A 226,739-nucleotide genomic window follows, 5' to 3' on the forward strand; every position below is an offset into this window, starting at 1 on the left:
CGCCACGCAACTCCGACCTGGACACCACGGTGGATTACACTCGCATCTTCATGCTGGCGATACCGGCATACTTGTTCGCAATAGTCCTCGAATGGGTTTCCTGGCGTCGCAGTGCGGGCGGGGATGGGAAGCGTGGATTCTATGCTCCCGATACCATGAACAGCCTCGCGATTGGTATCGCGAGCAGGGTTACCCGTTCGTTGGAGAACCTGCTCGTCCCATTCTCTTTCGTCCTCGTCGCGGCCATGTTGACGCCGATTCAGCTGCCCGCCGACCGATGGTGGACCTGGGCCATCGGACTGATCGCGACCGATTTCTGCTACTACTGGGGGCATCGGGCCGATCACCGGGTTCGCATATTGTGGACGGCTCACAGCGTGCATCACTCCAGCGAACAGTTCAATATGTCCACCGCGCTCCGGATGCCGGCCCTGATGCCCTTCGCAACTTTTCTCTACAATGCCGCGTTCGTGCCCGCTGCCTTGATCGGCGTCCCGCCGTTCATCATCTTGTTCTGGCAGCTCGCCAGCTCGATCTTCCAGTGGCCCATGCACACCCAGCGCATCGGCTTCCTGCCGAAGCCGATCGAGTATGTCTTCAACACCCCCTCCCACCACCGTGTCCACCACGGGTCCAACAACCCCTATCTCGATAAGAACTACGGTGCCGTCTTCATCATCTGGGACCGGATGTTCGGGAGCTACGCGCACGAAACCAGCCCTGTCATGTTCGGGCTGACGAAGAACGTCGGGACGTTCAACCCGATCAAGACGAACTTTCACGAATTCATCGCCATGCTGGCCGATGTCGGTGAGGCGCGCGGCATGCGCAGGACGCTGCGTGCGGTGTTCGGCCCGCCTGGCACGAATCCCTCAGCCGGATAGGTTCTTTCGGCTACGCCGGTCCGCATCGGACGTCGAAGCGGTCGCGGACGGTGTCGAGGGTGTGGCGGAAGTGCTCCTCGTCGCGGTGGTGGGTTCGGAGGAAGTGGGCGGTGTCGGTGAGGCGCCGGTGGAGTGGGTACCAGCGGTCGTAGTCGAGGCCGCAGTGCAGGAAGGCCGCGGGGCCCAGTGCGTCGTAGACGAGGCTCAGGTTGTACAGGTGCAGGGTGAGGCCCGCGTAGGAGATGACGCTGGCGATCCGTGTCTTGGTTCGCATGTCGTCGGCATCGGCGGCGTACAGGGGTAGGTCGCGGAGTTTGTTCCGGAACATGAGGTGGGTGAGGAAGTAGCCGGCGAAGGATTGGAATCCGAATGTCGAGGAACGGGTTTGGATCGACAGCACGGAACCGCTGGGTGACCGGTACGGCTCGTAGGGCGTGTTCGCGTGCAAGAGGTAGCCGGTGCAGTTGATGAGCCAGCTGCCGGGCGGGATGGCCTTGGTCTCGCCACTGCGGAACTCCAGCTCGATCGCGCCGTTACGGTCGACGGCATCGCGTAGATGATCCATGACCACCGAGTGCAGGCCCGCGCGAATGGTTCGCTGCTCCGATTCCGACAGCAGGCCCACGAAGAAGCCATCGGCCTGTGGGGTGACCGACAATCCGGCGGCGGCCAGCAACCACGCCTGGACCGCGGCCTCGTTGGTGCCGTCGAAATGGCGTGCGATGTCGATGAAGAGCCGGTTCGGCATGACGCCGCCCCACCATCGGCGGATCCCGGGCGGCACGATCCGATCGCGATTGACGAAGAGGGTGCCGGGCCCGGCGACCAGGTTCACCTGCCGGTCGGGGCGGTTCGTGATGAGCGCCGCGGCGGTGTCCATGGCGGTTTTGCCGCCGCCGACGATCCATACCGGAGCGTCGCTGCTCGCTATTTCATCACTACGCACGTCGCAGTAGTTGGGTGACACGGAGCGAACACGGTCGCTGGATACCCGCAACGGTTCCATCGGCACCACATTCATGCCGAACGCCTTGATCAGTCTGTCCGCCTTGATGATCAGCGGCGACCCGTCCGGTCGCGTGCAGGTGACGTGCACGCCGTCGGCGGCTTCCGCATGGGACACGTAATCGCAGCCGAAGTACTCCGCGACGCGCACCCGTTCACCGATGACCCGGAGGCAGTGCTCGAAATGCTCGATCACCTCGGTCCGCGTCGCGAGGTAGGAAGGTTCCTTCCGCAGCGTCCACTTGATGTCGCCGACCGTGAACAGCGGATGGGGCTGGTGCAGCCGGACGTAGGGATACGCGTCGACCCACATGCCGCCAACCCCCGGATGCCGATCCACGAGCGCGATGGTCTGGTCGGCCCGCAGATACCGGCTCGCGACGAACATCGCGTTCAGCCCCGCGATCCCCGCCCCGACGACGCATACGTCGCACCTCCGGGTGGGAACTGGCTCGAGGTCGGAAGTGTCCATAGCTAACTCCCTGCTATTGCTGATGGAACCACCGCCGACCTTGGATGTCAACGAGTCGTACGGTCTCGATCCAACGACGATCAGCAGTCGTGGACCCGCCCGGTCGAGGGCTGGATAAACGGTTGACTTGGAGTGCGCTCCAGATCCTAGATTCGGCGCATGAGCAGAATTCTGATTACGGGTGCCAATAAGGGAATCGGGTTCGAGGCGGCGCGGCAGCTCGTGGCTGCAGGGCACACCGTCTACCTCGGGAGCCGGGATGCCGGGCGGGGGCTGGCCGCGGCGGAAGCGGTTGGGGCGCGGGCTGTTCGGATCGATATCACCGATGACGAGTCCGTGCGCGCGGCCGTGGCGGAGATCGGGGCCGAGGGTGGGCTGGACGTGCTGATCAACAATGCGGGGATTCAGGCGGAGATGAGCGCGGACGGGGGTGTGCTGGGGGCCGGGGAGATGACTGCCGAGATCATGCGGGAGACGTTCGAGACCAACGTTTTCGGGACGGTTCGGGTTTTGGAAGCGTTCTTGCCGTTGCTGGAGAAGGCGGACGTGCCGGTCGTGGTGAATGTGAGTAGTGGGCTGGCGTCGTTGCACAGGCTCGTGGCCGAGGGAGATATGGTCAATCGGTATCCGGGGGTCGCTTATCCGGCATCGAAGACCGCGGTGAATGTGCTGACGATTCAGTACGCCAAGGCTTTTCCGCGTATTCGAATCAATTCGGTGGAACCGGGTTTCACCAGTACCGATCTGAACCACAACCTCGGGCATCAGACGGTGCAGGAAGCGGCGGAGATCATCGTACGGATGGCGCAGATCGGCGCGGACGGGCCGACGGGTGGGTTCTTCGACGCGAATGGCCCGCTGGCCTGGTGATCGGGTGGGTCAGACGGTGATTCCGACGATGTGGCCGATGGCGTAGGTGGTGATCATCGCCAGTGCGCCGCCGGCGAGGACGCGGATGGTCGCGCGGGCGACGGGGGCTTGTCCGAGGCGCGCGCCCACCGCGCCGGTCAGGGCCAAGGCGGCCAGCACCGCGCCCATGGTGAGGGGAACCCGGATCGCCTGGGGCGTCAGGATCGCCAGGAGCGGGAGCAGTGCGCCGAGGGTGAAGGACAGGGCCGAGGAGAGCGCCGCGTGGACGGGGTTGGTGAGGTCGTCGGGGTCGATGCCGAGTTCGGCCTCGGCGTGGGCGGTGAATGCGTCTGCGGCGGTGAGTTCTTCGGCCACGGCTCGAGCGGTGGCCGGGGACAGGCCCTTGGCTTGGTAGATGGCGGCCAGTTCGGCGAGCTCGGCCTCGGGTTGTTCGGCCAATTCGCGGCGTTCGGTTTCCAGTAGGGCGCGTTCGCTGTCGCGTTGGGTGCTGACGGAGACATACTCGCCGAGGGCCATGGACACCGCGCCCGCGGCGAGTCCGGCCACGCCCGCGGTCAGGATCGCGGTGCTGTTGCTCGTCGCGGCCGCGACACCGACGACAATGCCCGCGACGGAGACGATCCCGTCGTTCGCGCCCAAAACGCCCGCACGCAGCCAATTCAGACGGGTGGCCAATCCGGTCGCATGAGGTTCGGCGGGATGCGCGAGCGCCACCGAACCGGTCATTTCGTCCCTCACCAGGGGAACGGTAATAGTTCACAACGTGTGCCGCCAGCAAAGAAAGGCTCACCGAAATTAGGTAATGCATTGCATATCAAGGGGTTTCGGGGTGGCGCGCATCACGGGTGATCCGCGACACGGCGATCGCGACACGTTTGCGACAAGCAGATTCTCGGTGGATTCGGGCCATGCGCGACGCGGGTTGGCCGTAGCGTTGTGTTCGGCGCCAAGCGGATCGGGTAAGAGAGCGGCAGGATGCGGCCACAACCGTCAGCGATCGGATACCTCCGGCACGATGTGTCGGGGGCACAGCAGCAGTGGGACGAGGCTCAGATCCAGCATCTGGCTCGTCGACTCGGCTATGACCTGTGCAAGACGGTGGTCTTCGGCCCCGAGACCGATCGGCCGCTGGTCCGGGTCCGCACCCTGGTCTCCCGCATGGAGGCCGACGCGGTGATCATCCCCAGCCTGGCGCACTTCGACGGGCACATCCCCGATGACATCGTCCAGGTCGCCGACATCATCACGGTGAGCCCCGAAAATACCTACGCGCGCTGGGCGATTCCGCCGGTGGAATGATCCGGCACGGGTCAGATGCCGGCCGCGCGCACCACACTGTCCGCCAGTCGCGGCGACACCGTGGACAGCAGCCGCAAGGCCGCCGCATAGGTGGGATACAGCTCGACCGGACGGTCACGCACCGCCGTGAGCACCCAGTCGGCGGCCTGCTCCGGCGTCAGCGCGGCCTGGGTGTCGTAGTCGCTGGTCGGGCTGATCATCGGGGTGCGTACGAGCGGGAATCCGATTGTGGTGACCGCGATTCCGGTGTCGTGGCATTCCGCGCCGAGACTGCGCCCGAACGCCGCCAGCGCGGCCTTCGAGGCGTGGTAGGCGCTGAACTTGGGCATGACACCGGCGGTGGTGCCCCAGGTGCCGATATTGATGATGTGGCCGCCGTTCGCCGCCCGCAGCGCGGGCAGCAGGGCCAGGGTCAGGCGAACGGGCCCGAAGTAGTTCACGGCCATGGTCCGCTCGTAATCGTGGGCCCGATCGGTGGCGTCGAAGGCGTTGCGGCGGATGGACCGCCCCGCATTGTTGACCACGATGTCCGGCGTGCCGAAATGCTCGAGCACAGTGGCCGCCAGTTCGCCGACCTGTTCGGGATCGGTGAGATCGCAGGGCATCGGGTGGGCGACGCCGCCGGCGGCGGTGATGGACCCGCAGGTCTGCTCGAGCCGTTCCCGGTCCCGGGCCACCGCGAGGATCCGCGCGCCGCGGTCGGCCAGCAGACGCGCGGTCGCTTCGCCGATTCCAGAAGACGCACCGGTCAGGATCACGGTGCGGTCGCGCAGATCCGGTGCGCTGGTCGCGCCGACGATCGATCGGATCGAGGGCGTCGGCTGCAGCAGCGCTGAGGCCAGATAGTTCTTCATAGCGGTACCCGTCGTCGGTGGCGAGGTCGGCGCATGCGGGTAGCTGGATCTCGACCCACACGAATTGACTAATCGGTAAATTACGGCGGGGGCAGTTCGCTGTCAATCAGCGACGGCCATGCGCCGGCCCTCGAGCTCGACCCATGACCGTCGCCGAACCCGCTAGTCGGCTTCGATGACCTCGCGGACCCGCTTCGCGAACGCGTCGGGCTGTTCCATGAACCCGGCGTGGCCGCCCGGGAAGAGGGTCGGTTCGATACCCAGCTCGGCGCCCAGGGCGCGCGAGGTGCGATCGCAGAACAGGTCCGCGGACTCGTCGCCGATGCCGATGACGATCGTCGCCGGGGTGGCGCGCAGCGCGTCCAGGGAGGGCGCCCAGCCGGAGGTGGTGTGCAGTTCGTGGCGGTAGAAGAAGTCGTCGGAGGCGATGGCCTGCGGGTCCCGCTCGCCGCCGAACATCTGCTGCAGCATCTCCTCCGGCATGAACAGACCGGACATCTCACCGAACTTGCGCATCGCGCCGATCACGTCACCGGTGTTGTACACGTCCAGGATCTCGTCGGTCTGCGCCCGCAGTTCTTCCCGGTTGTCGAGCAGTTCACGCAGCGGCGGCTCGTGGGCGATGAGCGTCGACACCAGCTCGGGCCGGTCGATCGCGAGCGCCAGGCCCGTGATCGCGCCGCCACTGGATCCGATCACCACGGCCGGGCCCTGACCGATGTGGGTGATCACCCGGGCCAGGTCGTCGGCGCGCAGTTCCGGCGTCGAGTCCTTGTCGGGGTCGGTCACGGTGCTGCGCCCGTGGCCGCGCGGGTCGGGGCACAGGACGGTGTGGTCGGAGGCGAGCAGTTCGGCCAGCGCGGCGAAGGGACCGGAATCCATCGGGGCGCCGACCAATGCGATCAGCGGGCCGCTGCCGCGGACTTCGTAGTAGATGGTGCCGTCAGGCACCGCGACAGTTCCGGAGGTGACGGGTGCGGTCGTGGTCATGGTCTCTCCAAGTGGCTCGGAACGGGGACACCTGAATTGACGGTACGACCGCGCCGAATTCATCGCCGCGAGAACGGAAGAGCCTCAGCCGACCGGACGCCGGGATTCGGGCAGCGCGCAGGCGACACCCTCGGCGGTGCCGAGCGGGCGCACACCCAGCGCCTGGTTCAGCCGCGCCCGCTGGTTCTCCCACGCGATGGCGGCGGTCAGTTCGGTCAACTGGGACTTGTTCATCCGGCTCAGCAGCTGGGTGCGCAGGTCGTCGAGATCCAGCGAGGTCGGCGTGACCGTCATGGCCTCGGCGAAGGCGATCACCAGCTTCTGGGTGTCGCTGTAGGCGGCGCTGTCCTGATACGTCGGCAGGTCGCTGACCTGCGCTTCGGTCAGCCCGCCGAAGTGGGCCAGCGTGGAGCCGATGTCGAGACAGAACTGGCAGTTGACCAGTGCCGCGGTCTTGAGCTCGGCCAGCTCCTTGAGGGTCGGGTCGAGTTTGTTGGAGAACAGCAGCGTCGTCTCGTGGAGCAGGGTGGTGACCAGCAGCTGCGGCCGCCGGATGAGCCAGCCGAACAGGTCGGTCTGATTCTTGCGAGCTCGACCGATGGCCTTGACGTATTGAATGATTCGGGCAATTGCGCGCATGATGCCTCCCCATGGCGTTTCGCGGGATCTTCCCTGCGTATCCAGCCTAGGCCGAACCTGCGACGCCTTGTAGTAGCAATGCGCGCCCGATTTCAGTGATCTACATCTACCGCCCGCGACACCGGACCCGAGGCATTCCACGACCCCAGAATCCGCAACTTCTCATAGCTGTCCGACCCCTCCGGCGCGGTATAGGTGACCAGCGTCTGATCCTTGGCCGTGAGCACCTGCAGCACTTGCCAATCCAGCTCCAGCTCCCCCACTACCGGATGCCGCACCAGCTTGCGCCCACCCGCCATCGACCGCACCCCGTGCCCGGCCCACCACCGCCGGAAATCCGCGTCGTGCACCGACAACTCCCCCACCAACCGCGCCAGTCGCGCATCCCCCGGCGTCCGCGCCGCCGCCATCCGCAACCGATCCACCGCCTCGGCCGCCACCTGCTCCCAGTTCGCGAACAGCCCCCGCATCCGCGGCTCCAGGAAGATCAACCGCACCAGCGCCCGCTGCGCCGCCGGAATCTCCGCGAAGTCCATGAACAACGCGACAGCCCCCGCGTTCCAGGCCAGGATGTCCGTCCGCGGCCCCAATACGATCGCGGGAGTCTGCAACGCCCCCAACAGATCCCGCAGCGTCCCACCGACTTCCGGCGCGACAGCGCATGCTCGCGGCGGCCGCGCCTGCACCAGCATGCGCAGATACTCGTGCTCCTCGCGTGTCAATCGCAAGGCCCGCACGATCCCCGCGAGCAAATTCTCCGACGCGGTGGCCACGCGCCCCTGCTCCAACCGCGTGTAGTGATCGACGCTCACCGAGGCCAGTAGCGCCACCTCTTCCCGCCGCAGCCCTCGCACCCGTCGCGGATTCCCGACCGCCGGCAACCCGACCTCCTCCGGAGATACCGCCGCCCGCTTGGCCTTCAGAAATTCTCCGAGCTCACTCACGCTCCCAGTCTGGCATCGCCGCCCGCCCGGTTCCTGGGGATGCCGCCCCCAGGAACGGCGGATTGCCGTTCCTGGCAGGTGATTTCGTCGGACTGTCCTGTTAGCTTGCGCGCCATGACTGAAGAGGTGCGGCACGGGGTCGGCTTGACGCGGCGGGTGATCGAGTCGGTGCGGACCGAGCCCGGGCGGGCGATGTTCGAGCCCGTCGCGTGGGTCGGCTACACGCCGTGGGTGGCGGGTGAGCCACGGCCCATGGACGAGGAAGCGTTGGCCGAGGCGGTATTTCCGTCCGGGCGGCCGCTGTCGCCGAGCCTTCGGGAGTGGCTCGCGTTCGATACCACCTTGTTCGAGCGTTGCGGATGGTTCGCGGAGGGCGGCGGATTCGCGCCGCGGCCGTTGGACGAACTGGTCGGCGACGAGCTGGGGCAGCCCTGGGGAGAGGCCTTCAAGGCGCTGGCCCAGCGGTTTCCGGAGTGTTTCCTGCTGCCGGGCGGGTCCGACTCACGGCGGGTCCTGGCGGTGGGTGCCGCCGATTCGCTGGGCGAGTACCCTGTGGTCGCTCTGGATGTCGACGACATGCCGTACGCGGGGCTGATGTACCCGGGCTTCGATGTATATGTGGCGGAGGTGGCAGGATTCGTCCAGTGCGAGTTCGAGACCTATACGGATCTGGGCTCGGATGCGGTGTACGGGTGGCGGATGCGGGAGCATGCCGTCCGTAGCTTCTCAGGGCAGCTGTGTGCGGAGTATCCCTTCTGATGTTTTCCGCCACGGGTGCCGAATCGTGTGAGAAGGTGTCGTTTCACTCATGATGTCGGTGGACCACCACCGGTTACCGTGTGGAAGGAATCCGGATGGAGGAGGGCTTGGTGGAGGCGACGTTCGACGTAGCGGGTCTGGTGGGGCATCACTACCGCCTGGACGACTACTACGAGGTGGGCAGGGAGAAGATCCGGGAGTACGCGCGAGCGGTCCAGGACTTCCATCCCGCGCACTGGAGTGAGGACGCCGCCCAGGGGCTCGGATACGCCGGGCTGATCGCGCCGACCACCTTCATCTCCACCGCGGCGATGCTGGCCAATCGCAAGCTGCTGCAGACCGTGCTCGAAGGCTACGACGTGATCGTGCAGACCGATCAGGTCTTCGAGATGTACAAGCCGGTGGTGACAGGCGAGCGGTTGGTCAGTGATGTCGAGTTGTCCTCGGTGCGCCGGATCGGCGGCAAGGATCTGCTCACCATCACGAACACGTTCAGCGACATGGCCGGTGACATCATGCAGGTCATGCACACCACCGTCGTGGGGCTGACCGGCGAGGACGTCAACGCCGATATCAGCGCCACGATCGACCGGGTGATGATGAGCGGGCTCGAATCGACGCCCACCGCTGCCGCCGACGCGGGCCGGGTGCCCGAGCCGGGCGACGCCGCCCGGCATTCTCCGGTGTCGCGGCTGCGGACCCCGCTCACGTCGGTGCGATTCGAGGACGTCGCTGTCGGTGACGAGCTTCCCTCTCGGACCGTGACCCTGACGCGCGGCGACCTGGTCAACTACGCCGGGGTCTCCGGTGACGTGAATCCGATCCACTGGCATCCCGAGATCGCCACGCTCGCGGGCCTTCCGGACGTGATCGCGCACGGCATGCTCACGATGGGCTTGGGCGCCGGATTCGTGACCGGCTGGCTCGGCGACCCGGGCGCCGTGCTCCGCTACGGCGTCCGGCTCTCGAACTACACGGTGATCGAAGCCGCCTCGGCGGGCATCGTCGAATTCACCGGCCGCATCAAGTCGCTCGATCCCGAGACCCGGACGGCCGTGGTCGTCATCGTCGCGAAGGCGGCGGGCCGCAAGATCTTCGGTCTCGCCACCGCCGACGTCCGACTCGCCTAGCAACGGACCTTCCAGGTGGTGTCATCCCCGGCCACGACACCACCTGGATGCCGCCGGCGATCGCGGCGAATCTGATTGCCATGACAACACTTTCGCTCGACACCGCCGCCCGTCTCGCCACCGCCGGCCACCAGGCCGCCGACACCATGGCGGTCCGGATGAACATCGCCATCGTGGACGCGGGCGGCCACCTCATCCACTTCACTCGCCACCAGGACGCCCTGCTCGGCTCGATCGATCTGGCCCAGCGAAAGGCCAAGACCTCCATCCTCTTCCACATGCCGACGGCCACCCTGGGCCGGATCTCGCGCCCCGACGGCCCGATCTACGGCATCGAATGGAGCAATGGCGGCCTGATCTCCTTCGGCGGCGGCCTGCCCATCGCCGACGCCGACGGCCGGGTCATCGGCGCGGTCGGCGTCTCCGGGGGAACCGCCGATCAGGACGTCGAGGTAGCCGAAGCCTGCCTCGCCGCCCTCTGACCGGTCAGTTGCCGCGGGTGACGAATCCGGCGTCGAGCATGGTCTTGTAGTCGGGCAGCGGCGTCGAACGGTCGACCTTTCCCTGGTCCTTGGCCCAGGTCCCGAGCTCGGCGAGGGTATCGGCGAGCTCCGGTCGCAACTGCAGGGTGTAGTCGAACTCGGGCAGGATCTTCCTGATCAACGCCGGGCTCAGCTGGGTGGCGGTGGCCACCGCGGACACCGCGTCGTCGGAGCGGGCGGTGAGCTGGGTCCCGGCCTCCCCCAACGCGGCGAAGAACGCCGTCAGCGCAGCCGATTTCGACGCGATAGCGGAATCGGTCGCCAGGTACAGGCTGTGCTGGTTGTAGGTGCTGCCGGTGAGCTCGACGGCGTCATCGCCCAGGGATTCGGCCACCTGGGCCTGATAGGGCTGGAAGATCGAGACGGCGTCGACATTGTGCTGGGTCGCCGCGGTCAGTGTCGCGGACGGCGCGACCTGCACGAGATTCGCCGAGATGCCGTTGTGTGAGAGCACGTTCGACGCGAAGTAGGCGGCGCTGGTGCCCAACGGCGTGCCGATCGAATGCCCGGCCAGGTTCGCGACCGAGGTGATTCCGGCGCTGCGTCGGGCGATGATTCGCGAACCCTCCCACCGAGATCCGTCCCCGACCACGCGCAGTGCGGGCGATCGGGTCAGGGTGGCCGAGGTGGGCACGTCGGCGGCGGTGGCGATGTCGACCTGGTGGGCGGCGAGCGCCTGTAACGCCTCCACGCCGGTCGAGAAATTGACGACCTTCACCTTCACGTCGTGCTTGGTGAACAGTCCGGCCTGCTGGGCGACGGGAATCTGCGCCCACGACGGATCGACCACGAATCCAACGGTGAGGGTCTTCGGGTCGGAATCATCGGAGGACCCGCACGCGGTCAGCGGCAGGGCCAGGGCGAGTACGGTGAGGGCGGCGGTCAGGGGGCGGAGGAGTTTCTTCACGGCTGTTCTCTTCTTCTTCAATTCGCGTGCTGGATACCGAGTTCGTGGTGGAGCAGCCGGCGCAGTTCGCTGTAGCCGGGCTGATCGGCCAGAGCGTCCGCGGGCCGGGGCCGGGACAGCGGGTTGGCGATCTGATTGGTGATCCGCCCGCCCGCGAGCACGCTGATGGTGTCGGACAATCGGATCGCCTCGTCGACGTCGTGGGTGACGAAGACGATGGTGCGTTGCAGCCGGGTCCACAGATCGATGAGCAGGTCCTGCATATTGAGCCGGGTCAGCGCGTCCAGCGCCGCGAACGGCTCGTCCATGAGCATGATCTCGGGCTCACCGGCCAGCATCCGTGCGATCCCGACGCGTTGACGCATGCCGCCCGACAACTGGGCCGGCCGCTTGCGCCGCACCTCGGCGGGCAGCCCGACCAGGTCGAGCAGCTCGTCGATCCGATTGCCGCGCAGGCGAACCGGCACCCGGTGGGCGCGCAGCGCGAAGTCGATATTGCCCGCCACGCTCAACCACGGGAACAACACGTCCCGCTGGAACGCGACGCCGCGCCGCGGATCGGGGGCGAGCACCGGCACGCCGTTGTCGGTGACCGAGCCCGAGGTAGGAGTGATGAGCCCGGCCAGGCAGTGCAGCAGTGTCGATTTGCCGCTGCCCGACGCGCCCACCAGTACCGTGAACGAGCCGTCCGGAACGGTCAGATCGATGCTGCGCAGGGTGGGCTGCGGGGTGTCCGGGAAGCGGATCGTCAGGTCGCGGGTGGCGATCGCCATGGCTAACTCACCTCCCGTGCCCAGCGCTGGACCGGGGCGCTGATCGCCGCGATCACCGCGTCGCTCAGCGCACCCAGAACCCCGAGCACCAGCAGGCAGAAGATCAGCCGGTCGGCCTGGGAGAACAGCTGCGCCTGATAGATCCGATATCCGAGACCCGCCGTGGTGCCGGTCATCTCGGCGACCACGATGAGCACGAACGCCATGGCCGCGCCGACCCGCACACCGGCGACCACATCGGGCAGCCCTTCGGCGATGACGACGCGCGTCAGCGTCTGCCAGCGGCCCGCGCCGAGGCAGCGTGCGGCTTGCAGGTAATCGGCCGGGGTTCCGGAGAATCCGGAATGGCTGTTGATCCAGACCGGAACGAACACGCCCAGGGCGATCACCAGAATCTTGCTGTTCTCGCCGATGCCGAACCAGAGAATCGCCAAGGGCACCAAACCGATCGTCGGCACCGGCGACAACAAGCGCAGCACCGGCTGCAACAAGGCCCGCCCGGCCCCGGTGCTCGCGGTGAGGATCGCCGCGAACACACCGGCGGCCGCGCCGAGCAACAGACCGAACACCGCCCGGCGCAGGCTCGCCGTGAGATCGGGGATCAGCAGCCCTTCGGCCCACAGCGTGTGCCCGGCCGTCAGGATCTGGGGAACGGTCGGAAACAGTTGGCGGGGAAAGGGTTCGGCCGCGGCGACCAGGGACCAGGCCAGCACGGCCAATCCGATCCCCGCCACGGTGCCGCCGATCGATCGCCATCGCGGTGACCAGCGCGGGTACGGCCGCCGCGTCCGGCGCGGTTCGTCCGCCACCGCGGCGGACGGTTGCGAGGCGGTGCGGCCCGATGTGGTGTGCACGCTCGATGTCATGGGATTCACCTGAATTCGGCGGAGCTAGGTGGTGGGACGGACTGTCGTCCGCAGATCGACGGCGGCCAGATCGGGATGCGGCTCGAGCGGCACCCATTCGGCGGGGACGGCTTGCGAGCGATACACCAGCGGGGTGTCGCTGAGCCGGTCCACGCCCGGCACGCGTGGCTCGTGCACCTCGGGTTCGCCGGCGACGCCGCGACCCTCGTAGGGCGACACGTACTCCCACACCACATCGCCCTGCGGGGTGACCTGGAACAGGCGGCCGGTCATGCCCTCGGTGACGAGGGTGTTGCCGTTCGGCAAGCGCTGGGCGTTGCTGACGAAGGAGCTGAAGAAGGTCCACGACGGCAGCCCGGAATCCTCCGCCGTGTACTGCCACACGATCTGCCGGGTCGTCGGATCGATCTCCAGCACCCGGGATCCGGCGTAGATGCCCAGGGCCGCGGGTGGATACCCCGCACCCCCCTGATTGTCGAAGACGAGGACATTGCCCGCGCCCGGCAGGCCGTCGGCGATGAGATGCGGATTGTGTTGCCCGGAGATCTGATCCAGCGGCCGCGGCACCTTGTGCGCATTGATCCGCTGGTGCTGCGCCCCGGCCTCGGCGTCGAAGTACGGGCCCAGCTTCCACACGATCGAGCCCGACCCCTTGTCGATCAGCGCCACCACATTGGCCTTGCGGCTGCTGATCAGGATGTTGTCGGGCTGGAACACACTGTCGGGGTCGGCGCGATGCCAGCGGTTGGGTCCCAGCGTCTTCGCGCTGTTGATCTCCAGATAACCCCAGGCGTCGTCGGGGTCGCGAGCGACGGTCTGGCGCAGGGCATCCCACCCGGCCTCGGAGAACCCGAGTTCGTCGAGATGGTCACCGGCCCGCCACTCCCACACGATCGACCCGTCCGGAGCGACCTCGTAGAGCCCCTGGTCGCCGACCACGTTCGAACCCAGCTGCGGGACCACTCGAGGAATGGTGACCAGCAGCAGACGGTTGCCATTGGCCAGCAGTTCCCAGTCGTGGTTCTGGCGGGCGGCCCCGCCCGGAGCCTGCGTGCCCCACTCCCACACCCGGTCGCCGTCCCAGGTCAGTTGTCCCACAGTGCCATTGGCGTAGATCCCGCCACGCGGATCACCGCTGAGCGAGAGCTGCACCCCGACGTCACCCAGCCGCCCGGTCAGCGCCGGATCCAGGATGCGCGGCGGCACACCGGCACAGGACCATTCGTGGCGCACCGTGCCGTGCATGTCGATCAGGCGGGTGACGGAGTCCGCGCCGGTGAAGACGATGTAGCTGTCATGGGCTGATTCCGGTTCGTAAAAGGTGACACCGGTGAGTCGTACGAAGGCCATGCATTCACTCCATCAGTCGGCTGTTAAGCGGTCGGGTCGCGGATGTAACGAATCTAATCGATTTGCGCGGGACGGAACTGGTGCGGAGACTGTAAGAATCAGAACGATTTCAAGCCTGGGTAACCGGCCCGCGAGCGACGAGAGTTGGGACCAACGTGACTGCCAAACGCGCCACCCTCGCCGACGTGGCCCGGCGAGCGGGTACCTCCACCGCCGTCGTCAGTTATGTCCTCAATGACGGCCCGCGCCCGGTCTCGGACGCTTTGCGCGCCAAGGTGACCGCTGCCCTCGACGAACTCAACTACCGCCCCGACCGCGCCGCGCGCGCCCTGCGCCGGCCGCGGCGCTGGCGGCATCTCGGCCTGCTGGTCCCCGACGTCCGCCTCCCCCTCTTCGGCACCCTGGTCGGCCACATCGAGATCGAGGCCCGCCACCGCGACCACCTCACCCTGATCGGCAATACCGCCTACGACCCCGAACGCGAGATCGAGTTCGCCGCGGCTTTCGTGGACTCCGGCATCGAGGGGCTGATCGTGGTCGGCGGAGCCAACGGTCCGGCGACGGCCGAATTGTGCAGGCAGGCCCGCATTCCCATCGTCTGGGTGCACAACAATCGCGACCACGTCGACGCGGGGATGGTCGGTGCGGATCACGTCCAGGCGGGACGGCTGGCCGCGGGCCATCTGGCCCGCGACCATCACCGCCGATCCATCGTCTTCGTCGGCGGATTCACCCCCGACGAGGTCGCGCACGGCGACCGCGAAACCGTCGCCCAGCGCTACGAGGGGTACGCCGCCGTCGTCGGACCCGCTGCCGCACAACGGATTCCCACCGACCTCACCCCGGCGGGCGCCTACGACGCCGTGCGGCGCTACCTCGCCGACCATTCCGCGCCGGACGGGCTCGTGGTGGGCACCTACGCTCAGGCCGCCGCGACCCTGCGCGCGGTCGCCGATGCCGGACTGCGTATCCCCGAAGACGTCGCCGTCGTCGGCTACGACGCCGACGCTGCGACTATCTACGCCCCGCTGATCCTGACCACCGTCCAACAGCCGATCGACGAGATCGCTCGGGCTGCCCTGTCCCGCGTCCTCGACGCGGCCGGAAACCCGAACTCTCCCAGCGCTCCCCCGTCGCCCTTCGGTGTCCACCTCAGCCTCGGCGAAACCTGCGGCTGCACACCGGAACGGAGAACTTCCGCGCCCGTCGGATGATGCGGCCTGCCGGCGCGCTCCCGGAGCCGAGAGCGCGGATCCAGGTCAGATGTTGCTGATCGGCAGTAGATCCCGCTCACCGAAGACCTTCTTGGCGACCATGGTCGCGTTGATGGCCCGCGGCATCCCGCAGTAGACCGCGGAGTGCAGCAGCGCCGTCAACACACCCAGGGTGACCAGCTGACGGTCCCGCGGCGGCAGTTCGGGCCGGGAGTACATGTCCCCGAACGCCCACGCCACCACCTGATGCCCCAACTCGGGCGAGGTGTCGGACAGGGCGTCGACGATCCGGCGACCGGCCGCGCCGTCCACCTGGTCCAGCACCGACATGCCGTGCTCGTAGCGGCCCTGCTTCGCACCAATTGTGGTCGTGGTCATCGTGATTCCTTCCTTGTGATGGCACCAGCATCGCCCGATACCGCCCGATCTCAGCTGGATGGGCGTGAACAGATATGGTCCCCATGCTCAGGAGGTATGGATGGATCTACGGCTACTCGGCTATGTGGTGGCGATCGCCGAAGTCGGCAGCATCAGCGCCGCAGCCCGGAACCTGAATTTGACCCAGCCGACGCTCAGCCGCCAGCTGCGGGAATTGGAGCGACAGAAAGTTGACGAGTCACCACGCCTGGTTACCTGCGGGACGTTATGGGGTATCGAACCACGAACATGAACCGCTGCGAATAGGCGTAGCAAACGCGCGTGTCTCTGAGAGTTCATCGCTATAGTCTCCTGAGAATTCGGACTGGCTTGTCGAACGAAGTGAGCTATTCATGGAGGTCGGACACATGCTTGGTCAGTTTCCTCTTGTTCTTCGTAGCGGGTCGGCGAAAGTGCTGGCTGCGCTGGGTGGCGTAGTTCTCGGGTTGTCAACGGTGACTCCCGCCGGGGCGGACTCGATTTATCCGATACCCGATCCGGATCCGTTCTACGCCGCCCCGGCGGATCTGGCGGCACACCAGCCCGGTGACGTGCTCCGCGTGCGGGCAATGCCGCCGGTGGCCGTATTTCCGGGCGCCACCGTTACTCTTGTGCAATTCCGATCCGCCAACTCCCGGGATGAGCCGATCGCGGCGACCACCACGGTCCTCACCCCCGCCGGTCACCGGCCCGACGGCCCATTGATGTCGTATCAGCACTTCATCAATGCGCTCGGCACTCGCTGTGCGGTGTCGCATCAGCTGTACTCCGACGATCCGAATCTCTTGACGACGGCGTCGATTCTGAATGTGGCGATGGCGCAGGGCTGGAGCATCGCGCTGCCGGATCATCTCGGTCCGTACTTCGCATTCGGCGCGACGCGTCTGGGCGGCCGGATCGTTCTGGACGGCGTCCGAGCGGTGAAACAGGTGCCAGAACTCGCCTCGCAGCAGAGCCCGGTCGCGTTGGCCGGCTACTCCGGCGGCGGCATGGCCACCGGGGCGGCGGCGGCGATGCAGCCCACGTACGCACCGGAACTGAAACTCGCGGGCGCGGCCATCGGCGGTGCCCCGATGAACCTGCTGACGATGGTCGAGGTGCTGGGCTACGACCCGCACCCGGCCTTCGGGCTGGTTATGGCGGCGGCGATCGGCCTCGAGCGTGAATATCCGAGCGAGTTGCCAATCAGCTCGTACCTCAACCAGCGTGGCTTGGCGATCCGCGATGCCATGGCCAACGACTGCACCAATCAGATCCTCGCAGACGGCCTCGGCGGCAGCGCGCGGGCATTCATGACCGATACCTCGGGTTTCGACGTCGGTGAAGGCCGGGCGGTGCTGGAGGAGAACAGCTTGGAGCTCTTCGGCGAAGTGCCGGCAACGCCGGTGTTCGAATGGCATTCACCCGACGACCCGCTGATTCCGGTCCAGGCGATCGACAACACCGATCACCGCTGGTGTGCGGCCGGTGTTCCAGTGCAGGCGATGCGCGTTCCCGCACCCGAGCATCTGTCGGGAGCGGTGATCGGTGCGCCGGAGGTGATGGCGTGGCTCAACGGCCGGGTGCGCGGCGAGCCCGCACCCAGCAACTGTTGACGGGAACAGGGGTGCTGTAACTTCTCGGCCGACATTCTCAGCTGTCCCGATCGGGCGGTTCCGGAGCCAGGAACAGGCATATCGCGGCGATTCCCTTGTCCCACTCGGGTATCGGGCGGCGGCGCTCGGCTCTGGTCGTCACTCCTCCAACATCACCGCCCGGCACCGCCCAGCGCATCCGTAGATCTACCCGGCCCGCGAACGTCGCGGCCGCGCGCAGGGAAGTGCTCGCCCCCTGGACCTGCGTTTCCGCACCACAAGGGTGGGCGCAGCAATTTATGCCAGGGCGGCGAGCCACGACTGACGCTAGCCAGCCCTCTCCTGGCCGCCGGCCCCAGAATCAGGGGCACCTGCTGACCGCGACGTGCGCCGAGCGCGGCGCCCGAGGGTGAAGGGGTTCAGGACTGGCAGGGTCTCGTCGCGAGTTGGTGCCCAGCTTGTCGGTTTCCGGGTGTGGAGGGGTGGTAGCGCAACCGCCGGAATCCGGCGTTAAGGAAGTAGCGCCCTGTGCTGTAGCAAGTGGCGGCGGGTGTACGGACTCTGTGGGCATACTGGCGCGGTGGCGACTGTTGTGGCGTTCCATGCGCATCCGGATGACGAGATCACTCTGACGGGTGGAACTCTGGCGAAGTTGGCGGCTGCCGGTCACAGAGCGGTGATCGTCGTCGCGTGTGACGGCCATATGGAGCCGTTCGAGGGTGCTGTGGCGCCGCGGCTACGGGAATTACGGTCCAGTGCCGGGATTCTCGGTGTCGCCAGGGTGGAACATCTCGGTTTTGCCGACAGTGGACACGGGCCGATCTTGTACCCGGATCCGCCGGACCGGATGCGATTCGCCCGCGCCACGGTCGGCGAGGCCGCTGAACGGCTTGCGGTGATCTTGCGCGAGGAACGGCCCGAGGCGCTGTTGAGCTACGACCGCAACGGCGGATACGGCCACCGCGATCACGTCCGCGTCCATGAGGTCGGGACCAGAGCGGCCGAGCTGGCAGGCGTCGCGCGAGTACTCGACGCCACGCTGCCGCGGGAACTGCTGCGTGGGCTCACAGCTCCGGCGCGGTGGCTGGGCTACGACGCCGACGTGATTCGTAACGGTTACTCCGCCCGCGCGGAAATCACCCACCGCATAGACGTCGGATCCTTTGCGGCGCAGCGTATGCAAGCGTTGGCCGAGCATCGGTCGGTGTTGGAGGGGGGTGGGCGCTTCGCCAGGATCGGAGGGGCTCTGCTCCGCCTACCGAAACCGTTGCGAGACCGGCTGTTCCATTGGGAATGGTTCTCCGAAGAGGGGGCGCGACGGCCTGCCTCGGGGCCACTCGATGAAATCTTCGCGCGGCCGATGTCCGCTATTCACAACCGATCCAGTTGACCTGGCGATTTGGTGCCAGAAGATTGGTGGGTCCGCGTGATCAACTGTCGCGAGTTGGTGTCCATCCTGCCGGTTTCCGTGGACGGGGCCCCGCGGCGTAGCGGGACCAGGTCGCAGTGACCTGCGCGGCCGCGCGGGTGGTCGTGTGGTGGTGGTAGCCGAGCGCTTCGGCGACAACCGGCGCCGGAAGTTCGAGGACATGCTGGTGCAGCGCGCCGATCCGGCCGAGCCGGGCCGGGACCAGCAGGAATCTCGGTTGGTGGCGGTGTTCATGTTGGTGCGCTGATCGATCCAGGCCAGCAAGAGTTCGGCGACCGGGCCGGGGACCGGTGACGGCGGCTCGCCGAGGTTCAGCAGTACTTGATCGTCGTCGTGGATCACGTCGTCGACGGTGAGCCGGACGATGCGGGCGACCGGTTGGGCGTAGAGCAGCACGATCGCCGCGGCGACGCGGGACCGCAACGGTGGCTCCGGGTCGGTGAGCAGGCGACCGAGCAGGTCTATGCGCTGCTGCTGAGGCATCGGCGTAGCAGCAGCGATCACAACGGTCGGCAACCTGATCGGGCGGGTGAGTTTGTTGGCGATGCACCAGAGCAGAAACCCGCGAATGCTGGCGTGGGCGTGGGCATTGTGTTCGACGTGCCAGGCGTCGAGTTCGGCTTGGCCGCAGCCGGCCAGCGTGAGGTCCCGGTCGGCGAGCCAGCCGAGGAACTTCGTGGCCTGGTCGACCTGGTTGCGCAGGCCGCGGCGGCTGCGGACGGTGAGCGGGCCGCACTCGGCGCGAGCCCGCAGGCGCGGCTGGACATCCCAGGCGACGAATCTCTTGATCAGGCGTGAATGTTCGGGGTCGGTGATGCTGGCGAGGTGGCCGATCGCCCATCGTTCGAACGCGCAGATCTGCTTGTCGACCTGCGGCAGCACCCCGCAAGCCATCAGCAGTTCCTCGAGGTGCGCGGCAGCGCGCCAGGGCTACAGGGCGTGGAACGCCTCGTGGGTCAGCGCGATCTCGCCGAGGCCGAGCTCGGCCAGCAGATCCACCGGTTCCCGGTCTCGGCCCTTGCGGTGTTTCAGCCAGCACAACCCCGACAGGGGCGCGTTCATCGTCAGCAGCTCGACGGTCCGGTAGGCCGGGCTCATGCATCGGGCAGGATACGGGCCGGGCGCGGCCGGAGCTTGGCGACGTTCGCCGGGACCGGACCGGGCAGGTCGTCGGTGGCTGTGCGGCTGACTCCGGCGTTCTCGGCGGTCGTGGTGACCAGGTCTGCCGGGGTACAGCCCAGGATGTCGCAGAGCGCGGAAAGCACTTGCAGCGAAAGCCTTTCCGGCTTCCCGGAGACCAGGCGATGGACCTGGGAGGCGGACAGATTGACGCCACGTTCGTGCAGCAGCGGAACCAGTTCCGTGGCGTTGAACGTGCCTCGGGTGGCCATGAGTTCGCGTAGGCGCCAGGTGTAGCCGACGACGCGGTTCATGCGTTCGCCCCTTTCCGGGAGTTCATCGCGGCGGCGACGGTGGCGTCGAGCTGCCTGCGCAGGGTGCGGGTGCGGAAGTCCGAGGACACGCAGATGTAGATCGAGGTCGTGGACGCGTGTTCGTGCCCGACCTGTTCCTGCACGAACCTCGGGTCCCACCCGTCCTCGATCAGGTGCGTCACATACGAACGCCGCAGACTGTGCAGGTCGAGTCCGGCCTCCAGGCCCAGCGCGTCGCGGTAGGCGGCGAAGCGGGAGTTCAGCCGCTGGCAGCCGATCCGCAGCCCGCGTTCGGACGGCCAGGCCGCCGGGTTGCCGTCGTCGCCGAACATCGGCCGGATTTCGGTGAACCACTCGTCGAGGACATCGGCAGTCCAGTCCCAGACCGTCAGCACGCCACGACGTTTCGGCGGTGAACCCTTCTTCGCCTTGCCGTGGCGGACCTGGCAGCGGCCGAACTGCCCGAACTCCCGCGCGTGCGGGTTCACGCCGAAGTCGGCGGCATCGAGCATCCGAACCTCGTTGCGGCGCAACCCGAACGAGTACGCGGCCTTGAACAATGTGGCGTCACGGAACGCTGGCAGCCAGCCCTTGCGGCCGAACGCGCGGATCCGCGCGACCTGACTGTCGGCGTGTTCGAGGAACGCCTGCAGCTCGGCCTGGGTGAACGCCCGCTTCTTCGGGTCCGTCTCGGTGTCCTGGGTGTGCACCGCGGTGTTCCACTCGTGCACGATCTGGATCGGGTGCGTGCCGAACCGGTCCTCGCAGGTCGCCGGCCACTCGAGAGCGGGTCGGTGGCGAAGTGACAGAACGAGCGGATCGCCTCGGAATACGTACGGATCGTGGACCGCTTCAGATCCCGCAGGGACCGCAGGCCACCGAGCCATTCGTCGACCATCGCCGGGGTCCACTGCCACGGGAACGCGTTGACGTAGCCGGTGAACGCCTTCACCGTGTTCTCCCGGCTCTCCACCGTCGTGCGAGCCAGATTCCGAGCCAGCTGCTGGTTGGCGAACCCGGCCGGCATCGCCTCGAACACCTGCTCCTCCGGCCGCAGCAACGCGACACCGTCGACCAGATACAGCCGCGCACCACCGGGCACCGAACCGCCGAAATTCGCCAAACCGGTCACCTCCGTCGGTCGCATCAGATGCGAGAAAGTCGCATCGTATGCGAGTCGCGGGCGTATCCGCAGGTAGTTGCCTCGAGCTGACAGAATCACCCCGATCTAAGGAGCTATGCTCATCGGCACTGCAGTAGCCGAATCTTCCTGGTAGCAGCCGGATTCGACGCCATCGAACCGGTGGATTCGCATTGGGTCGCCAATTCGCATCGGCTGCAATTGACGGTGGAAGTAGTAATGGCGCAGAAACCAACGAAGTTCGGGTAACCGCAGGTCAGTTCACCGGCGGCGATCGGCGCACAGCCGGGCCATGATCGGCGACTTCGGCTCGATCCGGAAGTTCCGCCAAAAGCCAAATACGTCAAAAGATTTCATTTCGTCAGATCAGCACGTTCGGCGCCCGAGCGGAACGAACAACAGCACCGAGCAAGCCTTGGTGGTCCACCAAATAAACTGAGCATCCGAGAACTTATCCGCCACCATCGGAACCATTGGTCTCATCGCCAGCACGACCCTTCAGGTGTTGCCCGTCCGCAATAGAAGGAGGAGTCATGAGCAAGGAACCGAACCACGACGATCAGCCGGACTTCGAAGCGCTGTACCGGGACGCGTCATCGGAACCGGGTGCTCCCGCGTTGATCCCCTGGGACATCGGCGGCCCACAACCGGTCGTGCAGCAGTTGGTGGCCTACGGCGCCGTGCGGGGCGAGGTGCTCGACCCCGGAACCGGCCCGGGACATCACGCGATCTACTACGCATCCAAGGGCTACTCGACCACCGGTATCGATGCGTCGCCGTCGGCGATCGAGCGGGCCAAGCGCAACGCCGAGCGCGCCGGGGTGACGGTGGACTTCGAGGTGGCCGACGCCACCAAACTCGAGGGCTTGGAGGACCGGTTCGACACCGTCGTCGACAGCGCGTTCTATCACGTGTTCCTCGACGACGAAGAAATCCAGACCCGGTACCTGCAGGCCCTGCACCGGGCCACCAGGCCGGGGGCGCGACTGTTCATGTTCGAATTCGGCCGCCACAACGTCAACGGCTTGCAGCTCGAAGGTTTGCCGGCCGAGAATTTCGACCGCGTGCTTCCCGCGGCCGGGTGGCGCCTCGACCACCTGGGAACCACCACCTACCAGGGCAACCTCAGCCCAGAGACGTTCACCTATATGACGAAGGAGATGAGCGAGGACTCCGGATGGGCCGATCGGATGAAGCCGATGCTCGAACAACTCCAGGTCATTGGGCCGTTGCTGAAAAACAATCGGGTGCACCTGCCCGTGTGGGCCGTGACCGCCACGCGCCTGGACTAGCGCTGGCCCGGCTGTCCTACGACCAGGCCCGTGACCTGCTCGACGCCGCTCGCCCCCTGCGCGAAAGCCGGCGTGGTGCCGCGGAGCCGCCCTGTTGAAGGCCCGGCCGTCGTGGCGGCGGGATACCTCCGCGCGGGCGGTATCGAGTGGCGGCTACCGCGCGGGCAGCGTGATGACCTGCGCGCCGAAGGCGAGGCCCGCGCCGAAACCGGCGAGCAGCGCGGTGCCCCCGTGCAGGTGTGGATTCTCCTCGAGCAAGGTCGCCATGGCGAGGGGAATGGATGCGGCCGAGGCATTTCCCTGGTGGCGGATGTCGTCGGCGACGGCCACGCTGTCGGGCAGTTCCAGTGCCCGGCAGAGACATTCGGTCATGCGGGCGTTGGCCTGGTGCGGGATGAAGGCGTCCAGGTCGGCGAGCTCGACGCCGCTCAGTTCCAGGGCGCGGTAGGCGAAGGCCGGGATCTGCTCGATCACCCACATGAACAGGTCCTGGCCCTGCATGCGCAGATACGGTCGCGGTCCGCCGTTGTCACGGAAATCGGCCCAGGATCTGTTCTGGGCCACCAGATCGGCCTTACGGCCGTCGGCTCCCCACACGATCGGCCCGATACCGGGCGTGGCGGACGGGCCTACGACGACCGCGCCCGCGCCGTCGCTGAACAGGATCGCCGTGTTGGGGTCGGTCGGATCGACGAGATCGGTCATCCGCTCGACGCCGACGACGAGGACATGACGTGCGGTGCCACCCGCGATCATGCATCGGGCCAGGTCGAGTCCGTAGGTGAATCCCGCGCACGCCGCGGACACGTCGAAGGCCGCAGGACGACCCAGGTCCAGTTCCGCGGCGATCCGCACGGCAGCGGACGGGGTCTGGTCGGTGAAGCTGATGGTGGCGGCGATGACGCAATCGATGTCGGCCGGCTCGACGCCCGCCCGGGCTATCGCCTGCCGGGCCGCCTGAATCCCCATGTCCACCACGGTTTCCGAGTCCTCGGCCCGTCGCCGCCCCGCGATGCCCGTACGGCTCTCGATCCACTCCGGGCTGAGATCCAGCCGCTCGGCGAGAACCACATTGCTGACGGTGTGTTCGGGCCGGAAGGTCCCCAGACCCAGCATGCGGGCCGCCGGTAGAGGCACGCCGCTGATCACCGCGCCGCTCCCTGCCCGCCGAGCCGGACCTCGGCGACCGCGAGAACCCTTGTGGTGGACCGTTCCCGGATCACGACCTCTGCCAGCTCCCCGTCGGTGGGGTCCGCCCCCGCCCACAGCCGCGACGTCAGTTCGAGGCCCTGGTCGGCATCGGTATTGCCGAAGTAGCAGATCCGCACGTCGGTGACCTTCCTGGTGAGGAACGCGGCATCGTCGCGGCCCAGCGCCCGCCACAGGTCTAGCACCCCGGAATCGACATAGGCGAAGAAGCTGGCGAAGTACAGCAGCCCGACGCCATTGAGATCACGGGTCAGATCCACCTGGTGGGTCCCGGTGAGATCGGGGACGACGAGCCGGTACCCGGAGTCCGCCGCATTGTGGAACGAGCCGTGCTTCCGGGCGTTCGCGCAGGCCGCGCGCGGCGAATGCCGGGCGGGCAGCCGCGGCAGCGCGGTGTGCCGGAATCCCGGTGGGCTGGCCAGTTTCAGGTTCTGATTGCTGCCTTCGACGGTCCGCCCGATCCAGCGGTTCATGGTCTCGACATACAGGCAGTCGGTGCGGCGATCCTCGTAGAACTCGTCGAGATCGAGGGCCGCCGCGGGTCCGCTCACGTCGTGTCCGAGCGCGATGCGGTGCAGCGTGAGCACGGATTCGCTGCCGAAATCGAAGGATGCCGAGTCGACGGCCAAGTGGTCGCCGAAGGTGAGACCGTGCGGGTGCATATCGTCGCTGCCGCGCACCCGGATGTAGAAGAAGGACAGGTAGGTCGGGTCGCCGTCGGCGTCGCTGGCGCGCAGCACGTCCACATCGCAGAGTTCGCTGACGGTGTCCCAGGTCCAGTCGCCGATCCGCGCGTACAGCGCGGGACTGTGACCGCACATGCTCGGGGTGACCCGCACCCGGCGGCCCAGAGCCGGAACGGTTCCCGCGATCGGTTCGCTCATCGCGCGCCCCCGGTCGACACGTCGTCGAGCGCGCGGCCGCAGTGGTCGGCGAGCGCGTCGATGGTCTGCATCCGTGCGGTCAGGTCGAGCGGCTCGCCCAGGCCCAGCCGCAGGTTCACGCGCTGCACGAAGGTGATCCCGAAGACCGAATCCAGGCCCAGGTCTTCGAAATTCGCGTCCCCGGCCAGGTCGGCCGGTTCACACCCCAGGACCGCGGCGAGTTCCTCACGAATCTGCTCGGTGATCGATTCGGGCATGCTGTCAGCTCCTCGGTGTGTGCGGGGATGATGCGCCGCGGGCGACGACGGCCACGCGCGGCAGGTGATAGATGCGACGGCCGTCGACCCACAGCCAGGCCTCGGCGACGGCGGTCCGGGTGTCGGACGTCGATCCCGTCTCCAGGATCTCGGCCTCGATGGTGATCAGCGCATCGGTGGGGACGACCTGGCCGCGGTATTTCCAGACCAGGCGGTTATCGAGTGAGACGGGATCGAAGCGTGGGTCGATGAGTCCGGCCGTCAGACCCTGCTCGAGCATCAGCCATTGCACGGTCTGCACGATCGCTTCGACGCCGAGCGATCCCGGCATGACCGGGTCCTGGAAGAAGTGCGCCTTGAAGAACCACTCGCCCGCATCGACGGACTTCTCCGTGGTGACTCGGCCCAGACCCGCCCGGCCGCCGTCCGGCCAGTGGCCCGCGATCCGGTCGATCATGAGCAGCATGTCGCCGGGCAGGCCCGGGCGGGCTGCGGCCCGGGGCGTCCCGAGCCGCGCGGGTGCGGCGGATTGCTGGTCGCCGGGCGGCATCCCGATCTGGGTGGCCAACGCGGATTCGGAGAAGTAGCCGAACACCGTCGATCCGTCGAGCAGCGGACGACCGTCGAGTTCGCAATGGACGGAGAAGGTTTCGATGATCATGCCGTTGAGCTCGGACACCGACAGCAGACGGGCGGTGGTCCGGATCGAGCCGGCGCCGGCGGTCACCGTGTCGTGCACGGCGACGTCGCCGTCGAGGTTGCGAATGAACAGTTCGCCTTCACCGTGGACCGGGCTGCCCGCGTAGGCGCCGAGCCACCCGCAGGGTTGCAGTGCCACCTCCATGAGCACCGCGGCCGGCATGACCGGGGTCGCGTTCTCGGCGAGGAACCACGCCCGGTCGGGGACGTCGTACTCGGCCACGACCTCGCTGCCGATGTGCAGCTGCCCGTACGGGCCGGTGGTCTCCACGATCCTCGTCATGAAGTGGTACGGCGGACCGGGTACCCGAGGTGGCCGTCCCCCGCGGGCGAATCCCGCGTAGAGCGGCCCGAACCCCACGGCCGGATCGCCCCATGAACAGGCCAGCAGCGCCGCGTAGTCCAAACGCTGCCCGCCCAATTCGGCGGTCGGCGTGGAGTCGGCACAGCCCGCCGAGCCGCCGAGCCGTTGCGGCGGCACGGCCGCGCCCGTCTCCTGCGTGACGGCGGGCCCGAGTGCACGCCAATGGTTCAGCGGGAAGTCCGGAACCAGCCGGACCGCAAGCCCTTCGACGTGCAGGGCCTTGACACCGTCGACGGAGACGAGCACTTCCGCGCGCAGCGTCGGATACGGCCCGGCCGACAGCGCCGACACGAAGACCTCGTACACGAGCCCGCGACTCTCGGGCGTGACCTGGCTGCGGCATCGCAACCGGCACGGTTCGCCGGGAACAGGTTCGAACCGCCAGCCGTCCCGGTCCAGGGTGAAGCCGGTGGCCGCCAGGTAGAACGACATCGCCTGCACGCAGCCGTCGAACATGAGCGAACCCGGCATGCACGGATCGTTCTGGAAGTGTCCGTCGAAGAACCAGTCCTCCGGTGACACCGGCGTCTCGGCGCGCAGATATCCGCGCCCCCAGGGACCGCCCTCCGAATCGAATTCGGTGACCTCACGCAGTAATTGGGACGGCGTCGACCCGATGGCGGGGCTGCGCACGTGGGTTCGCGCGAGGTCCCAGCCGGGCCCGAAGGCGTCGGCCGGGCGGCCCTGCGCGAACGCGGTGACCTGGTCGGCGCTGAAGCTACGCGCGTCGGTGCGCACCGCGACGGCATCGACGACGCCATCGGGGGCCGGATGGTGTACCGGATCCCACAACACCCCGGCGCTCGCGGCGAGTTCGTCGTCGGAGAAGTACCCGGCCTGGCCGTCGCGAATGGTCAGGAACCGGCGGCCGTCGGCGGTGCCGTCGTACTCGAAGAAGAACAGTCGCTGGCCCGCGTGTTCGGCGTGACCGTTGATCCGGATCTCGTAGCTCAGCTCGGTGCCGGCAGTCGGCGGGGAGCCGTGGAACACGGCCTCGCAGCCGAGCAGGCGGTAGACGCGCAGTCCTCGATTGCCCAGATCCGCGCCGAGCCAGCTGATCAGCAGCAGGTCGGCCTGACCGGCCTCGAGGAGCAGACCCGGTGGCATCCGGCCGGTCTGGTCGAGGTACCAGCTGTCGGGGCGGACACTGGTTTCGGTCCAGATCTTGCCGATGCCCATGGTCGCCGGTTCGGCGTCGATGCCGGTGACCCGGTCGGCGAGCAGGAGCGGCGGTCTCGGCATACGGGTCTGCCGGAAGTCGTCGTCCTGGCTCACGAATTGCGGCCCGAACAGATCCGAGATCCGGCCCGTCGCCAGGTATTCCAGTTGGGCGCGATCGAATTCAGGGCCCGGCCGAGGCGGCGATGCCGGTGTCATCGGAGTCGGTGGTGCGACCGCCGCGCCGTGCCGGGCGGAGATGCTCCCGGCTCCGAGGGATTCGACCATGGCGGCACGACGCTCCATGTAGGACTGCTGGGCCTGGGCGGCGACGCGCAGGTATTCCGTCTGCGTCCAGGTGGTTTCGCGGAATTGGGCGACCGCCGCGAGCGCTGCGACCCGCTGTCGGCGGTGTCTGTCCGCGGCCGCGGGAACCATCTCCGCCGCGACCGGCCGGGGTGCTCGGGGCTGCGGTGTGGCCGGTCCGACGGCCGGGGCGGGCGTCATGGTGAGCGGCTCGACGTCGGCCAGGCGCATCGCGGGCGCGTGCGCCGGGACCACCAGATAGTTATCGGGCACATCGTCCGGTGCTGGGCTCACCACCGATTCGGCCAGGGCCGCCACATCGACATCGATTCCGGCGGCACACAATTCCGCCACCGCGGCGAACAGACTCCGCAATCCGTCCGCGGGGTTCGCGTCGAGCGCGACCGCCACGTGGTCGCGCTCGCCGAGGATGCGCTTGATCCAACCGGTGGACAGCGATGACGGCCCGTGCTCGACGAAGACCCGGACGCCGTCGGCGTAGGCCCGTTCGACCAGCGCCACATAGTCGATGTGACCGATGATCTGATCCGCCATCGCCTCGGCCACGCTTTCCGCGTCCAACCGGTGCGGCCGCGCGGTCACGCAGTTGTAGAAGGTGATGCCCGGGACATCGGTGGTCGGGCGGCAGTACAAGCGGCACAAGCGATCCCGCAGACCTTCGAGCTCGGGGGCGTGCGCGGCCAGGTCGTAGTCCAGACGCATGGTCGCGGTCTCACCCAGGGCCCGCAGCACTGCCGCGACAGCCCGCTCCTCGCCGCCGATCACACAGGTCTCGGGAGTGTTGACGGCCATCATGTGCACCGCGGGCTCGGCCGCGATCACCGATCGCACGGTCTCGGGCGGGGCGAGGACCAGGTAACTGCACCAGCGCTCCCCTGCCACACCGGCGGTCGCCCACGCCGCGCGAATCGCCCGCAGCGCACCGGCCAGTTCCTCGGTGTAGACGCCACTGGCCCGCACATCGGCACTCAGTCCGGCGATATCGGACCACACGCCGAGCGCCACGAGCGCCGCGCCCGCACCGGAGGAATAGCCCAGCGATGCCGACGGGACGATCCCGAGCACGTCCCGGGTCAGGACGGTATGCAGCACAGCCAGATACAGCGCGCCGCCGACCTGGTCGATCGCCAGCGCGGGGCTGCCGTCACCCTCGTGCGCCCAGCGCAGGGCGTTCGAGCCGCCGGGGTGCCGCGCCTCGACTCGATCCAGCAGCGCGGGCATGCCCAGCAGCAGGGCGCGGCCCATTCCCGGATAGGTCGCGGAGCCGTTGGTGTAGACGAAGGAGACTTGTCCCCCAATGGGTTCGGCGCGGAAGGACACGCCGGGCGGGCGGGGGCCGCGGTCCACGAGCCAGCGTCGCACGGCCGGGGTCAGCGCCCGAGCCTGAGCCAGGTCGGCCGCCACGACGGCGATCCGGGCCGGACCGGCATTGTCCTGTTGCCCGGCTTCGAGGGCAGTCAGCGCCGCCGTGGTGTCGTGTCCGGAGAAGACGAACACCCGGAGCGGGCCTTCGGCGGTCGCGGGTTCGCGGTCACTTGCGGCCAGGTGGATCGAGGCGGGCTCTCCGCCAAGGGGATTCACCCGGACCTGCGCGGTCCGCGCCCACGGTGCTGGATCGGCCTGTCGTCCGATCTGGAACCTCACCCCCAGCCGCAAGGCGAGAACAGCGGTGGCTACGGCGATCAGGCCGCGGGCGGCGTGTACCGGACCGACGATCTCGGCCGGGTCGAATGCAGTCTCGGGGCCGATCGACAGGCCCACGGATTCGGTCGGAGCTCCGGCGTCCAGCAACGCCAGGACCGTGTCCCCGGCCCGCTCGGCGTCGGCCAGCCGTTTCACGACGAGGACCACAGCACAGTCACCCGCCCGGTCGTCCAGCCCGAGGGCGCGTGCCGCCGTCTGATGAATCACGGCGTCCGGCAGGTCGACCGCACCCACCACCGCGGCATCCACCTCCCCGACGCGCAGTGCGCGGGCCGCGAGGTCCAGTGCGGTGGTGCCCGACGCCTCCTCGGCCATGACCGCGAAGCTGGGACCGGTCAGATCGAACTGCGAGCTGATCCGATTCGCCACGACATTCGCCATGTGCCCGATTCCGGAGCTTCCCGTGAGCGGGCGGACCGCACCGTCGGCCAGCGGGCTGCGATGCCCGTGCGCGGCCGCCCACGACTCGTGGCGGTAGCGGGCGTGCCTGCGGGCGGCATCCGCGTCGGAGCCCATCCCCACCACAACCATGGTCTCGGCTGGAAGCGTCCGCTCCGCCACCGCGTCACGGACCGCCTGCAACAGCAGAATCTGTTGGGGCAGAGCTTCGGCGACATCGTTGGGCGGAAACCGCAAGCCGCTCAATCGGGTTTCCACGGAGACGGCGGGAGCCGGGATCGGTCGTCCCGCGAGGAGCGCCTCGCGGAAGTCGCGCAGCGTACGACCGTCGCCGGTGCGCACCCCGAGCGCGACGATCGCGATCCGATCCGTCCTCCGGTCGAGAGCCGGGGCGGCGGAGGGGATCGATTCCTGCGCGCCGTCCACGATCAGGTGGGCGTTGTTGCCCCCGAATCCGAACGCGCTGACCGCACCCCGGAGCGGTCCGGTCCACGGCTCGTTTCCGGTGAGCAGCCGCAATGGCCGATCGTGCAATTCCGGGGTCGGCTCCTCCGCACCCGCCGAAGCAGGCCGGATCCCGTTGTTCAACGCGCCGAGGATCTTCAAGAGCCCGGCGGCCCCGGCGGCGGTGAGCAGATGACCCACATTCGACTTCGCCGAGCCGACCGGCAATCCCTCGTGATCGGCGAAAACGGCACTCGCGCTGGCGATCTCGACGGCATCGCCCACCGTGGTCCCGGTCGCGTGGCACTCCAGCAGTGACACCGTCTTCGGATCGACCGCCGCCATCCGGTAGGCCGCGCGCATGGCCCGCTCCTGCCCGGACCGGTCGGGAGCGAAGAAGCCGCCGGAGCGACCGTCATTGGACAGGCCGATCCCCCGGATCACTCCGAGGATCGGGCGGCCCTCCGACACCGCGTCCCGATGGCGCATCAACGTGACCACCGCCGCGCCCTCGGCGGGCACCAAGCCGTCGGCGTCGCGATGGAACGGCCGTGTGCGCCCCGACTTGCTGAGCGCCTGCATCGCCGCGAATCCCTGCTGGATGTAGAGGCCGTCCGAACCCGAGACTCCGCCCGCCACCATCACATCCGCGGTCCGGTCGTGCAATCGGTCGCAGGCGATCTTGATCGCGTACAGGCTGGACGCACAGGCGGCATCGAGCGCGAAGCCGCCCTGTCCGAGTCCGAGCGCGCGGGCGGCGAGCTGGGCGGGCAGGCCGGCGCTGAATCGTGCGCGCGGATCCACCGCCGCACGCCCGGGAATCATCCGGGCGGAGTCGGGCAGTTCGGCGAACCAGCGCTGTTCGGCGAACTCCGCCTCCTGTCGCCACGGATATCCCAGGTTTCCCAGTACCAGGCCTGATCCGGCCGGCGGCGCGAGATCGCCGAGCGCCGTGCGGCCCGCGTGGACCACCCACCGCAGCGCGGGATCCCAGCCCGCGATCTCCTCGGCGTCGACCGCGAACCCGGTCGCGTCGAAGATCTCGTCGAAGCCCCGGACCAGGCCCGCGACGGCGGGCCGGTCGGGATCCGCCCATTCGACGGTGCCCAGACCGGTCCATGCCGCGGGCATCCGCCATTCCTCCGGTGACACCCGGTCGATGCTCACCCGGCCCGCGGAGATGTTGTCCCACAGGCTGGTTGGATCGAGGGCGCCCGGCAGGACGCAGCCCTGTCCGACGATGGCGATCGGTTCGAAGTGCATCGGGACCTCGTTTTCGCTGAGCTCGGTTCAGGCCAGATCGGGGCGTTTGACGAGGGTCACGCCGAACAGTTCGGCGCGCACCGCGCCGTCGGGTTCCAGCAGCGCGACATCGCAGACGGCGATGTCATCGGTGCCGTGGCGGCCCTGGACGACACAGTGCAGCGGTTCGGACGCGGGACCCAGCCGGTGCCAGCGGAATTCGTCCATGCGCATGGGCAGGGTCGCCCCGCCCAGCACGGTCTCCGCCCACAGCGCGGTGAGTTGCAGCGCCCCGTCCACGGCGACCGGGTCGGTGTTCCACGACGGCGGCCATCCGAGCGAGATCGCTCCCCGCACCCGGGCCGCCGCCCCCGCCCGGGCGACCTCGACCAGGCCGTCGAGGGCTTGGAACGCGGGCCCGTGGAACAGCAGCTTGCCGTCGTAGACCTCGGGCTTCCCCAACGGTTTCAAGCCCGAGGGCGTCTCCCACCGACCGGGTGCGCCGACCGCGGCGGCACTGGCCCGGTAATGCGGTGCGGGACCGTCGGTCATGAGCCGCAGCCGGGCGCCGTCGGGATCGCTCTCCACCACGAGCATGCGATCCCGGCCGGGGAGCTCGACCTTGCGCAGCACTTCGAGATCGGTCAGCGCGACCGCCCCCTCGCCGGGCCGCCGGCTGAGGGCGAGTCCGGACATCCACTCCACGGCCATGGCCACCGGAAGGACCGGCGTGCCGGCGATGCTGTGGTCGGTGAGACCCGCGAAACGTTCACCGGCGACCGATATCTCGGCGCGCATCGCCCCGCCGATCCCCGGGCCCGATCCGATCACCACCTGGGTGCCCGGATCGGTGGTGACCAGCTCGGCCACGAAGGCACGGGCTCCGGCGCGCAGCGGGATCAGGCCGACCCCGCGTCCGGTGAACTGGGCCGCGATCAGCGGAGTGACCATGCCGCCGTCCCACGGGCCCCAGCAGATCGAGCGGACCCGGCAGTCGGGCCGCCGGGCTTGTTCGGCGGCGGCAACGTGATTGAGCACCTCATTGGCCATCGCGTAGTCGCTCTGCCCCGGATTGCCGAAACGCGCGGCGACCGAGGAGAACAGGCAGATCGTGTCGAGGGGATCCGACGCGGTCGCCTCGAGCAGCACGCGCAGACCCTCCACCTTGGTGGTGAAGACCCGGTCGAACTGCTCCTCGGTCTTGTCGGCGATGCGCTTGTCCGCGAGCCCGCCCGCGCCGTGCACGAGTCCGGTGATCGGGCCCCAGACCGTGCGAATCTCGTTGAGCGCGGCCGCGACCGCCGCGGGGTCCGCCACGTCCAGCGGGAAGTACCGGACCTCGGCGCCGGCCTGCTCGAGTTCGCGCAGGTTCGCGCGGACCTCGCGGGCCGCGATCACCGCCCTGGCGCGCGCGGTGATCGCGGCCGGCGACGCCGCGACGCCCTCCGCGGCCAGCACGCCGATCAGAGCGGTCTCGGTGCGCGCCGCCGCCCACGTCTCCGGTTCGTCGGCCAACTCGGTCCGGGCGAGGATTGCCAGCCTGAGGGCGCGCCCGGCGGCGAGTTCCCGGATCGCCGCGGCGGTGACCCCGCGAGCTCCGCCGGAGACGACCAGGACCGCCGGGCCACTCGGAACCGCCCGCGTCGTTTCGGCTATCGCCGGCACGACCTCGACGCCGTGCCGGGTGCCGTCGGCGCGCAACCCGACATCCAGGGTCGGTCCGCCGCTCAATAACTCGGCCACGATCGCGTCGGCGACCTCGGCGTCGGACCGTCCGCCCCGCTCACAGTCGATCGCCTTCACCGACGCCGCGGGCCACTCGTGGGCGGCCGTCCTGGCCAAGGCGGCCAGACCTCCCGCCCACGCCCGCATGCCGGGATCGCCGGTGAGGGCGAAACCTCCACCGGTGTCCTGCACGGTGACGAAGACACCGCCCTGATTCTCCAGGCCGGGGGCGGCCGCCCGCGCCCAACCCAGGGCTTCGCGCTGGAGGCGGACGCCGGTCCGGGGTGAATCCACCGCGGCCAGGCCGCCCAGCAGGATCAGACCGCCGGACGCCGCGGGCGCCGTCGTCTCCACCGCGTCGATTCCATTGCGTATCAGCCGATCGACGATCGGGCGGGCCAGGCCGCTCCCGCCGTCGACCACCTGCACCGGCCGGGCGCGGAGCCCGGCCATCGCCAGACCGCTCGCGGCCACCGGCACCGTCCCTACCCGATAGCGGACCGGTTCAGGCTCCTCGGGCTGAGCGCTCGGCTCCCGGCCCGACATGCCGACCGCCACGGGAGCGGGACGACCGCCGCCGACTCGCATCACCACCTCGTTCAGCGTTCGCGCCCGGAACAACTCGCTCATCTCGGGGGAATCGGCGGGCGGCAACCCCGGCACCCGTTGACGGACCGTGGACAGGATCTCCACCTTCTTGATCGAGTCGACGCCCAGATCCGATTCGAGGTCCATGTCACCGCCGATCAGGGACTCCGGGTAGCCGGTCTTCTCCGACACCACCGCCACCAGCGCGTCCAAGCTCAGTCCGCCCGGCTGCGCCGCGTCGGCGGCGGCGGGTTCGGCGACCGCGACGGGTGCGGCGGCCGGGATCGGCTCCGGTGCGGCAGGTTTCGGAGCAGGCGGTGCCGGAACTGGAACCGGGGCCGGGGCCACCGGAGCGGGAGCCGGAGCCGCCGCGACGGGAGTGGGGACCCGCGGAGGTGGCGGGGCAACCACCGGCTGCGGCGCGGGCGCGGGTCTTTCCGGCCGGACCACCGGTGCTGGAGCCGGGGTGATGGTCGGCGCCGCCGCGATGACCGGCGAGGTCGGCCGGGACAGTGCGGCGGGAGCGACCGGAGCCGGTGCGAGCGTACGGGTTTCGGGCCGGGCGGGCGGGGTGTCATCGAGGTAACCGGTGAGGCGGTTGATCGAATTCTCGGCCATCACCAGGAAGTTCTGCTGGCTGGCCGCGAGCGTCTGCTGGAACAGCACATGGGTTTCCGCGGTCTGGCGCTGGACTTCGACGAAGGCCTGCAGCCAGGGATCTCCGACGTCGTGCGACATGCTCTCGACGGTGGGCACGACCGGGGTCGGCCGGACCGCGGCAGGCTCGATCGGCGGTTCGGGGGCGGGGCTCTGCATGGTGTAGCTCTCCTTCACAACGGGGTCGGCGGGAAGAACGGGGTCGTCGGGTTCGGGTTCGATACGGGGCCGGGCGAATTGGGAACCGTTGATCTTGATGGACATCGCGGGACGCTCGGCCGTGTCCTGTGTGGGCAGACCGTCCTGCCAGAGCGCGGCGGTGTCGACCGGGATGCCGTGGACCACGAGCGCGCCCAAGGCCGACAGCAGCGCGGTGACACCGTTGCTGCCGCGCCGATCCAGGGCGACCGTCAGGTGCGGGCGGTCACCGAGCACCGCGGCGGCCATACCGCTCAGTGCCGTGCCCGCACCGACCTCCACGAATACCCGTGCGCCCGCGGCATACATGGCTTCGATCTGGTCGACGAACAGCACCGGGGACGCGACCTGCGCCGCGAGACGATCGCGGATGGTCGTCGCCGCGTCCGGATAGGTCAGCGCGTCGGCATTGCCGTACACCCGGAATCCGGGCGCCCGCAGGTCGAGGGTGTTCAGGTGGTCGAGTAGCGGCGCGGCGGCCGTCGCGACCAGCGGACTGTGGAACGCGGTCGCGACATTCAGCCTCCGGCAGGAGATCTCGGCGTCCGCGCAGGCGGCCCGCACGGTCTCGACGGCCTCCACCGTGCCGGACACGACGACCTGGTCGGGCCGGTTGTGGTTGGCCACCCACACATCCGCCGCGACCACCCGTGCCAGCACCTCGCGGACCCGATCGATCGGCGCCATCACCGCGAGCATGGCCCCGGGGCGGTCCGCGGCCGCGTGCACGAGTTCGCCTCGGCGGCGGGCCAATCGGAGCAGACCCGGCAGGTCCAGCACCCCGGCGGCGGACAGGGCCACGAGCTCGCCGAGACTGTGCCCGGCCGCCAGATCGGGACGGATGCCCGCGGACTCGAGCACGGCGAGCAGCGACATGCTGTGAGCGGCCAGTGCCGGCTGGGTCCACCGGGTGTCGGTGAGCAGCTCGCGCTGCGCCTCCTCGGCGTCGTCACCGAAGACCGGCGGTGGGAACACCACCTCATGGAGTGGCCGATCCCCCAGCTCCAAACCGGCTGCCCGGTCCCAGACGTCGCGAGCCACATCGAAGGCCATCGCGACATCGGCGCCCATCCCGGGGTACTGCGCCCCCTGCCCAGGGAACAGGTAGGCCACCGCACCGGGTTCGGCGGGGCCCTGCTGGAACGAGATCCCCGCGGGCAGCGGCATACCCGCGCGGTCGCCGTCGGAGATCGCGGCCAGCGCGAGCTCCAATCGTTCGGCGAAGTCCTGCCCCGCCGCGACCACCACCGCCAGCCGCGCGGGCGCGGCGGGATCGAAGCTGCGCTGGCTCTCCGCGGCGATCAGCTCGATGCCGTCGAGCCCGGCCAGCTCCGCGCCGCGGGCAGCCAGCCCATCGATGGCCGGGGCGCTGAGCAGTACCAGCTCGGCGGGCATGGTGCGGATCGCCTGCGCCCCGCGCCCGGTGCCGTGCGGCACGTACTCCTCGAGCGCCATGTGGAAGTTGCTGCCGCCGAAGCCCGAACTGGACATCGACGCCCGGCGCGGATGCTGTTCCGACCGGATCCACGGACGGGTCCGCGTGCTCAGATAGAAGGGGCTCGACTCGAGTTCCATGGCGGGATTGGGCCGGTCGATCTTGATCGTCGGCGGTAATCGCTTGTGCTGCAGGGCCAGCACCGTTTTGATCATCGCCGCCGCGCCCGCGGCCGCCTTGGTGTGCCCGATCTGCGACTTCACCGACCCCAGCGCACACCAGCCGGTGTCCTCGCGCGCGGGAGCGAAAACCTCCCGCAGCGCCGCGAATTCGGCGGCGTCACCCGCGCGGGTGCCCGTGCCGTGGGCCTCGACCAGCTCGACCGTCGACGGTCCGTACCCGGCGCGCTCGTAGGTTCGCGTCAGCGCCCGCGCCTGTCCGGGGGCCGCCGGTGCGTAGATGGCGGTTCCGCGGCCGTCCGAGGATGTTCCGATCCCCTTGATCACCGCGTGGATCCGGTCGCCGTCGCGTTCGGCGTCCGCGAGCCGCTTGAGCGCGACCATGCCCACGCCCTCACCCAGGATGGTGCCGTCGGCGTCCTCCGAGAACGGCCGGATATCACCGGTTTTCGACAGCGCCGGCGTCTTGCTGAAGCCGAGGAAGGTCATCGGGTTGTTGCAGGTGTCCACGCCGCCACTGATCATCAGATCGGCTTGGCCGAGCACGAGTTCGTTGACCGCGGCGTGGACCGCCGCCAGCGAGCCCGCGCACGCCGCGTCGATGGTGCAGTTGGTGCCGTGCAGATCCAGCCGGTTCGCGATGCGCCCGGCGATCACATTGGCCAGCAGGCCCGGCAGGCTCGCCTCCTGCCACTGCACGAACCGCGCGCTGATGCGGTCGCACACGCGTCGCGCCTCCGCCTCGGACAGGCTGGACTCCCGCAGCGCCGCCATCCACGCGGGCTGCTGGCTGCGCGCGTCCATGGTGCCGACCATGGACAGCACCGCGCTGCCCAGGATCACGCCGACCCGCTCGGTGTCCAAGGGCCCGGCCAGGTTTCGGCGCACGTCGGACAGCAGCCGGTCGGCGACGACCAGTCCCAGCAACTGGGCCGGGTCGGTGGCGGCCATGGCGGCGGGCGGCATGCCGTGCGCGATCGGATCGAAGTCGATGTCGGGCAGGAAGCCGCCGCGTTTGCAGTAGGTCTTGTCGGGCGCGGCCGGGTCGGGGTCGTAGTAGTCCTCGATCGGCCAGTGCGTGTCGGGAACATCGGTGATCAGGTCGCGGCCCTCGACGATATTGCGCCAGAACTGGGTCAGGTCGGCGGCGCCGGGCATGACGGCCGCCATCCCCACGATGGCGATCGGAACCGATCGGATATCAGGCATGCGGGACTCCGGAGGTCAGCTGATGTGACAGGGCAGATGCAGGCCGGTGCGCGGGACCGGAATGCCGTAGGAGCGCAACTGCTGGGCGCGCGTCGCCACCGCGGCCCCTTCGAGCAGGTTCAGCGCGATGTGCGCGACCGTGCGGTTGCCGGGATCGGCGAGCGGACTGCCCGCGATCCAGCGGTTGAACGCCCCGATGGCCGGGCCGCACCAGATTTGGTAATCGGCCTCGCGGCCCGGTTCACCGTCGATCGCCCAGCGGACGGAACGACCGAGATAGGACCGGAAGACCAGTGCCATGCGGTGGCGGGCGTCGGTGTCGGCTCGGGTCGCCTGGCCGGGATCACGTTCCTGCCAGAACGCGCGGGTCTGCGCCCACGCCTCCTGCAGCGAGCACCGCAGCAGCTCGCGCTCGATCCGTGAACGCAGGTCGGCGGGCAGCGCCTCGAGGTTCTCGTGGGCGCGGTAGGCGTCGTAGAGCAGCGCCGCCCGCGCCGGATACAGGGTGCCGCGGCGCAGGACCTGCACCTTGACCCCGTACTCGAACATGTCCCCGGCGGGCGCCATGGCCACGTCCGCGAGGTCGGCTCCGGCGAGCAGTTCCTTTGCCGCCGGGGACAATTCGGCCTCAGCGGACAACTGATTGATGGTGCCGGTGACTACATAGTCCGCGCCGCACGCGAACGCGGCGGCCACACCCGCCGGATCCCCGAGACCACCGGCGGCTCCGACGCGTATCCGTTCCTGGTGCCCGTACCGCCGAGCCAGACTCTCCCGCAGCGCCAGCGCCGCCGGCAGCACGACGGTCAGGGGCCGATTGTCGGTGTGTCCCCCGCTGTCGCCCTCGACGGTGATATCGGAGGCCAGCGGCACCCGCTGGGCCAGCCGCGCCTCGTCCACGGTGATCGACCCCTGCTCGACCAGCAGCCGCAGCAGGTCCTCGGGCGCCGGGGACATGAACTTCTCGGCGACCTCCGGGCGGGACACCTTCGCGAACAGGTGGATTCGCCGGCGGACCGCGCCCGAGTCGTCGACGGTCAGGCCCGCGACCGCGCAACGCACCACGGCCGGGGTCAGATCCATGAACGCCGACGCGGATACCTTCGGGACCCGGTACTGCTGGAGCAGGTCCACCACCCGATCCTCGTGGCCCGGCTGCGACGGCGCGTGCAGCAGGTTCACGCCCCAGTTCGCGCGCCCGGCCAGCTCGCGCGACAACTGGGCCACCGCGCGTTCGAGCACCGCCATGGACAGTCCGCCCGCGCCGAGGAAGCCGAGCATGTCGGCGCGGGCCATGGCGATCACCAGCCGGGTGCCGGCGATGCCGTTGGCCATCTCGCCCGCGATGTACGGGAAACGGACACCGTGGGCCGCCGCGAATCCAGGATCGCCGAGCCACTCGGGGAACAGGGGCGGCAAGGTGCCCAGCACCTCATGGCCCTCGCTGGTGCCCGCGGCCACATGGCCACCGGTCCCGAGCCCGCGCGCACCATCGGCGCTGCGGCGCAGCACATGCGCGGTCACCCGCGGCGCACGGGCCGCGGCGACGATCTCCTTCGGCAGATATGCGGGCGACGCATCACCTTGATGCCAGCGGAGCCCCGTCACAGCGCAGTCCATTCCGAAATCGATATTGCGGGAAAGTCATTCATGCGGTAGCCCTCGCGCCCGCCCGGAGAACCTCATCGCCGGGGCGGGGATCGGAATCCACCTCGAATACCGTGGCCACCCTGCCCAGTAGGAAGTAGAAACCGGTGAGCATTACCGCTTCCACCACCTGGCGTTCGGTGAAATATGCGCGCACCGCATCGAATTGATAATCCGAGATAATTGGCGATGCGGCGACCACCACGGTGAATCGCAATAATTCCTGCTGGGCGGGGGAAAAGCAGTCCGCATCCAAATCGCCTCGGAGCAGCGCCGCGCGTTGCTCGTCGGTGACGCCCGCGAGCTCGGAGATCGGCACGTGCTGATCCCACTCGTAGGAAGCCTGAAACCGCAGGCCAGTAGCTAGAATCAGCAGTTCGCGGTCAACCGGGGTGAGGGTCGACTCCAGCAGGCCGACCACTCCGAGGACCGCGGCCGAGCCCATCATTTTCGGTGAGTGCAGCATCATTCGGAAGACGTTGAGCAAATCCTTGCCATCGAGAGCCGCGCGCACATCGTCGGGAATATTCTCATCGAGGCCGTATTCGATTCTTGCCATTGACTTCTTTCTCCATCTCTGTTCTCCGCCACACGCTTCGATGCGGTCTCGGAAAGAAACTTTGAACGTCGAAGCAAAGGTAACTCACACGGATGCAAGGGAACTCAATTAGGGGGCAGCGTGTTCAATGGCACGCGTGTAATTACGACACGGTCGAGTGGCATAGAAGACGGGCGTGGGTCAGAGTTCCACTGGCGCAAGGGCATCGGTGGCCGCACGCCCGCCGCGGAGGCGGGACCTGCCGCCGGACTTCCGAAACGCGCGGCGCTGCTTGGCATTTCCGCAAGCAGCTTCGGCAGGGGTGACGACGGGGAAGCGTCGACCTGGTTTCGCCGGAGGCTCCGAACCTATGTATATTAGGTTTTAACCTAATGGACTTAGGAAGGAGTGCTGATGTCGCCGCGGGTGGGACTGAACGCCGAACGCATCACACAGGCGGCGGCCGAGATGGCCGATGCCATCGGGTTCGACAATGTCACGCTGGCCGCGGTCGCCAAGCACTTCGGGGTGAAGGATCCGAGCCTCTACTCGCACGTCCGGAATCTGCAGGATCTGCGTACACGCATCGCTCTGCAGGCGGCGGTCGAGATGACCGACCGGATCGGGGTGGCGGTCCAGGGACGGGCGGGTCGCGACGCGCTGATCGCCTTCGCGAACGCCTACCGCGACTACGCCCGCGAACACCCCGGCCGCTACGACGCGACCCAGCGCAAGCTCGACATCGAGGCCATCGCCGACGCCCCCGGAGCGGTCCGCAGCGTGCAGCTCACCGAAGCCCTGCTGCGCGGCTACGACCTCGACGGCCCCGAGCTCATCGACGCGGGCCGCCTGCTGCGCAGCACCTTCCACGGTTTCGCGACGCTCGAGACCGTCGGCGGCTTCAACCACTCCCGCGAGACCGACGGGTCCTGGGCGCGCATCCTCGACGCCCTGCATCTGCTGCTGACCCAGTGGCCGACAACGAAACAGGAGACCCCGCAATGAGATCCGAGACGCTACCGGTACCGGGCGCGACCATCTACTACGAGGTGCGCGGCAGCGGCCCGCTCGTGCTGTTCCTGCCCGGCGGTGGGGGCGACGCGGCCTCGGTGGACCCGATCGCCGAGGTTCTCGAGGACCGGTTCACGGTGGTGTCGCTGGATCAGCGCGGCTATTCGCGCAGCGTCCTCGACGGTCCGCAGCGGACGCAGCGGGTCGAGGTGCAGAGCGACGACGTCCACCGGCTGCTGAGCCACCTCACCGGTGAGCCCGCACTCGTCGTCGGCGGCAGCAATGGCGCGATCGTCGGACTCGATCTGCTGGCCCGGCATCCGGAACAGGTGTCGCTGCTGATCGCGCACGAACCACCGTGTTTCGCCGTCCTTCCCGACGCCGCCGAACAGCGCGCCATGATCGACGAGGTCTACACCCTGTTCCGCACCGAAGGCCCCGGCCCGGCGTCGGTGCGCTTCCTGGCGGGCATCGGCAATGCCATGAAACCGTCTCCGATGCCCGACGAACTGCCGCCGCGCGCCGCCGAGATGTGGGCACGACTGGCGGCCAACGGCCCGCTGATGCTCGAACACGAGCTCCGCGAATTCACCTCGTACCTGCCCGATTTCGCGGCGCTCGCCCCGCTGGCCGATCGACTGGTCCTGGCCGCCGGGCGTGAGACGAAAGGGTGCCTGCCGTACCGTCCCGCCGTCGAGATCGCCCGCCGGCTGGGGATCGAGGTCACCGAGTTCCCCGGCGCCCACAATGGGATGCGAACCGAAGCCCCCGAATTCGCGGCGCGACTGGGCGACATACTGACCGCGCACCTGCGCACCGGAGCGGCCCGACGCTGTTAGCGTCGGCACATGATCACCGGTGCGCACACCATCCTCTACGCCGAGGACGCCGACGCGGCACGGGCCTTCTTCCGTGACGTCCTCGGTCTGGCCCATGTCGACGCGAACAACGGGTGGCTCATCTTCAAGTCGCCGCCCGCCGAACTCGCCGTGCATCCCGCGCAAGTCCCCGACAGTGGCAAGGCCGAGCTGTATCTCATGTGCGACGACCTGACCGCCACCGTGGCCGACCTGCGGTCCCAGGGCGTCGAATTCACCTCGGACGTCACCGATGCCGGGTGGGGCCTGCTCACCATGCTGAAGGTGCCGGGCGCGGGCCAGATCGGCCTCTACCAGCCGCGACACGCCACGGCGTACGACCTGCCCTGAACGGCGCACCTACGCTGTCGGTTTCCGCCACGCGGGGATCGACAGGTAGGTCGCCGCGCGCAACAGCCACTCGACCGGGCCGTACGGGTGAGTCCGCAACCACCGAGCGCTGAGCCGGATCTGCACCAGATAGGTGGCGACCGCGAGCAGTACGACCCCGACCGGGGGCACGCGATCGGCCAGTGCCAGACCGTATCCGGTGTAGACGAGCATCAGAACCACCGACTGCCCGATGTAGTTGGTCGCCGCCATCCGCCCGGCGGGTGCGAGCCAGCCGACCGCGCCCGCCCATCGGTAGCGGGCCAGCCACACGATGCCCGCCGCGTACCCGAGCGTCAGCAACGGGTTCGCGAGTTCCTGCACCCCGTACCAGAACGACGGCAGCTCCCCATGCAGCGTCATCAATGTCACTGTGACGGCGGAAACAGGCAGTCCCACACCGAATCCCACCGCCAGCGCCCGCGGCAGCCACCGGGTTGTCCAGTCCGTGTCCTCGAACACGCGGCGCTTGCCGGCCGCCAAGCCGACCAGGAACATCCCCAGCGCCGGAATGCCCTGACCGATCCAGGTGAAGATCATGAACTTCGGGCCGAACTCCAGCTGGGCGCGCAGCGTGTCACCGGCACTGCCGGAGTAGCCATCATGCATCCGCTGCAAATCGAACACCTCGCCCAGCCCGGCCAGTCCCCCGTTGCCCGGCAGGAACGCCAGTGACGCGAAGGCGAAATACAGCACCAGGCCGGTGATCAGGGCCGGGCGCGGCCGAATCCGGCGCAGCGCCACCAGGATCAGGCACAGCGCGGCGTACAGGGTGAGGATGTCGCCGATCCACAGCAACAGCAGATGCGCCAGACCGATCAGGAACAGGGCGAGGCAGCGGCGCACCAGCCGGGGCGTGGCCGCGACGCCCGCCCGCCCGGCGGCCGCGATCTGCAAGGTGAACGAGTACCCGAACAGGAACGCGAACAGCAGATAGAACTTGCCGAGGAAGAATCCGTCGATCAGCCCGTAGACGAACCGGTCCAGGGTGCCGTCGAACATCGGCTGCGGATCGGCGCCCGCGCCCGGCGACGACCAGAGCATGGTCGCCACCACGGTGTTGGTGACCAGAATCCCGAACAGCGCGAATCCGCGCAGACTGTCGACCACCCCGATGCGCTGCCCCCGCGTCACACCGGCTGCCTGGGTTTCGAGCTGTTCGGACATGCCTTCACGCTATTTCCGGCAGCGTCCCCGCCACATCCACCACGGTCCCGGATTCCCTATCCGACCTCCGAGGTATTGACAGGCCCGGAAGTCATCCCATGGCAGGACCTCTCAACAGGTCGATGAGCTTCGTTTCGGATAGGTCGCCATGTCCCGCCGCGATCAGACGCTCGAAGATCCGCTCGGCGGTATGGCCCAGAGCCGCGGGAGTGCCGACCGCGTCGGCCAGTTCGACCCCGATCCGGGTGTCCTTCAGCCGCAGCGCCGCGGTGAAGGCGATATCGCGGTCGTGCGCGCCGGCGATCATCTCCGCGCACATGCGGATCACCGTCGGGCTGGCCGCGCCGCCACGCGAGAGGGTATCGGCGACGACCGACAGGTCCAAACCCGCGAGTTCCGCGGTGCGCAGGGCCTCGGCGGTGGCGGCGATCTGAATGGAACCGAGCAGGTTCTGGATCAGCTTGTAGCTCGTGCCCGAACCGGCCTCACCGAAGTGCACGATGTCGGTGCACAGGGGTCGCAACAGTGGGCGCGCCGCATCGAGGTGAGCGGCGGCCGCACCGACGAACAGGGTCAGTCGCCCCGCAGCCGCGACGTCGGGCAGCCCCGTCACCGGGGAGTCGAGATACCGAAGACCCTGGGCGGCGGCATGTTTCGCCAGCTCCAGCACCCACGGCCGGGAGAGGGTCGAGAACTCCACGGCGAATGCGCCCGGAACGTAGTCCCCCGCCAGCGCGCCGTCCGCCCCCAGCCAGGCCGCCCGCGACGCCTCGTCATCGGCCACCATGGCGAGGATCGCCTCGGCGTTCCGGGTGGCCTCGCGAGGCGTGGCCGCGAATACGGCTCCCTGAGCGACGAGTTCGGCGCCCTTGGCGGCGGTCCTGTTGTAGACCACCACCTCGTGCCCGGCGGCGACCATGCGCCCCGCCATCCCCGCACCCATCCGGCCCAACCCCAGAAACGCGATCCTCGCCACGAGCCGAACCCTACCTACCGCTGCCTACCGGCCGCATCGCTCGACCGTTCAGCGACAGGATTTCACTCAACGCATCGATCAGGGCGATCCGCGGGTCGAGGGGCCGGTCGATCATGCGCCAGGCGACCACATGGTCGGGGCGCACCAGGACCACGCCGTCCGGGCGCAGACCGATGCCACCGGTCCAATCGCTGTCCGTCACCGGGATTCGATGCACGGTCAAGGGAATCGCCAGTGCGTCGGCGGCGGCGTGCGCGGCATCAGCCCAGTCCTCGTCGGCGGTCAGGACGGTGAGATCCCTGCCGACCAGATCCAGCGTCGATGCCCTGTCCCCGTCGTGCGGCACCCAGCGATGCGGCAGGCGCGAGCCGGGCGTGCCGTCCAGGACCAGCGAAATGTCCTCGGTGGATGGCAATGCCGGATTCGAGCCGATGACAGCGGTGGATTCGTAGCGGTAACCCACGTGCACGACGGGCGCATTGAACACTCCGGCCCGTTGGCGAGCAGCGACGATCTCCGGGGAGTTCTCCCAGTGCAGCCGGGGGTCCGACAGCCGCAGCACGGCTTGCGCGAGCGTGGTCGCGGCGACCGGCCGCCGTTCCGCCTCGTAGCTGTCCAGAAGTCCAGGGTCGGCCCACCCGAGGTGGACGGCGGCGATCTTCCACGCGAGGTTGTGAGCATCGGCCACACCGGTATTCAGTCCGAAAGCGCCCAACGGAGGCACGGTGTGGGCGGCATCGCCCACGAGGAAGACCCGACCGGATCGGAACCGCTCGGCCAGCTGTCCACGCGGCCGCCAGGGCAGCACGCTGATCACCTCGACGTCGATGCCAGGGTCACCGACCGCCGCCCGGATCAGCTCCACGCACCGGGCATCGGGGAGTCCCCCGTCCGAATCATCGGCGGGCACATGGAGAATCCACTCGCCGGTTCCGTCCACGGTGACCAGCAGGCCCGAGATGTCCGGGTTTTCGATCGTGCAGGTCGCGAAAGAGCGGCCGCCGGTATACGGGGTGAGGTCAGCGCGAAACAGCATGCTGATCATGGGCGTTCCCAAGGGCCCGGGCCCCTCGACCTCGATATCGAGCAGGCCGCGGACATCACTACGCGCCCCGTCCGCCCCGATCAGATAGTCGGCTCGCACCACGGAGCCATCGGACAACACCGCGCGCACGCCGTCGTCGTCCTGCGTGAACGATTCCAGCCGCGTCGAATACCGCACCACCGCACCGCGTTCCCGCGCCGCGGGCAGCAGCACCGAGTCCAGCCGATGCTGCGGGCACGTACCCCGCACCAGCGCCGGACTGGAATCGTCCGTGCGCGAGGCGGCAGCCACCGCGGCCGCGGGATCGGTTGCGGCGAAGTCTGCCTCGGCCAGTGTGCGCGTGTAGACCTTGCCGAGCCCGGCGCGCATATCGATGCTCACCGCATTGACCGCGTCTTCGAGCCCTTCGGCGCGCAGCATCTCCATGGTTCGCCGCGACAGCCCGGTGGCGCGCGGATGCGGTGACGGGCCGGGCTGCGCCTCGACCACGATCGTCGGAACGCCGTACCCGGACAGGAAGACGGCGGCGGCCAGGCCGACCGTGCCTCCCCCGGCGATCAGGACGGTAACTCGGTGTTCGGTCATTGCGAAACTCCTTATGGATACACCGTAGCCGTAATGGATACACCGTAACCACAGTGTTAGGCTGAGCGCAATGGCGCGGCGACGCGCGAGAATCCGGACAGGAGCGTGATGACGAACGACAACCCCGTGCTGGTCTGGAGCAAGGAACGCCCGGAACCCGCCCGGCGCGCGCCCAGCGTCGACCGCATCGTCGCCACCGCCCTGACCCTGGCCGACACCGAGGGGCTCGACGCGGTATCCATGCGCCGCATCGCCACCGAACTCGGCTCCGGCACCGCCTCGCTCTACCGCTACATCACCGACCGCGGCGAACTACTGGACCTCATGATCGACGCCGCCCAGGCCGAAATCCCGCCACCGGCCCTCACCGGTGATGCCCGCGCCGACCTCGCCGCGGTCGCCCACCACTTCCGGGATCTCCTGCTCCGCCATCACTGGCTGGGCCGCGTCCTGTCCGGCCGTCCAGCCCTGGGCCCGAATGCCCTGCGCCGCTTCGATATCGCCATGGCCGCGGCCTTGGAGCTCACCGACGACATCACGCTGGCCGCCAATATCGTCGACACGGTGCTGTCCTACGTCGCCGGCGCCGCCATCCAGGAACTGTCCGAGATTCGCGCCCAACGACGCACCGGACTCACCGAGAACCAGTGGCGCGAGGCGGTCGGCCCCTACCTCCGAACCGCCATCGCCACCGGCGACTATCCCCACTTCGCCCGCCGCATCCGCGACGCCGAAGACCCCACTCCCGAGCAGACATTCGCCTTCGGCCTGTCCTGCGTCCTCGAAGGCGTGCTGGCAACCGCGCGAGCCGCCTCGGACTAGGCCGTGTCGCCTAGCGCCCCACCGGCTCCCATCCGCGCTTGGGCTTCGACTCACCCGGGGTCCGGACATCGCGGCTGCGGTAGACGACGTAGGGGCGGGTCAGGTAGCCGACGGGGGCGGAGAACACGTGCACGAGGCGGCTGAAGGGCCAGAACGCGAACAGGGCGCAGGCCGACAGCGCGTGCAGCTGGAAACCGACGGGCGCGTCGACCATCAGTTCCGGCTCGGGCTGGAAGTAGAAGATGGACCGGAACCACGGGGCGATGTCCTCGCGGTAGTTGTGCGGGTGGCCGGTCAGATTGCCGTACAGCGTCGCGCCGAGGCCCAGCGCCAGGGTCAGGCCCAGCAGCACGTACATGACCTTGTCGTTGCGGGTGGTGGCCGAGAAGACCGGGCCCACCGTGCGGCGTCGGTAGATCAGGATGATCAGGCCGGCGACCGTCGCGACGCCCGCGATCGCGCCCAGGCTGAACGACGCCGCGTGGTAGACGCTTTCACTGATGCCCACCGCCTCGGTCCACGATTCCGGGATCACCAGGCCGATCACGTGCCCGAGGAACACGAACACGATGCCGTAGTGGAACAGCGGCGACCCCAGTCGCAGCAGCCGGTTCTCGTAGAGCTGCGAGGAGCGGGTGGTCCAGCCGAACTTGTCGTAGCGATACCGCCAGATCAGCCCGACGACGCACATCCCCAGCGCCGCGTACGGGACGGCGACCCACAACAGATAATCCTTGGCGGTGAGCGTCAACGTCGGCCTCCGATGAAATCCGGCATGTACGTGGGCGGTGCGAACGGTTCCAGGCCGACGTCCTCGCCCGGCGGCCCGGCGGCGATGAGCTTGGCGACGGCCTCACGCTCGGAACCCTGCAAGGCCGGCAGGGTCGCCGAGACCGAGTCCAGGACACCGGCCCACGGTGACGCGGACTCCCGCAACGCCATCCGCATGACCTCGATGCCGGCGCGGTGCTCGACCAGCAACTGCTCCCCGGGAACCGGATGCGCCGAGGCGAATTCGAGCACCACCGCCAGGTGATCGGACAGCTCGTCGTCACCGAGAACCATCCCGGCCGCCTGATAGACCTGTTTGAACCGCAGCAGCGCCATCCCGCGTTTGCGGGTGTCGCCGTAGAGGAACCAGGTCAGGTAGGGGCTGAAACGTTTGCGGTGGTCGAAGGTGTCGACGTAGGCGGTCGCCGCGGCGAGTGGTTGCGCGGTCTCCAGATAGGACAGCACCCGCTGCAACGGCGCACCGACTGCTTCAGGGAGGGCCGAGACCGCGCGCGCCAGCAGGGGCAGCGAATCCAGCAGCGGCTCATCGGGATAGCCGAGCAGCAGCGACTGCACCTGCCAGGCGGCGGCCCGCTCGGTGTCCCCGGACGCGGGCCGCGCGGGCTTGTTACGCCTCATTTGCGGTGCCTCCCCTGCTGCTGGGGCATGAGCCCGTCGGGATGGCCGCGCCCGTCCCAGTTGAGCAGATTGACCCGGCCCGACCCGGCGACTTCGGCGGAGCGGTCGGCGGTCTGGCGCTCCTGGAGCATGCGGAAGTTCTCCACCGCCACCGGCGTCAGCGCCCCCGAGCTCTCGCCGAAGGGACCGGTCATGCCCGGCCCGCCGTCGTAGTCGAGACTGCATTCGGTGGCGAGTTCCTCCAGCCCGTGCGCCTGTTCGGCGTGGGCGGCCGGAATCACGTACCGGTCCTCGTATTTGGCGATGGCCAGCAGTCGGTACATCTCGTAGATCTCCTTCTCGGTCATGCCGACCTTGGTGGCGATCTCGGGACGGGTCTCCCGGCCCAGGTTCACGTCGCGCATGTAGCTGCGCATGGCAGCCAGCTTGCGCAGCACGCCGTTGACGACCTCGGTGTCGCCGGCGGCGAACAGTTCGGCCAGGTACTCCACCGGAATGCGCAGGGCCTCGATGGCGGCGAAGAGATTGCCGTGATCCTCGGCGTCGTTCCCGGTGTCGCGCAGGGCGTCCACCACCGGAGACAGCGGCGGGATGTACCAGACCATCGGCACGGTCCGGTATTCCGGATGCAGCGGCAATGCCACCCGATAGGTGCGGATCAGCGCGTACACCGGCGAATTCTGCGCGGCCTGCACCCAGTCCCGCGGAATCCCCGCACGCTCGCAGGCCGTGATCACCTCCGGATCGAAGGGGTCCAGGAAGGCATCCCGTTGCGCCGCATACAGATCCTGCTCGTCCGGAGTGGCCGCCACCCGCGTCACGGTGTCGGCGTCGTAGAGCATCACCCCGATGTAGCGCAGCCGCCCGACGCAGGTCTCCGCGCACACCGTCGGCAGCCCGACCTCCACCCGCGGGAAGCAGAACGTACATTTCTCGGCCTTGCCGGTGCGGTGGTTGAAGAACACCTTCTTGTAGGGGCACCCCGACACGCACATGCGCCAGCCGCGGCAGCGATCCTGGTCGACCAGCACGATGCCGTCCTCGGCCCGCTTGTAGATCGCGCCCGACGGGCACGAGGCGGCGCACGCCGGGTTCAGGCAGTGCTCGCAGATACGCGGCAGATAGAACATGAAGGTGCGCTCGAACTCGAACTTCACCTTGTCGCCGAGCTGCCGGGCGATGGGGTCCTGGGTGGCCAGTTCCGGTGCGCCGCCGAGATTGTCATCCCAGTTGGCCGACCAGGTGATCGCGGTGTTCTTTCCCGAGATCAGCGACTTGGGCCGGGCGACCGGCGTGCGCTGCTGCACGGGCGCGGTGGTCAGCGTCTCGTAGTCGTAGGTCCAGGGCTCGTAGTAGTCCTTCAGCTCCGGCAGGATCGGGTTGTCGAAGATGGTGAACAGCTTCCGCATCCGCCCGCCGCCGCGCAGCTGCAACCGGCCCTTGCGGTCCAGCTTCCACCCGCCCCGCCACCTGTCCTGATCCTCGTACGTGCGCGGATACCCCTGTCCGGGACGGGTTTCCACATTGTTGAACCACACGTACTCCACCCCGGCCCGGTTGGTCCAGGTCTGCTTGCAGGTCACCGAGCAGGTGTGGCAGCCGATGCACTTGTCGAGGTTCATCACCATCGCCAGCTGCGCCATGGGCTTCATCGGTAGCGAACCTCCTGGTCGGTGCGGCGGCGGATGACCGTGACCTCGTCACGCTGATTGCCGGTGGGGCCGAGATAATTGAAGGCGAACGACAATTGGGCGTAGCCGCCGATCAGGTGGGTGGGCTTGATCAGCAATCGGGTCAGCGAGTTGTGGATACCGCCGCGCTTGCCGGAGGTCTCCGCCAGCGGGACGTCGATCAGGCGGTCCTGGGCGTGGTTCATATAGACCGTGCCCTCGGGCATGCGGTGGGTGACGATGGCGCGGGCGGCGACCACACCGTTGCGGTTGACCGCCTCGATCCAATCGTTGTCGTGGATACCGAGTTTCGCGGCGTCGATGTTCGACATCCAGATGCCGGGCCCGCCGCGGGAGAGGCTGAGCATGAACAGGTTGTCCTGGTACTCGGAGTGGATCGACCACTTCGAGTGCGGGGTCAGGTAGCGCAGGGTCAGGCCCGCCTCGCCCTGGTCGCCCAGCGGGGGTTCGGAGAACAGGGCGGTCATGTTCAGCGGCGGCCGATAGACGGGCAGCTGCTCGCCGACCTCCTCCATCCAGTCGTGGTCGAGGAAGAAGTGCTGGCGTCCGGTGAGGGTGTGCCAGGGCTTGTTCCGTTCCACATTGACCGTGAACGGCGAGTAGCGGCGGCCGCCGGTCTCCGAGCCCGACCACTCCGGGGAGGTGATCACCGGCACCGGCGCGACCTGGGTGTCGGCGAAGGTGATCTGTTTGCCCTCGTGCTCGGCGGCCAGATCGGCCAGCCGGGTGCCGGTGCGCTTCTCCAACGTCGTGAAACCCTGCGTCGCCAGGTGGCCGTTGGTGGTTCCCGACAGCGCGAGGATCGCCTCGCACGCATCGATATCGCGCTTCAGCGAGGGCCGCCCGGCCGCCGGACCGTCCTGCACCACGCCGTTCTTGCGGGCCAGATACCCGACCTCGCGCTCGACATCGAAGGTGATGCCCTTGGTGGTCGCGCCCAGCGTGTCCAGCAGCGGACCCACGGCCTGCATCTTGGCGAACACCGCGCCGTAATCGCGCTCCACGACGGTCAGGCGCGGCATCGTCACGCCCGGAATCGGTTCGCATTCACCGGCTTTCCAGTCCCGCACGATGCCGTGGGCATTGGCCATCTCGTCGGGGGTGTCGTGCAGCAGCGGGGTGGCGACCAGATCCTTGCGCACCCCCAGGTGCTGCGCGGCCAGCCTGCTGAACTCCTCGCCGATGGTCATGAACGCGTCCCAGTCGGTGCGCGTCTGCCACGGCGGCGCGATGGCCGGGCTGAACGAGTGCACGAACGGGTGCATGTCCGTCGAGGACAGGTCGTGCTTCTCGTACCAGGTGGCCGCCGGCAGCACCACATCGGAGAACAAGGTGGTGCTGGTCATGCGGAAGTCCAGGGTGAGGAGCAGATCCAGCTTCCCGACCGGGGCCTCCGCGCGCCACACCACGTCGGTGGGCCGGCTCTCCGGCGAGGCCTCCTCGGCGCGCAACGAATTGTCCGCGCCGAGCAGATGTTTCAGGAAGTACTCGTTGCCCTTGGCCGAGGAGCCCAGCAGGTTGGAGCGCCAGATGGTGAGCAGCCGCGGGAAGTTGGCGGGGTTGTCGGGATCCTCGCCCGCGAAGCCGAGCCGACCCGATTTCAGTTGCGCCACCACATGATCCGCGGGCGCGACGCCGGCCGCCTCCGCCTCGTCGACCAGGTCGAGGGGGTTGCGGTCGAAGGTCGGGAACGACGGCATCCAGCCCATCCGCGCGGTCTTGGCCAGCAGATCGGCGGTGGTCTTACCGGCCAGATGACCGGCCCCGTCGGTGGTGGTCAGCTGATCCGCGGTGAACGGGTCGTAGCGGAACTGGTCGGTGTGCAGATACCAGTAGGCGGTCTGGATCATCTGCCGCGGCGGGCGCGTCCAGTCCAGCGCATTGGCCACCTGCGCCCACCCCGTCACCGGGCGGCACTTCTCCTGACCGACGTAATGCGCCCAGCCACCGCCGTTCACGCCCTGACACCCGGTCAGCGTGGTGAGGGCGAGGAAGGCGCGGTACATGGTGTCGGAGTGGAACCAGTGGTTGGTGCCCGCGCCCAGCAGGATCATGGACCGGCCGCGCGATTCCTCGGCATTGGCGGCGAATTCGCGTCCGATACGGGCAGCCTGCTCGGCCGGGACGCCGGTGATGGTCTCCTGCCAGGCCGGGGTGCCCGGCTGCGAGGCATCGTCGTAGCCGGTGGGCCACTCTCCCGGCAGGCCCGGACGTTCCACGCCGTAGCGGGCCAGCATCAGATCCATGACGGTGGTGACAAGGTGGCCGCCGATGGTGCGGGCGGGCACGCCGCGCCGCAGTTCGGCGGCGCTGCCGTCACCGGTGTCGAAGCGCGGCAAGGTGACCGCGACCGCGCTCCGGCTGTCCATCGACAACAGCGGTTCGATGTCACCCAGCTCCAGGTTCCACTTCCCGGCGCCCTCCTCGCCGTAGCGGAAGCCGAGAGAACCGTTGGGCACCACCGGTTTTCCGCTCTGATCCAGTAGCACCGTCTTGAACGCGGCATTGGCGTCGCCGGAGTACTCGGGCAGGTCCGAGGCGGTGAGGAACTTGCTCGGCCGGTAGCCGTCGCCCGACTTCTCCAGGCGCACCAGGAAGGGCAGATCGGTGTATTTGCGCGCGTACTCCTCGAAGTACGGCACCTGGCGGTCGACGAAGAACTCGCGCAGGATCACGTGCCCCATCGCCATGGCCAGCGCGCCATCGGTGCCCGGATGCGGGGCGAGCCACTCGTCGGCGAATTTGACGTTGTCGGCGTAGTCGGGGGCGATGGAGACGACCTTCTGGCCCCGGTAGCGCGCCTCCGCCATCCAGTGCGCGTCCGGGGTACGCGTGACAGGGACATTGGAGCCCCACATGACGAGATAGCCCGCGTCCCACCAGTCTCCGGACTCGGGGACGTCGGTCTGGTCGCCGAACACCTGCGGGGAGGCCACCGGCAGGTCGGCGTAGAAGTCGTAGAACGAGAGCATGCAGCCGCCGACCAGGGATATGAAGCGCGACCCGGCGGCGAACGACGTCATGGACATGGCCGGGATCGGCGAGAATCCGGCGATGCGGTCGGGGCCGTACGCTTTCACCGTGTGCACGTGCGCCGCCGCGACGAGTTCGACAGCCTCCGCCCACGTCGCCCGGACCAGTCCGCCGCGCCCGCGCACGCTCTTGTAGCGCTCGGCCAGCTCGGGATCGGAGACGATCGACTCCCACGCCAGCACCGGATCTCCGGTGCGCGCCTTGGCTTCCCGGTACAGCTCGAGCAGCACGCCGCGCACGTAGGGGTAGCGCACCCGGGTCGGCGAGTAGGTGTACCAGCTGAAGGCCGCGCCGCGCGGACAGCCTCGGGGTTCGTACTCGGGTCGGTCCGGACCGGCGCTGGGGTAGTCGGTGGCCTGGGTCTCCCAGGTGATGATGCCGTCCTTGACGTACACCTTCCACGAGCAGGAGCCGGTGCAGTTGACGCCGTGGGTGGAGCGCACCACCTTGTCGTGGGACCAGCGGTCGCGGTAGAAGTCGTCGGCCTGCCGTCCGCCGCGCAGGTATTCGGTCCGTCCGTCGGGTGAGATCTCGGCGCGGGTGAAGAACCGGCGCGATCGGATCAGCGCCTCGGTGAGCTCGCTGTCGACCACGCCGCTGCCGTTGTTTCGCGCCATCTACCCTGCCTCTCAGCGTGACGCGGCGGCGCCCGTCGCGCGTTCTGGTTCCCGAGCACACGAACACCCCGAACCTACTGGCAAATCTCGGGCAATTGAAGAATTTCGCGAGGGTCAATTATTCGAGAGAAATACGAAGGTCGCGCGGCGGATTCGTCAGACAGTTCCGACGGTCGCCGGCTGCACCCGCAGGCCGATCGCGATCTCCGAGACGCCGAGCGCGACCGTCAGCAGCCCCACGGTGATCGAGAGCGGCGGCAGCGTCGTGAACGGCGCGACCGCGACGCCCACCCCCGCGGCCACGGTCGCCAGCCCGATCAGCTCCAGTCCGCCCGCGCCCGCGTACTCCTCCGACCACACCCCGACGATCGCCTGCACGATTCCCCGCAGCACCCAGCCGATCCCAATCCACAAGGACAGCAAGGAAACCCACTCGCCACCGTCGAGGGTCCACAGCGCCAGCACGAGGGAGACGACCGCGCTCGAGACCTCGAGCCATTTCAGGGCGGTGTGGATCCGGGCGCCGAACGCCATCACCAGTTGGAAGGCCGCCGTCGCCAGCAGCACCAGCCCGAAGAGGATCCCCGCCACCTGCCACGACTTGTCCGGCCAGACCGCCAGGACCACCCCCAGCACCACAGAGCAGCCGCCGGTGACGACCAGCGACTGCCAAGCCCAATCGGCGAAGACCTCGCTTCGCCCCTCTATCCGGTTGGCGGGCACCTATTCATGATATGACCGATTAGTCCAGGTAACTGAACGTTTGCGTGTGCGCCCGGCGCGTCGGGGCCGTCCCGGATCAGGGAGCGCTGAGGAAAACCCCGCGCGGCGTGGTGCCGTCGGGGGCCGACCACGGCGCGTCCAGATGGCTGCGGTCACGACCCAGCGACCGGCCCGTGGCGAGGCGCCGGTGCACGCGGATCAGCTCCGCGCCCGCATTGGTGGAACGGTCGGAGTCGAAGGCGATATCGGTCTGGGCGTCGGTGTCGATCACCGTGGGCCGGAATCCCGGTGCGGGCGTGAGGATATCGCCCGGTACCACGTGCACCGTCAGGTCGGGGGTGTCACTGGTGTTCTGGTCCTGCGGGGTGGCCTTGCCGGTCAGCAGCAGGGCGGCCTGCTCGATGAACACCGGGTCGTGGGCGGCGTCGTAGAGCCAGCGCATCCCTAGCACACCGTGTTCGGAGGTGCCGATCAGCGCGTGGTCCAGACCCTCCACGCGGGCGCCGCGGTAGGTCATCGGAACCAGATACGCGACCGGCGCCGGACCCGCGAGGTCGGTGACGACCAGGAGTTCGATGCCGACCTCGCCGTCGGGGTCGTCGAGCCGGAATCCGCCCGACTTGACCAGGGCGGGCGTCCCGGCGCCGACATGCCAGTGCCGGGTGGGTAGCCACGCCGTCAGCAATTCCAGTTTGGAGGGCTGCATGGTCGTCTCGTGGATCTCGGCCATAGCGCCATCCTGCCAGAGTCCGGCCGGATCGCGGCCGAACCCTTTGCGGCGGACCGATATTCGCCGACGTCAGCGCAACTTTCGGAAGAAGTCACGCAGATCGCGGGTCAGCAGATCGGGGGTCTCCATCGAGGCGAAGTGGCCGCCGCGATCGAACTCCGACCAGTGCACGACGGTGTTCTGCCGTTCGGCCAAGCCGCGAATCGTGCCGTTACCAGGGAAGACCGCGACCCCGGTCGGCACGCCGGAGTCGGGCAGCTCGGCGCCCCAGTGCTGAGACTCCTTGTACAGGCGCATGGACGAACCCGCGGTGCCGGTGAACCACAGCACCGCGAGGTTGGTCAGCAGCAGGTCGCGGTCGATCGCCGCGTCCGGGGTCTCGCGGGCCGGATCGGTGAAGGTGTTCACCACGTCGAGCACCCAGGCCAGCAGACCCGCCGGGGAGTCCGCGACGGCCGGAGCGAGGGTCTGCGGACGGGTCGAGTGCATGCCCGCGTACCCGGAGGTCTCGCTACTGCTCCAATCCTTCAGCCGCGCCAGCTTCTGCTGATCGGCCTCGCTGTAACCGGAACCGTCGTCGTTCCACGACGGGATCGTGATGGGGTCGTTGAGGTGCACACCCGCCACCCGATCGGGCACCAGGCGGCCGATGCCGGGAGCGATGAACGATCCGGCATCCCCGCCGTGCGTGCCGTAGCGGGTGTAGCCCAGGGCCGTTATGAGCTTCACGATCAGCTCGGCCGACCGCTCGGTCGAGGCCTCCCCCGCGTGCCGCGTCGGGCCGGAGAAGCCGAACCCCGGCAGCGTCGGGATGACGACGTGGAAGGCGTCGGCCGGATCGCCGCCGTGCGCGCCCGGATCGGTGAGCGGGCCGATCATGTCGGTGAAATCCTCGAACGGCCAGCCGTGCACCAGCACCAGGGGCAGGGCGCCCGGTTCGGGCGAGCGGACGTGCGTGAAATGCAGTCGCTGACCGTCGATTTCGGTGACGAACTGGGGATGGCGGTTGCGTTCGGCCTCGTGGACGCGCCAGTCGTAGCCGCTGCCCCAGTACTCGCACAGCTCGCGTACGTAGGCGGTCGGAATGCCGTAGGACCAGCCCACCTCGGGCAGGTCGGCGGGCCAGCGGGTGCGAGCCAGGCGGGTCCGCAGATCGTCGATGTCGGAGGCCGGAATGTCGATTCGGAAGGGCTCGAATACCGTCATGTCTCCACGGTAGGAATCAACTAGGTCAGGGGCGGTCCTAATCCGTTCGCCGATTCCGCTGCGGCGGCCCGCGTTCTAGGCTGGTACGCAAGCGTTTCAGCCGCGGCGAGGCGGCGCGACTGGAGGGAACCGGCTACGTGACCACCACCTTTCCACCCGGACCGGCCCTGCCGCCCCTCGTGCAGACCGCCATCTACACCAAATGGCGCGGACCGCTGGTCCGGTCGGCCGCCCGCCGGCACGGGGACACCTTCACCCTGCATCTGGCCGCGCCGTACGCCGAGAACCTGGTCGTGTTCACCCGGCCCGAGCACATCCGCGAGATCTTCGCCGGAGACCCCGCGGATCTGCATGCCGGAGAGGGCAATCGGCTGCTGGCCGAGATCCTGGGCGAGCACTCGCTGCTGATCACCGACGAGGACGAGCACGCCCGCGCGCGGCGACTGCTCATGCCCGCCTTCGTGGGCTCCTCACTGCGCGGATACCGGTCGCTGGTCGACGACATCGCGAAAACCCATGTCGACCGGTGGGTTCCGGGCACGACCGTGCACACGCTGGACCGCATGAACGATCTGACACTCGATGTCATCATGCAGGTGGTGTTCGGCATGGCCGACGAAGCCCGCCGCGCCGCGCTGGTGCCGCGATTGCGCGAGGTCGTGAACGTCAGCCCGATCATCATGTTCGGCTGGAAGTACCCGTTCCTCGCGCGGCGCGGCATGTGGAAACGGTTCCGCGCCACCCAGTCCGCCATCGACGAGCTGCTCTACCGCGAGATCGCCGAACGCCGGGCGCAGCCGAACCTGGACGCGCGCGACGACGTGCTGTCGCGGCTGCTGGCCGCCGGATCCGGCGAGCACCCCGACGACGCGCCGCTGACCGACGCCGAACTGCGCGACCAGCTGATCACCCTGCTGCTGGCCGGGCACGAGACGACCGCGTCCGCGCTGTCCTGGACCTGCCACGAGCTGGCCGCCAATCCCGAGATCCAGACCCAGGCCCGCCGCGCTGCCCACGACGGGGACGAGAAGTACCTCGAAGCGGTGCTGAAGGAGTCGATGCGCCTGCACACGGTCATCGCGGGCACGGGCCGCAAGCTCACCCGCGACCTGACCATCGGCGGATACGACCTGCCGCGGGGCACGGTCATCGCGACCTCGATCATCCTGGCGCACGAACGCGCCGAAGCCTTCCCGGACGCCGTCACGTTCCGGCCGGAACGATTCCTCGACGGATCGGTCGCGCCCAACACCTGGTTGCCATTCGGCGGCGGAGTGCGGCGGTGCATCGGAGCCGGGTTCTCACTGATGGAGGGAACGGCGGTGCTGCGGGAGATCCTCACCCGCTACCGGCTTTCATTGCCGCAGGGCAAGACCGGCGAGCCCGTGCGGATCCGGAACATCACGCACGTTCCGGCCCACGGCGCTCCGGTCGTGGTCTCCCCGCTCCCTTAATCGCGGTCCGGGAAGTCGGGTGCTCGTCGCACGTGGGCCTGTGCCACATACGCCGAGCACTCGTCACATTCGCTGATGATGGCGTGGCGGCAGGCGAGCAGATGCTCGAGGAACTGGTCGGTGGCCTCGAGCAACGCGATGCGCTCACGCACCTCGGCGCGACGGTCGTCGATGATGGCCCGGCGATCGGTGTGCTCGCTGAGTCCCAGCTGCCGGATCTGGCTCAGCGAGAGACCGGTTCGCTGCAGCGTCAGGATCGCGCGGGCGTAGTCGAGGATGTCCTCGTTGTAGCTGCGGTGACCCGACGGGCTGCGCGGCGGGGCGAGCAGGCCCACCGATTCCCAATGCCGCAGTACGTGCGTCTCCACACCGAGTGCCGCGGCGGCGTCACCGATTCTCATGTCCTGCGCTGTGGTCACGATTCTCCCCTTTACTTCATGTCGACCTTAAGTATTAGCGTTCGTTCATGTCCGATCCAGTACGCCAGCCCACGCTCCTGCAATGCTGCACCGCCGCAATCGGTTCCCTCCACGGTGCGGTCCGGCCCAGGCCCGCCGACCAACGTTTCCTGCGGTCGATCACCGATGCGGGACTCCCCCGCGCGCAGCGCACCGTCACCGTGACCGCACTGACCAACTTCCCCCGACCGGTGCCGACCCAGGTGGTCGTGGAAGGCGTCTCCAACCCACGCCGCATCACCAGCGCGCTGAGCTCCTTCGTCATCCAGCACCCCGAAGCGACCTTCATCGTGGACCCGGGGTTCTGCATCGATGCCGAGCATCGCGCCATCGCGCAACTGCCCGCCGTGATTCGACCCGTCGCGCGTCCGCCGGCCGAGACCATTGCGACCGCCACGGCCCTGCAAGCCCAACCGGGCCTGCCCGCACTGGACTTCGCGCTGCCCACCCATGCCCACTGGGACCATGTGTGCGGTCTGCTCGACCTCCCGGGCTTGCCCGTCCACCTGCACAGCGTCGAGCGGGACTGGGTCATGGCGGGTCCCGTCGCCCCGGTGGGCGGCGTCCGCGACTCCCTCGTCGACCGTCCCCATCAGGAGTACGACCTCGACGGTCCCCCGATCCTCACCTTCACCCGCAGCCACGACCTCTTCGGAGACGGCAGCGTCGTCCTGGTGGACCTCGCCGGACACACCCCCGGCAGCATCGGCGTTCTCGCCCATACGACGCACGGCTGGAAACTCCTCGCCGGCGACGCCGCCTGGCACACCCTGCAAATCGATCGAATCCGCCAGAAGGCCACCTATCCGGGCGTCTTCATGGACCACGACCGCGACGCCACCTTCAAAACCCTGCACCGGCTCCACCTGGCACAACGCCTCGTTCCGGTGATCCCCACCCATGATCACGACGCCGCCCTGCTGCTGGCAGCGCCCGATACGGAGGTCGCCGAGACGCTACCGTGAACCCATGGGGATCACCGTACGTCCGGCCCATCTGTCCGACATTCCGGAATTGGCGCGAGTGCTCGGCATCGCCTTCTCCGACGATCCGATCACCGCATGGCTCATCCGCGACGACGCCACCCGCGCTCGCCGCGCCGCCGCACTGTTCACCGCGATGGCCCGCCACCACCTCATCCCCCTGGGCGGGGTGGAGGTGGCCTGCAACGACGCCAATTCCATCGTGGGCGCGGCACTCTGGGCGCCGCCCGGACACTGGCACGCCCCGGACAACGCGACCCGAAGTCAGCTGCCCGGACTGCTCTTCGCCTTCCGGCACCGGCTGCTGACCGCCGGCCGGGTCTCGGAGACGATGGCGCGGGCGCACCCCCGCGAACCGCACTGGTATCTGGCCGTCCTCGGAACCCTGCCCGGCGTTCGCGGGCAGGGATTCGGGCGGGCCCTGCTCAATTCGCGGCTGGATCGGTGCGACGCGGACGGGCTGCCCGCCTACCTGGAATCCAGCAAACCCGACAACGTGCCGTACTACGAGCGGTTCGGTTTCGAGGTCACCGGCACCCTGGACGCCGCCCGGGGCGGCCCGCCGCTGTGGCCGATGTGGCGTACGCCCCGCTGACGGCCCTTCATCGAATCTCCGCGCCCCACGCGGACGTCAGCCATACCTGGCGGGTGGCCGCCATCCTGCGATCGGCGGCCGCAGGGTCACCGCCCGCGGTCTCCTCGCGCACCACCGCGATCGTCATGGCGACCAGCACGCTGACCAGGGCGGGCACGTCGGCGGTGGCCGGGCGCATGCGGTCCGCGTCGATCTGGGACTGGATGAAGGTCGCGAGCTTGTTCTCCAGGTTCCCGACGAACGCGTCCCACATCGTGCGCAATTGGTCGTCGGTGGCCCTGGACTGGGCGCAGGCATCGAGCAGGTGGGCGTGGCGGCGCCAGACCGCGACCGCGTTGTCGATCATGCGGATGGAGAACTCCGCCGGGGGTTCCGCATTGTCGTAGGAAGCCAATTCGCTGGTCTCCTGGTCGATTTCGGTCCACACCTCTTCGAGGGCCGCGGCGACCACCGAGTACTTGGACTCGAAATAGAAGTAGAACGCGGGGCGGGAGACGCCGGCGTGCTTGGCGATCCGCAGTACCGACATGTCCGTGATCGAGACCGTGCGCAACAGGTCGGTGACCGCGTCGATGATCAGGGCGCGCTGCTGATCGCCCCGGCTGGGCGGGCGACGGTCCCCGGCGACGTTGCGCGCGGCTGCCTGTGTCATCGACTTGCACCTCCGAATCCTGGGTTTCCTCGCACAGTCTACCCACTATTGACACAGTGTCAGACACGCTGACAGTGTGTCAGGCATGGGTTGCTGTATTGCCGTGGCTTATCTGATCGCACTCGCCGGATTCGGATGGCGGTTGCTGACCCGCGGCGGCGGGACACCGTCGACCTCGGCGCCACCGCCCGCCCGGCGCAACGCACCGTCCCGCACTCCGGGCGGTCCCGCATGACGAGCGGCGCGCTGTACCCGCCGAGCGCCCGGACCCGGCAGGTCCGGGCGCCCCTACCTGACGGGCTCGGCCGAATCGGGGCGACGACTCGGCGAAAGATGCTGCGCGCCATGGCCTGCTGGGCCGTGGTGTGGCTGGCCGCCGCCGCGGCAGTGGTCGCCGATCTCTCGCACGCGGTCACAGCCCTCGCCCTCGGGCTGGTGGTGCCGGGCGGTGGCTTGCTCTACAGCGGCCATCCGCTGCTCATGGTGTTCACCTGGCTCGGCCTGCTGGCGGCGATGGTGGCATGGTGGGCCTTCGGGCCGGTGGTGCTGCCGCCGCTGCTCTGGTTCACGACCGCGCTGCTCGGCGCGGCGACGAGTGGTCACGCGGTGTGGTCGTGGGCGGCAGCGCTGATCCTGGTGGCGCCCTTCGTGGTGGTATCGGCCGCGTTCTCCATATTCCTGGTGCGGCGTTCATCCCAGCGGCGACGTGGCCGAGAGGTGAACGCGCGCTTGGCCTCCCACACGTTCACTATCACCGGCGCACCCGCCGCGCCGCCGGTGGCCGAGCATTCGGCGGAAGACCTCGCCGCGCTGCGCTACGCCCTCGACCTCGCGCTGCAACCGCTCGACCGTTTCGACGGCTTCACCAGAATCGACCAGTTCCGCGAGGCGGCCCTGCGCTACCAGCTCAACGAGCTGAGCTACGCGCTGGCGACGGCCCAGTACACGCGAACGCCCGCCTTCACCGGCTACCTCGCCGAGGCACAGCGCAATGCCATCGAGAAGATGCTGGACCGGCGGGTCTGGGGCTACTGGGCGGTGGAGAACCTCTGGGGGAATCTGTGCTGGAATCCGGACCCGGCCGACCGGGAGAACATCATGCTCACCGGCTACCTCGGCCAGATGGTCGGTATGTACGAGAACCTGAACGACGACCGGTTCTCCTCCCCCGGCGCACTCACCTTCCGCTGGAACGATCGCCGCGTCTACCCGAACAGCTTCGGCACCATCGCGGAATCGGTGCACCGCAACATGATCGCCGGGGACTACACCCTGTATCCGTGCGAACCGAACTGGATCTACACGGTGTGCAACACCTTCGGGCTCAACACCCTGCTCACCCATGACCGTCTGTACGGCACCGCCTTGACCGCCGATGTCATCGACCGCCTGCACCGCGGCTACGAATCGGAGTTCCTGCGACCCGACGGCCGGATCATCGGAGTCCGCAGCTCCCGGCTGGGTGGATCCTGGAACTTCTGGGCGGGGCCGGCGATCCAGCTCACCACCGCTCTGTGGCTCCACGCCGGGCTGCCGGAATACGCGCAGCGGGCCTGGTGGCTGGTGCGGGACCAGGAGATCCGGACCGACGGCGACCGGGTCGGGTTTCCGCTGCGGGCGAGCTCGCGCGTCGATCCGGGCAACTATCGGCTCGGCGGCGCCTACGGGCAGGTCATGATCGCGTCGGCCGCCCGGGAGATGGGCGACGAGGAGGTCGCGCGGACAGCACTGACGGGGATCGAGGAGCTCGGTGATCCGGTGCACGCCAATGGCGTTCGCTACTACGCGGGACTGTCCGGACTGGGCAATCTGTACGCCCTCCAGTTCCGGTTCAACCGAGCCGCCGGGCTCCGCGACCAGATCGCCTTCGGTGCTCCGCCGCAGTGGCGAACCGGGCCGGTGCTGGCCGATGCCGCCTATCCGGAGGTGCAGGTGGCCCGCGCGGTCACCGACGGTCACGCCCTCGACCTGGTCTTGCGGCCGGGCAACGGCCTGTGCCGCACCACGGTACGGGTCGCCCGTCTGGAACCTGGCCGTACCTACCGCGTGGCCGGGGCGCGGGAGGCGGAGTTCACCGCGTCGCTCACCGGCGAAGCCCTCATCGATATCGATCTCGGAGGTCGTCATGAACTACACATCGCCCCGCGGTAAGGGAGAGCTGATCTCCGGGCGCGCGCTCACCCGTCGGTTGGCGGGTCTCGACCCGGTGCGCGAGAACGAGGAAGCGACCCGGCTCAGCATCGAGGTCCGGTACGGCGACGCCCTTTTCGTGCACGCCGCCTACACCGTCGCCTTCGCCCGGCAGGTCGCGATCCCGTCCATCTCCCGGGTCGTGTACCGGCGCGGAACCGGCGACATGATGCACGACGTACGCCGCCGCAATGACGACACCCTGGTGTTCTTCGGCGAAATGCTCAGGCACGGCCACAGCAGTGTGAGCGGACGCGCGGCCATCGATCGGATGGAGGCGATCCACAGCCGGTTCGGGATCAGCGATCAGGACAAGCTGTACACCCTGGCCTCGCTCGCGTTCGAAGCGGATCGGATCCTGGAGCATCTCGGTCTGTCGGTCTTCAACGACGCAGACCGGTTGGCACGGTTCCATTTCTGGCGCGGCGTCGGCGAGCGCATGGGGCTCGAGGTGCCCGCCACGCGCACCGAACTGCTGGCCTGGACCCTCGATTACGAGAACGCCCACTACGCCTACACCGAGGGTGGCCGCGCGCTCGTCGATCAGCTCTTCGACGACTGGCGGCAACGCTGGTTCCCGGGTCCGCTGCGCCGGCTGGCCGACAGCGCGTTGCTGCTGGTCCTCGACGATCAGCTCCGCGCGACCCACCGGCTGCCGGACCCGCCCGCCGCCGCGCAGCGCATCGCGCCGCCGATCATCAACTCGTACATGAAGGTCCAGTCCGCGCGACCGCACCGGCTCGATCGATCCTGGGTCGATCACTTCCGCCGGGACGACGCCGGACCCGTCGACCTCGAACAGATCGGATACCGACCGGGCCGCTACGGAGTCGGGCGGACCGACTGATCGGTGGCCTCGAGCAGAAACGACGAGGCACCGGCAGCTGGTCGCTACCGGTGCCTCGTCGGGTGCGGCGATCAGGGCTTGCAGGCCATGCCGCCGACCACCAGCTGTTCCCAGACCGTCAGTTCGGGCTGGTGCCCGTCGGTATCCTCCCCACGCCATTGGACGCACGGGCGCAGACCGTCCTCGTCCAGCGCGAGCGTGCCGAAGCAGGCCCGGATCTCGTCGTCGGTGCGGAAGCGTCCGCGGCCGAAGGCTTCCAGGATCTTGCTCGCGGTCGCCATCGCCTCGCGCGAGGTTCCGGTCCGGAAGTGCGAGAGGTAGATCCGGCTGCTGGAAGCGATCCGATCCGCCCAGTACTGGACCACCGAGGTCGGATTCTCTTCGTCATTGACGAAACTCAGCGTCATGGCGAAGAGCAGGCCGACCGGCTCGTCGAAGTCGATGAGCCGCTGCACCTCGGCATTGTTCTCGATGCCCGCGGGATCGCGAATATCGGCTTCCAGCACCGTGATTCCCTCGTCGACGGCGAGGAGGGCCCGGCCGTGGGCCACCACGAACGGGTCGTCGTCGACGTACACGACGTGGGCCTCCGGGTAGACCTGCCGCACCACCTCGTGCACGTTCACGGCCGCCGGGAGCCCGCAGCCCATATCGATGATCTGCCGGATTCCCGCGTCCGCCATGGCCTTCGCGGCGCGCAGCACAGCGTCGCGATTGGTGATGGCCAACTTTTCCGACCCGGGTAGGTCTTCGATGAAGTAGTCACCGAGATCTTTGTCGACACCGTAATTGTCGCGCCCGCCGAGGACGTAGCTGTATACGCGTGCCACGCTCGGCCGGGACTGCCGTGCTCGCATGGCGTTGATGTTCAAGTGTCACACCCCTCTTTCCCCACCGACGATACCGCTATCCACCAGGAAATCTTGCGTCATATTCGCAAACGGCACCAGGTGTCACAAGGGGGTGGGCCCGAGCTATTTCTGGACGGTCGCGGCGGCCGGCGTGGTGGCCGGATCGGCAGCGGGAGTCGCTGCGGCCGTAGTGGTTTGCGGAGACGCCGTCTCCGCTGCCGTAGTGGTCGGAGCAACCGTGGTGGAGGTGACGGTCGGTGCTGGATCGGTCGTGGTCGTGGCCGGTGGGGTTGTCGTCGCGGTTGCGGTGGCCGTCATCGGAACCGGGCAGTCGCCACCATGTTGCTCACCGAGCAGATTGATTTCGGCGTTGCTGCGCGGGTCACCGGCGTAATTGATCTTGTCGGTGCACTTCACGTAGTGGTCGACACCGGCGGGCGCCGGAGCGGGCTCGGGCGGCGGCGCGTCACCGGGTGCCACGTTCTGCGGCTGCTGCGGTGAGTTCGCTACCGGGTTACCACCGCCGGGATTGCCACCGCCCGGGCTCCCGCCACCCGGACTTGCCACCGGCGCACCGGAACTCGTCGGTACCACACTGGTGGCGGTCGCACTGGTGGACTGTTTGGTCGTCGTCGACGACGACGAAGTCTTCGAATCGTCCGAGGAACACCCCGACGCCAGCGCCATCACGGCCGCCAACACCAACACCGCCGCCGCTCCGGCACCCTTCCCCGCACGCACCCGGCCACACCGATCCGCAATCGCGGACATGCTTCCTCCCGAATTCACCACAGCCCCAGCCCCGACACATCCGCTGCGCGACAAGACAACTCGGGGGCGAAGGCCCCCGCTCCGACCTTAGGAGGCGATTCTCCGGATTACCATCGGAGCGGGTGCCCTCAATTTCTCTGTCCCCCGCAACGGGGCTGCATGGTGTAAGGGGTTACTTGGAGGGCTCGGGCTGTTCGGTTCGGGTTGCGAGGAGAGCGTCGAGTTGCTGCTCGGCGCGGGCGGCGCGCGCCAGGGTCTGAGCGCGCGCGTCGTCGAGCGCCGCGATGCGGGCCGCGGACTCCTGATGCGCCTGGTCCAGTGCGGCTTTGGCTTCCGCGCGGACGGTGCCGATGTCGGCGGCGGCTTGCCGGCGAACATCGGTGAGTTCGGTCCTGGTGCGGTCCAGGTCGGTGCGCGTCTGTTCCAGTACCGCCCGCGTCTCGGCGACCACCTGACTGCGTTCCGCCACTGCGGCTTCCGCGCGTTCGATGGTGCGCTCGGCGTCGGCGGCGCGCTGCACGGCCAGATCCCGCTCCGCGCCCGCCGCGGTGATCCGCTGCGCCGAATCCCGCCGCACCTGCTCGATCTCGGCCGCCGCCTTGGTCCGCGCCAACTCGATGTCCTCGCTCGCCTGCTGCCGGGCCCGCTCGACATCCTCGCTGGATTCCCGCCGGATGGTACGGATCTCGGCCTCCGCCTCGGCCCGCGCCGCGAACACATCATCGGCAGCCTGCTTGGTCACCCGCGCGACCTCTTGCAGCGCGTCATCGCGCGCCGCCAGGGCCTCCGCGATCCGCCCCTCGGCTTCCTCGGCGGCGAGCGCCGCATCCTCGGCCGCCGATTCCGCCGCAGCCCTGGCCTCTTCGCTCTCCCGCCGCGCCTGCTCGGCCGCCACGGTCGCCATCTCCGCCTCGGCGATCCGCCGCGCCGCATCCGCCTGCACGGCCTGGACCTGCGCCTCCGCCACCGCCGGATCAGCCAGGGTGGACAGCTCCGCCACCGCCGTATTCAACGTCGTACCCAGCTGTTCGGCGATCGCCCGAAACTGTCCGAGCAGCTCGTCCGCGCGTAGCCGCGCCACGGTCACCGGCCCCTGTTGCGTCACAGTGACATTGACGACCGACCCTTCCCCCTCCCCGGCCTGCTGCCGTTGCCGCTCCCGCCAAGCCCGCCACCGCGTGTGCTCGGGGTGCTCACAGTATTCCGACGGCCGCCCCGGCCCTCCGCCGCGCGTGATCGGTTTTGTACACCCCGGGTAGTTGCAAGTACTCGCCACGTCGCAAATCGTAGCGTTGGTTTCGTCATTTCCAACGGAACAACACGAAACGAAACCCGAACTGCCCCAAACCAATCGATCCGCGTCTGACCTCCGATAAGTGAACCTTATCGGAGGTCAGTCTCCCCGATTCCCCTGAAAACCCTTAAATCTATTTCGTTTACGTTTGGTTGCAGCCAACGCTACTAAACATCAACGAAACTGCTCGAAAACTGTGCTCGCATGTACGCGCGTACCAGTTCTGCCGTAGCTGTGATTTCTCAGCCGATCTGGCGGATCTCTCACGTATGTGGCGGGACGCTGGCGGGTTTCTCAGTAATCTGGCGGGGACCACGCGGCGGCGGAGATGATGGCGCGGTGCAGCGTGAGCTTGGCCATCTGGCTTGGAGCGTTGGGGGTTTCGAGGCTGGCTACGCGTCGGGTGCTGGCGAGGAGAAGCGGTGCCGTGGCGGTGGACATGGACGCCCACGCAACTTATCGAGGCACTTGTCGGCCCGCAGTCTCAGAACTTCACGAAGCGGCCACCGAACTCGTGGGAGAAGCTTGCGCGGTACATCGAGCCGAGCCCGTTTGCCTGACGCCGAAGCAGAGGATCTCGGGTTGGCCGGCATCATCGAACGGTTCACCTGCGGTGATTCATGGCCTTTCGGTGCGCAGCGGCGACGGCCTCGGACGCGCCCCCGTTCTGGTAGTACCAGGGGTACTGGAACATGTGGTGACTGGTGCGATCGAAGACCGCGGCGAGCTCCGACCATCGACCGGCGTGGGCGAGCGCGTATCCCAGCACGCTCATGTCGTGGAGCATGAGGGAGTGCATCGGCGGCTGTGGCCCCATCAGGACGGCCATCGCCCGATCGATGTCCGCTTGTGCGCGCGGCGTCGTCCAGAGTGGGTGAGGCGGATCGACGGCCACCCGATGATCCCCGTGGTCACGCAGCATGTATTCGCAGTGTGCTTGGAGCGGCACGACCACCAACGGAGAACCCTTCGGTGCTTCCGATGCGGCGGTCTCAGCGAACTCGTACATCTGCTCGTGCGAGCCGTACCATTTCTCGGACGAGAACTGCAGGGCGGCAATATATCCGGCCCGGTTGTAGGGATCGCGTGCGCAGGTTTCCTTCCAATACGACCGGAACGAGTCCGGGGATTCCTGCCCACCGATCACCAACCACAGCCTCGCGACCCATGGAGTCGGATCATCGGGGTTCAACTCGATCGCCCGCAAACACCACTGCTGCGCACGGCGCAAGATCGTGGCGAAGGCGGCCATCGCCTCGTCCGAGGTCTGACTCGCGTAGGCGCTCCCCCGAGCGTTCCAGGCGCACAATACTTCCGCTTTCGCCCGCAGCACATGTGCATCGGGATCGTCCGGTCGTTCGGCACACCATCCGGCCAGCCACGTCATATCCGGTGCCGCCGACTCCGCCAGTGCCTCCACCCGGTAGGAACGCCGATCCCAGTCACGCCCGGTCGCCGCGAGCAGCTTCGCCGCGGGCATCCAGCTCCCGGTCGTCTCGATCTCGTCGAGCGCCGTCTTCAACGCCGAATCGTCTGCGGCCCATTCGGTAACTACCACCGGCGTGGGCCTGTGTCCGAACCGGCGGAGGAACCCCATCTCGAACTTCCAATCTCGCATCCAGCCCGAACGGTATGTTCGCGGCGTGCTCATGATCAACACTAGCGGGCGGTGCGATACATACATGGCTATGGTCGTGAGTTCTGGTGTCGTTTGGTCGTGGATTTCGGCATCGCTGTGGCGGTTTGGGCGCGGATTCTGGTCGTGAAATGAGCACCGCTCGGCCGATGTGCCGGCCGAGCGGTTGGGTGTCGTGCCGGGTGGGGTCAGCCCTTGGTGGCGCGGGTGTGGGCGAGTCGGTAGGAGTCGCTGCCGGTTTCGATGATGTGCCCGCCGAAGGTGAGTCGGGCGACAACCGGTGGTCGGCCTCCGCTCCGGAATTCGCCAGGTTGAATGAGACGCCCCGGCCGCATGAGGCTTCGTGTTCGGTGCTTAAGGTGGCGGTGTGGGAGGCGATGAGCAGGTGAGTCTCGATGCCGCGGACTACCCCAGCATCGTTGTCGCTTTGGATGCTCGGACGAGTTTGGCGTCGCATGTCCATCCCCAGCATCAACTGTCGTGGGTGCCCGACGGCGTATTGACCGTGGATACCGAGGACAGCCGGTGGATCGTGCAGCGAACGCGCGGGCTGTGGGTGCCCGGTGGTGTGGCGCATGCGGTGACGCCGAGTCCGGCCGGTCGGATGCTCTCGCTGTATTTCGATCCCGACTCCTGTCCGATCGGCTGGTCCACGCCGACCGTCGTCGATGCCACCGGCCTGGTCGGGCCGCTGCTCGGCTATCTGTCGGAACTCGATGCGTCGGAAGAACTTCCGCGTGCCCACGCATTGACAGTGCTGTGGGATGTGCTGCGGCCGATGACGGTCACCAAGATCCCGACCACGCTGCCGAGAGACCCTTCGGCGCTGCGCGTGGCGTTGGAGATCCGGCGTGATCCCGCCCAGGACAAGGCGCTCGAGCATTGGGGGCGCTGGGCGGGTGTCTCGGCGCGCACCCTGTCGCGGCGATTTCGCGCCGAGACCGGTGTGAGTTTCGAGAGCTGGCGCACCTTCGAACGACTCAATGCCGCGCTGCCCCTGCTGGCGGCCGGTGCGACAGTGGCGAGCGCGGGGCGGGCGGTCGGCTACGGCACGGCCAGCGCGTTCATCGCTGCGTTCAAACGCGAGGTCGGCGTCACCCCGGCCGGGTACTTCGGCCGCAGTGACGCCGACCCAGGGCTCACACCCTGAGCACCCGCCGGGTATCGAGCACGAAGGCGGCCGCGGCCAGCAGAGTGGCCGCACCCCCGATCACGGTGCCCAGGGTCAAGGCGGCGTCGAGCCCATCGACCGCGGACCGGCTCGCGATGTCGGCGAGAGTCGGTGCCAGCGGCGCGAACTCGTGGGGCACCGCCTCGGACAGCTGCTGCCCGGCCCCGGCCGCGGCGGCATCGAGGAACCCCTGGGACGCGCCGATGGATTGCGAGCCCGGCAGGGTGTCCAAACCTGCCTGCGCCGTATCGCGCGCGGTGCTGCTGAACAGCGCGCCCAGCCCGGCCACCCCCATCGCCATGCCGACCTGACGCAGGGTGGCAAAAGTGGCACTGGTCATTCCGGCTTCCTCAGCGGGGGCGAAGGTCAGCGATGCCGCCTGTGCGACCGCGGTGATCGCACCGAGCCCGAGCCCGCCGAGGATCATGCCCGGTATGAAATGTGTCCAGCTGCTGGTGATTTCGACTCCGCGCAGCAACCACATGCCCAGTGTCACCACGCCCATCGTGACCGGCAGCGAGACACCGATCGGAACGCGTTTGGCGAGTGCGGCCGTCGTCGGGGCGGCAACGAGCGCTGCCAGGCTGATCGGCAGCAGCCGTAAACCCATCTGCAACGGGCTGAGCCCGAATACCCCGATCATGAACACCGCCAGGTAGTTCGACGCCGCCATCAGCGTTCCCATGTAGGCGACCGAGACGATCGCGGTCCCGGCGAAGCCGGGCATGCGCACCATGGACAGATTCAGCAGTGGATGCGGCGCCCGAATCTCCCACCAGGCGAACATGACCAGCCCGGCGATCGAGATTCCGGCGAGAGCCACCACGGTGACCGAGCTCCAGCCCAGGGCATCGCCCCGGGTCAGCGCAAACACCCCGGCGGTCAGCGCGCCGATCAGCAGCATCGAACCGATCCAGTCGATCTGTCGTCCTGCGGCCCGGGCCGCTTCGGGCATGCGGGACACCGCGATTGCCGCGACCGCCACCCCGATCGGCACATTGACCGTGAAGATGGACCGCCAGCCGAACTCCGTCACCAGCGCACCGCCGAGCACCGGCCCCGCGACGCCGGCCGCCGCCATGACCGCGCCGTACACGCCGATCGCCTTGGCGCGCGGACCGGCCTCGGGAAAGGCGACAGCCAGTAGCGGCAAGGCGGTCGCGAACAGCATGGCCGCCCCGACTCCCTGCACCGCGCGCAGGAGATTCAATTCGAGGACACTGCCGGACAACGACAGTGCCAGCGAGCTGGTCGTGAAGATCGCCATCCCTATGACGAATACCCGCTTGCGCCCGAACCGATCACCCAGGGTGGCGAAGGTCAGCAGCGTGCCCGCCAGCGGGATCGCGTACGCGTCGATGGCCCACTGCAGCCCGTCGAGCGAGGAGCCGAAGTCGGCGCGGATATCGGCCAGCGCCGCCGTTACCACCGTGGAGTCGAGCATCAGCATGAACACCGCGATACAGACCAGGGACAGCACCAGCCCCGGCCGCCTTGCGGAGACCTGTTCCCGGTGGGGAACGTCGATTGCCGCGGACATGAAAACCCTTTCGCCGGACGTGAAATATTCGGCACCACAACACTTTTCGCGACCTTCGCGCGTCGGTACGGTGCCGTACCGTCAACGTTAAGGGCCTCCGCTTCTGGTTGAAACCACGTATCAGGACAGGTAGTCGCGCGTATCGGACACCGGGGTATAGAGGTGTGTGGGAACGCCAGACCTGCGCTGATCCTGCAAGCTGTCGGCGACACCCGTTCGCCCTACCGGGGAGGCGTCGGGCTGCATCGGGCAATGCCGGAGTCTGGCTTGGTCACGATGCCGGATCTGGTGGCGCACGGACATGCGGGGCTGGTGCACCCTAGGCTCACTGAGTGCATCTGGAGTTGATCGCGATCATTGTCGAGGAATACGACTCGGCCATCGAGTTCTTCGTCGAGACACTCGGTTTCGATCTGGTCGAGGATTCGCCATCCCTCACCAACGACGGACGGCCCAAACGGTGGGTCGTTGTTCGTCCACCCGCCGCGACCACCGGCATCCTTCTCGCACAAGCGGACGGGGACAGGCAACGCCGCGCAATCGGAGAGCAGGTCGCCGGGCGGGTCGGATTCTTTCTCCGGGTCGAAGATTTCTCCTGGGAGTACCGCCGATTGATCGATGCCGGCGTGGAGTTCGTAACCGCGCCACGCACAGAACCGTACGGGCAGGTCGCGGTCTTCCTCGACGTCGCGGGAAACCGGTGGGACCTGCTCGGGCCGCCCGAACCGGCAGCGGGCTGATCCGTTCGGATGATCTCGTCCGTTTCCCGCCAGTATCGCGGGTGTGGATATTTGTATCGTCGAGCCATGACCACCGACAGCAGGGCCATCGTCCAGGAAGCATGGCGGGCGTTCGCCAGTCACGACGCGGAGCGGATCGCGGCGTTCTTCACCGCCGACGCCGAATGGCTCGCTCCAGCTGGCAACGCGACCGCGGTCGCGCTCGACGGTCCGAGCCACATGATCGGCAGGCAGGCCATCACGCACTTTCTCGCACACGAGTTCTCGCGGTTGTTCGTTGGTGACGTTGCTGTGGAATTCCGCGGCTTCTACGTCGACGGAGATCGGGTGATCGTGGAGGAAACGATGAGCGCCACGTTGGCGAACGGGAACGCGTACCGCAATGACTATTGCTTCATCTTCGAGTTGCGGGACGGCCTCATCCACAGAGTTCGTGAATACATGGACACCGCGCGTGGACATCGTGACGTCTTCGGTGTGGAGGCCGGCGACGGCGTCATGGGGGCTACGGACTTGTCGATCAGGTGAGTCGGTGACTGCGACATGCTTGTTCGCAACGCCTGTCGTGGCGGCCCGGAGGTTGTGGCACCGACCGCGCCGCTGTTCTCCATAACGCCGTGCACGACGAGATCATCGACATCGCACGGGTCGACCAGGCGGTGGCGCAGTGGTGCGCATCCGGGGCGCAGATCACCTATGCGCGAGATCAATTGGGCGAGCACGTCAGTCTCGCGGTCAGGCGAGTCCTGCCGTTCGGCGTTGGATCGGCGACCGTCTGGCGGGGCAGGCCGCGCCAGACGGTCGCTCGGTGCACACGGTGGCGTCCATGTCGCTCGGCGGTGCGTGAGATGCGCTCTAGCTGAGCGTCCTCAGTGCCGCCGCGTCGTACGGCTTCAGTTCGTCGATCCGGCCTGCGAGGACCTTGGACGCCCACTCCGGGTCCTGGAGGAGGGCCCGGCCGACGGCGACCAGATCGAATTCGTCCCGTTCCAGCCGGTCGAGGAGGTTGTCGAGGCTGCCGAGTTCGGCGCCCGCGCCGGTGAAGGCACGCAGGAAGTCGCCGTCGAGGCCGACCGATCCGACGGTGATGGTGGGTTTGCCGGTGAGCTTCTTCGTCCAGCCGGCCAGGTTCAGGTCGGAGCCCTCGAACTCCGGTAGCCAGTAGCGGCGGGTGGAGGCGTGGAAGGCGTCGACGCCGGCCGCGGCGAGGGGCGCGAGGATCGCTTCCAGGTCCTGCGGGGTCTCGACGAGCCGCGCGTCGTAGGCCTCCTGCTTCCACTGCGAGTAGCGGAAGATCACCGGGAAACCGGGTGAGACGACCGCCCGGATCGCCGCCACGATCTCGGCCGCGAACTTCGTGCGGGCCACGGAATCGCCACCGTAGGTGTCGGTTCGGCGGTTCGTCCGCTCCCACAGGAACTGGTCGAGGAGATAGCCGTGGGCGCCGTGCACCTCGACGCCGTCGAAGCCGATGCGCTCGGCGGCCGCGGCGGCATCGGCGAAGGCGCCGATGACATCGTCGAGGTCGCGCTGCGTCATCGCCTTGCCGGCGCCTTCGGTGCCGTCGACGCGAATGCCCGACGGGCCGACGGCGGGGGCATCGGCGTACGGCTCGTCGCCGTGGTTGCGAACCATGCCGATGTGCCACAGCTGCGGCACGATCGTGCCGCCGGCCGCGTGCACGTCCGCGGCCACCTTCGCCCACCCTGCCAACTGCTCCTCACCGTGGAAGCGCGGCACCCGATCACTCTGTCCGGCCGAATCGTGGCCGACATAGGTGCCCTCGGTGACGATCAACCCGACGCCGGCGGCAGCGCGGCGGGCGTAGTAGCCGCGCACGTCCTCGCCGGGTACGCCGCCCGGGGAGAACATGCGCGTCATCGGCGCCATCACGATGCGGTTCGGGACGGTAAGCCCGTTCAGCGTGACGGGCCGGGACAGAAGGTGGGCCGTGCGGGCGGCATCGGAGGTGGTGACGGTCACTGGGCGCTCCCCTACTTGTGAACCTTGATAGTTGAGAACTTCAAACAATTTCGGACAAACGCTAGTGGTGAATATTTGAGATAGTCAAGTTTCTGCGGATAAACTTGTTCCCATGCCCGAAACGACCCGCGTCGACACCGCTCAGCTCATGGAGTTGCTCTCGGTGTCACTCGGCGTCTACTACGGGGACTTCACCGTCGCGGCGGCGAGTGAGAACCTCACCGCGAGTCAGGGCAAGGCCCTGATGGTGCTGCGCCGCGGACCCAGCGCCATGCGCGCACTGGCCGAAACGATGGCCTGCGACGCCTCCAACGTGACCGGGATTATCGACCGACTGGAGAAGCGGGGCCTCGTGCGCCGAGAGGCCAGCGGCTCCGACCGGCGCGTCACGAACCTGGTGATCACGGCCGAGGGCGAACAGGTCGCCGACGCCATTCGGGCAAAGATGGGCACCACCCGAGAATGCTTGAACAGACTCAGCAGTGAAGACCAGGGTCGTCTCTACGACTTGCTGGAACGGGCCTTCGTCTGCCGGCTCGACACCCACTCGGAGTGACGGAATCGCGCGCCACCACGGCGTAGCCAGGAGTCACCGAAGCTCGGTCCGCGGCGATACGAGGGACGACCGGTCCGCGGGGCAGACGCCCGCGCTCGGCCCGAGCTCCTGAGAACTGACCGCTCGTACCCTTCGGCGGCGTTCAGGCTGCCCCTGCCCGCTGGACCCTTGGCGGCCAAAAGGCGTGGTCCACACACCCTCGGGGCCGCCGCTGCCCCAGGGGTGTCATCCGTCCGACACCTTGGGTGGCTATTTGCGCGGAGATTGCCGGGCGACGATATCTATCGAGGCAGATTCCAGGCCTACCCCCCGACACCACCCCTGATGGCGACCTCGCCAGGAGTTCACTCGTATGCAATCCACCTTCGTCGCACACGTTCGCCATCAGGTCGGCGCCTATGGCAGCACCCGGTCGTATACGTACCTGCGGGAGGCGGGTCGTGAATTGATCGAGGATATTTCCACCTTCTCGGACCTGGACCGCGACGCTCGGGCGCTGGCCGACTGGCTCTCGCGGCGCGAGGAGGCCGACCGGCCGGTGATGTTGCTGTACCCGCCCGGCCCCGAGTTTCTGCGTGCCTTCCTCGGCTGCTTGTACGCCGGAGTGATCGCGGTGCCGGCGCCCGCGCCGCACGATGCGCGCAGTGTGCGACGCGTCCTCGGAATCTTCGACGATGCGGGAGTTCGGCTGGTGCTGACCACTTCTGAGCTCCGCGAGTCATTGACCGCGTCGATTCGCGAGTACGAGGGACCCGCGAGTTCGATCTCGGTCGCGGCGACCGACGGCGAGCCGCTCGGCGATCCGGCCGCCTGGGTCATGCCCGACATCAGTGGCGACACAGTCGCTTTCCTGCAGTACACCTCGGGCTCCACCGGAGACCCCAAGGGGGTGGTCGTCTCTCACGGCAACCTCATGCACAACGAGGCGGCGATCGCCGCGGCGACCGCGGCCGACGACGCCAGTATCGGCGTCGGCTGGCTGCCGCACTTCCACGACATGGGGCTGATCGGCATGTTGCTGCAGCCGCTGTTCGTCGGCGGAAGCTTGGTCTACATGTCGCCGATGACCTTCCTGAAGCGGCCGGTCCGGCTGCTCGAAGCCATCGATCGCTATGGCGCGCACATCACGGCGGCCCCGAACTTCGCCTACGAGTTGATGGTTCGCCGGGTGACCGATGCGCAGCTCGCGCAACTCGATCTGTCTTCACTGCGAGTCGCGTTGAGCGGCGCCGAACCGATCCGCGCACGCACCCTCGACGCGGTGATCGAGCGGCTCGGTCCCGCCGGGTTCCGCGCCGACGCGTTCGTCGCCGGGTACGGCATGGCGGAGACGACGCTGATCGCCACCGCGAGCCCGGTCGGCCGGCCGACGGTTCACCTCGACGCGGACCCCGCTGCCTTGGAACGCGGCCGGGTGATCCCTGCCGGGAGCGGTACTCGTCTGGTCGGCTGTGGTGCGACGGTAGCGGGACTCGACATCCGCATTGTCGACCCGGTCACCTTGCGGACGCTCCCGGATGGTCACGTAGGAGAGATCTGGATAGCGGGAACCAGTGTGGCACAGGGCTACTGGGGACGAGGCGAGGAGACGCGCGGCAGTTTCGCCGCCCACACCGAAGGCGTCGGACCGTATCTGCGCAGCGGTGACCTCGGAGCACACCACGCCGGTGACCTCTACGTCACCGGACGGCTCAAGGACCTGATCATCCTGAACGGCCGCAACCTGTATCCGCAGGACATCGAGGAGGCCGTGCGCGGCATCCACCCGGCGCTCGCCGATGCCGAGGGCGTGGTGCTGTCGATCGAGGCCGATGGTCAGGAGCGGTTGCTGGTGATCCAGGGCGTCCGGACCAACGCGTGGGGTGGGCTGAACCCCGCCGAGCTGGCGGCCCGAATCCGGACCACGGTGGCCCGCGGCTTCGAGGTACCCGCACCGAGCGTGGTGCTGGTCGAACGTCGCGCGGTACACCGCACCACCAGCGGCAAGGTGCAACGCGCTTCGATGCGGGCCGCGTTCCTGGACCGCACGATCCGAGCCGTGCTGCACGAGGAGATCGAACCGGCCGTCGAGCGCATGCGCACCCCCGTCCCGGTTCTCGTCTGACCCCGCCATCCGAACGACCAGGAGATCACCGCAGATGAAGACACCTATGAGCGCCCCGGAAAGCGTCCTCATCGCCGACTGGTTGGCCCGTCGGGTCGCGGACTACCTCGTCCGGCCCGCCGACGACATCGACCACACCGTCCCGCTCGCCGAACTGGGCCTCGATTCGGTTGCCGCGGTGGGCATCTGCGGCGAGATCGAGGACGAGTGGGGCCTGGACGTGGATCCGACGATCGTGTTCGACTACCCGGCGATCGTCGACCTGGCCGCCTACATCACCGATGAGGTCGGCAGGCAACCTGAGTGGGTCGCATGACCGACATCGCGATCGTCGGCCTGGACTGCCGCTTTCCGCAGGCGCCGGATGCCGCCGCACTGTGGCGGCTGCTGATGGCGGGGGCGGACGCCATCGCCGAGGTTCCGGCCCAGCGGTGGCGGGCGGCCGATCTCTATCACCCCGACGGCGGTCCGGGCGCGGTCAACAATCGCAGCGGCGGATTCCTCAGCGACGCGGACGCATTCGACCACGAGTTCTTCGGTATCGCGCCGCGTGAGGCCGAGGCCATGGACCCGCAGCAGCGGCTGCTGTTGCAGTCCGCGTGGCGTGCGTTCGAGGACGCCACACTCGATCCGCGCGGGCAGGCGGGCTCGAATACCGGCGTATTCGTCGGCGTCATGGCCAACGAGTGGGCCACCGTCCACCTGCGCGACTACGCGCGCATCACACCGCAACTCGGTTCCGGCAACGGGTATTTCATGACCGCCAACCGCCTGTCCTACCAGCTCGACCTGAAGGGTCCGAGCATCGCCGTCGACACCGCCTGCTCGTCGTCGCTGGTCGCCGTGCACCAGGCCTGCGTCGCGCTGCGCGCCGGGGAATGCGATCAGGCTCTGGCCGCGGGCGTCAACGTCAAGGTCACGCCCACGCTCAATATCTTCTACACGCAGGCCGGTCTGTCGGCGCCGGACGGGCGCTGCAAACCGTTCAGCGGCAAGGCCGATGGCATCGGCCGCGGCGAAGGCGTCGCGGTGCTGGTGCTGCGCCGGCTCGCGGACGCACAGGCCGAAGGCCTGCCGATCTATGCGGTGATCACGGGCAGCGCGGTCAACAATGACGGGCGCAGCAACGGGATCACCGCCCCGAACCGGTGGGCCCAGCAGCAGGTGGTCACCGAGACCTACCGGCGTGCGGGTGTGAGCGCGGATCAGGTGGCGTTCCTGGAGGCGCACGGCACCGGAACCGTGCTCGGCGACATGATCGAGGTCAGGGCGCTGGGTGCGGTGCACGCGGTGTCGCGGCCGCAGCCCTGCGCGATCGGCTCGATCAAGGGCAATCTCGGGCACACCGAGGGGGCCGCCGGTATCGCGGGGCTGATCAAGGTGGCGTTGAGCCTGCACCACGGCGTCGTGCCGCCCACCCGGTACGCGACCGACGAGAATCCGAAACTGCGCCTGGCCGGTCAGGGGCTGCGACTGCTCACCGAACCGATGGCCTTGCCGGACGGGCCGAGCTACGGCGCGGTCAGCAGTTTCGGCATGGGTGGCACCAATGCGCACATGCTGCTCGCGACCGCTCCCCCGGTGCGGCCGATGCCCGAGGCACTCGGCGGTGGCGTGCTGACCCTGTCGTCGAACGACCGAGAGGGGTTGCGGCGCAACGCCGCTCGATTCGCGGAGCGGCTGGCCCAGGATTCCGCCGCACTGGGCCCGCTGTGCTGGTCGACGAATCAGGTCAAGTCCTCGGGCCGCCACCGCCTGGCACTCGTGGTGCGGGACCGGGACGAGGCGGTCGCGGCGCTGCGCGCCTGCGCCGCGGACGACACCGTGCTCGAGGCGAATTCCGGTGTCGCCCGGCGGCCTTCGATCGGATGGCTGTGCACGGGCCAGGGCGCGCAATACCCCGGAATGTCGCGCGCCCTGTACGCGGAGTCCGCGGCGTACCGTCGGGCACTTGCCGAGGTGGACGAATCCATGACGGCGCACCTGCACCGTTCCGTGGCCGAATTGCTGTTGGGCGACGACGAGATCCTGCATCGCACCGAATTCGCGCAGCCGGCGATCTTCGCGGTCGAGTACGCACTCGCCCAGGCGCTCACCGATATGGGCGTCCGGCCCGCATGGCTGCTCGGCCACAGCGTCGGCGAGTTCGCGGCCGCCGCCATCGCCGGGGTGTTCGACCTCGACGACGCCTGCCGTCTCGTCGCGGCCCGCGGGCGGCTCATGCAGCGGTTGCCCGACGGCGGGGCGATGCTCGCGGTCCGCGCCACGCCGGAGTCGGTCGGCGAGCTGCTCGCGGACGAGCGTGAGGTGGCGCTGGCGGCGATCAACGGACCCCGGGAGGTGGTGCTGTCCGGTGCGGCGGCCGCGGTCGGCCGCCTGGGCACGGCGCTCACCGACCGCGGCGTCACCGTCCGGCCGCTCACCGTCTCGCATGCCTTCCACTCGCCGCTGATGACACCCATGCGGGAGGCGTTCGCGGAGGTGGCGCGGGAATGCGTCTACCGGCCGCCGAACATCCCGATCTACTCGACGCTGCGCGGCCGCCTGCTCGCGGCCGACGAGCCGATGGACGCCGGCTACTGGGTCGAACACATCGAGGCGACAGTGCGTTTCGCCGATGCCGCGGCCGCGGCCCTCGACAAGGAACCGACGCATCTGATCGAGGTGGGCCCGCAGCGCACGCTCGCACCGATGCTCACCCGAGCCGGATCAGCGGCGCTCACGCTGACCCCGTGCCCGGGACCCCAGGCGACGGGCCGCGAATTGGCCGCCACCATCGCCGCGCTGTACCGCGACGGATTCGATCCGGACTGGGATGCGCTGTACGAGCCCGCCGCTCGGCGCCGGCAGCGTGTCGGCGGATACGAGTTCGACACCACCCATCGCTTCTGGACCCGGACCGATGAGGCCCCGGCCACCGAATCACCCGCCCCCGCACCGCGACACACCGAGGAAACCACCATGGAGCAGCTCATCGCACTTTTCCGGGAGCAGGCCGCGGTGCTGGCGGCGGCGGCCAACGCGCAGCCCGGGACGGGCGGGTATCCGGCGCACCCCGGTCTCGGCGGCGTGAACTCCGATGCCGCGGCTGCGGTGCGGGCCGAGGCCGCGCGAGTCAGCGGCTTTCCGGCCGGGAAGCTGAGCGACAGCCAAACCCTCAGCGGCGATATGGGATTCGACTCGATCATGATCGCGGACCTGTTCCAGGGTATCGCCCGCACAACGCCCGGACTTGTCATCGCACCGGACTGGTTCACGCCCGCGACGACGCTCGGTGATGTGATCGCGCTCGTGGCGGGACGTTCGGGACCGGAAGATGCTCCCGCGGCGCCCGAGCTCCCCGTGCCAGCGCGGGTCGCCGTGGAACCCCAGGGCCGCATCGCGGATTTCCCTGAGGTCAAAGCGATCTCCGACCGGATCGGACTGGCCGAGTCGGTCGGCGTGTCCAATCCCTACTTTCTGATCAACGACGGGGTTACCCGGGACACCTCGATCATCGAGGGCGAGCCGGTGCTGAACTTCTCCAGCTACAACTATCTGGGCATGTCCGGGCATCCGGCGGTCGTCGCCGCGGTGCAGGACGCGGTGGCGCGATACGGCAGCTCCGTGTCGGCCAGCCGGGTGCTCTCCGGGGAGAAGCCGATCCATACCGAGCTGGAGCACGAGCTCGCCGCGCTGCTGGGCACCGAGGACGCGATCGCTCTGGTCAGCGGCCACGCCACCAATGTCACGGTGATCGGGCACATCGTCGGACCGGAGGATCTGATCATCCACGACAGCCTGGCGCACGACAGTATCCTGCAGGGCTGCAAGCTTTCCGGCGCTACCCGGCGTCCGTTCCCGCACAACGACCATGCCGCGCTCGACCGCATCCTCACCGACATCCGGCACCAGTATCGGCGGGTGCTCATCGTGATCGAGGGCGTGTACAGCCAGGACGGCGATATCCCGGATCTGCCGGCGATCATCGGGGTGAAGAAGAAGCACCAGGCGCTGCTGATGATCGACGAGGCGCACAGCATCGGCGTACTCGGCGCGACCGGTGGCGGCATCGGCGAATACTTCGACGTGGACCGTGACGATGTGGAGCTGTGGTCCGGAACGATGTCGAAATCGCTGGGGGGCTGCGGCGGATACGTCGCCGGCAGCCGGGAACTCATCCGATTCCTGAAATACACCACTCCCGGCTTCGTCTACAGCGTCGGCATCACCCCGCCCAATGCCGCGGCCTCACTCGCGGCGCTGCGCCAGATGCGGGTGCAGCCCGAGCTGATGCAGCGGTTGCGCGACCTGTCCGGGCTGTTCCTGAGCCTGGCCCGGGAAGCCGGAATCAACACCGGCGGCAGCCATGACACTCCCGTCATCCCGTGCATCGTCGGCGACTCGATGAAGACGCTGACGCTGTCGAATGCCTTGCTGCGGCGGGGAATCAATGTGAATCCGATCCTGCATCCGGCGGTGCCCGAGGACAAGGCACGGCTGCGGTTCTTCGTCACCGCATGCCACAGCGAGGAGCAGATCCGCTACGCGGTCAAGGTGCTGGCGGAAGAACTCGCGATCGTGGCCTCATGCTGAGACGACTCGCCCGGGTGACCGTCGCGCACCCCAAACCCGTTCTCGCCGTGACGATCGCCGTGCTCGTGCTGGCCGGACTGCTCGGGGCCGGTGCGTCCGGGCAGCTGAAGGTCGGCGGGTTCGACGATCCGCGGTCGGAGTCCTCCCACGTGCAGCGGGTCCTCGACGAGAAGTTCGGCGGATCGCCCGATCTCGTCCTGGAGGTGACCGCCCGCGACGGCGATGCCGACAGTCCCGCGGTGGCGGCCGCCGCGCGACGCCTGACGCTCGACCTCGCGGCGGAACCGGATGTCGTGGTCATGGGGTCCTACTGGTCCCTGGGACTGCCCGAGCTGCGCAGCAAGGACGGCCGGTCCGGGCTGGTGCTGCTGCACACCCGGGGCACTCCGGAGCAGCAGGCCCGGGTCGGCGAGACGATCGTCGGCGAACTGCCCACCGACGATCCGGCCATCCGGGTCCGGGCCGGCGGGATTCTCGGGCTGACCAACGAGATCGAGCATCATGTGAAAAGTGATCTCGTGAAATCCGAATCGATCGCGCTGCCCGCGACACTGTTGTTGCTGATCGTCGTATTCGGTGGCGTGGCGGCGGCATTGCTTCCGCTGTCGGTCGGCATCTTCTCGATCCTGTCCACCACGCTGGTGCTGTACTGGCTGTCCAAGGTCACCGATGTGTCGGTGTACGCGCTCACCGTGGCGACCGCCTTCGGCCTGGGGCTGGCCATCGACTTCGGCCTGCTCATGGTGTCCCGGTTCCGTGAGGAGCGCGACCGGGGCCATGAGCCGGGACCGGCGGTGGTGGAGGCGGTGGCCACGGCCGGGCGCACCATCCTGTTCAGTGCCGCCACCGTGACCGTCGCCATGGCCGGAATGCTTGTCTTCCCCACCTATTTCCTGCGTTCGGTCGGTATGGCCGCGATCGTGGTGGTGCTGTTGGCGGCGCTGGCCGCGGTCGTCGTGCTGCCGGCACTGCTGAGCCTGCTCGGCGCACGGGTGGACGCGCTGGCGATCCGACGCCGCACTCGTCCCGCCCTGTCGTCGCGGTTCTGGCGGCGCACCGCGGCGGCGGTGACCCGGCGCCCGATTCGCCTGGCGCTGCCCGTGATCGTGCTGTTGCTGGCGATGGGAATCCCGTTCCTGCACATGCAGTTCGCGACGCCGGACGAGCGGGCGTTGCCGGCCGATTCCGCCGCCCGGCAGGTCACCCAGGCCATCCGGACGGACTATCCGGTCGACATGTCGGACGCGGTGACCGTGCTGACCGAGCGAGACCCGCAGGCGCTCGAGGCCGTCGCGCGAGACATCTCCACGATGGACGGCGTCGCGGCGGTCGAGGGCGGGTTCGGGCAGTACGTACACGGGGTGCACACTGCTGGACCGCGGCTCGGGAGCGCCGAATTCACCTCCGGCAGTGCCGGATTCGTGCTGGTGCGGCCCGACGGTGGCGCGCAGTCCGCGGCCGCGCAGGATCTGGTGCGGGCGATCCGCGAACTACCCGCGGTCACCGCGCAGCACATGTCGGTGGGCGGCACCACCGCGACCCTGATCGACAGCCGCGCGGCGATCACCGGGCGGCTCGGCCCGGCCCTGGCGATCATCGCGGCGGCGACCCTGGTGCTGTTGTTCCTGTTCACCGGCAGCATCGTGGTGCCGATCAAGGCGTTGCTGCTCAATGTGTTCATGCTGGCCGCCGTGCTCGGGGCCATGGTCTGGATCTTCCAGGACGGTCATCTGGCCGGGCTGCTCGGCGTGACCCCGGCGCCGCTGAATATCGCCATGGTGGTGCTGCTGTGCTGCATCTCGTTCAGCCTGTCGGTGGACTACGAGGTGTTCCTGCTCGGCCGGATCAAGGAGGCCCGCGACGCCGGCGCCGACACCACGACGGCCACCATCGAGGGTCTGGGCCGGGTCGGGCGGATCGTGAGCAGCGCGGCCGGGCTGCTCACGGTGACGCTGCTCTCGTTCTCCAACGGCCTGTCGTTCATGCAGATGTTCGGCATCGGAACGGCATTGGCCGTCATGATCGACGCGACACTGATCCGCGGCGTCCTGGTTCCGGCATTCATGCGGATCGCCGGAGACCTGAACTGGTGGGCGCCGCGCCCGCTGCGCCGGCTGCACGCCCGCATCGGATTGAGTGAAGCAGCCCCGGCGCCGAGTCCGACGCCGGAGCCCATCTACTCCTGATCCCGAAATCGCTTGCGGCGACTCCCGACTCACCACCGGTCAGGAAGTCCACCAGGATATGACGAACGCCGCGAACGAGGCGGCGACGAAGGCGATGGCCACGGCTGCGGCCACCCGGGAATTCCACCGTTGGAGGCGGTCCACACCGAGGAAGAGGGCGCTGACAAGCAGGATCGGGATCACCGCGGGGATGATCAAGGCCACCAGCGGCCCGAGTATCCACCCGGCCTTCCGGAATTTGCCCCAGGTCGAACCGAGTAGCAGCGGGATCACGATAGCTCCGGAGAAGCCGCCGATCAGCTCGTGCCACACGTCGTCACCGAGCCAGGGCACGCCGGGGATGCCGGGGATGTCGATGAGGTCCAGGGTGCACCAGAGGCCGATGAGCAGGATCAGCAGTCCCGTGCCCCACAACGCGATTCGATAGTGCCACTTGCGCAGCGGGGACCAGTCGACCTGGTGTCCGAGGTGCATGGTCGCGGCGGTCACCGCGGCCCAGATCATCCAGCGGCGGATCAGCCCGGTGCCGGTCTTGGCCATGGCGTCGCGGAAGATGCGGTCGGCGTCGTCACGGTGGATGACCCGTTCGGCGATGTAGCTGGCCGGTTCGTCACCGTTGAGCACCAGGCCGTCGTGCAGGATGGCCGCCGGCAGGTGTGCGCCCGTTTTCGGCACCAGCCAGGTCAGGAACGCCGGCACCGAGGTGAGGTCGGTGGTCCAATGCTCGAGGTCCGCCGGGACCAGGATGGTGCCGAAACCATCGGGTGCGTCGTCTTCATACCCGATGCGCCGCAATAGCCGGAACGATTCACGACGCGTCGCCGCGTTGTAGGTCCGATCCAGCATGATCGTGAGGTCGGGTTGCGGTTCGGGTGCGGGGGCGGTGGGCGGCGCGGGCTCGGCCGGTTTGTTGACCACCACGGCGGTGGGGCCGACCTCGGCGGCGGCTTCCGCTACCGGAGCTCGACCCGCGTCGTAGAAGGATCCGGTGCCCTGCTCATCGTCGAGCTTCATCGCCCCAGAGTGACACCGGAAGGCAACGGTTCAGGTCGATATTCGGCGAAGCGATAATCAAGAAGACCGCTGGTCGGCGCGTCGTTCGTCCGCCGTTCGGGCGCGTCGGTGTGCCGCCCGCAGCAGATCGCGAGCGGTCGCTTGGGTGGCGGTCGCGGGGTTCACCACCGACAGCCAAGCGGCGGTGCCGTACACGGGGTGCGGGATCCAGGTGTCGAACTCGCTCGCGTCGACAGGATGATCGTCGATGTCGCGCGGACCGTATCCGAGTGTGGCGGTGAAGGCTTCACGTCCCGCGTTGATGTTCAGACGGACGACGCCGCGGCGGTCCAGGTTCGACGTCGTGTCGTCGGGATAGTCCTTGGTCACGACGGTCGCGAAGGGCTGGGTTCGGGTGGGTACCTGGCCGTCGGGGGCGTAATAGAAGAACCGGTCGCCCCAGGACACCTCGGGATAGCCGCTGTCCGGGCCCGGCGCGAGGGTGAGGACGCCGTCCAGGTTCTCGATGAACTCGGTGATCATGTCGATATCCATGAGTTCTATCTTGAACTTGAAGTGCTTATGGAGACTTAGGCATCAAAACTAGGGGTGATGTGGCGAAAAGTCGCAACTCGGGTGTGTTGAGGACGGCTGATGTCGCCCGGCTCACCGGGTACTCGGTCCAGCAGATCCGCAACCTCGAGCGCGACGGTGTACTGCCGCCCGCGGAGCGGACGGCGTCCGGCTACCGCACCTACCGCGACCTCCACGTGGCCTCGGCGCGGGCCTATCGCGCGCTCGCCGCGGGTGTCGGCCCGGTCGATGCCAAAGCCATCGTGCGCGCGGCACACGACGACTCACCGACCAGGATGCTGGCCCTGCTGGACGCGGCACACGCCGCGATCGACACCGAGCGTCGCGATCTCGAACACACCCGTGACGCGGTCCGCCACATCGACGCGGAACCCATTGACCGCGTGCGACCTTCGGATTCGATGACAATCTCCGAATTGGCCGATGCGCTCGGCTTGCGCGCTTCGACATTGCGATTCTGGGACGCCATGGGGTTGGTCACGCCCGGTCGCGCCGCGACCCGCGACGCGCGGTCCTACACGCCCGCCGACGTCCGCGATGTCCGCATCATTGATCAGCTCCGGCGCGCCGGTTACGGGATACCCGCACTCCGTTCGCTGCTCCCCGAACTCCGTGACACCGACCGCCACACCGATGTACTCACTCGCCTGGCCGCCCGCGACGCGGCGATCGAATCCCGATCACTCGCCCTGTTCACGGCCGGAACCGAACTGCACGCTCTCCGTCTCCTGCGCTAGGCGAGGATGCCGCGCAGCAGTACTTCGGTCAGTCCGGACGTGAGAGATTCCAGGTCCTCGACGTCGCGTACGGACAAGGCGAAGATGGCGGCTCCGGCGATGATGTCGATGAGGATGTTCGCGTCGAGGCCGGGCCGGGCCTCGCCTCGTTCCACCGCGGCCGAGATCCGTTGTCCGAGTTCCCCTGCGAAGGTGGCGAGCTGCCCGCTGATCAACGCGTCGCGCAGGGACGATTCGGACCGCACGTCGTTCATCAGGCCCGGGGCGGCTTCGCGTGTCGCCGCGTCGGCGAAGACCGAGATCGCGCCGGCCACAACCCGGGTGATCTCCTCGGCGAAGTCCTCGGCCGGGTCCAGTCGAGGCAGGACGGCCGGGTGGATCGTGTCGTTGACGATGTGCGCTTTGGAGGGCCAGCGTCGGTAGATACTCGGGCGGCCGACCTCGGCGAGTTTGGCGATGCCGTCGATTGTGGTTGCGCTGTAGCCCTTTTCGACGAGGAGCTGCCGGGTCGCCTCGAACACTGCGGCGTCGACCTCCGAGTCCCGTTTGGAACCCAGTCGGTGTCCGCCTTCGCGTTTTCTCGGCACTGATACCCCTTGCGTCGGAGAGTGGTCGCCGTTACATTGTGTCACGACCCCGCCGTTACACACTGTAACGGCGATTGTGGGTCGTCGGCCCGCCGTCTCCGCTGTCCTCGCGGGTACACCAGGCGTGCCGCCAAGCCGATTGCGGCGAAAGGATTCTCGTGCCAATTCATCTCCCCACCCTCACGCGTTCGGTGAGCGTCGCCGCCGTGGCGGGGGCCTTGCTCATCGGCGGACCCACCGTCGCCGGAGCAGATTCCGCACCGGCTGTTCCCGGGCTGAACACCGGATCCTCGGGCGGGTCCAGCGGACCGGTCGTCACCGACGCTCCGCGGCTGGCGTCGGTGGACAACTTCCGTGATGTCGGCGGCACCGGCGCCGGATACGCGACCTCGGATGGGAAGCGTGTGACGCGTGGAGTCTTCTACCGCTCGAACGCGTTGACCCCCAGCGACGATGACCTGCGCAGGCTGGAATCGTTGCACCTGACGGCCGTCTATGACCTGCGCGGCCCGAAAGAGATCGCAGACAAGCCCGATCGGGTTCCGGCCGGGGCGAAGTATCTCAATATCGCGATTCTGAGCGGGGACATCGAGGCTGTCGCGACCCAGGTGCGCACCCCTGAGGAAGCCCGCGAGCTGGCACGCACGGTGTACCGCACCTTCGTCACGGGCACCGCCGAACGCGCGGCGATCGGCCAGGTTCTGACCGACCTCGCGAATACCGCCGGCCCCCAGGTCTTCCACTGCAACGCGGGCAAGGATCGGACCGGCTGGATCGCGGCCACCCTGCTCGGCTTGGCGGGAGTTCCGCGCGACACGATCACCTCGGACTTCTTGCTGTCGAACGAGTACTCGAAGAACTCGATCAAGGCGCGCCACGATCAGATCGTCGCCAAGTACGGAGAGCAGGCTGCAGCGATCTTCGATCCGATCCTCGGCGTCGAAGCCAGCTTCCTGGCTGCCGCGCTGACGCAGATGGACCAGTCCTACGGCTCGATCGAGAACTATCTCACCGACGGCCTCGGGCTCACCGACGCCACCGTGATGGCGCTGCGCGCAAAACTGCTGCGCTGACTCTCATTCGACGGGCACTCCGCCGCCACCAATCACCACAGCCTACTGAATCGGGCGACTACCACGCCCTATTTTCAATACGCACGATTGCGTATTCGATTGCTGCGGCGGTTTGCCCGTCGAAAGAGCCGTCGATGACATAATCGGCCGATGACCGACGCAGAGCGGATCAACTGGGACCACCTCAAATCCCGCCAGCCCACCGACGCCGACCGCAAAGCCCTCCAGACCGCCCTGGTCGACCGCGCCCTCGCGGTCAAACAGCACGGCTGGGACGATTATCGCGACACGTGGACCAGCACCGAACTCGCCGATGTCGCCTACCTCCTCCAGGACACGGCCATGCTCGAGGAACTCGAAGAGCCCGAGGGCTCGGTCCTCACCCGCTACGCCGGCAACCTCTACGGATTCAACGGCGCCCGCAAGGACATCGCCGCCGGCCTCGTCGGCACCCAGGAATGGTTCGCCGCCGCCCGCAAGGCCCTGGCACGCCGCGAGCGGTAGTAGCAAGCGCGGCCCTAGGGCTGAAGCAGGGCATCCAGCTCGGAGAGGAGCTTCTTCTTCGAGCGTGCGCCGACGAGTGTGCGCACTAGCTCGCCATCACGGAAGAGCAGGAGTGTCGGCTGGGACATGATGGCGTATTCACGTACGGCCGACGGGTTTTCGTCGGTGTTGAGCTTGTAGATGGTCAGCGCGTCGGCGCGTTCGGTGGCGATCTCGGCGAGTACGGGCTTGATCATGTGGCAGGGCGGGCACCATTCGGCCCAGAAGTCCACCAGGACGGTCCCTTGGTGCGCGAGAACCTTCTGTTCGAAGGTGTCGTCGGTGATGGCGGCGATGTCGGTCATGGTCTCGATTCCTTGTCGTGGAGCCACCGCAGGACTTCGGCGGCGTGGCGGTCGGGCGGGAAGATCGGGTAGAAGACGTGTTCGATCACGCCGTTGTGGATCACGAGAGTCAGTCGCTTGTAGAGGCGGACTCCCTCGAAGTGGAAAGTTGGTAGCGAGAGTGCCTGGGCCAGGCTGAAGTTGGGGTCCGACAGCATGGCGAAGGGGAGGCGTAGTCGGGTGACGACCTCGTGCTGATACTCCGAGCGCTGGCTCGAGAGGCCGAACAGTCTGTCGACTCCTGCGGCCCGTAAGTCGGCGTGATGGTCGCGGAAGCCGCAGGCCTGCGGTGTGCAGCCGCGGGCGCCGGGGATGTCGTTCCAGCCGGTGGGGGTGTCGGTGTCCGGGCGACCGGTCAGTGGGTAGAGGTAGATGACGGTTCGGCCGGGACCGAGTGCGGCGAGATCGATTCGCGCGCCGCTGGAATCGTCGAGGGGCAGGGCGGGCATCGGCAGACCGGGCAGGTGGTCGGTCGCGCCATCGTCGATCGGCACGGGCAAACCGGTCTGCAGGTGCATGAGATCGTCCACCTCCAGCGCCGGGGTGGCGAACCCGCGTCGGTAGGAAGCCTCGTGGAGGCGCTGGACGAGGCCGTCTCTGCGGGCGGTGAGGATGTCGATCTGGGTGGTGAGATCGTCGATGGCTCGGTGGTATTCGGCGAGGGATTCGGGGCAGTCGTCGCCGTGCTCGCTGCCCGCGACCAGGCAGTCGAGGAAGGGGCGGGTTTCCTCGACGGGGATGCCGAGGCGGTTGAGGGAGCGGATTTCGCGGACGAGGCGGATGGTGTCGTCGTCGTATTCGCGGTAGCCGTTGGCGTGGCGGGTGGGGGCTACGAGGCCCAGGGACTCGTAGCGCCGGATCGCTTTCGGGCTGACTTCGGCCAGTCGGGCGAGTTCACCAATCCGCATGGTGGTGAATCTAAACGCTGCCCCTAGGGGCAAGGTCAAGAGCGGCCCGGGTCAGCCCTCGGGACGAATCGCTGTCGAGATCTGCGCGACCAACCGCGATGGCCGGTCCATGTCGGCCTGGGCCTTGCCGCTGGTGAGGATCGCGCCCGAGAGGCTGCGCGCCGGATCGGCCCAGCCGTACTGGGTGGTCAGTCCGCTGCGGCCGAAGTGGGAGCCGGTGTCGGAACCGAATTTGGAACGGCGGGCGCCCAATTCGTAGCCGCCCACCGAGACTCGGCCCGCCACGCCCGGGAGCCACCGGGCCGGGCGGGTCGCGGCGGCCAGGGTGTCGGGGCGCATGATCCGCACGCCGTCGAGTTCGCCGCCGCGGGCGAGGATTTCGTAGAACCGGGACAGTTCGGCGGCGGTGGTGACGAGGTTGCCGGAGGGCAGTTCGGCGGTCAGGAAGGCGCGGGCGGCGGATTCGTCGGTGGGGCCGGACAGGCCGCCACCGAGGGCGCGCCCGGCGAGGTGACGCCAGACCTTGGACGGTCCGGGGCCGACTCGCACGCTGGGGACCACGCTGTCGACGTCCTCGGGCCGGACGCCGAAGTTGTTCCAGCGGAAGCCGAGCGGTTCGAGGACCTGCTCGCGCAGGTGGTCGCGCATGGCCCGCCCGGTGGCGCGCTGGACCAACACCCGCTGGATCAGGCCGGCGGTCATGGCGTGGTAGACGCGGAATCGGTTGGGCCGCCAGCTCGGAACGAGATCGGCGAGGCCGCGTACGGCGAGTTCCTCGTCGAGGACGAGTTCGGAGCCGCGGTAGGGCGGGGTGATGAACGGGACGCCCGCGGAGTGCGACATGACGTCGCCGATGGTGATGCGGTCCTTGCCGTGGCTGCTGAACTCGGGCACGTAGTCGCACACCCGGTCGTCCACGGCGAACGCGCCCTGTTCGATGAGCATGAACATCACGGCGGCGGCGACGCCTTTGGCCGTGGAGAAGCCGCAGAAAGGCGAGTCGGGCGTCACCAGTCGCTTGTCGGCATCGGGTGCGTCCTTCGGCGCGTTGCCCCAGCCGTACCCGATGGCCCGGTTCAGCGCGATGTGCCCGCGGTGGCGCAGGCACACCTGGATGGCGGGCGTGGTGCCCATCCGATACCAGTCCTGCACGGACTGCCAGATCGCCTCGATGTCGCCGCCCGTGAGGCCGGCGTCGGCGGGGTCGGATTCGGGACCGATCGTGGTCACGGCGTCGAGGTCGGGGTCGATCCGCACCAGTGCCGTCATCGGAGGGGTCATGCGACCAGCATAGGGAGATCTTGGTTCCCAGGAAGCTCCCAGCTCGGAGCCAGGGTGTTCACCGGCTGGCCGGACACACTCCCGCGGTGAGCGTGACCACTGCCGAGCTGGCCCCGTCCGAACCGACCACCCCGCCGACCACGAAACCGGACGGCCTCGCCCCCGCCCGACGCTGGGAACGGATCGCGCTGGCGGTGCTGCTCCTCGGCACCGCGGCCGCCTACCTGTGGAACATCAGCGTCAACGCGATGGGCAACAGCTTCTACGCGGCGGCGGCATGGTCCGGGTCGCGAGACCTCGAGGCGTTGCTGTTCGGCTCGCTGGATCCGGAAAATTTCATCACCGTCGACAAGCCGCCCGTCTCGCAGTGGGTGATGGGCCTGTCCGGGCAGCTGTTCGGATTCAGCAGTGCGAGCATGCTTGCGCCGCAGGCAATCATGGCGGTCGGCGCGGTGGCGCTGATGTACGCGGCCGTGGTTCGCGCGACCGGCAACCGCGGCGCGGGACTGCTGGCGGGCATCGTGCTCGCGGTGACGCCGGTGGTGGCGTTGATGTTCCGGTTCAACAACCCCGACGCGGTCATGGTCCTGCTCATGACCGCCGCCGCGTATTGCACGGTGCGCGCGCTGCCGCGGGCGAGTCTGCGCTGGATCGTGCTGGCCGGTGTCGCCTTGGGATTCGCGTTCCTGGCCAAGATGCTCGAAGGCTTGATGGTGCTGCCCGCGCTGGGGCTGGCCTACGTGATCGTCGCCCCGACGAGCATCCGCACCCGTCTGCTGCACTCGCTGGCCGCCCTGGGCGCGCTGATCGTGTCGTCGGGGTGGTTCGTGCTGCTCACCATCCTGTGGCCCGCGGATTCTCGCCCCTACCTCGCCGGGTCCAAGGACAACACATTCATGGATCTGGTGCTGGGCTACAACGGTTTCGCCCGCTACCTGGGCAAGAACCACATGGGCGGCAACAACAAGAATCCCTTCGAACTGCCCGAGGGCTATCAGATTCCGGAGGCGCTGAAGCAGGGTGGCTTCGGCGGCGGATTCGGGTCGGGCCCGGACCGCATGTTCACCGGCGAGATCGGCTTCGAGATCTCCTGGCTGCTGCCCGCGGCGCTGGTCGCGTTCGCGCTGGTGCTGCTGTCGCGCGGACGGCGTCCGCGCACCGACCTGATCCGTGGTTCCGCGCTGGTGTTCGGCCTGTGGCTGGTGATCGACAGCGCGCTGTTCTCCGGGATGAAGGCGGGCATGCACGCCTACTACACGCTCGCCGTCGCACCCGCCATCGCGGGCTGCGTCGCGATCGGCGGGTACGAGGTGTGGCGTCGCCGCAGCGAAGCGTTCGGTCGGGTCGGGGCCGCGGCGTTGATTCTCAGCGCGGGCATCTGGGGTTTCGTCCTGCTGCAACGCAATTCCGACTGGCAGTCGTGGCTGCGCTGGACCATCCTCGCCGCCTCGGTGATCGTCGCCCTGGCCCTGCTGGTCCTGTCACTGCCACTCATGGCCCGCTGGGACCGGCACCGTACTCGCGCGACGACCGCCCTGCTGATCGCCGGAGTCCTCGCTGCTCTGGCGGGTTCCACCGCCTACGCCGCCGCGACGCTGCCGCAGTCCCACACCGGTGGCGGCCCCACCGTGGGCCCGGCCCGTCCGAAGCAGTCCGGTCCGGCCGACCAGTTCCGCCGCCGGCTCTCGACCCTGATGGGCGGGGACGCGGATCCCCAGCTCGTGACCTTGCTGCAGCAGACCAATACCAAGTGGTCGGCCGCCATCGACCGTTCCGCCCCGGCCGCGGGCCTCGAATTGGCCAGCCGCACACCCGTCCTCGCGATCGGCGGCTTCACCTCGGAGGATCCGGTTCCCACCCTCCCGCGGTTCCAGCAGATGGTCCGTGACCACGAGATCACCTACTACCTGATCCCCGAGGTCAAGCTCCCCGACTCCTGGCGCGTCGATCCCAAGCCCGAAGACACCTCCAGCCCCGCGCAACCGAATACACCGCCAGGAGTCTGGCGCCCGGCAGGCAACAAGGAAATCCTCGCCTGGGTGACCGCCCATTACACCGCCACCCACCACGTCGGCGACATGGCCGTTTACGACCTGACCGAACAGCCTCACTGAGGCCGCCCGCGCAGGCAAGTATCCCGCGACCAGGCAATTCGGACGGAGCTTGGATTCCAGCAACCACCAGACCGCGCGGTATGCGAACATATGTTCGTGTCCGAGATCGACCCCAGAAGCGCTGACCGCCGCGAACGGGCGGCGATTCTGCACGCCGACTTGGATTCGTTCTACGCGTCGGTCGAACAGCGGGACAATCCGCGACTTCGCGGCCGACCGGTGCTGGTGGGCGGCGGCGTCGTGCTGGCCGCCAGCTACGAGGCGAAGGCGTTCGGGGTGCGGACGCCGATGAATCTGCGTCAGGCGATGAGCCTGTGCCCGAACGCGATCGTGGTGCCGCCGCGCATGTCGGCCTATTCCCAGGCCAGCAAGGCGGTGTTCGAGATCTTCCGGGACACCACGCCCGAGGTCGAGGGCATCTCCATCGACGAGGCGTTCCTCGATGTGGCGGGCCTGTGGCGGATCGCGGGAAGCCCGGTCGACATCGCGCGCGGACTGCGGGAGCGAGTGCGGACCGAGGTCGGGCTGCCGATCTCGGTGGGGGTGGCTCGGACCAAGTTCCTCGCCAAGGTGGCCAGCGCGGTGTCCAAACCGGATGGGCTGCTGGAGGTTCCGCCGGACAAGGAGCTGGAGTTCCTGCATCCGCTGCCGGTGGAACGCTTGTGGGGTGTGGGCGCGGTGACCGCGAGGGAGCTGCACGAGCGCGGAATCACCAAGGTCGGTCAGCTCGCCGATATGGGTGAGGGACCGCTGGCCGCGGTGCTGGGCCCGGGTGTCGGCCGGCACCTGCACGCGCTGTCGTGGGCGCGTGATCCGCGACGCGTGGACACCGGTCGGAGGCGTCGATCTATCGGCGCGCAACGAGCCATGGGGCGGCGGTATCGCAGCGACGAGGAGCTCGAAGCGTATCTGCACGGACTGGCCGATCGGCTCGGGCACCGGCTGCGGAAAGCGGGACGGGTGTGCCGAACGGTGGTGTTGCGCATGCGCTTCGACGACTTCACCCGCGCGACCCGCTCGCACACCCTTCCCGAGGCCACCGACAGCGGCACGGCGATCCTGCGCGCGGCGCGCACGCTGCTGGAGACCGCGTTGCCCCTGATCAAGGAGCGCGGCGGGCTCACGCTCATCGGTCTGACCCTGACCAATCTCGATCGGGCCGACAGCATGCAGTTGTCGCTGCCGTTCGAGGCGCGCGCGGAATCGACCCTGGATTCGACGCTGGACGCGCTACGAGATCGATTCGGCGCCGGCACGGTCACCCGCGCGGCGCTGCTGCGGAAGGGCGAAGGGCTGTCGGTGCCGATCCTTCCGGACTGATCAGTCGTGTTTGGCGGCGCGGGTAGCCTGTGACGCATGGCTCTCGACCACGGTGACCCCGGCGACGCTCCCTCGACTCCGCCGCCGCTGACCCCGATCGTGAACACCACGCGGCCGTCCGCGGCCGACGAGGCCAGAACGGTTGCCGCGGCGACGAATACGGCGACCTTGGCGACGCTGTCCGCCGACGGCGGACCCTGGGCAAGTTTCGTCACGTACGGGTTGCTCGAGGGGCAGCCGGTGCTGTGCGTGTCCCGGATGGCCGAGCACGGCCGCAATCTGGCGGGCGACCCGCGCGCCAGCGTTTCGATCGTCACCCCGGATCTGCCCGAGGATCCGCTGGCCGGAACGCGATTGACGCTGGCCGGCGTCGCCGAGCGACCCGAGGGCGCGGAGGCCGTCGCGGCGCGCGAGGCGCATCTGGCAGCGGTCCCGGCGGCCAAGACCTACATCGATTTCAGCGATTTCACGGTGTGGGTCCTGCGCGTGCAGCGGGCCCGGTGGGTCGGCGGCTACGGTCGGATGGATTCGGCGACGGCCGAGGAATACGCGGCGGCTCAGGCCGACCCGATCATTCCCGCCGCGGCGCGGGCGATCGCACATCTCAACGATGATCATGCTGATGCCCTGCTCGACATGGCGCACGCGCGCGGCGGGTACCCGGATGCGACGGCCGCGATCTGCGAGCGTGCCGACCGGTTCGGACTGGATCTGCGCGTGACCACGCCCCGCGGCATCGCCGTGACGCGGATCGGCTACCTCCAGCCCATCGACGCGATCGCCGAATTGCGAGCGGCGACAGTCGAATTGGCGCGAGCCTCGCAGGACGCGCTATGACCCCCATCGCCGAAGACGCGCAGACCGCACGACAGCCCGCCACCTTTGGGGGATGATTAGGCCATGTCGGACACGCCGTCTGTGCTGAAGCATCATCGGATGCCGGAGCATGACGCCATGCGCTTGTCCGGCACGGTCGAGGCCATGCTCTGGACACACCGCAACTGCGTCGAAGGCGATGGCGACACCGAGCAATCCTGTGGACGACGTGCGCAACTGCTCGAATTGCGCGCCCAGCACGGCTGGAGCTGGCCGCTCCCAAAACCTGACGCGGCCTGGCGACTACAGCCCTGACCCGGCGCCGGACACGCGAAACGGGGTCTGCCGCAACGGGAACGCCCGCTCGATCTAGGGTCGAGGGCATGCCGGAACCGACCGAGATCAGCGAACGCCCGCCCGGGGATCAGTCCGCGGTGATCGCGGTGCCCGACGAGGTGCGCGGCGAACTGCGGCGCGGAGTACGCAGCGTGCTGGTCGACGCGGCGGCCCTGCGGCTGGTGCGGGACCGGTTCGACGAGGTGCAGGCGGAGTCCCTGCGCCGGTATCTCGAGGCATCGCAGTCGGCGAACACCTTGCGCGCCTATCGGACCGATTGGATCGCCTGGGCGGCGTGGTGCTCGGCCGAATCGCGGCAGGCGCTGCCCGCGGACGCCCTGGATGTCGCGGTCTATCTGGCCGCGGCGGCCGATGCGCGGCGGGAGAACGGTGAATGGGCGTTCAGCGCCGCCACTTTGGAACGGAAGGCCGCCGCGATCGCGGCGGTCCACGCCGCCAACGGGCTGCCGTCGCCGACGCGCGCGGACGTGGTGCGCCTGACCCTGCGCGGTATGCGGCGCACGCGCCGCACCCGTCCGAAACGCAAGCGTCCGGTGCTGTTGCACACGCTCGACCAACTGCTGCGCGAACTGCCGCCCGCCGAATGGCCCACCGAACCGGCGCGCCGCCGCGACACCCTGTTGTTGCTGGTCGGCTTCGCCGGAGCGCTGCGGCGCAGCGAGATCGCCGCCCTGCGGGTCACCGATGTCAGCGTGGCCACCGACCACACCACCGGCGAACCTCTGCTGCTGATTCAATTGCCCGCCACCAAGACCGACGCGACCGGCGTCCATGAGCAGCGCGTGGCACTCCCCCGCGGGCAACGCCCGCACACCTGCCCGGTGTGCGCCTACGCCGACTGGACCCGGCTGCGGGAGGCGCACGCCGCCGGCGATCTCCGTACGTGGCTGCGCACCACGCCTGCCGCCGATCCGAACTTGCACCGCTGCCACGGCTTCACCGGCACCACCCTCACCGACCCGGATCTGCCACTGTTCCCATCCATTTCGCGCCACGGCGGGCTCGCCTCGACCGCCATGTCGGGCCGTGCGGTCGCCGAGCTCGTCAAACGCTACGCCGCCCGCGCGGGCCTCGATCCGGCTCTGTTCTCGGGCCACTCGCTGCGCGCGGGCTTCGCCACCCAGGCCGCCCTCGGCGGTGCGAGCGACCGCGAGATCATGCGTCAGGGCCGCTGGTCCAATCCCCGTACGGTGCACGGCTACATCCGTACCGCGAATCCGCTCGAGGACAACGCCGTGACCAAGTTGGGCCTCTAGCGGGGCGTCGATCCGAGCCGTCGGCGCGGGGCCTGTTCGCGGGCGTCGTACTCCTGCCGGGCCCGATCGACCTCGTCGAGGTGGACGGACCATTCGGCGAGGGTCGCGAAAAGCGGTGCCAGACTGCGTCCCAACGCGCTGATCTCGTACTCCACCCGGGGCGGCACCTCGGCGTGATACGTGCGCAGTACGAGGCCGTCGCGTTCCAGCTGCCGCAGCCGCTGGGTCAGGACTTTCGGCGTGATCGTGGTGATGCGGCGTTCCAGCTCACTGAACCGCTGCCTGCCGAACTCGTTGAGCGTCCACAGGATCGGCGTGGTCCAGCGGCTGAAGACGAGATCGACCACCGGGGTGATCGGGCAAGCCAGTTCCGGAGGGAGCTGTGACGTGGTCTCGGTCACGTGCGAGTCACTTTCCTCTAGGTACCTACTAGCTCACGGATAGTAGCGTCGCCGACTACGTCGAACAATCGCCGAACAGGAGATAGTGATGATCGTGGTCACGGGAGCGACCGGCAATGTCGGAGTGCCGCTCGTGCAGACACTCGCCCACGCCGGGGAATCGGTAATCGCCGTGTCCCGGAAAGGGATCGGGGTGCCCGACGGAGTCCGGCACCACCGGGCCGACCTGGCCGAGCCACGGACTCTCGGGCCGGTGCTCCGCGGTGCGGCGGGGCTGTTTCTGCTGACCTCACCGGAATTCATGGCGAACGGCGATATCGACGCTGTTCTCGATGAAGTACGCGCGGCCGAGGTTCCGCGCGTGGTCTTGTTGTCGTCGCACGGCGTCGGCACCGGCTGGCACCCCTCCGTCCTCGAGGAGGCGGTCCAGCGGTCGGGTCTGGAATGGACGATGCTGCGGCCGGGCAACTTCGACTCCAACGCGCTGCAATGGGCCGACACGGTCCGGACACAGCGGATGGTCGCCGCGCCGTTCGGCGATGTCGCCGTTCCCGCTGTCGACCCGGCCGATATCGCCGAGGTGGCCGCGATCGCGCTCCGTGAGCCCGGCCATCAGGGCCACGTCTATACCTTGACGGGTCCGGAACCGATCTCCCCACGGCGACAGGCCGAGGCGATCGGTGCGGCGCTGGGTGAGCCGGTGCGTTTCGTCGAGCAGAGCCGTGCGGAAGCGCGGACCCAGATGCTGCGGTATATGCCCGAACCGGTCGTGGAGGCGACGCTGGGCGCACTGGGCACGCCGTCCGCCGCCGAACGGGCCGTCAGCCCGGATGTCGACGCCTGCTCGGACGACCGCCTCGCGCATTCGGCGAATGGGTGTCGCGCACCATCATTGCCTTCCGTTGACGAATCGAGAATTCCGCGCGCTGGACAGCCGGTTATAACCATTACCGAATACACGGCGCGAATTCTGTGACGCGCAACTCGTTGAACGAGAAAACACCGGTTTCGGCCAGTGAGCCAGCTCACCGCGGGTGGACGTCACCGGCCGTGAGCTGGTCTTATGTATGACGTAGATTCGTTTCAGATTGTCTGGGCCCGGATCGATCGCCGGGCCGATGCCTTCCGCCGCCGCGGCATCTCCATTCCGCCGACGGCCCAAAGCAACAGGAATCCATAGTCATGCGACTGATGACCGCACCGTCGGAGGAAACAATTCGTGCCGCGCTGGAAATGGCGCGGGAAGCACCACTGATGAACGGCGCCCTGCCGTGGATCTGGTGGATGAAAGGCGCGTCCCTGCATATTCGTATCGAGGACGCGCCGGTTTCCGAGATCATCGATCCGGCCTCGCATCGCGTGAGCATGCTCGGTCACGGTGCGGCGCTGCATCATTTACGGACAGCCTTGACAGCTTTCGGCTGGTCCTCGGCCGCCGTGCGGATGCCGGACCCCCTGGACGCGAACTACCTCGCGATTCTTCATCTCGCACCGGCCACCGCCAACCGTGATCAGATCACCCTGGCGGGCGCGATCTTCCAGCGGCAGTTCCAGCACAATCGCTTCCGGCCGTGGGCCATGCCGCCCAACCTGATTCGCTCCATCAGCGGCAGCACCGCGGGCACCCGCGCGGCCGCCCGGCACGTCCCCGACGGCCTGCGCCGCAACCTGTCCACCGTGTATCGCACCGCGGCCGACCGCAACACCGAGTACGGGGAGTTCCTGACCACCGTCGCGTCCCGCATCGATCAGCGCGATCTCGCCGCCAGGCCGGAGACTCAGACCTGGGCCTCCGCCCGGCCGCTGCTCGCGCCCGCCCCGGACTCCGGCGGCCCATTCGGTGATCGCGACCCGGACTCGGCGGAACTCCTGATCCTCTGCACGCCTTCCGACGACGCGGTCTCCCACCTGAACGCCGGCGAGGCGGCCAGCGCGATCCTGCTGACCGCCGCCCGCAACGGCCTGGCGAGCTCGCTGCTGTCCCAAACCATGAAGGTCCCCGAGGTCCGCTCCGGCCTGCGCGACACCCTCCTCCACGAGTGCGCCTACCCGCACGCCCTCATCCGCCTGGGCCGCCCCGACCAATCCGACACCGGCGGCCGCTACGTCCAGGCCCTCCCGGGCATGAAGTCGGTGGCCTGACGGCTCGGGCAAGCGGGTTCAACCGACAACTCAGTTTGTCTTGACAAAAATATTTGTCGGTGCGAAGGTTGAGCCATGCTCGACGTCGCAGTGATCGAAGAACCCGCGGCGGCAGAGGCGTCCCTGGACCCGATCCGGTCTCGGATCCTCGCCGCCCTCGCCGAACCAGGGTCGGCGGCCATGCTGGCCGGACGGCTGGGGTTGCCGCGGCAGAAGATCAACTACCACCTCAAGGAGTTGGCCCGGCACGGGCTGGTGGAGTTGGTGGAGGAACGTCGCAAGGGCAACGTCACCGAGCGTGTATATGGCGCTACCGCAGCGTCTTACGTGATCTCGCCCAGTGCGATGGGGGCGATCAGTCCCGATCCGGCGCGCTCGCCCGACCAGCTGTCGGCGCGGTGGCTGCTGGCGCTGGGGTCGCGGCTGGTCCAGGAGGTCGGGGCGCTGCTGAGCGGTGCCGCGCGGGCGCAGCGGCGGGTCGCCACGTTCGGGATCGACGCGCAGGTGCGGTTCGCGTCCGCCGCCGACCGGGCCGCGTTCGCCGAGGAGCTGGCCGATGCGGTCACCTCGCTGGTGAGCCGCTATCACGACGAGTCCGCACCGGCGGGCCGCAATCATCGGGTGGTGGTCGGGATGCACCAGATCCCCGACGCCGCCACCGAAACCGCAGCAGGACAGGGGAACTGACCATGGGACATCCGTTCGAGCTCGAACTGGAAGAGCACCTGCCGGCCACCCCGGAGCAGGTGTGGGAGGCGATCGCGACCGGGCCGGGGATCGACTCCTGGTTCATGGGGCGCAACGAGATCGAGGCGCGCGAGGGCGGGATCTCGGCCATGGAGACCGGTGGGCAGCGGGAAGAAGCCGTGATCACCGCCTACGAGCCGGGCAAGCGGCTCGCGACCCGCACCGGGACCGACGAGGACGGGCGGTTCATGGCCTTCGAGTATCTGATCGAGGGGCGCGAGGGCGGCAGCACCGTGCTGCGGGTCGTGCACAGCGGCGTGCTGGGCGACGACTGGCAGGACGAGTACGACGCGCTGCGGCGGGGCTGGCCGTTCCACCTCAATACGTTGCGCGAATACCTCCGCTACTTCCCGGGGCGGATCGCGGTGCCCGTATTCGGTGTCGCGACAGGCTCTTCCGGCCGCGCGGTGCGGGACGCGCTCATCGAGGCCCTGACCCTGCCGACGCCGCTCGTGGCTGGCGCGCGGGTGCACGCCTCCCCCACCGGCCTGTCGCCGATCGACGGTGAGGTGGTGTGGGCCGACGACGAACGGTTCGAGATCCGCACCGCCGACGGCCTCTACACCTTCCACCAGGCCCCCACCGGTCTGGCCCTGATGTTCCATCACCTGTTCGGACCCGACACCGACGGCGCCGAAACCGCTTGGCAGCACTGGCTCACCGCCCTGGTGAGCTGACCCCGACCGACGATCACCCCGCACACCAGATATCAAGGAGAACAGCATGCGCACCCTGATCAGCACCGCCTTCGTATCCCTCGACGGTGTCGTGGAGGGCCCCGGCGGCGAACCCGGCTACCGGAACTCCGGATGGACCTTCAAGGACATCGACTTCGTTCCCGAGGCCTACGAGATCAAGGGCCGCGAGCAGGAGGAGTCGGCGGCGATCCTGTTGGGCCGCACCAGCTATGAGGCGTTCAGCCCCGTGTGGCCGGACATGGAGGATTTCGCCGGCTACAAGGTGATGCCGAAGTACGTCGTCTCGACCACCCTGAAAGAGGACGACCTGGTGTCCAACTGGGGCGAGACCACCATCCTGCGTTCCATCGACGAGGTCGCCAAGCTCAAGGACACCGAGGGCGGCCCGATCATCGTCCACGGCAGCGCCACCCTCAACCGCGCCCTGTCCGACGCGGGTCTCATCGACCGCTATCACCTGCTCGTCTTCCCGTTGCTGCTGGGCGCGGGCAAGCGACTGTTCTCCGACACCGACAAGGATGTCCAGAAGCTGAAGCTCGTCGAGTCCGAGACCTACGCCAACGGCATCCAGAAGAACGTCTTCGACGTCGTGCGCTGACCATTCCGGCAGCTCCGAATTCGGGCCCGGCGGATCGAAACCGCCGGGCCCGAATGTTCTTCCCGCACCAGTTGATCATCCGCGATTACGCTGACCCCCGTGGGAACTACCGAATACGGACCAGGTGATGTCGTCTATTTCCCGTCCGGGCCGTTCTCCGGAATCTGCGCCGTAGTCCGCACCGTCGACCCGCACCGCGAAGAACTCCGCATCGACTTCGCCGAAGGCCTCACCCACCGCGAAGGCGGTGTCCTCCACGAGCGCCGCCACACCTTCACCGTCCGCTTCGACGAAGTGGAACTCGTCTGAGAACCACGGCGTGAGAGCACGCTAGGGGGCGACGCGCCGCTACCTGCGGTCTCATCCGCAGGGCTGCGGTTCCCGGAGATTGAGACTCCGCGGTGAGGAAGCCGGGATGGCGGGTGATGGTGGTGGCACCTGTCACAGTGCCATCCAGGAGGTCCGACCGTCGTGCGATTCCACTTCGCTGAGGCTGCGGGCGACCCCGCCCATTGGCTCCCGCTGGCGCGATCGCTCGAGGAGGTCGGATTCACCGGCATCTGTTTGGCGGACAGTCTTGCCTATCCGACGGAGTCGGACGCGCGGTATCCGTATACGGAGGATGGGACGCGGGAGTTTCTGCGGGGGAAGCCGTTCATCGAGCCGTTGGTGCTGGCTGCCGCGGTTACCGCCGCTACCAGCACGCTGGAAGTGACTCCATTCGTGTTGAAGTTGCCGGTGCGGCCGCCTGTTCTGGTTGCCAAGCAGGCGGCGTCGGTCGCGGCCTTGAGTGGAGGCCGGTTGTCGTTGGGCGTCGGGATCAGTCCGTGGCCGCAGGACTTCACGATGATGGGCGTGGACTTCGAGAAGCGGGGCAAGCGGCTCGACGAGTGCATCGATATCGTTCGCGGGCTGTGCGGGGGCGGGGCGTTCCAGTTCCACGGGGAGTTCTATGACATTCCCGAGATCGAGATGAACCCGGTTCCCGCGCAGCCGTTGCCGATTCTGATCGGTGGGCACAGCGAGGCGGCGTTGCGGCGGTCGGTGGTGCGGGGCGACGGATGGATGAGCGCGGGCGGGAGCAGCGAAGAGCTGACCAGGATACTCGGGCGTCTGGGTGAATTGCGGCGAGAATTGGCTCCGGAGAAGGAGTTCCGGACCTTCGCCGCGTCTCGGGAGGCATTCACGGTCGACGGGGTGCGTCGACTGGCGGATTCGGGGGTCACCGATGTGGTGGTGGGGTTCCGCGGTGTTCACGAGAGCGGTTCTGACGAGCGCACTCTCGATCAGCGGATCGAACAGATCGACAAGTACGCGGCCGCGGTCATCGCGGCGCTCTGAAATTCCGAGGAGAAGATCATGGACACGATCGAGTCGATTCGCCGGCTGAAGTACCGCTATCTCCGGGCACTGGACCTGAAGAACTGGGACGAATTCGCCGACACCCTCACACCCGATGTCACCGCCGAATACGGTCACCGCCTCTCATTCTCCGACCGTGACGCCCTGGTCGGCCACATGCGCAACAGCCTGACCGCCGCGATCATCACCGTCCACAACTGCCACCACCCCGAGATCGACATCGACGGCGACACCGCCACGGGCACCTGGTATCTCACCGACCAGGTCATTTTCACCGAACAGCGCCAAATCCTCTCCGGTGCCGCCTTCTACTCCGACGAATACCGCCGCTGCGACGACGGAGTCTGGCGGATCAGCAAAACCGGCTACACCCGCAGCTACGAAGCCATGGAATCGGTCAGCGACACCTGGCAGCTGCTGGAGAACCGCTGGCGCTGAGCGAATGCTGCGTGGGCACGCGGTATTCGCCGATGGCATCCGCTACAGGCGTGTCGCCGTACGGACGAGGTCGGCGACGGCCTTGGATCTGCTGTGCGGTGGCCAGGCGATGACGGTCGTGACGGTCGGTGCGTCCGGCACCGGCACAATGGCGTGATCGTCGCGGAGTTGGGCTCGGTGTGACTCGGGCATGAGCGCGCAGGCCCGTCCGAGCGTGATCAGTTGGGTCAACTGGGTGTGGTCGCGAACCTGCGGGCCGGGGCCGTCCGGGTAACTCCCATCCCGTCGAGGCCAACGCGGCAGGGGCAGGCCCGTCATGTCCTTGACCTCGGCCATCGACATGTGCGGTCGGTTCGAGAGGGGATGCCCCGCGGGGAGAACCAGGACCTGTTTTTCGGTGTGCAGGTCTTCGGTGTCGAATCCGGCTGTCGTGTCGTAGGGGCGTTGGAGCAGGGCAATGTCGACACTCCCGTTGCGCAGCAGACCTTCCGATTCGCCGGGCCCGCACAGCATTACCTCGACGTCGACAGCGCCGGGGTCGGCGGCGTAGGCGTCCAGCAGCTTCGACAACAGTTCTCTGGACGCGCCCGCCTTGGTGGCCAGCACCAGACCGGGCCGCTCGGCAGCGGCGCGGCGGGTGCGGCGCTCGGCGGCTTCGACCGCTTCGAGCGCGAGCCGGGCCTCCCGCAGCAGCACCGACCCGGCCTCGGTCAACGTGATCGCGCGCGAAGCGCGGTGCAGCAGAACGACTCCGAGCCGTCGTTCGAGCTGCTGGATCGCCCGCGACAGCGGCGGTTGCGCCATCGCGAGCCGTAGCGCCGCCCGCCCGAAGTGCAACTCCTCGGCGACGGCGACGAAGTATCGCAACTCCCGGGTCTCCACCACGTCATCGTATCGGGCGCTGAACAGGACGAATACCCGTGCGGTATCGTCGCCCGCCCGATCGGTCTTGGACGCCCCACCCCGATCGGCGGTGTGAGTGAACGAACGATTGCGCTGGTGACCTGCGCGAACAAAGGAATCAGCCACGAGATCGCCGCATCGGTGTGGCGGCGCTGTGCCCCGCGGATCGCGATCGGCGGGGCACAGCGCGGAAGGGGCGGTCGGCGTCGGGTTCGAGACCAGTGGGTCAGTGCAGGATCGGGAAATTGGAGCGGAACATGCCGTGCGGGTCGCGCGCGTGCTTGAGCTTTCGCAGCCGGTCCAAGGTGCCGGTGTCGAAAACCTCTGTGGCGCTGTCGCCGGCGGACAGAACGGTGAACGGTTTGCGGCCGCTGACTCGCGCGCCCAGCTCGGCGATGATGCGCTTCTGCGTGGCCTGTACCGCGGCGACGGTGTCCGGGGCGGAGCCGATGGCCTGCAGTGACAGCGTGTAGGGCTCCGTGAACGACGGGACCGCGCCTGCGGTGGGCTCGGCGAGCGCACCACCCAGCTGCCGGAGCTGGATGCCCATCAGCGGATCGATCGGTGTGTGGAGCAGGATCTCGGCGGCGGTCTCGTCGAGGGTGGCCAGCAATTCGGTGCGCAGCAGTCCGGGGCCGGGGGCGGTGGGCTCGTTGACGATAGCGCCCAGCTCGGCCGGGGACAGTTCCCGGCGCGTGTCCGCGAGGGCGCCGTCGATCGTGTCCAGGGGTCGCAGCAGTTCCCGTCCGCGGGCAGGTTCCCCCAGATAGGTGGTGGCGATGGCGATGACCGGCGGAGCTTGCGGCAGTTCCAGGCGGTTGAGCCAGACCGTCAGCTCGGGCGGGGCGTTGTCGGTGATCTCCCGGAAGGCGGCGCGGACGGCATCGGTCCGCGCGGTCGGCCAGGCGATCAGACCGCCGTACAGGGCGGGAGCCGGGAACAGGTCGAACTCCATGGCCGTCACCAGCGCGAAATCGCCTCCGCCGCCGCGCAATCCCCAGAACAGCTCCGGACCGGATTCCGCGGTGACCCGGGTCGGACGGCCTTCGGCGTCGACGATCTCGAACGCCCGGACGCTGTCGGCCGCCCACCCGTGTTTGCGGCCGAACCACGACAATCCGCCGCCGAGGGTGTAGCCGACCACGCTGACCACCGGGGAGCTTCCGGCGAGCCCGGTCAAGCCGTGCGGCGCGGCCGCCGACTGCACCTGGCCCCAGTTGGCTCCCGCGCCGACACGGGCCCGCCGCCGCACCGGATCCACCTCGACCCGATCGAGCCGGCCGGTGCGAATCAGGATGCTGCCCGCGGTATTACCGGAGGCGCCGTGGCCGTTGGGCTGCGCGGTCACCGACAGGCCCGCGCCGCTGGCGTACCCGACCACGGCGGCCAAATCGTCGGCGTCCTCGGCCTCCACGACCGCCGCGACCGGCTGGTCGATATTCAGATTCCACGGCGTGCGCGCGTTGTCGAACTCCGCGTCGCCCGGCAGCAGGACTCGTCCGCGCACAGCGGACCGCAATGTGTTGTGTGACATGAGGATTCCTTCGTGACGAAATGTTCAGCGGACCGTGCCCGAGCCACCGGCCGGAGCCCGGCCGAAGGCGGGACACTGCATGGTCGGGTCGGTCGCCGGGGAGATGGGTGTGGGCATCGGGAGGGCCGCCTCGATCGGGGCGGCGGCACTGAGCGCGCGGCGCTCGGCGAACGGGGCGGTGATCAACTGGACCCCGATGGGAAGACCTTCGACCGAGACGCCCGCCGGGACCGTGACCGCGGGCAGGGCCAGGTAGTTCGCGGCGATCGTGAGGCGGTGCGCCGCATACATGGTCGCGACCTGTGCGGTGCCGCCGAGGTCGTAGTCGACCGGCCAGGGCAGTTCGGTCGAGACCGGGCCGAGCACGATCGGGTGCTCCGCGAGGAACCGGGACCAGGCCGCGCGGCGGGTGAGGCGCTCACCCAGCGCGGTCATATAGCCTGCCAGGTCCAGCGGCGGGAACAGGTTGATCGCCGCGTCCACGAAGGTGTTGAGTCCGGCGCTGCCGAAGCGTCGCATGGCCTCGCGGCGCTGCACCACCACCTCGGTGGACACCAGTCGGCCATAGTCGGCCGCCACGTCTCCCAGGTGCGGCGGATCCAGTTCGGCCACTGGATATCCCGCGCGTTCGAGGGCATCGGCGCAGCGGAGCACCGCGGACCGAACCTGCGGATCGATATCGTCGCCGAGGGTGACCGCGACCGCCGACGGGGTGGCGTCCGTCGCGTCCGGCACCGGAATCCAGCCCGGGTCGCGCACGTCCGCGCTGTCCCGCAGCACCTCGAACACCGTTGTCAGATCACGCACGGTCCGCGCCAAGGGTCCGGGCGAAGCGAACAATTGGTTCGTCGGCGCGGGTGCGGGCCCGGGCAGGCTCGACGCCACCGCCACCCGGCCGGGCGTGGCGCGCAGGGAGGCCACCCCGCAGAACGCGGCGGGCACCCGCAACGAACCACCGAAGTCGGTGCCCAGGCCCAGCGGCGTCATGCCCGTCGCCACCGCGGCCGCGTCGCCGCCACTGGAACCGCCCGGGCTGCGCGTCGGGTACCACGGATTCACCGTCGGGCCCGCCGCGTCGTTGTCGGTGTGCCAGCGAGTGGCGAAGTCCGGCATGTTGGTTCGCCCGATGACTATCGCCCCGGCTCGCCGCAGCGCGGCCACCGCGGGTGCGTCCGCGGTCGCGATGGACTGCCCGAAGCCTGCCACACCCCAGGTGGTCGGGCTGCCCGCGACATCGAGGTTGTTCTTGACGGTGAACGGAACCCCGTGCAGTGGCCCGGTTGGGGCCCTGCGGTCGGCCGCGGCGGCCTCCGAGCGCGCGGTGTCTGCGAATATCGTCGTGAGCGCGCCGATGTCGGAATCGACCTGCGCGATGCGCTCGAGGTGCGCCTCGACGACCTGCGACGCGGAGACCGCGCCCGCGGCGATCAGTGCTGCGAGGGAGACCGCGTCGTGCGTCCACAGCGCGTTATGACCGCTGGTGTTCACGATGCCTCCCGCTCGGCGAATACCGCTGCGGTGCGCACGGTTCGGCTGCCTTCGACGGCTTTGCCGAGAACGATGAAGAAGACGATCAGCCCGGCGGTCAGCAAGATGTGGCCCAGACCGGCGACCAGCGCGATGGCTTCGTTGCTGTTCTTGCCGAGCACGGTGAGGGTTCCGTGCAGCGTCATGACCGCAACGGTGAGGGCCAGGCCGGAGTTGTACAACCAGAAGAACCAGGCGAACAGGCTTTTCCAGGCGCTGAGCGTGAAGTGCTTCTCCACGGCCAGCACAATGAGGAAGAACAGCATCCCGAGCGCCAGCAGATGGGTGTGCACGACTCCGAGCTGCGTCTGCCCGGTGAAATGTTCGATCTTGGTGATCTCGCGGTAGTACAGCCCCGAGATCACGCCGATGATCATGTAGATGTGGGCCGTGGTGACCAGCGTCTTCATCGGGCGCTCACCGGTTTTCACGGCGCAGCACCAGCAGGCCACTGGCGGCCACCATCGCGGCGGTGAGACCGTGCACCGACAGCGCGGTCGCGGTCGAGCCGCGGCGCGCCAGAATGGTGAGCATGTCGCCGGTCGGGATGAGGGCGAGGGTGAGCACGGTGACGCCGAGGGCGCGGCGCTGCCCGGCCGCGAGCAGGGCGAGCGGAATCAAGCCGGTGACCACGTCGCGGACGCCTTTGACGTTCAGGAAGCCGTCGGCTTCGACGTGCGGCCACTCGGTGAAGCCGAAACCCGCGGCCATGCGTTGCGGGGCGAGCAGATAGCCGCCGCCGACGGACATGATGAACCCGGCGCCGAGCACGGCTCCGGCCGTGCCGAGACGTCCGCCTGATCGGCGGGAACCACGCACGGAAACAATGGATTCCGTGTTCGAGGGAACGGACATGTGCACTCCTGGATCGGTGGGATACGCGTCCCGAGCATCCAGTGCGGCCCGTACCGTCCGCTGACAGTCGTTGTCAGCGAACGGTACGCAGCAGTTCGAGCACCGCCTCGTCCGGAAGCCGTGCGCCCGCGAGGAACTCCGCGCCCAGGCGCGCCGCTCCCAGCGCCGCCTCCGCTCGGTCGAGCGCGCGCCGCCGGAACGGGCCGATGCGGATCACCCCGGCCCGCCGGTTGATCCGGTCGGTGGCGCCGAGAATCCGCGCCGCGCTGCCCGGAGCGTCCTTCGCCAGCGCGACCAGGGCATAACCGATTCCGATCTCGGCCAGCAGCGCCGCCGAGGACTGGGCTGCCAGATCGCGGGGCACGGCCAGCTCCCGCAGCGCGTCGTCCGGCCGACCGGCCGCGACCAAGGCCGCCGCGTGGGCGGTGGTCACGAAGACCAGGTTCACGAAGCGGACGGTGTCGTGGCGGCCCGCGGGCGGCGGGCCGATGGGGAGCGGATACTCGGCCATGCGCCGATACAGCTCTATGGCGCCGTCGTCGTCGCCGCGCAGATGCGCCAGGTGCGCCTGCAGCGCGGTCAGGAATCGCCCGGGCGCGGGAATGATGTGCGGCGTGATCACGGCTTCGGCCCGATCGATGTAGGCCGCCGCGGCATCCGCGTCGCCGCCGACCAGGTACATGTCGGCGGTGAACAGCAGCACGCCCATACGCTCGCCGGCGCCCAGATCGGGGCTGAGCAGTTCCAGGGCGCTCGCGATCAGCGGGCGAGCGCTGTCCAAGCCGAGCATCCGGGTTCGGTAGCTGGCCAGGGAGATCAGGGCGCGGCTGTGCGACCGGGCGTCGCCGTGCGCGCTCAGGCAGGCCAGCGCCGCCTCCAGGGTCGGTAGCGCGCGGGCCGGGTGGTCGCCGCCGAGTTCGTCGAAACCCTTGGCGATCAACGCATTTCCGCGCAACCATGGATCGTCGGAGGTGGTGCACGCGGTCAGCAGGCGGTCGTCCTCCCCGAGCAGGTCACGCAACGCCAGGATCAACACGAACATCGGGTGCGGGGGCCGGTCCTCGGTGAGGGCGGCGCGGGTCAGCCGCTCGAATTCCCCGGTGTTCTCCCGGATTTGACCCCACCAGATGTTGGTGAAGTATGCCGGCACGTCCTCCGCGTACCGGCAGGCCAGGTAGGCCCCGGTGCAGCCCGGCGGCGGAGTGTCGCCGAGCAGGGCCAGGACCTCGCGGCGGCGTTCGGAGATGTCGCCGTGCAATCCGCGCAGCAGCCAGTACCAGACGAGATTCGCGAACAGGCGAACCGCGCGCTCGCCGTCGCCGACCTCGAGTGCCCAGCGCAGAGCGGCCTCACCATTGCCGTGTTCGGCGATCAGGCGCGCGAGCCACTCCGGTTGTGCGGCCGTGCGCAATCCGTGCGCGGCGGCGTCCGTGAATTCCAGGAAGTAGTCGGCATGGGTGCGGGCGACCGCGTCCGACTCACCGGCAGCGGTCAGTTCCGCGGTCGCATAGGCTCGGATGGTCTCGGCCATGCGATAACGCTGTCCGTCGAAGTCCACCAGCGACTTCGCGACCAGCGAGGAGACCGTGTCGATAGCGTCCGGACCACACACGCCGATGACGGCGTCCAGGGTCGCGCCGCCCGCGAAGAGGGAGAAGCGCCGGGCCGCGGTGGCTTCCGCATCGGTGAGCAGTTCCCAGCTCCAGGCGACAGCCGCGTGCAGGGTGCGGTGGCGTGCGACCGCGTGCCGAGTGCTGTTGGTGAGCAGCCGGAATCGATCGGTGAGCCGCGCCTCGAGCTCCGGCAGTGGCAGGCTTCGAAGGCGGGCGGCGGCCAGTTCGATGGCCAGCGGCATGCCGTCGAGCTCGCGCACGATGGCCCGGATCCCCGCCGAATTGCCTTCGGACAGTTCGAAATCCGGAAGTGCCGCAGTGGCGCGGTCGATGAACAAGCGGACCGCGGGCGAGGCGAGGGCCGCGGGTAGATCGGCGGCGGCGTCAGGCAGATCCAAGGTCCGGACCGGATACAGTCGCTCGCCGTCCACCCCGATCGGTTCCCGGCTGGTGGCGAGCACCCGCAGCAGGGGCAGGCGCTGCAGAAGATCGTCGATCAGGCGGGCGGCCGCCTCCACGACATGCTCGCAGTTGTCGAGCACCAGCAGGATTCGACGGCCGGACAGCGTCCGTTCCAGGACGTCGGCCCACTCCGTGGACAGTTCGTCAGGTCGCTCGAACCGGGTGAGGGCATTCGCTATCGCCACCCCGACGGCGGTCACGGCCGACCGGTCGGCTCGCTCACGCTCGAGCGCGGCCAGTTCGACGAAGGCGTAACCATCCGCCCAGTCCACGGCGTGCGCCCCGACCGTCTCGGCCGCGAGTCGGGTCTTCCCCACGCCCCCGGAACCCGACAACGTCACCAGCCGGGCCTCGCGCAGCGCCAGCCGCACCCCCTCCACATCGCGACCGCGTCCGACGAAGCTGGTGTGGCGCCTGGGAAGCGGCGGCGCGGGGATCTTCGGTGCAGCACTGATCCGGGATGCTTCCATGCCTCCCGTCGGACCCGACCCGGACGTCGTCTCGATGGCAGGGTCTGCGACCGAGCGATCCGCGGGTGCGGTCGTGTGAATCTCGGCCAACGCCGAGCGCAGCACCTCGGCAGGCGCCGTACCGAGTTCTTCCAGCAGCAAGGCCTCAATACGCTGAAACTGCTGGATCGCCTCCGAGGTTCGTCCCGTCGACGCCAGGGCCCGCACCAGCCGCGCGGCCAGAGTCTCGCGGAAGGGATGTGCCACGACTTCCGCGCGAAGCTCACGCAGCGCCTCACCGCCGCGGCCCGAGTCCCGCAGAGCATCCGCCCACAGCTCTAGTGCGTCCAGCCGCTGTTCGGTCAATCGCAGTGCCGCAGCACGCAATACCTCCGACTCCCCCACATCGGTGAACGGTTCCCCGCGCCACAACGCCAACGCGGCATCGAAGCGCGCGACGGCTGCTTCGGTCTCCCCGGCCGCAAGCAATGCCCGCCCCGCCTCAACCTCACCAGCGAACCGATGCGCGTCGACATCCTCGGGCGCAAGCTCGAGCACATACCCGCCCCCATCACTCCGCACCACCCCCGGCATCGCCGCCCGCAACCGACTCGCCAAGGTCTGCAACGCATTCCCGGTCCCCGCGGGCGGATCCTCCCCCCACACCCCATCCACCAGTCGCGCCGCCGGCACCACCCGCCCCGCCTCCAACGCCAGCAACCCCAGCAAGGCCCGCACCCGAGGCCCCCCGACCGACGCCCGCGCCCCGTCCGCAGCCTCCACCATCACCGGACCCAACAGCCCTACCAGCATGAATCACCCATCGCACGATCGATCCTGCGTGGCATCGAGCCTCACGTCAAACCGCTCGGCACGTTCAGGTAGTCCGGCGCGGAATCATCGTTCGGTGCCGGGCGCGATGGTCAGGCAGAAGGGATGGCCCGAAGGATCGATAAGCACCCTCCAGCGTTCGGGGGCCGGTTGGAAGTCCGGTTTGGTTGCGCCGCAGTCGATGGCTGCCTGCTCTGCGGCATCGAGGTCGGTGACGAACAGATCGAGGTGCATTTGCTTGGGCACCGCATTGTTCGGCCAGTCCGGTGGCGTGTGGTCGGCCACATGCTCGATCGTCAACGTCACCTTCGAACCCTGCAGTACGACCAACTCGTCTGATTCGTAACGCAGTTCGAAATCCAGCAGTGCGCGGTAGAACACCGCGAGTCCGCGTGGATCGCGGCTGTCGAGTGCGATCGCACCGAACCTGGCAATTGCAGTCATAGCTCCCCCGAGGCTTCCGGCCCCGCCTTTCGCAAGGACCGCTCCACCTCTATCGGTATCACAGACGAGCACCGGACTGACTGTCACAGAGGAAGGGTTGGCCGTTCACTCTTCGGGTCGGGATAGTGTTCGGCTGTGCGAACGGTTACCAGCCGTTGACGTGTAGCACCGTCTCGAGTGGAGCACGCTTGGCGGGTTTGAACTGCGTGCCTTTCGTGTACGCCACCGGCAGCAACACACCCTGCCGAATGTTCGCCGGGATGCCCAATGCGTCCGCGACCTCACGCTCGTACTCCAGATGCAATGTCGTCCACGCCGACCCCAGGCCGCGCTCCCGCAATGCCAGCGCCAGACTCCACGCCGCCGGCAACAACGAACCCCACAACTGTGCCTGATTGCCCTGCGGGAACTCACCGCCCGGCACGTGGATGGCACCGATCACCAGGGCCGGCACCTGCTCCATGATCTCGGCCAGGTATGTGGCGCTGGATGCCACCTTCTCCGCCGTCTCGAGGTCTTTCGGCGGCTTCGCTGACCGCGCCGCCGCGCCCGCCTCGGCGTATGCGAAGTAGGACTTCCGGTAGTACTCCGCCACGATCTTCTTCGGCTCCGGATCGGTCAACACGATCCAATGCCAGGACTGCATATTGCTGCCCGACGGCGCCTGCAGCGCCACCTCGAGCGCGTCCGTCACCACCTCCAGCGGCACCGGCCGCTCCAAGTCGAGACGCTTGCGCACCGACCGAGTGGTGGTCAGGACCTCATCGGCGGACAGATCCAGATGCGGGAATTCTTCGGCCATACTGTTTCCTTCATGTGCTCGGTATCAGAACCCTCGCGGGCCTATTTCCAGGGCTAATGCGTTGTGTATCTTGCGAATTGGAGTCGGGAGATGAAGGGCCGCCATCCCCGAGCGCAGCTCGCATGGCGCCCCGAGGTGACAGCGGCGGCCGCTATCGTTGGCGTTCGCGGGCCGATGCCCCGGCGCTGACCACAACCTGATCGTGCGCGACCGCGTGGTGGTCATGACTGCATTCGACGACCACCCGGACCGGGGCGCCGCAGTCGGCGTGGCGGACGTTGAGAAATGGCCCTTCCGGGTCGGCTGCGTGCTTGTCGCCCCACTGCATCAAAGAAACGATGATGGGCCACATATCCCACCCTTTGTCCGTGAGCACGTATTCGTGGCGGACACGCCCGCCTGCCGGTCGATAGGGCCGAGTTTCGAGGATCTGCGCCGCTACGAGCTTGCGGAGCCGGTCCGCCAACACCGCCTCGGACACGCCCAGATGATCACGGAAGTCATCGAACCTGCGGACGCCGTTGATCACCTCTCGAATGAGCAGCAGACTCCACTTTTCTCCGACGACCTCGAGCGTTCGCTTCACGGGGCAGTTCTCGGTGTCCAGGCTGAGCCAGTCCACGATGCACCTCACTTCGGTATTGACAGTCAGCTATCACTATAGCTAGCTTTCAATACAGAAGCCAACCCTCGCGGCGAACCATCTCAAGATGGCGGGTTACTGACTCAAACCCCCTGGGCAAGAACGGTTTCCGCGAGATTCGTGGCCATCAACAATTACGAGGCGACCAGGAGTCACCATGTTCGATCCCATCGCACATCGCATCGACGCCGCCGAGGTCGAAGACGTGTGGACGCGGAACAGCTCCCCGAGTGCGGGTGACCTACTCGTCCAAGCCACCGACTTCGAAGACACTGGTGGCTGGATACTCGACTCCCAGTTCCAAGCCCAGATGGGTGCTTCCTATCTGCTGGCCCACGGACTCGGAATTCCTGTCGCTGACGCCAGCGCGACCGCCCAGATCCAGCAGCCCGGGAACTACCACATCTGGGTACGCACCAAAGACTGGGTACCGTCGCACCATCCGGGGCGTTTCACCGTGACGATCGGTGGCCACACACTGGCGAAGGAGTTCGGAGCCAGCGGCCGGGATTGGGCATGGGAGCCCGCGGGAACCATCCATCTGCCCGCCGGTGCCACTCGTATCGAGCTTCACGATCTGACCGGCTTCGACGGACGATGCGACGCGATCTACCTCAGTCTCAGCGATGCACCCCCGCCCGACGGCAACCATGCCGCGGCACGGGCATGGCGTCGGCGGCTGCGCGGGCTGCCCGACATCCCAACACCCGCAGGAGATTTCGATGTCATCGTCGTCGGCGGCGGCGTCACAGGCGCCGCCGGAGCCTTGGCGGCTGCACGGTTGGGGCTGCGAACCGCGCTCATCCACAACCGGCCGGTTCTCGGCGGCAATGCGAGCGTCGAGATCGGTCTCACGCCTCGCGGGGAGACCGGTCCACTCGTGCACGAACTGTCGAAACGCCACGCCGACGGAGACCTGATGGCGCGCGATGTCCTCGAGGCGGAAGCGAACGCCACTGTGTTCACCGAGCACGAGGTCTTCGACGTGGTGGTCGAGGGGCGGCGAGTGACCGCGATCGATGCTCGCGACACCCGCACGGGACTGGAGTACCGGTTCTCGTCGCCGATCGTCATCGATTGCAGCGGAACAGCCATCGTGGGTTTGCTGGCCGGCGCCCGTACCCTGTTCGGCCACGAATCGGCGGCGGAGTACGGCGAGCCTTCCGCGCCGGCGGAGCACCTCGATCAGCACCACGGTCACACCGTCTTCTTCAGGACGCGGGAATCCGACGCCCCGACCTCGTTTCCGGACGTCCCCTGGGCAAAGGAGATCGCCAAGGATTACGCGAACCTCAACGGTCAGCTGGTCAAGCCCGGTCAAGACAATGCCCCCGGTCCCGTCGCCGGTCGATTCCGTACGCCGGATCCGGCCATCCGCAGGCGAATGCTGGTCCCCGCCACCCACTTCTGGGAGTACGGCCAATGGCTGGACCCCTACACCCAGGGCGAACACATCCGAGACCACCTACTCCGCGCCATCTACGGAACCTTCGCCAACGTCAAGACGATCGAACCGGACACCTACGCGAACCTCGCCCTCGATTGGGTGGCCTTCGTCGCAGGACAAGGTGAGTTCCGGCGATACCGCGGCGACTACGTCCTCACCGAGAACGACATTCGCGAACACCGACACTTCCCGGACGCCGCAGCGATGAACTCAGGCGCGTTCTGCCTGCACTACCCGATCGACGAGAACTACGACTTCCGGCTCAAGGACTGGAAGTGGGACACCCGCGACGGACTTCCGTTCGAAGTACCGTTCCGCTGCCTGTACTCCGCAGACCTCGACAACCTCATGATGGCCGGCAAACACATCAGCGTCACCCACATCGCCGGCTCGGTCACCAAGTTCATGGGCAACGGCGCCCAACACGCGATCGCCACCGCCGCAGCGGCAGCACTCTGCCTCGAATACGACCTCACACCACGACAGATCTCCAACGACCACATGGACGAACTCCGCAGGATCGTGGCCAGCCTCGCCGAGACAGACCCACCCCGCACCGGCGCACACCACGCGTAGCGGCCCGATTCGAGAACAGAGACAGAACCGTATCGCGATCCGATGTCGCGAACCTGGTCGAGGGATGTGCCGGGAGGGGTCGGACCTCCCGACACATCAGTGCTCGGGTGACCGGAGTCATCCCCAGTTCTTGATTCCCTCTGGCATGTCCTGCGGCTCAGGGCCTTCCGTAGATGGCCGTGACGAAGTCACCGAGGGTTTCGTCGTCGAGATGCCTGGCCAGGTCGGCCTCGCTGATCATCCCGACCATCCGTTTGTTGCCGTCGATCACCGGCAGACGCTTGATGCGATGGACTTCCATCGCATCAAGTACATCCTCGACGTCGGCGTCGGCCGCGATCCAGCGCGGCGTGGCCTCGCACAGGTCGCGGGCTTGGGTGGTCTCGGGTGAGTGCCCCTGGGCGATGCACTTCACCACGATGTCGCGGTCGGTGATGATGCCGACCATCCGTTCGTTCTCGTCGGCGATGACGATCGATCCGACGCCGAGTGCGGCCATCACTTGCGCCGCCTTGGCGACGGTCTCGTCCTGCGATATCCACTGGGCGCCGGGCTTCATGATGTCGCGTGCCGTGGCCATAGAGCTACCTCCTCATATCCAGCAGAGCTGATCAATGGGATGAAGCGGCTCCATTCTCCAGCAGATCGTGGCGCGCCGTGGGGGGTTTGCGGACCATCACGGTTGCGAAACCGTTCGGTCCCGCATCGGCCGTCCCCTGGAGCTGCCGCACTGCCCGATCCTTAGGCCGCCGTCCACCGGCCGGTTGATAAGCCCGAGGACCGTCGGCGCCCAACTCCAAGCCGGTGCCGTTCGTCAGTCGGTGACCAGCGAAGAGCGGATGGCGGGCCACTCGGTGGCGAGGATCGAGTAATAGGCGGAGTCTCGGACCGTGGCATCGGGGTCGGAGAAGTCGGCTCGGAGGATGCCGTCGAGGGTGGCGCCGAGGGATTCGATTGCTCGGCGGGAGCGGGCGTTGCGGACGTCGGTGCGGAACCGGACTCGGTGGACTTGCCAGTCGGTGAAGGCGTAGTCCAGCAGGAGGAGCTTGGTTTCGCGGTTGGCGCCGGTGCGTTGGGCGGAGTGGGCCAGCCAGGTGGAGCCGATTTCTACCGCGTCGGGGGTGGGTGGGGTGGCGATGCGGCCGGGCCAAGGCCAGTGCTCGAGGTGGAAGCTGGTGGTGCCGATTACTTCCCGGGTGTGGGCGCGGCGGATTACCCACGGGAGCTGGCGGGAAGCCGCTCGGGCAGTGAGAGCCTGATCGGCCCAGCGGCGCATTGCCTCGGTGTCGACCGGGACATGAGCATGGGTGTAAGAGGTGCGGTTCTCGGCGGCCGCGACCACCAAAGGGGCCACATCATCGAGGGATAGCTCTGTCAGTTCAACAATCTTCCCCGACAGACTCAACACCATGACTTACCCCCGAATAATCTCTTCCCCGAAAGCTTTTCGCCAATCGCGGTGAGACTACATCGCCAGGGCGCTTTCGCCGTCGTCCAGGCCCTCAGCCGAGGTAGGGCGAAGACCGTTCTGCCAGGTAGTGGGCCAGCCTGAGTCGCTGCGTGTGATGCATGTCCAGGGCATCCAGTTCGGTGGGGTCGACGAACCGCAGTTCGGTGGATTCATCGGAGATGGCCAGATCGCCACCCGTCACGCGGGCGCGGAAGCACACGTTGAACTGACGTCGGACCTCGCCGTCGCTATAGGCGATCACGTGGCGGGGATCGGTGTAAGTGCCGACGAGGCCGATGATTTCAATATCGAGACCGGTCTCCTCTTTGACCTCTCGCACTGCGCAGCCGGGCAGGCTGTCGGTCATCTCCATGCCGCCGCCGGGCAGCGCCCAGAGACCACTGTCAGCTCGGCGCTGCAGCAGGATTCGGCCCTGGTCGTCACACACCACGGCCGACGCGGCAACAACCAGACTGTTCGGCTCCGGCGCGTTGGGGTCGTCGTAGAACTCGGTGCGAGCCATTCGGATTACCCTTCCACGGGTCGCGCTGTACGCCAGACGGCGTTGAAACTGTCGGTGTAGGTGTCGAACAGGCCGCCGTCGAGCGTACGGCGCAAATGCCAGACAGGCGCACCGTAGGCGTTCACACCCCAGAGGTGGGAATTGACGAGCATTTGATCGTCGGCGCGGTAAATGCTGTTGTAAAGCGTCGAGTCGTGTGTCCGAAGCTCAACGCCTGGGGTTGCTTGCAGGTCTCGGTAGTGGAGCAGGGCCAGGCGGCAACGGGATTCGATCGCGGGTAGGCCTCGTGCAGGAACACCGCCGCGTAGACCAGAACATCGATGTCCTGGCGCGCCGTAGCGAACAGGTTGACGAACGTCGACGCCGGAACGTCGGCTCGCTGATCGTAGAGAGCAACGAGTTCGGGGCTGACGGCGCGAGCGGTCCGCGCCTGCCGGAGTGCCGGCCACAGGGCATGAACATCCTCGCGGAGCGCCTCGGCGGCTTGGATAGCCGTACGTCTCCGAGGGACGCGGCCCAGGTTCACCCAACGCTCAACCGACTTCGGATCCATGCCGGTCGCCTCGGCCAAGCTCGCGTGAGTCCATCCGCCCGCGGCCATAGCGGCCCGGAGCCGCTCGTTCGACGTAGGGACGTTGTACACCTGTCGGGACGTCCCCAAGTGGGAAACGTGGGAGGTTCCGCTGTCCCGCCGATCGACGAGACCCTGTGTTCGACGGACTTGCGGCGAACAGACAGGGGCGAACGATGCGACACCGACCGGCGGCACTCGGATATCTGCGCACCGATGTTTCCGGGGTGAGCCAGCTATGGGACGAGCACCAAATCAGGTCGCTCGCAACGAAACTCGGATACGACTTCTGCGGGATGATTGTCCATGACCCCAGAACCGATCGGCCCCCACTGGCACGACTGAAGGCTCAAGCTACGCGACTTTGCGCCGAGGCCGTCATTACGCCCGGCGCGAACCACTTCACAGGGGGCAGCGTTCCTCGGGATCTCGTGCAGCAGGTGGATGTGATCACCGTTAGCCCAGAGGCTACCTACGCTCGATGGTCCACGGGGCTCGTGGACACTCTCTGACTGGACTACTCACGGCTTTGTTCCGAGGTCATGGCGCAAGGGTGGTCAGGCGGGTGGTTAGGAAGGAGAGGATTTCGTCTCGGGCCTCGAGGGTGGGGTGGCCGGGTTCGTCTACGAGGTGGGCGGTTACGACGCTGTGGGGGGTTTGGACTATGTGGGCGAAGAAGGGGGGTGGGGTTGGGTTTGCTTGGGTGGCGGGGAGGACTCGGGCGTCGAAGCGGTCGCCCAGGAGGGATTGGTAGGCGGCGAATCGGGCTGCTGTGCACCATTTGTCGCCCTCGAAGCGGTAGCCGAGGGCTCGGAGGTCTTCGTGTTCGAAGCGGGCGGCGATCGCGGCGGCGTCGGCTGGGGAGAGTTCGAGGGCGGCGGGGTCGTCGAAGGGGAGGGAGGGGTGGTTGATTACGGGGGCTATGACGGTGGGGTCGAGGGTCATTGTGAGGGCGAAGTTTCCGGTTAGGCAGAGGCCGATGGCGCCTACTCCGGGGCCGCCGCATTGTTGGTGGGCCTGGCGGGCCAGGCCGCGGAGCCAGCTGACGATGGGGCTGGAGCCGGTTCCGGCGAGGACTCGGAATTCGGCGCTGACGCAGATGTGGTTGTAGACGCGCTTGCCCAGTTCGACGGTGGGGTAGGCGCCGTCTATGCCGAACAGGGAGGGCATGTGGACGGTGAAGCCGGCGTCTCGGATCCAGCGGGCGAAGCGGGCCACGTCGGGGCTGATGCCGGGCATTTCGGGCATGAGGATGACGGCGGGGCCGGTACCGGAGACGTGGACGATCTTGGTGATGTCGTCGACGGTTACGGCTCGTGGGGTGAAGTCGTCGAGGGGGTCGTCGCGGTCCATGAGGAGGACGGTAGGGCGTGGGGGCGGGCTGTCACATAGGCTGGATCGCCAGGTATGAGGGTGATCTGGCCATCGGATTGGGAGGCGTGGCGTGACGCGGTTGCGGGTGGGGGTGCTGGCGTATGACGGGTGCTTCGCGTCGCAGGTGTACTCGGTGCCGGATCTGCTGACGATCGCGGCGCAGGTCGCGCCGGCGGGGCAGGCGCCGGAGATCGTGGTGATGTCGCCGCGGCGGCAGGTGGTGGCGGCGGGTGGGCTGCGGGTCGCGGTGTCGGCGCTGCGCGAGGTGGATGTGTTGATCGTGCCGGGCTTCGAAACCGGGTCTGGCGCAGCGTTCGCCGGTGTACGGGCGCGGTTGGGGCCGGAGATCGCCGCGATTCAGCGGTTTCGTGCGCAGGGGACGAAGGTGGTTTCGATCTGTGTCGGGGCGTTCCTGTTGGCCGAGGCCGGGCTGCTCGGTGGTCGCGAGGCGACCACTTCCTGGCTGTACGCGCATGATCTGGCGGAGGCGTACCCGGAGGTCAGCGTCCTGGCCGAGCGCACGGTGGTGGTCGCCGAGGCGGAGGTGATCACCACCGCCGCATTCAGTGCGATGTACGACCTGGCGTTGACGCTGGTGCGGGAACACCACGGCGACAGGGTGGCACGGACGACCGCGAGACTGACGTTGCTGGATGACACTCGGACTCGGCAGACTCCGTATGCCGATCCAGCACTCGTTCCCGCCCGCCGCGGTGGTCAGCTGTCGCGAGAGGTGACGCGGTACCTGGATCGACATCTCGACCAGCGCTACGACTTGGATGCCCTGGCCGCGGTCGTCGGGGTCAGCCCGAGGACGCTGCTGCGCCGCTTCACCAGCGAAACGCAGCAGACGCCTTTGGAATACCTGCAGCGGGCCAGGGTTCGGCGGGCCGGCCTGCTCCTGGAGGAAACCGACCATTCGGTGGCGCGGATTAGTCATCTCGTCGGATATCGAGATCCCGCGACCTTCGCCAAACTCTTCCGACGGCACACCGGGTGCGCGCCCGGCGAGTACAGAACCGCTTTCAAGCGTTCGGCTACCAGCGCACCGGCAACGCCGTGAGCCCACCGGTGAAGATGTCGTCACGCTCGGTCAGGGTGGCCGGGTCCACCGCGAAGGTGAGGGTCGGGAAACGAGTTACCAACTGCGAGAACGCTATTTGGAGTTCGAGCCGGGCCAGCGGTGCGCCGAGGCAGTAGCGGGGACCGTAGCCGAACATGAAGTGGGCCGATTCCTGGCGGGTGATGTCGACCCGGTCGGGGTGGGTGAAGGTGGTGCGGTCGTGGTTGGCGGAGGCCACGCCGAGCAGGACGAGGTCGCCGGGCGCGATGTCGGTGTCGCCGACGGTGAGGGCGTGGCGGGCGTAGCGGGGCAGGCTGCTGGCGTTGCAGGCGCGCAGGAGCTCCTCGGCGGCGGAGGCGACCAGGTCGGGGCGCTCGTGCAGGAGCCGGAACTGGGCGGGGTTCTCGAGCAGCATGCGGATGCCGACGCCGATCTGGACGGCGGAGGTTTCGTGGCCGGCGAACAGGAGAACCATGGCGTGCGTGGCGATTTCGTCGTCGGTGACGCCGTCGACGGCGCACAGGCGCGACACCACGTCGTCGCCGGGGTCGCGGCGTTTGCGGCCGACCAGGTGCAGGCAGTAGGCGAACAGTTCGGCGACGCCCTGTTCGACCTTGGCGCGGTCGGCGACATTGCCGACGGCGTCGACCCAGTCACGGAAGCGGTTGCGGTCCTCGTAGGGGACGCCGAGCAGTTCGCAGATCACCAGCAGCGGCAGCGGGAGCGCCAGGGCGGCTTGCAGGTCGGCGGGCGGGCCCTGCTCCTTCATGGCGTCGAGGAGTTCGGTGGTGAGTTGTTCCACGCGCGGGCGCAGTTCCCGCATGCGTTTGGGTGAGAAGTGCGGTTGCAGCAGGGTGCGCATGCGGGCGTGGTCTTCGAGTTCGGTGTCGAAGTTGCCGATCGGGCCGCCGGAGAACGCCGACTCCCCCAGGCGCGCCGCGGTGTCCGGGGTGCGGTGCGAACGGCCCAGGCGCGGGTCGGTGAACAGGTCGCGGACCAGGTCGTAGCCGGTGGCCAGCCAGGCGGAGTCGCCGGTGGGGGTGGTGGTGCGGGTGATGCCGGAGCCGACTACGCCGGTGACCGGGCAAACCGACGGGGTCGTGTCGCGCGCGGGCACGGGTTCGGCGGGGGTGGTTGTCATCGGTGGCGTCCTCGGGTGCGTTCAGAAAGGGGTGGTGTTGAAGGGTTTCCGCGTGGTGGCGAAGGCGCGGTCGAGCGCGTCGGCGGCGCCGGCGGTGAGTGAGCGCACGCGCCCCGCGCGCTCGAACTCGCTGATCGAGTGGGTGCCGAAGTAGGCGGTGGTGAGTTCGAGCGGCCCGATGCGGACGTCGGCGGCCGCGCCTTCGACGGGCGTCCAGGCGCCGTTGCCGCCGGTGACGTCGAGCCGGTAGGTCCCGGCGCTCAACCCCCACGGGTCGGCCACCTCGATGACGCCGTGGAAGTCGGATCGGAACTCTCGTGCGCCGATCGCCTTGGGCAGGTTGAGGATCCAGGTCGACAACCCGGCGTCGACGCCGGTCACCGCCGCGGCGCGGGCATCCTCGAGCAACAGCGGGGTGGGGTCGTCGATGGCGGTGTCGAGCAGGATCCGGGCGTACTCGCCCTGTCCGAGCAGGCAGCGCAGCAGCTCGCGGTGGGCCGGCACGGTGAGCGCGCAGAAGTCGCGCACGTGCACGGTGTCTCCCGCGAGTTCGTAGACGACATAGCCGTCGGCGTGCGTCAGGACGAACGCGCGCGGGTTCAACGCGCTGGGCCACCAGGACTCCGCGCGATCCAGCGCACCGGGCGTGACCTGCTGCCAGCGGGCGTAGAGGCGACGCAACTCCCCCATCGATTCGGCGTACAAGGACTCCCGCACCCGGCCCGAATCCGGTTCGGCCGCCCGGAGTTTCGCCCGGCCACGGTCGATCCGCAGATGCCTGGTGTGGGTGGTGACGCCGACATAGGAATAGCTGCCGCCGGGCCCGGGCATGGCGGCGAACACGTCGGCTGCGGTCTCCATGGCGATGGCCATCAGCTCGGCCTGCACCTTGGCGTAGATCCCGCGCTTCTGATGAGTGGTGGCGACCATCCCCTGCGCGCAGGCCGCGACGCTCAGCTGGGCCCCGCCCGGCGCGGTCACCGTGGTGCGAATGATGGCCGCGGTCCCCACGATGCGCGGTTCCCCGGCCTCGGTGACATCCTCCACCACGGCGATGTCCTCGAGCTGGAACTGCCGTTTCCACGCCTCGAAATCGTGGGTCTTCACGCCCCCGAACGCGCGGTCGTAGCGTCCGCGCAGCGCCTCCCAGTCGGATTCGACGGCGCGGCGGGTGCGGATCCCGTCGATGGTGCGGCTCTGCCAGTCGGCCATGAGTTCGGAGGTCATGCCAGGCCTTTCGGGTCGAGGGCGGCGGCGTGGGTGCGCACCTTGTCCAGCGCGGTGAGGATGTCGTCGATATCGGCGCGCTCGCCCAGCAGCACGCTGTGGTGCATGAGCAGGGTGTGGTCGCGGTAGTGGTCGGCGCCGGTGAAGTCGCGCCCGGTGGCGCGGTCGACGGCCTCGGCCCACCGCCGCGCGAAGCGGGGTTTGGTCTGCGGGCGCAGCAGGGCGCTGCGGTGCAGTGGATCGCGGGGCGGGTAGACCTTGGTTCCGAGTTCGGCCGTGAGCGCTGCCGCCACCTGATCGACGGTTGCGAGACCGAAAGCACCGGGCTGCAGACGGATTCCGTATTCATAGACGGCGCGCCGGTCCACCGCGGCGGGGACGGGGATACGTTCCAGGCCGGGAATGTCCGGCAGTCCGGCTTCCAGATCCTTGGCCCTGGCCTCGCGCAGCGCGTGCTGGTCGTCCAGGCGTGGCAACTGGTCGAGTAGAAGTCCCGCGGTGAGTTCGGACATGCAGTAGTTCGCGCCCATGACGGTGGCCTGTTCGACGAGCTCGAACTCCCCGGCAGCCGGCGCATCGTGGGTGTAGGCGCGAGAGTCCGCGCGCAGCATGAGCATTCGCTCGTACAGGTCGTGGCGGTCGGTGATCGCGGCCCCGGCCTCCCCCGCCGCCAGTGACTTGGCCGCGCCGAGGCTGAACACCCCGATCGCGCCGAAGGTCCCGACCGCGCGCCCGGCCCACCGGGTGCCGTGGGCCTGCGAGCAGTCCTCGATCAGCGCGAGCCCCTCGTCACCGGTGACCGCGACGATGTCGTCGAGTTCGGCCGCGGTGCAGGCCAGATGGACCACGATGACCGCCCGTGTGCGCGGCGAGACCACCGCGCGCAGTTCATCACCGGTCAGGCAGCCGGTATCGGGATCGACGTCGGCGAGCACCGGGACCGCGCCCACCCGCAGCACCGCCGTCGCGGGAGCGACCCAGGTCATGGCGGGCACCACCACCTCGTCCCCGGGCCCGATCCCCAGCGCCTCCAACGCGATCACCAGCGCACTGGACCCGTGGTCCACGCTGACCCCGTAGGCGGCGTCGTTGTAGCGGGCGAACGCCTCGCCGAACAGCCGCTCGCGGGATTTGCCGCCGCGCGGGCTGTACCAGGTCACCGACCAGCGTGAGGAGTGCAGCGCGGCAAGCAGTTCCGCGGCGGTCCGATTGTCGTATTGCGGCCAGCGCGGCCAGGCCCGTCCCCCGCGGACCGGCGCACCCCCGTGCAGTGCGAGCATGGCGGGCCTACCCGACCACGACCGGCGCGGACGCCCGCGCGACGACATCGAGCGCGGCCCGGATCTCCGACAGCTCCACCGGCACCAGCGGCAGGTCCCCGGTGAGCGCCGGGCGCCCCAACGACCGCAGCAGCACGAACGGCACCGTGTCCGGCCGCGGCGGCAGGTACCCCTTCTTGTTGTCGTCGGCGATCACCGCGAGCACATCGTCGACGCTCACCGACGCGGGCAGCGCCGGCTCCACGCCCAGCCCGGTGACGATCTCGTAATGGACGCTCACCTCGTCATCGGACAGCCATCCGCGTGCGTGCGAGATATGCGCGGCCACCAGCATTCCCAGCGCAATCGCCGCGCCGTGCGGAAGTCCCGCGACCCCGCGCGCCCGGTGATCGCAGATCTCGATGGCGTGCCCCGTGGTGTGCCCGTATTCCAGGACCAGCCCGGCGCGACGCTCGAAGGTGTCTTCCCGCGTGACAGCGGATTTCGCGGCGATGCTCGCGTCCAGCAACCACAGCAGCGAATGCGGGCTGCTCAATTCGCCCGCCGCGATGACCCGACGCAATCCGTCCAGTGCCGCCGGCTGGATCGCGAGGCAATTCTTCGCCATTTCGCACAGCCCCGAACGCAATTCCCGCTCGGGCAGGGTGGTGAACAGTTCCACGTCGGTGAATACCGCTTCGGGCGCGTAATAGGTGCCCAGGTGATTCTTCCCGACCCCGGAGTTGATCGCCTGCTTGAGCGACAGCACCGAATCCATGGCCGCGATGGTGGTGGTCGGCACGTGGACCAGCCGCACACCCCGGAACAGCAGGTTCGCCATCAACCCGGCCAGGTTGCCGGGCACCCCGCCGCCGAAGGACACCACCACCGACCGCCGCGTGATGCCCGCCCGAAACGCGGTCTCCAGATGACCCGACAGGCAGGTCAGCGTTTTCATGGATTCGCCGGAGGGATGCGAGAGGATCAGCGCGGGAATGGATCCGGCCAGGGTGTCGAGGTGGTGCCGGTAGCGGGCGCGGACATCGTCGTCGGTGACGATCACGAGTTTGTCGGGTCCCAGCGCGGTGATCGCCGCACCGATCTCGGCGACGCAGTCGCGGCCGAAATAGTAGGGAAACGATTGTTCGCCGATCACTATCGTGCGCGACCGCAGACCCGATTCGTCGCGCGACGATGAAGTATTGGCCATTTCCGGTGCCGCTCCTCGCTATTGGCCGATCCCCCATCGACTCCCTTGCCGGCGCCATTGCCGACCCTCGCACGGCAAATATCGAATGCGCGCTCCCCACTTGGCAACCGCTGGGATTCCCCAGTCAGGTGCACGGGAATTCGCGAGTACCACTGTGCGAAACACGGTGTTGCGCCGCCACCACCGCCGGTGGTACCGCCGCTTCCGGCCACCCCGGGTCGTCGTTCCATGCGGCCCGGGCCGGGGCCGCCCCCTAGGCTGGGGGCAGATGACCGTGTGCGAAGGGATGCCGTTGGCCGACAACGAATTCGGGCTGCCGACCGTCGAGGTGCTGCGCGCGCCCACGCTGGCGGAGTTCGTACGCGAACGCCGGGCGCGGGCCAGCACGCGCTATCCGGCGGGGCTGACCCGTAAGCAGCTGGCCGAGGCCACCCATGCCAGTCTGGGCTACATCGCCAAGATCGAGCAGGGTGAGGCGCTCAATCCCGGTCCGGCCATTCTGGATTCGCTGGCCGTGGTGCTCGAGCTCGACACGGCCGAACGTGTGCATCTGTATCACCTGGCCCAGCAGCGTCCGGCGGCGTCGTCGGCGCGGGCGTTGCGTCACGGTGACGCGGCGGCCGCCGCGGTGCGCACCACGCTCGACGCCCTGCTGCCGCATCTGGCCGCCGCGATCGACGACGCCTGGAATGTGGTGGCCTGCAACAGCGCCTTCGACGAGGCGCTGCCGGGCCTGTCGTGCCGGGGGCACGTGCTGCGCTGGATGTTCACTGATCCGCGGGCGCGCATCGTGCTCGAGGAGTGGGAGCGCGAGGCGCGGTTGATGGTCGGGCGCTTCCGCGCCTACGCGGGCGGGGCTCCGGTCAGCGGCAACCTCGACGGGCTGCTGCGGGAACTGGGCGAGCAGCCCGACTTCCGGCGGCTGTGGAACGAGGGGCACGTGCACATCGGCCGCCAGGATCCCACCTTCACGCTGCGAAACCCCCGCACCGCCACCGTGTTCGACGTGCGGGTGCAGCGCTATCGCGCGACCGCCCCCGGGCCGGCGCACCAGTTGTTCATCGGACTGCTCGAGCGGTGATCAGCGGGGTACGCCCGCGAGGAACCCGCGCAGCAGCGCGTTGACTTCGCCGGGATGGGTGAGCGACGGGGTCATGGCGGCCCCGGCGATGGTGTGCACCGGCACCGGATTGCCCAGGGCCGCGGCCAGTTCCTCGACCTGCTCGGCGCTGATCGCCTGATCGGCCAGCCCGCGCAGCACCAGCGCCGGGCACCGGATCTCGCCGAGCAGCTCGATCACGGTGTCCCGGTTGACCAGACATTCCCCGGACAGCCGGATCCGGTCGCGGGGTGCGGCCGCCCACTTGTCCCGCCACGGCTGCTGCTCCTCGACGGTGCCGCCGACCATGAGCGAGCCCACCATCTTGATGGTGGGGCCCGGGGTGGCGCTGCTCGTCCACTGTTCGAGCACCTCCCGGTACCCGGCGCGACGTTGCGCGGTCATCGCGGTACCGCTGCAGCCGACCACGATCAGTCCCGCGACCCGCGGCTGCGCCAGCAGCGCCATCCGCAGGGCCGTGAACCCGCCGTGGCCGACGCCGCCCACCACGACCCGGTCCAGGCCCAGTTCGTCCACCACGGCCCAGGCGTCGCGGGCGAGATCCCAATAGCTGAACGGGGTGTCGTCGTCCTCGGTCTCGCCGTGCCCGCGTGAATCGATGGCGATGATCCGGTAGTCGGGCGCGAGCGCCTCGATCTGGGGTGCGAACATCGCCTGATCCATGAACAGCCCGTGCCCGAGCACCACCGCCGGACCCGGCCCGCCGGTATCGGTGTAGTGGATCTTCACCGATCCTCTGCTCGCAAACGGCATTCCGAAACTCCTTCAGTTCACCCTGCAGGAATCGCTCACCGTACAGCAGATTCCACACCGGGTGACCCTCCTTGCGAGATCCGTCACGCAGCCCGCTCCGCCGGGCCTCTCACCACGAATGATGTTCTGCCCGTAGAAAATACGGCTAGACGCGGGGCTCCAGCAGATACTCGACCAGAGTGATCAGCGCCTGCAGGCACGGGTTGCGGTCACGGGCGTCCAGACGCAGCAGCGGGGTGTCCGGATCCAGGTCGAGGGCATCCCGGATCTCCTCGAGCGGGTGGTGGGGCGCTCCGTCGAAGTCGTTGACGGCCACCGCGTACGGCACGCCGCGCTCCTCCAGGATCGACAGCGCCTCGTCGGCCTTGTCCAGGCGGCGGGTGTCCACCAGCACCAGCGCGCCCAGTGCGCCGACGGCCAGGTCCTCCCAGATGGGCACGAACCGGCGCTGGCCGGGCGTGCCGAACAGATACAGGGCCAGGCGGGGATTGAGGGTGATACGGCCGAAGTCCATGGCCACCGTGGTGGTGGTCTTGCCCGGCAACCCGGCCATATCGTCGACGCCGACGCTGGCCTCGGTGATCGTCTCCTCGGTGCGCAGCGGCCGGATCTCGGACACACTGCCTACGAACGTGGTCTTCCCGACGCCGAAGTTCCCCGCCACCAGCAACTTCACGGTGCGGGTGACGGTCTCCGGCACATAGTCGACGACGCGCTCATGCGGAGAGAGCGCGGAGTCCATGGAGTACCTCCTCCAAGAGGGCTTGTCCCGGCAGCGCTTCCACCGGGGCAGGGTGGGCCAGATGGCCACTGTCGAGCAGATCGGCTACCAGGATCTTGACCACCGACGGCGGCAGATCCAGGTAGGCCGCCAGCTCGGCGGGGGTCAGCACGCCGCGCCGAGCGATCTGCAGGATGCGGCGAGCGTCCGGGGACGCACCGGGTGGCGGATCGGATACCGCGACAACCAGACTGACCAGATCCAGCGCCCGACTCGGACGCGATCGGCCACCGGTGCGCACGTACGCCCGGACCAGGTCGGGATCGCGCCGGGGCCGGCTCATGACCGCGGCAGATCCACTCTGGTCCGCGACGTACTGCCGAGCTCACGCCCGACCCGCCCGGCCAGTTCGTTCATCCGGTGCGCGATCAGGCTGACGTCCACGTCCTGGGTGGTCGAGACGCCCAGCAGCGCACCGGCTCCGGCGGCGGTGATGAAGATCATCCCGTCGGCGTATTCGGTCATGTTCTGGCGCACCGAGTTCCCGGGCGAGCCGCCGCAGAATTCGGCGAGCGCCTTGCCCAGGGCCCGCAGACCCGACGCCGCGGCGGCGAACCGCTCGGCATCGTCGATGCTGACGCCGCTGGTGTGAGCGATGCGTAGGCCGTCCTCGGACAACAGCACGGCGAACCGGACACCGGGGGCCTCGAGATCCTCGAGCAGCCAGGCCAGCCGGTTGGTATCACTCACTGCCGTCGCGGGCGTACCGGTCACGATGTCATCCCTTCGGAGTGCTCGTACGCGGCCGCACGGCCGCGCTGGGAGCCGCTGTGCCAGGCAGCGGCGATATCGGGACGCGCGGGGGCGGTGGCGTCCGCGGCGTCCGGGCCGGCGGTGGCAGCCAAGGCCACCGTCGCGGAGCGGCGGCGCCGTCGAGGCAGGCCGCCGGAGGTCAGTTCCTGGGGTGCGACCGAATCCATGGCCACCACGGTAGGTTCGGGATCGGGCGCGGGCAGCCGGGTGGGTGCGGGCACCGGGGCGGGGGGCGCCACGGTCATCGGCACCGGGGCGGGCGCCGGCACCACGGCCGGGGCGGTCAGCTGCGCGGCGGCCGGTGCGGCCAGCAGGGATTCGGGGATGAACACCATGGCACGCATACCGCCGTACATGTTCGGGCCGTCGATGTAGACCGAGAACCCGTAGCGGCGCGCGAGGGCGGCCACACCGGGGAAGCCGACGCGCGGGGTCGGGCCCAGCGCGTGGATGTCGACGACCTGGTCGCCGGCCAGCACGCGGCGGGTCTCCTCGAGCTGTTCGGGGTTCATCCGGACACCGGCGTCATCGACGATGACGGTGACGCCGTGGTGGCCCTCCTGGAACCCGATGTCCACGAACGAGGTCGGCGGCGAGTAGCGCAGCGCGTTGTCCAGCAGCGTCGCGATGGTGTGCACCAGCGGCTCGACCACGCGGCTCACCACCGGGCGGTCCAGTTCGCCCGAACGCACCCGGGTGTAGTCGCGCACGCGGCCGGTGGCCCCGCCCACGACGTCGGTGAGGGACTGCTGCGGCCAGCGGCGGCCGGGCAGACCGCCACAGACGATCACGTAGGACTGCGCCTGACGGATCATCTGCTGCACGGAATGGTCGATGCGGGTGAGCGTCTCGAAGGTCTCGTCATTGCGGTGGCGGCGCAGCGCGGCGCTCACCACCTGGCTGACGTCGGCGCCCAGGCTCACCACGGACGCGCCGAACGCGCGCACGGCCGCGGAGGTGGCGTCGCGGGCCGCGCCTTCCACCTGCGCGCGAGCGCTGTCGGCGGCGTCGGCGACCGCGACCCGGGCGTTCTCGCTCGATTGCGCGACCGAGACCCGGGCGGCCTCCTCGGCCTGGGCGATGGCCAGCTGGGCCATCTCCTCGAGCTGGGCGATCGCGGTCTCACGGGAGGATTCGGCCTCGGCGAGGGCCAGCTGGGTCTCGTCGGCGCGTTCGCGCGCGACCCGCTCGGCGGTCTCGGTGGCGACCTTCTGCAGCTCCTCGCCGCAGCGGGCGGTCCACTGCCAGACCAGTTCCGCGATGCGCGACTGTTCGAGCACGACCGGCAGGTTCACGGTCGGGTTGTCGGGGTCCGAGCGGCGCACCGCCGCACCGATGGCGGGCACGACATTCTCGGTCAGATTCGCGATCATGGCCTCGACCGCGGCCTCGCGGTCCACTTGCTCCTCGCGCACGGCCGCGACACGCCCACGTTCGGCGCGCACGGCGCGCCACAGGAATACCACCCCTACCACCGCGAGCACGAGAGCGGCGGCGAGGACCCAGGAAAGCAGCACGGCGTTGTCTTGATTCATCAATTCTCTTGTCGTCCGGCCGATCCTGAAATCGGCGGAGCCACCATAGCAGAATCGTCTGTGTCCCCGAACCTTTCGGTATCTCCGAGCAAACCGCCGACCGGAGTCCATGCAGCTCATCGCATTTCAGCGCACTCTTGCAGGGCGAGGGCTCGCTGCGTTGGACCTGCCCGCCGAGCGGGTCCGAACCCGAGGTCCGAGCGCCACAATATGGACGTTCGACCATCATTGCCGAGGTTGTGGCCCGAGCTGCTGTCACCGGGCCTCGATCACCGGTTGAGCGCTCCCGAGAGGGGGTTCAGCGGCCCAGCTACTCCCCCGCGCCCGCAGCGGGGATTCCGGGGTGGCTTCGAGCCGGAACCGATTCCAGCGCCTCCGCTCGAAGCCACCCCGCCATCACCTACGCACGGGCCGGAGCCCCGGCCACGTCGCCGAACCACTCCACGAGCGCGTCACCGACCTCGATCCGGCGTGGCAGCAGGCCGTTGGCGGCGAGCAGATCCGCGGCGCGCTGCTGTTCGGCGAGGAACTCCGGACTCACCGGGCCGATGCCGAACGGCCGACCGCGCAGGGCGGCTTCCCACGCGTCCAGGTCGGCGTCCCCGCCGCGCGCGCGGATGTCGTCCACGAAATACCGCGCGGCCTCGCGCGGGTGCTCGACGATCCAGGCATCGGATTCCCGCAGGGCGGCGATGATCGCTTCCAGTTCCGGGCGGTGTTGTTCGGCGAAGTCGCGACGGGTGAACCACAGCGACGGGTGGCTGAAGACCGATTCGGTGTCGACGATCGTGTGCAGGTCGACGGCGGCCTCGACGGCGGCCAGACCCGGATAGGCCCCGACCCAGGCGTCGAGTTCGCCATCGCGCAGCAGGTTTCCGCCGTCGTGCACGTCGGTGTCGACGGGCTCGATGTCGGCCCAGCCGAGCCCGGCGCGGTCCAGGGCGAACAACAGCAGCGTGGTCTGCCAGGATCCGTGCGCGATCCCGACGCGCTTGTCCCGCAGGTCGGCAGCGGTCTCGATGCCGCTGCCCGCCAGGGTCACCAGGCGTCCGTTCTCGATGCGCGGGCCGGAGATGCCGACGTAGACGATGTCGCGGCCATGGGCCAAGGCTGTGATCGGCGGGGTGAAGCCGGTGCCGATGAAGTCGTAACCGCGCTCGTCGAACAACCAGTCCGAATGCTGGGACGGCAGGGCGGATTTCACGTCGACGGGTGCGGGCCGGGGCAGTTCGCGCAGGTCGACCCATTCCACCTCGGGCAGGGCGCGTTCGAGGATGCCGCGGTGCCGCAGCACGAACAGCGAGTTGTTGTGCGGGAAGTAGCCCACGCGGATGCTCATGAGATCTCCTGGTGAATTCGGATTTCCGGGGATGCGGTCGGGACGGCCGGGTTCGAGGGCGCTACGCCCGCCGGGCGGGTGAGACGGGAGCGGCCCAGCAGCGGGAGCACTTCCTCGCCGACGCGGTAGGCCTCCTCCAGATGCGGGTTCCCGGCCAGGATGAAGGCGTCGACGCCCAGGTCGACGAGTTCGTCGAGGCGCTGGGCGACCTGCTCGTAGCTGCCGACCAGCCCGAAGGCGGGCCCGCCGCGGATCAGGCTGAAGCCGCACCACACATTGGGTTGCACCTCCAGATCCCGATAGCCGGTGATGGTTTCGGGCACCCAGCCCTGGATGCGGGCCGCGCCCACCGAATCGCCCTGGGCGGCCCGATTGGCGGCGGCGCGGTCGACGAACGCCCAGCCCTGCTCGATCTCGGCCCAGGCGGCCTCCTCGGTGTCGCGGGCGACGATGTCGATGCGGACGGCGAACTTGGGTGCGCGGCCGGTCCGTTCGGCGTGGGCGCGGACGCCGTCGAATTTGGCGCGCAGGTCGGCGAAGGGCTCGAGCCAGGACAGGTAGTAGTCGGCGTGGCGTCCGGCGGCCTGCACGGCGGCGGGCGAGGAGCCGGAGAAGTACACCTCGGGAAAGGGCTGCCCGGCCAGGGCGGGCGGCAGGGCCGCGCCCTCGGTGTGGAAGAAGCGACCCGCGTGGTCGAACGGTTCGCCGTCCCACACCCCGCGTAGGACGTCGAGGAATTCGCTGGTGCGCGCGTAGCGGTCGTCGTGGGACACCTTGTCGCCCCACCACAATTGGGCCGGGCCCCCGCCGCCGCTGATGATGTTGTAGACCAGCCGTCCGCCGGTGGCGCGCTGCAGGCTCGCCGACATGCGCGCGGCCTGCACGGGGTGCAGGAACCCGGGCTGGAAGGCGACCATGAAGCGGTAGGTCGTGGTTTCGCGGGCAAGGGCCGCGGCCACCGCCCACGGGTCCTCGGTGATCGGGAACGAGGGCAGCAGCCCGCCGAGGAATCCGGCCGACTCCGAGGCGCGGGCCACGGCCGCGGCGTGATCGAGATAGCTGTAGCCGTCGAGCTCGCCGCCGCGGACAGCCGGGGCGATATTGCCGGGACCGTAGCCGCCGGCATGGCCGCGGTTGTAGCGGCGCGGGGTGCGCAGGGAGGCGTGATCGCCTTCCATGCCGATGCGCCAATAGATGTCGATGGTCATGCGGTGGCCTCCTTCAGGGTGCGGCCGGCCGGGTCGGCTCGGAACAGCAGGTGTTCACCGGCCCGGTAGACCTCCTCGAGGTGCGGGTGACCCGAGAGCACCACGGTGTCGACCCCGGCGGCCGCGTAAGCGCGCAGCCGCCGCGCCACCTGGTCGTAGCTGCCGACCAGGCCGATGTCCTGCGGGTAGCCCAGGTGGGCGAAGCCCGCCCAGCGCTCCTCGCCCAGGCGCAGGGCAGCGGCGTCGGTGGCGCCGGGATACAGTTCGCGCCATTGCCTCTCGACCCGGGCCCACGCCTCGGCCTCGGTGGCCCGGGCGATGATCGGCACCTCGATGCCGGCGCGCACGGTGCGTCCGGCCGCCGCGGCCAGCGCGCGCAGTTCGGTGAGCGCCGGTTCGATTCCGTCGGGCGTCTCGATGAGGGTGTGCACGTCGGCGTGCCGCGCCGAGAGGTTCAGGGCCGCGGTCGAATTCCCGCTCAGATGGACGACCGGGAACGGCAGGCCGGACAGGATGCCGCGGAATCCGCCATTGACGACGTCGTAATGCTCGCCCGCGAAGTCGAATCCGGTGCCGGCGAAACCCGCCGGGGCCACCGCGGACTCGTTCCACACGCCGCGTGCGACGGTGAGGAATTCCGCCGCCCGCGCATACCGATCGTCGCCGTCGACCCGGTCGCCGCGCCGCCGTGCGTCCACCGGGTCGGTGTCGATCGCGAGCCGCCAGGCCAACCGTCCACCCGAGAACCGTTGCAGGGAGGCCGAGATCTTGGCCGCGTACACCGGTGTCCCGAAGGCGGGGTGGAACTCGACGATCACCCGGGCGTGCCGGGTGGCGCGCAGCGCCCCGGCAGCGACGATCCACGACTCCTCCCCCGCCGGGTCGTAGGGAGCGAGAATCCCGTCCAGTCCGGACAGTTCCGCGGCGTGCACGATCTGGTGCAGGTCGTCGAACGGGCCGAACCGTCCCGGCCGGACATCGGTGATGTCGCGGTAGCCAGGACCGGCCTCGGTCGGGTGGTCTCGCGGTGCTCGCCCCAGGTCGGCGGCGAGGATCGGAGCCCTGCCGCGACCGCGATGCCGCTGCTCGGGGTGGGCGCGGCGGCCGTCTCCGCGGCTGGGCAGCCGCCACAGAAACTCGGTCATGCCGCCACCTGTCCGGCGGCCACCAGAGCACGCGCCTGTTCGAGGGGTTCTCGCGCCAGCCACGCGTCGAGGTCGAAGTCGGCGGCCAGGAAGCCGTGGGCGTAGAGGAACTGCTTCTGCACCGCCAGCAGTTCGACACGGTCGGGCGACAGGCTCGGATGCAGTCCGACGGTGAAGTCCGTGCCATAGGCGGCGATGACACCGGCCGGGCCGGACAGGGTTTCGCGTTGCAGCACTGCGGCGGCCGCGTCGCGGTCGGTGGTCGCCCAGTCGGCGGCGCGCAGGGTTTGCGCGAGGAAGCCGATCACCGCCTCCGGGCGGGTGTCGAGCAGTTCCTGGTGCACGGTCAGGGGCCGGGGTGTGCCGTTGTTGACGCGCAGGGCCCGGGTGGCGGAGGCGTCCAGATCGACCGCGACGCGCAGGCCGTGTTCCTTCGCGACCTCCTGCGCGAGCGCGCCCTTGATGTAAACGGCGTCCACCGTGCCGTCGAGCAGTTCGGCCACGCCCCAGGTCAGGGCGCGCTCGCGGTGCTGGATCTCGGTGCGCACCTGCGGGTTCGGCTCCACCCCGAGCTCGACGATCCGGACGTCGGCAAGGGTGAGTCCGGCCGGGCCCAGGGCGTTGGCGAACCCGTGCAGCGCCATGGCGCGCGGGAAGCTGCGGGCCTGATCGCGGGCCCACGCCGGGATGCCGATGCGCCGCCCAGCCAGCTCGGCGGCGGAGGTGACCGGCGAATTCGGGCCGACCACAATGGCTTGCGCCTCGTCGATCCAGGTCAGGCCGATCAGACGGGTCGGCGAACCCTGGGCGCGGGCGGCCAGGGCGGGGACGTTGCCGCCCTCTCGGATCAGCCCCGGCAGGGTGTGGTCGAAGTGGCGGACGGCGAGTTCGGGGCCCGCGTCCTGCAGCACTCCGAAGGCCAGGCCGTTGCGCGCGGCGGTGTCGCCGAGCCAGCCGAGGCTGTGGGCGAGGCCGCTGGCGGTGGGCACGGGGCAGCGGGTGTACCAGAGGGTGTCGGTCATGGTGTGCTCCTGGGGTTTTCGGGGCCGGCGCTGCCGACGCCGAGCTGGGCGAGGAACGCGGACCGGTAGCGCAGCGCCGCCGGGTCGGTGTGGTCGCGTGGGTGGGGCAACTCGATGGCCTGGTCGACGGCGAAGCGGCCGCGGTCGAGGATGAGCACGCGGTCGGCCAGGCGTACGGCCTCGTCGACGTCGTGGGTGACCATGAGCACGGCCGGGCGGTGACGGGCCACCAGATCGCCCACCAGGTCCTGCATCCGCAGCCGGGTGAGGGCATCGAGGGCGGCGAAGGGTTCGTCGAGCAACAGCAGGTCGGGTTCACGGACCAGGGCGCGGGCCAGGGCCGCGCGCTGGGCCTCGCCGCCGGACAGGGTGGCGGGCCATTGGCGGGCCTTGCCGTCGAGCTGCACCTCGGCCAGGGCGCGCAGCCCGGCGTCGCGGGTGGCGCGGGAACGACGTTGTCCGATGGTCACATTGGCGAGCACCCGTTTGGAGGGAACCAGCCGGGGCTCCTGGTAGACGGTGGTGCGGGCGGGCGGGACCAGCACCTGTCCGGCGTCGGGCTGTTCGAGTCCGGAGAGCAGCCGCAGCAGGGTGGTCTTGCCGGTGCCGCTGGGGCCCAGCAGCGCCACGAACTCGCCGCGCCGGATGGTGAGGTCGACGCCGTCGAGAATCACCTTGTCGCCGAACGACTTCCGCAGCCCGGTGATCGAGACCGCGAGCGGGGCGGCCGCCTCGGGCGCGGAGGCGCCGACCCGAGCCGGATTGTGGTCCAGGGCGGTCATCGCAGCGCCGCCTGACCGCGCCACGGCATGGCCACGCGCTCGACCAGTCGCACCGCGGCGTCGAAGACGAGGCCCAGCACCGCGTAGAGCACCACGCACAGCACCATGTAGTCGGTGCGGTTGTACTCCTGGGCGAGGGTGACCAGGTAGCCGACGCCCTCGGTGGTGCCGACCTGTTCGGCGGCGATGAGACCGGTGATGCTGATGGACAGGCACACTCGCAGCGCCATCAGCACCCCCGGCAGCGCGGCGGGCAGGATCACTTCGAGCACCAGCCGCACGCCGCTCAGCCCGAACCCGCGCGCGGCCTCGATCAGCTTGCGGTCGACATTGCGGACACCCAGATAGGTGTAGGCGTACATCGGCGCGACCGTGGCCACCGCGATGAGCGCCACCTTGTACAGCTCGTCGATCCCGAACCAGGCGATGAACAGTGGAACCAGCGCCAGGAACGGCACCGCGCGCACGATCTGCAGGGTCGAGTCCACCAGTTCCTCACCGAGACTCGACAATCCGGCAACCATGCCCAGCAGCAGTCCCGCGCTCACCCCCAGCGCGACGCCGATCGCGGCGCGGGTGAAGGAGGCCAGCGCGAAGTCCACCAGCTGGCCGCTGCGGGCCAGCTCGAGCAGGGCCGACCACACCTTGGGTGGCCCGGCCAGCACCTGCGGCGACAAGGCCCCGGTCCCGGAAGCGATCCACCACGCCGCGATGATCAGCGCGGGCAGCACGAACCTGAGCGGCACGGAAACCCATGCGGGCCTGGCATGTTCGACCCGCGCCCGAGGCGGGGCCAATCCAGCCCGGCCCGCGACGCTCGCGTCCATGTCAGCGCCCCTGCTGCAGCCCGGCCGACTGCTCCGGGGTGAGTTTGGACTTCAGGTCGTAGAAGATGTCGGCGGCGGTGATGTCGCGGGTGATGACACCGTTGTCGCGGAACAGCTTCACGATGGCGGCCAGATCTGCGCCGTCGGAGGCGGTGGGCAGATGCGGCGCGGTGGCCTCGCCGCCCACCCGGATCGCGTCGGCCAGGCGGGGACCGCTCAGGGCGCGCGGACCCGACTGGTCGAACACGTTCTGGAACTCCGCGGGATTGGCGCGCTGCCGAATCGCGAGCTGCTGCACCGTCTGCAGGAAGGCGGCCGCGATCTCGGGGTGCTGGTCGGCGACCTCGGTGCGGAAGACGAAGACGGTGTTGTCCTTGGAGCCGATGGACTGTTCGGTGGCGATCTCGACGCCGCCGTTGGCCTTGGCCTCCTGATAGGGCACCAGGAACGAGGCCCAGGCGTCGACCTTGCCGGTGGCGAAGGCGGAGGCGGCGTCCTTCTGCTGCAAGGGAACCCGGGTCACCTTGTCGGCGGGGACGCCCGCCTGGGCGAGGGCCTGCAACAGGATGTACTCGCCCTTGCCGGCCGGATTCACCGCGACTCGCTTGCCGACCAGGTCCGCGACCGACTTGATACCCGACCCCGGCGCGGCCAGGATGCCGCTCTGGTCCTTGCCCGCCGGATCCGACACCGAGACGATGCGCACGGCCACGTCCTTGGACAGCGCCCCGATCACCGGGCTGAAAGCGGCGTCGGAGACGTCGAGTTCCTTGGTGTTGAACAGCTTGAGCATGGAGCTGAAACCCGGTGTCGTGGTGACCCACTCGACGCGGGCGTGCAAGGGGGCGAGCGCCTTGTCGAACAGGCCCTCGCGTTTGCCGACCGCGAGCGGTCCGGCATTTCCCGGATCGACGACCTTGAGCACGATCTCGCCCGGCGTGGCCTCGGTGGAGCCGGAGCCGCACGCGGCGACCAGGGCGACGACGGGAGCCAGGATCAGGGCGTGACGCCAACGGCGTGGCCGGCGCGTGCGGTACATGGAGGGCACCTCTTCCGTTCGGAACTGTCCAACGATGTCTGGGGACAGTAGGGATTCCGGCGGGGTGAGGCGAGGTAATGCTTTCCGAGGATCGGAAGGGTTGACAGAGATCTTCCGAACCCCTTATGGGAGTTTCCCTTCCGCTATTCCAAATAGTGGAAAGAGTGACCCCGGTGGCGCACCGGTCCTGTGCTACGGTCCCCACCGTGGAAGGTTCCGGAGTGCAGACCGTCGCCCGTGCCCTGTCGGTGCTCGACTGTTTCCGCGACGGGCAGGAACGCGGCGTCTCGGAGGTCGCGCGGCAGCAGGGGCTGGCGGTCAGCACCGCCCATCGGCTGCTCGCCGCGCTGGTGCAGGCCGGATTCCTCGACAAGACAGCGGATTCGGGCCGCTATCGCATGGGCGGCGCGCTGGCCGAGTACGGCCAGATCGCCTATCGCCAGCACCGCACCTACCTGGCCGAGCCCGCTCTCGAACAGCTCGCCGCCACCACCGGTGCGAGCGCCTCACTCGCCATCCGGCACAGCATTCACGCGGTGCTGCTGGCCACCAGCCGCTGGCGCGACAGCGACGGCCACCGCCTCCAGGGCGTCCGGTTGCCCTTGCACGCCAGCGCTCTCGGCAAGACGCTGCTGGCCTGGAACGAGGCCACCGACGCCGAACTCGCGGCGCTCCCCTACGACGAGGGCACCGATCGGTCGGTCTCGACTCCGGCCGAACTCCGTACCGAGCTCACCCGCACCCGAGAACGCGGCTACGCCTACAACGACGAGGAACTCGACCCCGGCTTCCGCACCCTGTCCGTCCCGATCCTCACACCCGCCACCCCGTATCGCTTCGCACTGGGCCTGCGCGGACCCACCACGCTGATGATTCCCGAGCGGCTGCCGTTCCTGGTCGACCTGGCCAAGATCACCGCGACCGACATCGCGACCCGCTTCACCACCACCTGACAACGGGCCGGTGCCGCCCGAACCATCCGGCCGCCAAGGGATTTCATCGATCCCCGATTGGCGGCGGCCACGCCGGACTGACAGCATGAACGGCATGCGAATGCAGCGGCTCGGGGACGGCGTGACGGTGTCGGCGATCGGTCTGGGATGCATGGGCTTCTCCCAGGGGTACGGCGCGGCCGACGACGCCGAGTCGACCGCGGCCATCCGGGCGGCGTACGAGGCGGGCATCACGGTGTTCGACACGGCGATGAGTTACGGGCTCGGGCACAACGAGCGGCTGGTCGGGCACGCGCTGGCCGGGACCGACGCGCTGGTGGCGACCAAGTTCGGGATCGTGCGCACCGACGCGGGGGTCGGACTCGACGGCAAGCCGGAGCACGTGCGGGGATATTGCGAGGCGTCGCTGGAGCGGCTCGGGCGCGAGGTCATCGACGTGTACTACCTGCACCGGGTCGATCCGCAGGTGCCGGTCGCCGAAACCGTGGGGGCGATGGCCGAATTGGTGAGTGCCGGGAAGGTCCGGCATCTGGGCATCTCGGAGGCGACGCCCGAGCAGCTGCGGGCGGCGGTCGCCGTCGCGCCGATCGTGGCGGTGCAGTTCGAATGGTCGATGCTGTGGCGCGAGCCCGAGCGCGACATCGTCCCGGTCGCGCGGGAACTCGGGGTGGGCCTGGTGCCCTACAGCCCGCTGGGGCGCGGCCTGCTCACCGCCACACTCGATGCCGGCACGGCCGCCGACGCCGATTTCCGCCGTCACGACCCCCGCTTCCAGGGCGAACACCTCGACGAGAATCTCGCGCAGGTGGCAGCGTTGCGCGAGATGGCATCGCGGCTGGGCATTTCGGCGGGTCAGCTGGCGCTGGCGTGGCTGCTGGCCCAGGGACCCGATGTGATGCCGATCCCGGGCAGCCGCCGGGCGGCGCGGATCCTGGAGAACGCCGCCGCGGCCGCGGTCGAACTCGGGGCCGAGGACCTCGCCGCGCTCGAGCAGCTGGTGCCGGCCGACGGATGGTCCGGCGACCGCACCTCGTTCGCGGTCCCCTCGACCACGCGCGGGGCCTAGACGCCGCGCACGGCCGGGCGGTACAGCAGGGTGATCAGGCTGGAACCGGCCAGGCCGCCGAGGATCTGGGCCGCGGTGAACGCGGGCACCGAGGACGGGTCGATGCCGGTGAACGAATCCGACAACATGCGACCCAGGGTGAGCGCGGGATTCGCGAACGACCCCGAACTGGTGAACCAGATGGCCGAGCCGAGGTAGGCGGCCACGGCCGCGGCGCTGCCCCCGCGTCCGAGCCGGGCGGCGGCGAAGCCGATCGCGACCAGTCCGGCGGCAGCGAGGATTTCGCCGAGCAGGTGGCCGCCGGTGACGCGCTGCTGGGTCGCCAGTTGCAGCGGAGGACGGTCGAACATGGCGTTGGCCAGCAGCGCACCGACGATCGCGCCGCAGAATTGGGCGGCGACGTAGACGCCGAACGCCCGCGTGGACAGTCCCCGGCGGTCGCGCCGCCCGCCCAGCCAATCCGCCAGCGACACCACCGGATTGAGGTGCGCGCCCGAGATCGGGCCGAAGATCAGGATGAGCACGGCCAGCCCCAGCGCGCTGGCGGTCGAGTTCTCGAGCAGCCGCAATCCGAGGTCGCCGGGCGAGAGCTGGTCGGCCGCGATGCCCGAACCGATCACGACGGCGGCGAGGGCGGCGGTGCCGGAGAACTCGGCCACCGCTCGACGCCCGAGCGGCAGCGGGCCCGCGGCGGGGACGGCGCGGTAGGCGGCGAGGACGGGCGGTTCGGGGTTCGGCACCCGGTCACAGTGCCAGACCAGGGCTTTCCGAAGCCGGGCTCAGCACAAGATATTTCGTATATACCGCCGCCGGCCTATTCGAGGCCGCCCGCGCCGACCTCCGGCAGCCTTTCGGTGAGGCGCAGCCGTTCGGCCATCGTGATGAGCAGGTGCTGGGACTCCTCGCTCAGATCGACGGCCGCGATGGCGAGTGCACGCAGGCCGGGGAATTGCAGGCGGGCCAGCAGGTCCAGGTCGTGGCCGCGCGGGACGGGGTGGGCGGAGGTCGCGAAATGGTCGGGGCGGACGCGGAAGTAGCGGGCCAGGGCGGCGATGGTCTCGCGGGAGGGGTTGGTGCGCGCGCCCGAGCGCAGCTGGCTCAGGTACGGCTTGGAGATGGGGTGGCCCCAGGCGGTGAGCTGGGCGGCGACCGCGGAGTTGGTGTGCGGGCGTCCGCCGGGGGCAGGCATGGCGTCGAAGAGCTCGTTGAGCCGGGCCGCGAATCCGGTGACGGCCGACGGGATCGGGGCGGGCATGCTGCGCCGGGCCAGGGTGCGATGCGGGATGCGGGCGTAGAGGCGGTGCAGGGCGGGGTCATTGAGGGAGGAGCGTTCGAGCAGGTCTGCGATGCGCAGTACGGGGTCGGGGGCGTGATCGGGGCTCATTCGGCCACCTCCTGGCCGTCGAGGCCGGTCATCCAATCATGGTCGCTGCGTAGTCCGGCCCAGCGCACTTCGACGGCCGGGACCGACGGGAACGCGAAGAGCTGCGCGATCTCGCGGGCGCTCAGGCCCATCGCCTTGCCCCACGCGAGCGCGCGGTCGCGGTCGCTCAGGCCCTCCAGGCGGCTGCGGAACGCCAGGCGGGAGACGACGGATCCGGCGACGTCCTCGGCGGCGGCCAGGACCTCGGACGGCTCGGGGCCGTCCGCGCTCACCACCGCCACCGTCGACGCGGGCTGGTACTGGTAGAGATCGCCGCCGCGGCGGCTGCGGCGGAAGTGCTCGACGAAGGCGCGCACGCACGCGCCGAGGAAGTAGCCGCCCAGACTCTGTCCGCTGTCGGCGTCCCAGCCGTCGCCGTCACGGGCGGCGCGGCGGAAGCGTTCGAGGGCGCGGGTGATGGTCTCGCGCACGAAGTCCTCGGCGAAGCGGGTTTCCACCAGCAGCCGTTCCTGCGCGGTCGGGCGCAAGGGCATCCCCTCGCGTTCGGCGACCGCGAAAATCCAGCCACTGCGTACCCACGGCCCCAGGACGGCCAATGCGTGGCGAACCAGACTGTCCGCCAACGGCTTCCAGGCGGGTCCCTCGAATCCGGCCTTCCGAACCAGCTCGAACAGCTCGTGTTCGGCCGCGGTTCTCTCTGGATCGGTCATGTTTCAGGTGTCCTCCGCCCTGCACCTCCAGATCGCTGACGAACACGTTATAGGGACGGCAAACAAAGCGCATTTCTTTCAGCTAATGCTCAGTAAGCGGGGTGTGTAAATCGTTCCTTGACAGCAAGATTCGCGTCAAGGCAGCATTTACATATGAGTGATTCTCCGCACCGGGATCCCGCCGACGAGCGCGCGATCCTGGCAAAGCTGTTGTCCACCAATGCCGATGTCGTGGTCGAGGTATTGCGCCCTGGCCAGGGTGTTCCGCCGCCCTCGGTGATGGCCGCGCTGCGGGCCGCGCGCAGTCTCGACGGGGTCGTCGACGATGTGCTGCGGTCGCTGGTGCGCCAGGCCCGCGACGAAGGGCGGACCTGGGCCGAGATCGGCGAGATCTTCGGCACCTCACGTCAAGCCGCGTTTCAGCGCTTCGGCGGGGCCGGCGCCGGGATCCCGATTCCGCCGCTGCACTCCACGCCGCCGATTCCGCCCGTTCCGACCATTCCGGGCATTCCGCCCCTGCCTTCCATGCCCCACATGCCTCCTATGCCACGCATGCCCGAATGGCCCCAGGGTCCCGGCATGCCGCCCGGACGTCCGGGCGCCGGACCCGGACACCATGGACCGCACGGTCATCGCGGCCCCGGCCCGCACGGTCCGGGCAATGCTCCGGGGCCCGAGCCGCGCGACGACGAGCCGGGCGCATGAGAGCCGCCGCCGCGGGCCGGAAGGTCCTGCACCCATTCGATGGTCGGAACCGCCGACTGCTCGCGGCGGCCCGGCAGCGCTATGCCGAGGACCGGCTCGCCGACGCGATATCGGCGGGGACCCGTCAGGTCCTCGTTTTCGGCACTGCCCTGGACAGTTTCATCGCGCACAATCCGTACCGTGACGTGCGAGTCATCCGGGTCACCGAACATGACGGCGGAATCGTGCCGCCACCAGGGGGTTCCGAGTCCCGCGGCCGAGCCACACCGCGGCAACTCGCGGAATTTGTCCGATTCGCACCCGGATTCGAGCCCGAGGACCCGGTGTTCGCCATTCGGCTCGACAACCCGGGCTGCCACGGTTCGGGCGGTACCGCCACCGGCCTCGGGGGCGGCCCCACTTGCCCCGGGATGACCACGACGGTACTTCGATTGCTAGCCAATTGCCGAGGCGGCGCGGAGATTGTGCTCGAGGTGCCGCGCGCGGGCGTCACCGGCGTTGCCCGTGCGGTACGCGACACGGGGTGGGTGGTGCAGGAGGACCTGAGCGCTGACGCGCTAGCCTCTCGCTATCTCGATGTCGCGGCCGGACAGGACTATTCGGCCGAACCCCGCATTGTTCGAGCGCGGGTCGCGCAATAATTCTGGTCGCCTGACCGATCCACTGTTCGCCGGATGAGGAGTGCCATGCCCGTGCACACCCGACGTCACGCCCTCGCGGTCCTGGCGGCCGCCACCGCCTTACTCGCCGCGGCGGCCCCGGCCACCGCGACCCCCGCTCCGGCGGAGCTGCCCAGTCTGGGCGCGGACTTCCACTGGGGCGTGGCCGCGTCCGGATTCCAGAGCGAAGGGCATGCGCCCGACAGCAATTGGCGGCGCTACGTGGCCACCCACCCCGACTACGACCCCTACGGCGACAGCGTCGACTTCTACGACCGCTACGCCTCCGATATCGCGCTGGCCAAGGACCTGGGTGTGGACACCTACCGGCTCGGCGTCGAGTGGGCGCGGGTGCAGCCGCGGCCGGGCGAGTGGGACGCCGACGGATTCGCCTTCTACGACAAGGTCATCGCGGCGGTCCGGGCGGCGGGGATGCGGCCGATGATCACCCTGGACCACTGGGTGTATCCGGGTTGGGAGGCCGATCGGGGCGGCTGGGGCAATCCGGGCATGGTCGAGGACTGGCTGACGAACATGCGGGTGGTGGTCGACCGATACGCGAGCGCGGATCCGATCTGGGTGACGATCAACGAGCCGTTCGCCTACATCATGAACGAGGTCCGCAATGGCGGGCTGCCCGCCACCGAGGCGCTGACCATGCAGGCGCGACTGGCCCAGGCGCACAACAGCATCTACGACCACATCCACGCCCGGCAGCCCGGTGCGATGGTGACCAGCAATGTGGCCTACGTGCCCGCCGCGGATCCGCTGGTCAACGGCGGCATGCTCGACGCCATCGCGGCCAAGCTGGATTTCGTGGGCATCGACTACTACTACGGCCTGTCCCCCGACACCGCCGGCCAGTTCAGCGCGTTCGCGTCCTCGGAGCTGTGGAAGCTGCCGTTGCAGGCCGACGGCATCTACTACACCCTGCGGCACTTCGCGCAGCGGTTCCCCGGTAAGCCGCTCTACATCGTCGAGAACGGCATGCCCACCGACAACGGTCAGCCTCGCGCGGACGGCTACACCCGCGCCGACGACCTGCGCGACACCGTCTACTGGCTGCAGCGCGCCCGGGCCGACGGTATGAACGTGATCGGCTACAACTACTGGAGCCTCACCGACAACTACGAGTGGGGCTCCTACACACCGCGTTTCGGCCTCTACACCGTGGACGTGCGCACCGATCCGGCCCTGACCCGCAGGCCCACCGACGCCGTGGACGCCTATCGCGCCATCACCCACGACGCCGGTGTGCCGAGCGACTACCTGCCGACCCGGCCGCCTGCCGGCTGCTCGCTGGTCGATGCCCTCGCCAGCTGCGCCGACCCGGTGACGCTGCCGCGCTAGTGCGTCGCCGGGTGGTTGCACCGGACTGTGACTCCCCCTCCTGGAACCGCTTGGGCCACAGGCCGGTACATCACGAACGGTAGGCGGCGTGGGTCCGGCTCGACACCGAGATCATCCGCGGGACCGCTATCGCAGCAGGTGAGGTCCGCGCGATGGTTTTCCGGTCCGGAAATCCGGCCCTGATCGGCGGGTCGGCCGCGCGGGCCGGTCCCGCGACACGCCCCTCACTGCCCCGGAATTCAGCTAACAGACAGCTACGCTCCGAATGGGACATTCCGACCAGGCGTCCCGGAGAAGGAGCCCCGATGCGCCGTCGCCTGCACCGACTAGTCCTCGCCGGGCTCGCCGCCGCCGCGACGCTGCTGCCGGTGGCCACCGCCGCGCACGCGACTCCCGCACTGCCGCCCGCGACCCCGGGCACCCACGGCGGAATGGGCCCGGACTTCCTGTGGGGCGTGGCCGCGTCCGGCTTCCAGTCCGAGGGGCACGCCCCCGACAGCAACTGGATGCACTACATCGACGCCAATCCCGACTGGGACCGCTACCGCAACTCCATCGACTTCCGCTCCCGCTACCAGACCGACATCGCGCTGGCGGCGGGCCTGGGCTCGAAGGTGTTCCGCATCGGCATCGAATGGGCGCGCCTGCAGCCCGAACCCGGGGTCTGGGACGAGGAGGGCTTCGCCTTCTACGACCGCGTCATCGACGACATCGTGGCCAACGGCATGGAACCCATGCTGACGCTGGACCATTGGGTGTATCCGGGCTGGGCCGCCGAGCGCGGCGGCTGGAACGACGACGCCATGGTCGGCGACTGGCTGGCCAATGCCCGCAAGGTGGTCGACCGCTACACCTCCCGCAATCCGGTGTGGGTGACGGTGAACGAGCCGGTCGCCTACATCATGCACGAGGTGCGCCAGAACGACACCGACGCCGACCAGATGCTCGACCGGGTCGCCCGGGTGCACAACGAGATCTACGACTACATCCACACCGTGCAGCCCAAGGCGCTGGTCACCAGCAATGTCGGGTACGTGGCCGGGGCCGAGGCGCAGGTCAACGGGCCGCTCATGGAACGCATCGGCGACAAGCTCGACTTCATCGGCGTGGACTACTACTTCGGCTACGAGCCGCCCAAGGCCAACACGGTCAATATGCCCGACGGGTCGGTCGCACCGCCCGCCGGGATGTGGGACCTGCCCATCCGCCCCGAGGGCATCTACTATGCGCTGCAGCACTATTCGAAGATGTTCCCCGGCAAGCCGCTGTGGGTGGTGGAGAACGGCATGCCGACCGACAACGGCAAGCCCCGCGCCGACGGCTACACCCGCTCCGACCATCTGCGCGACACCGTGTACTGGCTGCAGCGCGCCAAGGCCGACGGCATGAACCTGATCGGCTACAACTACTGGAGCCTCACCGACAACTACGAGTGGGGCTCGTTCGCACCGCGTTTCGGCCTCTACAGCGTGGACGTGCAGACCGATCCGAGCCTGACCCGCAAGCCCACCGACGCGGTCGACACCTACCGGCAGATCATCACCGCCGGCGGGGTGCCCTCGGGCTACGAGCCCGTGCGCTTCCCCTCCGACTGCAAGCTGGTCGATCCCCCGGCCAGCTGCGAGAACCCCGTCACCGTCCCCACCGCGGTCCCCACGTCCTGATGCGGGCGCGGGACAGTTCAGTCCCGGCGGACCGCGCGTTCGACCTCTTCGGCCAGAGTGGCGCCGCCGACCTCGCGGGCCGCGGCGAGGAACCGGTCCCGGAAGCGATCCAGGTCCAGATCGATGCCCTCGCCGGTGTACTCCCGGCCCGACGCCTCGCGGACCACCCGGATCATCTCGTCGGCCAGGGTGGCGATGTGGGTACGGATCAGCTTGCGCAGCACGCCCGACAACGCGATGTCGGTGCCCACGTCGTAGAGGATCAGCGCGCCGGTGAGCATGGCCGGTTCGGGCACCCGCCAGCGGGCGCCGAGCGGTTCGAGGTAGCCCTCGGACAGCAGGTCGTCGAGGATCTCGGGGCGGCGATCACCGAGCAACTCGGTCAGGGCGTCGTCGTCGAGGACCGTGCCGGTGTCGATGTCGCCGCTGTAGCGCGGATCGAAGACCTCCCGCCAGTCGCCGTCGCCGGGGACCTCGGCCTCGAAGACCTCGCGGATCGCGTCCAGGCGCAACCCGCGCGCCTGCATGGCGGTGATGGCCCGCAGTCGTTCCAGGTGGTCGGGACCGTAGACCGCTTCCTTGCCCGCGCGACCGGGCTTGGGCAGCACGCCGACCGAGTGGTAGTAGCGGATGGTGCGGGCGGCGACACCGCTGAGTTCGGCGAGTTGCAGGCGGCTGTATCGGTCCACGCGAACAGCATAGATACCGCAACCCGGTCCAACGTTGACAGCCACAACTGTCCGCATTAGCGTAACCGCCGCCACACTGTCGACGACGACAAGGGAGTCCTCATGACCCAACGCGACACCGATTTCGACGTGCTCATCGTCGGGTCCGGCTTCGGCGGCAGCGTCAGCGCCCTGCGCCTCACCGAGAAGGGTTACTCGGTCGGCGTGCTCGAGGCCGGTCAGCGCTTCGCCGACGACCAGCTCCCCGACACCAGCTGGGACCTGCGCAAGTTCCTGTGGGCCCCGAAGCTGGGCTGCTTCGGCATCCAGCGCATCCACCCGCTGCGCGATGTGCTGATCCTGGCCGGCGCGGGCGTGGGCGGCGGCTCCCTCAACTACGCCAACACCCTCTACGTGCCCCCGGCCCCGTTCTTCGCCGACCCGCAGTGGCGCGAGATCACCGACTGGCACGACGAGCTGATGCCCTACTACGAGCAGGCCCGCAAGATGCTCGGCGTCGTCACCAACCCGCACATGACTCCCGCGGACGAGGTGTTCAAGCAGGTCGCCGAGGACATGGGCGTGGGCGACACCTTCGTGCAGACCCCCGTCGGGGTGTTCTTCGGCGAGGCGGGCAAGACGGTGCCCGACCCGTACTTCGGCGGCGCGGGCCCCGAGCGCACCGGCTGCATCGAATGCGGCGAGTGCATGACCGGCTGCCGCCACAACGCCAAGAACACGCTGGTCAAGAACTACCTGTACCTGGCGGAAAAGGGTGGCGCGCAGGTGTTCCCGATGACCACGGTCACCACCGTGCGCCCGCTGCCCGACGGCACCTGGGACGTGGAGACCGAACGCACCGGCGCCTGGTTCCGCAAGCAGCCCAAGACCTACACCGCCAAGCACGTGGTGCTGGCCGCCGGCACCCGCGGCACCCAGCAGCTGCTGTTCGCCATGCGCGACAAGGGCGTCCTGCCGCAGCTGTCGTCGCGGCTGGGCGTGCTGACCCGCACCAACTCCGAGTCCATCCTCGGTGCGGCCACCCGCAAGGTGAACCCGGACGTCGACTTCACCCGCGGCGTGGCCATCACCTCCTCCATCCATCCGACCCCCGACACCCACATCGAGCCGGTCCGCTACGGCAAGGGCTCCAACTCGATGGGCCTGCTGCAGACGCTCATGGTCGACGGCGGCGGCAGCATCCCGCGCTGGCTGCGCTTCCTGGGCATCGTGCTGCGGCACCCGCTGATGCTGCTGCAGTTCATCTCGGTGAAGAACTGGAGTGAGCGCACCATCATCTCGCTGGTCATGCAGCATCTGGACAACTCCATCACCACCTACACCAAGCGTGGGCTGTTCGGGCGCAAGCTCACCTCCAAACAGGGCCACGGCGAACCGAATCCGACCTGGATCCCGGCCGGCAACGAGGTCACCCGCAAGGTCGCCGACACCATCGGCGGCGTCGCGGGCGGCACCTGGGGCGAGGTCTTCAACATTCCGCTGACCGCCCACTTCCTGGGTGGCGCGGCCATCGGCGCGGACGCCGACCACGGTGTCATCGACGCTTACCACCGCGTCTACGGCTACCCCACGCTCTCGGTGGTCGACGGCGCCGCGGTCTCGGCCAACCTGGGCGTGAACCCGTCGCTGACCATCACCGCCCAGGCCGAGCGCGCCGCGGCCATGTGGCCCAACAAGGGCCAGGTCGACACCCGCCCGGAGCAGTCCGCGGGCTACGCCCGTATCGCACCCGTCGCACCGTCGCAGCCGATGGTCCCAGCCTCGGCCCCCGCGGCCCTGGTGCTGCCGATCGTCGAAATCCGTGGCGGCCGCTCCGAATCCACGCCCGCCTGACGACCCGCACACGAGGAGGGCCCCGGCCGATCGACGGCCGGGGCCCTCCTCATGTCGTCCTCAGATCAGGTCCCGCTCGTGGCTGTAGACGAAAGTGACACCGCCGGTGGCGAAGTTGGGCACATCGGCGACCGCTGCCTGCCCCTGCGGGCTGGCGAGGACCGCCTCGAGTTCGGCGCGCGAATCGGCGTAGAGGCCCACGACGAGGTAGTAGGGCGCGGGCTGGGTGGGGTCGGCGCTCTCGCCGTGCCCGATGGTCCACTTCTTCAGACCGGTCATCTCCCGGGCGATCGGGATATGGGTGTTCCAGTAGTACTCGTCGAAGGCGGCCGGATCCTGCGGGTGTCCGTAGAGGATCGAGAGTCGGTACATCGCACCGACGGTACGGGTCGCACGAGCGCCGGGCGGGGAGATCGCGTCAGTGGGCGTGGATGTGGGAGATGCCCATCGGGGAGGTCGGGGGCGGGACGTCGCCGATCGGGGCGCGGAACTCCTGGAGAGCGGCGAGGACGTCGACGTGGCGCGCGGCGTAGCAGCGGACCTGAGGCAGGGCGTGGGCGACCTCGCTGCGTTCGAGGGGTTCGGCGTCGATGTAGCCGACCTGGCCCAGGCCCACGCCGAGGGTCTCGGCGATGCGGGCGATGGCCGCGGACTTGCGGCCCCAGCCGACCTCGACGGCGGCGAAGCGGTCGGCGACGCCGTGGCGGCGCAGCTGCTCGACCGTCCAGGCCCATTCACCGCGGGAGGCGACCGCGTGCATGACGCCGCGCTCGTTGAGGATGCGCAGTGAGCGCGCGGCCTCGGCGCGCAGCGCTCCCGCGGTGGAGTCGCACACCACCCCATCCCAGAGGGTGTTGTCGCACTCCCACACAAGCAGTTTCACGTTCGCGGCATTCATCGTTCCCCTACCAGTCAGCAACCATCCGGTACCAAGGGTGCCGGACGGTCCCCTCTTTCACGAACCGCCCCGCGCGTGACATCGTAGGGGCTGTCTGGGCCAATACACCAGCGCGGGCAAAACCGGAGCACCGAAGTCCCGGTCCGCCCTGCGTGTTCCGAGTGTGCGCGATTATCGCTGGTAGTTTCGGATCCGGGCCGGACGAATCGAACGAAAGGGGCGTATGCCCATGCGGCGGCGCTGGAAACTCGCGGGTGGCCCGCCCGTGCTCGCGCTGGCACTGGTACTGACCGGTTGTGGCGCGGCCGAGGACTCGCCACCGGTGGTGGTCAGTTCGCTGGGGCCGGTCGCGGCGACCGCCGCACCCGTGCAACCGGCGCCCACGGCGGCGACGAGCGCCGCGGCCATCTCGAGCCCGGTCACGCCGACGGTGGACGCGATGGCCGATCAGGCGCTCATCGATCACACCGAGTGGACCGACGAGATCGACGGCCGCCGGTTGAAGATCTTCCCCACTCGCGCCGGGCGCATCGACCTGTTCCCGACGGCCGGGGATCGCGCCTGGGGCGAGGTGCTGGCGCTGGCCCCCGACGCGGACTCCCCCGGCATGTACGACCAGTTCCGCTGCCACTGGGAGTGGGCGCGCGCGGTCGCGCCGGACAAGACCAGCTGGAACATCGAGCCGTGGCGGCCCGCGGTCGGGTACGACGCGACGGTGTCGGCGCTGTGCAACCCGGGCGGTCCCGAACGCTGATCGGTTGCTCGATGCGGTCACGAAACCGGTTGCCCGCCAGAACCTTCGAGCCGATCGCCAAATGTGCGTATCGTTGGTGACGTCCAGCGCTCACTCCTGGGAGGGAGGGCAATGGTGCGCGCCTCGGCACCCGAGACCTCTATGCCCACGCCGCCCGCTGCCGCCCGGGGACCGGCGTCCCCCGGCGTGCGCGCGCTGTTCCCGGCGCTGACCGAGGCCGCCGAGGTCTACCTCGACTCCGCCTCCACCACCCAGAAACCGCGGCCGGTGATCGAGGCGGTGCACCGCTATCACCGCGAACGCACCGCCAATGCCGGGCGGGGCACCTATCCGTGGGCGGGCGCGCTGACCGCCGAGGTCGCCGCCGTGCGCGCGGCCATGGCCGAATTCATCGGGGCCGCACCGGATGAGGTGGTGTTCACCGGCGGCGCCACGGCCGGGCTGAACGCGGTGGCGCTGTCGTGGGGACTGGCGAACCTGCGCGACGGCGACGAGATCCTCTACAGCCCACGCGATCACGCCTCCAATGTGTATCCGTGGCAGCATCTGCGCGGTCTGCTGGCCCGTTTCGGGCGGCGCGTCGAGCTGGTGCCCTACCGGGTGAACGCGCTGGGCGAGGCCGATGTCGAGGATGTGGCGGCGCGGATCACCCCGCGTACGCGATTGATCACCGTGGCGCATCTGCACCACGTGTTCGGCGGGCTGACCACCCTGGAAGAGTTGTGCGGGCGCATCGATCCGCGGATCGCGCTCTGTTTCGACTGCAGCCAGTCCGGCGGACATCTGCCGGTGAACATGGCGGAGCTGGACGCCGATTTCGCGGTGTTCGCCGCGCACAAGATGTTCGGGGCCCCGGGCACGGGCGTGCTCTATTGCCACCGCCGCCGACACAGTGAACTGCTGCCGTTTCTGCCGGGTGGCAATTCGGGAGTGTCACTGGACGATTCGGGCTTGGTGGGCGGGGCGATGCCGCAGCGGCTGGAGGGCGGCACCCACAATCTGCCCGGGATCCTCGCCCTCGGCGCGGCTCTCGAGGTGCTGGGCGAGCTCGGCCTCGACGCGATCGCCGCGCACAATCGGGCGCTCACGCAGCGATTGATCGCGGGTCTGCGCCCAGTCACCGGAGTCGAGTTCACGCCGGGCCCGGCGTACGCGCCGTGCGAAACCGGGTACGGGATCGTGTCTTTCACCGTCGCCGGGATCAGCGCTACCGACCTGGGGTTCGTGCTCAGCGAGCTGGGCTTCCTGGTCCGCACCGGCGCCCATTGCGTCCCCACCGGCGGCGCCGCGGCCGACGCGGATTCGGTGCGGGTGAGCACGCACGTCTACACCACCGTCGACGAGATCGACCGGTTCACCGAGTGTGTCGCCACGATTGCCGAGGAGGTCTCGTGACCAAGTCAGGCTCCGAACCCCGCTACGACCGCCGCGCCGCGTCCCGGGTGCTGGCCGGGCTGGCCCGGCCCGGACTGGGTGCGGCCCCGGTGCCGCCGCCCCCGCGCCGCGTCGAATACACCTGCACGCCGCTGGCTTCGGAGTCCGGCTCGCATCTGACGTTGTCGCAGCGGCTGTATCTGGAACGGTTCATGCGTCCGTGCCGCGCCGACCAGGTGACCAGCGCGACCCACCGCATCACCTGGACCGACAGCGACGGCATCCCCAATACCGGGCATGTCCGCACCGGCGGGCTGGGCCCGGTCGTGCCGATCGCCATGCGCGAGACGGTGCTGGCGCTGTGGCACGCCCTCGACGCCGATCCCGCGCTGGCCCAGCGCATGGCCAAGCTCGGCCCGCGCGAACAGGCGGTGCTCGACGGCACCACCACCGATCATGAGCCGCACGAGATCTTCCGGGTGGGCATCGAGGCGGCGGGGCGGGCGCTGGCCCAGCACGCGCTGCTGGCACGGGAGACGCCGTATCGCACCCCGGCCGAATTCGCGGTCGGCATGCGCGATTCGGGCATCTACGCGGCGGTGGCGACACGCTGGTTCTGGGAGTTACAGGCCTCGAGCTACCGGCGCGGCATGATCGCGGTCACCCTGACCACCCAACCCGATGGGACCGTGCGGTATTCGGCGGAAACGGTGGCGACACTGCGCGCCATGAAGGACATGACCATCGAGGACGCGCACCGGGTCATGCGCCGCGCCACCCAAGCCGAGAGGCTGACCGTCGCCGAGGCGATCGCCAAGTATCACGACGAGCTGGATCTGATCTCGCGCCAGTACGCGCTGCTGCCGCCGGGCACCCGCCCGGCGTGTCTGGCCGCCATGCCGCATCAGCTCGACGGCGCGCACTACAGCATTCTGCCGCTGGTCGTCGACCGGTTCACCGAGGTGTTCACCCATATCGTGGACGGGATCACGGTGGCCGAGGTGGCGGCCGAAACCGGGTCGGAGACCGGTGAACTGGCCGCCGAGGACCAGGTGTTCTATGTCCCGGACATGACGTGCAAGCACTGCGTGCGCACCATCGGCGGGGTGCTGGACGCGATGGGCATCGGGGTCGGCGATATCGATCTGGTCAGCAAGCGGGTGGTCGCGGAGTTCCGCAGCCCCCGCAACCGGCACCGCGCCTTCGAGGCGCTGCGCGACAGCGGCTACAACCCGACCCTGGTCACGCCCGCGACCAGCGAAACCGCCGTATGACGGTCGCGGCGCCGCCGGGGTTGCCGGCGAAGATGCACGCGCTGGTGTCGGAATTCCTGGCCACGCCGGGCGCGGTCCAGGACGCGGTCGCCGAGTTCGGGTCACCGGTGCACCTGGTGTTTCCGCAGGTCTTCGCGCAGAACCTGGACAGGCTGCGGGCGGCGCTCGCGGCGCGCGCGGCGGGGTTCCGGATCTGCTACGCGCACAAGGTGAATCAGTCGCGCGCGTTTGTGGCAGCCGCGCACGCGGCGGGGATCGGCATCGATGTGGCCTCGGAGGTGGAGCTGCGGGGGGCGTTGAAGGCGGGGTTCGAACCCGAACGCATCGAAGTCACCGGACCCAAGGGTGAGGGGCTGTTGCGCGCGCTGGCGGGCACCGGGGTGACCATCAATGTCGACAATCTGTGGGAACTGGAACAAATTGCGGCACTGGCGGATATCCCCGTGCCGGTTTTGGTGCGAATGTGCGGATTCCCGGGGACGCCGGTGAGCCGGTTCGGGGTGCCGCTGACCGAGAGCGACCAGCTCCTGGAGATGCTGTCGACCCACCGGGACCGGATCGAGTTCCGCGGGTTCGCCTTTCACCTGGATTCGGGCGAACCGGCCGAACGGGTACGCGCGGTGGAGAGCTGCCTGGAGTTGACCGAGCGGGCCTACGGGTACGGATTGACGCCGACGGTGCTGAATATCGGGGGCGGCTTCCGGCAGGTGTTCACCGCCGACGCGGGCGCATTCGATGCATACGTGCACGCGCTGCGCGAATCACTGGTGGGCCGGGGCGAGCAGATGGCCTGGGGCGCCAATACTTTCGGCTTCCACGTCGAGGACGGCGCGGTGCACGGGACACCAGTTTTTCACAAATACGCCAACACTGTGGATGCCGACCGCATGCTCGCCGACCTCCTGGATACGGGCCTGGAATCGCACGGCGGCCGCAGTTTTGCACAGGTGGCTGGGGAGAACCTCCTCGACATCTGGCTGGAGCCGGGCAAGGCACTGGTCGACCACGCCGGAATCACCGTGGCGCGGGTGGAATTCGTGAAGCGGACCGCCGACGGGTCGACCCTGGTCAATCTGGATCTGAGCCGCGACACCGTCACCCCGGCCGATCAGGAGGTGATGGTCGACCCGATCCTGCTCCCCGCCCGAACCGGCGCCGACGGGCCCGATTCCGTCCCGGGCGACCCGAATCCCGCTGCGGCGGGGGTGTTCCTGGCGGGGCGGCTGTGCCTGGAACGGGACCTGATCACCAACCACAAGGTGTGGCTACCGCGGTATCCACAATCGGGGGATTTCGTGGTGTTCCCCAATACCGCCGCCTACCACATGGATCTGTCGGCCGCGCGGGCCTCGATGCATCCGGTGCCGCCGAAAATTGCGGTGTCGCGCGAATCCGGGATGTTCCGGGTGTGCCGCGACGTTGACTGGCACGAGGTGCACTGATGCGCTACGACCACATCACCGAACTGATCGGCAATACCCCACTGCTGCGGCTGGATCCGGCCGTGCACGGGCTCGCACGCGTCGAGCTCTACGCGAAACTCGAGTTCTACAACCCGTTCGGGTCGGTGAAGGACCGGGTGGCGTGGGGCATGATCCGCGACGACCTCGACGAGATCATCGCCGGGAAGCAGACTTTGATCGAGGCCTCGAGCGGTAATACCGCCAAGGCGTTGCGGGTGCTGGCGGCCTTGCACGGGATCGGGTTACGCGCGGTCACCAATCGGATCAAGGTCGCCGAGGTGCGAGACCTGTTGCAGCTGTTGGGGACCGATATCGAAGAATTGCCGGGTTTGTCGGAATGCCCGGATCCGACGGCCCCCAACGACGTGTACTCGGTCATCGAATCGACCATGGCCCGCGCACCCGGGGCCTGGTACCACCCCTCGCAGTACACCAGCGAGAAGAACATCGAGGCCCACCATCACGGGACCGGACGCGAGATCCACGAGGACCTCGCGCGCGACGGCATCACCCGCGTCGACTATCTGATCGGCGGGCTCGGCACCACCGGGTCCACCCGCGGCACGGCGACCTTTCTGCGCAAACACAATCCGGAGTTGAAGACCGTCGCGGTGGTCTCCGAGCGCGGCGACTTCATCCCCGGTATCCGCTCGGAGACCGAGATGTGGGATGTGGGCCTGTTCCAGCCCGAGTTCTACGACCGCGTCATGGCGGTGGAGGCCGGGCGCGCGGTCGATGCCACGCTGACCCTGGCCACCGGCCACGGGGTGCTCGCCGGGCCGACGAGCGGGGCGACCTATGCCGCGGCGCTGGAGTTCCTGGGTTCGGTGGAACCGCCCTCGGCGCAGGGGGATCCGCTGGTCGCGGTGATCATCGTGTGCGATCGGCTCGAGCCGTACCTGTCCTACATCCGCAAGCGCCGCCCGGAGCTGTTCGGCAAGCCCGGGCGCGCCCCGGCGCCGGACGCGGTCGAACTCGCCGCCACCCCGGTCCTGTCCCCCGACGAACTCGAGCAACTCGATCGCACCGCCCGCCCGACCATCGTCGACACCCGTGGCGCGATGGCCTATCGGATCGCCCATGTGCCGGGCGCGTTGAACATCCGCGACGATCAGCTCGACGACATGCTCGTCCAGGGTGTCCCGTTCTCGCGGTCGCGGCCGGTGGTCTTCGTCTGCCCGGTCGGTGAGGTGTCGTTGCGGTTCGCGGCGCTGGCCCGCCGGGCCGGGTACGACGCGCACAGTCTGGCGGGCGGCATCACGGCCTGGCGCGATGCGGGCAAACCGATGGAATCCGCGCCCCGGCACGGTTGACGCCAATGTGGCGGCGCCCCAGTAATTTCGGCTGTGGCGACACTACCCGGGCGATAGGATTGCTGTGCTGCCGTATTTGCACGGAACGAGGGGCGCTCGTGCTCGAACAGTTCTCGCAGTTCTTCTCCCCAGTGTGGACCCCGTTCTCCCAACGGGTGCTCGCACCGTTGCTGAGGCGCGTACCGGCGTGGGTACTGGCCGTGATCGTGGTGGCGGTGGCCGCCGCGGTGATCATCACCCCGTTGATCGTCAATGTCGTCGGTGACCGCACCCAGTCCTCGGCCGCGCCGAGCGTGCCCGCGTCCACCTCGATCGGCGGGCTGGATCTCGCGCAGTACTGCGTCTCCTACGGGTACGGCCAGGTCGACGGCCAGTCGTGTGAGGCGGTCATCGATTTGGGCAAGGCGTGCGACTGGCAGTACAAGCAGACCGGTCTGCACATGTCCTTCTCGATGAACGACCCCTACAGCGGCATGTGCTTCACCGCCGAACAGGTGGCCAAGGGCGGCATCCGGGATATGCCGGGCTACTGCAAGGCGACGTACCCGACCAGCAACGAGGTGCGACCGGCGGTGATCGACAAGACCACCTGGGTGTGCCAGGCCCCGATCGACATGCAGATCGCGTGCATTTGGCAATACCAATCGCCGAAGGTGGAGGCCCGCAAGGACGGCGAGACCTGGATCTGCGTCAAACAGACGCCCTGATCCGACGCGCGAATTCCGTTGAGCAACACGGGTACCGGGCCGAGCCCGCGAACCCGGCGGGAACGGTGAGCTGCTGGACTCTGCACTTCCGGCTTCGGGGCGCTATGGTGCCTGGGGCCGAATTCAACAGTGTTGCCAGGAGTTTCACCATCAGTATCGAGCGCGCCGCGGGTCCGGACACCGACCTGCGCATCACCCTCACCGTCTGTCATGCCGCCACCGTGCTGTGTTTCTCGGCGGGTGTCGTCTCCATCCTGGTCGGCTCCTACACCGGCGCCGGTCCGATGCTCAATATGGTCGGCGTGGTGCTGTGGGTGGTGGCGCTGGCCGCGCGCATCGGGGTCTTCGCGATCACCCGGTCACGCTCGGGCCACGCCGACTGACCCTTCCGCGGTGCCGCTGCCGGAATCGGACACCACGACTGGCACGATGATCACGTGGAGTGGGCGTTCGGACTCGTGGTGCTGGTGTCGGTCGCGGTCGCACTGGCGGCCGGTGCGCGCCGGATGGGGTTGGGTGAGCCGTTCGTGCTCACCGTGGCCGGGGTAATCGCGTCGTATCTGCCGTTCGTGCCCGAGTTCGACATCGAGCCCGAACTGGTGTTGCTGGGGTTGCTGCCGCCGCTGCTGTACACGACGGCGATCCGCACCTCGCTGGTGGATTTCCGGCCGAAGAAGACCTCGATCACGCTGCTGTCGGTGGGGTTGGTGTTGTTCACCGCGTTCGCGGTGGGCGCGGTGGTGTATTGGCTGCTGCCGGTGCCGTTCTCCGCGGCGGTGGCGATCGGCGCGATCGTGGCCCCGCCGGACGCGGTCGCGGCGACCGCGGTGGCGCGGCGGGTGGGGATGCCGCGCCGGATCGTGACCCTGCTCGAGGGCGAGTCGCTGTTCAACGACGCGACTGCGCTGGTGACCCTGCGCACCGCGGTCGCGGCCATGGCCGGCAGCGTGACGCTGTGGCAGGCGGGCGCGAGTTTCATCGGCGCGGCCGGCGGCGGCGCGCTGATCGGGGTGGCCGCGGCGATGATGCTGGCGTTCCTGCGCCGCCGGATCACCGATCCGGTGCTGGACACGAGCGTGTCGCTGCTGGCGCCGTGGATCGCGTATCTGCCCGCGGAGTCGGTGCACGCCTCGGGCGTGATCGCGGTGGTGACGTGCGGTCTGATCCTGGGTCACGGTGCGCCGCACTGGCAGAGCGCGGCTTCCCGCATCGCCGAGCACACCAATTGGCGCACCATCGCGTTCATCCTCGAGTCGGCGGTGTTCCTGCTGATCGGATTGCAGGTGCGCCACATCGTGGAGGCCGCCTGGCACAGTGACCTGCCGCATTCGACGCTGCTGTGGACGTGCGCTGCGGTGCTGGTGACGGTGATCGTGGTGCGGCCGGTGTGGGTGTTCCCGGCGACCTACGCGGCCTGGCAGATCGAGGGTCGGCGGCAGGGAAAACCCAAGCCGGAGTGGACCGGACCGGCGGTGGTGGCGTGGGCCGGGATGCGCGGCGTGGTGACGTTGGCGGCGGCGCTGCTGCTGCCCGCCGATACCCCGGAACTGGACACGCTGCGGCTGCTGGCGGTCGTGGTGGTGGGTGGAACGCTGCTGCTGCAAGGACTCTCGCTGCCGTGGCTGGTGCGGATGCTGCGCCTGCGCGGGCCCAGCCGGGCCGAGGACCTGTTGCAGGAGGCGAATCTGCTGCAACAGGCGACGACGGCGGGGTTGAAGGCGCTCGAGGAGAACATCGCTCCCGAGACACCGCCGGATGTGGTGGACTCGCTGCGCAACCGGGTGGTGGTGCGGGCGCAGTCGGCGTGGGAGCTGTTGGGGCGCTCCGAATCCCAGCGGGTGACCCCCAGCGGCGAGTACCGGCGGCTGCGGCTGGCGATGCTGGCGGCCGAGCGGGAGACGGTGCTGCGGATCCGCGATGCGGGGCAGGTCGATCAGGAGGTGCTGCAGGCGGTGATGGCCGCCCTCGACATCGAGGAGTCCACCATCGACCGGGTCGCCGAGGCCGAGGACGACGACGGGCTGGTCTTGCGGGCGCCGATGCCGCCGGGTGCGTGTGAGCACCTGCGGGAGGCGCCGTGCGTGCGGGTGCCCGACACCCCGGACGCCTGCGGGGAATGCCTCGACGAGGGTCTGGTGTGGGTGCATCTGCGGATGTGCCTGGAGTGCGGGCATGTGGCGTGCTGCGACTCCTCGCCGGGCAATCACGCGACCAAGCATTTCGACAGCACCGGGCATCCGGTGATCCGCAGTGTGGAGCCGGGCGAGTCGTGGCGCTGGTGCTATCTGGACGAGTTGCTGGGCTGACCCGCCCTTGACTTTCCCGCCAGGAAAGTGGAGTCTTACTTTCCAAGTAGGAAAGTGAGGAGTCATCATGGACGGCATCACTCCGGAACAGGCGCGTTCGGCACTCGACGCGGCCGGGCAGGCACGCCAGAAGATCGCCGCGGAAGTCGGATTGCCCCGCGGTTATTGGTGGGGAATGGCCTGCGGCTGGCTGGCTTTGGGAGTCCTGGGCGATCTGGTCCCGGACTGGTTGGTCGCGGTCGCGACGTTGGTGTTCGGGGCCGGGCATGCGACGGTGGCGTCGCGACTGCTCGACGGCCGCCGCCGCACCGGCGGGGTCCAGGTCAGCGCGGAAGTCGCCGGGCGGCGCACGCCGCTGGTCGTGATCGGCATGCTGGTGGGCCTGGTCGCGCTGACCGTGGCCGCGGCGATCGCTCTCGACGCCGACGGGGCGGGGCATCCGCGTATCTGGTCGGCGCTGCTGGTGGCCGCGGTCATCGGTTTCGGCGGTCCGGAGCTGCTGGCGGCGGGGCGGCGGTGGGTGCGCGCGTGAGCGAGGCCCGTTTCGACGAACTGATCCACCCGAGCACGCGTCTGACATTGGTGGCCACGCTGGCCGCGGCCGACTGGGCGGAGTTCGCGTTCCTCAAAGAACGCCTGGGACTGTCGGATTCGGCGCTGTCCAAGCAGTTGGCGACCCTCGAGGAGGCCGGGTACGTCAGTACCGAGCGTCGCCTCGAGGGCAGTCGCCGCAAGGTGCGGGCCCGCTTGACCGCCGCCGGGCGCACCGCCTTCGACGGGCACATCGCGGCATTGCGCGAGATCGTCGCGGGCGCAACCGCGCCCGGCGAGCCGCCGGGGTAGTTGGCCCGGTCGGTCAGGTGCGGGCGGGGCGGCGAGCGGGCTGTTCACCGCGCGCGGGGCGGCGCTGCTGAGGCGGCTCGGGGCGCGCCTGGCGGCGCTGGGGTTCCTCGGCGCGGGCCTGCCGGCGCGGCGGTTCCTCGGTCTGCTGCCGGCGGTGTGTCGGCTGCTCGGCCGCGCGCCACCGGTGCTGCTCGGCGAGCTCGTAGTGCTCGGGATCGGGATGTTCGGGCCCGCCGTTGCGGTCGGCCATGGCGCGCGCCGACCACCGGATGGCGTAGGCGACCCAGAAGCACGGCAATGAGGCGGCCAGGAATATCGTTCCCGCGGCGAGCAATCCGGAGCCGACGCCGAGTACCAGCAACTCCCAGCGCGGGTAGCAGGTGGTGGTGCCGGTGCAGTCGCCGTAGGTCCGCTGACCGTACTCCCAGGCGAACAGGCCCACGCCCGAGCCGAGGGTCGAGGCGAGCAGGAAGTTGGCGATGTACCAGCAGCGCACCAGTTTCCGGGCGAAGATGAGCGCACCGAGCTGTCCGGAACCGAGGCTGTCCGCGATGTCGTCCCCGACGCCCAGATGTCGGCCCCAGCCCGACGGCTCGATGGGCTCGGCTACGTCGGAGTTACTGACATACCGGCTTGCGGTCATCCTGCGCGATCCTTCTGCTCTCCGAACAGTCCACCGGCACAGGTTGATTCGCAATGCCTACCCGAACTGAATCCGAACTGGGTCGATCATTGCAGCGTCTCGGCATTCGCGCCGTCCTTGTGGCGGAATCGGCGCTTATGAGACGGCGTCGCCGGGCCGGGATCGGGGTCGGCCCGGCGACGCCGGGGTTCGCGGCGCCCGCTGCGCGGCGGGGACGCGGGAGGCGAGTCTCGGGGAAGAGGACTCGCGCGGTGTCCGATCGCCGGTGGGTGTCTGCGCTTCGTCACCCGGGCGATTCGGACAATCGGAACGTTAGCGATGTGGTAGCTGAATTGCACTGCGAGCGTAGGAATTAGGGGATCATTAGGGGAGTCCCCGGTTTTCGGCGTCAATCCTGGACAACCGACTGATTGCCGGTGATCGCGAAAGGCGTTGGCGGGGTGTCCGGTTCGCACCGAGTAGTCCGATACGCGCGTGTCGGGGGTGCTGAACGCCGACACTTGCCTATATGCGCCAATGGCGTCGCAGAGTTCTCATGCATCCCGTTCATCTGGGGAGATGATCGACAATGATCCGCTCACGCACCTCGGCCGTGTCCGTGTTCGCCACCTGTAGCGCCGCGGCCGCGGCGCTCGTGCTCGCCGCGCCCGACGCGTCGGCCTACGTCAGCAGCGTGACCATCGCGACCGGCACCAGCATCGGCGGCGGCTACGGCACCAACTGCGCCTACACGGTCACCGTCAACGGCAGCCCCAACGAATACGTGTGGCTCTACGACAGCGCCTCGGCGACGTTCAGTCCGCAGCAGTTCGGTCTGGGCAGCGGCGGCACCGCCACCTCGAGCTGGACGCCGACCTCCACGGGCACCCATTACGTGCAGGCCTGGACCTACAACGGCTCGCAGTGGGCGGTGGTCACGGTCGGCACCGGCATCAACCTCGGCAGCGCGTGCGTGGTCACCAAGTGAGCCGGTCCGGGGCCGGGTGTGCGCTCGCACCCGGGCCCGGGCATTACTCTTGACCCGGTGCAGACCGAGCAGCCTCCCGCCGAGGAGCCCCGCATCTGGGGCGGAACGACCCTCACCGAACGCCGTGAGGCGCGCCGCACCGCGCTGCTCGAGGCCGCACTGGATCTGATCGGCGAATCCGGGGCGGGCGCGGTCACCATGCGCGCGGTGTGCCGGCGCGCCACGCTGACCGACCGCTATTTCTACGAATCCTTCGCCAGCCGCGACGAACTGCTCGACGTGCTGTATCGCCAGATCGCCGAGGAGTTCCTGGATCCGATGACGGCGTTCGCGGTCGCCGATGATCGCGATCGGGATCGCGCGCTGTCGGAAGCGCTGGTGGACAAGGTGCTGCAGGATCCGCGCAAGTCGCGGCTGTTCCTGGTGGAGCCGTATTCGTCGACGGGGCTGGGCCAGACCACGATCGCGGTGATGCCCGCGTTCACGCGCCTGATCCAGGATCACCTGTTCGCCCACATCGACGATCCGGTGCGGCGGCGGCTGGCCGCGGTCACCATGGCCAGCGGTAATGCGGGCATGTTCTCGGCGTGGCTCAATGGCACGCTGCGCGCCACGCGCGATCAGATCGTGGACCATCTGGTGGCGACCATCGACGCCTACCGCGGCATGTATCGCTGACTCTCCCACCGGCGCGGTTGCGGCGTGGATGCGGGCGACCGCGGTCACATCGGGTTGCGAGGCGCGGCGCGGGGGTGTTTACTCGCTGACGCAAGGTGCCGTCGTTAGCTGAGGCTCCTTCACGGATACAGGCCGGCGATCCCGAACGTCGAGAGACGCCCCGGATCAGGACAGGCTTCCCCGAGCTAAGGGGATGCCCCGACCGGCTCCCGCCCTGGTGGCGGGTTACGCCGTGGAGTGCTGAAGGTCTTACGAGGGGTGGTACCCGTGCCGGCGATTCCCCGCCGGTCCCACTCCCCCGGCATGTCCGCGACCCCGGTGGTCGCGCTGTGCGTGTGTGTCGAGGAGGTGGTGGTCGTGCCCGATGGACCGGACCGAGGTCCGTTAGCCAATCGTTCACCAGGCGACACTCCATTAATCCTCCGGCCGCTGCCGCACACCCGGTAGCGTCCGAATTCGGAGTGCGCCGTCATCCGCTGGGAGATCGAGATGACCACCTGGGAAATGCTGCTCCGCCTGGCCACCGGTGTCGGGTTGGGCGCGATCATCGGATTCGAGCGCCAGTTCCGGGCCCGCATGGCCGGGCTGCGCACCAACGCACTGGTCGCCGCCGGTGCGACCCTGTTCGTGCTGCTGTCCGCGCACGGCTTCAACGGCGCCACCGCCGACCCGACCCGCGTCGCGGCGCAGATCGTTTCGGGCATCGGCTTCCTGGGCGCGGGTGTGATCCTGCGCGACGGGTTCAACATTCGCGGCCTCAATACCGCTGCCACGCTGTGGTGTTCGGCCGCGGTGGGCGCGCTGGCGGGTGCGGGCATGTACTCGACGGCGGCGGCGGGCACGGTCGCGGTGGTGGTGGTCAATACCGCGCTGCGCACGGTCGCCCGGTCGGTGGATCGTCCGATCGACGACGGCACCGACGCGCAGGACGCGTTGTACGCCTTCCACGCCGACACCGACGACGCGCACGAGGCGCAGGTGCGGGCTTTGCTGGTGCAGTCGTTGACGCGCACCGACTTCCGGCTGGTGTCCATCTCGAGTCATGACACATCCCCGGGGCGGGTGCAGGTGCGGGCCGAGCTCACCGGCGATCGCCGCGACGATCGCCAGATGGAGTCCGCGGTGAGCCGCCTGAGCCTGGAGCCGTCGGTGACCAGCGTCGGCTGGCGCACGGTGCCGCGGCCGGTGGAAACCGAGCAGTGAACAGCACTGTCCCAACCGTTCGCGGCGACGGCGCGTATCCCGCTCAAACCATGGCGGAGGGGATGACGGTAGTGAGGCCGCCGTCGACGAGCAGGTCCTGTCCGGTGACGTAGGAGCCGTCGGCGGAAGCCAGGAAGGCGACCGCCGCGGCCACGTCATCGGAGGTGCCGATGCGCCCGAGCGCCACCCGCGAGGCCGCCTCGTCCTGGGTCTCGGGAGTGGTCTCGGCGCGGAAGGCGGGGGTGTCGGTGTACCCCGGGCTGATCGAGTTGACGCGAATCCCCTTGGGGGCCAACTCCGCCGCGAGGGTGCGGGCCAGCGAGTGGACCGCGGCCTTCGTGGCGGTGTAGAGGGCGGTGCCGGGCGCACCACGGTAGGTGGCGAAGGAGGCGTTGATGACGATCGCGCCACCCGCCGACACCAGCGGCAGCATGTGCTGGACGGTGAAGAACGCCGACTTGAAGTTGAGCGCGACGATCCGGTCGAATTCGTCCGGGGTGACAGTGGTGAACGGCTGAAACGCACCGACACCCGCATTGACGAACACGACGTCGAGGCGGCCGAACCGTTCGGCGACCGTACGCGCCAGCGCGGCAAGATCCTCGGAGTCGGTGGCGTCACCGGCCACCGCGGTTGCGCGTTCCCCCAGTTCGCCGACCGCAGTGTCGAGGCGGGCCTTGTCGCGGCCGGTGATGATCACCTGCGCGCCTTCGCCGATGAGCCGATGCGCGGTAGCCAACCCCATCCCACTGCTACCCCCGGTGATGAGCGCGATCTTGTTCTCGAACCGATTTCCGTTGTGCGTCATGACTTCAGCGTGCCGGGCCACGACGAGACCAAACAGTGCGTGCTTATCGTGGGTGTGACACCACCACCTTCGGCGGCCGGTGCCGCGTCACGCGGGTGGTGCCAGGCGGAGGCGGTGGAGGTGGTCGAGGGCTTCGGTGGTGCCGGTGTCGGGGCGGGGGTTGTAGAGGACTATGTGGTGGTCGGGGCGGTCGGCGAGGGTCACTGTGGTGGTGTCGAAGTGGAGTTCGCCGACTTCGGGGTGGCGTAGGGCGTTGACTGCTTGGGTGGGGGCGCCGACGTCGTGGCGCGACCACAGTGCCGCGAATTCGGGGCTGCGGTGGGCCAGGTCGGTGATGATCGCGTCGAAGCCGGGGTCGTGGGGGCAGGGGGCGGTGTCGGCGCGGTAGGCGGCGACGACGGCGGGGGCGGCCTGTCGCCAGTGGTCGGTCATGGCCAGGTAGCGGGGGTTGGTGAAGTAGGTGATGAGGCAGTTGTGGCCGGGGCCGTCGTAGCCGAAGACGGCTCGGGCGGCGTCGTTGTAGGCCAGGACTGTCCAGTAGCGGTTGCGCAGGACGGCGGGGCGAGTTCCCCACGCGTCGAGCAGGTTGCGGGTTTCGGGGGTGATGTCGGCACCGGTGTCGCCGCCGCGGCAGGGCGGGTTGAGGCCGGAAAGGACATAGAGGTGGGAGCGTTCGGTGTCATCGAGGAGCAGGGCGGTGGCGATGGCGTCGAGGACATCGGTGGAGACGGTGATGTCGCGGCCCTGTTCGAGCCAGGTGTACCACGAGACGCCGACACCGGCGAGCAGGGCGAGTTCTTCGCGGCGCAGGCCGGGGGTGCGGCGGCGGCCGGCGGTGGGGAGTCCGACCTGGTCGGGGGTGATGCGGGCGCGTCTGTCGCGCAGGAACTCTCGCAGTTGGTCGCGGCGCGCACCCGGGGTTGTCATATCTCACGCTAACAATCACGGGGGCCCCTTTCGTTCCGGCGGCGGTTAGCATGTGACCGGATTTCGGGTTTCGAGGGGGTGCGATGCGGCAGATTCTGGTGGCGGCGCTGGTGGCACTGGTGGTGTCGATCACGGTGACGCCGTTGCTGATTCGGCTGTTCACGCGGCAGCGGTGGGGGCAGGCGATCCGCTCGGACGGTCCGGCGAGTCATCTGCCCAAGCGCGGCACACCGACGATGGGCGGGTTGGCGATCCTGGTCGCGATCTGGTGCGGGTACGGGGCGGCGACGCTGGTGGGGCGGCATTTCGATGGGCGGGGCGCGTCGGCGTCGGGGCTGCTGGTGCTGGGGTTGGCGACGGCATTGGGGGCGGTCGGGTTCGCCGATGACGCGATCAAGTTGTCGCAGCGGCGCTCGCTGGGGTTGACGGCATCGGGCAAGCTGGTCGGGCAGTTGTGCGCGGCGGTGGTGTTCGGGGTGCTGGCGTTGCGGTTTCGCGGCGGGTCGGGGCTGACGCCGGGCAGCAAGCAGATCTCGATCGTGCGCGACATCTCGACGGTGTCGCTGGCGGTGGCGGGGTTCCTGCTGGTGGCGTGCATCATCGTGGTGGCGTGGTCGAACGCGGTCAATATCACCGATGGCCTGGATGGTTTGGCGGCCGGTTCGGTGGGGTTGGCGCTGGGTTCGTATGTGCTGATCACGTTCTGGCAGTACGCGCACGCGTGCGCGACCAGGGCGGTGCCGGGCTGTTACACGGTGCGTGATCCGCTGGATCTGTCGGTGGTGTGCGCGGCGGGCGCGGCGGCGTGCGTGGGATTCCTGTGGTGGAACGCGGCTCCGGCGAAGATCTTCATGGGCGACACCGGGTCGCTGGCGTTGGGCGGGCTGCTGGCCGGGTTGTCGATCACCACACGCACCGAACTGCTGATGGTCGCGGTCGGCGCGTTGTTCGTGGCCGAGATCGCGTCGGTGGCCTTGCAGATCGTCATGTTCCGCACCACGCGCACCCGGGTGTTCAAGATGGCCCCGTTCCATCATCATTTCGAGCTGACCGGCTGGCCGGAGACCACGGTGATCATCCGGTTCTGGCTGCTGGCCGCGATTTCGGCGGCGACGGGGCTGCTGTTCTTCTACGCCGAGCACCTGGCCTCGTCGGGGCCGCGGCGCTGAGAAACGCGACAGCCCACCCGGGACACTGGTTTCCGGGTGGGCTGTCGACGGTGTTATCTCAGTGCACGACCGCGGGTGCGTCGGCCGCGGCCGGGGTCGCCGGCTTGGTGCGCGGCAGGAAGAACGCCGGGATCAGCGTCGCCAGCAGCAGCACGGTGGCCACGACGAAGGTGTGGGCGAACGCCTGGGCGGCCTGATCGAAGCCGTCCGCGAGGACCTGCGGCGGAACCTGCTGGGAGATGCGCGGATCGTAGTGCGATCCGATGGCCATCTTGGCTTCGGGCCGGTGGTTGAGCAGGGTGGTGAGCACCACGGAAATGGTTGCGGTGCCGATGGATCCGGCCGTCTGGTTGACGATGTTCATCAGGGTGGAACCACGCGCGACCTCACCGTGGGTGAGGGTCTGGATGGCGGCGGTCATGGTCGGCATCATGGTGCATCCCATGCCCAGACCCATGATGAACAGCACCCCGCACAGCATCGGATAAGGGGTGTCGGCCTTGACCTGGGTCAGCGCGGCCATCGACAGCGTCATGATCGAGATACCGGTGAGCACGATCTTGCCGGGCCCGATCTTGTCGACCAGGCGACCGGCGATCGGCATGGTCAGCATCGCGCCCAAGCCCTGCGGTGCGATGAGCAGACCGGCGGCGAGGGTGGATTCACCGCGCACCTGCTGCAGATACGAGGGCAGCAGCAGACCGGAGCCGAAGAACGCCATGGCGAACAGGGTCATGGTCATGACCGCGTAGCGCAGCGACTTGTTCTTGAACAGCCGCAGGTCGATGAGCGGGTGTTCGGTGCGCAGGGCATGGAAGACGAATGCGATCAGCAAACCCGCGCCGACGATGGCGGGGATGAGCACCTTGGCCGATTTGATGGTGCCCTCACCGGGGATAGAGGACACACCGAACAGGAAGGCCGCCAGACCGGGCGAGGCGAGCAGCATGCCCAGGAAGTCGAAACTCTGCGACGGTTCGGGATTGTCGCGCGGGAAGATCGTGTAGGCCAGGACCAGCGCGATGATGCCGATGGGCAGGTTGATCAGGAAGATCCAGTGCCAGCTGAAGGAGTCGATGAGCCAGCCGCCCAGGATGGGTCCGCCGATGGGGCCCAGCAGCATGGGCACGCCGAGCACGGCCATGACGCGGCCGATGCGGGTGGGGCCCGCGGCGTGGGTCATGATCGTCATACCCAGCGGCATGAGCATGCCGCCGCCGAGACCCTGGATGACGCGGAAGGCGATGAGGGACTCGATGTTCCAGGCCGTCGAGCACAGCACCGAGCCGATCACGAAGAACACCAGCGCCATCATGTAGAGGCGTTTGGTGCCGAATCGGTCGGCGGCCCAGCCGGTGAGGGGGATGACGGTGGCCAGCGCGAGAGTGTAGCCGGTCATGGACCAGGCGGCGATGGCGTAGGTCGTGTTGAAGTCGTGCTGGAAGGTGGGGATGGCGACGGTCACGACCGTGACGTCGAGGATCGACATGATGGCGCCGAGCACCACGACACCGGCGATTTTGAAGACGCCGATGTCCAGCTTGTCGTCGGCGGAGTCGGCCGCCTTGGTATCCGGAGGGGTGGTCACCGCTTCAGCCTGCCAGCCGGTCGGCCGTGAAACCAGCACATTTTTCTCTCGGTGCCCATGCGCAGGTCCTCTCTACCGCGGACAGGTCGCTTCGGAGTCGGATTCCCAAAGCATACCGAGCGGTAGCAACTTTGGAGCAAGTTCGCCGCGGGCCACCGAACCCCACGCGCACCACGCGTACCCTGGCGTTCTCAGCGAAGTACGGCGAGGAGAACGTTCTCGATGACCGACCCGGTAGTGGGCCTGACCGGTACGCTGACCTCGCCGATCCGGGGCGAGGGAGCTCTGGGTGAGGTGCAGGTCGCCATCCGAGGGGGAACCGAGCTCTACATCGCGCGTGCCCGCGAGCCGCTGTCCGCCGGCGCGTCGGTGCTGGTGGTCGCCGTTCATCCCGGTCGTGTCGTCGATGTTGTTGCGTGGGTCCCGCTTCCGGGCGATTGATTGTTCGGAAATGGTTCGAACCACGTTCGAGGGGAGTCACACACGATGCTGGGTTATCACGTACCCGATCCCGATGAGGCGATGCTGGTCAGCGGTGGCCGTCACGGCAAGGACGGCGGCGCGCCGTTCCGGGTGATCATCGGTCACGGCGCCTGGGTGGTGCCGTTGTTCCGCAAGGTGCGGTATCTGTCGCTGGCGATGTTCGAGGCCGAGATCGGTGAACGCTGCGTCACCAAGCAGGCCATCCAGCTCGATGTGCGTGCGGTGATCGCGTTCAAGGTCGCCAATGACGAGCGCTCGATCGTCAATGCGGCGCAACGGTTCCTGTCCGAGCAGGAGAAGGAGATGAGTGTGCTGACCGGGCGCATCTTCTCCGGTCATCTGCGCTCGATCGTGGGGTCGATGACGGTCGAGGAGATCATTCGCGAGCGTCAGAAGCTGGCCGACGAGGTGCTGGTGGCCTCGAAGGTGGAGATGAGCAATATCGGGTTGTGGGTGGACTCGTTCCAGATCCAGCACATCGACGACGGCAATCTGGGCTACATCTCCGCCCTGGCCGCCCCGCACAATGCCGCGGTGCAGCGTGACGCGCAGATCGCGCAGGCCGCCGCCGCCCAGCTGGCCGCCCAGGCCGAGCAGGAGTCCCAGCGCAAGCAGGCCGAGTATCAGCGCGAGACCGCGATCCTGCGCGCGCAGTATCAGCGCGATATCGACAAGGCCAATGCCGAAGCCGCGCAGGCGGGTCCGCTCGCGCAGGCCACCGCCATGCAGGAGGTGCTCGCCGCTCAGGCCGAGCAGGCGCGCAAGCAGGCGGAGTTGCGGGAGCAGCAGTTGCAGGCCGAGGTCGTCAAACCGGCTCTGGCAGAGGCGGATCGGGTGCGTATTCTCGCCGAGGCCGAGGCCGATCGCACCCGGATCCAGGCCGAGGCGGCGGCGTCGAACAATCGGATCGCGCTCGATCAGCTGCTGATCGAGCAGTTGCCCGAGATCGTGAAGCAGGCCGCGGGCGGACTGTCGAAGGCGAACCTGACGGTGCTCAATGGTCCCGACGGGGTGTCGGAGATCGTCAACGGGATGGTGGGCCAGGGGTTGACGGTCTTCAATTCGTTGCAAAAGGCACTTTCCTCCAACAATGATCAGCCCGCGGACTAGAGTGACCGCCAGAGGGACGCGGCGACGAGGAGCGGGTGTTTAGGTGTCCATCGGGAAATTGGTGTCGTTCGACAGCTCTCGGGGTTTCGGGTTCATCCGTCCGGAAGACGGCGGCCCGGATGTGTTCGTGCATGTCAACGACATCGGGTTGGATGAGGACGAGCTGCGCCAGGGGCGGGTTTTCGAATTCGATGTGACCGAGGGTGATCGGGGTCCGAAGGCGATCAATCTGGCGGTGGTGCCGGGTCAGGCCGCGGCGCCGGTGCGGCACAAGGCCAAGGAGCATCGCGCGGCGGGGCAGATGACCGCGGCCGAGCATCGCCGGTTGATCACCGAACTGCTGTTGGATGCCTCGCCGCAGTTGACGGCGGCGGAGATCATCACGATTCGGGATCGGCTCACCTCGTTCGCCGATGCGCACGGGTGGCTCGAAAACTGACCGGTTCGCATTACGATCGGTCTCGGATCCGCCGCGAACCGAGGAGGCCGTGTGCTGTTGCCCGTCATGCCGCCGGTGAAACCGATGCTGGCCAAATCGGTGTCGGAGCTGCCCCGGGATCCAGGGTTGCGGTTCGAACCGAAATGGGACGGCTTCCGCTGCATCGTGTTCCGCGACGGACCCGAGATCGAGCTGGGTTCCCGCAATGATCGGCCCCTGACCCGGTATTTCCCCGAACTGGTGGAACTACTGGGTCAGGCGCTGCCGCCGCGGTGCGTGGTGGACGGGGAGATCGTCGTCGTCACCGAGAACGGCCTGGATTTCGACACGCTGCAGCAGCGGCTGCATCCGGCGGCGTCGCGGGTCAAGAAGCTGGCCGCGGAGACCCCCGCCAGTTTCGTGGGCTTCGACCTGCTGGCATTGGGTGACGAGGATCTGACCGGGCGGCCGTTCGCCGAGCGGCGCGCCCTGCTCGAGACGGTGCTCGACGGCTCGCATCCGGGCACGCATCTCACGCCGATCACCGATGATCCCGAGGTCGCCGCGGACTGGTTCACCCGGTTCGAGGGCGCGGGGTTCGACGGGGTGATGGCCAAGGCGTCGGATCTGGCGTATCTGCAGGACAAGCGGGTGATGCTCAAGATCAAACATGAGCGGACCGCCGACTGTGTGGTGGCCGGGTTCCGCTGGCACAAGGACGGCCAGGGGGTGGGGTCGCTGCTGCTGGGGCTGTTCGACGACGAGGGCAATCTGCATCATGTCGGGGTGGCGTCGTCGTTCACCGCGGCCCGGCGCAAGGAACTGGTCGACGAGCTGGCCCCGTTGCGGGAGCACGCCCTGGAGGATCATCCGTGGCGATCCTGGGCCGATGCCGCCGCTCAGGCCAAGGCCGACGGGAAGATGCCGGGCGGGGTGAGCCGCTGGACCGGCGGCAAGGATCTGTCGTGGGAGGCGTTGCGGCCGGAGCTCGTGGCGGAGGTGCGCTACGAGCATGTGATGGCCGGGCGGTTCCGCCACGGCGGGCGGCTGGTGCGGTTCCGTGGTGACCGCACCCCCGAATCGTGTACCTACGCTCAGCTCGACGAGGTCGCGCCCGCCGAGCTGGCCGATATCTTCGCCGAGGCCAGACAGTCGACAGGGACCGCGCGGTGAGTGATTCGGTGCAGGTCGAGGTCGCCGGGCGCACGGTGCCGGTGTCGAATCCGGGCAAGGTGTATTTCTCCAAGCGCGGGGACACCAAGCTGGATCTGGTGAATTACTATCTGGCCGTTGCCGATCCGATCATGCGGACCATCGGCGGGCGGCCGGTGCTGCTGGAGCGCTACCCGGATGGGGCGTCGGGCAAGTCGTGGTTCCAGAAGCGGGTTCCCTCCTCGGCGCCGGACTGGTTGCAGACCACGGTGGTATCCACTCCGAACGGCACCACCAGTGACGCGCTGGTGGCGGTCGACATGGCGCACATCGTGTGGGCGGTCAACCTGGGCTGCTTGGGTTTCCACGTCTGGCCCACCCACGCCGGGGCCGAGGCGGCGTCGACGTTCCCGCCGGTGCTCGACGCGGCGGGGAATGTGCTGCCGCCGACCGGTGCCACCGATGAGCTGCGCATCGATCTGGATCCCTCCCCCGGCATCGGTTTCGACGATCTGCGGGCCGCGGCGTTCGCGACCCGCGAGTTGTGCACGGAACTGGGTATCGATGTGCGCGTGAAGACCTCCGGTTCGCGGGGGCTGCACCTGTACGCGATGTTGAAGCCGGAATGGGACGGGTATCAGGTTCGGGCGGCGGCTGTCGCGCTGGCGCGTGAACTCGAACGCCGCCATCCCGACGACATCACCGCGGCCTGGTGGAAAGAGGAGCGCGGTTCGCGGGTGTTCGTCGATTTCAACCAGAACGCTCCGCACAAAACGGTTTTCGGCGCGTGGTGCGCCCGCCCGAAGGTCGGCGCGCAGGTCTCGACCCCGATCTCCTGGGACGAGCTGGCCACGATCGTGCCCGACGAGTTGACCATCGCCACCGTCCCCGCCCGGGTCGCCGAACTGGGCGACCCGTGGGCCGACCGCACCCCGCAGTCGCTGGCTCCGCTGCTGGAGATGTCGGACAAGGACATGGCCGCGGGCTTGATGGACGCCCCGTGGCCGCCGGTGTATCCGAAGATGCCCAACGAGCCGCCGCGCGTGCAGCCGAGCAAGGCCCGCAAGGACGCCGACTAGAGGCAGCGCGCTGCGCGGCTAGGCCGACAGTGTCTGTGCCGGTGCGTGTTCGGTGCCGCCGCACCAGATCGTGCGGATGGCGCGGGTGGCGGTGATGTCGGCCAGCGGGTCGGCGTCGAGCAGGACCAGGTCGGCGCGTAGGCCGGGGGCGATGGCGCCGCGGTCGGTGAGGCCGAAGTGGCGGGCTGGCAGGGTGGTGGCGGCGTTGAGGGCGTCGGCGGGGGTGAGGCCGGCCCGGACGAGGAGCTCGAGTTCGTGGTGCAGGCTCGCACCCTGGGCCGGGTGGACGGGCAGGCCTGTCATCTGGTTGGCGTCGGTGCCGGCGAGGATGGGGACCCCCGCTGCGTGCAGGACGCCGACGGTTTTCAGCGACGCGGGGAAATACTGTGCGACACCGTGGATTTCGGCGACGCCTTCCATCATGACGAGCGTGGGGATCACCACGTGGGCGCCGTTCGCCAGGCGGTCGATGTCGGCGGCGTGCAGGCGGGCGCCGATGGGGACGTGGGTGAGGGCGTCGACGCCGGCGTCGAGGGCCATGGCGTACGCGCCGGGGGTGGAGGTGTGGGCGACGACGGTCAGGCCGCGGGCGTGGGCGGCGGTGACGACGGCTTTGGTGGTGTCGGCGTCGGGGCCGCCTTCGCCGGGGGCTTCCAGGACCAGCTTGATGTAGTCGCTGCCGGCCGAGACGCGCTGCGCCACCATGGCTTCGGCGTCGCCGGGGTGGCGGATGATGCCGACGTCGGCGATGCCGGGGACGTGGGCGTGCACGCCCGCGGAACCGATGATCGGCGCTCCGGCGCAGCGCAGGGTGGTCGTGGCGGTGCGGGCGCGCGCCTGCTCGATCAGGGCGGTGTCGATCGATCCCATGTCGAGGGCGGTCGTGACGCCGTGGGCGGCATAGGTATCCAGCGCGTGCGGGCTGTCGAGGTGGATGTGGGCGTCGATGAGGCCCGGGATGAGGATGGCCCCGTCGACGTCGAGGTGTTGGGCGCCGGCGGGGTCGGTTCCGATGACGGTGCCGTCGATGACGACGGTGGTCGGTGCGGTGATGGTGTGGCCGTCGAAGATTCGGACGTCATGAATGGCCAGTTTGTGGTTCGGCTCCCCCTGCATGCAGCCAATCTAGAACCTGTTGCAGCAGTGGGCAAGATCGACTCGCGGGTCAGGCGGCTCCGGCGGTGCGCTCGGCGGCGAGCGCGGCGGGCTGGCGCGCGCCGCGCAGGATCAGATGCAGCAGGGCCACGAACAGGGTTTGGTCGATCGGACTCCAGCCCGCGGACATGCGGTTGTGCACGAATCCGACAGCCACACCGGAGTCGGGGTCGGCCCAGCCCATCGACCCGAACAACCCCATGTGCCCGTAGCCGCGCGGGGCGTGCGGGGACGGGAAGCTGTGGTAGCCGACGTGCCAGAACGGGATGACCAGGGCGCGGTCGAGTTGGTAGGTGCGGATGCGTTGCAGTCCGCGAACGGTTTCCGGCGACAGGTAGGCGCGCCCGTCGACGGTGCCGCCGCCGGCCAGGGCGCTGTACATCTTGGCCAGGGCGGGCGCGGTGCACACCGCGTTGCCGGCGGGCAGGGCGGTGTCGAGGATGGCGGGGCGGTCGCCGCGGAAGATCGATTCCAGGCCGGGGACGTAGATCGAGGAGATCGGGGATCGCAGCGGGCGCGGCAGGCGCGGGACGGCGGTGGCGACCGGGCCCGGAATGGTGTGCTCGGCCAGGTTTTTCAGCGATCCGACCAGGTCGGCGGGGCGGGTGCGGGATCCGGCGGGCGGGCGGCCCAGGTGGATGCCGTCGACGCCGAGGGGTTCGGCGACCTCGCTGCGGTAGAGGCGGGTCATGTCGTGGCCGGTGACGGCGCGGGCCAGGCCGGCCATGAGCCAGCCGATGGTGAGGGCATGGTAGATCGGTTTGCCCTGCAGGTGATCGGGTTTCGCGGCCGCGAGGCGTTGTTCCATGAGTTCGTGGTCGAGGACTTCGTCGGGGGTGACGGCGGGCAGGCCCGAGAGTCCGGCGCGGTGGCTGAGCAGTTCTGTGACGGTGATGCGGGCTTTGCCGTTGGCGGCGAATTCGGGCCAGTATTCGGCGACGGGGGCGTCGTAGTCGAGCAGGCCGCGATCGGCCAGGCGCGCGAGGACGGTGGCCGAGACACCTTTGGACGCGGAGTACACCATGGCGCCGGTGTCGGCGGTCCAGGGCGTGCCGTGGGCGTCGGCGGCGCCGGCGTGGACATCGACGACCAGTTCGCCGTCCTGATACACCGCCAGTGCGCCGCCGTTGCCGCGGCGTCCGGCCAGGACGCGGGCGAATGTCCGTAGGGCGGAATCGAATCGGGGGTCGGCGGTGCCGTGCACTCCGGCGGGCAGTCCGGCAGCGGTGGCGGAGCTGTGGGTCGTCATCGATCAACGGTAGCGGCGCCACCACCACCCCGGCAAGATGTGTCTGGGACAATTTTGGGGCGGGTTCGGGGGTTTCGGACCGGGCGACGTGGGAACGGTTATGCCCCTGGTGAACCCAGTGCGGTGCGCAGGGTGTCGCGCAGCCAGCGTTGGGCGGGGTCGGCGTCGAGGCGGGCGTGCCAGCGCAGCCGGATGTCGACTTCGGGCAGGGATGCGGGGATGTCGAACCAGCGCAGGCCCAAGGTGTCGCCGTAGTGGGCGGCGAGCCGGTGCGGGACCAGCCCGACGTAGGGGGTTTGCGAAACCAGCAGGGCGGCAAGGGCGGAGGTCGGTACGACGGCGGCGACGTGGCGGTGCAGGCCGTGGGCGGTGAGCGCGTCGTCGAGGGGGCCGCGGGCGCGGCCGCGACGCGATGCCGACACGTGCGGGTGTCCGCAGAGTTGGGCCAGGGTGGGGCGGCGGTGGCGGCCCAGCGGGTGCTCGGCGCGCACGATGCCGACGAGGTGTTCGCGGTAGAGCTCGGCGGTGTGGATGTCGGGGGCCGCGGCGGTGTCGGCGCCGATGTCGAGGTCGATGGTGCCGTCACGTAACGCTTCGAGGCTTTCGTCGCCTTCGGGTACGAAGCGCAGGACCACGCCGGGCGCGGCGGCCGCGGTGGCCGCGACGGCGGCGGTGACCAGGGTCGCGGCGACGCCGTCGTTGATGCGGATGGCGAAGGTGCGCTTCAGTGCCGCGAGGTCGACGGTGCGGTCGGCGCTGATGAGGGCGGCGGCCTCTTCGAGCAGGGACCGGACCCGGGGTGCGGTGCGCAGCGCGAACGGAGTGGGGGCCATGGCGCGTCCGGCTCGCACCAGGATGGGGTCGCCCATGGCGCGGCGCAGTCGACCCAGGGCACGGCTGGTCGCGGGGATCGACAGGTGCAGGCGTTCGGCGGCCGCGGTGACGCTGGCGTCCTGGAGCAGGGCGTCGAAGACGCGCAACAGGTTCAGGTCGAGCTGCTCGGTCATTGTTGCATCGTATGCAACTCTGGGTTACCGAAGTTGCGTCGCACGGATACCTGCCTGGTCCATAGCGTGCACTGCATGCAAACAAACCTTCTCCCCCAGGACCTGACCGGGCCAAATGTGGCTGTTCGGCGGGGGCTCGTGTCGTTGATGTGCGCGTGTGTGGTGTTGGTCGTGGGGATGGTGGCCGCGATCAATCTGGCGGTTCCGATGCTGGCGGCGAGTCCGCTGCGGCCCTCGGCGTCGGCGCTGGTGTGGATCGTGGACACCTACGTGATCGTGTTCGCCTGCCTGGTGATTCCCGGCGGCGCGGCCGGTGACCGGTTCGGGCGCAAGGGGGTGCTGCTGGCCGGGCTGGGGTTGTTCGCGGCGGGCGCGCTGGTCTCGGCGCTGGCGCCGTCGGTGGGCGTGTTGCTGGCGGGCCGGGCGATCACGGGGGCCGGCGCGGCGGCGGTGCTGCCCAATACGTTGGCGGTGTTGTTGCACGCGGTGCCGGTCGATCGCAAGCCCGCGACGATCGCGACGTGGGCGTCGATGACCGGGATCGGCGGGGTGCTGGGCAATGTCGGTGGCGGCGCGGTCCTTTCGGGCGGATCGTGGCGGTGGCTGTTCGTGGCGGCCGCCCCGCTGGCCGCGGTGTTGGCCGCGTTGGTGGCGTGGGTCGCGCCGGTGTCGGCACGCCACGATCGCCGGCTGGACCCGGTGGGCACGGTGTTGCTGGTCGCGGCGTCGGTGGCGCTGCTGGTCGGGATCGCCGAGGGGCCGGTGGCGGGCTGGAGCAGCGTGGTGGTGGTCGCCGGGTTCGGGTGTGCGGCGGCGCTGTTCGCGGTGTGGACGGTGGTCGAGTTGCGGGTGCGCCATCCGCTGCTGGATCCGCGGCTGTTCGCGTCGCCGGGGCTGCGCAGCGCCTGCCTGGGGATGACCGCGGTGTTCTTCGGGATGTTCGCGCTGTTCTATGTGAACGCGTCGTTCCTGCAGTACGCCAAGGGGTTCGGGGTCCTGCGCACGGGGCTGGGCATCATTCCGTTGACGCTCCCGGTGATCGTGGGCGCGCGGCATGTCGGACGCCTGTCGGGCCGGATCGGGGTGGACGCCACGATCGCGATCGCGTTCGGTTTCGTCGGCGCCGGACTGCTGGGTCTGTCCACGACCGGCTTGCACACCCCCTACCCGGTGTACGCGGTGTGGCTGGTGGTCACCGGAATCGGTGTGACGCTGGCTCTTCCGACCTTGTCGGCGGCGATCACCGGTGCGCTGCCCCAGTCGCTGGCCGGGGTCGGCGCGGGATTGCAGGCCACGACCCGCGAGTTCGGCAGCGCGTTGGGTGTCGCGGTGATCGGCACCGTCCTGACCTCCCGTTTCGTCGCCGCCCTCCCCTCGGACATCCGCGCCGGCGGCGCGCACACCGTGGCCCAGGCCCACAGTTTCGCGCCCGAGCGTTCCGATGCGATTGTCGCGGCGTTCGTTTCGGGCGCGGACGCCGGATTCCGGGTGGTCGGGGTGACGGTGCTGGTGTCGGGTGCGCTCGTGTTCGGGCAGGCGGTGATGTCGCGTCGCGCATCCCGGTAGCGGCGATCGGCGGCGGTGTCGGTGCGGTCTGCGACAGTGGCGGGTATGGATTCGGTGGCGTTCGGGGATGCGGCGGCGTTCGATGCGTGGCTCGCGGTCAATCACGGGCACGCGGCGGGGGTGTGGATTCGGATGGCCAAGAAGGGATCGGGGATCGCGTCGCTGACCGAGGACGAGGCGGTGGATGTGGGGTTGTGCTGGGGCTGGATCTCCGGGCAGCGCAAGGGCCTCGACGGCGAGTTCTATCTGCAGAAGTATGTGCCGCGACGCCCCGGGAGCTTCTGGTCGCAGGTCAACGTCGACAAGGTGGCGGCGTTGACGGCGGCGGGTCGGATGCGCGAGCCGGGGCTGGCGGAAGTGGAGGCGGCGCGCGCGGACGGGCGGTGGGCCGCGGCGTATCCGTCGCAGGCGAACTTCACCGTGCCCGAGGATTTGGCGGCAGCCTTGGCGGCGCGGCCGCGGGCTCGAGCCGCGTTCGAGGCGCTCGACCGCACCGGCCGGTATCTGATCGTACTGGACGTGCTGCGAACGAGAACGGCGAAAACGCGGGCTTCCCGGCTGGAGAAGGCCGTGAACGGTCTCGAAAACCAGTGAAACCGGCCGATTCCGGGTGACAGGCGCGATGTCCTGTCACCCGGAATCGGCGTCAGTCCCGGTCCGTGGTGAGAACGGGGGCCAGGGCGCGCAGGACCGCGGTGGCGTCGTCACCGAGGATCTGGATGGCGACGTGGTCGGCTCCGGCACGCAGGTGCTGGTTCAACCGGTCGGCGACCTGGTCGGTGGTGCCGTGGGCGACGACCGCGTCGACATAGCGGTCGCTGCCGGGAGCGGCGAGGTCGGTGTCGTCTAATCCGAAGCGGCGCAGGTTGTTGGTGTAGTTGCTCAACCCGAGGTAGAAGCCGGCGCGGTCGCGGCCCTGTGTGCGGGCGCGGGCCGGGTCCTCGTCGAGGACCACCTTGTGTTCGACCGCGAGCAGGGAGTCGGGGCCCAGGATGCCGCGCAGTTCGGCGGTGTGTTCGGGGACTGTCAGGTAGGGCAGGGCGCCGGCGGTGCGGTCACGGGCCAGGCGTGCCACGCGCGGGCCGAGGGCGGCCAGGGCGCGGCCGTGCTGGGGGACGCCGCGGGCGTCGAGGACATCGAGGTAGTCGACCAGCGCGTCATAGGGTTTGGTGTAGTCGGCGGTGTGTTCGCGGTGGCCCGCGCCGATGCCGAGCAGGAAGCGGCCGGGGAACTTCTCGTCCAGGCGCAGGTAGGTGTCGGCGGCGGCTTCGGGCGCCGAGGCCCACACATTGACGATGCTGGTCGCGACCACCAGTGATTCGGTCGCGCCGAGCAGTTGCTCGTAGCCGTCGAAGTCCGCCGGCGGGGAGCTGCCCAGCCAGATCGTGCCGTAGCCGAGTTCCTCGATGTCCCGCGCGGATTCCGGGGTGAACTGCGGATAGGGCTGCCACACACCGAATGTTCCCAAGCCGTCGAATGCCATACCGGGCCTCAACGGTTCATGATCGGATTGCATTCCCCGGCGCGAAATCTTCCCGGCGCGACCCCGAATTCGCGTTTGAACGCCTTGGCGAACGCGTATTCGGAGGTGTACCCGGACTTTTCGGCCACGACGCGCAGCAGCAGGTCGGTGTCACGCAGCAGCCGGGCCGCGCCGGTCATGCGCCACCAGGTCAGGTAGGTGAGCGGGCCGATGCCCAGGGTGGTGGTGAACCGTTGCGCGAACACCGACCGGGACACCCCCGCACGGTCGGCCAGCGATTGCACGGTCCAGGCCTGACCGGGGTCGGCGTGGATGGCCTGCAGGGCGGAGTGCACGGCCGGGTCGCGCAGCGCGCCGACCCATCCGGTGTCGGAGGGGTGGGCCTGGTGCCAGGCGCGCAGCAGGAACAGCAGCAGCACTTCGAGCAGGGGCGCGATGGCCCCGGATCCGTCGGCGGTGTCGAGTTCGTGGCCGAGCAGATCGATCGCGGCACGCAGCGGGCTGTGGTGGCCGACGCGGGCGGGCAGATGGATCACATCGGGCAGCTCGGCCAGCGCGGGATGCGGTCGGGTGTCATCGAGACAGTAAGCGCCACACAGCAATACGGTGTCGGGGCCGGCCGCCGCGGGACCGGGGTCGCTGTCGGGGCGGTCGGTGATGGCGTGGCCGCGGCTGCGCGGCATGAACGCGACATCACCGACGTGGAGGTGGATCGGGTCGCCGTCGTCGGGCAGCAGCCAGCACGAACCTTGCAGCACGACATGGAAACCGGCGCTGTTGCCCGCGGCGGGAAAGTGGGTGTGCCAGCTGCCGCGCCGGACGGTGCGGTTGGAATGCGGCGTGCCCAGCCGCATCGCGGCGACCGCGTCACTGAGGATGTCCACGCATCCCACCGTACCGGCGGCGTTCACCGCTCCGGACGATCAGACATCAGAGCCGGACCTTCGAGCATGGATCGTCCGAGCGGGCATGCCTAGCGTGGGTTGCGAGCCGATTCCCGGCCGTATCCCTTCACCCGATGGAGTTGTCCCTCATGCGTATTGCCGTGCACGGCGCGAGCGGTTTCACCGGTTCGCTCATCGTCGCCGAACTCGCGCGCCGCGACCTGTCCCCCATCCTGGTGGGCCGCGACGAGGCCCGCTTGCGGGCCGTCGCCGCCCGCACCGGGGTCCCCGACGCCGAGATCCGGGTGGCCGCCCTCGACGACACCGCCGCCCTGGCCGCCGCCTTCGCCGACAGCGACGCGGTCGTCAACGCCGCCGGACCGTTCACCCTGTGGGGTGAACCGGTGGTGCGGGCCGCGATCGCCGCTCGCCGCCACTACATCGACACCACCGGCGAACCCGGCTACCTGCACACGATCCTGTCCACCTATGACGAGCCCGCGAAACAGGCCGGGGTGGCGGTCGTTCCGGCCGTCACCGATGACGGTGTGCCCGGTGATCTGATCGCCGCGCTCACCGCCGCCCGCCTCGACGCGCCACTGCGGGAGGTCCGTGTCGCCGATCTGCGCCGACCGGGCGCGGCCTCGCGCGGAACGGCCCGGTCGATGGCCGCCATCGCCGTGCTCGATCAGGTCGAATACCGCGATCGGACATGGCAATCGGCGAACGCATCGGCCACCACCCTCGATGAGCCCGGCGAACCGGACCCGGTGTCGGTGACACCGCTGGCGTTGCCGGGCGTCTACACCATCCCCCGCCACCTCGACACCCCGATCGTGCGCGGGGTGATCCGCACCGAGATGGGTGAGATCTTCGCGGGCCTGGGTGGTGATGTCGCCGAGACGATTCCGGAGATCCCCGACGCCGACGCGCTGGCCGCATCGCGCTGGTTGATCCTGGCCGAGGCGACCGGTGTCGACGGCAGCCGGGCACGGGGCTGGGTGAGCGGGTTCGACCCGTACGCGGCCACCGCGGTCATCGCCGTCGAGGCCGCGCGCCGCCTGGCGCTCGACGGCGCTGCCGCCGGAACCCTGGCGCCCGCACAGGCTTTCGACGCCGCGAGCTTCCTCGACCACCTTGCCACCACGGGTGTGCACTGGCGGGTCGAGGAGCTCGCGAACGTCTAGGGCTTCGCGTGGGCTAGGGGTTCGCGTCGACCTTCGGGAACGTCTCGGCCACCAGTGTGGTGAGGGCGTCGGCGAGCAGGTGGTGCACCTGCTCGCGGGTCAGGCTGCCGCGCACGATCCACTCGCGCCCGGCGGCCTTGACCAGACCGCCGTAACAGCGCACCAGCGCCCGCAATTCGGCCGAATGCAGCGAATCGTCGAGACCCATCATCGCCACCATGCGGTCGGCGGCGGCGTAGTCGGCCTCGTCGAGGATGCGCTGCACCTCCGGATCGTCGCCGACGCCTTCGTGGCCGGTGACCTTGACCCAGGTGCTGCCATGCTCGCCGATGGTGTCGAGCAGCCACGCCACGCTGGCGTCGACTCGTTCCCGCAGCGATCCGGTGGGCACCGCCATCTTCTCCGGCCGCGGCAGCGTGACCATGCGGCGCACCACCGCCAGGTACAGGTCGCGCTTGTTGCCGAAGTAGTGGTTGATCAGCCCGCGCGCCACCCCGGCCCGCTGGGCCAGCTCGGCGGTCGACACCGCCGCGTAGGGGCGCTCGCCGAACATGTCGATCGCGCAGGACAGGATCTGCGCGCGACGTTCGTCGGGCTCGAGGCGACGACGGCGCGTGGCGCCGTCGTCCGCCGTGGGGTCGGAGTTACCGCCGGGCCGAGGTGGCGCGGTGGCGTCAGAGTGAGCGGGCAATGAGATCCTTCATCACCTCGTTGGCTCCCGCGAGGATTCGCAGGACCCGAGCGCCGGTGTACAACTGCGAGATCGGGTATTCGGTCATGTATCCGTAGCCGCCGAAGAACTGCAGGCAGCGATCCACCACATTACCGAGTTGATCGGTCAACCAGTATTTCGACATGGCCGCGGTGGGGATATCGAGCTCCCCGCGCAGGTGCTTGCTGATGCAGTCGTCGAGGAACACGCGTCCGACCTTGGCGATCGTCGCGCACTCGGCCAGTTCGAACCGGGTGTTCTGCATCGCGTAGAGCGGCTTGCCGAACGCCTCGCGGCCCTTGGTGTAGTCGACGGTCAGCTGCACGGCCTTCTCGGTCATGGCGACCGCGAGGATGGCGGTGACCAGGCGTTCCTGGGCCAGCATCTGCATCATCTGATAGAAGCCCTGGCCCTCGGCCTGCCCGAGCAGGTTCGACGCGGGCACCCGCAGGCCGTCGAAGAACAGCTCCGCGGTGTCCTGGGCCTTGCCGCCGATCTTGGACAGGATCCGGCCGCGCTTGAAACCGGGGGTCTCGTCGGAGACCTCGGCGAAGATCAGCGAGACCCCGGCCGCGCCCTGGGTGGGGTCGGTCTTGCAGGCGATGATGATGCCGTCGCACAGCCAGCCGTTGGAGATGAAGATCTTCGAGCCGGTGATGACGTACTCGTCGCCCTCGCGCACCGCGCGGGTCTTGATGTTCTGCAGATCCGAGCCGGTGCCGGGTTCGGTCATCCCGATGGAAAGCACCATCTCGCCGCTGGCCGCCTTGGGCAGCACCCGCTGTTTGAGTTCCTCGGAACCGAACTCGTGGACGTAGGGCGCGATGATCGAGGAGTGCACCGACATGCCCAGCGAGCCGTCCCCGGCGTGGGTCTGGGCTTCGATAATGGCCGCCTCGTGGGCGAAAGTGCCGCCGCCACCGCCGTATTCGGTGGGGATGGCCGCGCACAGCAGGCCCAGTTCGCCGGCCCGGTTGTAGAGGGCGCGGTCGGGGTGGCCCTGTTCGATGAACTTCTCGGTGTGCGGGATCACCTCCTTCTCGAAGAAGGTGGTCGCCAGAGTCCGTACCGCCTCGACCTCGTCGTCGCTCCATGCGGGGCGTGCCATCGCAGAGTCCTTCGTTCGCCTGAATGGAGGCGCGAGAGCGCCTCGCCCTCAGCGTGCACGGCTATTGGCGTTGTGTCAACAACTGTCAACAATCGGTCGCGCGAGACTGATTCACCTCGGCGAACGTCGTGAAGATCGGCACGTCCGGATCCGCAACGACCCCCTGACGCCGCAGGAAACCATCGATCAACCCCCACGCCAACTCCGTCGCCTGCCCCACGAACTCCGCGGTCTGCGCCGCCGACGGCGTATCCGAATCCGACAGCCACAGATCGGTGATCGACACCATCGCACCGGTCAACGCGCGCGAGAGATAGTCCAGCCCCGCCGTATCCAACGGCACCGCCTCGGCCACCGACCGCGCCAGCTTCTCCAACCGCAGCGCCGCCTCGCGCCCCAGATCCAGCTGCAACACCCCCGACCCCGACTGCTGGACCACCGGGGCCTGCCCCAGATACCGGAAGACATTGGGGTGCTCCAGGATTCCGCGCGCGTACTCACCGAACACCCGCGTCAACGCCACCCGCGGCGGCTGCAGCATCAACGTCATATCCGCGCCCGCGGCCGAGAACGCCCGCCGCGACATGCGCGCCGCGATCTCGGTGAACAGATCCCCCTTGTCCGCGAACTGCCGGTACAACCGCGGCTTGGTGATCCCCGCCTCGCGCGCGATGTCGTCCATGCTCGGGCGCGGACCCGCCCGGTCGATCACCCGGATCGCCGCGTCCACGATCTCCTCACGCGACACCAGCCGAGTCCCCCCGGCACTGCTACGAACCACCCGCGCAGCATACATGTACCGCCGGTACGGCAGGTCCACACGACAATCCCACTTGATTTCGGACCAAGCGTACTGCCAGTATCGAATCCCGTACCGGCAGTACGCACAACCGGAAAGACGACGATGTCCGACCCCGCCCGCCAACTCGGCGACACCCTGCGCGCACCCCTGCCCGCAGCCTTCGACCAGCTCCCCGACACCGACCTGGCCGAACTTCACCGCCTCCTCGAAGCCGCCAAGACCCACCGCCGCGACACCCTCGACGCAGCCCTCGGCTCCTCCCTCGACTTCGTCCCGCGCCTGCTGCGCCCCGCCGTCAAGAAAGCACTGGGACTATGAGCGACCACCTCGCCGCCGTCGCCGAAACCACCAAACTCGCCCGCGTCCTGGGCCTCGACGACCCCACCGACCTCGACTTCCTCGTCGACCTCCCGCCCGCCGCCCTGCGCGAATACCGCGAACGCGTCACCGACCTGCTCTTCGACCGCGACGCCAAACGCATGCAGGCCATCGCCACCGCCAGCGCCATCGTCCCCGTCGCCATCAGCTCCAAGATCGCCGAACGCGCCTTCGGCCCCATCCTGTGCGCCGCCGTCGCCAGCGCCGTCGAACCCCGCCGCGCGGTCGACATCGCCAAGAACCTCACCCCCGCCTTCCTCGCCGAAGCCGCCGCCCAACTCGACCCCCGCCGCACCGCCGCCATCATCGCCGCCGTCCCCGCCACCCTGGTCACCGACGTCGCCCGCCAACTCCTGTCCCGCGGCGACCACATCACCATGGGCCGCTTCGTCCACGTCATCCCCGAACCCACCCTGCGCGCCGCCGCCCCCGTCATGAGCGACCCCGACCTGCTGCGCATCGGCTTCCTCCTCGAGGACAAAACCGCCATCGACCGCGTCCTGCACATCGTCGCCGACCGCGTCCCCGGCATCATCCGCGCCGCCCACGACCAGCAGATGTGGGCCGAAGGCATCGACCTGCTCGACAACATCGCACCCCACAACCGCGCCTGGATCGGCGACCTCACCGCCGGCCTCGGCGACGACGTCCTCGACGGCCTCATCGCCGCCGTCGCCGAACTCGACGCCTGGACCACCCTGCTGCCCATCACCAGCGCCATGAGCCCCGACAGCCTGCGCCTGTTCGCCCAACGCCCCGCCGTCCACGACGAACACATCCTCACCGCCATCATCGACACCACCGCCGCCCACGACCTCTGGCCCCAAGCCCTCCCGCTCGTCGACGCCGCCCTCACCCCCGACACCCCGGACACGGTGTGGCACACCCTCATTCAGGCCCGCGACCAGATCCCCGCAGACCTGCTCACCCGACTCGCCGACCGCGCCCGCGAACTCGGCCACGACCACCACGCCAACCGACTCGAACCCCTCGGCACCGCCACCACCTGACCCCGCCACCACCCACCCCGCCCGGCCCCAGGTCACGGCCGGGCGACCCGCACCTGCGGCGCTCTGGGAGAATGGCTCGGTCCACCGCCCCGCACACGAAGGATCACCGCAGCTCCGATGGCCGAGCAGACCACCCCGACCGACGCCCCCGCCATCGACCCCGCCGACCTGGCCACCTGCCTGCGCGTCCTCGAACAAGCCGGACAGCTCGACAAGGACCACCCGGACTCCGTCACCGTGCAGCGCGCCGTCGGGCACATGTTCAAGAAGTTCAAGCGCAACAAGCGCATCGCCACCCGCGACGCCATCGCCACCGCCGACAAGGAAGTCGTGGCCGCCACCGCCACCGGCTCACCCAACCGCATCGACGACGAAACCGCCGGGATCCAGATCAGCTCCGCCACCGAAGGCGGCAGCGCCGGAACCCTGCTGCGGGCACGGCCCTGCTACATATGCAAACAGCGCTATACGCGCGTGGACGCCTTCTACCACCAGCTCTGCCCCGACTGCGCCGCCAAGAGCCACGCCAAACGTGACGCCGGCACCGACCTCACCGGCAAGCGCGCCCTGCTCACCGGCGGCCGCGCCAAGATCGGCATGTACATCGCGCTGCGCCTGCTGCGCGACGGCGCCCACACCACCATCACCACCCGCTTCCCCAACGACGCCATCCGCCGCTTCGCCGCCCAGCCCGACAGCGCCGACTGGCTGCACCGGCTCCGCATCATCGGCATCGACCTGCGCGACCCCGCCCAGGTCGTCGCCCTCGCCGACGACGTCGCCGCCCAGGGCCCGCTCGACATCCTCATCAACAACGCCGCACAGACCGTGCGCCGCTCGGTCGGCGCCTACAGCGCCCTCGTCGAAGCCGAGAACGGACCGCTGCCCGCCGGCGAACTGCCCGACGTGATCAGCTTCGGCAAGACCATGCAGGCCCACCCCACCGCGCTGACCGCCAGCCTCACCCCCAACCTCACCGCCGCCGACATCACCGACCTCGCCCTGATCGCGGGATCGGCCACCCCCGAACGCATTTCGCAGGGTGTGGCCATCGACGCGGGCGGCCTGGTGCCCGACCTCGCCCACACCAACAGCTGGGTGCAGAACGTCGGCGAGGTCGACGCCACCGAACTGCTCGAGGTGCAGCTCTGCAACTCGGTCGCGCCGTTCATCCTCATCTCCCGACTACGCCCCGCCATGGCCGCCGCTCCCGCCCGCCGCAAGTACGTCGTCAATGTCTCCGCCATGGAAGGCGTCTTCGCCCGCGGTTACAAGGGCGCGGGCCACCCGCACACCAATATGGCCAAGGCCGCGCTGAACATGCTGACCCGCACCAGCGCCCGCGAGATGTTCGAGTCCGACAAGATCCTCATGACCGCCGTCGACACCGGCTGGATCACCGACGAGCGACCGCACTACACCAAGATCCGTCTCGCCGAGGAAGGCTTCCACGCACCCCTCGACCTGGTCGACGGCGCGGCCCGCGTGTACGACCCGATCGTGCGCGGCGAAGCCGGCGATGACCTGTACGGCTGCTTCCTCAAGGACTACGAACCCTCCAACTGGTAGCGATCCCCCACCGAACCGGCCCCCTCCCCTCCTGGTTGATCTTTAGAAGGTGAGGGGGCCGGAACCGGGCTGTTCTGAAAAGAGTGAGCATTCATGTTTAGATGCGCATATTTCCGTATTCACATGGTTGATCTTCCGGGTTCCACATCGGCTGCCACCGCGGGGCGGCAGTATGGGTTGAGGACTTTCCTAGCCCTGAGCTGTGCTGCCCCGAGACATTCGCGGTCCACTACCCCACGTCCCCGGTGGGCCGTCATCGACGCACTCCCCTACCAGGACAGGTGATCTCATGAGCGGTAAGTCTGTGGTCAGCACGGTCCGGGACCGGTTGCCGTTCCTGCGGTGGTCGGTGATCCGCTTCGCGGTGGGCGGGCGGACCTTCGCACGAACCGGGCAGGTCGGCGACGGCCGGGAGGACGCGGCACGGGAGTACGTCCTCGCCCACGGAACCGCCGGCGACCCGGACAGCGTGCTCGCGGCGTATGACAGCTTCGCGCGCACCCGCAGCATGCTGGTGAACGTCGGTGACGAGAAGGGGCTGATCCTGGACGCGGCCGTGCGCCGCGTCTCCCCCACCCTGGCGCTCGAGCTGGGCGGCTACTGCGGGTACAGCGCGGTGCGGATCGGCCGGGCGCTCGCGCCGGACGCGCGGCTGGTGTCGGTCGAGCTCAACCCCGAGAATGCCGCGATCGCGCGGACCCTGCTCGCACACGCGGGGCTGGCCGATCGGGTGACCGTGGTCGTGGGCGCCGTCGGCGATGGGGGCGACACCGTGACGCGCCTGGCGGAGGAGAACGGATTCGGTCCCGGCGCACTCGACTTCGTCTTCCTCGACCACGACAAGAAGGCCTATCTGCCCGATCTGAAGACCATTCTGCAGGCAGGCTGGCTGCACCCGGGCAGCCTCGCGGTCGCCGACAATGTCCGCATTCCGGGCGCACCGGACTACTTGCGGTACATGCGCGACTCCGAGGGCCGCACGTGGCGCACCGTCGAACACGACACTCACGTCGAGTATCAATCGCTGCTCAAAGACCTTGTCCTGGAGTCGGAGTACATCGGCTGAGAGCCCACCTATCCTGGGTTCATGGTCTACCGGCTGCTGGCCGACGCGACCGCGGTCGTGCACTTCGCGTTCGTGGCCTATGTCGTGGTGGGCGGGTTCATCGCCTGGCGGTGGCCGCGCACGATCTGGCTGCACCTGCTCGCCTTCGGGTGGGGGTTCAGCACGGTGCTGTTCAAGGTCGAGTGCCCGCTGACGAATCTGGAGAACTGGGCGCGCCACCGCGCGGGCGAGGTGGGGTTGCCGCCGAGCGGATTCATCGACCACTACATCACCGGCGTGCTCTATCCCCGTAGCGCGTTGGAGGAGGTGCGGTTGCTGGTGGTGGTGTGCGTCGTCGTTTCCTGGGTGGGCCTGTATCTGCTGTCGCGGCGGCGGGCCGTCACACCGCGGCCTTGATCGCACGGATCGGTGTCGTCAACGCCACCGTGAGGGCGAGAGCGGTCGCGATCGCCAGGGCCAGCAGGGATTTCGCGGCGTCGGCCGGAGACCAGCCGCCGGCCTCGATGACTGGTTGCAGCGCGGTGGTGGGCAGGTACGGCTGAATGTCCGGGACGGTCGAGAGCAGCAGGCAGACCACGTACAGCCCGGCGGTGACCGCGGCCGCGAGGCCCGCTGACCCGAGTCGCGCCGCCATCGCCGCGGTGAACAAGGCGAACAGCACGATCGCGAAGGCTTGGACCGCAAGCGAACCCAGCGCCGGAGCGAGCGGATAGGAGCCGAAGAGCGCCCAGCACTCGTAGAGCGCGACCGCGGCCCCGATCGTCGCGGCCACCGCGATCACGGCGGCGGAGACGAGCAGGCGCGGCAGATACAGCCGGACCGGCGAGACTTCCCGGCTGAAGTAGAAGATGCCCACCGGATCGGTACTGCGGATCGCGCACGCCTGCGCCGCCAGGATCATGGCCACAGCGGCGACGAGCAGTCCGGTGTTCTTCATGTACTGCTGCAACCCGTCCCGCCAGTCGGGTACCCGCAGGAGTTTGATGTCGGCCGAGTTCCCGATCAGGTCGGGCAGGTACTTCGCGCCGAACAGCGAGACGCAGCCGAAGAGCACGAACGCCGCGGCGAGCGCCACGAGCCGCCGGGTCCGCACCCACCGGAGCCACTCCACGCGTAAGACGGTGCTGTTCATGCCTTCTCCCCTATCGCGGCGAAGAACGCGTCGGTGAGGGTCGGACGCGTGATCCGGATGTCGTCGAGCTCGCCGCTGCGCGCGGACGCGTCGGCCAGCGCCGAACCCCATCGTGCGTGTTCGGCTTCGATGACCTGTCCGTCCCGCAGCGCGATGCGCAGGGTCGGCGGAGTCGTGTGCTGTTGCAGGAAGTCCTCCGTCTCCCCCGCGAAGACAGCCCTCCCGCGGTGCAGGACCAGCAGCCGGTCGGCCAGGTCCTGGACGTCGGCGAGCAGGTGGCTGGAGAAGACGACGGTCATCCGCTCACCGAGTTCGCGCATCAGGGCCAGGACGGCCGCGCGCCCCTCGGGATCGAGTGCGCTGGTGGGTTCGTCGAGGATCAGCACCTCGGGTGCGCGCACCAGCGCCGCAGCAATACCCAAGCGCTGCAACATGCCTCGCGAGAAGCCACCCGCTCGCCGGTGGGCATGCCGTTCCAGGTCGACGGCCGCGAGCGCCGCGTCGTCCGACCAGCCGCCGGTGTCGCGGGCCGCGCCGATGGCACGCGATTGCGCGAGCACCTCGCGCGCCGACAGCCACGGTTCGAATCCCGGTGTGTCCGGGCAGTATCCGATGGCGCCGAGCCCGATCGGCACCCGCACCGCGCCCGCGCTGACCGGTTGCAGGCCCAGCAGACTGCGAATGATGGTGGTCTTGCCCGCCCCGTTGAGCCCGATCAGTCCGACGACGCCGGGACCGTCCACGGTCCAATCGACGCCGTCGAGGGCGGTGAAGTCGCCGAAGCGCACCGAGACGCCGGCGACCTCGAGGTACGGCTCAGCCACGGGCACCGCCACTTTCGCGCCCCGCCACCAGATAGATGATTCCGCCGAGGGGAATGCTGATCAGGCAGACGATCGCCCACGCCCACTTGGGCAGGTACTTCACCTGCGACCGGGACAGGTCGTACCAGCAGAAACCGACGAACCCGACCGCGATCGCGATCAGTGGGACCAGTGCTGCCACCGGAATGTTGGACACCGCGTTTCCTCTCCCCGTACGACCCGGCCATTGTTACCAGATCTGAGAACATTATCAATGCCGGTAGCGATCGCTGCTAGTGTCGAGGCGGTGAACTCCGTCGAACTTCTGCTCCATCCGGTTCGGCTGCGCATCGTGCAGGCCTTCCTGGGCGATCGGACGCTCACCACGAGCGAATTGAACACCGAACTCGGTGATGTGCCCCCGGGCAGCCTGTACCGCCACGTCGCCCGGCTGGTGGCCGCCGAAGTGCTCGACGTGGTCGCCGAGCGCCGGGTGCGCGGCACCGTGGAACGCACCTACCGGCTGCGGCTGGCCGCGGCTCAGGTCACCCCGGAGGAGCTGGGCACCCTGGGCCCGGAGGACCATCGGCGCGCCTTCATGGCCTACATCGCCGGGGTCATGGCCGACTTCGACCGCTACCTCGATCGCGGCGATATCGACTTCGTCCGCGACGGCGTCGGCTACCGGATGGCCGGGTTGTGGCTCGACGACGAGGAATTCGCCGATCTCGCCGCCGACCTGGGCAGGATCGTCGCGGCGCGGCTGGCCAACGGTCCCGGGCCGGGTCGCCGGCGGCGGCTGCTGCGCACCGTCGTGATCCCCGACGATTCGGCCGCCGCGGGCGAATCCGCTTCGGGGCGTGCATAATCGCGCTGGCCAGACGAATGTGAATTAAGGGGTTTTCATGGGTGGCGGTTCGATCGGTTCCTTCCTGCACCAGCGGGTGGTGTTCCCGGTGCGCCAGGCGATCGGGATGGCGCGTGGTATCGGAACCTTCACGCGCACCGGCCAATTCGGCGACGGGCGGGAGGCCGCGGTGCGTGATCACGTGCTCGCCACCGCCGAGCAGGGCGATCCCGAGAGCGTGCTGGACGCCATCGACACCTTCGCCCGCACTCGCAACAACCTCGTGAACGTGGGTGACGAGAAGGGCCTGCTGCTGGATGCCGCGGTGCGCAAGGCCGATCCGACGGTGCTGCTCGAGCTGGGCACCTACATCGGCTACAGCGCGGTGCGCACCGGGCGCACGATGCCCGCGGGCGCGCGGCTGATCTCGATCGAGTTCAGTGCCGCCAATGCCGAGGTGGCGCGCGACATCATCGCCCACGCCGGGCTGGCGGACCGGGTGACGGTCGTGGTCGGCACCATCGGCGACGGCGGTGAGACGATCCGACGACTCACCGAGGAGCACGGAATAACCGAGGGCACGGTCGATTTCGTCTTCGTCGATCACGACAAGTCCGCGTATCTCGCCGATCTGCAGCGCATTCTGGACGCGGGGTGGCTGCATGCCGGGACGATCGTCGTCGCCGACAACATGCGGATTCCGGGCGCGCCCGACTACCTGAGCTACATGCGCGAGGCCGAGGGCAAGACCTGGCGCACCGTCGAGCACGACACCCACGTCGAATACCAGTCCCTGCTCAAGGACCGGGTACTCGAGTCGGAGTACCTGGGCTGACCGCGCATCCGCCGCCGCACCGAGGCGCGGCGGCGGATCCCGGCTCCTTCAGTTCGATCCGTCAGGGGCCAGCGCCCGGTTGATGGAGTCGGCGAGGGCCTTGATGTTCTCGGGCAGGTCCAGATAGAAGTGGCCGCCCTCGAAGGTGGCGAGATCGAAATCGGCGGTGGTGAAGTCGCGCCACTGCCCGGCCTGGTCGGCCGAGGTGGTCGGGTCCGAGGAGCTGATCAGCGCGGTGATCGGCGTGCGCAGTGGTGCGCCGGTCTGGTGCCGGTAGGTCTCGACCGCGCGATAGTCGGTGCGGACCGCCGGGAGGACCAGATCGGCCAGCCCCGGCTCGTCGCGCAGGATGCGCACCGAGGCCGGATCGTTCGACAGGCGTTCGAGTTCGGCGATGAGGCCCTCGTCCGGGCCCTCGTGCAGGCGCCCCGCCTCCTCGTGCACCGGCGCGGGACGGCCGGAGACGAACAGGTGCGTCACCTCGCGCCCGCCCGCCTCGACCCGGCGGGCGGTCTCGTAGGCGACGGTCGCGCCCATGCTGTGCCCGAAGATGGCCAGCCGCACGTCTTTCGGCCAGGCCAGCAGGTCGGTGGCGGCGTGTCCGGCCAGTTCGGTGAGCGCGGGGACGGGTGGGTCGCCGAGGCGGTCCTGCCGCCCGGGGTACTGCACGCCGAACACCGCGGTGCCCACGCCGAAGCGCTGGGCCAGCTGCCGATAGGCGCCCACGGAGCCGCCGCCGGGCGGAAAGCACACCAGCACGGTCTCGGGGGCGGGATCGGGCTTCAGTTCGCGCAACCAGGTGGTTCCGGGAAGTCGATGGGCGCTCATCCGAACGAGTATGCCCCGAGATCTCGCGTCGGGCTCGCACGTGGTCCCGGCGTTAGAGTCGGCTCGTGACCACCTATGACGCGCTGATTCGCGACTACGAGACCGGAATCGGGGTTGCCGGGGCACCGGTGCCGCCGCTCGATCCGGGCACGAATCTGGCTGCGACGCTGCCGGTCTGGGCGCTGGCCGGGGGCGCGGTCGCGGCCTTCGCCGGTGCTGCCGACCGGTGGCGCGACGTCTGCGGCGTGACGCCGTTGCGCAGCGTCGTCGATCCCGGCCGTGTCGCGGCGGCCTTCCAGAGCGACAAGCTGCTGCGGATCGATGGGCGGCAGCCGCGAATGTTCGCGGAGCTGTCGGGCTTCTTCCCGACCGCGGACGGCTGGGTGCGCACGCACGCCAATTACCCGCACCATCGGACGCGCCTGCTGGCGGCGCTGGATCTGCCCGCCGAGGCCGGGCCCGAGGATTTCACCCGGCGGGTCGCGACGCTCACGGCCGCCGATGTCGAACAGCGCGCCGCCGAGCACGCGGCCGTCGCGTTCCGGGTGCGCACCGAGCAGGAGTGGGCCGACAGCCCGCAGGGCAAGGTCGCCGCGTCCGGCCCGCTGGTCGCGCTCGACGCCCGCGACGATCGAGGCGCGCTCGACTCACTCAGCGCGGCAACGGCGATGCTGCCGCTGCGCGGGATCCGAGTGCTGGATCTGACCCGGGTGATCGCCGGCCCGGTGGCGACACGGGCATTGGCCCTGCTGGGAGCCGATGTGTTGCGGATCGACCCGCCGGAACTGCCGGAGATCGACTGGCAGTTCCTGGACACCTGTCAGGGGAAGCGCTCCACTGTAGTCGATTTGCGCACCGGACTTCCGGTCTTTCGCGAATTGATCAGCAATGCAGACATAATCATCTCGGGTTACCGACCGGGCAGCTTGGAACGACTCGGAGTGCGGCCCGGCGATATTCGACCGGGAATTGTGCACGGCCGAGTTTCGGCGTGGGGCGAACAGGGTCCGTGGGGAGATCGCCGCGGTTTCGACAGCATCGTGCAGGCCGCATCCGGAATTTCTCTGATCGAAGGCACGCGGGATAATTCGCGCACCGAACCGGTCGTGGGCGCCCTCCCGGCCCAGGCCCTCGACCACGCCAGCGGGTACCTGCTCGCGGCGGGCGTGCTGGACGCGCTGTGCGCGCGTCGCGCCGACGGTCGCGGTCGCGATGTCCGGGTCGCCCTGGCCCGCACCGCATCCTGGCTGATCACCGCGCCGGGTCGGATGCCCGGGCACGCACCGGCGCAGGTCCCGGATCCGCGCTACACGGTGACGCACGCCGCGGTGAGCACCGCGGGCCCGGCGTTGAGCGAGTATCCGGACTTCCCATGGCCCGCTCCGGCCTCCGGATCGAGCGTTCCCGAATGGAAAGCCCGACCGGACGGTTCGTAACTGCGGCGAATGTATACAAGCTGCTGCACGCACACCCGTAAGTACATCCGCCAAATAGTCGAATTGCCTTGCAATGCAGCGTTTTCGACACGCCGCACTTATCCCCCGTCCGGCGTTAATAAATGAGACCCTGAAACCGACATCAAAATTGTCGACTCGTATGTCGACATGCGGATGGAGGACGTCACCGTGGACACACCTGCTCCCTTGCTCACCGCCGCCAGCGACGCCGGCGCCACCAAGGTAGGGAGACGGGAATGGGCCGGACTGTCGGTGCTCGCACTGGCGTGCCTGGTCTACTCGATGGACCTGACGGTCCTGCACCTGGCGGTACCGCAGATCAGCGAGGTCCTGCGGCCGACCAGTTCCCAATTGCTGTGGATCATCGACGTTTACGGATTTCTCGTCGCGGGTTTGCTGCTCACCATGGGCACCATCGGCGACCGCATCGGCCGCCGCCGGTTGCTGATGGTCGGAGCGGCCGCGTTCGCGGCGATCTCGGTGATCGCGGCCTTCGCGCCGTCCGCGCCGGTGCTCATCGCCTGCCGGGCGCTGCTCGGCGTCGCCGGGGCCACCCTGGCGCCCTCCACACTCTCGTTGATCTTCACCATGTTTCGCGATGCCGGGCAACGGTCGGTGGCGGTCGGGGTGTGGGTGGGCGCCTATTCGGTCGGCGGCTCCATCGGGCCGCTGGCGGGCGGGCTGATGCTCGAACACTTCTGGTGGGGGTCGGTGTTCCTGCTCGCGGTGCCGGTCATGGTGCTGCTGATCGTGCTCGCGCCCCGGGTGCTGCCCGAATTCCGTGATCCCGACGCGGGCCGCCTCGATCCGGTGAGCGCCGCGCTGTGCACGGCGGCGGTGCTGCTGGTGGTGTTCGGCATGAAGCAGGCTGCACAGGACGGACCCGGCCCGATCGCGCTGGCGGCGTTGACCACGGGCGTCGCGATCGGGGTGATCTTCGTTCGGCGGCAGCTCAACACGCCGGAGCCGATGCTGGATCTACGCCTGTTCCGACTAGGCAGCTTCCGGACCGCGCTGACCATCAATATGGTGGCCATCTTCGTCGCGTTCGGATACGCGCTGTTCGTGGGCCAATACTTTCAGCTGGTGCTGGGCATGTCGCCGCTGCGCGCCGGACTGGCCACCATCCCGGCGGGCCTGGGCTTCATGGTCGGCTCCCAATTGGGGCCGCGCATCATGAAAGTGGTGCGGCCCGCCTACATGATCGGCGCGGGCATGGCCCTGGCCGCCTGTGGACTGCTGCTGCTCACCCAGATCACCACCTCGGGCGGGGTGGAGCTCACCATCGTGGCGTCGCTGCTGGTGTCGTTCGGTCTGGCACCGGTTTTCGGGGTGACCACCGAGCTGATCGTCGGCACCGCGCCGCCGGAGCAGGCGGGGGCGGCGTCCGGGCTCTCGGAGACCGGGGCCGAGTTCGGTGGCGCGTTCGGGATCTCCATCCTCGGCAGCATCAGCATCGCCATCTACCGCAGTCAGCTCACCGCCGGTCTGCCCTACGGCATGCCGGACTCCGATGCCCGCGCGGCCCGCGACACGCTCGGCGCGGCACTCGAGGTGGCCCGCACCATGCCGGGCAAACTGGGCAGCACCGTCGCAGAGGCGGCCAAGCACGCCTTCCTCACCGGTATGCACCTGACCTCGGCGATCGCGGCGGGGGCCGCCTTACTGCTGGGCGTCATCGCCGTCACCCGGCTGCGGCACGTACCGCCGAGCTGAGATCACTTCCCTCGGATCGCCGCGACCGCGGTCACCAGTTCGTCGCCGTCGATCCAATCCGCGCCGGGCGCGATGATCATTTGCACGGCCAAGCCCTGGAACAGCACGAACAGCAGCTTGGCGACCGCGGCGGCCTGATCGTCACTCAGATCGGTGTGCACCGCCTGAACCGAGGCCGCGATGTCCCGGTGCGCGTGCGCACTCGCCTCGGCCATGAAGACCTGTTGCGCGGGATCGCGCGCGATCTGCAGTCCGTTCTCGGTGCTGAGCAGCAGGCCGTCGCGATTGCTATGGATCACGTCGACGAAGCCGTTCCAGGTGGCGGCCAACGACTCCCACAGGGTGTGACCCTCCCCCGCGTCGCGAATGGCCGCCTCCATGCCGTCACCGATCTCGGTGCCGACGCCCATGGTGATGGCCTCGGTGACCAACTGGTCCTTGGAGCCGAAGTGATAACCGATGGCGGCGAGGCTGACACCGGCGGCGGAGGCGATGTCCCGGGCGGTCACCTTGGCCAGGCCGCGCTCCAGCACGGCCTGGCGCGCACCCGCCAGCAGGTCTTCTCGATTTCCCATCCCCCCACCCTATCAGCGTCTTAGACATTCGTTCCAGACACCCGTATCAAAGTCGGGTGGCATCCGTCCGGCTACCCTCGGACCTGTGCGGCAGAAGATCCTCATGGACAACGACACCGGCATCGATGACGCCCTCGGTCTGCTCTACCTGCTCGCCTCCCCCGAGGCCGAGATCATCGGAATCGCCTCCACCGCGGGCAATGTGCCCGCACCGCGGGTCGCGGCCAATAATCTGGCGCTGCTCGAGCTCGCGCGGGCCCCGGAAATCGAAGTGGCACAAGGGGCGTTGACGCCCCTGGCGGTGCCGCTGCGCACCACCGAGGACACGCACGGGCCGCAGGGGGTCGGATACGCCGAGCTGCCGCCGAGCAAGCGCACGCTGTCGAATCGGTCCGCCGCGCAGCTGTGGGTCGACCTGGCCCGCGAGCACCCCGGCGAGATCGTCGGCCTGTGCACCGGTCCGCTCACCAATCTCGCCTTGGCGCTGCGCATGGAACCGCAACTGCCGCAGCTGCTCCGGCGGCTGGTCATCATGGGCGGGGCGTTCAATCACCCGGGCAACACCACCCCCACCAACGAGTGGAACGTGCACGTGGACCCGGAGGCGGCCAAGGAGGTCTTCGACGCCTTCTCCGCCGCGCCCGCCGACCGCCGCCCGATCGTGTGCGCGCTCGACATCACCGAGACCATCGAGATGAAGCCCCCGCACCTGGCGCTGCTCGCCGAACGGGCCGGCAGCACACCGGTGGAACTGGTCACCGAGGACGATCCGCCGCACGCCCGCTCGAAGGCCGGCAATCCGCTGGTGCGGTTCCTCACCGACGCGGTGCGCTTCTACTTCGACTTCCACAAGCTCTACGACCAGGGCTATCTGGCGCACATGCACGACCCGTTCGCGGCCGCGGTGGCGCTGGACCCCAGCCTGGCCGTCACGAAGCCCGCGACGGTCGACGTGGAGTTGACCGGCACCCTCACCCGCGCCACCACGGTGGCCGACTGGGCGGGGATGTGGGGCCGGGAACCCAACGCGGACATCGTGGTCGCGACCGGGCCCGAGGAGTTCTTCGAGCGGCTGATCGGCCGCGTCGGCGATTACGCGCGAACGGTGTTCGCGGAAGGAGATACCGACCGGTGACCGGCGGAACAGACCTCGACTACGTCACCGGATTCCGCGAGCGGCTCGGGCTGCCCGGAATCATCGACGTGCACACGCATTTCATGCCCGAGCAGGTGCTGCGCAAGGTGTGGACCTACTTCGACACCGCCGGACCACTGGTGGGCCATCGCGAATGGCCGATCACCTACCGCGACGAGGAGCAGGTGCGGCTGAAGACGTTGCGCGGGTTCGGGGTGAGCGCCTTCACCTCGATGATCTATCCCCACAAACCGGACATGGCGGCCTGGCTCAACAGCTGGTCCGCCGACTTCGCCGCCCGCACGCCGGACTGCCTGCACACCTCGACCTTCTATCCGGAGCCGGGCGCGCCCGCGTACGTGCGCGCCGCGCTGGAGTCCGGGACGCGAATCTTCAAGCTGCACATCCAGGTCGGTCACTACCACCCGGCCGATCCGCTGCTCGACGAGGTGTGGGGCCTGATCCAGGACGCGGGCACGCCGGTGGTGATCCACTGCGGATCCGGGCCCGCCGCCGGGGAATTCACCGGTCCCGAGCCCATCGCGGCCCTGCTGCGGCGCTTCCCGCGACTACGGCTGATCATCGCGCACATGGGCGCTCCGGAATACGGCGAATTCCTCGACATCGCCCAGGCTCATGACGGCGTCCTGCTCGACACCACCATGAACTTCACCGATTTCTTCGAAGCCGCGGACCCCTTCCCCACCGCCGAACTCCCCCGCGTCCGCGATCTGGGCGACCGCATCCTGTTCGGCAGCGACTTCCCGAACATCCCCTACCCGTACGGGCACGCGCTGTTCGCGCTGGAACGCCTGGACCTCGGCGACGACTGGCTGCGCGCGGTCTGTCACGATAACGCGGCACGCGTGTTCACTCTCGGATAGCACCTCACGTCCTGGCGATATCGAGAAAGGCGGGCCGGTCATGCGGTTGGTCGCGGAAATCCTCGTCGGATTGCTCGCCGCGTTGCACGTCTACATCCTGGTCATGGAGATGTTCCTGTGGACCACGCCCCGGGTTCGCGCGAACTTCGGCACCACCGCCGAGTTCGCCGAGGAGACCAAGGTGCTGGCCGCCAATCAGGGCCTCTACAACGGTTTCCTGGCCGCGGGCCTGATCTGGGGCCTGATCGCGTCCGATCCGGTCGGGCAGGCCGCGAAGATCTTCTTCGCCGCCTGCGTGGTGGTGGCCGGACTCTACGGCGCGGCCACCGCGAGCCGGCGGATCCTGTTCGCCCAGGCGGTGCCGGGCGCGATCACGCTGGCCGCGGTGCTGCTGGCCGGATAGCGGCTAGCCGCCGGAGACGCTGAGCGCGATTTTGGCGTTGCGGCCCGGCCGCTCGCTGGCCGCGGCCGCCTCGGCGGCCTGCTCGAGCGGGTACGCGGTCTCGACGGGCAGATCCAGCACGCCCTGGGCGGCCAGGGTGACCAGTTCGGTGATGAGGCGGCGACGCTCCGCGCCGCCGATCTCCTCGGCCCGCTTGGAGCCCCAGAAGCCCTTCACCACGGCCTGTTTGAAGATGATCGGGCCGGGGTTGAGCACCAGCGGCTGACCGGAGAGCGCACCGAACGTGATCAGCTCGCCGCGCGGCGCCAGCACCGTGAGCAGATCATCGGCGGCCTTGCCACTGACCTGGTCGACGGCGCGCACGATCGGCTCACCACCGGTGACCTCGGCGGCCCGCTCGACCCAGCCGGCGGACTCGGTGTCGAGCACCGGTTCGAAACCCAGCTCCCGCAAGGACTTCGCGGCGGCCTCGCTGCGCACCAGATTGAGCACCCGCACGCCGCGGGCACGAGCCAGCAGGTTCAGCAGCCGCCCGACCGCACCGTTGGCGGCATTGATCGTGATCCATTGCCCGGGTTCGACATTCAGGTCCTCGAGCAGCATGAGCGCGCTCAGCGGCATGGCCAGCAGCTGGCTCGCGGTCGCGTCGGACACCGAGTCCGGCACCGGCACCACCCCGCCCGCCGGGGCGACGAAGTACTCCGCCCACGCGCCCTGCACACCCGAGACCGTCACGCGCTGACCGACTTCCAGGCCGGTGACACCCGCGCCGAGGGCGTCGACTCGGCCGACGGCCTCGGTGCCGGGGACGGCGGGCAGCTCCGGCCGGTAGCCGTAGATGCCGCGAATGATGGCCAGGTCGTGATTGTGGATGGGGGCCAGGGTGGTGGCGACGCGCACCTCGCCCGGGCCGGGTTCGGGCACCGGCCGTTCCGACGTGGTCAGCACGTCCTTCGGCTCGCCGAATGCTTCGATGACCACCGCGCGCATGGGAGGGTTCATCAGGGGTTCTCCTTCGATCGGGGGTGGGCGGCCAAGGCCGCGGTGAGCCTGTGCAGGGTCGTCCGCAGGTCGGCCAGTTCGGTGGTGGACATGCCGGAGATCTCCTCGGCGCGTCCGGGGATGTGGCAGGCGGCGGCGCGCAGGTCGCGGCCGCGCTCGGTCAGGCCGATCCGGACGCGACGTTCGTCGGTCGTGGAGCGGCGGCGGGTCACGAAGCCCGCCGTTTCGAGGCGCTTCAGCAGGGGTGAGAGCGTGCCCGAATCCAGGTCCAGTGCCGTGCACAGATCGCCGACAGTTCGCTCGTCGCGCTGCCAGAGCGCGGCCAGGACCAGATATTGCGGATAGGTGATGCCGAGCGCGTCGAGCTTGGACCGGTACAACCCGGTCATCGCCCGCGACGCCGCGTACAGCGCGAAGCACAGCTGGTTCTCCAGTGCCTGCTCATCGGTCACGTACAACACGGTAGCCAGCAATTAGATTGTGCACAATCTATCTGCCGGTCTGCTCCGTCACACCGCCGACGCGGAGACGATGCACGGTGATAGCCATCCGATTTGTCCGGCAAACCCCGGACATTCGGGATACGTTGCCCTGGAACGCGTTCCAATCGAGGAACACCGAACAGCGGGGAGTTGCAATGACGCATGAGGTAGTGAGCCGGATCGAAGAGCTGTCTGGACAGTTCGCGGCGACTGCCCCGGAAACCGAGCGGCTGGGGAAGCTCTCCGACGAGAGCGTGAAGCTGCTCCGCCAGACCGGCATCATGCGGATGCTGCAGCCGACCGAGTACGGCGGCCTGGCCGCGCACCCGCGCGACTACGCCGAGGCGGTCATGGCCGTGGCCAAGAACTGCGGATCCACCGGATGGGTGACCGGCGTGGTCGGCGCGCACCCGTGGGAGATGGCGCTGATGGACCGCAAGCTGCAGGACGAGGTGTGGGGCGAGAACCCCGAAGCCTGGATCGCCTCGCCGTACGCGGTGATGGGCGTCGCGAAGCAGACCGACGGCGGGTACACGCTGAACGGGCGCTGGGCCTTCTCCTCCGGCACCGACCACTGCGACTGGATCTTCCTGGGCGCGTTGCTCGCCGACCCCGAGGGGAATCCGGTGATGCCCCCGAGCGTGCTGCACGTGGTGCTGCCGCGCAAGGACTACACCATCGTCGACGACTCCTGGGACGTCATCGGGCTGCAGGGCACCGGGTCCAAGGACATCATCGTCGACGGCGCCTTCATTCCGGCCTACCGGACCATCGAGATGGAGGCGGTCGCCGAAGGCGAGCTGGCCGCCGAGCGCGCGGGCCGCACCGACACCGTCTACAAGCTGCCGTTCTGGTCGATGTTCCCACTCGGCATCACCGCCGCGGTCATCGGGATCGCCGAGGGCGCGCTCGCGTCGCACCTCGACTACCAGCGCAATCGCGTCACCGCCACAGGCTCCATGATCAAGGACGACCCGATCGTGCTGTCGGCCATCTCCGAGGCCGCCGCCGACATCGCGGCCTCGCGCACCCAGCTGCTCGACGGCATCAGCCGCCTCTACGATCTCGCCGACGCGGGCAAGCCCATCTCGTTCGAGGACCGATCCGTGGTACGCCGCAATCAAGTTCGCTGCGCCTGGCGAGCGGTGGACGCCGTGGACCAGATCTTCGCGCGATCCGGCGGCAATGCGGCGCGGCGGCAGAACGTCATGCAGCGGTTCTGGCGTGACGCGCACGTGGGGTTGCAGCACGCCATCCACACGCCCGGATCGATCTACCACTCGACCGCGCTGACCACGATGGGCCTGGAGCCCGAGGGCCCGCTGCGCATGATGATCTGACATCCTCGACGCGGTCCGATAGCTGCACGGATGCGGCTGTCGGACCGCAGGACCTGTACCCATTTCCGCCCACCGCGAAACCCGTCCGCGGAGAACACGCGTGCTGATGTCAAAAAATCGACGTCAACGGCGGGATACTCACTGTCATGCATCGGCTGACGCGCGCCCTCGTTGCCCTGATCGCCACATTTGCCGCCCTTGTGCCAGCATCGGCGCACGCCGACCCCGGCGGAGGTTCCGGCATCGTGGACGTGCGGCCGCTCGGCGGACGGCAGTACGAGGTGACCGTCTACTCCGCGGCCATGGGACGCAATATCCCGGTCTGGGTGTCGCACCCCGATGCCCCGGCGCCCGCGCTGTACCTGCTGAACGCCGTCGACGGCGGGGAATCCGGCGGCCCCTGGTCCAATCGCACCGATGTCGCCCAGTTCTTCGCCGACAAGCCGGTCAACGTCATCACCCCGATCGGCGGGCGCGCCAGCTTCTACACCGACTGGATCTCCGACGATCCGACGCTGGGCCGAAACAAGTGGTCCACCTTCCTGATCCGCGAACTGCCGCCGCTGCTGGAGTCCCACTTCCAGATGACCGGGCGCAACGCGATCGCGGGCGCGTCCATGTCCGCGACCTCGGCGCTGAATCTCGCCATCGAAGCGCCAGGCATGTACCAGGCCGTCGGCGCCTACAGCGGCTGTCCGCGCACCACCGACGCGGTGGCGCGCAACTTCGTGCGGTCCGAGCTAGGCCTGTTCCGGGCCAATGCGTTCAATATGTGGGGGCCCGACAACAATCCGGCCTGGGACGCCCACGATCCGGTGATCAACGCGGACCGGCTGCGCGGGGTGGCGCTCTACGTCTCGGCGGGCAATGGCGCGCCGGGCGTGCACGACTCCCTCGCGGATCCGAGCATCGCCGGGAACGTAGCCACGCTGACCGATCGCATGGCGGTGGGCGGGGTCATGGAGACGGTGGTCCGCAGCTGCACGGACTCGCTGGTCAACCGGCTCGGGGAGCTGGGGATTCCGGCCCAGGTCGCCTACCGGAACGGCACGCACGCCTGGCCGTATTGGCAGGATGACGTCCACGATTCCTGGCCGCTGATCGCCGGCGCCCTCGGGGTCTAGCCGGCGGGCGGAACCGGCCAGGTGATTTCGAGATCCTGAACCTCGAAGCCCTGCGGGAAGCGATAGGTTCGAGGCCTACCGGCCCGGCCGCCATGGCGCTCGTAGAACGCGATGGCGGCCGTATTGTCTTCCAGCACTTCCAGATACACCGGGTGGCCGGGGAACTCGGCAGCGGCCCACTCGAATCCGTGACGCAGCAGCCGCGTTCCGATACCGCCGCGCTTGCGGGCCGGGCCGACGTGCAGATTGTCGATCAGGACGCGACCGTCCGGCTGCAGTGCCAGATAGATGAATCCCAGCAGTTCCGAGCCGGATTCGGCGACGAAGAGGCGGCCGGGCGCGACCTCGGCGGTCAGCCGGGACAGCCACATGGCCCGGTGGTCATCTGCCAGCGCCCCCTCCAGATACGCCCCGGGCATGATCCCGACGTAGGCGGTGCGCCAGCTGGCGGTGTGCAGCGCGGCGACCGCGTCCGCGTCGGCGGCCAGACCGGGGCGGATCCGGATGGTCATGGCGGTCAGGGCCGTTCGTCGAAGGCCCGCAGGATCTCCTCGGCGGCCAGCGCCGGGGTGAGGGAGCCGTCGCGGATCTGCTTCTCCACCGGGGCCTTCAGGGCCTTGACGGCCGGGTTGTCGGACAGGCGGCGCAGCAGGTTGTCGTGCACCATGGTCCAGGTCCAGTCGACCTGCTGGCGGCGGCGCTTCTCGGCGAACTCCCCCGCCTCGGTCAGCACCCGGCGGTGGGTGAGCACGGCGTCCCAGAACGTGTCCAGGCCGGTGCCGTTGAGGCCCGACATGGTGAGAACCGGTGGTCGCCACAGCGATTCGCGCGGGTGCACGAGCCGCATGGCGCCCTGGAGTTCGCGGGCGGCGGCCTTGGCCTCGAGCTCGTGACGGCCGTCGGCCTTGTTCACGGCCACCAGGTCGGCGAGTTCGAGCACACCCTTCTTGATGCCCTGCAGCTGGTCGCCGGTGCGGGCCAGGGTGAGGAAGCAGAAGACGTCGACCATATTGGCGACGGTGACCTCGGACTGGCCGACGCCGACGGTCTCCACCAGGATCACGTCGTAGCCCGCGGCCTCGAGCAGCACGATGGTCTCGCGGGTCGCCTTGGCGACGCCGCCGAGGGTGCCCGCGGTCGGCGAGGGCCGGATGAACGCGTCGCGCTGCACCGACAGCCGTTCCATGCGGGTCTTGTCGCCCAGGATCGAGCCGCCGGTCAGGGTCGAGGACGGGTCGACGGCCAGCACCGCCACCCGATGGCCCTGGCCGATCAGGTACATGCCCAGCGCGTCGATGAACGTCGACTTGCCGACACCGGGAACGCCGGTGATGCCCACGCGATTGGACAGCGCCTTGCCCGCGTCGGGGGTCAGCTTCAGCAGCAGCTGCTGAGCCAGCTCCCGATGGTCGCTCCGGGTGGATTCGACGAGGGTGATGGCGCGGGCCAGACCGGCCCGCTCCCCCGCCCGCACCTGCGTGGCCAGCTGGTCGACGTCGATCACCCGGCGCGCCACGGGGGTGGCGGGCCGGACGCCGGGGCCGGGTCCGGGGACCCCGACACCGGCGGTGGTGCCGAGCCGGGGGTGGTTCCCGCCACCCCCGGTCGCGCGTGCGGCGTCGCTCATTCCGTTGCGCCGCTGCCGATCTCGTGGCCCAGCTGTGCGGCCAGCTTGCCGATCAGGTCGATCGCGGCGTCGGCGATGATGGTGCCGGGGCCGAAGATGCCCGCGGCGCCGGCGGCGTACAGCTCGTCGTAGTCACCGGGCGGGATGACGCCGCCGACGGTGACCATGATGTCGGGACGGCCGACATCGGCCAGTGCCTGCCGCAGGGCGGGCACCAGCGTGAGGTGGCCCGCGGCCAGTGACGAGACGCCGACGACGTGCACGTCGTTGTCGGCCGCCTGCTGCGCCACCTCTTCGGGGGTCTGGAACAGCGGGCCCACGTCGACGTCCATGCCGAGGTCGGCGAACGCGGTCGCGATCACCTTCTGGCCGCGGTCGTGGCCGTCCTGACCCATCTTGGCGATCAGGATGCGGGGGCGACGGCCCTCGGCTTCGGCGAACTCCTCGACCAGTTCGATGGCCTTGCTGATATTGGTCACCTTGCCCGCCTCCTCCCGGTAGACGCCGGAGAGCGTACGGATTTCGGCCTGGTGGCGGCCGTAGACCTTCTCCAGGGCATCGGAGATCTCACCGACGGTGGCCTTGGCGCGGGCCGCCGCGATGGCCAGGGCCATCAGGTTGTTCTCCATGCCGCCCTCGGTCGAGGCGGCCGCGCGGGTGAGCTCGGCCAGCGCCTGCTCGACCGCGGCCGAATCACGTTCGGCGCGCAGCTTTTCCAGCTTGGCGTTCTGCTCGGCGCGCACGCGCGAGTTCTCGACCTTGAGGACCTCGATCGGGGTGTCTTCCTCGACCAGGTACTTGTTGACTCCGATCACCGGCTGCTGACCGGTGTCGATGCGGGCCTGTGTACGAGCCGCGGCCTCCTCGATGCGCAGCTTCGGGATGCCCTCCGAGATCGCCTGCGCCATACCGCCGTGCGCCTCGATCTCGGCGATGTGGGCGCGAGCGCGCTCGGCCAGCTGGTGGGTCAGCCACTCCACGTAGTACGAGCCGCCCCACGGGTCGGCCGGACGGGTGGTGTTGGACTCCTGCTGGATGAGCAGCTGGGTGTTGCGGGCGATGCGGGCGGAGAAGTCCGTCGGCAGGGCCAGCGCCTCGTCGAGCGCGTTGGTGTGCAGCGACTGGGTGTGGCCCTGGGTGGCGGCCATGGCCTCCACGCAGGTGCGCGCGACGTTGTTGAACACGTCCTGCGCGGTCAGCGACCAGCCCGAGGTCTGCGAGTGGGTGCGCAGCGCGAGGGACTTGGAGTTCTTCGGCTCGAACTTGGCGACCAGCTCGTTCCAGAGCAGGCGGCCCGCACGGAGTTTCGCGACCTCCATGAAGAAGTTCATGCCGATGGCCCAGAAGAACGACAGTCGCGGCGCGAACTTGTCGACCTCCATGCCCGCGTCCAGACCGGCCTTGATGTACTCCACGCCGTCGGCGAGGGTGTACGCCAGCTCCAGGTCGGCGGTCGCGCCGGCTTCCTGGATGTGGTAGCCGGAGATGGAGATCGAGTTGAACTTCGGCATCTTCGCGGAGGTGTAGGCGAAGATGTCGGAGATGATCCGCATCGAGGGCTTGGGCGGGTAGATGTAGGTGTTGCGGACCATGAACTCTTTCAGAATGTCGTTCTGAATGGTTCCGGCCAGCTGCTCGGGCGCGACGCCCTGCTCCTCGGCGGCGACGACGTAGAGCGCCAGGATCGGCAGCACCGCGCCGTTCATGGTCATCGACACCGAAACCTGGTCCAGCGGAATCTGATCGAACAGTTCCCGCATGTCGAGGATGGAGTCGATGGCGACACCGGCCATGCCGACGTCACCGGTGACGCGCGGGTGGTCCGAGTCGTAGCCGCGGTGGGTCGCCAGGTCGAAGGCGACCGACAGGCCCTTCTGACCCGACTGCAGGTTGCGGCGGTAGAAGGCGTTGGAGTCCGCGGCGGTGGAGAAGCCCGCGTACTGGCGGATGGTCCACGGCTGGTTCACGTACATGGTCGGGTAGGGACCGCGCACGAACGGCGCGATACCCGGGACGCTGTCCAGCGGGTAGCCCTCGGCCACGATGGCGTCCCGGTCGGCCTTGGTGAACACCGGCGGCACGTCGATGCCCTCGGGGGTCGACCAGGTGAGCTGTTCGGGCGCATAGTGATTGGCGGTCGCGGCGGTCTTGACGAACTCCTCGACCTGCGCGGCGCTGACCTCGGCGGGGGCGGTGTCGCCCTCGGTCAGCGGTACTTCGGCGAAATTGCCGATCCGGTGCTTGATATCGCTCATCTCTACGCTCCCAGCTTCTCCAGCAGACCGGACAGAGCCGCCACCGCATCCATGCGCGCGGTCACGAAACCATCGGGGCGCTGGGCGCCGGTCAGGTCCGCGACCGCCTTCTCGGGTCCGGCCAGCAGCACGGTGGTGACACCGGCCGCCCGCAATTCCTCCACCGCCGCGGCGGCGTCGGTGCCGTACCGCTTGTCCGAACCGCACAGCACCGCGATCGACGGACCGGCCTCGGTGACCGCCTCGATGCCGCCGGAGGCCAGCAGGTTGGTGGAGAAGGTGACACGAACATTGTTCTCCGACACCGGTCCCAGCGGAACCAGGCGCACCCGCGGGCGGGCGCCGTTGGCGGCCACGTAGGCGTCGGAGCGGTTGCGCAGCGCCTCGAACGCGGCACCGTAGCGGAAGCCCGACTCGGCGCGCGCGGCGTCCGACAGCGGCTTCTCGCCCAGGTTCGGGAACTCGTTGACGCCGGTGACGGCCGTCTTGCGGTGCGCCACATCGGAATCGCGCTCGGCCTTGGTCTCGCCGATGCGCTCGGCGAGCAGGCCCGCCTGCAGCGCGGCCAGGTAGCCGCCGGCCGCCTCGATCTCCTGCATGAACTCCCACGCCTTGGCGGCGAGCTCATCGGTGAGCGACTCCACGTACCAGGAGCCCGCGCCCGGATCCTGCACGTGGCCGAGGTGGGATTCCTCGAGCAGCAGCAGCTGGGTGTTGCGGGCCATGCGCTCGGAGAACGCCTGCGACACCTCGAGTTCCCCGGCGGGCAGGGCGGCGTCGAAGGGCAGCACGGTGACGATGTCGGCGCCGCCGACGCCCGCGCCGAACGCGGCGAGCGTGGTGCGCAGCATGTTCACCCACGGATCGCGCTGGCTCATCATGGCCGCGGAGGTCACGGCCTGCTGCGGCGCGTTGCCGGCCGACGGAGCGCCGCAGACGTGAGCCACACGGGCCCAGAGCTTCCGGGCGGCACGGAACTTCGCGACCGTCTCGAACTGGTCGTCGGTGGCGGCGAAGCGGAACTCCAGCTGCCCCAGCGCGTCCACGATGTCGGCGCCCGCGTCGGTGAGCGAACGCAGGTACTCCAGGCCGGCGGCCACGGCCGCGCCCAGCTCCTGCGCGTCCGAGGCGCCCGCGTTGTGGAAGGCCACGCCGCACACGGTGATCGCGCGGACGGTCTCCGGACGGGCCACCGCCTGCTGGGCCAGCGCGACCGCGCCGTCCAGGTCGATGGCGGAGGTGCCCGCGAACAGGCTCGTCAGCGGGGTCGCACCCAGCGAGACGCGGATATCGGCGCGGTTCGGCACCGTGGTCGCGTTGGCCGCGGCGTAGGCGTCGAGCACCGAGAACAACTGGGCGGCGGCCTCATTGGCGGCCGGACCGGCGTCCAGGGTGAGCGGGGCCAGCTCGAACAGCAGGCCTCGCAGCGCGGTGGCCAGGCCCTCGACCGGGACGCCACGCTCGGCGACGCCCAGCTGCACGGCGCTCACGCCGTTGTCGAGCGCGAAGAGGATGTCGGCGTTGACGGCCTTGGCGTCCTTACCGGCGAACTTCTGGCTCACGAACCAGCCGCGGTGCACGTCGCGGGTGGCGTCGCCACCGCGCACGTAGGGGAACTGCCCGGGCAGCGGCAGCTCGGGCAGTTCGTCACGGCGCGTGTAGAGCGGGTTGACCGTCAGACCGTCATAGGTCGTGACCGCGAGCAGCTGCTCCGGCTCGTCCGGCAGTTCGCTCGCATCCACCCTGCGGGCCTTCGCCAGCACCCCGGCGACACCCTTGCGCCAGGCGGCATACTCGGGCACCGGATCGGTGTCCGAGTCGGAAGCAATCGGCATAGCTGCTGTTCCTTCTTCCACTCCCTGACCGCGGTGCCCGTTGGGCCGGCATTCGCGCAGATCAACGGTCACTTTGGTTAACGAGCATTCCTCGTCTTTCCCCTGATGCTAGCGGCACCCCCGTGATTGCCGTCTCCGGAGTCTCGCTACCAGCGGGTAACCTGGCGCGGTGCCAACAACCGTGAGCTCCCCGCTCGAGCGTGCATCCGGGCTGCTCAGCCGCCTGCGCCAACCCCGCACCCTGGCCTTGCTGATCGGCTGCGGGCTACTCTTCGCGCTCGCGGCCTTCGCGCCGCATCCGGCACCCCAGCAGATCCGGCAGTGGGCCGATTCGGTCGGGCCCCTGCTGCCGCTGGTGTTCTTCGCGGTGCACACACTCGTGTGCGTAGCCCCGTTTCCCCGAACGATTTTCACGCTCAGCGCGGGCATGCTGTTCGGGTCGGCCGAGGGGCTGACACTCGCCATCACCGCCACCACCGTGAGCGCGGTGCTGGCCTTGTGGCTGGTGCGCGCGCTCGATCACGAGCGAGTCCGGGCCCGGCTCACCCATCCGACGGTGCAGGCGGTGGATGCCCGGCTCGCGCGGCGGGGGTGGCTGGCGATCGGATCGTTGCGGCTCATCGCCTTCGCGCCGTTCTCGATCGTGAACTATTGCGCGGCACTGTCTTCCATCCGGTTCACGCCCTACCTGGCGGCCACCTTCCTCGGCATCATCCCGGGCACGGTCGGGACGGTGCTGCTCGGTGACGCGCTCACCAACCGGACCTCCCCGGCCCAGCTCATCGTCACCGTCGCGTGCCTGGCGGTGGGCGTGATCGGCCTGGTCGTGGACGCTCGCATGACGGTGGGCCGGGTAGACCCGACGTAAGAAGCAGTGCGGCCACTCGAGAGTTCGATCACACGACGGATCGACGAGACGCCGGCCGACCCGGAGACCGATCAGTCTCGCGCCGCGGCCCGGTCGGCGACGAGGTGGGTGTCCAGGTACTGCCGGACCATGGTGGTCAGGGCGGCCAGCCGCATGGCGTCCAGTTCCGGCTGCGGGAAGGTGCCGGTGTGGATGGCGAAGCCGTCGAAGCAGAACACCACGATCGAGCCCAGGGCCAGGTTCTGTTCGCGGGTGAGCCCGCGGGCGGCGGGCAGGCCGTCGCCGGAGAGCAGGGTCGCGGCGTACTCGTCGCGGACCACCGAGAGGTGTTCGCGCAGTTGCTCATCGGTGCGGGCCGCGATGGTCAGCTCCAGCCACACCGTATTGATGGGGTCGCGGGCGGCGGCGAGCCAGATCGCCAGCACCGCGTCGACGTCGCGCGGGTCGGGCAGCTCGGCCACATTCGCGACGAAACGCTCGATCTGGCGGCGGCCGACCTCGGCCGCGGCGGCGGCCACCAGGTCGAACAGCGAGTCGAACCGGCCGAACAGTCCACCGTGCGAGACACCGGCGCGCCGGCACACCTCGTTGACCGTGAGCTTGGAGTAGCCCTTCTCGACGATCGCCCGAATGGCGGCCTCGATCAGCGCCTCTCGCGTCTCGGCGCGCCGCTGGGCCTGTGTCCGCCGTACGGCCGTCACGACACTCTCCTCCAGGCTCAGCTCATATCCGATCAACCGATCGTTTTCCTGCGACCACGCTACCAACCTGCCCCCACCAGCTCACAGTCCACCGGCCACCGGCGTGATCCGCGCGAGGACGGTGGGGTCCCCTCCTCCCCACCGCCCTCGCGCCTTCCATGGTCGGCCGCCGCGCCTCCCCCGGGCAGCCTGCCGATACCACTGCTCAACGTGGTGCCTGCACCCCCTCCAGGGCAAGGGGCACACCAGGATTGGCGCATCAGGATCCACGTCGGCGTGATCGGGTCGCGCGGTACCCGTGCGCGGGGGCTACGGTCGGAGGATCCTTGGACACTGTGAGTAGTACAGCGGTCACGGTCGTCGTGGCCGAGGACTCGATGCTGATCCGCGACGGGGTACTGCGGGTACTGGCCACCGACGACAGCATCGAGGTGGTCGGCACCGCCACCGATTTCGACGCCACCGCCGCACTGGTGCAACGGCACGAACCCGATGTCCTGATCACCGATATCCGCATGCCGCCCACCGGGACCGACGAGGGCATCCGGCTGGCCCGGCAGCTGCGCGCCACCGGGCGGCGCACCGGCGTCATCGCCCTGTCCCACTACGCCGAACCCCGGTACGCGACCGGGCTGCTCGACGGCGGGTCCGCCGGGCGCGGGTACCTGCTCAAGGAGCACATCGCGCATTTCGACCAGCTGCTCAGCGCGGTGCACGTGGTCGCCGGCGGCGGGTCGGTCCTGGACCCGGTGATCGTGGAGACGCTGCTGTCGCGCCGCCGCGAAGACGAACTGGTCGGCCGCCTCACCGCCCGGGAAAAGCAGGTGCTCGCCGAGATCGCCGGCGGCGGCAGCAATCGGGTGGTGGCACAACGTCTTTCGCTGTCCCAACGCGCGGTCGAGAAGCACATCAACTCGATCTTCGCCAAGTTCGGGCTCACTTCCGATCCCACCCTGGACCAGCGGGTCACCGCGGTGCTGCTGTATCTGGCGGCGCACTCCGGGTAGGGGTGCGTGCACCCTTTCGCGAGCCCGCCCCGCGTCGCACCATGACAGACATGGGGCACACATGACCGAGCAGGTGCGGGTGTGGATCGTCGACGACGGGCCCACCTTCCGGCGCGCGGCCGCGGCGATGGTGGCCGCGAGCGCCGGATTCGTGCTGGCGGGCGAGGCCGACAGCGGCGAAGCGGCCCTCGAACTGACCCGCGGCGCGGGCGCCGGACTGGTGCTGATGGACATCCACATGCCCGGGATGGGCGGCATCGAAGCCACCCGGCGGCTGCGGCGGGCGCATCCCGGCGTGGCGGTGCTGCTCATGTCGACCTATGACACATCCGATCTCCCCCACGAGGTATACCAGTGCGGCGCAGCAGGTTACGTACACAAGGAGACGCTGAGCCCGCAGTTGCTGCGCAGCATCTGGAGCGGGCTCACGCCGCCCTCGACACCGGCGGGTTGAACACCGGGAGCGGCGCGGACTCCGACGGCACCGACGTCCTGGCCCGGATCCGGTTGCGGCAGCTCATCTTCGCGCTGCTGATCGCGAACGCCGTGCTCATGGGATTGACGGTGGCCATCGCGATCGGGCGGCCGACGATCTGGGTGTTCGCGATGCTCGCGCTGCTGGCCGCCGAATGCGCGGCCTTCACGGTGGCGCTGCGGGTAGCCGCCCGAGGCGCGTTCGAAGCGGCCATCGCCACACTCTCCGTCGGCATCTGGACCGGAGCGCTGGCCGCTTCATGGCTGTCGCCGTTCACACTGCCCCTGCATGTGGTCGCCGCGATCATCCCGGCCATCAGCGCGATCCCGTACGTGCAGCGCCGCCGTCTGCTGCTGTACTGCCTCGCCACCCTGGCCACCACCTTCGGGTGCGCGGCGCTGGCGCTGCCGGTGGTGGCCTCGGTCGTCGCGCCGATGGTCGCCAAATACCTGGCCACCATCGGGTTTCCGGCCGTGACCGTGCCGATCCTGCTGGTGGTCTGGCACACCGCGGCCACCATGGGCGATATGGCGGTGATCGCGCGCCGCAATGCCGACGCGCTGCGGTCCTCGCAGCGGCTGCTCGCCGAACGCGCCGACCAGCTCACCTCCTCGCGCGCCCGCCTGGTGGCGGCCACCGACGCCGAACGACGGCGACTGGAACAGGATCTGCACGACGGGGCGCAGCAGCAGCTGGTCGCGGTGGCGATCACGCTGCAGCTGGCCCGCCAGACCGTCACCGCCGATCCGGCCGCGGGCGTCGAATTGATCGGGGAGGCAGGCGAACTGCTGCAAACCGCCATCGCCGAGATCCGCCGCCTCGCCCAGGGCATCTACCCGCCGCTGCTGGCCCGCGAAGGTCTGCCGGGCGCGCTGCCCGCCGCGGCCGCCCGCTCCCCCATTCCCGTGCGGGTGCGTGCCGACCGGATCGGGCGGTATCGGCCGGACGTCGAAACAGCGCTCTACTACTGCTGTCTGGAAGCGTTGCAGAACAGCGCGAAACACGGCGGGCCCACCGCCACCGTCACTATCGCCGCCCACCAGGGAGACGCCGGGCTGGTGGTCACCGTCACCGACACCGGCGGCGGGTTCGACCCCGATCGCGCCACCGACGGCACCGGGCTGACGAACATGCGCGACCGGCTCGCCGTCATCGGCGGCAGCTTGCGCGTCGACGCCCGCCCGGGCACCGGCACCCGGCTCACCGCCACGGTGCCCACCCGGCCGCTGGCGGACCCGGTTTCAGAATCACGCTGATCCTGGCCCTGTTCGGCGCGATGCCGCCCCGACAGGATCGGGCCGGACGGTTCCGGTCTCGCACCGGCGCCGCAGGCCCACCCGTCGGACAGAGAGGCGCACCCACGTGAGTCCCCACCACGTGCCCGGAACACCCGCATGATCAGTATCGGCGCGACCCGACCCACGACCACCCCCGCCGACCGGGCCCGAATCACCCTGCCCGCCGGACCGATTCGCGGCCTCGCCGTGCGCGCGGCATCGCTGGCCGGATTCCTGGCCCTGTGGTGGGCCGTCGCCGCCACGACACTCGTCGACCCGCGGTTCCTGCCGGGCCCGCACGCCGTGTGGGACGCCTTCGGGCGCGCCAACAGCTGGCATCAGCTCGCGCCCGGCGTCCCCCGGGAGGTGCCCGGCGAGCAGAACTACTTCCTGTGGGAGCACCTGCTGGCGAGCCTGCAACGCATCGCCGCGGGTGCGGGCGCGGCCGTGATCCTCGGCCCGATAGCCGGATTCGCACTCGGCACCTCCCGGACGCTGGCGACCATCGTCGGGCCCTACCTCAACTTCGTGCGGACCCTGCCGCCGCTGGGCTACATCGGACTGCTCATCGTCTGGTTCGGCATCGGCGACACCTCCAAGATCTGGCTATTGTTCCTCGCCGCCTTCCCGCCCATCGTGATCGCGACCATGGCGGGCGTGCACCAGGTTTCGGCCGACCGGATCAATGCCGCCCGCTCGCTGGGGGCCAACCGGTTACAGGTCGTCACCCGGGTGCTGCTGCCCGCCACCCTGCCCGAGGTCATCGGCGGGATCCGGGTCGCCGTCGGATTCGCCTGGACCACCGTGGTCGCGGCGGAGCTGAACAATGGCATCCCCGGTATCGGCGGGCTCGCCTTCCTGGCCGGTCAGCAGCTCAATACCCCGCTGACCATGGCCTGCATCATCGTCATCGGTCTCACCGCGCTCACGCTCGACGCGGTCATCAGTCGGATCGGCGCGCTGGTCGTGCCGTGGAAAGGCCAAGCATGAAACGCGTTGCCCGTTCAGTACGCGCAGCCGCGGCCCTGGCGGTCGCCGGGCTGCTCACCGCCTCCCTGACCGCGTGCGTTCAGTCCGGGCGCACCGATCAGTCGCGTGGCGGCGGGGAGCAGGTGGCGTGCCCGGTGGCGGTGGACGAAACCTTCACCGGCACGGTACGACTCGGCTATCAGGAGATCCCCAACGGGGACCTGATCGTGAAGGACGCGGGACTGCTCGAGACCTGCCTGCCCAAGGCGACCATCACCTGGAGCAAGTTCGCCTCCGGCGCGACCGTGATCCAGGCGTTCGGGTCGAACTCCCTGGATCTGGGCCTGCTCGGCAGCGCAGCCGCCGCCCGGGCCCTGTCCGCGCCGCTGCACATCGGCATGCGGGCGGTGTGGATCCACGACGTGATCGGCGCGGCCGAATCGCTCGTCGTGAAGGATCCGGCCATCACCTCGGTGGCGGGCCTGCGCGGGAAGAAGGTCGCGGTGCCGTTCGCCAGCACCTCGCACTACAGCCTGCTCGCGGCGCTCACCGCCGCCGGGGTCGAGCGCGAGGTGACGCTGGTGAACATGCAGCCCGACGCCATTGCCGCGGCCTGGCGGGGCGGCGATATCGACGCGGCGTTCATCTGGGAGCCGACATTGTCGGAGCTGGTGAAGAACGGGCACGTGGTCACCACCGCCGCCGAGACCGCCAAGGCCGGCAAACCCACCTATGACCTGGCGGGCGCGCGCAGCGAGTTCGTGACGGCCAACCCGCGCTTCCTCGAAGTGTGGACCGCGGCGCAGAACTGGGCGGTCACTCTCATCAACACCGCGCCCGACAGTGCCGCCACTCGCATCTCCGCGCAGCTCGGCGTTCCGGTCGCCGACATCCGCAAGCAGCTCGGCGAATACGGCTACCTCGACGCGACGGCCCAGGCCGGTCCGGGCTACCTGGGCAAGCAGCTGGGCGCGGATCTGAAGTCCTCTGCCGACTTCCTGTTGAGCCAGGGCGAGATCCAGGGCCTGGCGGCGCCGGAGGCGTACGCCGGGGCGGTCTACGCGGGGGCGGCCACCAAGGTCAGCGCGAAATGACCGCCGCGGTCGACCAGCGCGACCGGGTGGTGCTGACGGAGGTCTCCAAGACCTATGACACCCCGACCGGCAGCACCGTCGCGCTGTCCCCCACCGATCTGGTCATCGAGCCCGGCGAGTTCGTGAGCGTCGTCGGGCCGTCCGGATGCGGCAAGACCACGCTGCTGCGACTGTTCGGCGGTTTCCTCGAACCCAGCACCGGCACCCTGCTGGTCGGCCCGGACCGCGTCGACGGGCCGAGCCCCGAACGCGGGGTCGTCTTCCAGTCGCCCACCCTGTACCCGTGGCTCACCGTTCGCGGCAATGTCGAGTTCGGCCCGAAGTGCCGAGGCGTGGACAAGAAGGAGCGCCGGGTCGTGGCGGACCGGCTGCTCGAACTGGTCGGGCTGGGCGACGTCGGCGGCAAGCGGCCCTACGAACTGTCCGGTGGGATGCAGCAGCGGGCGCAGATCGCGCGGGTGCTGGCCAACGATCCGCGCATCATCCTCATGGACGAACCGTTCGGCGCGCTGGATCAACTGACCCGCGAGCGGTTGCAGGTGGAGTTGCTGCGCCTGTGGCGCGAAGCCGGGAAAACCATTGTGTTCGTGACCCATTCGGTGGAGGAGGCGGTATTCCTGTCCACCCGGGTCCTGGTCATGAGCGCCCGGCCGGGACGCGTCATCGTGGACCGGGCCATCACCCTGCCCGGCGACGACGAGGCTGGTGCCCGAGAGTTAGCTGTCACCGCCACGCCCGAATTCCAAGCCGTCAAGATCGAATTGGCGCAGGCGATCTACGAAGCCCACGCGTGATTGCGCGAAATACGACAATGGCCCGTGCCGCATCGTTGCGGCACGGGCCATCGCGAATTCCGACCGAGCGGAACGCCTATTACAGGTAGGCGCCGCACACGGGCCAGGCGCCCCGGCCCTGGCCGGCGAGCACGTTCTCCGCGACGCGGATCTGCTCCTCACGGCTGGCGTTGGCGGCACTGCCCGCGCCACCGTAGGCGTTCCAGGTGCTCTGGGTGAACTGCAGGCCGCCGTAGAAACCGTTGCCGGTGTTGGCGCCCCAGTTGCCGCTGCTCTCGCACTGCGCGACAGCGTCCCAGTTGCCCGAGGCGGCCGAAGCGGTCGCCGTCGACAGCGCGAACGGGACGGACACGAGCGCGCCCATGGCCGCGGTGGCGGCGACGATACGAGTGCGGGTGGTGAGCTTCCGGTTGCGATGCATAAGTTTGTTTCCTCGCCCCGCTCCCACCGGCCCGTGCTGCTCGCTGCGGGTCCCCGTCCCCAGGGGTATCGGTTGCTCTCGAATCGCGGGACGGAGTTGCCGGTGTTCGTCGATTCGAGCTGGAGCCCGGGTTTCTCCGAGCCGCTAGCGACGGTAACGGAAAGATCTCCGCAAATCACGTATCGATCACGAGCAGTTGACGAAACGATTGCGACCGCACTTTATGTGGTTTACGCAGTTCGTCGCGGAGTGTCGGAGAATGACATTTCTGGAATTCAGAGTGGAATTTGTGAGCGAGGTCACGCATAAAAGGTGACCCCCATCGCGTAATACAAACGCGACACAAAGCGATTCGCGCGCGGAAACGCGGTGCGACCGGCTCGGATCGTGCTGCGCGCAACCGTTGCCCCAGGTCAGAGCACTAGGGATAGTGCCTGGAACGTCGTTTCGGGTCCACCAGGAGGAACCATGGCCGCCATCGATGAACCCCGGTCCGGAGCCCGCGCTGTCGACCGCGCGATCCACGTCCTGAACTGCCTCGAGGGCGACGATCCCGAACTGTCGCTGAGCGAACTGGCCCAGCGGGCCGCGCTGCCGGTCAGCACCACGCACCGGCTGGCCCAGGCGCTGGTCCGGGGCGGACTGCTCGAACAGGACCCGGCCACCGACCGGTATCGGGTCGGACAGGGGCTGGCCACGCTGGCCCGGCCCGCGCTGACCCGCCTGGGCCTGGACTCGATCGCGCCGCACCTGTACGCGCTGGCGGCGGGCATCCGCATCACCGTCAGCGTGAGCGTGCCCGAGGCCGACGACGCGGTCACGGTGTTCCAGGCCCGCCCGCCCGTGCACTTCTGCCACCATCAGGTGCCGCGGGCCCGGCAATCGCTGCACGCCAGCGCGACCGGCCAGGCGTTGCTCGCCTACTCCGCCGGCCGGGCTGCGGCCGATGTCGACCTCGACCGGGTCCGGCACCGGGGATTCGCCAGCGAGCTCATCGAGACCGACGATCCGATCCGCGCGCTCGCGGTGCCCATCGTCGGACCGCACCGGCAGGTGCGGGGCGCGCTGGCGGTGCAGGCCCGCTCGGAGCGCCTGGATGGCGAGCTGATCCGCGCCGTCGTCCCGGCCATGCGCATCGCGGCGGGCCGGATCGCGCCGCTGTTCCAAAACACCGGCGAGGCAACGTTTTCCGCCGCCGAATTTCGCTCACGCTGATTTCCACATCGTGAAATGGCGATTGCCGGGGCCTCCCGGCCGTCGCAGCATGTGAGCACTCCGATCGACCGTCCCCACCCCCGAAGAGGAATCCCCATGCGGCTCTGTTGTCGTCCCCGCCACGAAACCCATTCCGCGACGGACACATTCACCGAAAGACATCCCCATGGCCTTCTCTCTCCGCCCCACGCGGGTGCGACGCGCGGTCGCCGCCGCGATCACGGTCACCAGCGCGGCGGTCCTGCTCATCGGCTGCGCCAAGACCGACGCGGGCACGACCGCCGACGGTAGGACGGTCGTCCGCTATCAGGGCAGCACCGGCCAGGTCACGGCCTTCGAGCTCGCGGCCGACCTGGGCTACTTCACCAAGATCGACCTGCACTGGGAGGGCGACACCACCTCCGGCCCGGCCAATATCCAGGCCGCCGCCACCAAACAGGTCGAATTCGGCAGCGCCTTCAACGGCGCGGTCATCAAGCTCATCGCGGGCGGCGCGCCCGTCACCTCCGTGCTCAGCTCCTACGGCGCGGACGAACTGAACTTCACCGGCTACTTCGTACGCGACGACTCCCGCATCACCTCGGCACGCGACCTCATCGGCAAGAAGGTCGGCGTCAACACCCTGGGCGCGCACCACGAATTCATCACCCGCCAGTGGCTGCACGACCAAGGTCTCAGCGACGCCGAGATCAAGCAGGTGCAGCTCGTCGTGCTGCCGCCCGCCAACACCGAGGACGCGCTGCGCAACGGGCAGATCGACGTGGCCGCGCTCGGCGGCGTCTTCCGTGACACCGCCATCGGGCGCGGCGGGATCCATCCGCTCTACACCGACAAGGATCTGTTCGGCCAATTCGATTACGGCACCTATGTTTTCCGCAACGACTATCTGAAGTCGCACGCCGACGCGGTGGCCGACTTCGTGCAGGGCACCGCGCGCGCCACCCGCTGGCTGCAGGTGACACCGCGCGATGAGGTGGTGGCCAAGTTCGCCGACATCATCCACAAGCGCGGGCGCAACGAGAACACTTCGCTGCTGCAGTACTACAAGAGCTCGGGCGTCCCGGTCCCCGGCGGCGTGGTCGCCGAACGGGAGCTGCAGATCTGGATCGACTGGCTGGTCCGCAATGGCGAACTGCCCGCGGGCAAGCTCGCCGCCAAGGACCTCTACACCAATAAGGACAATCCGTACGCCAACGGGAAGTACCCGGCGACCGGCGGCCCGAGCGGCGAGGCGGTGGCGAAATGAGCACCGCCGCGGTCAAACTCGCGCTGTCGGGGGTTCGGAAGGAATTCCCGGTGCGGGGCGAGAAGGAACCGCTCACCGCGATCTCCGATATCTCCGTCGATGTTCGGGACGGTGAGTTCCTGGTGCTGGTCGGGCCCAGTGGTTCAGGCAAGTCCACCCTGCTGGACCTGCTCGGCGGACTGGATCGGCCGACCGCCGGCCAGATCCTGCTCGACGGCGCGCCCGTCACCGGGCCGGGACTCGATCGCGGCATCGTGTTCCAGCAGTACGCGCTGCTCCCCTGGCGCACGGCCCGGGCCAATATCGAATTCGGGTTGGAGGCCAAGGGCATTCCCCGCCGCGCCCGCAAGGGAATCGCCGAACACTATCTGGAGCTGGTCGGACTCGCCGGATTCGGCAACCGGTACCCGCACGAATTGTCCGGCGGCATGAAGCAGCGCGTCGCCATCGCCCGCAGCCTGGCCTTCGATCCGGAGGTGCTGCTGATGGACGAGCCGTTCGCCGCGCTCGACGCCCAGACCCGGGAGTCGTTGCAGGACGAGCTGTTACGGATCTGGCGAGCCACCGGCAAGACGGTGCTGTTCATCACCCACGGCATCGACGAAGCCGTCTACCTGGGGCAGCGCGTCGCCGTCCTGACCTCGCGGCCCGGGCGGATCAAAGCCGTGGTCGACATCGACCTGGACCGGCAAGCCGACCCGGACGTCCGGTCCAGCGAACGGTTCCGCGAACTGCGCCACCACGTGTGGTCGCTGCTGCACGACGAGGTCGCGCGAGCCCAGGACCTGGAGCAGGCCGCGCTCACCGCCGATCGGAGGAATTCCCATGTCTAGCGCTGTGCAACTGGTCGACGCACCCGTCGAGATCCCGTCCCACACCGCCGATCGCGCGGCGCCACGGCCGAAACGGGCCTCCTCGGTGCTGCCCACGATCGCCCGCATCGGCTGGCGGATCGGCAAACCGGCCGTGGTGATCGCGGCGTTCCTCGCGGTGTGGGAGGCCGCGCCGCGACTGGGTCTCGTGGACGAGGTCTTCCTGCCCCCGTTCTCCACGGTGGTCGGGGCCGGGCTCGAGCTGATCCGCAACGGTCAGCTCTGGGAACACGTGTCCACCAGCCTGACCCGCTCGCTCATCGGCTTCGCCATCGCACTGGTGACCGCGATTCCGGTGGGTGTGGCGATCGCCTGGTACCGGCCGGTCGCGGAATTCCTGAACCCGGTGCTGGAACTGTTCCGCAATACCGCCGCCCTCGCACTGCTGCCGGTGTTCATCCTGATCCTCGGCATCGGTGAGACCTCCAAGATCGCGCTGGTGGTGTACGCCGGGTTCTTCCCGATCCTGCTCAACACCATCAGCGGCGTGCGGACGGTGGACCCGCTGCTCGTGAAATCGGCCGTGTCACTCGGCTTCTCACCGCTGCGCCTGTTCCAGAAGGTGATCCTGCCCGCGGCCGTGCCGTCCATCTTCACCGGGATCCGGATGGCGGCCTCGGGTTCGATTCTGGTGCTCATCGCGGCGGAGATGTTCGGGGCGCGGGCCGGGCTCGGGTACCTGATCACCGCCGCGCAGCAGAACTTCCAGATTCCGGACATGTACGCCGGGATCGTCGCCATCGCCGTGGTCGGGCTCACCTACAACGGCGTGCTCGTGGCCATCGAGCGGCGGCTCTCCCGCTGGCGTGCGCACCGCTAGCCCGCCGCCACCCCTGACACCATCGAAGGATCACTCCCCTATGTCCAACCCCCGCAAGACTTTCCATCTCAACGCGTTCCTCATGGGCGTCGGCCACCACGAGGCTGCCTGGCGGCATCCGCGCACCCGCGAACACCAGGTGCTCGAGGTCGGGCACTTCCAGGAGCTCGGCCGTATCGCCGAACGCGGCCGGCTCGACTCGGTGTTCTTCGCCGACGGGCTCGCGGTCGGGCCGCGCATCAAACGCAACGCCCTCGCCGTCTTCGAACCGGTCACCCTGCTCGCGGCCATCGCCACCGCCACCGAACATGTGGGCCTCATCGCCACCGCCTCGACCAGCTACAACGAACCCTTCAATCTGGCCCGCAAATTCGCGTCCCTGGACCACATCAGCGGCGGGCGCGCGGGGTGGAACATCGTCACCTCCGGCAGCGAGGACGAGGCGTTCAACTTCGGCTTCGACGCCATCCCCGAACACGCCCGCCGCTACGAGCGGGCCGAGGAGTTCGTCGATCTGGCCGTCCAGCTGTGGGACAGCTGGGAATCCGACGCCGTCGTGCTCGACCCCGAGACCGGCGTATTCGCCGACCCGGAGAAGGTGCATACCCTCGACTACCGCGGTGAGCGATTCCGGGTCCGCGGGCCGCTGAACTCCCCGCGCAGCCCGCAGGGGCGGCCGCTGCTCGTGCAGGCCGGATCCTCGGAGAGCGGAAAGGAATTCGCGGCCCGCCACGCCGAGGCCGTGTTCACCGCTCAGCGCACGCTCGCCGAAGGGCAGGCGTTCTACCGGGACCTCAAGGCCCGGCTGCCCAAGTACGGGAGGTCCGCCGACGATCTGAAGGTACTGCCCGGTCTGGTGCCGTTCATCGCCGGCACCGAGGCCGAAGCCCGTGCGCTGGAACAGGAATTCACCGACCTCATCTCCCCCGACTACGCGCTGCGGCAGCTGTCGACACTGCTCGGCGTCGACCTCACCGAGCACGCCCTCGACGCGCCGCTCCCGCCGCTACCCCCGGAAAGCGAAATCGAAGGCGGCAAGAGCAGATTCACCCTCGTCAAGGAGCTCGCCGAGAAGGAGGAGCTGACCGTGCGCCAGCTCATCGGCAAGCTCGGCGGCGGCCGCGGCCACCGCACCCTCGCCGGCACCCCCGAACAGATCGCCGACGACCTGCAGACCTGGTTCGAGCAGGGCGCGGCCGACGGCTTCAACATCATGCCGCCGTACCTGCCCGGCGGGCTCGAGGACTTCGTCGACCAGGTCGTCCCGATCCTGCAGCAGCGCGGCCTGTTCCGCACCGAGTACACCGCCACCACGCTGCGCGGCCACTACGGCCTCGCCCCGGTGGAAAGCCAGTTCACTCCCGTCCGCACCCAGGCCACCGCCTGAGCACCGAAAGGAAACCCTCATGACCACCGTCACCGAGCACCCCGTCGGCACCTTCCAGATCACTCCCGTCGCCGGGCACATCGGCGCCGAGATCAGCGGCATCGACCTGCGCGCCGACTTCACCGACGAGCAGATCGCGGTCCTCACCGCCGCGCTGCACGAATACAAGGTGCTGTTCTTCCGCGATCAGCGCATCGGGCACGCCGAGCAGATCGCCTTCTCCCGCCGCTTCGGCGCGGTCACGCCCTCACACCCCTACGACGACGACGCGCCCACCGAGCACCCCGAGATCCTCGCCGTCGACAGCCGGCTCTACGAAAAGCGTTTCGGGAAGAAGAAATTCAGCTACACCAATCAGTGGCACACCGACATCTCACCGCTGATCAACCCGCCCGCCGCCTCCCTGCTGCGGGCCGAGATCGCGCCCGAGCGCGGCGGCGACACCCAGTGGACCAATCTGGCGGCCGCCTATGCGGGACTGCCGGATTCGCTGAAAACGCTGCTCGACGGGCTGCGCGCCGAGCACCGGTTCGGCGGCAGATTGCCCGTGTGGGACGCGGACAGCGACTACGCCAAGCGCGTCGCGGCGGCGCCCCTGGTCACCGAGCATCCGGTGGTCCGCGTGCACCCGGTGACCGGGGAACGCGTGCTGTTCGTGAACCCCGGCTTCACGACCCGCATCATCGGCCTGAGCCCGCGGCAGAGCGACGCGCTGCTCGAACTGCTGTACGCCGAGATCGCCGATCCCGCGTACACGGTCCGATTCCGGTGGGAGAAGGACAGTGTCGCGTTCTGGGACAACCGCGCCACCGCGCATCTCGCGCCCAGCGACCTCGACCATCTCGACGTGACCCGGGTGCTGTACCGCACCACCCTCGAAGGTGAGGTGCCGGTGGGCGTCGACGGCGAGCCGTCGCGGTCGATCTCGGGCGAGCGGTTCGACGGTTCCACGAACTGACCGCTGCCTACGACGAGGCCCTCCCGGCAATGCCGGGAGGGCCTCATTCGATGTCGCGATCGGGAAATCCGTCAGTGCCCCTGGGGGCGCGGCGGCTGCGGCGGGTTCTGCCAGCGCTGGTCCGGCGGCGGTTCCGGCCGGTACTGCGGCTGCACGGGCGGAGCCGGACGCTGGGTGTGCGGCAGCTGCTGCGGCGCGACCGTAGGCGGCAGGCTCATCGGCTCGACCGGGGTGCGGGCGTCGGCCTCCGCGGCGCGCACGGCCTGCTGGGTGGCCGGGTCAGTGGCCGTGTCGAACCAGTCGGCGACCTCGTCGGAGTCGTCCTCGGTCGCGGATTCCGCGCCGTCAGGGGCCGGCTCGTAGCGGAAGACGCCGTCCTCGCCCTGCTTGCCGAAACCGCGCGCGAACCCTTCGAGGGCCTTGCCGAAATCGCTCGGCACCAGCCACACCTTGTTGGCGTCACCCTTGGCGACCTGCGGCAGGGTCTGCATGTACTGGTAGGCCAGCAGCTCGGGGGTGGGTTTGCCGTTCTTGATGGCGGCGAACACCTTCTCGATGGCCTTGGCCTGGCCCTGCGCCTGGAGATACGCGGCCGCCCGCTCACCTTGGGCCCGCAGGATGCGGGACTGCCGCTCACCCTCGGCGGTCAGGATCATTCCCTGCTTGGAGCCCTCGGCCGCGAGGATCTGCGCCTGCTTCTGGCCCTCGGCCGTCTTGATCGACGCCTCGCGCTGGCCTTCGGCGGTGAGAATGATGGCGCGCTTCTCCCGGTCGGCCTTCATCTGCTTCTCCATCGATTCCTGAATCGACGGCGGCGGATCGATCGCCTTCAGTTCCACCCGCGACACCCGCAGGCCCCAGCGGCCGGTGGCCTCGTCGAGGACGCCGCGCAGTTCACCGTTGATCTGGTCGCGGGAGGTGAGGGTTTCCTCGAGGGTCATGCCGCCGACCACGTTGCGCAGCGTGGTGATCGTCAACTGTTCAACGGCGGCAATGTAATTGGAGATCTCGTAGACGGCGGCCTGCGGGCTGGTGACCTGGAAATACACCACCGAGTCGATCTGCACGGTCAGGTTGTCCTTGGTGATGACCGGCTGCGGCGGGAAGGACACCACCCGCTCGCGTAGGTCGACCTTGGCGCGCACCCGGTCCGCGAACGGCACCAGGAAGGTCAGCTGCCCGGACACGGTCCGCGAATAGCGGCCCAGCCGCTCGATCACGGCGGCCTCCGCCTGCGGCACCAGCGCCACCGACTTGAAGACCACCACGACGACCAGAAGTATGAGTACGACGGCGACTATCAGTACAGCCATCACTGCCCTTTCATGACGACGGCGTGCGCACCGTCGATCCTCATGACGTACACGGTCGAACCGACGGGGTAGGTCTCCGAGGCGTCGTATGGGCGCGCACTCCACACCTCTCCGCCGAGCTTCACGCGACCACCGTGCTCGTCGACCGTTTCGAGCACCTTGGCGGTCTTGCCCGGCAATGCGTCCACCCCCGTCTGATGCGGCGGCGGAGTCGCGTAGCGCCGCAACAGGAATGGGCGCACCAGCGCCAGCAGCGCGATCGAGGTGACACCGAACACGACCGCGTCCACCAGCACCGGGGCCCCCGTGAGCGCGTTCACGCCCGCGGTGATGAGTGCGGCGACCCCCAGCATGATCAGCACAAGAGTGCCCGTGAGCATCTCGGCCGCCGCGAGCAGGATGCCCGCGACCAGCCAAACTATTGCGGCCACGCCACAACAGTAACTGTATTTGCGGGGCCCGGCTGCTATTCGTGATCACTCCGAGCCCCGCGACCGGGCACATCGGACACCGATCACCGGAATCCGTGCACAACCTGCCCAGCAGCCGCCCCGACCGCCGGAATGGGCGCGGCGCGAGCGGGATTCCCGCCCGCCGCCGGTAACCTCGACGCGGTGAGTGGGCACCAGAAGTACGGCGACATCTTCACCGGGCACGCACGGAAACAGAAGCGGGAGGTGCCCCGCGTGGTCGCCGAACGCGACCTCGTCGCCGAGGACGCGGCCACCGGATTCTGCGGTGCCGTAGTCGGTTTCGACCGCAGCTACGACGGAGAGTTCGTCAAACTCGAGGACCGCGCCGGACGCGTGCGACTGTTCGCGATGCGAGAAGCCGCCTTCCTCATCGACGGCCAGGCGGTCACCCTGGTCAAGCCGACCGCCGCCACACCTGCGAAATCCACCCGATCCGCCTCCGGATCCACCCGCGTCGAAGGCCTCAAAGCGCGGGTCGCCCGCGCCAGCCGCATCTGGGTCGAAGGCATCCACGACGCCGCCCTCGTCGAACGCGTGTGGGGCCACGACCTCCGGGTCGAAGGCGTCGTCGTCGAACAACTCGAGGGCCTCGACCACCTCGGCGCGAAACTCGCCGAATTCCAGCCCGGACCGAACCACCGCGTCGGCGTCCTCGTCGATCACCTGGTCACCGGCTCCAAGGAATCCGGCCTCACCCAGGGCCTCGGCGCGCACGTCCTCGTCACCGGCCACCCCTACATCGACGTATGGCAGGCCGTCCGGCCCGCAGCCGTCGGCATCCCCGCCTGGCCGGACGTACCCCGCGGCGAGGACTGGAAGACCGGCATCTGCCAACGCCTCGGCTGGGGCACCCCGCAGGACGGGTGGCGGCGCGTCTACAACGCGGTCAACTCCTACCGCGACCTGGAAACCCCCCTCATCGGTGCGGTCGAACGACTGATCGATTTCGTCACCGAGCAGGAGTAGCCCGCCAGTTATCCTCGAATACATGAGTTCCCCAAGCGCCTCGCTCACGGTCTGGGCCGGTTCCTGGCTGGCAGGCTGTAGCGCCCCCGACGATGTGCTCGACGAACTGCGCGCTTGGGCTCCGCGACAGACCGTGGCCGCCGGAGACCCTGTCACCGGCGGGCACACCGGGCTGCCGTGGGCATCCGACGAAGACCCCGCGGCGGTGGCCGGGGCGGGAATCATGGTGCTGCTCAAGATTATTCGCGAGGCGTACACCGGGCTGGACGCGCAGGTACGGTTGGTGCTGCCGATTCCCGGAGACGTGCGGGGCATACCCGTCGGCACCGAGTTCGCCGCTGCCGCAACCGAAGCCGAGGAAGGCATCCTCGTCGGAGCGCCCGGAACCAACGGGACCGGACTCGTACCGGTGTGGACCGATGAGGACGCATTGCAGTGGCGGGTGTACTCCACGCCCATACCGCTGACCCTCGCGCCGGAAATGCCGTTGGGTGAGGCCGAATACACGATGCGGGAAGCCGTGCGGGATGCGGCGGACGCGTTGGCGCAGATGCACACCACCCGGCTCGGGTCGGGCGGGGTCCCGCCTCGGGATCTGGTGGAGGCCGAGTTGGCCGGGCATTCCCGGCACAAGTACCCGGATTCGATGCCGTTGCGGGCGCGGCGGATTCTCGACACCGCCGATCAGGTCGCGGCGATCCTGACCGTCGCCGAGCGGGAGCCGGCTTCGGCGCCGACCTCGGCGACCGCGGTGGCTGCTCAGGAGGCGTTGTTGCGGCCGCTGTGGAACGCGATTCGGGCCGCGCGGCTGGCGGCTGTGCACGCTCGCTGAGTGTCCGATTCGTTCAAGAGAATGCGGGTGGACCGCGCCTAGGGTTCGGGCATGGGTATTCGACTGAATGTGATCGGGATCGTGGTGGCGGATATGAGGGCGTCGCTGGAGTTCTATCGGCGGCTCGGGGTGGGGTTCGCGGAGGGGGCCGAGACGGAGCCGCATGTCGACGCGGACCTTGGTGGGGGTGTGAAGCTGATGCTCGATACCGAGGAGACGGTTCGGTCGTTTCGGCCGGATTGGGTTGCTGTGCCTGGGGCTGGGCGGATCGGGTTGGCATGTGACTGCGGGGATGCGGCTGGGGTGGATGCCAAGTTCGCGGAGTTGGTGGGGGCGGGGTATCGGGCTGAGTTGAAGCCGTTCGATGCGTTCTGGGGGCAGAGGTATGCGACTGTGCTCGATCCGGATGGGCACGGGGTGGATCTGTACGCGGCGTTGGGGTGAGACCCAAAGATCAGAGCCACAAAAGCAAAGAGACGAAAAGATAAAAGACGCCTGGAGAAGGAAGAGAGGTGGCCGAGCTTGCGAGGCCCCTCACCCACCAGCCCCCTCCGGTAGGAACAGGAGAAGGAAGAAGGGTGGCCGAGTTTACGAGGCCCCTCACCTTTCGGGGCCGAATACGGCTCGGCCGTGCAGCATCCCGTCATAGGGGAGATACGCGGGGAGGTCTCTGTCGTGTTATCTCGAGAAGGTGATGCGTGCAGTCCCTGGGCTGGGATCGGCGGGTAGCGGATCCCAGCCCGGCGTCAGCCACAGTCCGGCAGGGCAGGCGAGGCGACCACACTCCGCGTTGCTTTGCGCACGCCAGCAGGACACGAGCAGCACGGGTTTCACGCTGCCCGTGAGCGCCACGTTCGGCAACTGGAATCGATGGCAGCCGCGATCGACTGCCCCACGTGATGACGATCATTCACCCGTGGAAGGCCGGTCGGGTCAACACTCTTCGGAGCAATCCACCCCGTCCGGCCTGGATGCGGTGAGTCTTTACCCATCACAACGGTTTTCCAGCCATCGGGCCCATCGTTGACCAGCGCGTGGCAGTGATCGCACGCCAATGTCAGGTTGTCGATGTCGGTCGGACCACCCTTGGCCCAATCATCGATGTGGTGGGCGGCGCACATACTGGCTGGCTGTTCACACCCGGGGCGGGTGCATCCCTTGTCACGAGCGAGCAGCGCGAGGCGTTGGGCGCGGTTGGCGGTTCGACGCGACCGGCGCAGGTAGATCGGCATCCCGTCGCCGTCGAGGACCGCCAGGACCGGGCGGGTTCCTTCGGCCATCTTCAACGCTTCGTTGATCGAGATCTGCGTGCCAGACGCCGTGGTGGCGACCCCGGTCCCGTTCTCCAGGTCGGTCAGGCTCATGGTGAGCACGACCTCGACCGGCAGGCCACGGTGCATGCCCAGGGTCCGCATGTTCACACCAGGCTGCACCAGGGCGAGCAGCGCATCGTGGGTGCGCTGCCCGGCATCGCGACGGTCACGACGCGCAGCAGCATCGAGCACGCTGTCGGCAATGAACCCACCTGCAGCGGAGGGGCTTTCCGGGTCCTCCAGATTGCACATGCCGGGCCGGGCGAGCTTCGCGAACACCGCGTCCAGGCAGGCACGCAGTTCGGGGGTGATCCACCCCTCGATCCGGGTCATCCCGTCCACACCGGGACGGCACAGCGTGATGCCACGACGGCGACGACGGTCAGCGTCGGAAACAACCTTCCCATCGGGATCCAACCGAGCGAGGATGTCGCGCCCGATCTTCAACAGATCATCCGGCCACCCATTGCGGGAGTAGTCGACCAGGATTTGCTCGGCCTCGACTCGTGCCTCGGCGGGAACATCCAGAGGGAGGTGGTTCATCACATCCATGATGTGGCGCACATGATCACGCGAGATATCGCCCGCGGAGAAGGCTTCGGCAGTCACCGGAAGCACGGGCGGAGCGACGTGCCCAGTCTGCTGCACGAACTCGCCGCAGTGGTGGGTGATCTTCACCCGCACTGAGGCGTCATAGCGAGACAAGCCGAGGGTGTGCCGCAAGAACGGCACCATCTTCCCCGCCCCACTACGCGAATGCAGCGAACGCTCCCCCGCTTCGATGATCAGGTTCGTATCCAACGCAGCGAGCTGACGCTTGCAGGTTTCAATCTTCTGCATCAACGTCACGATGTCTTCATCGGAAAACCCCGACATTTTCCCGCCTTGCATAGATTCCGACAGGGTCGAAACCGCGGCCGCCAGTTCAGCGATACCGCAGTCGTCGAGTGTCACCCCCATCGAATTCATGCATCAATTCTATCGCCGTTTCACCGCACGCACACTCGAATTACGAAGTGATATAACAATATTCAGAACGACAGCGATTCCAAATCCAATCCCAGCAACTTCATCGGCGCCATGCCCGAGAACTCTCGAACATCCCGCGTCAAATGCGCCTGATCCGCATAACCAGAAGCGACCGCTACGTCCGCAAGCCCCATTCCGCCCCGCGCCAAGGCCAACGCACGCTGCATCCGCAACACCCTCCCCAGCGTCTTGGGCCCATACCCGAACGCCACAAGAGATATTCGATGCAATCTGCGCGGCCCCGTCTCCAACGCTTCCGCAATGGCCGCGACCGAGCTGCCTGATCTCAGCGATGCCACCAGGAATCGCACCACGGGATCGACGCCATCAGTTCCGCCTGCACGCCAGCGAGCAATCGCTTCCAGCCCGACTTCCGGACTCGATGCTCGTGCGACCAACTCCGAAGCGGTGCGCAGATCGCCGGGCGACCATAGGTCGGCGAGATCAACCCTGGCGTCGCGGAGTTCGTGCGCGGGCACCCCGAGGAGCGTCGGCGCCGTCCCCGGGTAGAAGCGGATCCCCGCGATCCGATCGGCGAAACCGGGCGCCGGACGGTAGGCCCGAGTGTCCGGGCCGGCCACCGAAAGTCGTCCGTCGATCCAGAGCAGATCCATGCAGCCGTCCGGCAACACCGGCGCGTCTACGTCCGAGATACCGTCGCGACGCCAGAGCACCGCGCCTCCGACGCTCGACGGCCGCTCCCGATAACCTTGTGAGGCCTGGACAGTCGTCACAAGGCACGCACCTGACCGCACGCTGACCTCGAAATGTGCTGAAAATCAGCAATATTCGGCACCTCGTGCGTTGTTGCATGAGATGCCTTCTTGCACTGCGTGCAATATTGCACGTTATGTAGTCGCTGGTTCGGCGCTGTCGGAGACCTCGACGACGTGCTCCTGCTGTCCCGGCTTCCACACCGTCACTTCCATGCGCCCCTCGACGATCTCCACCGACGAAGCCCCGGTCAGCTCCACCGCGTAGAACGGCTCGAACTTGCGTCCGCGCAGGTCGAACCCGCTCTCGGCGAAGAGGTCTTCCGCCCAACGCCGCTGCAGCTCCGGATCCTGCAC

General features: G+C 68.7%; 220 protein-coding genes and 1 riboswitch (1 of these 221 running past the window's edge). Of the genes, 108 read left to right on the forward strand and 112 right to left on the reverse strand.

All coding sequences use genetic code 11. From position 1 onward, the window contains the following. Window positions 1-155: 155 nt before the first annotated feature. Window positions 156-884: a sterol desaturase family protein gene (locus ABZ382_RS00570; RefSeq protein ID WP_357081852.1), complete on the forward strand. Its 729-nt coding sequence runs from the start codon at window positions 156-158 to the stop codon at window positions 882-884. 10 nt (window positions 885-894) lie between these two features. Here the strand turns inward: ABZ382_RS00570 and ABZ382_RS00575 are convergent, their stop codons facing one another. After that, a complete protein-coding gene (locus ABZ382_RS00575; RefSeq protein ID WP_357081854.1) occupies window positions 895-2,361 on the reverse strand; it encodes an FAD-dependent oxidoreductase in 1,467 nt (488 codons plus the stop codon). Window positions 2,362-2,520: 159 nt separating this feature from the next. On the opposite strand from ABZ382_RS00575, the gene ABZ382_RS00580 reads away from it, so the two are divergent. Continuing rightward, window positions 2,521-3,231 carry an SDR family NAD(P)-dependent oxidoreductase gene (locus ABZ382_RS00580; RefSeq protein WP_357081856.1) on the forward strand — a complete coding sequence of 237 codons (711 nt, stop codon included), beginning with the start codon at window positions 2,521-2,523 and terminating at the stop codon, window positions 3,229-3,231. 9 nt (window positions 3,232-3,240) lie between these two features. Here the strand turns inward: ABZ382_RS00580 and ABZ382_RS00585 are convergent, their stop codons facing one another. After that, a complete protein-coding gene (locus tag ABZ382_RS00585; protein ID WP_357083962.1) occupies window positions 3,241-3,957 on the reverse strand; it encodes a VIT family protein in 717 nt (238 codons plus the stop codon). A gap of 249 nt (window positions 3,958-4,206) precedes the next feature. Between ABZ382_RS00585 and ABZ382_RS00590 the strand changes: the two genes are divergently transcribed. Continuing rightward, the gene (locus ABZ382_RS00590) at window positions 4,207-4,530 is read left to right on the forward strand and encodes a hypothetical protein (RefSeq protein WP_357081858.1); all 324 of its coding nucleotides are present in this window, start codon (window positions 4,207-4,209) and stop codon (window positions 4,528-4,530) included. Window positions 4,531-4,541: 11 nt separating this feature from the next. Here ABZ382_RS00590 and ABZ382_RS00595 read toward each other — a convergent pair whose 3' ends face one another. The 4 genes from ABZ382_RS00595 to ABZ382_RS00610 all read right to left on the reverse strand — a co-directional run bounded on the left by ABZ382_RS00595 (window position 4,542) and on the right by ABZ382_RS00610 (window position 7,957). Then, window positions 4,542-5,384, reverse strand: coding sequence for an SDR family NAD(P)-dependent oxidoreductase (locus tag ABZ382_RS00595; protein ID WP_357081859.1), 843 nt, complete (start codon window positions 5,382-5,384; stop codon window positions 4,542-4,544). Window positions 5,385-5,546: 162 nt separating this feature from the next. Continuing rightward, on the reverse strand, window positions 5,547-6,374 hold the full coding sequence (locus ABZ382_RS00600; protein WP_357081861.1) for an alpha/beta hydrolase: 828 nt from the start codon (window positions 6,372-6,374) through the stop codon (window positions 5,547-5,549). Window positions 6,375-6,458: 84 nt separating this feature from the next. Next, window positions 6,459-7,013: a carboxymuconolactone decarboxylase family protein gene (locus ABZ382_RS00605; RefSeq protein WP_357081863.1), complete on the reverse strand. Its 555-nt coding sequence runs from the start codon at window positions 7,011-7,013 to the stop codon at window positions 6,459-6,461. A gap of 92 nt (window positions 7,014-7,105) precedes the next feature. Further along, window positions 7,106-7,957, reverse strand: coding sequence for a helix-turn-helix transcriptional regulator (locus ABZ382_RS00610; protein ID WP_357081865.1), 852 nt, complete (start codon window positions 7,955-7,957; stop codon window positions 7,106-7,108). A gap of 114 nt (window positions 7,958-8,071) precedes the next feature. Here ABZ382_RS00610 and ABZ382_RS00615 point away from each other — a divergent pair, with 114 nt between their 5' ends. The 3 genes from ABZ382_RS00615 (at window position 8,072) to ABZ382_RS00625 (ending at window position 10,328) form a co-directional block, all read left to right on the forward strand. Further along, window positions 8,072-8,716, forward strand: coding sequence for a hypothetical protein (locus ABZ382_RS00615; protein ID WP_357081867.1), 645 nt, complete (start codon window positions 8,072-8,074; stop codon window positions 8,714-8,716). Between the two features lie 95 nt (window positions 8,717-8,811). Further along, window positions 8,812-9,846, forward strand: a complete 1,035-nt coding sequence (locus ABZ382_RS00620) for a fused (3R)-hydroxyacyl-ACP dehydratase subunits HadA/HadB (RefSeq protein ID WP_357081869.1) — start codon at window positions 8,812-8,814, stop codon at window positions 9,844-9,846. An 80-nt stretch (window positions 9,847-9,926) separates the two neighbouring features. Further along, the gene (locus tag ABZ382_RS00625; RefSeq protein WP_357081871.1) at window positions 9,927-10,328 is read left to right on the forward strand and encodes a heme-binding protein; all 402 of its coding nucleotides are present in this window, start codon (window positions 9,927-9,929) and stop codon (window positions 10,326-10,328) included. A 4-nt stretch (window positions 10,329-10,332) separates the two neighbouring features. Here the strand turns inward: ABZ382_RS00625 and ABZ382_RS00630 are convergent, their stop codons facing one another. The 4 genes from ABZ382_RS00630 to ABZ382_RS00645 are packed head-to-tail and all read right to left on the reverse strand — an operon-like array spanning window position 10,333 to window position 14,284. Continuing rightward, complete coding sequence (locus tag ABZ382_RS00630) at window positions 10,333-11,295, reverse strand: ABC transporter substrate-binding protein (protein WP_357081873.1); 963 nt, start codon at window positions 11,293-11,295, stop codon at window positions 10,333-10,335. Between the two features lie 17 nt (window positions 11,296-11,312). Then, window positions 11,313-12,068, reverse strand: a complete 756-nt coding sequence (locus ABZ382_RS00635; protein ID WP_357081875.1) for an ABC transporter ATP-binding protein — start codon at window positions 12,066-12,068, stop codon at window positions 11,313-11,315. Between the two features lie 2 nt (window positions 12,069-12,070). Continuing rightward, the gene (locus ABZ382_RS00640; RefSeq protein ID WP_357081877.1) at window positions 12,071-12,934 is read right to left on the reverse strand and encodes an ABC transporter permease; all 864 of its coding nucleotides are present in this window, start codon (window positions 12,932-12,934) and stop codon (window positions 12,071-12,073) included. Between the two features lie 24 nt (window positions 12,935-12,958). Beyond that, complete coding sequence (locus tag ABZ382_RS00645; RefSeq protein ID WP_357081879.1) at window positions 12,959-14,284, reverse strand: aryl-sulfate sulfotransferase; 1,326 nt, start codon at window positions 14,282-14,284, stop codon at window positions 12,959-12,961. 155 nt (window positions 14,285-14,439) lie between these two features. On the opposite strand from ABZ382_RS00645, the gene ABZ382_RS00650 reads away from it, so the two are divergent. Then, window positions 14,440-15,498, forward strand: a complete 1,059-nt coding sequence (locus ABZ382_RS00650; RefSeq protein WP_357081881.1) for a LacI family DNA-binding transcriptional regulator — start codon at window positions 14,440-14,442, stop codon at window positions 15,496-15,498. Window positions 15,499-15,543: 45 nt separating this feature from the next. Here ABZ382_RS00650 and ABZ382_RS00655 read toward each other — a convergent pair whose 3' ends face one another. Further along, window positions 15,544-15,876, reverse strand: a complete 333-nt coding sequence (locus tag ABZ382_RS00655) for a carboxymuconolactone decarboxylase family protein (protein WP_357081883.1) — start codon at window positions 15,874-15,876, stop codon at window positions 15,544-15,546. A gap of 100 nt (window positions 15,877-15,976) precedes the next feature. Between ABZ382_RS00655 and ABZ382_RS00660 the strand changes: the two genes are divergently transcribed. The 5 genes from ABZ382_RS00660 to ABZ382_RS00680 all read left to right on the forward strand — a co-directional run bounded on the left by ABZ382_RS00660 (window position 15,977) and on the right by ABZ382_RS00680 (window position 19,716). Further along, window positions 15,977-16,168, forward strand: coding sequence for a LysR family transcriptional regulator (locus ABZ382_RS00660; protein WP_357081885.1), 192 nt, complete (start codon window positions 15,977-15,979; stop codon window positions 16,166-16,168). A gap of 100 nt (window positions 16,169-16,268) precedes the next feature. Continuing rightward, window positions 16,269-17,510, forward strand: coding sequence for a lipase family protein (locus tag ABZ382_RS00665; protein ID WP_357081887.1), 1,242 nt, complete (start codon window positions 16,269-16,271; stop codon window positions 17,508-17,510). A gap of 559 nt (window positions 17,511-18,069) precedes the next feature. Then, a complete protein-coding gene (locus ABZ382_RS00670; protein WP_357081889.1) occupies window positions 18,070-18,879 on the forward strand; it encodes a PIG-L family deacetylase in 810 nt (269 codons plus the stop codon). Window positions 18,880-19,024: 145 nt separating this feature from the next. Then, on the forward strand, window positions 19,025-19,165 hold the full coding sequence (locus ABZ382_RS00675; RefSeq protein WP_357081891.1) for a hypothetical protein: 141 nt from the start codon (window positions 19,025-19,027) through the stop codon (window positions 19,163-19,165). 74 nt (window positions 19,166-19,239) lie between these two features. Further along, window positions 19,240-19,716, forward strand: a complete 477-nt coding sequence (locus ABZ382_RS00680) for a hypothetical protein (RefSeq protein WP_357081893.1) — start codon at window positions 19,240-19,242, stop codon at window positions 19,714-19,716. 132 nt (window positions 19,717-19,848) lie between these two features. Here ABZ382_RS00680 and ABZ382_RS00685 read toward each other — a convergent pair whose 3' ends face one another. From ABZ382_RS00685 to ABZ382_RS00695, 3 genes are read right to left on the reverse strand one after another with little or no spacing between them, the layout of a single operon-like run. Then, window positions 19,849-20,016, reverse strand: a complete 168-nt coding sequence (locus tag ABZ382_RS00685; RefSeq protein ID WP_357081895.1) for a hypothetical protein — start codon at window positions 20,014-20,016, stop codon at window positions 19,849-19,851. Next, entirely contained in the window at window positions 20,013-20,351 is a 339-nt protein-coding gene (locus ABZ382_RS00690; protein WP_357081897.1) for a helix-turn-helix transcriptional regulator, read from the reverse strand. Before ABZ382_RS00690 ends, ABZ382_RS00685 begins: the two co-directional genes overlap by 4 nt. Further along, complete coding sequence (locus tag ABZ382_RS00695; protein WP_357081899.1) at window positions 20,348-21,082, reverse strand: site-specific integrase; 735 nt, start codon at window positions 21,080-21,082, stop codon at window positions 20,348-20,350. The genes ABZ382_RS00690 and ABZ382_RS00695 overlap by 4 nt, the downstream gene beginning before the upstream one ends. A gap of 943 nt (window positions 21,083-22,025) precedes the next feature. Between ABZ382_RS00695 and ABZ382_RS00700 the strand changes: the two genes are divergently transcribed. Beyond that, window positions 22,026-22,784 (forward strand): class I SAM-dependent methyltransferase, encoded by a 759-nt coding sequence (locus tag ABZ382_RS00700; RefSeq protein WP_357081900.1) that lies wholly within the window; start codon window positions 22,026-22,028, stop codon window positions 22,782-22,784. 153 nt (window positions 22,785-22,937) lie between these two features. Here the strand turns inward: ABZ382_RS00700 and ABZ382_RS00705 are convergent, their stop codons facing one another. The 7 genes from ABZ382_RS00705 to ABZ382_RS00735 are packed head-to-tail and all read right to left on the reverse strand — an operon-like array spanning window position 22,938 to window position 39,668. After that, window positions 22,938-23,933 carry a beta-ketoacyl-ACP synthase 3 gene (locus ABZ382_RS00705; protein WP_357081902.1) on the reverse strand — a complete coding sequence of 332 codons (996 nt, stop codon included), beginning with the start codon at window positions 23,931-23,933 and terminating at the stop codon, window positions 22,938-22,940. Next, window positions 23,930-24,877 carry an LnmK family bifunctional acyltransferase/decarboxylase gene (locus tag ABZ382_RS00710; RefSeq protein ID WP_357081904.1) on the reverse strand — a complete coding sequence of 316 codons (948 nt, stop codon included), beginning with the start codon at window positions 24,875-24,877 and terminating at the stop codon, window positions 23,930-23,932. The genes ABZ382_RS00705 and ABZ382_RS00710 overlap by 4 nt, the downstream gene beginning before the upstream one ends. Continuing rightward, window positions 24,874-25,134 carry an acyl carrier protein gene (locus ABZ382_RS00715; RefSeq protein WP_357081906.1) on the reverse strand — a complete coding sequence of 87 codons (261 nt, stop codon included), beginning with the start codon at window positions 25,132-25,134 and terminating at the stop codon, window positions 24,874-24,876. The genes ABZ382_RS00710 and ABZ382_RS00715 overlap by 4 nt, the downstream gene beginning before the upstream one ends. Window positions 25,135-25,138: 4 nt before the next feature. Beyond that, window positions 25,139-31,492, reverse strand: coding sequence for a beta-ketoacyl synthase N-terminal-like domain-containing protein (locus tag ABZ382_RS00720; protein WP_357081908.1), 6,354 nt, complete (start codon window positions 31,490-31,492; stop codon window positions 25,139-25,141). A 27-nt stretch (window positions 31,493-31,519) separates the two neighbouring features. Then, window positions 31,520-37,462: an SDR family oxidoreductase gene (locus ABZ382_RS00725; RefSeq protein WP_357081910.1), complete on the reverse strand. Its 5,943-nt coding sequence runs from the start codon at window positions 37,460-37,462 to the stop codon at window positions 31,520-31,522. Between the two features lie 15 nt (window positions 37,463-37,477). Next, complete coding sequence (locus ABZ382_RS00730; RefSeq protein WP_357081912.1) at window positions 37,478-39,070, reverse strand: PfaD family polyunsaturated fatty acid/polyketide biosynthesis protein; 1,593 nt, start codon at window positions 39,068-39,070, stop codon at window positions 37,478-37,480. Between the two features lie 40 nt (window positions 39,071-39,110). Continuing rightward, window positions 39,111-39,668, reverse strand: a complete 558-nt coding sequence (locus ABZ382_RS00735) for a carboxymuconolactone decarboxylase family protein (RefSeq protein WP_357081915.1) — start codon at window positions 39,666-39,668, stop codon at window positions 39,111-39,113. 393 nt (window positions 39,669-40,061) lie between these two features. On the opposite strand from ABZ382_RS00735, the gene ABZ382_RS00740 reads away from it, so the two are divergent. The 3 genes from ABZ382_RS00740 to ABZ382_RS00750 are packed head-to-tail and all read left to right on the forward strand — an operon-like array spanning window position 40,062 to window position 41,866. Further along, on the forward strand, window positions 40,062-40,652 hold the full coding sequence (locus ABZ382_RS00740) for a WHG domain-containing protein (protein WP_357081917.1): 591 nt from the start codon (window positions 40,062-40,064) through the stop codon (window positions 40,650-40,652). Continuing rightward, window positions 40,649-41,497 (forward strand): alpha/beta hydrolase, encoded by an 849-nt coding sequence (locus tag ABZ382_RS00745; RefSeq protein ID WP_357081919.1) that lies wholly within the window; start codon window positions 40,649-40,651, stop codon window positions 41,495-41,497. Before ABZ382_RS00740 ends, ABZ382_RS00745 begins: the two co-directional genes overlap by 4 nt. Before the next feature lie 9 nt (window positions 41,498-41,506). Beyond that, window positions 41,507-41,866, forward strand: a complete 360-nt coding sequence (locus ABZ382_RS00750) for a VOC family protein (protein ID WP_357081921.1) — start codon at window positions 41,507-41,509, stop codon at window positions 41,864-41,866. Window positions 41,867-41,875: 9 nt separating this feature from the next. Here ABZ382_RS00750 and ABZ382_RS00755 read toward each other — a convergent pair whose 3' ends face one another. The 3 genes from ABZ382_RS00755 to ABZ382_RS00765 all read right to left on the reverse strand — a co-directional run bounded on the left by ABZ382_RS00755 (window position 41,876) and on the right by ABZ382_RS00765 (window position 45,678). Beyond that, entirely contained in the window at window positions 41,876-43,072 is a 1,197-nt protein-coding gene (locus tag ABZ382_RS00755; protein ID WP_357081923.1) for a DUF418 domain-containing protein, read from the reverse strand. Between the two features lie 91 nt (window positions 43,073-43,163). Continuing rightward, window positions 43,164-44,048 (reverse strand): NAD(P)-dependent oxidoreductase, encoded by an 885-nt coding sequence (locus ABZ382_RS00760; RefSeq protein ID WP_357081925.1) that lies wholly within the window; start codon window positions 44,046-44,048, stop codon window positions 43,164-43,166. 10 nt (window positions 44,049-44,058) lie between these two features. Next, a complete protein-coding gene (locus ABZ382_RS00765) occupies window positions 44,059-45,678 on the reverse strand; it encodes an FAD-dependent monooxygenase (protein WP_357081927.1) in 1,620 nt (539 codons plus the stop codon). A gap of 108 nt (window positions 45,679-45,786) precedes the next feature. On the opposite strand from ABZ382_RS00765, the gene ABZ382_RS00770 reads away from it, so the two are divergent. Next, window positions 45,787-46,500 carry a TetR/AcrR family transcriptional regulator gene (locus ABZ382_RS00770; RefSeq protein WP_357081929.1) on the forward strand — a complete coding sequence of 238 codons (714 nt, stop codon included), beginning with the start codon at window positions 45,787-45,789 and terminating at the stop codon, window positions 46,498-46,500. 10 nt (window positions 46,501-46,510) lie between these two features. On the opposite strand, the gene narI is transcribed toward ABZ382_RS00770, so the two are convergent. The 7 genes from narI to ABZ382_RS00805 all read right to left on the reverse strand — a co-directional run bounded on the left by narI (window position 46,511) and on the right by ABZ382_RS00805 (window position 55,910). Then, window positions 46,511-47,227: a respiratory nitrate reductase subunit gamma gene (narI, locus tag ABZ382_RS00775; protein ID WP_357083965.1), complete on the reverse strand. Its 717-nt coding sequence runs from the start codon at window positions 47,225-47,227 to the stop codon at window positions 46,511-46,513. A gap of 20 nt (window positions 47,228-47,247) precedes the next feature. Then, entirely contained in the window at window positions 47,248-47,910 is a 663-nt protein-coding gene (gene narJ / locus ABZ382_RS00780) for a nitrate reductase molybdenum cofactor assembly chaperone (RefSeq protein WP_357081931.1), read from the reverse strand. Next, window positions 47,907-49,562 carry a nitrate reductase subunit beta gene (gene narH / locus ABZ382_RS00785; protein ID WP_357081933.1) on the reverse strand — a complete coding sequence of 552 codons (1,656 nt, stop codon included), beginning with the start codon at window positions 49,560-49,562 and terminating at the stop codon, window positions 47,907-47,909. The genes narJ and narH overlap by 4 nt, the downstream gene beginning before the upstream one ends. Beyond that, a complete protein-coding gene (locus tag ABZ382_RS00790; protein WP_357081935.1) occupies window positions 49,559-53,251 on the reverse strand; it encodes a nitrate reductase subunit alpha in 3,693 nt (1,230 codons plus the stop codon). The genes narH and ABZ382_RS00790 overlap by 4 nt, the downstream gene beginning before the upstream one ends. A 156-nt stretch (window positions 53,252-53,407) precedes the next feature. Further along, a complete protein-coding gene (locus tag ABZ382_RS00795; RefSeq protein WP_357081937.1) occupies window positions 53,408-53,974 on the reverse strand; it encodes a DUF308 domain-containing protein in 567 nt (188 codons plus the stop codon). Between the two features lie 76 nt (window positions 53,975-54,050). Then, a complete protein-coding gene (locus ABZ382_RS00800) occupies window positions 54,051-54,704 on the reverse strand; it encodes a 1,4-alpha-glucan branching protein (RefSeq protein WP_357081939.1) in 654 nt (217 codons plus the stop codon). Window positions 54,705-54,773: 69 nt separating this feature from the next. After that, window positions 54,774-55,910, reverse strand: coding sequence for an epoxide hydrolase family protein (locus tag ABZ382_RS00805; protein ID WP_357081941.1), 1,137 nt, complete (start codon window positions 55,908-55,910; stop codon window positions 54,774-54,776). A 137-nt stretch (window positions 55,911-56,047) separates the two neighbouring features. Here ABZ382_RS00805 and ABZ382_RS00810 point away from each other — a divergent pair, with 137 nt between their 5' ends. Further along, window positions 56,048-57,364 carry a cytochrome P450 gene (locus ABZ382_RS00810; RefSeq protein ID WP_357081943.1) on the forward strand — a complete coding sequence of 439 codons (1,317 nt, stop codon included), beginning with the start codon at window positions 56,048-56,050 and terminating at the stop codon, window positions 57,362-57,364. On the opposite strand, the gene ABZ382_RS00815 is transcribed toward ABZ382_RS00810, so the two are convergent. Then, complete coding sequence (locus ABZ382_RS00815) at window positions 57,361-57,783, reverse strand: MerR family transcriptional regulator (RefSeq protein ID WP_357081945.1); 423 nt, start codon at window positions 57,781-57,783, stop codon at window positions 57,361-57,363. The genes ABZ382_RS00810 and ABZ382_RS00815 overlap by 4 nt on opposite strands. Before the next feature lie 47 nt (window positions 57,784-57,830). Here ABZ382_RS00815 and ABZ382_RS00820 point away from each other — a divergent pair, with 47 nt between their 5' ends. Both ABZ382_RS00820 and ABZ382_RS00825 read left to right on the forward strand, forming a co-directional pair. Further along, window positions 57,831-58,787, forward strand: a complete 957-nt coding sequence (locus ABZ382_RS00820; protein ID WP_357081947.1) for an MBL fold metallo-hydrolase — start codon at window positions 57,831-57,833, stop codon at window positions 58,785-58,787. Window positions 58,788-58,791: 4 nt separating this feature from the next. Next, window positions 58,792-59,400, forward strand: coding sequence for a GNAT family N-acetyltransferase (locus ABZ382_RS00825; protein ID WP_357081949.1), 609 nt, complete (start codon window positions 58,792-58,794; stop codon window positions 59,398-59,400). Between the two features lie 7 nt (window positions 59,401-59,407). Here the strand turns inward: ABZ382_RS00825 and ABZ382_RS00830 are convergent, their stop codons facing one another. Continuing rightward, on the reverse strand, window positions 59,408-60,052 hold the full coding sequence (locus ABZ382_RS00830) for a TetR/AcrR family transcriptional regulator (protein WP_357081951.1): 645 nt from the start codon (window positions 60,050-60,052) through the stop codon (window positions 59,408-59,410). A gap of 135 nt (window positions 60,053-60,187) precedes the next feature. Here ABZ382_RS00830 and ABZ382_RS00835 point away from each other — a divergent pair, with 135 nt between their 5' ends. Continuing rightward, window positions 60,188-62,203: a hypothetical protein gene (locus tag ABZ382_RS00835; protein ID WP_357081953.1), complete on the forward strand. Its 2,016-nt coding sequence runs from the start codon at window positions 60,188-60,190 to the stop codon at window positions 62,201-62,203. Continuing rightward, entirely contained in the window at window positions 62,178-63,089 is a 912-nt protein-coding gene (locus ABZ382_RS00840; RefSeq protein WP_357081955.1) for an oxygenase MpaB family protein, read from the forward strand. Before ABZ382_RS00835 ends, ABZ382_RS00840 begins: the two co-directional genes overlap by 26 nt. A 71-nt stretch (window positions 63,090-63,160) precedes the next feature. Here ABZ382_RS00840 and ABZ382_RS00845 read toward each other — a convergent pair whose 3' ends face one another. The 4 genes from ABZ382_RS00845 to ABZ382_RS00860 form a co-directional block, all read right to left on the reverse strand. Then, entirely contained in the window at window positions 63,161-63,946 is a 786-nt protein-coding gene (locus tag ABZ382_RS00845; protein WP_357081957.1) for an SAM-dependent methyltransferase, read from the reverse strand. 117 nt (window positions 63,947-64,063) lie between these two features. Next, window positions 64,064-64,420: a hypothetical protein gene (locus ABZ382_RS00850; RefSeq protein ID WP_357081959.1), complete on the reverse strand. Its 357-nt coding sequence runs from the start codon at window positions 64,418-64,420 to the stop codon at window positions 64,064-64,066. 463 nt (window positions 64,421-64,883) lie between these two features. Then, window positions 64,884-65,816, reverse strand: a complete 933-nt coding sequence (locus ABZ382_RS00855; RefSeq protein ID WP_357081961.1) for a hypothetical protein — start codon at window positions 65,814-65,816, stop codon at window positions 64,884-64,886. A 793-nt stretch (window positions 65,817-66,609) separates the two neighbouring features. After that, entirely contained in the window at window positions 66,610-67,656 is a 1,047-nt protein-coding gene (locus tag ABZ382_RS00860; RefSeq protein WP_357081963.1) for a hypothetical protein, read from the reverse strand. A 352-nt stretch (window positions 67,657-68,008) separates the two neighbouring features. Here ABZ382_RS00860 and ABZ382_RS00865 point away from each other — a divergent pair, with 352 nt between their 5' ends. Next, window positions 68,009-68,791, forward strand: a complete 783-nt coding sequence (locus tag ABZ382_RS00865) for a helix-turn-helix transcriptional regulator (protein ID WP_357081965.1) — start codon at window positions 68,009-68,011, stop codon at window positions 68,789-68,791. Here ABZ382_RS00865 and ABZ382_RS00870 read toward each other — a convergent pair. Beyond that, window positions 68,781-70,352: an MFS transporter gene (locus ABZ382_RS00870; RefSeq protein ID WP_357081967.1), complete on the reverse strand. Its 1,572-nt coding sequence runs from the start codon at window positions 70,350-70,352 to the stop codon at window positions 68,781-68,783. The genes ABZ382_RS00865 and ABZ382_RS00870 overlap by 11 nt on opposite strands. Before the next feature lie 332 nt (window positions 70,353-70,684). Here ABZ382_RS00870 and ABZ382_RS00875 point away from each other — a divergent pair, with 332 nt between their 5' ends. The 3 genes from ABZ382_RS00875 (at window position 70,685) to ABZ382_RS00885 (ending at window position 71,955) form a co-directional block, all read left to right on the forward strand. Then, on the forward strand, window positions 70,685-71,092 hold the full coding sequence (locus tag ABZ382_RS00875) for a VOC family protein (RefSeq protein ID WP_357081969.1): 408 nt from the start codon (window positions 70,685-70,687) through the stop codon (window positions 71,090-71,092). A gap of 66 nt (window positions 71,093-71,158) precedes the next feature. Then, window positions 71,159-71,620: a nuclear transport factor 2 family protein gene (locus ABZ382_RS00880; protein ID WP_357081971.1), complete on the forward strand. Its 462-nt coding sequence runs from the start codon at window positions 71,159-71,161 to the stop codon at window positions 71,618-71,620. Between the two features lie 131 nt (window positions 71,621-71,751). Further along, window positions 71,752-71,955, forward strand: coding sequence for a hypothetical protein (locus ABZ382_RS00885; protein WP_357083968.1), 204 nt, complete (start codon window positions 71,752-71,754; stop codon window positions 71,953-71,955). Here ABZ382_RS00885 and ABZ382_RS00890 read toward each other — a convergent pair. Beyond that, complete coding sequence (locus tag ABZ382_RS00890; protein ID WP_357081973.1) at window positions 71,948-73,075, reverse strand: NADH:flavin oxidoreductase; 1,128 nt, start codon at window positions 73,073-73,075, stop codon at window positions 71,948-71,950. The two genes, ABZ382_RS00885 and ABZ382_RS00890, sit on opposite strands and share 8 nt — an antisense overlap. Before the next feature lie 112 nt (window positions 73,076-73,187). On the opposite strand from ABZ382_RS00890, the gene ABZ382_RS00895 reads away from it, so the two are divergent. The 5 genes from ABZ382_RS00895 to ABZ382_RS00915 all read left to right on the forward strand — a co-directional run bounded on the left by ABZ382_RS00895 (window position 73,188) and on the right by ABZ382_RS00915 (window position 82,496). Further along, window positions 73,188-73,631, forward strand: a complete 444-nt coding sequence (locus ABZ382_RS00895) for a MarR family transcriptional regulator (protein ID WP_357081975.1) — start codon at window positions 73,188-73,190, stop codon at window positions 73,629-73,631. A 352-nt stretch (window positions 73,632-73,983) separates the two neighbouring features. Beyond that, window positions 73,984-75,735, forward strand: a complete 1,752-nt coding sequence (locus ABZ382_RS00900; RefSeq protein ID WP_357081977.1) for a fatty acyl-AMP ligase — start codon at window positions 73,984-73,986, stop codon at window positions 75,733-75,735. A gap of 46 nt (window positions 75,736-75,781) precedes the next feature. Continuing rightward, window positions 75,782-76,051, forward strand: a complete 270-nt coding sequence (locus ABZ382_RS00905; RefSeq protein WP_357081979.1) for an acyl carrier protein — start codon at window positions 75,782-75,784, stop codon at window positions 76,049-76,051. Further along, window positions 76,048-80,310, forward strand: coding sequence for an aminotransferase class I/II-fold pyridoxal phosphate-dependent enzyme (locus ABZ382_RS00910; RefSeq protein ID WP_357081981.1), 4,263 nt, complete (start codon window positions 76,048-76,050; stop codon window positions 80,308-80,310). The genes ABZ382_RS00905 and ABZ382_RS00910 overlap by 4 nt, the downstream gene beginning before the upstream one ends. Continuing rightward, window positions 80,304-82,496 carry an MMPL family transporter gene (locus ABZ382_RS00915; RefSeq protein WP_357081983.1) on the forward strand — a complete coding sequence of 731 codons (2,193 nt, stop codon included), beginning with the start codon at window positions 80,304-80,306 and terminating at the stop codon, window positions 82,494-82,496. Before ABZ382_RS00910 ends, ABZ382_RS00915 begins: the two co-directional genes overlap by 7 nt. A 39-nt stretch (window positions 82,497-82,535) precedes the next feature. Here ABZ382_RS00915 and ABZ382_RS00920 read toward each other — a convergent pair whose 3' ends face one another. Together ABZ382_RS00920 and ABZ382_RS00925 are read right to left on the reverse strand one after the other, a co-directional pair. Beyond that, window positions 82,536-83,510 carry a DUF1353 domain-containing protein gene (locus ABZ382_RS00920; RefSeq protein WP_357081985.1) on the reverse strand — a complete coding sequence of 325 codons (975 nt, stop codon included), beginning with the start codon at window positions 83,508-83,510 and terminating at the stop codon, window positions 82,536-82,538. A gap of 57 nt (window positions 83,511-83,567) precedes the next feature. Next, window positions 83,568-84,044, reverse strand: coding sequence for a DUF6194 family protein (locus ABZ382_RS00925; protein ID WP_357081987.1), 477 nt, complete (start codon window positions 84,042-84,044; stop codon window positions 83,568-83,570). An 83-nt stretch (window positions 84,045-84,127) separates the two neighbouring features. Between ABZ382_RS00925 and ABZ382_RS00930 the strand changes: the two genes are divergently transcribed. Next, entirely contained in the window at window positions 84,128-84,820 is a 693-nt protein-coding gene (locus ABZ382_RS00930; RefSeq protein WP_357081989.1) for a MerR family transcriptional regulator, read from the forward strand. On the opposite strand, the gene ABZ382_RS00935 is transcribed toward ABZ382_RS00930, so the two are convergent. Further along, window positions 84,817-85,407: a TetR/AcrR family transcriptional regulator gene (locus ABZ382_RS00935; protein WP_357081991.1), complete on the reverse strand. Its 591-nt coding sequence runs from the start codon at window positions 85,405-85,407 to the stop codon at window positions 84,817-84,819. The genes ABZ382_RS00930 and ABZ382_RS00935 overlap by 4 nt on opposite strands. Before the next feature lie 158 nt (window positions 85,408-85,565). Here ABZ382_RS00935 and ABZ382_RS00940 point away from each other — a divergent pair, with 158 nt between their 5' ends. Both ABZ382_RS00940 and ABZ382_RS00945 read left to right on the forward strand, forming a co-directional pair. Continuing rightward, on the forward strand, window positions 85,566-86,480 hold the full coding sequence (locus ABZ382_RS00940) for a tyrosine-protein phosphatase (RefSeq protein WP_357081992.1): 915 nt from the start codon (window positions 85,566-85,568) through the stop codon (window positions 86,478-86,480). Between the two features lie 150 nt (window positions 86,481-86,630). Beyond that, complete coding sequence (locus tag ABZ382_RS00945) at window positions 86,631-86,984, forward strand: hypothetical protein (protein WP_357081994.1); 354 nt, start codon at window positions 86,631-86,633, stop codon at window positions 86,982-86,984. Between the two features lie 14 nt (window positions 86,985-86,998). Here ABZ382_RS00945 and trxA read toward each other — a convergent pair whose 3' ends face one another. The 3 genes from trxA to ABZ382_RS00960 are packed head-to-tail and all read right to left on the reverse strand — an operon-like array spanning window position 86,999 to window position 89,556. After that, window positions 86,999-87,328 carry a thioredoxin gene (gene trxA / locus ABZ382_RS00950; protein WP_357081996.1) on the reverse strand — a complete coding sequence of 110 codons (330 nt, stop codon included), beginning with the start codon at window positions 87,326-87,328 and terminating at the stop codon, window positions 86,999-87,001. Then, entirely contained in the window at window positions 87,325-88,275 is a 951-nt protein-coding gene (locus ABZ382_RS00955; protein ID WP_357081998.1) for a MerR family transcriptional regulator, read from the reverse strand. Before ABZ382_RS00955 ends, trxA begins: the two co-directional genes overlap by 4 nt. A 51-nt stretch (window positions 88,276-88,326) precedes the next feature. After that, on the reverse strand, window positions 88,327-89,556 hold the full coding sequence (locus tag ABZ382_RS00960) for a serine hydrolase domain-containing protein (protein WP_357082000.1): 1,230 nt from the start codon (window positions 89,554-89,556) through the stop codon (window positions 88,327-88,329). Between the two features lie 86 nt (window positions 89,557-89,642). On the opposite strand from ABZ382_RS00960, the gene ABZ382_RS00965 reads away from it, so the two are divergent. The 5 genes from ABZ382_RS00965 to ABZ382_RS00985 all read left to right on the forward strand — a co-directional run bounded on the left by ABZ382_RS00965 (window position 89,643) and on the right by ABZ382_RS00985 (window position 95,419). Beyond that, entirely contained in the window at window positions 89,643-91,670 is a 2,028-nt protein-coding gene (locus tag ABZ382_RS00965; RefSeq protein WP_357082002.1) for a glycosyltransferase family 39 protein, read from the forward strand. A 90-nt stretch (window positions 91,671-91,760) separates the two neighbouring features. Continuing rightward, window positions 91,761-92,990 carry a DNA polymerase IV gene (gene dinB, locus ABZ382_RS00970; protein ID WP_357082004.1) on the forward strand — a complete coding sequence of 410 codons (1,230 nt, stop codon included), beginning with the start codon at window positions 91,761-91,763 and terminating at the stop codon, window positions 92,988-92,990. Between the two features lie 36 nt (window positions 92,991-93,026). Continuing rightward, a complete protein-coding gene (locus ABZ382_RS00975; RefSeq protein ID WP_357082006.1) occupies window positions 93,027-93,827 on the forward strand; it encodes a DUF2470 domain-containing protein in 801 nt (266 codons plus the stop codon). A 99-nt stretch (window positions 93,828-93,926) separates the two neighbouring features. After that, window positions 93,927-94,121, forward strand: coding sequence for a hypothetical protein (locus tag ABZ382_RS00980; RefSeq protein ID WP_357082008.1), 195 nt, complete (start codon window positions 93,927-93,929; stop codon window positions 94,119-94,121). Window positions 94,122-94,189: 68 nt separating this feature from the next. Beyond that, on the forward strand, window positions 94,190-95,419 hold the full coding sequence (locus tag ABZ382_RS00985) for a site-specific integrase (protein ID WP_357082010.1): 1,230 nt from the start codon (window positions 94,190-94,192) through the stop codon (window positions 95,417-95,419). Here the strand turns inward: ABZ382_RS00985 and ABZ382_RS00990 are convergent. Further along, window positions 95,416-95,820, reverse strand: a complete 405-nt coding sequence (locus ABZ382_RS00990) for a helix-turn-helix domain-containing protein (protein WP_357082012.1) — start codon at window positions 95,818-95,820, stop codon at window positions 95,416-95,418. The two genes, ABZ382_RS00985 and ABZ382_RS00990, sit on opposite strands and share 4 nt — an antisense overlap. An 88-nt stretch (window positions 95,821-95,908) precedes the next feature. On the opposite strand from ABZ382_RS00990, the gene ABZ382_RS00995 reads away from it, so the two are divergent. From ABZ382_RS00995 to ABZ382_RS01030, 8 genes are all read left to right on the forward strand, one after another. Further along, complete coding sequence (locus ABZ382_RS00995) at window positions 95,909-96,796, forward strand: NAD(P)H-binding protein (protein WP_357082014.1); 888 nt, start codon at window positions 95,909-95,911, stop codon at window positions 96,794-96,796. A gap of 215 nt (window positions 96,797-97,011) precedes the next feature. Continuing rightward, window positions 97,012-97,962, forward strand: coding sequence for a hypothetical protein (locus ABZ382_RS01000; RefSeq protein ID WP_357082016.1), 951 nt, complete (start codon window positions 97,012-97,014; stop codon window positions 97,960-97,962). Between the two features lie 75 nt (window positions 97,963-98,037). Beyond that, window positions 98,038-98,649, forward strand: a complete 612-nt coding sequence (locus ABZ382_RS01005) for a helix-turn-helix domain-containing protein (protein WP_357082018.1) — start codon at window positions 98,038-98,040, stop codon at window positions 98,647-98,649. 2 nt (window positions 98,650-98,651) lie between these two features. Next, the gene (locus ABZ382_RS01010; protein ID WP_357082020.1) at window positions 98,652-99,386 is read left to right on the forward strand and encodes an SRPBCC domain-containing protein; all 735 of its coding nucleotides are present in this window, start codon (window positions 98,652-98,654) and stop codon (window positions 99,384-99,386) included. Window positions 99,387-99,432: 46 nt separating this feature from the next. Beyond that, window positions 99,433-100,005, forward strand: a complete 573-nt coding sequence (locus ABZ382_RS01015) for a dihydrofolate reductase family protein (RefSeq protein ID WP_357082022.1) — start codon at window positions 99,433-99,435, stop codon at window positions 100,003-100,005. A 99-nt stretch (window positions 100,006-100,104) separates the two neighbouring features. Next, on the forward strand, window positions 100,105-100,314 hold the full coding sequence (locus ABZ382_RS01020) for a hypothetical protein (RefSeq protein WP_357082024.1): 210 nt from the start codon (window positions 100,105-100,107) through the stop codon (window positions 100,312-100,314). A gap of 162 nt (window positions 100,315-100,476) precedes the next feature. Continuing rightward, window positions 100,477-101,346 carry a TIGR03619 family F420-dependent LLM class oxidoreductase gene (locus tag ABZ382_RS01025; RefSeq protein ID WP_357082027.1) on the forward strand — a complete coding sequence of 290 codons (870 nt, stop codon included), beginning with the start codon at window positions 100,477-100,479 and terminating at the stop codon, window positions 101,344-101,346. Window positions 101,347-101,364: 18 nt separating this feature from the next. Continuing rightward, window positions 101,365-101,805: a nuclear transport factor 2 family protein gene (locus tag ABZ382_RS01030; RefSeq protein ID WP_357082029.1), complete on the forward strand. Its 441-nt coding sequence runs from the start codon at window positions 101,365-101,367 to the stop codon at window positions 101,803-101,805. Between the two features lie 42 nt (window positions 101,806-101,847). On the opposite strand, the gene ABZ382_RS01035 is transcribed toward ABZ382_RS01030, so the two are convergent. From ABZ382_RS01035 to ABZ382_RS01075, 9 genes are all read right to left on the reverse strand, one after another. Next, entirely contained in the window at window positions 101,848-102,687 is an 840-nt protein-coding gene (locus ABZ382_RS01035) for a LysR family transcriptional regulator (protein ID WP_357082031.1), read from the reverse strand. 247 nt (window positions 102,688-102,934) lie between these two features. Continuing rightward, the gene (locus ABZ382_RS01040) at window positions 102,935-104,242 is read right to left on the reverse strand and encodes an FAD-binding oxidoreductase (protein WP_357082033.1); all 1,308 of its coding nucleotides are present in this window, start codon (window positions 104,240-104,242) and stop codon (window positions 102,935-102,937) included. Window positions 104,243-104,266: 24 nt separating this feature from the next. Beyond that, window positions 104,267-105,730 (reverse strand): amidase family protein, encoded by a 1,464-nt coding sequence (locus tag ABZ382_RS01045; RefSeq protein ID WP_357082035.1) that lies wholly within the window; start codon window positions 105,728-105,730, stop codon window positions 104,267-104,269. Further along, window positions 105,727-106,200, reverse strand: coding sequence for a DUF2871 domain-containing protein (locus ABZ382_RS01050; RefSeq protein ID WP_357082037.1), 474 nt, complete (start codon window positions 106,198-106,200; stop codon window positions 105,727-105,729). The genes ABZ382_RS01045 and ABZ382_RS01050 overlap by 4 nt, the downstream gene beginning before the upstream one ends. Then, window positions 106,187-106,624, reverse strand: coding sequence for a DUF4267 domain-containing protein (locus tag ABZ382_RS01055; RefSeq protein ID WP_357082039.1), 438 nt, complete (start codon window positions 106,622-106,624; stop codon window positions 106,187-106,189). The genes ABZ382_RS01050 and ABZ382_RS01055 overlap by 14 nt, the downstream gene beginning before the upstream one ends. 73 nt (window positions 106,625-106,697) lie before the next feature. Next, window positions 106,698-109,934 (reverse strand): BTAD domain-containing putative transcriptional regulator, encoded by a 3,237-nt coding sequence (locus ABZ382_RS01060; RefSeq protein ID WP_357082041.1) that lies wholly within the window; start codon window positions 109,932-109,934, stop codon window positions 106,698-106,700. Between the two features lie 111 nt (window positions 109,935-110,045). Then, the gene (locus tag ABZ382_RS01065) at window positions 110,046-110,423 is read right to left on the reverse strand and encodes a VOC family protein (protein WP_357082043.1); all 378 of its coding nucleotides are present in this window, start codon (window positions 110,421-110,423) and stop codon (window positions 110,046-110,048) included. Between the two features lie 145 nt (window positions 110,424-110,568). Further along, window positions 110,569-111,225, reverse strand: coding sequence for a nitroreductase family protein (locus ABZ382_RS01070; RefSeq protein ID WP_357082045.1), 657 nt, complete (start codon window positions 111,223-111,225; stop codon window positions 110,569-110,571). A 151-nt stretch (window positions 111,226-111,376) separates the two neighbouring features. Beyond that, window positions 111,377-111,847, reverse strand: coding sequence for a helix-turn-helix domain-containing protein (locus ABZ382_RS01075; protein ID WP_357082047.1), 471 nt, complete (start codon window positions 111,845-111,847; stop codon window positions 111,377-111,379). Window positions 111,848-112,025: 178 nt separating this feature from the next. On the opposite strand from ABZ382_RS01075, the gene ABZ382_RS01080 reads away from it, so the two are divergent. Then, window positions 112,026-113,891: an FAD-dependent oxidoreductase gene (locus ABZ382_RS01080; RefSeq protein ID WP_357082049.1), complete on the forward strand. Its 1,866-nt coding sequence runs from the start codon at window positions 112,026-112,028 to the stop codon at window positions 113,889-113,891. Window positions 113,892-114,048: 157 nt separating this feature from the next. On the opposite strand, the gene ABZ382_RS01085 is transcribed toward ABZ382_RS01080, so the two are convergent. The 5 genes from ABZ382_RS01085 to ABZ382_RS01105 all read right to left on the reverse strand — a co-directional run bounded on the left by ABZ382_RS01085 (window position 114,049) and on the right by ABZ382_RS01105 (window position 117,788). Continuing rightward, window positions 114,049-114,471, reverse strand: a complete 423-nt coding sequence (locus tag ABZ382_RS01085; protein ID WP_357082051.1) for a CBS domain-containing protein — start codon at window positions 114,469-114,471, stop codon at window positions 114,049-114,051. A 234-nt stretch (window positions 114,472-114,705) separates the two neighbouring features. After that, on the reverse strand, window positions 114,706-115,302 hold the full coding sequence (locus tag ABZ382_RS01090; RefSeq protein WP_357082053.1) for a GNAT family protein: 597 nt from the start codon (window positions 115,300-115,302) through the stop codon (window positions 114,706-114,708). 91 nt (window positions 115,303-115,393) lie between these two features. Then, the gene (locus tag ABZ382_RS01095) at window positions 115,394-115,864 is read right to left on the reverse strand and encodes an NUDIX domain-containing protein (protein WP_357082055.1); all 471 of its coding nucleotides are present in this window, start codon (window positions 115,862-115,864) and stop codon (window positions 115,394-115,396) included. A 121-nt stretch (window positions 115,865-115,985) separates the two neighbouring features. Continuing rightward, window positions 115,986-116,435 (reverse strand): hypothetical protein, encoded by a 450-nt coding sequence (locus tag ABZ382_RS01100; protein ID WP_357082057.1) that lies wholly within the window; start codon window positions 116,433-116,435, stop codon window positions 115,986-115,988. Between the two features lie 540 nt (window positions 116,436-116,975). Further along, the gene (locus ABZ382_RS01105; RefSeq protein WP_357082059.1) at window positions 116,976-117,788 is read right to left on the reverse strand and encodes a dienelactone hydrolase family protein; all 813 of its coding nucleotides are present in this window, start codon (window positions 117,786-117,788) and stop codon (window positions 116,976-116,978) included. 154 nt (window positions 117,789-117,942) lie between these two features. Here ABZ382_RS01105 and ABZ382_RS01110 point away from each other — a divergent pair, with 154 nt between their 5' ends. Further along, window positions 117,943-118,872, forward strand: coding sequence for a helix-turn-helix domain-containing protein (locus ABZ382_RS01110; protein ID WP_357082061.1), 930 nt, complete (start codon window positions 117,943-117,945; stop codon window positions 118,870-118,872). On the opposite strand, the gene ABZ382_RS01115 is transcribed toward ABZ382_RS01110, so the two are convergent. The 4 genes from ABZ382_RS01115 to ABZ382_RS01130 are packed head-to-tail and all read right to left on the reverse strand — an operon-like array spanning window position 118,847 to window position 123,709. Then, a complete protein-coding gene (locus ABZ382_RS01115) occupies window positions 118,847-120,013 on the reverse strand; it encodes a cytochrome P450 (protein WP_357082063.1) in 1,167 nt (388 codons plus the stop codon). The two genes, ABZ382_RS01110 and ABZ382_RS01115, sit on opposite strands and share 26 nt — an antisense overlap. A 21-nt stretch (window positions 120,014-120,034) precedes the next feature. Then, window positions 120,035-121,240, reverse strand: coding sequence for a GNAT family N-acetyltransferase (locus ABZ382_RS01120; protein ID WP_357082065.1), 1,206 nt, complete (start codon window positions 121,238-121,240; stop codon window positions 120,035-120,037). Next, entirely contained in the window at window positions 121,237-122,520 is a 1,284-nt protein-coding gene (locus ABZ382_RS01125) for a DegT/DnrJ/EryC1/StrS family aminotransferase (RefSeq protein ID WP_357082067.1), read from the reverse strand. Before ABZ382_RS01125 ends, ABZ382_RS01120 begins: the two co-directional genes overlap by 4 nt. Before the next feature lie 7 nt (window positions 122,521-122,527). After that, window positions 122,528-123,709, reverse strand: a complete 1,182-nt coding sequence (locus ABZ382_RS01130) for a 2-deoxy-scyllo-inosose synthase (protein ID WP_357082069.1) — start codon at window positions 123,707-123,709, stop codon at window positions 122,528-122,530. A 268-nt stretch (window positions 123,710-123,977) separates the two neighbouring features. Here ABZ382_RS01130 and ABZ382_RS01135 point away from each other — a divergent pair, with 268 nt between their 5' ends. Then, the gene (locus tag ABZ382_RS01135; protein ID WP_357082071.1) at window positions 123,978-124,790 is read left to right on the forward strand and encodes a helix-turn-helix transcriptional regulator; all 813 of its coding nucleotides are present in this window, start codon (window positions 123,978-123,980) and stop codon (window positions 124,788-124,790) included. Here ABZ382_RS01135 and ABZ382_RS01140 read toward each other — a convergent pair whose 3' ends face one another. The 12 genes from ABZ382_RS01140 to ABZ382_RS01195 all read right to left on the reverse strand — a co-directional run bounded on the left by ABZ382_RS01140 (window position 124,791) and on the right by ABZ382_RS01195 (window position 136,013). Continuing rightward, window positions 124,791-125,582: an alpha/beta hydrolase gene (locus ABZ382_RS01140; protein WP_357082073.1), complete on the reverse strand. Its 792-nt coding sequence runs from the start codon at window positions 125,580-125,582 to the stop codon at window positions 124,791-124,793. 145 nt (window positions 125,583-125,727) lie between these two features. Then, window positions 125,728-126,324 (reverse strand): ATP/GTP-binding protein, encoded by a 597-nt coding sequence (locus ABZ382_RS01145; RefSeq protein WP_357082075.1) that lies wholly within the window; start codon window positions 126,322-126,324, stop codon window positions 125,728-125,730. Next, the gene (locus ABZ382_RS01150; RefSeq protein WP_357082077.1) at window positions 126,299-126,646 is read right to left on the reverse strand and encodes a DUF742 domain-containing protein; all 348 of its coding nucleotides are present in this window, start codon (window positions 126,644-126,646) and stop codon (window positions 126,299-126,301) included. The genes ABZ382_RS01145 and ABZ382_RS01150 overlap by 26 nt, the downstream gene beginning before the upstream one ends. Next, complete coding sequence (locus ABZ382_RS01155; protein WP_357082079.1) at window positions 126,643-127,077, reverse strand: roadblock/LC7 domain-containing protein; 435 nt, start codon at window positions 127,075-127,077, stop codon at window positions 126,643-126,645. Before ABZ382_RS01155 ends, ABZ382_RS01150 begins: the two co-directional genes overlap by 4 nt. Continuing rightward, the gene (locus ABZ382_RS01160; protein ID WP_357082081.1) at window positions 127,074-128,651 is read right to left on the reverse strand and encodes a sensor histidine kinase; all 1,578 of its coding nucleotides are present in this window, start codon (window positions 128,649-128,651) and stop codon (window positions 127,074-127,076) included. The genes ABZ382_RS01155 and ABZ382_RS01160 overlap by 4 nt, the downstream gene beginning before the upstream one ends. A gap of 400 nt (window positions 128,652-129,051) precedes the next feature. Continuing rightward, complete coding sequence (locus ABZ382_RS01165) at window positions 129,052-129,990, reverse strand: ABC transporter substrate-binding protein (protein WP_357082083.1); 939 nt, start codon at window positions 129,988-129,990, stop codon at window positions 129,052-129,054. Next, window positions 129,987-131,198, reverse strand: coding sequence for an LLM class flavin-dependent oxidoreductase (locus ABZ382_RS01170; RefSeq protein ID WP_357082084.1), 1,212 nt, complete (start codon window positions 131,196-131,198; stop codon window positions 129,987-129,989). Before ABZ382_RS01170 ends, ABZ382_RS01165 begins: the two co-directional genes overlap by 4 nt. Next, window positions 131,195-132,343: an LLM class flavin-dependent oxidoreductase gene (locus tag ABZ382_RS01175; protein WP_357082086.1), complete on the reverse strand. Its 1,149-nt coding sequence runs from the start codon at window positions 132,341-132,343 to the stop codon at window positions 131,195-131,197. Before ABZ382_RS01175 ends, ABZ382_RS01170 begins: the two co-directional genes overlap by 4 nt. Then, complete coding sequence (locus ABZ382_RS01180; RefSeq protein ID WP_357082088.1) at window positions 132,340-133,365, reverse strand: ABC transporter substrate-binding protein; 1,026 nt, start codon at window positions 133,363-133,365, stop codon at window positions 132,340-132,342. Before ABZ382_RS01180 ends, ABZ382_RS01175 begins: the two co-directional genes overlap by 4 nt. Continuing rightward, the gene (locus tag ABZ382_RS01185; protein WP_357082090.1) at window positions 133,362-134,147 is read right to left on the reverse strand and encodes an ABC transporter ATP-binding protein; all 786 of its coding nucleotides are present in this window, start codon (window positions 134,145-134,147) and stop codon (window positions 133,362-133,364) included. The genes ABZ382_RS01180 and ABZ382_RS01185 overlap by 4 nt, the downstream gene beginning before the upstream one ends. Further along, window positions 134,144-134,974, reverse strand: a complete 831-nt coding sequence (locus tag ABZ382_RS01190; RefSeq protein WP_357082091.1) for an ABC transporter permease subunit — start codon at window positions 134,972-134,974, stop codon at window positions 134,144-134,146. The genes ABZ382_RS01185 and ABZ382_RS01190 overlap by 4 nt, the downstream gene beginning before the upstream one ends. Window position 134,975: 1 nt before the next feature. Continuing rightward, entirely contained in the window at window positions 134,976-136,013 is a 1,038-nt protein-coding gene (locus ABZ382_RS01195; RefSeq protein WP_357082092.1) for an NrtA/SsuA/CpmA family ABC transporter substrate-binding protein, read from the reverse strand. Between the two features lie 206 nt (window positions 136,014-136,219). Between ABZ382_RS01195 and ABZ382_RS01200 the strand changes: the two genes are divergently transcribed. Both ABZ382_RS01200 and ABZ382_RS01205 read left to right on the forward strand, forming a co-directional pair. Then, window positions 136,220-136,966 carry an IclR family transcriptional regulator gene (locus tag ABZ382_RS01200; protein ID WP_357082094.1) on the forward strand — a complete coding sequence of 249 codons (747 nt, stop codon included), beginning with the start codon at window positions 136,220-136,222 and terminating at the stop codon, window positions 136,964-136,966. 94 nt (window positions 136,967-137,060) lie between these two features. After that, entirely contained in the window at window positions 137,061-138,032 is a 972-nt protein-coding gene (locus tag ABZ382_RS01205) for an aldo/keto reductase (protein WP_357082096.1), read from the forward strand. On the opposite strand, the gene ABZ382_RS01210 is transcribed toward ABZ382_RS01205, so the two are convergent. The 3 genes from ABZ382_RS01210 to ABZ382_RS01220 form a co-directional block, all read right to left on the reverse strand. After that, window positions 138,029-138,772 carry an MIP/aquaporin family protein gene (locus ABZ382_RS01210; RefSeq protein WP_357082098.1) on the reverse strand — a complete coding sequence of 248 codons (744 nt, stop codon included), beginning with the start codon at window positions 138,770-138,772 and terminating at the stop codon, window positions 138,029-138,031. The two genes, ABZ382_RS01205 and ABZ382_RS01210, sit on opposite strands and share 4 nt — an antisense overlap. A gap of 74 nt (window positions 138,773-138,846) precedes the next feature. Continuing rightward, window positions 138,847-139,287, reverse strand: coding sequence for a helix-turn-helix transcriptional regulator (locus ABZ382_RS01215; protein WP_357083971.1), 441 nt, complete (start codon window positions 139,285-139,287; stop codon window positions 138,847-138,849). Window positions 139,288-139,412: 125 nt separating this feature from the next. Continuing rightward, window positions 139,413-140,126, reverse strand: coding sequence for a hypothetical protein (locus ABZ382_RS01220; protein ID WP_357082100.1), 714 nt, complete (start codon window positions 140,124-140,126; stop codon window positions 139,413-139,415). A 153-nt stretch (window positions 140,127-140,279) separates the two neighbouring features. Here ABZ382_RS01220 and ABZ382_RS01225 point away from each other — a divergent pair, with 153 nt between their 5' ends. The 3 genes from ABZ382_RS01225 (at window position 140,280) to ABZ382_RS01235 (ending at window position 144,504) form a co-directional block, all read left to right on the forward strand. Continuing rightward, window positions 140,280-140,831 (forward strand): hypothetical protein, encoded by a 552-nt coding sequence (locus ABZ382_RS01225; protein ID WP_357082102.1) that lies wholly within the window; start codon window positions 140,280-140,282, stop codon window positions 140,829-140,831. Between the two features lie 686 nt (window positions 140,832-141,517). Next, on the forward strand, window positions 141,518-142,840 hold the full coding sequence (locus tag ABZ382_RS01230) for a family 1 glycosylhydrolase (protein ID WP_357082104.1): 1,323 nt from the start codon (window positions 141,518-141,520) through the stop codon (window positions 142,838-142,840). A gap of 305 nt (window positions 142,841-143,145) precedes the next feature. Beyond that, window positions 143,146-144,504: a family 1 glycosylhydrolase gene (locus tag ABZ382_RS01235; protein WP_357082106.1), complete on the forward strand. Its 1,359-nt coding sequence runs from the start codon at window positions 143,146-143,148 to the stop codon at window positions 144,502-144,504. A gap of 17 nt (window positions 144,505-144,521) precedes the next feature. Here ABZ382_RS01235 and ABZ382_RS01240 read toward each other — a convergent pair whose 3' ends face one another. Continuing rightward, window positions 144,522-145,193 (reverse strand): MerR family transcriptional regulator, encoded by a 672-nt coding sequence (locus tag ABZ382_RS01240; protein WP_357082108.1) that lies wholly within the window; start codon window positions 145,191-145,193, stop codon window positions 144,522-144,524. A 102-nt stretch (window positions 145,194-145,295) separates the two neighbouring features. Between ABZ382_RS01240 and ABZ382_RS01245 the strand changes: the two genes are divergently transcribed. Beyond that, a complete protein-coding gene (locus ABZ382_RS01245) occupies window positions 145,296-147,026 on the forward strand; it encodes a GMC family oxidoreductase (protein ID WP_357082110.1) in 1,731 nt (576 codons plus the stop codon). Between the two features lie 60 nt (window positions 147,027-147,086). On the opposite strand, the gene ABZ382_RS01250 is transcribed toward ABZ382_RS01245, so the two are convergent. Together ABZ382_RS01250 and ABZ382_RS01255 are read right to left on the reverse strand one after the other, a co-directional pair. Next, a complete protein-coding gene (locus ABZ382_RS01250) occupies window positions 147,087-147,398 on the reverse strand; it encodes an EthD family reductase (protein WP_357082112.1) in 312 nt (103 codons plus the stop codon). Between the two features lie 46 nt (window positions 147,399-147,444). Next, a complete protein-coding gene (locus ABZ382_RS01255; RefSeq protein WP_357082114.1) occupies window positions 147,445-147,909 on the reverse strand; it encodes a hypothetical protein in 465 nt (154 codons plus the stop codon). 238 nt (window positions 147,910-148,147) lie between these two features. Between ABZ382_RS01255 and ABZ382_RS01260 the strand changes: the two genes are divergently transcribed. From ABZ382_RS01260 to ABZ382_RS01305, 10 genes are all read left to right on the forward strand, one after another. Further along, a complete protein-coding gene (locus tag ABZ382_RS01260) occupies window positions 148,148-148,678 on the forward strand; it encodes a DUF2599 domain-containing protein (protein ID WP_357082116.1) in 531 nt (176 codons plus the stop codon). Between the two features lie 111 nt (window positions 148,679-148,789). Next, window positions 148,790-150,073: an aminotransferase class V-fold PLP-dependent enzyme gene (locus tag ABZ382_RS01265; protein WP_357082118.1), complete on the forward strand. Its 1,284-nt coding sequence runs from the start codon at window positions 148,790-148,792 to the stop codon at window positions 150,071-150,073. Beyond that, window positions 150,070-151,326, forward strand: coding sequence for a heavy-metal-associated domain-containing protein (locus ABZ382_RS01270; protein WP_357082120.1), 1,257 nt, complete (start codon window positions 150,070-150,072; stop codon window positions 151,324-151,326). Before ABZ382_RS01265 ends, ABZ382_RS01270 begins: the two co-directional genes overlap by 4 nt. Continuing rightward, window positions 151,323-152,768 (forward strand): decarboxylase, encoded by a 1,446-nt coding sequence (locus ABZ382_RS01275; protein WP_357082122.1) that lies wholly within the window; start codon window positions 151,323-151,325, stop codon window positions 152,766-152,768. The genes ABZ382_RS01270 and ABZ382_RS01275 overlap by 4 nt, the downstream gene beginning before the upstream one ends. Beyond that, entirely contained in the window at window positions 152,768-154,102 is a 1,335-nt protein-coding gene (locus ABZ382_RS01280; protein WP_357082124.1) for a pyridoxal-phosphate dependent enzyme, read from the forward strand. The genes ABZ382_RS01275 and ABZ382_RS01280 overlap by 1 nt, the downstream gene beginning before the upstream one ends. Before the next feature lie 98 nt (window positions 154,103-154,200). Then, window positions 154,201-154,809: a hypothetical protein gene (locus tag ABZ382_RS01285; RefSeq protein ID WP_357082126.1), complete on the forward strand. Its 609-nt coding sequence runs from the start codon at window positions 154,201-154,203 to the stop codon at window positions 154,807-154,809. Between the two features lie 107 nt (window positions 154,810-154,916). Next, a complete protein-coding gene (locus ABZ382_RS01290; RefSeq protein ID WP_357082128.1) occupies window positions 154,917-155,192 on the forward strand; it encodes a hypothetical protein in 276 nt (91 codons plus the stop codon). A gap of 54 nt (window positions 155,193-155,246) precedes the next feature. After that, window positions 155,247-157,115, forward strand: a complete 1,869-nt coding sequence (locus ABZ382_RS01295) for a Na+/H+ antiporter (RefSeq protein WP_357082130.1) — start codon at window positions 155,247-155,249, stop codon at window positions 157,113-157,115. A gap of 67 nt (window positions 157,116-157,182) precedes the next feature. Continuing rightward, window positions 157,183-157,647, forward strand: coding sequence for a hypothetical protein (locus tag ABZ382_RS01300; protein ID WP_357082132.1), 465 nt, complete (start codon window positions 157,183-157,185; stop codon window positions 157,645-157,647). Beyond that, on the forward strand, window positions 157,644-157,958 hold the full coding sequence (locus ABZ382_RS01305; protein ID WP_357082134.1) for a transcriptional regulator: 315 nt from the start codon (window positions 157,644-157,646) through the stop codon (window positions 157,956-157,958). The genes ABZ382_RS01300 and ABZ382_RS01305 overlap by 4 nt, the downstream gene beginning before the upstream one ends. 13 nt (window positions 157,959-157,971) lie before the next feature. On the opposite strand, the gene ABZ382_RS01310 is transcribed toward ABZ382_RS01305, so the two are convergent. Continuing rightward, window positions 157,972-158,601 (reverse strand): hypothetical protein, encoded by a 630-nt coding sequence (locus ABZ382_RS01310; RefSeq protein WP_357082136.1) that lies wholly within the window; start codon window positions 158,599-158,601, stop codon window positions 157,972-157,974. 568 nt (window positions 158,602-159,169) lie between these two features. Here ABZ382_RS01310 and ABZ382_RS01315 point away from each other — a divergent pair. From ABZ382_RS01315 to ABZ382_RS01325, 3 genes are all read left to right on the forward strand, one after another. Then, window positions 159,170-159,568, forward strand: a complete 399-nt coding sequence (locus tag ABZ382_RS01315) for a hypothetical protein (protein ID WP_357082138.1) — start codon at window positions 159,170-159,172, stop codon at window positions 159,566-159,568. Between the two features lie 57 nt (window positions 159,569-159,625). Further along, window positions 159,626-160,246, forward strand: a complete 621-nt coding sequence (locus tag ABZ382_RS01320; RefSeq protein ID WP_357082140.1) for a TetR/AcrR family transcriptional regulator — start codon at window positions 159,626-159,628, stop codon at window positions 160,244-160,246. A gap of 93 nt (window positions 160,247-160,339) precedes the next feature. After that, window positions 160,340-160,513: riboswitch (M-box (ykoK) riboswitch) on the forward strand. 222 nt (window positions 160,514-160,735) lie between these two features. Continuing rightward, a complete protein-coding gene (locus ABZ382_RS01325; RefSeq protein WP_357082142.1) occupies window positions 160,736-161,449 on the forward strand; it encodes an MgtC/SapB family protein in 714 nt (237 codons plus the stop codon). 43 nt (window positions 161,450-161,492) lie between these two features. Here the strand turns inward: ABZ382_RS01325 and ABZ382_RS01330 are convergent, their stop codons facing one another. Together ABZ382_RS01330 and ABZ382_RS01335 are read right to left on the reverse strand one after the other, a co-directional pair. After that, entirely contained in the window at window positions 161,493-162,257 is a 765-nt protein-coding gene (locus ABZ382_RS01330) for a glucose 1-dehydrogenase (protein ID WP_357082144.1), read from the reverse strand. 87 nt (window positions 162,258-162,344) lie between these two features. Beyond that, complete coding sequence (locus tag ABZ382_RS01335; protein ID WP_357082146.1) at window positions 162,345-163,184, reverse strand: helix-turn-helix transcriptional regulator; 840 nt, start codon at window positions 163,182-163,184, stop codon at window positions 162,345-162,347. An 83-nt stretch (window positions 163,185-163,267) separates the two neighbouring features. Here ABZ382_RS01335 and mraY point away from each other — a divergent pair, with 83 nt between their 5' ends. Next, window positions 163,268-164,353 carry a phospho-N-acetylmuramoyl-pentapeptide-transferase gene (gene mraY, locus ABZ382_RS01340; protein ID WP_357082148.1) on the forward strand — a complete coding sequence of 362 codons (1,086 nt, stop codon included), beginning with the start codon at window positions 163,268-163,270 and terminating at the stop codon, window positions 164,351-164,353. A gap of 58 nt (window positions 164,354-164,411) precedes the next feature. Here mraY and ABZ382_RS01345 read toward each other — a convergent pair whose 3' ends face one another. Beyond that, complete coding sequence (locus ABZ382_RS01345) at window positions 164,412-165,941, reverse strand: DHA2 family efflux MFS transporter permease subunit (RefSeq protein WP_357082150.1); 1,530 nt, start codon at window positions 165,939-165,941, stop codon at window positions 164,412-164,414. 222 nt (window positions 165,942-166,163) lie between these two features. Between ABZ382_RS01345 and ABZ382_RS01350 the strand changes: the two genes are divergently transcribed. The 5 genes from ABZ382_RS01350 to ABZ382_RS01370 are packed head-to-tail and all read left to right on the forward strand — an operon-like array spanning window position 166,164 to window position 170,183. Continuing rightward, the gene (locus tag ABZ382_RS01350) at window positions 166,164-166,382 is read left to right on the forward strand and encodes a hypothetical protein (RefSeq protein WP_357082152.1); all 219 of its coding nucleotides are present in this window, start codon (window positions 166,164-166,166) and stop codon (window positions 166,380-166,382) included. Window positions 166,383-166,427: 45 nt separating this feature from the next. After that, entirely contained in the window at window positions 166,428-167,534 is a 1,107-nt protein-coding gene (locus ABZ382_RS01355; protein ID WP_357082154.1) for an SPFH domain-containing protein, read from the forward strand. Window positions 167,535-167,577: 43 nt separating this feature from the next. Then, complete coding sequence (locus ABZ382_RS01360; RefSeq protein WP_357082156.1) at window positions 167,578-167,973, forward strand: cold shock domain-containing protein; 396 nt, start codon at window positions 167,578-167,580, stop codon at window positions 167,971-167,973. 51 nt (window positions 167,974-168,024) lie between these two features. Continuing rightward, on the forward strand, window positions 168,025-169,125 hold the full coding sequence (locus ABZ382_RS01365) for an ATP-dependent DNA ligase (RefSeq protein ID WP_357082158.1): 1,101 nt from the start codon (window positions 168,025-168,027) through the stop codon (window positions 169,123-169,125). Next, on the forward strand, window positions 169,122-170,183 hold the full coding sequence (locus tag ABZ382_RS01370) for an ATP-dependent DNA ligase (RefSeq protein ID WP_357082160.1): 1,062 nt from the start codon (window positions 169,122-169,124) through the stop codon (window positions 170,181-170,183). Before ABZ382_RS01365 ends, ABZ382_RS01370 begins: the two co-directional genes overlap by 4 nt. Before the next feature lie 18 nt (window positions 170,184-170,201). On the opposite strand, the gene ABZ382_RS01375 is transcribed toward ABZ382_RS01370, so the two are convergent. The 3 genes from ABZ382_RS01375 to ABZ382_RS01385 all read right to left on the reverse strand — a co-directional run bounded on the left by ABZ382_RS01375 (window position 170,202) and on the right by ABZ382_RS01385 (window position 173,594). Beyond that, entirely contained in the window at window positions 170,202-171,299 is a 1,098-nt protein-coding gene (locus ABZ382_RS01375) for an amidohydrolase family protein (protein WP_357082162.1), read from the reverse strand. Window positions 171,300-171,348: 49 nt separating this feature from the next. After that, window positions 171,349-172,587, reverse strand: coding sequence for a serine hydrolase domain-containing protein (locus ABZ382_RS01380; RefSeq protein WP_357082164.1), 1,239 nt, complete (start codon window positions 172,585-172,587; stop codon window positions 171,349-171,351). A 98-nt stretch (window positions 172,588-172,685) separates the two neighbouring features. Then, window positions 172,686-173,594: a LysR family transcriptional regulator gene (locus ABZ382_RS01385; protein ID WP_357082166.1), complete on the reverse strand. Its 909-nt coding sequence runs from the start codon at window positions 173,592-173,594 to the stop codon at window positions 172,686-172,688. Between the two features lie 159 nt (window positions 173,595-173,753). On the opposite strand from ABZ382_RS01385, the gene ABZ382_RS01390 reads away from it, so the two are divergent. Together ABZ382_RS01390 and ABZ382_RS01395 are read left to right on the forward strand one after the other, a co-directional pair. Beyond that, window positions 173,754-175,160, forward strand: a complete 1,407-nt coding sequence (locus ABZ382_RS01390) for an MFS transporter (RefSeq protein WP_357082168.1) — start codon at window positions 173,754-173,756, stop codon at window positions 175,158-175,160. A gap of 45 nt (window positions 175,161-175,205) precedes the next feature. Continuing rightward, a complete protein-coding gene (locus tag ABZ382_RS01395; protein WP_357082170.1) occupies window positions 175,206-175,754 on the forward strand; it encodes a YdeI/OmpD-associated family protein in 549 nt (182 codons plus the stop codon). A 52-nt stretch (window positions 175,755-175,806) separates the two neighbouring features. Here ABZ382_RS01395 and ABZ382_RS01400 read toward each other — a convergent pair whose 3' ends face one another. Together ABZ382_RS01400 and ABZ382_RS01405 are read right to left on the reverse strand one after the other, a co-directional pair. Next, a complete protein-coding gene (locus tag ABZ382_RS01400) occupies window positions 175,807-176,643 on the reverse strand; it encodes an LLM class F420-dependent oxidoreductase (protein ID WP_357082172.1) in 837 nt (278 codons plus the stop codon). Window positions 176,644-176,651: 8 nt separating this feature from the next. After that, a complete protein-coding gene (locus tag ABZ382_RS01405; RefSeq protein WP_357082174.1) occupies window positions 176,652-177,527 on the reverse strand; it encodes an AraC family transcriptional regulator in 876 nt (291 codons plus the stop codon). 149 nt (window positions 177,528-177,676) lie between these two features. On the opposite strand from ABZ382_RS01405, the gene ABZ382_RS01410 reads away from it, so the two are divergent. Continuing rightward, complete coding sequence (locus ABZ382_RS01410) at window positions 177,677-178,714, forward strand: saccharopine dehydrogenase NADP-binding domain-containing protein (protein WP_357082176.1); 1,038 nt, start codon at window positions 177,677-177,679, stop codon at window positions 178,712-178,714. A gap of 13 nt (window positions 178,715-178,727) precedes the next feature. Here the strand turns inward: ABZ382_RS01410 and ABZ382_RS01415 are convergent, their stop codons facing one another. From ABZ382_RS01415 to ABZ382_RS01425, 3 genes are all read right to left on the reverse strand, one after another. Then, a complete protein-coding gene (locus tag ABZ382_RS01415; RefSeq protein WP_357083974.1) occupies window positions 178,728-179,288 on the reverse strand; it encodes a helix-turn-helix domain-containing protein in 561 nt (186 codons plus the stop codon). Between the two features lie 100 nt (window positions 179,289-179,388). Next, window positions 179,389-180,534, reverse strand: coding sequence for an acyl-CoA dehydrogenase family protein (locus ABZ382_RS01420; RefSeq protein ID WP_357082178.1), 1,146 nt, complete (start codon window positions 180,532-180,534; stop codon window positions 179,389-179,391). An 85-nt stretch (window positions 180,535-180,619) separates the two neighbouring features. Continuing rightward, on the reverse strand, window positions 180,620-181,315 hold the full coding sequence (locus ABZ382_RS01425) for a TetR/AcrR family transcriptional regulator (protein ID WP_357082180.1): 696 nt from the start codon (window positions 181,313-181,315) through the stop codon (window positions 180,620-180,622). 123 nt (window positions 181,316-181,438) lie between these two features. Between ABZ382_RS01425 and ABZ382_RS01430 the strand changes: the two genes are divergently transcribed. From ABZ382_RS01430 to ABZ382_RS01450, 5 genes are all read left to right on the forward strand, one after another. After that, the gene (locus ABZ382_RS01430; protein ID WP_357082182.1) at window positions 181,439-181,654 is read left to right on the forward strand and encodes a hypothetical protein; all 216 of its coding nucleotides are present in this window, start codon (window positions 181,439-181,441) and stop codon (window positions 181,652-181,654) included. Next, a complete protein-coding gene (locus tag ABZ382_RS01435) occupies window positions 181,651-182,724 on the forward strand; it encodes a hypothetical protein (RefSeq protein ID WP_357082184.1) in 1,074 nt (357 codons plus the stop codon). The genes ABZ382_RS01430 and ABZ382_RS01435 overlap by 4 nt, the downstream gene beginning before the upstream one ends. A 117-nt stretch (window positions 182,725-182,841) precedes the next feature. After that, window positions 182,842-184,293 (forward strand): SDR family NAD(P)-dependent oxidoreductase, encoded by a 1,452-nt coding sequence (locus ABZ382_RS01440; RefSeq protein ID WP_357082186.1) that lies wholly within the window; start codon window positions 182,842-182,844, stop codon window positions 184,291-184,293. A 289-nt stretch (window positions 184,294-184,582) separates the two neighbouring features. Then, window positions 184,583-185,359: a class I SAM-dependent methyltransferase gene (locus tag ABZ382_RS01445; protein ID WP_357082188.1), complete on the forward strand. Its 777-nt coding sequence runs from the start codon at window positions 184,583-184,585 to the stop codon at window positions 185,357-185,359. A 21-nt stretch (window positions 185,360-185,380) separates the two neighbouring features. Next, on the forward strand, window positions 185,381-185,755 hold the full coding sequence (locus ABZ382_RS01450; RefSeq protein WP_357082190.1) for a DUF2784 domain-containing protein: 375 nt from the start codon (window positions 185,381-185,383) through the stop codon (window positions 185,753-185,755). Here ABZ382_RS01450 and ABZ382_RS01455 read toward each other — a convergent pair. The 3 genes from ABZ382_RS01455 to ABZ382_RS01465 are packed head-to-tail and all read right to left on the reverse strand — an operon-like array spanning window position 185,739 to window position 187,511. Then, window positions 185,739-186,491, reverse strand: coding sequence for a hypothetical protein (locus ABZ382_RS01455; RefSeq protein WP_357082193.1), 753 nt, complete (start codon window positions 186,489-186,491; stop codon window positions 185,739-185,741). The two genes, ABZ382_RS01450 and ABZ382_RS01455, sit on opposite strands and share 17 nt — an antisense overlap. Then, a complete protein-coding gene (locus ABZ382_RS01460) occupies window positions 186,488-187,315 on the reverse strand; it encodes an ABC transporter ATP-binding protein (protein ID WP_357082195.1) in 828 nt (275 codons plus the stop codon). Before ABZ382_RS01460 ends, ABZ382_RS01455 begins: the two co-directional genes overlap by 4 nt. After that, a complete protein-coding gene (locus ABZ382_RS01465) occupies window positions 187,308-187,511 on the reverse strand; it encodes a PLDc N-terminal domain-containing protein (protein ID WP_357082197.1) in 204 nt (67 codons plus the stop codon). Before ABZ382_RS01465 ends, ABZ382_RS01460 begins: the two co-directional genes overlap by 8 nt. Before the next feature lie 90 nt (window positions 187,512-187,601). Between ABZ382_RS01465 and ABZ382_RS01470 the strand changes: the two genes are divergently transcribed. Both ABZ382_RS01470 and ABZ382_RS01475 read left to right on the forward strand, forming a co-directional pair. Further along, window positions 187,602-188,162 (forward strand): helix-turn-helix domain-containing protein, encoded by a 561-nt coding sequence (locus ABZ382_RS01470; protein ID WP_357082199.1) that lies wholly within the window; start codon window positions 187,602-187,604, stop codon window positions 188,160-188,162. 106 nt (window positions 188,163-188,268) lie between these two features. Next, the gene (locus ABZ382_RS01475; protein WP_357083977.1) at window positions 188,269-188,976 is read left to right on the forward strand and encodes a class I SAM-dependent methyltransferase; all 708 of its coding nucleotides are present in this window, start codon (window positions 188,269-188,271) and stop codon (window positions 188,974-188,976) included. A gap of 48 nt (window positions 188,977-189,024) precedes the next feature. Here the strand turns inward: ABZ382_RS01475 and ABZ382_RS01480 are convergent, their stop codons facing one another. Then, on the reverse strand, window positions 189,025-189,804 hold the full coding sequence (locus tag ABZ382_RS01480; RefSeq protein WP_357082201.1) for an alpha/beta fold hydrolase: 780 nt from the start codon (window positions 189,802-189,804) through the stop codon (window positions 189,025-189,027). 65 nt (window positions 189,805-189,869) lie between these two features. Between ABZ382_RS01480 and ABZ382_RS01485 the strand changes: the two genes are divergently transcribed. After that, window positions 189,870-191,240 carry a CoA transferase gene (locus ABZ382_RS01485; RefSeq protein WP_357082203.1) on the forward strand — a complete coding sequence of 457 codons (1,371 nt, stop codon included), beginning with the start codon at window positions 189,870-189,872 and terminating at the stop codon, window positions 191,238-191,240. A 168-nt stretch (window positions 191,241-191,408) separates the two neighbouring features. Continuing rightward, on the forward strand, window positions 191,409-192,977 hold the full coding sequence (locus tag ABZ382_RS01490; protein ID WP_357082205.1) for an MFS transporter: 1,569 nt from the start codon (window positions 191,409-191,411) through the stop codon (window positions 192,975-192,977). A 2-nt stretch (window positions 192,978-192,979) separates the two neighbouring features. On the opposite strand, the gene ABZ382_RS01495 is transcribed toward ABZ382_RS01490, so the two are convergent. Then, entirely contained in the window at window positions 192,980-193,552 is a 573-nt protein-coding gene (locus tag ABZ382_RS01495) for a helix-turn-helix domain-containing protein (RefSeq protein WP_357082207.1), read from the reverse strand. Between the two features lie 103 nt (window positions 193,553-193,655). Here ABZ382_RS01495 and ABZ382_RS01500 point away from each other — a divergent pair, with 103 nt between their 5' ends. From ABZ382_RS01500 to ABZ382_RS01510, 3 genes are read left to right on the forward strand one after another with little or no spacing between them, the layout of a single operon-like run. Further along, window positions 193,656-194,687, forward strand: coding sequence for a nucleoside hydrolase (locus ABZ382_RS01500; RefSeq protein ID WP_357083980.1), 1,032 nt, complete (start codon window positions 193,656-193,658; stop codon window positions 194,685-194,687). Next, window positions 194,684-195,571 (forward strand): amidohydrolase family protein, encoded by an 888-nt coding sequence (locus ABZ382_RS01505; protein ID WP_357082209.1) that lies wholly within the window; start codon window positions 194,684-194,686, stop codon window positions 195,569-195,571. The genes ABZ382_RS01500 and ABZ382_RS01505 overlap by 4 nt, the downstream gene beginning before the upstream one ends. A 40-nt stretch (window positions 195,572-195,611) precedes the next feature. Continuing rightward, the gene (locus tag ABZ382_RS01510; protein ID WP_357082211.1) at window positions 195,612-195,974 is read left to right on the forward strand and encodes a DUF1304 domain-containing protein; all 363 of its coding nucleotides are present in this window, start codon (window positions 195,612-195,614) and stop codon (window positions 195,972-195,974) included. A gap of 3 nt (window positions 195,975-195,977) precedes the next feature. Here ABZ382_RS01510 and ABZ382_RS01515 read toward each other — a convergent pair whose 3' ends face one another. Continuing rightward, complete coding sequence (locus ABZ382_RS01515; RefSeq protein WP_357082213.1) at window positions 195,978-196,976, reverse strand: zinc-binding dehydrogenase; 999 nt, start codon at window positions 196,974-196,976, stop codon at window positions 195,978-195,980. Then, a complete protein-coding gene (locus ABZ382_RS01520; RefSeq protein WP_357082215.1) occupies window positions 196,976-197,428 on the reverse strand; it encodes a MarR family transcriptional regulator in 453 nt (150 codons plus the stop codon). Before ABZ382_RS01520 ends, ABZ382_RS01515 begins: the two co-directional genes overlap by 1 nt. Before the next feature lie 185 nt (window positions 197,429-197,613). On the opposite strand from ABZ382_RS01520, the gene ABZ382_RS01525 reads away from it, so the two are divergent. Together ABZ382_RS01525 and ABZ382_RS01530 are read left to right on the forward strand one after the other, a co-directional pair. Continuing rightward, a complete protein-coding gene (locus ABZ382_RS01525; RefSeq protein WP_357082217.1) occupies window positions 197,614-198,798 on the forward strand; it encodes an acyl-CoA dehydrogenase family protein in 1,185 nt (394 codons plus the stop codon). A gap of 146 nt (window positions 198,799-198,944) precedes the next feature. Continuing rightward, complete coding sequence (locus ABZ382_RS01530) at window positions 198,945-199,922, forward strand: alpha/beta hydrolase family protein (protein ID WP_357082219.1); 978 nt, start codon at window positions 198,945-198,947, stop codon at window positions 199,920-199,922. Here ABZ382_RS01530 and ABZ382_RS01535 read toward each other — a convergent pair. The 4 genes from ABZ382_RS01535 to ABZ382_RS01550 form a co-directional block, all read right to left on the reverse strand. Next, entirely contained in the window at window positions 199,919-200,434 is a 516-nt protein-coding gene (locus ABZ382_RS01535; RefSeq protein ID WP_357082221.1) for a GNAT family N-acetyltransferase, read from the reverse strand. The two genes, ABZ382_RS01530 and ABZ382_RS01535, sit on opposite strands and share 4 nt — an antisense overlap. A gap of 5 nt (window positions 200,435-200,439) precedes the next feature. Further along, window positions 200,440-201,438 carry a methylmalonyl Co-A mutase-associated GTPase MeaB gene (gene meaB / locus ABZ382_RS01540; RefSeq protein WP_357083983.1) on the reverse strand — a complete coding sequence of 333 codons (999 nt, stop codon included), beginning with the start codon at window positions 201,436-201,438 and terminating at the stop codon, window positions 200,440-200,442. A 107-nt stretch (window positions 201,439-201,545) separates the two neighbouring features. After that, window positions 201,546-203,804 (reverse strand): methylmalonyl-CoA mutase, encoded by a 2,259-nt coding sequence (scpA, locus tag ABZ382_RS01545; protein WP_357082223.1) that lies wholly within the window; start codon window positions 203,802-203,804, stop codon window positions 201,546-201,548. Window positions 203,805-203,806: 2 nt separating this feature from the next. Then, window positions 203,807-205,639, reverse strand: coding sequence for a methylmalonyl-CoA mutase family protein (locus ABZ382_RS01550; protein ID WP_357082225.1), 1,833 nt, complete (start codon window positions 205,637-205,639; stop codon window positions 203,807-203,809). Between the two features lie 169 nt (window positions 205,640-205,808). Between ABZ382_RS01550 and ABZ382_RS01555 the strand changes: the two genes are divergently transcribed. After that, complete coding sequence (locus ABZ382_RS01555; protein ID WP_357082227.1) at window positions 205,809-206,507, forward strand: TVP38/TMEM64 family protein; 699 nt, start codon at window positions 205,809-205,811, stop codon at window positions 206,505-206,507. A 71-nt stretch (window positions 206,508-206,578) separates the two neighbouring features. On the opposite strand, the gene ABZ382_RS01560 is transcribed toward ABZ382_RS01555, so the two are convergent. Continuing rightward, entirely contained in the window at window positions 206,579-207,208 is a 630-nt protein-coding gene (locus ABZ382_RS01560) for a TetR/AcrR family transcriptional regulator (protein ID WP_357082229.1), read from the reverse strand. A gap of 335 nt (window positions 207,209-207,543) precedes the next feature. On the opposite strand from ABZ382_RS01560, the gene ABZ382_RS01565 reads away from it, so the two are divergent. The 6 genes from ABZ382_RS01565 to ABZ382_RS01590 all read left to right on the forward strand — a co-directional run bounded on the left by ABZ382_RS01565 (window position 207,544) and on the right by ABZ382_RS01590 (window position 212,824). Continuing rightward, window positions 207,544-208,215, forward strand: coding sequence for a response regulator transcription factor (locus tag ABZ382_RS01565; RefSeq protein ID WP_357082231.1), 672 nt, complete (start codon window positions 207,544-207,546; stop codon window positions 208,213-208,215). 61 nt (window positions 208,216-208,276) lie between these two features. Further along, entirely contained in the window at window positions 208,277-208,669 is a 393-nt protein-coding gene (locus tag ABZ382_RS01570) for a response regulator transcription factor (protein ID WP_357082233.1), read from the forward strand. After that, entirely contained in the window at window positions 208,666-209,946 is a 1,281-nt protein-coding gene (locus ABZ382_RS01575; RefSeq protein WP_357082235.1) for a histidine kinase, read from the forward strand. The genes ABZ382_RS01570 and ABZ382_RS01575 overlap by 4 nt, the downstream gene beginning before the upstream one ends. A 138-nt stretch (window positions 209,947-210,084) precedes the next feature. Next, complete coding sequence (locus tag ABZ382_RS01580; RefSeq protein ID WP_357082237.1) at window positions 210,085-210,957, forward strand: ABC transporter permease; 873 nt, start codon at window positions 210,085-210,087, stop codon at window positions 210,955-210,957. Beyond that, on the forward strand, window positions 210,954-212,030 hold the full coding sequence (locus tag ABZ382_RS01585; protein ID WP_357082239.1) for a glycine betaine ABC transporter substrate-binding protein: 1,077 nt from the start codon (window positions 210,954-210,956) through the stop codon (window positions 212,028-212,030). Before ABZ382_RS01580 ends, ABZ382_RS01585 begins: the two co-directional genes overlap by 4 nt. Then, window positions 212,027-212,824 (forward strand): ABC transporter ATP-binding protein, encoded by a 798-nt coding sequence (locus ABZ382_RS01590; protein ID WP_357082241.1) that lies wholly within the window; start codon window positions 212,027-212,029, stop codon window positions 212,822-212,824. Before ABZ382_RS01585 ends, ABZ382_RS01590 begins: the two co-directional genes overlap by 4 nt. 79 nt (window positions 212,825-212,903) lie before the next feature. Here the strand turns inward: ABZ382_RS01590 and ABZ382_RS01595 are convergent, their stop codons facing one another. Beyond that, on the reverse strand, window positions 212,904-213,245 hold the full coding sequence (locus tag ABZ382_RS01595; RefSeq protein ID WP_357082244.1) for a transglycosylase family protein: 342 nt from the start codon (window positions 213,243-213,245) through the stop codon (window positions 212,904-212,906). 468 nt (window positions 213,246-213,713) lie between these two features. Between ABZ382_RS01595 and ABZ382_RS01600 the strand changes: the two genes are divergently transcribed. The 6 genes from ABZ382_RS01600 to ABZ382_RS01625 all read left to right on the forward strand — a co-directional run bounded on the left by ABZ382_RS01600 (window position 213,714) and on the right by ABZ382_RS01625 (window position 219,743). Next, window positions 213,714-214,460, forward strand: coding sequence for a helix-turn-helix domain-containing protein (locus tag ABZ382_RS01600; protein WP_357082247.1), 747 nt, complete (start codon window positions 213,714-213,716; stop codon window positions 214,458-214,460). 166 nt (window positions 214,461-214,626) lie between these two features. Next, window positions 214,627-215,706: an ABC transporter substrate-binding protein gene (locus ABZ382_RS01605; protein WP_357082250.1), complete on the forward strand. Its 1,080-nt coding sequence runs from the start codon at window positions 214,627-214,629 to the stop codon at window positions 215,704-215,706. Beyond that, complete coding sequence (locus ABZ382_RS01610; RefSeq protein WP_357082253.1) at window positions 215,703-216,539, forward strand: ABC transporter ATP-binding protein; 837 nt, start codon at window positions 215,703-215,705, stop codon at window positions 216,537-216,539. Before ABZ382_RS01605 ends, ABZ382_RS01610 begins: the two co-directional genes overlap by 4 nt. Continuing rightward, window positions 216,532-217,398, forward strand: coding sequence for an ABC transporter permease (locus tag ABZ382_RS01615; RefSeq protein WP_357082256.1), 867 nt, complete (start codon window positions 216,532-216,534; stop codon window positions 217,396-217,398). The genes ABZ382_RS01610 and ABZ382_RS01615 overlap by 8 nt, the downstream gene beginning before the upstream one ends. 40 nt (window positions 217,399-217,438) lie before the next feature. After that, complete coding sequence (locus tag ABZ382_RS01620; protein WP_357082259.1) at window positions 217,439-218,785, forward strand: LLM class flavin-dependent oxidoreductase; 1,347 nt, start codon at window positions 217,439-217,441, stop codon at window positions 218,783-218,785. A 19-nt stretch (window positions 218,786-218,804) separates the two neighbouring features. Further along, the gene (locus ABZ382_RS01625) at window positions 218,805-219,743 is read left to right on the forward strand and encodes a TauD/TfdA family dioxygenase (protein ID WP_357082262.1); all 939 of its coding nucleotides are present in this window, start codon (window positions 218,805-218,807) and stop codon (window positions 219,741-219,743) included. 71 nt (window positions 219,744-219,814) lie between these two features. Here the strand turns inward: ABZ382_RS01625 and ABZ382_RS01630 are convergent, their stop codons facing one another. Together ABZ382_RS01630 and ABZ382_RS01635 are read right to left on the reverse strand one after the other, a co-directional pair. Further along, the gene (locus tag ABZ382_RS01630; protein ID WP_357082265.1) at window positions 219,815-221,056 is read right to left on the reverse strand and encodes an SPFH domain-containing protein; all 1,242 of its coding nucleotides are present in this window, start codon (window positions 221,054-221,056) and stop codon (window positions 219,815-219,817) included. Beyond that, window positions 221,056-221,487 carry an NfeD family protein gene (locus ABZ382_RS01635; RefSeq protein ID WP_357082268.1) on the reverse strand — a complete coding sequence of 144 codons (432 nt, stop codon included), beginning with the start codon at window positions 221,485-221,487 and terminating at the stop codon, window positions 221,056-221,058. The genes ABZ382_RS01630 and ABZ382_RS01635 overlap by 1 nt, the downstream gene beginning before the upstream one ends. 183 nt (window positions 221,488-221,670) lie before the next feature. Here ABZ382_RS01635 and ABZ382_RS01640 point away from each other — a divergent pair, with 183 nt between their 5' ends. The 3 genes from ABZ382_RS01640 to ABZ382_RS01650 are packed head-to-tail and all read left to right on the forward strand — an operon-like array spanning window position 221,671 to window position 223,771. Then, window positions 221,671-222,495, forward strand: a complete 825-nt coding sequence (locus ABZ382_RS01640) for a DUF3097 domain-containing protein (protein WP_357082271.1) — start codon at window positions 221,671-221,673, stop codon at window positions 222,493-222,495. 22 nt (window positions 222,496-222,517) lie between these two features. Continuing rightward, window positions 222,518-223,327 (forward strand): hypothetical protein, encoded by an 810-nt coding sequence (locus ABZ382_RS01645; protein ID WP_357082274.1) that lies wholly within the window; start codon window positions 222,518-222,520, stop codon window positions 223,325-223,327. Window positions 223,328-223,378: 51 nt separating this feature from the next. Beyond that, complete coding sequence (locus ABZ382_RS01650; RefSeq protein WP_357082277.1) at window positions 223,379-223,771, forward strand: VOC family protein; 393 nt, start codon at window positions 223,379-223,381, stop codon at window positions 223,769-223,771. A gap of 386 nt (window positions 223,772-224,157) precedes the next feature. Here the strand turns inward: ABZ382_RS01650 and ABZ382_RS01655 are convergent, their stop codons facing one another. The 3 genes from ABZ382_RS01655 to ABZ382_RS01665 form a co-directional block, all read right to left on the reverse strand. Further along, the gene (locus tag ABZ382_RS01655) at window positions 224,158-225,609 is read right to left on the reverse strand and encodes a DUF222 domain-containing protein (protein ID WP_357082281.1); all 1,452 of its coding nucleotides are present in this window, start codon (window positions 225,607-225,609) and stop codon (window positions 224,158-224,160) included. Window positions 225,610-225,671: 62 nt separating this feature from the next. Then, complete coding sequence (locus ABZ382_RS01660; RefSeq protein ID WP_357082284.1) at window positions 225,672-226,403, reverse strand: helix-turn-helix transcriptional regulator; 732 nt, start codon at window positions 226,401-226,403, stop codon at window positions 225,672-225,674. 114 nt (window positions 226,404-226,517) lie between these two features. Next, on the reverse strand, window positions 226,518-226,739 hold the 3' portion of the coding sequence (locus tag ABZ382_RS01665; protein WP_357082287.1) for a pyridoxamine 5'-phosphate oxidase family protein. Its footprint extends 294 nt past the window's final position; the window shows 222 of its 516 coding nt (coding positions 295-516); its start codon lies off the right edge, out of view; it ends in the stop codon at window positions 226,518-226,520.

This window comes from Nocardia sp. NPDC005825 (assembly GCF_040630175.1).
Classification (GTDB): Bacteria; Actinomycetota; Actinomycetes; order Mycobacteriales; family Mycobacteriaceae; genus Nocardia.

Bases quoted from the DNA above. Each gene is read 5' to 3' on its own strand.
- ABZ382_RS00570 (WP_357081852.1), top strand. From the start codon at position 156: ATGAACAGCCTCGCGATTGGTATCGCGAGCAGGGTTACCCGTTCGTTG.
- ABZ382_RS00575 (WP_357081854.1), bottom strand. From the start codon at position 2,361: ATGGACACTTCCGACCTCGAGCCAGTTCCCACCCGGAGGTGCGACGTA.
- ABZ382_RS00580 (WP_357081856.1), top strand. From the start codon at position 2,521: ATGAGCAGAATTCTGATTACGGGTGCCAATAAGGGAATCGGGTTCGAG.
- ABZ382_RS00585 (WP_357083962.1), bottom strand. From the start codon at position 3,957: ATGACCGGTTCGGTGGCGCTCGCGCATCCCGCCGAACCTCATGCGACC.
- ABZ382_RS00590 (WP_357081858.1), top strand. From the start codon at position 4,207: ATGCGGCCACAACCGTCAGCGATCGGATACCTCCGGCACGATGTGTCG.
- ABZ382_RS00595 (WP_357081859.1), bottom strand. From the start codon at position 5,384: ATGAAGAACTATCTGGCCTCAGCGCTGCTGCAGCCGACGCCCTCGATC.
- ABZ382_RS00600 (WP_357081861.1), bottom strand. From the start codon at position 6,374: ATGACCACGACCGCACCCGTCACCTCCGGAACTGTCGCGGTGCCTGAC.
- ABZ382_RS00605 (WP_357081863.1), bottom strand. From the start codon at position 7,013: ATGCGCGCAATTGCCCGAATCATTCAATACGTCAAGGCCATCGGTCGA.
- ABZ382_RS00615 (WP_357081867.1), top strand. From the start codon at position 8,072: ATGACTGAAGAGGTGCGGCACGGGGTCGGCTTGACGCGGCGGGTGATC.
- ABZ382_RS00620 (WP_357081869.1), top strand. From the start codon at position 8,812: ATGGAGGAGGGCTTGGTGGAGGCGACGTTCGACGTAGCGGGTCTGGTG.
- ABZ382_RS00625 (WP_357081871.1), top strand. From the start codon at position 9,927: ATGACAACACTTTCGCTCGACACCGCCGCCCGTCTCGCCACCGCCGGC.
- ABZ382_RS00635 (WP_357081875.1), bottom strand. From the start codon at position 12,068: ATGGCGATCGCCACCCGCGACCTGACGATCCGCTTCCCGGACACCCCG.
- ABZ382_RS00640 (WP_357081877.1), bottom strand. From the start codon at position 12,934: ATGACATCGAGCGTGCACACCACATCGGGCCGCACCGCCTCGCAACCG.
- ABZ382_RS00645 (WP_357081879.1), bottom strand. From the start codon at position 14,284: ATGGCCTTCGTACGACTCACCGGTGTCACCTTTTACGAACCGGAATCA.
- ABZ382_RS00655 (WP_357081883.1), bottom strand. From the start codon at position 15,876: ATGACCACGACCACAATTGGTGCGAAGCAGGGCCGCTACGAGCACGGC.
- ABZ382_RS00660 (WP_357081885.1), top strand. From the start codon at position 15,977: ATGGATCTACGGCTACTCGGCTATGTGGTGGCGATCGCCGAAGTCGGC.
- ABZ382_RS00665 (WP_357081887.1), top strand. From the start codon at position 16,269: ATGGAGGTCGGACACATGCTTGGTCAGTTTCCTCTTGTTCTTCGTAGC.
- ABZ382_RS00685 (WP_357081895.1), bottom strand. From the start codon at position 20,016: ATGAGCCCGGCCTACCGGACCGTCGAGCTGCTGACGATGAACGCGCCC.
- ABZ382_RS00690 (WP_357081897.1), bottom strand. From the start codon at position 20,351: ATGAACCGCGTCGTCGGCTACACCTGGCGCCTACGCGAACTCATGGCC.
- ABZ382_RS00700 (WP_357081900.1), top strand. From the start codon at position 22,026: ATGAGCAAGGAACCGAACCACGACGATCAGCCGGACTTCGAAGCGCTG.
- ABZ382_RS00710 (WP_357081904.1), bottom strand. From the start codon at position 24,877: ATGAGCGAACCGATCGCGGGAACCGTTCCGGCTCTGGGCCGCCGGGTG.
- ABZ382_RS00715 (WP_357081906.1), bottom strand. From the start codon at position 25,134: ATGCCCGAATCGATCACCGAGCAGATTCGTGAGGAACTCGCCGCGGTC.
- ABZ382_RS00720 (WP_357081908.1), bottom strand. From the start codon at position 31,492: ATGCACTTCGAACCGATCGCCATCGTCGGACAGGGCTGCGTCCTGCCG.
- ABZ382_RS00725 (WP_357081910.1), bottom strand. From the start codon at position 37,462: ATGCCTGATATCCGATCGGTTCCGATCGCCATCGTGGGGATGGCGGCC.
- ABZ382_RS00735 (WP_357081915.1), bottom strand. From the start codon at position 39,668: ATGGCAAGAATCGAATACGGCCTCGATGAGAATATTCCCGACGATGTG.
- ABZ382_RS00740 (WP_357081917.1), top strand. From the start codon at position 40,062: ATGTCGCCGCGGGTGGGACTGAACGCCGAACGCATCACACAGGCGGCG.
- ABZ382_RS00745 (WP_357081919.1), top strand. From the start codon at position 40,649: ATGAGATCCGAGACGCTACCGGTACCGGGCGCGACCATCTACTACGAG.
- ABZ382_RS00750 (WP_357081921.1), top strand. From the start codon at position 41,507: ATGATCACCGGTGCGCACACCATCCTCTACGCCGAGGACGCCGACGCG.
- ABZ382_RS00755 (WP_357081923.1), bottom strand. From the start codon at position 43,072: ATGTCCGAACAGCTCGAAACCCAGGCAGCCGGTGTGACGCGGGGGCAG.
- ABZ382_RS00765 (WP_357081927.1), bottom strand. From the start codon at position 45,678: ATGACCGAACACCGAGTTACCGTCCTGATCGCCGGGGGAGGCACGGTC.
- ABZ382_RS00770 (WP_357081929.1), top strand. From the start codon at position 45,787: ATGACGAACGACAACCCCGTGCTGGTCTGGAGCAAGGAACGCCCGGAA.
- narJ (WP_357081931.1), bottom strand. From the start codon at position 47,910: ATGAGGCGTAACAAGCCCGCGCGGCCCGCGTCCGGGGACACCGAGCGG.
- narH (WP_357081933.1), bottom strand. From the start codon at position 49,562: ATGAAGCCCATGGCGCAGCTGGCGATGGTGATGAACCTCGACAAGTGC.
- ABZ382_RS00790 (WP_357081935.1), bottom strand. From the start codon at position 53,251: ATGGCGCGAAACAACGGCAGCGGCGTGGTCGACAGCGAGCTCACCGAG.
- ABZ382_RS00800 (WP_357081939.1), bottom strand. From the start codon at position 54,704: ATGGCCGAGATCCACGAGACGACCATGCAGCCCTCCAAACTGGAATTG.
- ABZ382_RS00805 (WP_357081941.1), bottom strand. From the start codon at position 55,910: ATGACGGTATTCGAGCCCTTCCGAATCGACATTCCGGCCTCCGACATC.
- ABZ382_RS00820 (WP_357081947.1), top strand. From the start codon at position 57,831: ATGTCCGATCCAGTACGCCAGCCCACGCTCCTGCAATGCTGCACCGCC.
- ABZ382_RS00825 (WP_357081949.1), top strand. From the start codon at position 58,792: ATGGGGATCACCGTACGTCCGGCCCATCTGTCCGACATTCCGGAATTG.
- ABZ382_RS00830 (WP_357081951.1), bottom strand. From the start codon at position 60,052: ATGACACAGGCAGCCGCGCGCAACGTCGCCGGGGACCGTCGCCCGCCC.
- ABZ382_RS00835 (WP_357081953.1), top strand. From the start codon at position 60,188: ATGGCGGTTGCTGACCCGCGGCGGCGGGACACCGTCGACCTCGGCGCC.
- ABZ382_RS00840 (WP_357081955.1), top strand. From the start codon at position 62,178: ATGAACTACACATCGCCCCGCGGTAAGGGAGAGCTGATCTCCGGGCGC.
- ABZ382_RS00845 (WP_357081957.1), bottom strand. From the start codon at position 63,946: ATGCGAGCACGGCAGTCCCGGCCGAGCGTGGCACGCGTATACAGCTAC.
- ABZ382_RS00860 (WP_357081963.1), bottom strand. From the start codon at position 67,656: ATGAGCACGCCGCGAACATACCGTTCGGGCTGGATGCGAGATTGGAAG.
- ABZ382_RS00870 (WP_357081967.1), bottom strand. From the start codon at position 70,352: ATGTCCGCGGCAATCGACGTTCCCCACCGGGAACAGGTCTCCGCAAGG.
- ABZ382_RS00880 (WP_357081971.1), top strand. From the start codon at position 71,159: ATGACCACCGACAGCAGGGCCATCGTCCAGGAAGCATGGCGGGCGTTC.
- ABZ382_RS00895 (WP_357081975.1), top strand. From the start codon at position 73,188: ATGCCCGAAACGACCCGCGTCGACACCGCTCAGCTCATGGAGTTGCTC.
- ABZ382_RS00900 (WP_357081977.1), top strand. From the start codon at position 73,984: ATGCAATCCACCTTCGTCGCACACGTTCGCCATCAGGTCGGCGCCTAT.
- ABZ382_RS00905 (WP_357081979.1), top strand. From the start codon at position 75,782: ATGAGCGCCCCGGAAAGCGTCCTCATCGCCGACTGGTTGGCCCGTCGG.
- ABZ382_RS00910 (WP_357081981.1), top strand. From the start codon at position 76,048: ATGACCGACATCGCGATCGTCGGCCTGGACTGCCGCTTTCCGCAGGCG.
- ABZ382_RS00915 (WP_357081983.1), top strand. From the start codon at position 80,304: ATGCTGAGACGACTCGCCCGGGTGACCGTCGCGCACCCCAAACCCGTT.
- ABZ382_RS00920 (WP_357081985.1), bottom strand. From the start codon at position 83,510: ATGAAGCTCGACGATGAGCAGGGCACCGGATCCTTCTACGACGCGGGT.
- ABZ382_RS00925 (WP_357081987.1), bottom strand. From the start codon at position 84,044: ATGGATATCGACATGATCACCGAGTTCATCGAGAACCTGGACGGCGTC.
- ABZ382_RS00945 (WP_357081994.1), top strand. From the start codon at position 86,631: ATGACCGACGCAGAGCGGATCAACTGGGACCACCTCAAATCCCGCCAG.
- trxA (WP_357081996.1), bottom strand. From the start codon at position 87,328: ATGACCGACATCGCCGCCATCACCGACGACACCTTCGAACAGAAGGTT.
- ABZ382_RS00955 (WP_357081998.1), bottom strand. From the start codon at position 88,275: ATGCGGATTGGTGAACTCGCCCGACTGGCCGAAGTCAGCCCGAAAGCG.
- ABZ382_RS00960 (WP_357082000.1), bottom strand. From the start codon at position 89,556: ATGACCCCTCCGATGACGGCACTGGTGCGGATCGACCCCGACCTCGAC.
- dinB (WP_357082004.1), top strand. From the start codon at position 91,761: ATGTTCGTGTCCGAGATCGACCCCAGAAGCGCTGACCGCCGCGAACGG.
- ABZ382_RS00975 (WP_357082006.1), top strand. From the start codon at position 93,027: ATGGCTCTCGACCACGGTGACCCCGGCGACGCTCCCTCGACTCCGCCG.
- ABZ382_RS00980 (WP_357082008.1), top strand. From the start codon at position 93,927: ATGCCGGAGCATGACGCCATGCGCTTGTCCGGCACGGTCGAGGCCATG.
- ABZ382_RS00985 (WP_357082010.1), top strand. From the start codon at position 94,190: ATGCCGGAACCGACCGAGATCAGCGAACGCCCGCCCGGGGATCAGTCC.
- ABZ382_RS00995 (WP_357082014.1), top strand. From the start codon at position 95,909: ATGATCGTGGTCACGGGAGCGACCGGCAATGTCGGAGTGCCGCTCGTG.
- ABZ382_RS01000 (WP_357082016.1), top strand. From the start codon at position 97,012: ATGACCGCACCGTCGGAGGAAACAATTCGTGCCGCGCTGGAAATGGCG.
- ABZ382_RS01005 (WP_357082018.1), top strand. From the start codon at position 98,038: ATGCTCGACGTCGCAGTGATCGAAGAACCCGCGGCGGCAGAGGCGTCC.
- ABZ382_RS01010 (WP_357082020.1), top strand. From the start codon at position 98,652: ATGGGACATCCGTTCGAGCTCGAACTGGAAGAGCACCTGCCGGCCACC.
- ABZ382_RS01015 (WP_357082022.1), top strand. From the start codon at position 99,433: ATGCGCACCCTGATCAGCACCGCCTTCGTATCCCTCGACGGTGTCGTG.
- ABZ382_RS01030 (WP_357082029.1), top strand. From the start codon at position 101,365: ATGGACACGATCGAGTCGATTCGCCGGCTGAAGTACCGCTATCTCCGG.
- ABZ382_RS01040 (WP_357082033.1), bottom strand. From the start codon at position 104,242: ATGTCACACAACACATTGCGGTCCGCTGTGCGCGGACGAGTCCTGCTG.
- ABZ382_RS01055 (WP_357082039.1), bottom strand. From the start codon at position 106,624: ATGTCCGTTCCCTCGAACACGGAATCCATTGTTTCCGTGCGTGGTTCC.
- ABZ382_RS01060 (WP_357082041.1), bottom strand. From the start codon at position 109,934: ATGGTGGAGGCTGCGGACGGGGCGCGGGCGTCGGTCGGGGGGCCTCGG.
- ABZ382_RS01065 (WP_357082043.1), bottom strand. From the start codon at position 110,423: ATGACTGCAATTGCCAGGTTCGGTGCGATCGCACTCGACAGCCGCGAT.
- ABZ382_RS01070 (WP_357082045.1), bottom strand. From the start codon at position 111,225: ATGGCCGAAGAATTCCCGCATCTGGATCTGTCCGCCGATGAGGTCCTG.
- ABZ382_RS01080 (WP_357082049.1), top strand. From the start codon at position 112,026: ATGTTCGATCCCATCGCACATCGCATCGACGCCGCCGAGGTCGAAGAC.
- ABZ382_RS01085 (WP_357082051.1), bottom strand. From the start codon at position 114,471: ATGGCCACGGCACGCGACATCATGAAGCCCGGCGCCCAGTGGATATCG.
- ABZ382_RS01090 (WP_357082053.1), bottom strand. From the start codon at position 115,302: ATGGTGTTGAGTCTGTCGGGGAAGATTGTTGAACTGACAGAGCTATCC.
- ABZ382_RS01095 (WP_357082055.1), bottom strand. From the start codon at position 115,864: ATGGCTCGCACCGAGTTCTACGACGACCCCAACGCGCCGGAGCCGAAC.
- ABZ382_RS01105 (WP_357082059.1), bottom strand. From the start codon at position 117,788: ATGGACCGCGACGACCCCCTCGACGACTTCACCCCACGAGCCGTAACC.
- ABZ382_RS01115 (WP_357082063.1), bottom strand. From the start codon at position 120,013: ATGACAACCACCCCCGCCGAACCCGTGCCCGCGCGCGACACGACCCCG.
- ABZ382_RS01120 (WP_357082065.1), bottom strand. From the start codon at position 121,240: ATGACCTCCGAACTCATGGCCGACTGGCAGAGCCGCACCATCGACGGG.
- ABZ382_RS01125 (WP_357082067.1), bottom strand. From the start codon at position 122,520: ATGCTCGCACTGCACGGGGGTGCGCCGGTCCGCGGGGGACGGGCCTGG.
- ABZ382_RS01130 (WP_357082069.1), bottom strand. From the start codon at position 123,709: ATGGCCAATACTTCATCGTCGCGCGACGAATCGGGTCTGCGGTCGCGC.
- ABZ382_RS01135 (WP_357082071.1), top strand. From the start codon at position 123,978: ATGACCGTGTGCGAAGGGATGCCGTTGGCCGACAACGAATTCGGGCTG.
- ABZ382_RS01140 (WP_357082073.1), bottom strand. From the start codon at position 125,582: ATGCCGTTTGCGAGCAGAGGATCGGTGAAGATCCACTACACCGATACC.
- ABZ382_RS01145 (WP_357082075.1), bottom strand. From the start codon at position 126,324: ATGGACTCCGCGCTCTCTCCGCATGAGCGCGTCGTCGACTATGTGCCG.
- ABZ382_RS01150 (WP_357082077.1), bottom strand. From the start codon at position 126,646: ATGAGCCGGCCCCGGCGCGATCCCGACCTGGTCCGGGCGTACGTGCGC.
- ABZ382_RS01160 (WP_357082081.1), bottom strand. From the start codon at position 128,651: ATGAATCAAGACAACGCCGTGCTGCTTTCCTGGGTCCTCGCCGCCGCT.
- ABZ382_RS01165 (WP_357082083.1), bottom strand. From the start codon at position 129,990: ATGAGCATCCGCGTGGGCTACTTCCCGCACAACAACTCGCTGTTCGTG.
- ABZ382_RS01170 (WP_357082084.1), bottom strand. From the start codon at position 131,198: ATGACCATCGACATCTATTGGCGCATCGGCATGGAAGGCGATCACGCC.
- ABZ382_RS01175 (WP_357082086.1), bottom strand. From the start codon at position 132,343: ATGACCGAGTTTCTGTGGCGGCTGCCCAGCCGCGGAGACGGCCGCCGC.
- ABZ382_RS01180 (WP_357082088.1), bottom strand. From the start codon at position 133,365: ATGACCGACACCCTCTGGTACACCCGCTGCCCCGTGCCCACCGCCAGC.
- ABZ382_RS01185 (WP_357082090.1), bottom strand. From the start codon at position 134,147: ATGACCGCCCTGGACCACAATCCGGCTCGGGTCGGCGCCTCCGCGCCC.
- ABZ382_RS01190 (WP_357082091.1), bottom strand. From the start codon at position 134,974: ATGGACGCGAGCGTCGCGGGCCGGGCTGGATTGGCCCCGCCTCGGGCG.
- ABZ382_RS01195 (WP_357082092.1), bottom strand. From the start codon at position 136,013: ATGTACCGCACGCGCCGGCCACGCCGTTGGCGTCACGCCCTGATCCTG.
- ABZ382_RS01205 (WP_357082096.1), top strand. From the start codon at position 137,061: ATGCGAATGCAGCGGCTCGGGGACGGCGTGACGGTGTCGGCGATCGGT.
- ABZ382_RS01215 (WP_357083971.1), bottom strand. From the start codon at position 139,287: ATGCCCGCCCCGATCCCGTCGGCCGTCACCGGATTCGCGGCCCGGCTC.
- ABZ382_RS01220 (WP_357082100.1), bottom strand. From the start codon at position 140,126: ATGACCGATCCAGAGAGAACCGCGGCCGAACACGAGCTGTTCGAGCTG.
- ABZ382_RS01225 (WP_357082102.1), top strand. From the start codon at position 140,280: ATGAGTGATTCTCCGCACCGGGATCCCGCCGACGAGCGCGCGATCCTG.
- ABZ382_RS01230 (WP_357082104.1), top strand. From the start codon at position 141,518: ATGCCCGTGCACACCCGACGTCACGCCCTCGCGGTCCTGGCGGCCGCC.
- ABZ382_RS01235 (WP_357082106.1), top strand. From the start codon at position 143,146: ATGCGCCGTCGCCTGCACCGACTAGTCCTCGCCGGGCTCGCCGCCGCC.
- ABZ382_RS01245 (WP_357082110.1), top strand. From the start codon at position 145,296: ATGACCCAACGCGACACCGATTTCGACGTGCTCATCGTCGGGTCCGGC.
- ABZ382_RS01250 (WP_357082112.1), bottom strand. From the start codon at position 147,398: ATGTACCGACTCTCGATCCTCTACGGACACCCGCAGGATCCGGCCGCC.
- ABZ382_RS01260 (WP_357082116.1), top strand. From the start codon at position 148,148: ATGCCCATGCGGCGGCGCTGGAAACTCGCGGGTGGCCCGCCCGTGCTC.
- ABZ382_RS01265 (WP_357082118.1), top strand. From the start codon at position 148,790: ATGGTGCGCGCCTCGGCACCCGAGACCTCTATGCCCACGCCGCCCGCT.
- ABZ382_RS01275 (WP_357082122.1), top strand. From the start codon at position 151,323: ATGACGGTCGCGGCGCCGCCGGGGTTGCCGGCGAAGATGCACGCGCTG.
- ABZ382_RS01280 (WP_357082124.1), top strand. From the start codon at position 152,768: ATGCGCTACGACCACATCACCGAACTGATCGGCAATACCCCACTGCTG.
- ABZ382_RS01300 (WP_357082132.1), top strand. From the start codon at position 157,183: ATGGACGGCATCACTCCGGAACAGGCGCGTTCGGCACTCGACGCGGCC.
- ABZ382_RS01310 (WP_357082136.1), bottom strand. From the start codon at position 158,601: ATGACCGCAAGCCGGTATGTCAGTAACTCCGACGTAGCCGAGCCCATC.
- ABZ382_RS01315 (WP_357082138.1), top strand. From the start codon at position 159,170: ATGATCCGCTCACGCACCTCGGCCGTGTCCGTGTTCGCCACCTGTAGC.
- ABZ382_RS01325 (WP_357082142.1), top strand. From the start codon at position 160,736: ATGACCACCTGGGAAATGCTGCTCCGCCTGGCCACCGGTGTCGGGTTG.
- ABZ382_RS01330 (WP_357082144.1), bottom strand. From the start codon at position 162,257: ATGACGCACAACGGAAATCGGTTCGAGAACAAGATCGCGCTCATCACC.
- ABZ382_RS01335 (WP_357082146.1), bottom strand. From the start codon at position 163,184: ATGACAACCCCGGGTGCGCGCCGCGACCAACTGCGAGAGTTCCTGCGC.
- mraY (WP_357082148.1), top strand. From the start codon at position 163,268: ATGCGGCAGATTCTGGTGGCGGCGCTGGTGGCACTGGTGGTGTCGATC.
- ABZ382_RS01350 (WP_357082152.1), top strand. From the start codon at position 166,164: ATGACCGACCCGGTAGTGGGCCTGACCGGTACGCTGACCTCGCCGATC.
- ABZ382_RS01355 (WP_357082154.1), top strand. From the start codon at position 166,428: ATGCTGGGTTATCACGTACCCGATCCCGATGAGGCGATGCTGGTCAGC.
- ABZ382_RS01375 (WP_357082162.1), bottom strand. From the start codon at position 171,299: ATGCAGGGGGAGCCGAACCACAAACTGGCCATTCATGACGTCCGAATC.
- ABZ382_RS01380 (WP_357082164.1), bottom strand. From the start codon at position 172,587: ATGACGACCCACAGCTCCGCCACCGCTGCCGGACTGCCCGCCGGAGTG.
- ABZ382_RS01385 (WP_357082166.1), bottom strand. From the start codon at position 173,594: ATGACCGAGCAGCTCGACCTGAACCTGTTGCGCGTCTTCGACGCCCTG.
- ABZ382_RS01395 (WP_357082170.1), top strand. From the start codon at position 175,206: ATGGATTCGGTGGCGTTCGGGGATGCGGCGGCGTTCGATGCGTGGCTC.
- ABZ382_RS01400 (WP_357082172.1), bottom strand. From the start codon at position 176,643: ATGGCATTCGACGGCTTGGGAACATTCGGTGTGTGGCAGCCCTATCCG.
- ABZ382_RS01410 (WP_357082176.1), top strand. From the start codon at position 177,677: ATGCGTATTGCCGTGCACGGCGCGAGCGGTTTCACCGGTTCGCTCATC.
- ABZ382_RS01420 (WP_357082178.1), bottom strand. From the start codon at position 180,534: ATGGCACGCCCCGCATGGAGCGACGACGAGGTCGAGGCGGTACGGACT.
- ABZ382_RS01430 (WP_357082182.1), top strand. From the start codon at position 181,439: ATGTCCGACCCCGCCCGCCAACTCGGCGACACCCTGCGCGCACCCCTG.
- ABZ382_RS01435 (WP_357082184.1), top strand. From the start codon at position 181,651: ATGAGCGACCACCTCGCCGCCGTCGCCGAAACCACCAAACTCGCCCGC.
- ABZ382_RS01440 (WP_357082186.1), top strand. From the start codon at position 182,842: ATGGCCGAGCAGACCACCCCGACCGACGCCCCCGCCATCGACCCCGCC.
- ABZ382_RS01445 (WP_357082188.1), top strand. From the start codon at position 184,583: ATGAGCGGTAAGTCTGTGGTCAGCACGGTCCGGGACCGGTTGCCGTTC.
- ABZ382_RS01450 (WP_357082190.1), top strand. From the start codon at position 185,381: ATGGTCTACCGGCTGCTGGCCGACGCGACCGCGGTCGTGCACTTCGCG.
- ABZ382_RS01455 (WP_357082193.1), bottom strand. From the start codon at position 186,491: ATGAACAGCACCGTCTTACGCGTGGAGTGGCTCCGGTGGGTGCGGACC.
- ABZ382_RS01475 (WP_357083977.1), top strand. From the start codon at position 188,269: ATGGCGCGTGGTATCGGAACCTTCACGCGCACCGGCCAATTCGGCGAC.
- ABZ382_RS01480 (WP_357082201.1), bottom strand. From the start codon at position 189,804: ATGAGCGCCCATCGACTTCCCGGAACCACCTGGTTGCGCGAACTGAAG.
- ABZ382_RS01490 (WP_357082205.1), top strand. From the start codon at position 191,409: ATGCGGATGGAGGACGTCACCGTGGACACACCTGCTCCCTTGCTCACC.
- ABZ382_RS01495 (WP_357082207.1), bottom strand. From the start codon at position 193,552: ATGGGAAATCGAGAAGACCTGCTGGCGGGTGCGCGCCAGGCCGTGCTG.
- ABZ382_RS01500 (WP_357083980.1), top strand. From the start codon at position 193,656: ATGGACAACGACACCGGCATCGATGACGCCCTCGGTCTGCTCTACCTG.
- ABZ382_RS01510 (WP_357082211.1), top strand. From the start codon at position 195,612: ATGCGGTTGGTCGCGGAAATCCTCGTCGGATTGCTCGCCGCGTTGCAC.
- ABZ382_RS01515 (WP_357082213.1), bottom strand. From the start codon at position 196,976: ATGAACCCTCCCATGCGCGCGGTGGTCATCGAAGCATTCGGCGAGCCG.
- ABZ382_RS01525 (WP_357082217.1), top strand. From the start codon at position 197,614: ATGACGCATGAGGTAGTGAGCCGGATCGAAGAGCTGTCTGGACAGTTC.
- ABZ382_RS01530 (WP_357082219.1), top strand. From the start codon at position 198,945: ATGCATCGGCTGACGCGCGCCCTCGTTGCCCTGATCGCCACATTTGCC.
- ABZ382_RS01535 (WP_357082221.1), bottom strand. From the start codon at position 200,434: ATGACCATCCGGATCCGCCCCGGTCTGGCCGCCGACGCGGACGCGGTC.
- scpA (WP_357082223.1), bottom strand. From the start codon at position 203,804: ATGAGCGATATCAAGCACCGGATCGGCAATTTCGCCGAAGTACCGCTG.
- ABZ382_RS01550 (WP_357082225.1), bottom strand. From the start codon at position 205,639: ATGCCGATTGCTTCCGACTCGGACACCGATCCGGTGCCCGAGTATGCC.
- ABZ382_RS01570 (WP_357082233.1), top strand. From the start codon at position 208,277: ATGACCGAGCAGGTGCGGGTGTGGATCGTCGACGACGGGCCCACCTTC.
- ABZ382_RS01580 (WP_357082237.1), top strand. From the start codon at position 210,085: ATGATCAGTATCGGCGCGACCCGACCCACGACCACCCCCGCCGACCGG.
- ABZ382_RS01585 (WP_357082239.1), top strand. From the start codon at position 210,954: ATGAAACGCGTTGCCCGTTCAGTACGCGCAGCCGCGGCCCTGGCGGTC.
- ABZ382_RS01590 (WP_357082241.1), top strand. From the start codon at position 212,027: ATGACCGCCGCGGTCGACCAGCGCGACCGGGTGGTGCTGACGGAGGTC.
- ABZ382_RS01595 (WP_357082244.1), bottom strand. From the start codon at position 213,245: ATGCATCGCAACCGGAAGCTCACCACCCGCACTCGTATCGTCGCCGCC.
- ABZ382_RS01600 (WP_357082247.1), top strand. From the start codon at position 213,714: ATGGCCGCCATCGATGAACCCCGGTCCGGAGCCCGCGCTGTCGACCGC.
- ABZ382_RS01605 (WP_357082250.1), top strand. From the start codon at position 214,627: ATGGCCTTCTCTCTCCGCCCCACGCGGGTGCGACGCGCGGTCGCCGCC.
- ABZ382_RS01610 (WP_357082253.1), top strand. From the start codon at position 215,703: ATGAGCACCGCCGCGGTCAAACTCGCGCTGTCGGGGGTTCGGAAGGAA.
- ABZ382_RS01615 (WP_357082256.1), top strand. From the start codon at position 216,532: ATGTCTAGCGCTGTGCAACTGGTCGACGCACCCGTCGAGATCCCGTCC.
- ABZ382_RS01620 (WP_357082259.1), top strand. From the start codon at position 217,439: ATGTCCAACCCCCGCAAGACTTTCCATCTCAACGCGTTCCTCATGGGC.
- ABZ382_RS01625 (WP_357082262.1), top strand. From the start codon at position 218,805: ATGACCACCGTCACCGAGCACCCCGTCGGCACCTTCCAGATCACTCCC.
- ABZ382_RS01630 (WP_357082265.1), bottom strand. From the start codon at position 221,056: ATGGCTGTACTGATAGTCGCCGTCGTACTCATACTTCTGGTCGTCGTG.
- ABZ382_RS01645 (WP_357082274.1), top strand. From the start codon at position 222,518: ATGAGTTCCCCAAGCGCCTCGCTCACGGTCTGGGCCGGTTCCTGGCTG.
- ABZ382_RS01650 (WP_357082277.1), top strand. From the start codon at position 223,379: ATGGGTATTCGACTGAATGTGATCGGGATCGTGGTGGCGGATATGAGG.
- ABZ382_RS01655 (WP_357082281.1), bottom strand. From the start codon at position 225,609: ATGAATTCGATGGGGGTGACACTCGACGACTGCGGTATCGCTGAACTG.